General features: G+C 42.0%; 226 protein-coding genes, 22 tRNA genes, 3 rRNA genes, 1 pseudogene, 2 riboswitches and 4 other annotated features (2 of these 258 only partly in view). Of the genes and pseudogenes, 69 read left to right on the plus strand and 183 right to left on the minus strand.

All coding sequences use genetic code 11. The annotated features are described in order from the left end of the window. The 3 genes from pheT to NSQ76_RS13900 all read right to left on the minus strand — a co-directional run. Nucleotides 1-642: the beginning of a phenylalanine--tRNA ligase subunit beta gene (pheT, locus tag NSQ76_RS13890; RefSeq protein WP_326484193.1), read on the minus strand. It extends 1,773 nt beyond the left edge of the window; 642 of the gene's 2,415 nt are visible here — the first part of the coding sequence; it begins with the start codon at nt 640-642; its stop codon lies beyond the left edge, outside the window. A 15-nt stretch (nt 643-657) separates the two neighbouring features. After that, nucleotides 658-1,692, minus strand: coding sequence for a phenylalanine--tRNA ligase subunit alpha (pheS, locus tag NSQ76_RS13895; protein WP_034624184.1), 1,035 nt, complete (start codon nt 1,690-1,692; stop codon nt 658-660). A gap of 377 nt (nt 1,693-2,069) precedes the next feature. Beyond that, nucleotides 2,070-2,813, minus strand: a complete 744-nt coding sequence (locus NSQ76_RS13900) for a TrmH family RNA methyltransferase (RefSeq protein ID WP_034624186.1) — start codon at nt 2,811-2,813, stop codon at nt 2,070-2,072. Nucleotides 2,814-2,926: 113 nt separating this feature from the next. On the opposite strand from NSQ76_RS13900, the gene sspI reads away from it, so the two are divergent. Continuing rightward, nucleotides 2,927-3,148 carry a small acid-soluble spore protein SspI gene (gene sspI / locus NSQ76_RS13905; protein ID WP_024425725.1) on the plus strand — a complete coding sequence of 74 codons (222 nt, stop codon included), beginning with the start codon at nt 2,927-2,929 and terminating at the stop codon, nt 3,146-3,148. Nucleotides 3,149-3,191: 43 nt separating this feature from the next. On the opposite strand, the gene cstA is transcribed toward sspI, so the two are convergent. Together cstA and NSQ76_RS13915 are read right to left on the minus strand one after the other, a co-directional pair. After that, nucleotides 3,192-4,988 carry a carbon starvation protein CstA gene (gene cstA / locus NSQ76_RS13910; protein ID WP_277722934.1) on the minus strand — a complete coding sequence of 599 codons (1,797 nt, stop codon included), beginning with the start codon at nt 4,986-4,988 and terminating at the stop codon, nt 3,192-3,194. A 344-nt stretch (nt 4,989-5,332) separates the two neighbouring features. Continuing rightward, on the minus strand, nt 5,333-6,421 hold the full coding sequence (locus NSQ76_RS13915; protein ID WP_025092247.1) for a M42 family metallopeptidase: 1,089 nt from the start codon (nt 6,419-6,421) through the stop codon (nt 5,333-5,335). Nucleotides 6,422-6,600: 179 nt separating this feature from the next. Between NSQ76_RS13915 and NSQ76_RS13920 the strand changes: the two genes are divergently transcribed. Beyond that, nucleotides 6,601-7,005: a hypothetical protein gene (locus tag NSQ76_RS13920; protein ID WP_024426127.1), complete on the plus strand. Its 405-nt coding sequence runs from the start codon at nt 6,601-6,603 to the stop codon at nt 7,003-7,005. Nucleotides 7,006-7,022: 17 nt separating this feature from the next. Here NSQ76_RS13920 and NSQ76_RS13925 read toward each other — a convergent pair whose 3' ends face one another. From NSQ76_RS13925 to NSQ76_RS13960, 8 genes are all read right to left on the minus strand, one after another. Beyond that, entirely contained in the window at nt 7,023-7,289 is a 267-nt protein-coding gene (locus NSQ76_RS13925; protein WP_024426128.1) for a DUF1294 domain-containing protein, read from the minus strand. 63 nt (nt 7,290-7,352) lie between these two features. Next, on the minus strand, nt 7,353-7,712 hold the full coding sequence (gene rplT / locus NSQ76_RS13930) for a 50S ribosomal protein L20 (protein ID WP_007501659.1): 360 nt from the start codon (nt 7,710-7,712) through the stop codon (nt 7,353-7,355). A gap of 31 nt (nt 7,713-7,743) precedes the next feature. Beyond that, nucleotides 7,744-7,944 (minus strand): 50S ribosomal protein L35, encoded by a 201-nt coding sequence (gene rpmI, locus NSQ76_RS13935; RefSeq protein ID WP_003216324.1) that lies wholly within the window; start codon nt 7,942-7,944, stop codon nt 7,744-7,746. Between the two features lie 24 nt (nt 7,945-7,968). Beyond that, a complete protein-coding gene (infC, locus tag NSQ76_RS13940; protein WP_024425720.1) occupies nt 7,969-8,484 on the minus strand; it encodes a translation initiation factor IF-3 in 516 nt (171 codons plus the stop codon). A 71-nt stretch (nt 8,485-8,555) separates the two neighbouring features. After that, nucleotides 8,556-8,687 (minus strand) — a sequence feature (ribosomal protein L20 leader region). Between the two features lie 128 nt (nt 8,688-8,815). Then, nucleotides 8,816-9,511: an antiholin-like protein LrgB gene (lrgB, locus tag NSQ76_RS13945; RefSeq protein ID WP_024425719.1), complete on the minus strand. Its 696-nt coding sequence runs from the start codon at nt 9,509-9,511 to the stop codon at nt 8,816-8,818. Nucleotides 9,512-9,525: 14 nt separating this feature from the next. Then, entirely contained in the window at nt 9,526-9,969 is a 444-nt protein-coding gene (gene lrgA / locus NSQ76_RS13950) for an antiholin-like murein hydrolase modulator LrgA (protein WP_024425718.1), read from the minus strand. Nucleotides 9,970-10,106: 137 nt separating this feature from the next. Beyond that, a complete protein-coding gene (locus NSQ76_RS13955) occupies nt 10,107-10,844 on the minus strand; it encodes a LytR/AlgR family response regulator transcription factor (RefSeq protein ID WP_024426130.1) in 738 nt (245 codons plus the stop codon). Beyond that, nucleotides 10,841-12,598, minus strand: coding sequence for a sensor histidine kinase (locus tag NSQ76_RS13960; protein WP_341054384.1), 1,758 nt, complete (start codon nt 12,596-12,598; stop codon nt 10,841-10,843). Before NSQ76_RS13960 ends, NSQ76_RS13955 begins: the two co-directional genes overlap by 4 nt. 176 nt (nt 12,599-12,774) lie before the next feature. Between NSQ76_RS13960 and NSQ76_RS13965 the strand changes: the two genes are divergently transcribed. Further along, a complete protein-coding gene (locus tag NSQ76_RS13965; RefSeq protein ID WP_024426132.1) occupies nt 12,775-13,554 on the plus strand; it encodes an HAD family hydrolase in 780 nt (259 codons plus the stop codon). Between the two features lie 53 nt (nt 13,555-13,607). Here NSQ76_RS13965 and NSQ76_RS13970 read toward each other — a convergent pair whose 3' ends face one another. The 20 genes from NSQ76_RS13970 to NSQ76_RS14065 all read right to left on the minus strand — a co-directional run bounded on the left by NSQ76_RS13970 (nt 13,608) and on the right by NSQ76_RS14065 (nt 36,062). Continuing rightward, nucleotides 13,608-14,528 (minus strand): methyl-accepting chemotaxis protein, encoded by a 921-nt coding sequence (locus NSQ76_RS13970; protein WP_034624193.1) that lies wholly within the window; start codon nt 14,526-14,528, stop codon nt 13,608-13,610. 156 nt (nt 14,529-14,684) lie between these two features. Continuing rightward, nucleotides 14,685-16,625 carry a threonine--tRNA ligase gene (thrS, locus tag NSQ76_RS13975; RefSeq protein ID WP_024426134.1) on the minus strand — a complete coding sequence of 647 codons (1,941 nt, stop codon included), beginning with the start codon at nt 16,623-16,625 and terminating at the stop codon, nt 14,685-14,687. Between the two features lie 45 nt (nt 16,626-16,670). After that, nucleotides 16,671-16,919 (minus strand) — a binding site (T-box leader). 43 nt (nt 16,920-16,962) lie between these two features. Then, nucleotides 16,963-17,832: a putative sporulation protein YtxC gene (gene ytxC, locus NSQ76_RS13980; RefSeq protein WP_125587149.1), complete on the minus strand. Its 870-nt coding sequence runs from the start codon at nt 17,830-17,832 to the stop codon at nt 16,963-16,965. Nucleotides 17,833-17,892: 60 nt separating this feature from the next. Then, nucleotides 17,893-18,531 (minus strand): TVP38/TMEM64 family protein, encoded by a 639-nt coding sequence (locus NSQ76_RS13985; RefSeq protein ID WP_341054389.1) that lies wholly within the window; start codon nt 18,529-18,531, stop codon nt 17,893-17,895. A gap of 33 nt (nt 18,532-18,564) precedes the next feature. Next, on the minus strand, nt 18,565-19,494 hold the full coding sequence (gene dnaI, locus NSQ76_RS13990) for a primosomal protein DnaI (protein WP_341054390.1): 930 nt from the start codon (nt 19,492-19,494) through the stop codon (nt 18,565-18,567). Between the two features lie 16 nt (nt 19,495-19,510). Next, nucleotides 19,511-20,935 carry a replication initiation and membrane attachment family protein gene (locus NSQ76_RS13995; RefSeq protein WP_087978813.1) on the minus strand — a complete coding sequence of 475 codons (1,425 nt, stop codon included), beginning with the start codon at nt 20,933-20,935 and terminating at the stop codon, nt 19,511-19,513. A 101-nt stretch (nt 20,936-21,036) separates the two neighbouring features. Next, nucleotides 21,037-21,495: a transcriptional regulator NrdR gene (gene nrdR / locus NSQ76_RS14000; RefSeq protein WP_003216720.1), complete on the minus strand. Its 459-nt coding sequence runs from the start codon at nt 21,493-21,495 to the stop codon at nt 21,037-21,039. Between the two features lie 4 nt (nt 21,496-21,499). Continuing rightward, entirely contained in the window at nt 21,500-21,886 is a 387-nt protein-coding gene (locus NSQ76_RS14005; protein WP_024425708.1) for a hypothetical protein, read from the minus strand. 183 nt (nt 21,887-22,069) lie between these two features. Further along, nucleotides 22,070-22,450, minus strand: coding sequence for an adenosylmethionine decarboxylase (speD, locus tag NSQ76_RS14010; protein ID WP_003216492.1), 381 nt, complete (start codon nt 22,448-22,450; stop codon nt 22,070-22,072). Nucleotides 22,451-22,685: 235 nt separating this feature from the next. After that, complete coding sequence (locus tag NSQ76_RS14015) at nt 22,686-23,708, minus strand: glyceraldehyde-3-phosphate dehydrogenase (protein ID WP_024425707.1); 1,023 nt, start codon at nt 23,706-23,708, stop codon at nt 22,686-22,688. Between the two features lie 172 nt (nt 23,709-23,880). Next, nucleotides 23,881-24,486 carry a dephospho-CoA kinase gene (gene coaE, locus NSQ76_RS14020; RefSeq protein WP_025092254.1) on the minus strand — a complete coding sequence of 202 codons (606 nt, stop codon included), beginning with the start codon at nt 24,484-24,486 and terminating at the stop codon, nt 23,881-23,883. Nucleotides 24,487-24,499: 13 nt separating this feature from the next. Then, nucleotides 24,500-25,132 carry a sporulation membrane protein YtaF gene (gene ytaF / locus NSQ76_RS14025; RefSeq protein WP_025092255.1) on the minus strand — a complete coding sequence of 211 codons (633 nt, stop codon included), beginning with the start codon at nt 25,130-25,132 and terminating at the stop codon, nt 24,500-24,502. Nucleotides 25,133-25,306: 174 nt separating this feature from the next. After that, on the minus strand, nt 25,307-26,140 hold the full coding sequence (gene mutM / locus NSQ76_RS14030; RefSeq protein ID WP_101676775.1) for a DNA-formamidopyrimidine glycosylase: 834 nt from the start codon (nt 26,138-26,140) through the stop codon (nt 25,307-25,309). Between the two features lie 26 nt (nt 26,141-26,166). Then, nucleotides 26,167-28,806 carry a DNA polymerase I gene (gene polA / locus NSQ76_RS14035; RefSeq protein WP_024424786.1) on the minus strand — a complete coding sequence of 880 codons (2,640 nt, stop codon included), beginning with the start codon at nt 28,804-28,806 and terminating at the stop codon, nt 26,167-26,169. 255 nt (nt 28,807-29,061) lie between these two features. Next, a complete protein-coding gene (pnpS, locus tag NSQ76_RS14040; RefSeq protein ID WP_024424787.1) occupies nt 29,062-30,804 on the minus strand; it encodes a two-component system histidine kinase PnpS in 1,743 nt (580 codons plus the stop codon). Then, entirely contained in the window at nt 30,797-31,525 is a 729-nt protein-coding gene (locus NSQ76_RS14045) for a response regulator transcription factor (RefSeq protein WP_024424788.1), read from the minus strand. The genes pnpS and NSQ76_RS14045 overlap by 8 nt, the downstream gene beginning before the upstream one ends. Before the next feature lie 185 nt (nt 31,526-31,710). Next, the gene (gene mdh, locus NSQ76_RS14050; RefSeq protein WP_008356047.1) at nt 31,711-32,649 is read right to left on the minus strand and encodes a malate dehydrogenase; all 939 of its coding nucleotides are present in this window, start codon (nt 32,647-32,649) and stop codon (nt 31,711-31,713) included. 34 nt (nt 32,650-32,683) lie between these two features. Continuing rightward, complete coding sequence (gene icd / locus NSQ76_RS14055) at nt 32,684-33,955, minus strand: NADP-dependent isocitrate dehydrogenase (RefSeq protein ID WP_024424789.1); 1,272 nt, start codon at nt 33,953-33,955, stop codon at nt 32,684-32,686. A 147-nt stretch (nt 33,956-34,102) separates the two neighbouring features. Beyond that, complete coding sequence (citZ, locus tag NSQ76_RS14060) at nt 34,103-35,221, minus strand: citrate synthase (RefSeq protein WP_341054395.1); 1,119 nt, start codon at nt 35,219-35,221, stop codon at nt 34,103-34,105. A 376-nt stretch (nt 35,222-35,597) separates the two neighbouring features. Beyond that, entirely contained in the window at nt 35,598-36,062 is a 465-nt protein-coding gene (locus NSQ76_RS14065) for a DUF441 domain-containing protein (RefSeq protein WP_024424791.1), read from the minus strand. 100 nt (nt 36,063-36,162) lie between these two features. Between NSQ76_RS14065 and ytvI the strand changes: the two genes are divergently transcribed. Continuing rightward, nucleotides 36,163-37,281 (plus strand): sporulation integral membrane protein YtvI, encoded by a 1,119-nt coding sequence (gene ytvI / locus NSQ76_RS14070; protein WP_341054397.1) that lies wholly within the window; start codon nt 36,163-36,165, stop codon nt 37,279-37,281. A 26-nt stretch (nt 37,282-37,307) separates the two neighbouring features. Here ytvI and NSQ76_RS14075 read toward each other — a convergent pair whose 3' ends face one another. The 7 genes from NSQ76_RS14075 to dnaE form a co-directional block, all read right to left on the minus strand. Then, nucleotides 37,308-37,697 (minus strand): FxsA family protein, encoded by a 390-nt coding sequence (locus NSQ76_RS14075; protein ID WP_024424793.1) that lies wholly within the window; start codon nt 37,695-37,697, stop codon nt 37,308-37,310. 99 nt (nt 37,698-37,796) lie between these two features. Beyond that, a complete protein-coding gene (gene pyk / locus NSQ76_RS14080; RefSeq protein WP_024426143.1) occupies nt 37,797-39,557 on the minus strand; it encodes a pyruvate kinase in 1,761 nt (586 codons plus the stop codon). A gap of 27 nt (nt 39,558-39,584) precedes the next feature. Beyond that, nucleotides 39,585-40,544, minus strand: a complete 960-nt coding sequence (gene pfkA, locus NSQ76_RS14085; RefSeq protein WP_024424794.1) for a 6-phosphofructokinase — start codon at nt 40,542-40,544, stop codon at nt 39,585-39,587. A gap of 341 nt (nt 40,545-40,885) precedes the next feature. Continuing rightward, nucleotides 40,886-41,863, minus strand: a complete 978-nt coding sequence (gene accA, locus NSQ76_RS14090; protein ID WP_024424795.1) for an acetyl-CoA carboxylase carboxyl transferase subunit alpha — start codon at nt 41,861-41,863, stop codon at nt 40,886-40,888. Continuing rightward, nucleotides 41,848-42,723, minus strand: coding sequence for an acetyl-CoA carboxylase, carboxyltransferase subunit beta (gene accD, locus NSQ76_RS14095; protein ID WP_024424796.1), 876 nt, complete (start codon nt 42,721-42,723; stop codon nt 41,848-41,850). The genes accA and accD overlap by 16 nt, the downstream gene beginning before the upstream one ends. Before the next feature lie 303 nt (nt 42,724-43,026). Beyond that, nucleotides 43,027-44,259 carry an NAD(P)-dependent malic enzyme gene (locus NSQ76_RS14100; RefSeq protein WP_025092260.1) on the minus strand — a complete coding sequence of 411 codons (1,233 nt, stop codon included), beginning with the start codon at nt 44,257-44,259 and terminating at the stop codon, nt 43,027-43,029. 141 nt (nt 44,260-44,400) lie between these two features. Further along, complete coding sequence (dnaE, locus tag NSQ76_RS14105; protein WP_341054403.1) at nt 44,401-47,736, minus strand: DNA polymerase III subunit alpha; 3,336 nt, start codon at nt 47,734-47,736, stop codon at nt 44,401-44,403. Nucleotides 47,737-47,873: 137 nt separating this feature from the next. On the opposite strand from dnaE, the gene NSQ76_RS14110 reads away from it, so the two are divergent. The 3 genes from NSQ76_RS14110 (at nt 47,874) to NSQ76_RS14120 (ending at nt 49,009) form a co-directional block, all read left to right on the plus strand. After that, a complete protein-coding gene (locus tag NSQ76_RS14110) occupies nt 47,874-48,215 on the plus strand; it encodes a YtrH family sporulation protein (RefSeq protein ID WP_024424798.1) in 342 nt (113 codons plus the stop codon). Beyond that, nucleotides 48,212-48,715: a sporulation membrane protein YtrI gene (ytrI, locus tag NSQ76_RS14115; protein ID WP_003216226.1), complete on the plus strand. Its 504-nt coding sequence runs from the start codon at nt 48,212-48,214 to the stop codon at nt 48,713-48,715. The genes NSQ76_RS14110 and ytrI overlap by 4 nt, the downstream gene beginning before the upstream one ends. A 108-nt stretch (nt 48,716-48,823) precedes the next feature. Continuing rightward, entirely contained in the window at nt 48,824-49,009 is a 186-nt protein-coding gene (locus NSQ76_RS14120; RefSeq protein WP_003216400.1) for a hypothetical protein, read from the plus strand. Nucleotides 49,010-49,060: 51 nt separating this feature from the next. Here NSQ76_RS14120 and NSQ76_RS14125 read toward each other — a convergent pair whose 3' ends face one another. Beyond that, nucleotides 49,061-50,002, minus strand: coding sequence for a DHH family phosphoesterase (locus tag NSQ76_RS14125; RefSeq protein WP_338527402.1), 942 nt, complete (start codon nt 50,000-50,002; stop codon nt 49,061-49,063). Nucleotides 50,003-50,149: 147 nt separating this feature from the next. Between NSQ76_RS14125 and NSQ76_RS14130 the strand changes: the two genes are divergently transcribed. Next, nucleotides 50,150-50,452 (plus strand): YtpI family protein, encoded by a 303-nt coding sequence (locus NSQ76_RS14130; protein WP_003216665.1) that lies wholly within the window; start codon nt 50,150-50,152, stop codon nt 50,450-50,452. Nucleotides 50,453-50,489: 37 nt separating this feature from the next. On the opposite strand, the gene NSQ76_RS14135 is transcribed toward NSQ76_RS14130, so the two are convergent. The 14 genes from NSQ76_RS14135 to sppA all read right to left on the minus strand — a co-directional run bounded on the left by NSQ76_RS14135 (nt 50,490) and on the right by sppA (nt 64,047). Then, the gene (locus NSQ76_RS14135; protein WP_024424801.1) at nt 50,490-51,812 is read right to left on the minus strand and encodes a CBS domain-containing protein; all 1,323 of its coding nucleotides are present in this window, start codon (nt 51,810-51,812) and stop codon (nt 50,490-50,492) included. A gap of 148 nt (nt 51,813-51,960) precedes the next feature. Then, complete coding sequence (locus NSQ76_RS14140) at nt 51,961-52,644, minus strand: metal-dependent hydrolase (protein WP_024426146.1); 684 nt, start codon at nt 52,642-52,644, stop codon at nt 51,961-51,963. A 65-nt stretch (nt 52,645-52,709) separates the two neighbouring features. Then, nucleotides 52,710-53,465: an SDR family oxidoreductase gene (locus NSQ76_RS14145; protein WP_285709293.1), complete on the minus strand. Its 756-nt coding sequence runs from the start codon at nt 53,463-53,465 to the stop codon at nt 52,710-52,712. A gap of 95 nt (nt 53,466-53,560) precedes the next feature. Beyond that, entirely contained in the window at nt 53,561-54,466 is a 906-nt protein-coding gene (locus NSQ76_RS14150) for a phosphotransferase (protein WP_341054416.1), read from the minus strand. A gap of 118 nt (nt 54,467-54,584) precedes the next feature. Beyond that, a complete protein-coding gene (argH, locus tag NSQ76_RS14155) occupies nt 54,585-55,958 on the minus strand; it encodes an argininosuccinate lyase (RefSeq protein ID WP_341054420.1) in 1,374 nt (457 codons plus the stop codon). Continuing rightward, nucleotides 55,955-57,166, minus strand: a complete 1,212-nt coding sequence (locus NSQ76_RS14160; RefSeq protein WP_341054422.1) for an argininosuccinate synthase — start codon at nt 57,164-57,166, stop codon at nt 55,955-55,957. Before NSQ76_RS14160 ends, argH begins: the two co-directional genes overlap by 4 nt. Before the next feature lie 173 nt (nt 57,167-57,339). Beyond that, the gene (locus NSQ76_RS14165) at nt 57,340-57,855 is read right to left on the minus strand and encodes a MogA/MoaB family molybdenum cofactor biosynthesis protein (RefSeq protein WP_056768188.1); all 516 of its coding nucleotides are present in this window, start codon (nt 57,853-57,855) and stop codon (nt 57,340-57,342) included. Between the two features lie 105 nt (nt 57,856-57,960). Next, nucleotides 57,961-59,145 carry an acetate kinase gene (locus tag NSQ76_RS14170; protein WP_024424808.1) on the minus strand — a complete coding sequence of 395 codons (1,185 nt, stop codon included), beginning with the start codon at nt 59,143-59,145 and terminating at the stop codon, nt 57,961-57,963. Nucleotides 59,146-59,557: 412 nt separating this feature from the next. Further along, the gene (locus tag NSQ76_RS14175) at nt 59,558-60,532 is read right to left on the minus strand and encodes a class I SAM-dependent methyltransferase (RefSeq protein WP_025092266.1); all 975 of its coding nucleotides are present in this window, start codon (nt 60,530-60,532) and stop codon (nt 59,558-59,560) included. Between the two features lie 88 nt (nt 60,533-60,620). After that, on the minus strand, nt 60,621-61,121 hold the full coding sequence (gene tpx / locus NSQ76_RS14180) for a thiol peroxidase (RefSeq protein WP_024424810.1): 501 nt from the start codon (nt 61,119-61,121) through the stop codon (nt 60,621-60,623). 112 nt (nt 61,122-61,233) lie between these two features. Then, a complete protein-coding gene (gene ytfJ / locus NSQ76_RS14185) occupies nt 61,234-61,686 on the minus strand; it encodes a GerW family sporulation protein (protein WP_007501733.1) in 453 nt (150 codons plus the stop codon). A gap of 14 nt (nt 61,687-61,700) precedes the next feature. After that, a complete protein-coding gene (locus NSQ76_RS14190) occupies nt 61,701-62,408 on the minus strand; it encodes a DUF2953 domain-containing protein (protein WP_341054429.1) in 708 nt (235 codons plus the stop codon). 98 nt (nt 62,409-62,506) lie between these two features. Beyond that, nucleotides 62,507-63,031, minus strand: coding sequence for an RDD family protein (locus NSQ76_RS14195; protein WP_024424812.1), 525 nt, complete (start codon nt 63,029-63,031; stop codon nt 62,507-62,509). Between the two features lie 14 nt (nt 63,032-63,045). After that, nucleotides 63,046-64,047: a signal peptide peptidase SppA gene (gene sppA, locus NSQ76_RS14200; protein WP_024424813.1), complete on the minus strand. Its 1,002-nt coding sequence runs from the start codon at nt 64,045-64,047 to the stop codon at nt 63,046-63,048. Between the two features lie 445 nt (nt 64,048-64,492). Here sppA and NSQ76_RS14205 point away from each other — a divergent pair, with 445 nt between their 5' ends. The 8 genes from NSQ76_RS14205 (at nt 64,493) to NSQ76_RS14240 (ending at nt 72,870) form a co-directional block, all read left to right on the plus strand. Next, nucleotides 64,493-65,296: an NAD kinase gene (locus NSQ76_RS14205; protein ID WP_025092268.1), complete on the plus strand. Its 804-nt coding sequence runs from the start codon at nt 64,493-64,495 to the stop codon at nt 65,294-65,296. A gap of 114 nt (nt 65,297-65,410) precedes the next feature. Continuing rightward, on the plus strand, nt 65,411-66,853 hold the full coding sequence (locus NSQ76_RS14210; protein ID WP_224426968.1) for a DEAD/DEAH box helicase: 1,443 nt from the start codon (nt 65,411-65,413) through the stop codon (nt 66,851-66,853). 189 nt (nt 66,854-67,042) lie between these two features. Then, nucleotides 67,043-68,098 carry a fatty acid desaturase gene (locus NSQ76_RS14215; protein ID WP_024424816.1) on the plus strand — a complete coding sequence of 352 codons (1,056 nt, stop codon included), beginning with the start codon at nt 67,043-67,045 and terminating at the stop codon, nt 68,096-68,098. Nucleotides 68,099-68,216: 118 nt separating this feature from the next. Then, on the plus strand, nt 68,217-69,353 hold the full coding sequence (locus tag NSQ76_RS14220) for a sensor histidine kinase (RefSeq protein ID WP_341054435.1): 1,137 nt from the start codon (nt 68,217-68,219) through the stop codon (nt 69,351-69,353). Continuing rightward, entirely contained in the window at nt 69,350-69,949 is a 600-nt protein-coding gene (locus tag NSQ76_RS14225; RefSeq protein WP_024424818.1) for a response regulator transcription factor, read from the plus strand. The genes NSQ76_RS14220 and NSQ76_RS14225 overlap by 4 nt, the downstream gene beginning before the upstream one ends. Nucleotides 69,950-70,146: 197 nt before the next feature. Further along, on the plus strand, nt 70,147-71,067 hold the full coding sequence (locus NSQ76_RS14230; RefSeq protein ID WP_024424819.1) for an iron-hydroxamate ABC transporter substrate-binding protein: 921 nt from the start codon (nt 70,147-70,149) through the stop codon (nt 71,065-71,067). A 109-nt stretch (nt 71,068-71,176) separates the two neighbouring features. Beyond that, nucleotides 71,177-71,866: a response regulator transcription factor gene (locus tag NSQ76_RS14235; RefSeq protein ID WP_024426155.1), complete on the plus strand. Its 690-nt coding sequence runs from the start codon at nt 71,177-71,179 to the stop codon at nt 71,864-71,866. Beyond that, on the plus strand, nt 71,866-72,870 hold the full coding sequence (locus NSQ76_RS14240) for a sensor histidine kinase (RefSeq protein ID WP_133744300.1): 1,005 nt from the start codon (nt 71,866-71,868) through the stop codon (nt 72,868-72,870). Before NSQ76_RS14235 ends, NSQ76_RS14240 begins: the two co-directional genes overlap by 1 nt. Nucleotides 72,871-72,931: 61 nt before the next feature. Here NSQ76_RS14240 and NSQ76_RS14245 read toward each other — a convergent pair whose 3' ends face one another. Both NSQ76_RS14245 and NSQ76_RS14250 read right to left on the minus strand, forming a co-directional pair. Then, on the minus strand, nt 72,932-74,185 hold the full coding sequence (locus tag NSQ76_RS14245; RefSeq protein WP_024424822.1) for an FtsW/RodA/SpoVE family cell cycle protein: 1,254 nt from the start codon (nt 74,183-74,185) through the stop codon (nt 72,932-72,934). Further along, nucleotides 74,176-74,520 carry a PadR family transcriptional regulator gene (locus tag NSQ76_RS14250; protein WP_024424823.1) on the minus strand — a complete coding sequence of 115 codons (345 nt, stop codon included), beginning with the start codon at nt 74,518-74,520 and terminating at the stop codon, nt 74,176-74,178. The genes NSQ76_RS14245 and NSQ76_RS14250 overlap by 10 nt, the downstream gene beginning before the upstream one ends. 327 nt (nt 74,521-74,847) lie before the next feature. On the opposite strand from NSQ76_RS14250, the gene NSQ76_RS14255 reads away from it, so the two are divergent. Together NSQ76_RS14255 and NSQ76_RS14260 are read left to right on the plus strand one after the other, a co-directional pair. Further along, nucleotides 74,848-75,609, plus strand: coding sequence for an ABC transporter ATP-binding protein (locus tag NSQ76_RS14255; protein WP_341054442.1), 762 nt, complete (start codon nt 74,848-74,850; stop codon nt 75,607-75,609). Then, complete coding sequence (locus NSQ76_RS14260; RefSeq protein ID WP_025092272.1) at nt 75,599-77,536, plus strand: ABC transporter permease; 1,938 nt, start codon at nt 75,599-75,601, stop codon at nt 77,534-77,536. Before NSQ76_RS14255 ends, NSQ76_RS14260 begins: the two co-directional genes overlap by 11 nt. 38 nt (nt 77,537-77,574) lie before the next feature. Here the strand turns inward: NSQ76_RS14260 and NSQ76_RS14265 are convergent, their stop codons facing one another. From NSQ76_RS14265 to NSQ76_RS14290, 6 genes are all read right to left on the minus strand, one after another. Continuing rightward, nucleotides 77,575-78,927 carry an amidohydrolase family protein gene (locus NSQ76_RS14265; protein WP_341054445.1) on the minus strand — a complete coding sequence of 451 codons (1,353 nt, stop codon included), beginning with the start codon at nt 78,925-78,927 and terminating at the stop codon, nt 77,575-77,577. Between the two features lie 263 nt (nt 78,928-79,190). Next, entirely contained in the window at nt 79,191-79,805 is a 615-nt protein-coding gene (locus NSQ76_RS14270; RefSeq protein ID WP_285709320.1) for a LysE/ArgO family amino acid transporter, read from the minus strand. A gap of 132 nt (nt 79,806-79,937) precedes the next feature. Then, the gene (gene mbcS, locus NSQ76_RS14275; RefSeq protein ID WP_034624228.1) at nt 79,938-81,518 is read right to left on the minus strand and encodes an acyl-CoA synthetase MbcS; all 1,581 of its coding nucleotides are present in this window, start codon (nt 81,516-81,518) and stop codon (nt 79,938-79,940) included. 226 nt (nt 81,519-81,744) lie between these two features. Next, nucleotides 81,745-81,957, minus strand: coding sequence for an alpha/beta-type small acid-soluble spore protein (locus tag NSQ76_RS14280; protein WP_024424829.1), 213 nt, complete (start codon nt 81,955-81,957; stop codon nt 81,745-81,747). 89 nt (nt 81,958-82,046) lie between these two features. Then, nucleotides 82,047-83,252 (minus strand): tRNA uracil 4-sulfurtransferase ThiI, encoded by a 1,206-nt coding sequence (gene thiI, locus NSQ76_RS14285; RefSeq protein ID WP_024424830.1) that lies wholly within the window; start codon nt 83,250-83,252, stop codon nt 82,047-82,049. A gap of 4 nt (nt 83,253-83,256) precedes the next feature. Beyond that, complete coding sequence (locus NSQ76_RS14290) at nt 83,257-84,399, minus strand: cysteine desulfurase family protein (RefSeq protein ID WP_341054453.1); 1,143 nt, start codon at nt 84,397-84,399, stop codon at nt 83,257-83,259. Nucleotides 84,400-84,585: 186 nt separating this feature from the next. On the opposite strand from NSQ76_RS14290, the gene brnQ (NSQ76_RS14295) reads away from it, so the two are divergent. Continuing rightward, entirely contained in the window at nt 84,586-85,926 is a 1,341-nt protein-coding gene (gene brnQ, locus NSQ76_RS14295; protein ID WP_280149330.1) for a branched-chain amino acid transport system II carrier protein, read from the plus strand. Nucleotides 85,927-86,140: 214 nt separating this feature from the next. Next, on the plus strand, nt 86,141-87,484 hold the full coding sequence (brnQ, locus tag NSQ76_RS14300; protein ID WP_341054458.1) for a branched-chain amino acid transport system II carrier protein: 1,344 nt from the start codon (nt 86,141-86,143) through the stop codon (nt 87,482-87,484). Nucleotides 87,485-87,525: 41 nt separating this feature from the next. Here the strand turns inward: brnQ (NSQ76_RS14300) and ezrA are convergent, their stop codons facing one another. Continuing rightward, nucleotides 87,526-89,229: a septation ring formation regulator EzrA gene (gene ezrA, locus NSQ76_RS14305; RefSeq protein ID WP_341054461.1), complete on the minus strand. Its 1,704-nt coding sequence runs from the start codon at nt 89,227-89,229 to the stop codon at nt 87,526-87,528. Between the two features lie 340 nt (nt 89,230-89,569). Here ezrA and hisJ point away from each other — a divergent pair, with 340 nt between their 5' ends. Continuing rightward, nucleotides 89,570-90,385: a histidinol-phosphatase HisJ gene (gene hisJ, locus NSQ76_RS14310; RefSeq protein WP_197172606.1), complete on the plus strand. Its 816-nt coding sequence runs from the start codon at nt 89,570-89,572 to the stop codon at nt 90,383-90,385. Here hisJ and refZ read toward each other — a convergent pair. Further along, a complete protein-coding gene (refZ, locus tag NSQ76_RS14315) occupies nt 90,355-91,020 on the minus strand; it encodes a forespore capture DNA-binding protein RefZ (protein ID WP_024426169.1) in 666 nt (221 codons plus the stop codon). The genes hisJ and refZ overlap by 31 nt on opposite strands. A 126-nt stretch (nt 91,021-91,146) precedes the next feature. Here refZ and NSQ76_RS14320 point away from each other — a divergent pair, with 126 nt between their 5' ends. The 3 genes from NSQ76_RS14320 (at nt 91,147) to NSQ76_RS14330 (ending at nt 93,485) form a co-directional block, all read left to right on the plus strand. Beyond that, a complete protein-coding gene (locus tag NSQ76_RS14320) occupies nt 91,147-91,644 on the plus strand; it encodes a GAF domain-containing protein (RefSeq protein WP_101676760.1) in 498 nt (165 codons plus the stop codon). A gap of 303 nt (nt 91,645-91,947) precedes the next feature. After that, nucleotides 91,948-92,550, plus strand: a complete 603-nt coding sequence (gene rpsD / locus NSQ76_RS14325) for a 30S ribosomal protein S4 (RefSeq protein WP_024424838.1) — start codon at nt 91,948-91,950, stop codon at nt 92,548-92,550. Between the two features lie 374 nt (nt 92,551-92,924). Further along, complete coding sequence (locus NSQ76_RS14330; RefSeq protein WP_101676758.1) at nt 92,925-93,485, plus strand: hypothetical protein; 561 nt, start codon at nt 92,925-92,927, stop codon at nt 93,483-93,485. Nucleotides 93,486-93,511: 26 nt separating this feature from the next. Here NSQ76_RS14330 and NSQ76_RS14335 read toward each other — a convergent pair whose 3' ends face one another. Then, nucleotides 93,512-94,078 carry a cysteine hydrolase family protein gene (locus NSQ76_RS14335; protein WP_341054467.1) on the minus strand — a complete coding sequence of 189 codons (567 nt, stop codon included), beginning with the start codon at nt 94,076-94,078 and terminating at the stop codon, nt 93,512-93,514. Between the two features lie 196 nt (nt 94,079-94,274). Continuing rightward, nucleotides 94,275-94,916 carry an esterase/lipase family protein gene (locus NSQ76_RS14340; RefSeq protein ID WP_024424844.1) on the minus strand — a complete coding sequence of 214 codons (642 nt, stop codon included), beginning with the start codon at nt 94,914-94,916 and terminating at the stop codon, nt 94,275-94,277. 207 nt (nt 94,917-95,123) lie between these two features. Between NSQ76_RS14340 and NSQ76_RS14345 the strand changes: the two genes are divergently transcribed. Next, complete coding sequence (locus NSQ76_RS14345) at nt 95,124-95,480, plus strand: antibiotic biosynthesis monooxygenase family protein (protein WP_056768222.1); 357 nt, start codon at nt 95,124-95,126, stop codon at nt 95,478-95,480. A gap of 87 nt (nt 95,481-95,567) precedes the next feature. On the opposite strand, the gene tyrS is transcribed toward NSQ76_RS14345, so the two are convergent. Further along, entirely contained in the window at nt 95,568-96,836 is a 1,269-nt protein-coding gene (tyrS, locus tag NSQ76_RS14350) for a tyrosine--tRNA ligase (RefSeq protein WP_024424846.1), read from the minus strand. Between the two features lie 52 nt (nt 96,837-96,888). After that, nucleotides 96,889-97,120 (minus strand) — a binding site (T-box leader). A gap of 59 nt (nt 97,121-97,179) precedes the next feature. Beyond that, the gene (acsA, locus tag NSQ76_RS14355) at nt 97,180-98,904 is read right to left on the minus strand and encodes an acetate--CoA ligase (RefSeq protein ID WP_024426174.1); all 1,725 of its coding nucleotides are present in this window, start codon (nt 98,902-98,904) and stop codon (nt 97,180-97,182) included. A 155-nt stretch (nt 98,905-99,059) separates the two neighbouring features. Here acsA and NSQ76_RS14360 point away from each other — a divergent pair, with 155 nt between their 5' ends. Genes NSQ76_RS14360 through NSQ76_RS14370 form a run of 3 tightly spaced genes read left to right on the plus strand, consistent with a single transcriptional unit; the run spans nt 99,060 to nt 101,530 of the window. After that, on the plus strand, nt 99,060-99,692 hold the full coding sequence (locus NSQ76_RS14360) for a GNAT family N-acetyltransferase (protein ID WP_024424848.1): 633 nt from the start codon (nt 99,060-99,062) through the stop codon (nt 99,690-99,692). Nucleotides 99,693-99,731: 39 nt separating this feature from the next. Beyond that, nucleotides 99,732-100,373 (plus strand): CBS and ACT domain-containing protein, encoded by a 642-nt coding sequence (locus NSQ76_RS14365; RefSeq protein ID WP_024424849.1) that lies wholly within the window; start codon nt 99,732-99,734, stop codon nt 100,371-100,373. After that, nucleotides 100,370-101,530 carry an acetoin utilization protein AcuC gene (locus tag NSQ76_RS14370; protein WP_326134090.1) on the plus strand — a complete coding sequence of 387 codons (1,161 nt, stop codon included), beginning with the start codon at nt 100,370-100,372 and terminating at the stop codon, nt 101,528-101,530. The genes NSQ76_RS14365 and NSQ76_RS14370 overlap by 4 nt, the downstream gene beginning before the upstream one ends. Nucleotides 101,531-101,574: 44 nt before the next feature. Here the strand turns inward: NSQ76_RS14370 and ccpA are convergent, their stop codons facing one another. The 11 genes from ccpA to NSQ76_RS14425 all read right to left on the minus strand — a co-directional run bounded on the left by ccpA (nt 101,575) and on the right by NSQ76_RS14425 (nt 113,121). Beyond that, complete coding sequence (ccpA, locus tag NSQ76_RS14375) at nt 101,575-102,576, minus strand: catabolite control protein A (protein ID WP_024424851.1); 1,002 nt, start codon at nt 102,574-102,576, stop codon at nt 101,575-101,577. Between the two features lie 452 nt (nt 102,577-103,028). Continuing rightward, nucleotides 103,029-104,105 (minus strand): bifunctional 3-deoxy-7-phosphoheptulonate synthase/chorismate mutase, encoded by a 1,077-nt coding sequence (locus NSQ76_RS14380; protein WP_024426176.1) that lies wholly within the window; start codon nt 104,103-104,105, stop codon nt 103,029-103,031. 221 nt (nt 104,106-104,326) lie between these two features. Further along, nucleotides 104,327-104,650 carry a bacillithiol system redox-active protein YtxJ gene (gene ytxJ, locus NSQ76_RS14385; RefSeq protein WP_024426177.1) on the minus strand — a complete coding sequence of 108 codons (324 nt, stop codon included), beginning with the start codon at nt 104,648-104,650 and terminating at the stop codon, nt 104,327-104,329. Between the two features lie 34 nt (nt 104,651-104,684). Next, complete coding sequence (locus NSQ76_RS14390) at nt 104,685-105,155, minus strand: YtxH domain-containing protein (RefSeq protein WP_024426178.1); 471 nt, start codon at nt 105,153-105,155, stop codon at nt 104,685-104,687. 26 nt (nt 105,156-105,181) lie between these two features. Continuing rightward, nucleotides 105,182-105,601 carry a DUF948 domain-containing protein gene (locus NSQ76_RS14395; RefSeq protein ID WP_024424855.1) on the minus strand — a complete coding sequence of 140 codons (420 nt, stop codon included), beginning with the start codon at nt 105,599-105,601 and terminating at the stop codon, nt 105,182-105,184. A 222-nt stretch (nt 105,602-105,823) separates the two neighbouring features. Further along, nucleotides 105,824-107,122: a UDP-N-acetylmuramate--L-alanine ligase gene (gene murC / locus NSQ76_RS14400; protein WP_024424856.1), complete on the minus strand. Its 1,299-nt coding sequence runs from the start codon at nt 107,120-107,122 to the stop codon at nt 105,824-105,826. A 303-nt stretch (nt 107,123-107,425) separates the two neighbouring features. After that, the gene (locus NSQ76_RS14405; RefSeq protein WP_341054483.1) at nt 107,426-110,134 is read right to left on the minus strand and encodes a DNA translocase FtsK; all 2,709 of its coding nucleotides are present in this window, start codon (nt 110,132-110,134) and stop codon (nt 107,426-107,428) included. A 196-nt stretch (nt 110,135-110,330) separates the two neighbouring features. After that, nucleotides 110,331-110,936: a YtpR family tRNA-binding protein gene (ytpR, locus tag NSQ76_RS14410; RefSeq protein ID WP_163114910.1), complete on the minus strand. Its 606-nt coding sequence runs from the start codon at nt 110,934-110,936 to the stop codon at nt 110,331-110,333. Nucleotides 110,937-110,952: 16 nt separating this feature from the next. Further along, nucleotides 110,953-111,765 carry a DUF1444 domain-containing protein gene (locus NSQ76_RS14415; protein ID WP_024426180.1) on the minus strand — a complete coding sequence of 271 codons (813 nt, stop codon included), beginning with the start codon at nt 111,763-111,765 and terminating at the stop codon, nt 110,953-110,955. 20 nt (nt 111,766-111,785) lie between these two features. Then, a complete protein-coding gene (locus NSQ76_RS14420) occupies nt 111,786-112,106 on the minus strand; it encodes a thioredoxin family protein (RefSeq protein ID WP_024424860.1) in 321 nt (106 codons plus the stop codon). After that, a complete protein-coding gene (locus tag NSQ76_RS14425) occupies nt 112,093-113,121 on the minus strand; it encodes a PTS transporter subunit IIC (RefSeq protein WP_024426181.1) in 1,029 nt (342 codons plus the stop codon). Before NSQ76_RS14425 ends, NSQ76_RS14420 begins: the two co-directional genes overlap by 14 nt. 200 nt (nt 113,122-113,321) lie before the next feature. Between NSQ76_RS14425 and NSQ76_RS14430 the strand changes: the two are divergent. After that, nucleotides 113,322-113,758, plus strand: a pseudogene (locus NSQ76_RS14430) (YtoQ family protein). A 248-nt stretch (nt 113,759-114,006) separates the two neighbouring features. Here NSQ76_RS14430 and NSQ76_RS14435 read toward each other — a convergent pair. Continuing rightward, nucleotides 114,007-115,080 carry a M42 family metallopeptidase gene (locus tag NSQ76_RS14435; RefSeq protein ID WP_024424863.1) on the minus strand — a complete coding sequence of 358 codons (1,074 nt, stop codon included), beginning with the start codon at nt 115,078-115,080 and terminating at the stop codon, nt 114,007-114,009. 199 nt (nt 115,081-115,279) lie between these two features. Between NSQ76_RS14435 and NSQ76_RS14440 the strand changes: the two genes are divergently transcribed. Next, nucleotides 115,280-115,594 (plus strand): PepSY domain-containing protein, encoded by a 315-nt coding sequence (locus NSQ76_RS14440; RefSeq protein ID WP_003217759.1) that lies wholly within the window; start codon nt 115,280-115,282, stop codon nt 115,592-115,594. A 41-nt stretch (nt 115,595-115,635) separates the two neighbouring features. Here NSQ76_RS14440 and NSQ76_RS14445 read toward each other — a convergent pair whose 3' ends face one another. The 3 genes from NSQ76_RS14445 to trmB form a co-directional block, all read right to left on the minus strand. Further along, nucleotides 115,636-117,333, minus strand: a complete 1,698-nt coding sequence (locus tag NSQ76_RS14445) for an NAD-dependent malic enzyme (protein ID WP_341054490.1) — start codon at nt 117,331-117,333, stop codon at nt 115,636-115,638. Between the two features lie 74 nt (nt 117,334-117,407). Continuing rightward, nucleotides 117,408-118,256, minus strand: a complete 849-nt coding sequence (locus tag NSQ76_RS14450; RefSeq protein ID WP_268478600.1) for a YtnP family quorum-quenching lactonase — start codon at nt 118,254-118,256, stop codon at nt 117,408-117,410. A gap of 116 nt (nt 118,257-118,372) precedes the next feature. Next, nucleotides 118,373-119,014, minus strand: a complete 642-nt coding sequence (gene trmB / locus NSQ76_RS14455) for a tRNA (guanosine(46)-N7)-methyltransferase TrmB (protein WP_024424866.1) — start codon at nt 119,012-119,014, stop codon at nt 118,373-118,375. A gap of 188 nt (nt 119,015-119,202) precedes the next feature. Between trmB and NSQ76_RS14460 the strand changes: the two genes are divergently transcribed. Beyond that, entirely contained in the window at nt 119,203-119,478 is a 276-nt protein-coding gene (locus tag NSQ76_RS14460; protein ID WP_024424867.1) for a YtzH-like family protein, read from the plus strand. On the opposite strand, the gene NSQ76_RS14465 is transcribed toward NSQ76_RS14460, so the two are convergent. From NSQ76_RS14465 to thpR, 4 genes are all read right to left on the minus strand, one after another. After that, a complete protein-coding gene (locus NSQ76_RS14465) occupies nt 119,475-120,275 on the minus strand; it encodes a phosphotransferase family protein (protein ID WP_341054495.1) in 801 nt (266 codons plus the stop codon). The genes NSQ76_RS14460 and NSQ76_RS14465 overlap by 4 nt on opposite strands. A 284-nt stretch (nt 120,276-120,559) precedes the next feature. Continuing rightward, nucleotides 120,560-121,489, minus strand: coding sequence for a YegS/Rv2252/BmrU family lipid kinase (locus NSQ76_RS14470; protein ID WP_024426188.1), 930 nt, complete (start codon nt 121,487-121,489; stop codon nt 120,560-120,562). A gap of 48 nt (nt 121,490-121,537) precedes the next feature. Next, nucleotides 121,538-122,473 (minus strand): hypothetical protein, encoded by a 936-nt coding sequence (locus NSQ76_RS14475; RefSeq protein ID WP_341054498.1) that lies wholly within the window; start codon nt 122,471-122,473, stop codon nt 121,538-121,540. Between the two features lie 25 nt (nt 122,474-122,498). Next, entirely contained in the window at nt 122,499-123,050 is a 552-nt protein-coding gene (gene thpR / locus NSQ76_RS14480; protein WP_341054501.1) for an RNA 2',3'-cyclic phosphodiesterase, read from the minus strand. Nucleotides 123,051-123,144: 94 nt separating this feature from the next. On the opposite strand from thpR, the gene cysK reads away from it, so the two are divergent. After that, complete coding sequence (cysK, locus tag NSQ76_RS14485) at nt 123,145-124,074, plus strand: cysteine synthase A (protein WP_445661669.1); 930 nt, start codon at nt 123,145-123,147, stop codon at nt 124,072-124,074. A gap of 48 nt (nt 124,075-124,122) precedes the next feature. Here the strand turns inward: cysK and NSQ76_RS14490 are convergent, their stop codons facing one another. Next, the gene (locus tag NSQ76_RS14490) at nt 124,123-124,749 is read right to left on the minus strand and encodes a Type 1 glutamine amidotransferase-like domain-containing protein (RefSeq protein WP_341054504.1); all 627 of its coding nucleotides are present in this window, start codon (nt 124,747-124,749) and stop codon (nt 124,123-124,125) included. Between the two features lie 29 nt (nt 124,750-124,778). After that, a complete protein-coding gene (pepV, locus tag NSQ76_RS14495) occupies nt 124,779-126,179 on the minus strand; it encodes a dipeptidase PepV (protein WP_341054506.1) in 1,401 nt (466 codons plus the stop codon). Between the two features lie 94 nt (nt 126,180-126,273). On the opposite strand from pepV, the gene NSQ76_RS14500 reads away from it, so the two are divergent. After that, complete coding sequence (locus tag NSQ76_RS14500) at nt 126,274-127,572, plus strand: NCS2 family permease (RefSeq protein WP_341054509.1); 1,299 nt, start codon at nt 126,274-126,276, stop codon at nt 127,570-127,572. A 370-nt stretch (nt 127,573-127,942) separates the two neighbouring features. Further along, complete coding sequence (locus NSQ76_RS14505; protein ID WP_008356419.1) at nt 127,943-128,164, plus strand: DeoR family transcriptional regulator; 222 nt, start codon at nt 127,943-127,945, stop codon at nt 128,162-128,164. Between the two features lie 69 nt (nt 128,165-128,233). On the opposite strand, the gene NSQ76_RS14510 is transcribed toward NSQ76_RS14505, so the two are convergent. Together NSQ76_RS14510 and NSQ76_RS14515 are read right to left on the minus strand one after the other, a co-directional pair. Further along, on the minus strand, nt 128,234-128,950 hold the full coding sequence (locus NSQ76_RS14510; protein ID WP_280149321.1) for a pseudouridine synthase: 717 nt from the start codon (nt 128,948-128,950) through the stop codon (nt 128,234-128,236). A gap of 16 nt (nt 128,951-128,966) precedes the next feature. Further along, nucleotides 128,967-130,589 carry a putative polysaccharide biosynthesis protein gene (locus NSQ76_RS14515; protein WP_251231941.1) on the minus strand — a complete coding sequence of 541 codons (1,623 nt, stop codon included), beginning with the start codon at nt 130,587-130,589 and terminating at the stop codon, nt 128,967-128,969. 175 nt (nt 130,590-130,764) lie between these two features. On the opposite strand from NSQ76_RS14515, the gene NSQ76_RS14520 reads away from it, so the two are divergent. The 4 genes from NSQ76_RS14520 (at nt 130,765) to NSQ76_RS14535 (ending at nt 134,558) form a co-directional block, all read left to right on the plus strand. Next, the gene (locus tag NSQ76_RS14520; RefSeq protein ID WP_024426195.1) at nt 130,765-132,036 is read left to right on the plus strand and encodes a BaiN/RdsA family NAD(P)/FAD-dependent oxidoreductase; all 1,272 of its coding nucleotides are present in this window, start codon (nt 130,765-130,767) and stop codon (nt 132,034-132,036) included. Beyond that, entirely contained in the window at nt 132,033-132,230 is a 198-nt protein-coding gene (locus NSQ76_RS14525; protein ID WP_024424878.1) for a hypothetical protein, read from the plus strand. The genes NSQ76_RS14520 and NSQ76_RS14525 overlap by 4 nt, the downstream gene beginning before the upstream one ends. A 140-nt stretch (nt 132,231-132,370) precedes the next feature. Then, nucleotides 132,371-133,903, plus strand: coding sequence for a glycine betaine transporter OpuD (gene opuD / locus NSQ76_RS14530; RefSeq protein WP_024426196.1), 1,533 nt, complete (start codon nt 132,371-132,373; stop codon nt 133,901-133,903). Nucleotides 133,904-134,033: 130 nt separating this feature from the next. Continuing rightward, nucleotides 134,034-134,558, plus strand: a complete 525-nt coding sequence (locus NSQ76_RS14535; protein WP_024426197.1) for a CbrC family protein — start codon at nt 134,034-134,036, stop codon at nt 134,556-134,558. A 44-nt stretch (nt 134,559-134,602) separates the two neighbouring features. Here NSQ76_RS14535 and NSQ76_RS14540 read toward each other — a convergent pair whose 3' ends face one another. From NSQ76_RS14540 to NSQ76_RS14570, 7 genes are all read right to left on the minus strand, one after another. After that, on the minus strand, nt 134,603-134,785 hold the full coding sequence (locus NSQ76_RS14540) for a sporulation protein Cse60 (protein ID WP_024424881.1): 183 nt from the start codon (nt 134,783-134,785) through the stop codon (nt 134,603-134,605). A 100-nt stretch (nt 134,786-134,885) separates the two neighbouring features. Beyond that, a complete protein-coding gene (locus NSQ76_RS14545; protein WP_024424882.1) occupies nt 134,886-135,197 on the minus strand; it encodes a rhodanese-like domain-containing protein in 312 nt (103 codons plus the stop codon). Nucleotides 135,198-135,251: 54 nt separating this feature from the next. Continuing rightward, entirely contained in the window at nt 135,252-135,935 is a 684-nt protein-coding gene (locus NSQ76_RS14550; protein ID WP_034624278.1) for a YesL family protein, read from the minus strand. A gap of 24 nt (nt 135,936-135,959) precedes the next feature. After that, on the minus strand, nt 135,960-137,249 hold the full coding sequence (locus NSQ76_RS14555; protein WP_341054518.1) for a Gfo/Idh/MocA family protein: 1,290 nt from the start codon (nt 137,247-137,249) through the stop codon (nt 135,960-135,962). A gap of 17 nt (nt 137,250-137,266) precedes the next feature. Then, the gene (locus tag NSQ76_RS14560) at nt 137,267-137,791 is read right to left on the minus strand and encodes a lipoprotein YteS (protein ID WP_125587178.1); all 525 of its coding nucleotides are present in this window, start codon (nt 137,789-137,791) and stop codon (nt 137,267-137,269) included. Continuing rightward, nucleotides 137,788-138,900 (minus strand): glycoside hydrolase family 88/105 protein, encoded by a 1,113-nt coding sequence (locus NSQ76_RS14565; RefSeq protein WP_125587179.1) that lies wholly within the window; start codon nt 138,898-138,900, stop codon nt 137,788-137,790. The genes NSQ76_RS14560 and NSQ76_RS14565 overlap by 4 nt, the downstream gene beginning before the upstream one ends. 18 nt (nt 138,901-138,918) lie before the next feature. After that, entirely contained in the window at nt 138,919-139,884 is a 966-nt protein-coding gene (locus tag NSQ76_RS14570; protein WP_024424886.1) for an ABC transporter permease, read from the minus strand. 231 nt (nt 139,885-140,115) lie between these two features. Here NSQ76_RS14570 and NSQ76_RS14575 point away from each other — a divergent pair, with 231 nt between their 5' ends. Next, nucleotides 140,116-142,416, plus strand: a complete 2,301-nt coding sequence (locus NSQ76_RS14575; protein WP_034624283.1) for a helix-turn-helix domain-containing protein — start codon at nt 140,116-140,118, stop codon at nt 142,414-142,416. Between the two features lie 38 nt (nt 142,417-142,454). Here the strand turns inward: NSQ76_RS14575 and NSQ76_RS14580 are convergent, their stop codons facing one another. Further along, on the minus strand, nt 142,455-142,826 hold the full coding sequence (locus tag NSQ76_RS14580; RefSeq protein ID WP_003217763.1) for a winged helix-turn-helix transcriptional regulator: 372 nt from the start codon (nt 142,824-142,826) through the stop codon (nt 142,455-142,457). A gap of 155 nt (nt 142,827-142,981) precedes the next feature. Between NSQ76_RS14580 and NSQ76_RS14585 the strand changes: the two genes are divergently transcribed. Both NSQ76_RS14585 and NSQ76_RS14590 read left to right on the plus strand, forming a co-directional pair. Then, nucleotides 142,982-144,169: an MFS transporter gene (locus NSQ76_RS14585; protein ID WP_024426203.1), complete on the plus strand. Its 1,188-nt coding sequence runs from the start codon at nt 142,982-142,984 to the stop codon at nt 144,167-144,169. A 10-nt stretch (nt 144,170-144,179) separates the two neighbouring features. Beyond that, nucleotides 144,180-145,022: an aldo/keto reductase gene (locus NSQ76_RS14590; RefSeq protein ID WP_034279459.1), complete on the plus strand. Its 843-nt coding sequence runs from the start codon at nt 144,180-144,182 to the stop codon at nt 145,020-145,022. Between the two features lie 45 nt (nt 145,023-145,067). Here the strand turns inward: NSQ76_RS14590 and NSQ76_RS14595 are convergent, their stop codons facing one another. The 6 genes from NSQ76_RS14595 to NSQ76_RS14620 all read right to left on the minus strand — a co-directional run bounded on the left by NSQ76_RS14595 (nt 145,068) and on the right by NSQ76_RS14620 (nt 152,671). Next, nucleotides 145,068-146,567: an extracellular solute-binding protein gene (locus NSQ76_RS14595; protein ID WP_024426205.1), complete on the minus strand. Its 1,500-nt coding sequence runs from the start codon at nt 146,565-146,567 to the stop codon at nt 145,068-145,070. Nucleotides 146,568-146,592: 25 nt separating this feature from the next. After that, nucleotides 146,593-147,453 carry a carbohydrate ABC transporter permease gene (locus NSQ76_RS14600; protein ID WP_152550506.1) on the minus strand — a complete coding sequence of 287 codons (861 nt, stop codon included), beginning with the start codon at nt 147,451-147,453 and terminating at the stop codon, nt 146,593-146,595. Between the two features lie 219 nt (nt 147,454-147,672). Next, complete coding sequence (locus NSQ76_RS14605; RefSeq protein ID WP_034624286.1) at nt 147,673-148,425, minus strand: NAD-dependent epimerase/dehydratase family protein; 753 nt, start codon at nt 148,423-148,425, stop codon at nt 147,673-147,675. A gap of 46 nt (nt 148,426-148,471) precedes the next feature. Further along, nucleotides 148,472-149,374 carry an alpha/beta hydrolase family protein gene (locus NSQ76_RS14610; RefSeq protein ID WP_034624288.1) on the minus strand — a complete coding sequence of 301 codons (903 nt, stop codon included), beginning with the start codon at nt 149,372-149,374 and terminating at the stop codon, nt 148,472-148,474. Nucleotides 149,375-149,504: 130 nt separating this feature from the next. Beyond that, nucleotides 149,505-151,919, minus strand: a complete 2,415-nt coding sequence (gene leuS, locus NSQ76_RS14615; protein WP_024424893.1) for a leucine--tRNA ligase — start codon at nt 151,917-151,919, stop codon at nt 149,505-149,507. Between the two features lie 97 nt (nt 151,920-152,016). Then, nucleotides 152,017-152,238: a binding site (T-box leader), on the minus strand. Between the two features lie 103 nt (nt 152,239-152,341). Next, on the minus strand, nt 152,342-152,671 hold the full coding sequence (locus NSQ76_RS14620) for a DUF4257 domain-containing protein (RefSeq protein ID WP_008343006.1): 330 nt from the start codon (nt 152,669-152,671) through the stop codon (nt 152,342-152,344). Between the two features lie 422 nt (nt 152,672-153,093). Between NSQ76_RS14620 and NSQ76_RS14625 the strand changes: the two genes are divergently transcribed. Both NSQ76_RS14625 and NSQ76_RS14630 read left to right on the plus strand, forming a co-directional pair. After that, nucleotides 153,094-153,897, plus strand: coding sequence for a PAS domain-containing protein (locus NSQ76_RS14625; protein WP_125587182.1), 804 nt, complete (start codon nt 153,094-153,096; stop codon nt 153,895-153,897). A gap of 255 nt (nt 153,898-154,152) precedes the next feature. Next, the gene (locus tag NSQ76_RS14630; protein WP_024426209.1) at nt 154,153-154,851 is read left to right on the plus strand and encodes a sunset domain-containing protein; all 699 of its coding nucleotides are present in this window, start codon (nt 154,153-154,155) and stop codon (nt 154,849-154,851) included. Between the two features lie 65 nt (nt 154,852-154,916). On the opposite strand, the gene NSQ76_RS14635 is transcribed toward NSQ76_RS14630, so the two are convergent. The 7 genes from NSQ76_RS14635 to NSQ76_RS14665 all read right to left on the minus strand — a co-directional run bounded on the left by NSQ76_RS14635 (nt 154,917) and on the right by NSQ76_RS14665 (nt 159,797). Beyond that, complete coding sequence (locus tag NSQ76_RS14635) at nt 154,917-156,227, minus strand: ABC transporter permease (RefSeq protein ID WP_024424896.1); 1,311 nt, start codon at nt 156,225-156,227, stop codon at nt 154,917-154,919. Beyond that, nucleotides 156,217-156,915 carry an ABC transporter ATP-binding protein gene (locus NSQ76_RS14640; protein ID WP_044332340.1) on the minus strand — a complete coding sequence of 233 codons (699 nt, stop codon included), beginning with the start codon at nt 156,913-156,915 and terminating at the stop codon, nt 156,217-156,219. Before NSQ76_RS14640 ends, NSQ76_RS14635 begins: the two co-directional genes overlap by 11 nt. Nucleotides 156,916-156,936: 21 nt before the next feature. Further along, the gene (locus NSQ76_RS14645; protein ID WP_341054538.1) at nt 156,937-157,923 is read right to left on the minus strand and encodes an ABC transporter permease subunit; all 987 of its coding nucleotides are present in this window, start codon (nt 157,921-157,923) and stop codon (nt 156,937-156,939) included. Further along, entirely contained in the window at nt 157,917-158,795 is an 879-nt protein-coding gene (locus NSQ76_RS14650; RefSeq protein WP_024424899.1) for an ATP-binding cassette domain-containing protein, read from the minus strand. Before NSQ76_RS14650 ends, NSQ76_RS14645 begins: the two co-directional genes overlap by 7 nt. After that, entirely contained in the window at nt 158,788-159,180 is a 393-nt protein-coding gene (locus tag NSQ76_RS14655) for a GntR family transcriptional regulator (protein WP_019743690.1), read from the minus strand. The genes NSQ76_RS14650 and NSQ76_RS14655 overlap by 8 nt, the downstream gene beginning before the upstream one ends. Nucleotides 159,181-159,197: 17 nt before the next feature. After that, complete coding sequence (locus NSQ76_RS14660) at nt 159,198-159,377, minus strand: hypothetical protein (RefSeq protein ID WP_024424901.1); 180 nt, start codon at nt 159,375-159,377, stop codon at nt 159,198-159,200. Between the two features lie 144 nt (nt 159,378-159,521). Further along, nucleotides 159,522-159,797 carry a YtzC family protein gene (locus NSQ76_RS14665; protein ID WP_024424902.1) on the minus strand — a complete coding sequence of 92 codons (276 nt, stop codon included), beginning with the start codon at nt 159,795-159,797 and terminating at the stop codon, nt 159,522-159,524. Nucleotides 159,798-159,949: 152 nt separating this feature from the next. Here NSQ76_RS14665 and NSQ76_RS14670 point away from each other — a divergent pair, with 152 nt between their 5' ends. Together NSQ76_RS14670 and NSQ76_RS14675 are read left to right on the plus strand one after the other, a co-directional pair. Next, entirely contained in the window at nt 159,950-160,915 is a 966-nt protein-coding gene (locus NSQ76_RS14670; protein WP_017358356.1) for a TIGR01212 family radical SAM protein, read from the plus strand. Next, a complete protein-coding gene (locus NSQ76_RS14675) occupies nt 160,912-161,484 on the plus strand; it encodes a tRNA (mnm(5)s(2)U34)-methyltransferase (RefSeq protein ID WP_024424904.1) in 573 nt (190 codons plus the stop codon). Before NSQ76_RS14670 ends, NSQ76_RS14675 begins: the two co-directional genes overlap by 4 nt. A gap of 178 nt (nt 161,485-161,662) precedes the next feature. Here the strand turns inward: NSQ76_RS14675 and NSQ76_RS14680 are convergent, their stop codons facing one another. Both NSQ76_RS14680 and NSQ76_RS14685 read right to left on the minus strand, forming a co-directional pair. Then, nucleotides 161,663-162,742 carry a tetraprenyl-beta-curcumene synthase family protein gene (locus NSQ76_RS14680; RefSeq protein WP_341054543.1) on the minus strand — a complete coding sequence of 360 codons (1,080 nt, stop codon included), beginning with the start codon at nt 162,740-162,742 and terminating at the stop codon, nt 161,663-161,665. A 30-nt stretch (nt 162,743-162,772) separates the two neighbouring features. After that, entirely contained in the window at nt 162,773-163,552 is a 780-nt protein-coding gene (locus NSQ76_RS14685; RefSeq protein WP_024424906.1) for an alpha/beta hydrolase, read from the minus strand. A gap of 45 nt (nt 163,553-163,597) precedes the next feature. Between NSQ76_RS14685 and NSQ76_RS14690 the strand changes: the two genes are divergently transcribed. Further along, nucleotides 163,598-164,113, plus strand: coding sequence for a gamma carbonic anhydrase (locus NSQ76_RS14690; RefSeq protein ID WP_024426216.1), 516 nt, complete (start codon nt 163,598-163,600; stop codon nt 164,111-164,113). Nucleotides 164,114-164,255: 142 nt separating this feature from the next. Here the strand turns inward: NSQ76_RS14690 and asnB are convergent, their stop codons facing one another. Then, the gene (gene asnB / locus NSQ76_RS14695) at nt 164,256-166,154 is read right to left on the minus strand and encodes an asparagine synthase (glutamine-hydrolyzing) (RefSeq protein ID WP_024426217.1); all 1,899 of its coding nucleotides are present in this window, start codon (nt 166,152-166,154) and stop codon (nt 164,256-164,258) included. A gap of 148 nt (nt 166,155-166,302) precedes the next feature. Then, complete coding sequence (gene metK, locus NSQ76_RS14700; protein WP_024424909.1) at nt 166,303-167,505, minus strand: methionine adenosyltransferase; 1,203 nt, start codon at nt 167,503-167,505, stop codon at nt 166,303-166,305. Nucleotides 167,506-167,700: 195 nt separating this feature from the next. After that, nucleotides 167,701-167,835: riboswitch (SAM riboswitch) on the minus strand. Between the two features lie 226 nt (nt 167,836-168,061). Between metK and pckA the strand changes: the two genes are divergently transcribed. Further along, nucleotides 168,062-169,648: a phosphoenolpyruvate carboxykinase (ATP) gene (pckA, locus tag NSQ76_RS14705; RefSeq protein WP_024424910.1), complete on the plus strand. Its 1,587-nt coding sequence runs from the start codon at nt 168,062-168,064 to the stop codon at nt 169,646-169,648. A gap of 41 nt (nt 169,649-169,689) precedes the next feature. On the opposite strand, the gene NSQ76_RS14710 is transcribed toward pckA, so the two are convergent. The 6 genes from NSQ76_RS14710 to NSQ76_RS14735 are packed head-to-tail and all read right to left on the minus strand — an operon-like array spanning nt 169,690 to nt 174,826. Next, the gene (locus tag NSQ76_RS14710) at nt 169,690-169,932 is read right to left on the minus strand and encodes a DUF2584 domain-containing protein (protein ID WP_025092385.1); all 243 of its coding nucleotides are present in this window, start codon (nt 169,930-169,932) and stop codon (nt 169,690-169,692) included. A gap of 39 nt (nt 169,933-169,971) precedes the next feature. Further along, nucleotides 169,972-170,766, minus strand: coding sequence for an alpha/beta hydrolase family protein (locus tag NSQ76_RS14715; protein WP_041107366.1), 795 nt, complete (start codon nt 170,764-170,766; stop codon nt 169,972-169,974). A gap of 26 nt (nt 170,767-170,792) precedes the next feature. After that, complete coding sequence (locus NSQ76_RS14720) at nt 170,793-172,274, minus strand: phytoene desaturase family protein (protein WP_341054549.1); 1,482 nt, start codon at nt 172,272-172,274, stop codon at nt 170,793-170,795. Beyond that, nucleotides 172,271-173,398: a glycosyltransferase gene (locus tag NSQ76_RS14725; RefSeq protein ID WP_341054552.1), complete on the minus strand. Its 1,128-nt coding sequence runs from the start codon at nt 173,396-173,398 to the stop codon at nt 172,271-172,273. Before NSQ76_RS14725 ends, NSQ76_RS14720 begins: the two co-directional genes overlap by 4 nt. Then, on the minus strand, nt 173,383-174,129 hold the full coding sequence (locus tag NSQ76_RS14730) for a lysophospholipid acyltransferase family protein (RefSeq protein ID WP_341054555.1): 747 nt from the start codon (nt 174,127-174,129) through the stop codon (nt 173,383-173,385). Before NSQ76_RS14730 ends, NSQ76_RS14725 begins: the two co-directional genes overlap by 16 nt. Continuing rightward, nucleotides 174,098-174,826 carry a carotenoid biosynthesis protein gene (locus NSQ76_RS14735; RefSeq protein ID WP_024424916.1) on the minus strand — a complete coding sequence of 243 codons (729 nt, stop codon included), beginning with the start codon at nt 174,824-174,826 and terminating at the stop codon, nt 174,098-174,100. Before NSQ76_RS14735 ends, NSQ76_RS14730 begins: the two co-directional genes overlap by 32 nt. Before the next feature lie 174 nt (nt 174,827-175,000). On the opposite strand from NSQ76_RS14735, the gene NSQ76_RS14740 reads away from it, so the two are divergent. The 3 genes from NSQ76_RS14740 to NSQ76_RS14750 are packed head-to-tail and all read left to right on the plus strand — an operon-like array spanning nt 175,001 to nt 177,569. Further along, complete coding sequence (locus NSQ76_RS14740; RefSeq protein ID WP_024426224.1) at nt 175,001-176,002, plus strand: ABC transporter substrate-binding protein; 1,002 nt, start codon at nt 175,001-175,003, stop codon at nt 176,000-176,002. 15 nt (nt 176,003-176,017) lie between these two features. Beyond that, nucleotides 176,018-176,788 carry an ABC transporter ATP-binding protein gene (locus tag NSQ76_RS14745; protein ID WP_024426225.1) on the plus strand — a complete coding sequence of 257 codons (771 nt, stop codon included), beginning with the start codon at nt 176,018-176,020 and terminating at the stop codon, nt 176,786-176,788. A gap of 34 nt (nt 176,789-176,822) precedes the next feature. Beyond that, entirely contained in the window at nt 176,823-177,569 is a 747-nt protein-coding gene (locus NSQ76_RS14750) for an ABC transporter permease (protein ID WP_370880888.1), read from the plus strand. Nucleotides 177,570-177,602: 33 nt separating this feature from the next. Here the strand turns inward: NSQ76_RS14750 and ytkD are convergent, their stop codons facing one another. Then, nucleotides 177,603-178,079 carry an RNA deprotection pyrophosphohydrolase gene (gene ytkD / locus NSQ76_RS14755; protein ID WP_025093666.1) on the minus strand — a complete coding sequence of 159 codons (477 nt, stop codon included), beginning with the start codon at nt 178,077-178,079 and terminating at the stop codon, nt 177,603-177,605. A 248-nt stretch (nt 178,080-178,327) separates the two neighbouring features. On the opposite strand from ytkD, the gene NSQ76_RS14760 reads away from it, so the two are divergent. Both NSQ76_RS14760 and NSQ76_RS14765 read left to right on the plus strand, forming a co-directional pair. After that, on the plus strand, nt 178,328-178,939 hold the full coding sequence (locus NSQ76_RS14760) for a TerD family protein (protein ID WP_341054560.1): 612 nt from the start codon (nt 178,328-178,330) through the stop codon (nt 178,937-178,939). 22 nt (nt 178,940-178,961) lie between these two features. Beyond that, the gene (locus NSQ76_RS14765) at nt 178,962-179,747 is read left to right on the plus strand and encodes an AIM24 family protein (protein WP_024424922.1); all 786 of its coding nucleotides are present in this window, start codon (nt 178,962-178,964) and stop codon (nt 179,745-179,747) included. 28 nt (nt 179,748-179,775) lie between these two features. On the opposite strand, the gene NSQ76_RS14770 is transcribed toward NSQ76_RS14765, so the two are convergent. The 4 genes from NSQ76_RS14770 to NSQ76_RS14785 form a co-directional block, all read right to left on the minus strand. Beyond that, the gene (locus NSQ76_RS14770) at nt 179,776-180,084 is read right to left on the minus strand and encodes a hypothetical protein (RefSeq protein WP_024425787.1); all 309 of its coding nucleotides are present in this window, start codon (nt 180,082-180,084) and stop codon (nt 179,776-179,778) included. A 43-nt stretch (nt 180,085-180,127) separates the two neighbouring features. Continuing rightward, entirely contained in the window at nt 180,128-180,532 is a 405-nt protein-coding gene (locus NSQ76_RS14775; RefSeq protein ID WP_024424924.1) for a phage holin family protein, read from the minus strand. Nucleotides 180,533-180,687: 155 nt separating this feature from the next. Next, nucleotides 180,688-180,879 carry a hypothetical protein gene (locus tag NSQ76_RS14780; protein WP_024424925.1) on the minus strand — a complete coding sequence of 64 codons (192 nt, stop codon included), beginning with the start codon at nt 180,877-180,879 and terminating at the stop codon, nt 180,688-180,690. Between the two features lie 127 nt (nt 180,880-181,006). Beyond that, on the minus strand, nt 181,007-181,444 hold the full coding sequence (locus tag NSQ76_RS14785) for a Dps family protein (RefSeq protein WP_024424926.1): 438 nt from the start codon (nt 181,442-181,444) through the stop codon (nt 181,007-181,009). Between the two features lie 131 nt (nt 181,445-181,575). Here NSQ76_RS14785 and ytzI point away from each other — a divergent pair, with 131 nt between their 5' ends. Further along, nucleotides 181,576-181,722: a YtzI protein gene (ytzI, locus tag NSQ76_RS14790; RefSeq protein WP_003217544.1), complete on the plus strand. Its 147-nt coding sequence runs from the start codon at nt 181,576-181,578 to the stop codon at nt 181,720-181,722. Between the two features lie 8 nt (nt 181,723-181,730). On the opposite strand, the gene NSQ76_RS14795 is transcribed toward ytzI, so the two are convergent. After that, on the minus strand, nt 181,731-182,168 hold the full coding sequence (locus NSQ76_RS14795) for a FixH family protein (RefSeq protein ID WP_024425786.1): 438 nt from the start codon (nt 182,166-182,168) through the stop codon (nt 181,731-181,733). Nucleotides 182,169-182,286: 118 nt separating this feature from the next. Then, the gene (locus tag NSQ76_RS14800; RefSeq protein ID WP_003217624.1) at nt 182,287-182,760 is read right to left on the minus strand and encodes an S-ribosylhomocysteine lyase; all 474 of its coding nucleotides are present in this window, start codon (nt 182,758-182,760) and stop codon (nt 182,287-182,289) included. Between the two features lie 126 nt (nt 182,761-182,886). On the opposite strand from NSQ76_RS14800, the gene yidD reads away from it, so the two are divergent. Beyond that, complete coding sequence (yidD, locus tag NSQ76_RS14805; protein WP_039180891.1) at nt 182,887-183,111, plus strand: membrane protein insertion efficiency factor YidD; 225 nt, start codon at nt 182,887-182,889, stop codon at nt 183,109-183,111. 1 nt (nt 183,112) lies between these two features. Here the strand turns inward: yidD and NSQ76_RS14810 are convergent, their stop codons facing one another. Continuing rightward, a complete protein-coding gene (locus NSQ76_RS14810; protein ID WP_024424929.1) occupies nt 183,113-183,679 on the minus strand; it encodes a beta-class carbonic anhydrase in 567 nt (188 codons plus the stop codon). 215 nt (nt 183,680-183,894) lie between these two features. Here NSQ76_RS14810 and NSQ76_RS14815 point away from each other — a divergent pair, with 215 nt between their 5' ends. Next, nucleotides 183,895-184,878 carry a metal ABC transporter solute-binding protein, Zn/Mn family gene (locus NSQ76_RS14815; protein WP_341054567.1) on the plus strand — a complete coding sequence of 328 codons (984 nt, stop codon included), beginning with the start codon at nt 183,895-183,897 and terminating at the stop codon, nt 184,876-184,878. Between the two features lie 77 nt (nt 184,879-184,955). Here the strand turns inward: NSQ76_RS14815 and NSQ76_RS14820 are convergent, their stop codons facing one another. Next, nucleotides 184,956-185,198, minus strand: a complete 243-nt coding sequence (locus NSQ76_RS14820) for a type B 50S ribosomal protein L31 (RefSeq protein WP_341054570.1) — start codon at nt 185,196-185,198, stop codon at nt 184,956-184,958. 176 nt (nt 185,199-185,374) lie between these two features. Between NSQ76_RS14820 and NSQ76_RS14825 the strand changes: the two genes are divergently transcribed. From NSQ76_RS14825 to NSQ76_RS14840, 4 genes are all read left to right on the plus strand, one after another. Beyond that, entirely contained in the window at nt 185,375-186,706 is a 1,332-nt protein-coding gene (locus NSQ76_RS14825) for a cytochrome ubiquinol oxidase subunit I (RefSeq protein WP_024425783.1), read from the plus strand. Nucleotides 186,707-186,728: 22 nt separating this feature from the next. Continuing rightward, entirely contained in the window at nt 186,729-187,775 is a 1,047-nt protein-coding gene (locus tag NSQ76_RS14830; protein WP_169510868.1) for a cytochrome d ubiquinol oxidase subunit II, read from the plus strand. Between the two features lie 68 nt (nt 187,776-187,843). Continuing rightward, nucleotides 187,844-188,002 (plus strand): DUF1540 domain-containing protein, encoded by a 159-nt coding sequence (locus NSQ76_RS14835; RefSeq protein WP_008360682.1) that lies wholly within the window; start codon nt 187,844-187,846, stop codon nt 188,000-188,002. Between the two features lie 25 nt (nt 188,003-188,027). Next, nucleotides 188,028-188,219: a hypothetical protein gene (locus NSQ76_RS14840; protein WP_326484214.1), complete on the plus strand. Its 192-nt coding sequence runs from the start codon at nt 188,028-188,030 to the stop codon at nt 188,217-188,219. Between the two features lie 106 nt (nt 188,220-188,325). Here the strand turns inward: NSQ76_RS14840 and menC are convergent, their stop codons facing one another. From menC to NSQ76_RS14870, 6 genes are all read right to left on the minus strand, one after another. Beyond that, on the minus strand, nt 188,326-189,450 hold the full coding sequence (menC, locus tag NSQ76_RS14845; protein WP_341054576.1) for an o-succinylbenzoate synthase: 1,125 nt from the start codon (nt 189,448-189,450) through the stop codon (nt 188,326-188,328). After that, complete coding sequence (locus NSQ76_RS14850) at nt 189,437-190,897, minus strand: o-succinylbenzoate--CoA ligase (RefSeq protein WP_327823196.1); 1,461 nt, start codon at nt 190,895-190,897, stop codon at nt 189,437-189,439. Before NSQ76_RS14850 ends, menC begins: the two co-directional genes overlap by 14 nt. A gap of 71 nt (nt 190,898-190,968) precedes the next feature. Next, complete coding sequence (gene menB, locus NSQ76_RS14855; protein ID WP_024424937.1) at nt 190,969-191,787, minus strand: 1,4-dihydroxy-2-naphthoyl-CoA synthase; 819 nt, start codon at nt 191,785-191,787, stop codon at nt 190,969-190,971. A gap of 14 nt (nt 191,788-191,801) precedes the next feature. Next, on the minus strand, nt 191,802-192,629 hold the full coding sequence (menH, locus tag NSQ76_RS14860; protein WP_087976940.1) for a 2-succinyl-6-hydroxy-2,4-cyclohexadiene-1-carboxylate synthase: 828 nt from the start codon (nt 192,627-192,629) through the stop codon (nt 191,802-191,804). Beyond that, on the minus strand, nt 192,611-194,356 hold the full coding sequence (menD, locus tag NSQ76_RS14865) for a 2-succinyl-5-enolpyruvyl-6-hydroxy-3-cyclohexene-1-carboxylic-acid synthase (protein ID WP_326134705.1): 1,746 nt from the start codon (nt 194,354-194,356) through the stop codon (nt 192,611-192,613). Before menD ends, menH begins: the two co-directional genes overlap by 19 nt. Next, nucleotides 194,349-195,767, minus strand: a complete 1,419-nt coding sequence (locus NSQ76_RS14870) for an isochorismate synthase (RefSeq protein WP_341054584.1) — start codon at nt 195,765-195,767, stop codon at nt 194,349-194,351. The genes menD and NSQ76_RS14870 overlap by 8 nt, the downstream gene beginning before the upstream one ends. Nucleotides 195,768-196,148: 381 nt before the next feature. Here NSQ76_RS14870 and NSQ76_RS14875 point away from each other — a divergent pair, with 381 nt between their 5' ends. From NSQ76_RS14875 to NSQ76_RS14885, 3 genes are all read left to right on the plus strand, one after another. Next, nucleotides 196,149-197,087: a 1,4-dihydroxy-2-naphthoate polyprenyltransferase gene (locus NSQ76_RS14875; protein WP_025093657.1), complete on the plus strand. Its 939-nt coding sequence runs from the start codon at nt 196,149-196,151 to the stop codon at nt 197,085-197,087. 118 nt (nt 197,088-197,205) lie between these two features. Further along, on the plus strand, nt 197,206-197,940 hold the full coding sequence (locus NSQ76_RS14880; protein ID WP_024425775.1) for a TraR/DksA C4-type zinc finger protein: 735 nt from the start codon (nt 197,206-197,208) through the stop codon (nt 197,938-197,940). 86 nt (nt 197,941-198,026) lie between these two features. Then, nucleotides 198,027-198,503, plus strand: a complete 477-nt coding sequence (locus NSQ76_RS14885; protein WP_024424942.1) for a TspO/MBR family protein — start codon at nt 198,027-198,029, stop codon at nt 198,501-198,503. Nucleotides 198,504-198,579: 76 nt separating this feature from the next. Here NSQ76_RS14885 and NSQ76_RS14890 read toward each other — a convergent pair. The 24 genes from NSQ76_RS14890 to NSQ76_RS15005 all read right to left on the minus strand — a co-directional run bounded on the left by NSQ76_RS14890 (nt 198,580) and on the right by NSQ76_RS15005 (nt 205,855). Further along, nucleotides 198,580-198,651: transfer RNA gene (locus NSQ76_RS14890), tRNA-Glu, on the minus strand. Nucleotides 198,652-198,658: 7 nt separating this feature from the next. Beyond that, nucleotides 198,659-198,749, minus strand: a tRNA-Ser gene (locus tag NSQ76_RS14895). A gap of 3 nt (nt 198,750-198,752) precedes the next feature. After that, nucleotides 198,753-198,827 (minus strand) — tRNA-Asn (locus NSQ76_RS14900). 6 nt (nt 198,828-198,833) lie between these two features. Next, nucleotides 198,834-198,910, minus strand: a tRNA-Ile gene (locus tag NSQ76_RS14905). Nucleotides 198,911-198,927: 17 nt separating this feature from the next. Continuing rightward, nucleotides 198,928-199,001, minus strand: a tRNA-Gly gene (locus tag NSQ76_RS14910). 11 nt (nt 199,002-199,012) lie between these two features. Then, a tRNA-His gene (locus NSQ76_RS14915) sits at nt 199,013-199,088 on the minus strand. Between the two features lie 25 nt (nt 199,089-199,113). Further along, nucleotides 199,114-199,186: transfer RNA gene (locus tag NSQ76_RS14920), tRNA-Phe, on the minus strand. Nucleotides 199,187-199,204: 18 nt separating this feature from the next. After that, a tRNA-Asp gene (locus tag NSQ76_RS14925) sits at nt 199,205-199,281 on the minus strand. Between the two features lie 4 nt (nt 199,282-199,285). After that, nucleotides 199,286-199,362 (minus strand) — tRNA-Met (locus NSQ76_RS14930). A 22-nt stretch (nt 199,363-199,384) separates the two neighbouring features. Continuing rightward, a tRNA-Ser gene (locus tag NSQ76_RS14935) sits at nt 199,385-199,477 on the minus strand. A 7-nt stretch (nt 199,478-199,484) separates the two neighbouring features. After that, nucleotides 199,485-199,561: transfer RNA gene (locus tag NSQ76_RS14940), tRNA-Ile, on the minus strand. 4 nt (nt 199,562-199,565) lie between these two features. Continuing rightward, nucleotides 199,566-199,639, minus strand: a tRNA-Met gene (locus tag NSQ76_RS14945). Nucleotides 199,640-199,664: 25 nt separating this feature from the next. After that, nucleotides 199,665-199,737: transfer RNA gene (locus tag NSQ76_RS14950), tRNA-Ala, on the minus strand. Between the two features lie 8 nt (nt 199,738-199,745). Further along, nucleotides 199,746-199,822, minus strand: a tRNA-Pro gene (locus tag NSQ76_RS14955). A gap of 7 nt (nt 199,823-199,829) precedes the next feature. Next, nucleotides 199,830-199,906: transfer RNA gene (locus NSQ76_RS14960), tRNA-Arg, on the minus strand. A 10-nt stretch (nt 199,907-199,916) separates the two neighbouring features. Then, nucleotides 199,917-200,002, minus strand: a tRNA-Leu gene (locus tag NSQ76_RS14965). 12 nt (nt 200,003-200,014) lie between these two features. Continuing rightward, nucleotides 200,015-200,086, minus strand: a tRNA-Gly gene (locus tag NSQ76_RS14970). Nucleotides 200,087-200,116: 30 nt separating this feature from the next. Then, a tRNA-Leu gene (locus NSQ76_RS14975) sits at nt 200,117-200,199 on the minus strand. Nucleotides 200,200-200,207: 8 nt separating this feature from the next. Next, nucleotides 200,208-200,283: transfer RNA gene (locus NSQ76_RS14980), tRNA-Lys, on the minus strand. 37 nt (nt 200,284-200,320) lie between these two features. Then, nucleotides 200,321-200,396, minus strand: a tRNA-Thr gene (locus tag NSQ76_RS14985). A 33-nt stretch (nt 200,397-200,429) separates the two neighbouring features. Next, nucleotides 200,430-200,505, minus strand: a tRNA-Val gene (locus NSQ76_RS14990). A gap of 511 nt (nt 200,506-201,016) precedes the next feature. After that, a 5S ribosomal RNA gene (rrf, locus tag NSQ76_RS14995) occupies nt 201,017-201,132 on the minus strand. Between the two features lie 61 nt (nt 201,133-201,193). Further along, nucleotides 201,194-204,124 (minus strand): 23S ribosomal RNA (locus NSQ76_RS15000). Nucleotides 204,125-204,306: 182 nt separating this feature from the next. Further along, a 16S ribosomal RNA gene (locus NSQ76_RS15005) occupies nt 204,307-205,855 on the minus strand. The 16S, 23S and 5S rRNA genes sit together here, the layout of an rRNA operon. Before the next feature lie 435 nt (nt 205,856-206,290). Beyond that, nucleotides 206,291-206,392: riboswitch (TPP riboswitch) on the plus strand. Between the two features lie 98 nt (nt 206,393-206,490). Here NSQ76_RS15005 and thiT point away from each other — a divergent pair. Then, nucleotides 206,491-207,066 (plus strand): energy-coupled thiamine transporter ThiT, encoded by a 576-nt coding sequence (thiT, locus tag NSQ76_RS15010; protein WP_025094237.1) that lies wholly within the window; start codon nt 206,491-206,493, stop codon nt 207,064-207,066. 240 nt (nt 207,067-207,306) lie between these two features. On the opposite strand, the gene NSQ76_RS15015 is transcribed toward thiT, so the two are convergent. Beyond that, a complete protein-coding gene (locus NSQ76_RS15015; RefSeq protein ID WP_341054589.1) occupies nt 207,307-207,861 on the minus strand; it encodes a GNAT family N-acetyltransferase in 555 nt (184 codons plus the stop codon). 171 nt (nt 207,862-208,032) lie between these two features. On the opposite strand from NSQ76_RS15015, the gene NSQ76_RS15020 reads away from it, so the two are divergent. Genes NSQ76_RS15020 through ftsW form a run of 3 tightly spaced genes read left to right on the plus strand, consistent with a single transcriptional unit; the run spans nt 208,033 to nt 210,973 of the window. Next, complete coding sequence (locus NSQ76_RS15020; protein WP_135032789.1) at nt 208,033-208,671, plus strand: DUF1232 domain-containing protein; 639 nt, start codon at nt 208,033-208,035, stop codon at nt 208,669-208,671. A gap of 14 nt (nt 208,672-208,685) precedes the next feature. Beyond that, on the plus strand, nt 208,686-209,834 hold the full coding sequence (gene rodA / locus NSQ76_RS15025) for a rod shape-determining protein RodA (RefSeq protein ID WP_341054593.1): 1,149 nt from the start codon (nt 208,686-208,688) through the stop codon (nt 209,832-209,834). A 5-nt stretch (nt 209,835-209,839) separates the two neighbouring features. Beyond that, nucleotides 209,840-210,973, plus strand: coding sequence for a putative lipid II flippase FtsW (ftsW, locus tag NSQ76_RS15030; protein WP_122632104.1), 1,134 nt, complete (start codon nt 209,840-209,842; stop codon nt 210,971-210,973). 30 nt (nt 210,974-211,003) lie between these two features. Here the strand turns inward: ftsW and NSQ76_RS15035 are convergent, their stop codons facing one another. Further along, the gene (locus NSQ76_RS15035) at nt 211,004-212,551 is read right to left on the minus strand and encodes a flotillin family protein (RefSeq protein ID WP_034284308.1); all 1,548 of its coding nucleotides are present in this window, start codon (nt 212,549-212,551) and stop codon (nt 211,004-211,006) included. An 11-nt stretch (nt 212,552-212,562) separates the two neighbouring features. After that, nucleotides 212,563-213,093, minus strand: coding sequence for a hypothetical protein (locus NSQ76_RS15040; RefSeq protein WP_034284306.1), 531 nt, complete (start codon nt 213,091-213,093; stop codon nt 212,563-212,565). Between the two features lie 207 nt (nt 213,094-213,300). On the opposite strand from NSQ76_RS15040, the gene NSQ76_RS15045 reads away from it, so the two are divergent. Next, the gene (locus NSQ76_RS15045; protein ID WP_034624515.1) at nt 213,301-213,780 is read left to right on the plus strand and encodes a DinB family protein; all 480 of its coding nucleotides are present in this window, start codon (nt 213,301-213,303) and stop codon (nt 213,778-213,780) included. A gap of 40 nt (nt 213,781-213,820) precedes the next feature. On the opposite strand, the gene NSQ76_RS15050 is transcribed toward NSQ76_RS15045, so the two are convergent. Both NSQ76_RS15050 and betB read right to left on the minus strand, forming a co-directional pair. Continuing rightward, the gene (locus tag NSQ76_RS15050; RefSeq protein ID WP_025094230.1) at nt 213,821-215,029 is read right to left on the minus strand and encodes an iron-containing alcohol dehydrogenase; all 1,209 of its coding nucleotides are present in this window, start codon (nt 215,027-215,029) and stop codon (nt 213,821-213,823) included. Between the two features lie 27 nt (nt 215,030-215,056). Then, the gene (betB, locus tag NSQ76_RS15055) at nt 215,057-216,526 is read right to left on the minus strand and encodes a betaine-aldehyde dehydrogenase (RefSeq protein WP_025094229.1); all 1,470 of its coding nucleotides are present in this window, start codon (nt 216,524-216,526) and stop codon (nt 215,057-215,059) included. 206 nt (nt 216,527-216,732) lie between these two features. On the opposite strand from betB, the gene cudC reads away from it, so the two are divergent. Both cudC and NSQ76_RS15065 read left to right on the plus strand, forming a co-directional pair. Beyond that, the gene (gene cudC / locus NSQ76_RS15060) at nt 216,733-217,290 is read left to right on the plus strand and encodes a choline uptake/conversion transcriptional regulator CudC (protein WP_024425886.1); all 558 of its coding nucleotides are present in this window, start codon (nt 216,733-216,735) and stop codon (nt 217,288-217,290) included. Between the two features lie 72 nt (nt 217,291-217,362). Continuing rightward, nucleotides 217,363-217,435 (plus strand) — tRNA-Ala (locus NSQ76_RS15065). Between the two features lie 351 nt (nt 217,436-217,786). On the opposite strand, the gene NSQ76_RS15070 is transcribed toward NSQ76_RS15065, so the two are convergent. The 16 genes from NSQ76_RS15070 to NSQ76_RS15145 form a co-directional block, all read right to left on the minus strand. After that, nucleotides 217,787-218,590, minus strand: a complete 804-nt coding sequence (locus NSQ76_RS15070) for a peptidoglycan recognition protein family protein (RefSeq protein ID WP_280149306.1) — start codon at nt 218,588-218,590, stop codon at nt 217,787-217,789. 19 nt (nt 218,591-218,609) lie between these two features. Beyond that, nucleotides 218,610-218,873 carry a phage holin gene (locus NSQ76_RS15075; protein WP_172881426.1) on the minus strand — a complete coding sequence of 88 codons (264 nt, stop codon included), beginning with the start codon at nt 218,871-218,873 and terminating at the stop codon, nt 218,610-218,612. 11 nt (nt 218,874-218,884) lie between these two features. Continuing rightward, complete coding sequence (locus tag NSQ76_RS15080) at nt 218,885-219,097, minus strand: BhlA/UviB family holin-like peptide (protein ID WP_017367922.1); 213 nt, start codon at nt 219,095-219,097, stop codon at nt 218,885-218,887. Nucleotides 219,098-219,231: 134 nt separating this feature from the next. Continuing rightward, nucleotides 219,232-220,317 (minus strand): pyocin knob domain-containing protein, encoded by a 1,086-nt coding sequence (locus tag NSQ76_RS15085; protein WP_341054613.1) that lies wholly within the window; start codon nt 220,315-220,317, stop codon nt 219,232-219,234. A gap of 123 nt (nt 220,318-220,440) precedes the next feature. Next, a complete protein-coding gene (locus NSQ76_RS15090) occupies nt 220,441-220,584 on the minus strand; it encodes an XkdX family protein (RefSeq protein WP_034624530.1) in 144 nt (47 codons plus the stop codon). Then, nucleotides 220,581-220,901 carry a hypothetical protein gene (locus NSQ76_RS15095; protein ID WP_034624531.1) on the minus strand — a complete coding sequence of 107 codons (321 nt, stop codon included), beginning with the start codon at nt 220,899-220,901 and terminating at the stop codon, nt 220,581-220,583. Before NSQ76_RS15095 ends, NSQ76_RS15090 begins: the two co-directional genes overlap by 4 nt. Before the next feature lie 12 nt (nt 220,902-220,913). Continuing rightward, a complete protein-coding gene (locus tag NSQ76_RS15100; RefSeq protein WP_341054617.1) occupies nt 220,914-222,230 on the minus strand; it encodes a hypothetical protein in 1,317 nt (438 codons plus the stop codon). A 215-nt stretch (nt 222,231-222,445) separates the two neighbouring features. Next, nucleotides 222,446-223,651 carry a hypothetical protein gene (locus tag NSQ76_RS15105; protein WP_172881431.1) on the minus strand — a complete coding sequence of 402 codons (1,206 nt, stop codon included), beginning with the start codon at nt 223,649-223,651 and terminating at the stop codon, nt 222,446-222,448. A gap of 161 nt (nt 223,652-223,812) precedes the next feature. After that, nucleotides 223,813-224,196, minus strand: a complete 384-nt coding sequence (locus NSQ76_RS15110; protein ID WP_024423249.1) for a phage tail-collar fiber domain-containing protein — start codon at nt 224,194-224,196, stop codon at nt 223,813-223,815. An 11-nt stretch (nt 224,197-224,207) separates the two neighbouring features. After that, nucleotides 224,208-225,131 (minus strand): YmfQ family protein, encoded by a 924-nt coding sequence (locus NSQ76_RS15115; RefSeq protein WP_125586219.1) that lies wholly within the window; start codon nt 225,129-225,131, stop codon nt 224,208-224,210. Further along, nucleotides 225,115-226,164, minus strand: coding sequence for a baseplate J/gp47 family protein (locus tag NSQ76_RS15120; protein ID WP_024425895.1), 1,050 nt, complete (start codon nt 226,162-226,164; stop codon nt 225,115-225,117). Before NSQ76_RS15120 ends, NSQ76_RS15115 begins: the two co-directional genes overlap by 17 nt. Continuing rightward, the gene (locus NSQ76_RS15125; RefSeq protein ID WP_257802505.1) at nt 226,157-226,579 is read right to left on the minus strand and encodes a DUF2634 domain-containing protein; all 423 of its coding nucleotides are present in this window, start codon (nt 226,577-226,579) and stop codon (nt 226,157-226,159) included. Before NSQ76_RS15125 ends, NSQ76_RS15120 begins: the two co-directional genes overlap by 8 nt. Before the next feature lie 14 nt (nt 226,580-226,593). Beyond that, the gene (locus tag NSQ76_RS15130; protein ID WP_257802503.1) at nt 226,594-226,860 is read right to left on the minus strand and encodes a DUF2577 domain-containing protein; all 267 of its coding nucleotides are present in this window, start codon (nt 226,858-226,860) and stop codon (nt 226,594-226,596) included. Beyond that, a complete protein-coding gene (locus tag NSQ76_RS15135; protein ID WP_197202654.1) occupies nt 226,857-227,867 on the minus strand; it encodes an XkdQ/YqbQ family protein in 1,011 nt (336 codons plus the stop codon). Before NSQ76_RS15135 ends, NSQ76_RS15130 begins: the two co-directional genes overlap by 4 nt. A gap of 11 nt (nt 227,868-227,878) precedes the next feature. Beyond that, entirely contained in the window at nt 227,879-228,547 is a 669-nt protein-coding gene (locus NSQ76_RS15140; protein WP_149126340.1) for a LysM peptidoglycan-binding domain-containing protein, read from the minus strand. Beyond that, nucleotides 228,540-230,686, minus strand: the 3' portion of a protein-coding gene (locus tag NSQ76_RS15145) for a transglycosylase SLT domain-containing protein (RefSeq protein ID WP_341054631.1). 1,969 nt of this gene lie beyond the right edge of the window; only the last 2,147 of its 4,116 coding nucleotides appear in the window; its start codon lies off the right edge, out of view; the stop codon is at nt 228,540-228,542. The genes NSQ76_RS15140 and NSQ76_RS15145 overlap by 8 nt, the downstream gene beginning before the upstream one ends.

A 230,686-nucleotide genomic window follows, 5' to 3' on the forward strand; every position in this document is an offset into this window, starting at 1 on the left:
AACAGAAATATAGTCTGCTGCTTTTTCGGAAGAAGTGTCATGTGCTGTATCAGGAAGCTTGATGTCTCTCCCTAAAATGGCGGCAACCTCATAAGCGACACCCAGCATATTCAGGGCATCGGCACGGTTTGGTGTTAAGCCAAGCTCAAGCACCGCATCATCTAATTGAAGTGCTTGAAGGGCATCATCTCCTGGTTTCACGTCATTCGGGAAAACAAAAATCCCTTCTGCATATTCCTTTGGTACGAGCTTGCTCTCTACGCCTAATTCTTGCAGAGAACAAATCATGCCATGAGACTCTTCACCGCGCAGTTTTGCTTTTTTAATTTTAAAGTTGCCAGGAAGGACTGCGCCCACCGTTGCGACGGCCACATACTGTCCTTTCTCCACATTCGGCGCCCCGCAAATAATTTGCACCGGTGCGTCTTCGCCGATATCAACAAGACATTTGTTTAATTTATCCGCATTCGGATGCTGTTCACGCTCAATAACGTGTCCAACGACAACTCCTTTGATGCCTTCGCCTTTATATTCAACGGCTTCCACTTCAATTCCGCTTCTTGTGATTTTTTCTGCTAATTCAGCCGGCTTGATGCCTTCTAAATCGACATAGTCTTCTAACCATTTATATGAAACAAACATGTTGATTTCCTCCTCTTAGTCCTGCTTGAATTGCTTTGTGAATCTAATGTCATTTGTGTAGAAATGGCGAATATCATCAATGCCGTATTTCAGCATTGCAATCCGTTCCACACCCATTCCAAAAGCAAAGCCTTGATAAGTTTCTGGATCAAATCCGCTCATTTTCAGGACATTCGGATGAACCATTCCTGCACCTAAAATCTCAATCCAGCCTGTTCCTTTACATACAGAGCAGCCCTTCCCGCCGCATTTAAAGCAAGACACATCGACTTCGACAGATGGTTCTGTGAATGGGAAAAAGCTTGGACGCAGTCTAATTTCACGATCTTCCCCAAACATTTTTCTTGCGACTGTCTCCAGCGTTCCTTTTAGATCACTCATGCTAATATTGTGATCGACGACAAGCCCTTCAATTTGCATAAATTGATGTGAATGAGTCGCGTCATCACTGTCACGTCTATATACTTTCCCAGGACAGATGATCTTCACAGGACCTTGTCCTTTATATTTCTCAAGTGTACGTGCTTGTACTGGTGATGTTTGTGTTCTCATCAGTGTATCTTCGGTAATATAGAAACTGTCCTGCATATCACGTGCCGGATGCTCCTTTGGAAGATTCAATGCTTCAAAGTTATAATAATCTGTTTCCACTTCAGGACCTTCCTCAACGGTATAGCCCATTCCGATAAATAAATCTTCAATATCTTCGACAACTATCGTTAATGGATGTCTTGCTCCCATTTTGATTGGACTTGCCGGCAAAGTAACATCGATCGTTTGAGAGGCAAGTTTTTTCTTCACTTCTTCTGCTTCCAGCTGTTCATTTTTTTCAGCAATGGCACTAGCAATCTGCTCTCTTACTTCGTTTGCGAGTGCCCCCATTTTCGGTCTTTCTTCTGCGGAAAGCTTGCCCATTCCGCGAAGTACTTCTGTAATCGGCCCTTTTTTCCCTAAGTATTGAACACGAATGTCATTAACCTCTTTGAGCGAGCTGGCTGCTTCAACCTTTGCTATCGCCTCTGTTTCAAGCTGTTTTAACGTTTCTTGCATGAGTGTGATCCTCCTTTTGATATACAAAACCGCTCGGATAAACGGCTGTTTGATCGTTTGAAGACAATAAAAAAAACTCGTTCCTCCATAAAAGAAGGGACGAGTTGTGGTCGCGGTACCACCCTTGTTAAGCACAAATGCATGTGCGAATAAGCTTCATTGACATAACGGAATCAAACGAATCCGGTTCACCTTTACGCAAAACCTGCGGTCCCGGTGACAACTCCAGAGGTGAATTCCTGTTTCAGCATTCCTTAAATGCACTTTCAGTCTACGATGCATTCTCCCTAAAAGGCCGCTCCTTGAAACAATCTTCCTCTATCATGGTTTTTAAAATATTAGTTTTATTATAGTGAAAATAAACGCATGTTGCAACATTATCCACGCAAATGATAAACAAGAACAGCGGCTGCAACAGCTACATTTAATGATTCTGCCTGCCCATACATTGGTACATATAAATTTTGATCTGTCATTTGCAGAATCTCTGGATCAATACCAGCTCCTTCATTTCCAACAATTAATGCAAACGGACCTTCTGCCGTTACGCTTTTATACTCTTTCGCATCTTTTAAGGCACTTCCGTATACAGGTATGCCTCGTTCTTTCAGCTCCGTGATCGCCTGTTGAAGGGTTTGCTTTAAGATAGGCAGGTGAAAATGAGACCCTTGTGCCGAACGGAGCGTTTTTCCGTTAAACGCATCAACTGTTCCTTCTCCTAAGATCACGGCATCAAGACCAGCGGCATCTGCTGTTCGAATGAGTGTGCCTAAATTCCCCGGGTCCTGCACTGCGTCTAATAAAAGAAGCCGTTCAACCTTCTTTTCTTCAAAAACAGGAACTGTACAGACTGCGGCAATGTGCTGGGGCGTTTCTGTTTCTGTCATGGCAGAAAAGGCCTCTTCGCTCAGTTCATAAAGCTCAATGTCAGGCTGGATATGAGAAGGAAGCATATCGGGCGAGGTGGCCATTAATTCCTTCACGATCCCGCTCTTTAATGCTTCTTCGACTAAATGTATTCCCTCCACGAGAAACAGCCCCGTTTTCGTTCGTTCTTTTTTCGTATGGAGCTTCTTCCACTGTTTAATGTTTGTGTTTTTAGCTGATTCTATATATTTCAAGCGACGTTAACTCCTTTAATTATCATGAATTTATTATATCTCATGCACACTACATAATAAACCTGTCTTTGAGACAGAATAGGGCTATTACCATCAAAAAAGGAGTGTGGGCAATGGATTTTAATTTAAGAGGCGCAGTCATTCAAAACATTACTGGCCATAATCAAGAACAGCTTGAACATACGATTTTAGATGCTATTCAAAGCGGCGAGGAAAAAATGCTGCCAGGCCTTGGCGTGTTGTTCGAAGTGCTATGGCAAGAAGCATCAGAAAACGAGAAAAATGAGATCCTTGAAACATTAGAACAAGGCTTAAAGCCTCAGCAGCAGCAATAAAAAGAAGCCGGTTTGCTTATAAAAGCAAGCCGGCCTTTTTCATTTAACCAGTGATAGGCGTTTCCATTCGAAGTGCTGGATCACGCCAGATTTCGACCCATTTTTTAATCGCAAACACAATAATCACAAAACCTAAGATTAGCATGATGATCGACAGCACCGCATTCAGCACGCTGTAACCGGATGCTTCAGGATTGAGATAGACATTTGCTACCATCCAATAGCCTGCATAATTCACCGTCACATATAAGTAAGCAAGCGGAATTAAACAAGTCAGCATATATCGCCTTTTATCTGCAATTTTTAATACAACGGTTGCCCCGATGATTAACCCAACCGAGGCCATTAACTGATTTGAAACCCCAAACAGCGCCCAAATAGACCCGATGTCCCCTGAGTAAAGTAAGTATCCCCACATAAAACAAGCAAGCGCACTTGCAAACACCGAACCAGGTACCCAGTCAGTTCGTTTAAGCGGTTTATATGCTTCACCTAAGAAGTCTTGAATCAAATAGCGTGCCACACGTGTCCCCGCATCAATAGCAGTTAAAATAAAGACAGCCTCAAACATAATGACGAACTGAAAGAAGTAAGAAGCCAAATGACTAAAGAACGGAATCCCCGTAAAGATATACGCCATCCCTACCGCTAATGTTACGGCACCACCCGTTCTTCCTTCTAAGTCGAGGCCGATTTCCTTACTCAGCTGCGGAAGGTTTTCGACACTCATACCGAGTGTACGGAACACTTCTGGCGTACTGTTTATCGCAAAATAATCTCCTGGATGCAGGGCAGTAGCCGCAATTAAAGCCATAATCCCAACTAAGCATTCCACAAGCATTGCGCCAAACGCAACAGGCTTCATATCACTCCATCGGTCCAGCATCTTAGGTGTTGTCCCTGAACCAACAAATGCGTGGAAACCAGAAATGGCACCGCAAGCAATGGTAATCGAAATAAATGGCCAGACAGGACCAGCTAATACAGGTCCTCCTCCATTCACAAACTCTGTAAACTCCGGGAATTGAATGGACGGATTCACGACAAAGATTCCGGCAATCAGCGCAATGAATACACCAATTTTCATAAAACTACTTAAATAGTCCCTCGGTGCAAGCAGCAGCCAAACTGGCAGAGCCGCAGCAAAAAAGGCATAGATCGGCAGGGCAAGAGCAAGCGTTTTTGTATCAAGTGTTAAAAAATCACCTAGTGCCGTTCCTTGAATATTTGGTCCAAGGAATACACCAAACATCAGCAAAATAAATCCCGCAGATGTCGCCAGCTTTAAATTGCCTGTTTTTTTATAATACAGACCAACCCCCATTGCAATCGGAATCGTGATTCCAACTGCAAATGTCCCCCAAGGGTTACGTTCTAAAGCATGAAGCACAACCATAGACAAACCTGCCATTGTGATGGTAATAATAAACAGCATCGCAAGCCCTGTACAAAACCCGGCAACAGGTCCCAGCTCTTCCTTCGCTACCTCTGATAATGATTTCCCCTTTTTTCGCATCGACGCAAATAAGACGACTAGATCATGTACAGCTCCGCCTATGACTGCACCAATTAAAAGCCAAAGGAGACCAGGTAAATATCCAAATTGAGCGGCTAAAATCGGACCCACTAACGGGCCAGCAGCTGCAATCGCAGCAAAGTGATGCCCAAATGTGACCCATTTATTTGTCGGCACATAATCTTTCCCGTCCTCTAGCGTGTGAGCCGGTGTAGGATGATCATCTGTGACCTTTAATACCTTGACCATCATAAATGTGCCATAAAGACGATAGGCAATCGCTAAAATACACATAGATCCTATTACAATTGTAACCGCATTCATTTAACCATCCCCTTTGCATGAACAATTTGTTACAAATATAACATAAATTGATTGATTTTTCTTTCTTTTAAAACCAAGTTGACAAATAAGAATAATGTGTTTATTCTTAAGGTAGCTTCACCTACTTCCATAAACTCTCTTTTGACAGGGCATTCTAGCTCTGTCCTTTTTATTGCTTTCATCTTACAAAAATAAACGCTCGATCACATGTGCCTTATTCACTAGGAAACACTCTCTTCTTTTACCAAAAACAGTTCTTTTGGCTCAACTTGAACACACCGTTCATTTCCTGGGAAATTCAATAAAAAAAGCCTTTCCCCTGTACTGAGGAAAGGCATTCTTACTTAAGAACCGTACGTAATCTGTTCAACGGTTTTTTGATCAAGTCTTTTGATCACTTCTGTTAAAAGCTTCACTGCATTTTCATAATCATCTCGATGAATCATTGCAGCATGGGTATGAATATATCTGCTCGGAATCCCGATAGATAGTGATGGAACTCCATGACCTGTTAAATGAATACCGCCAGCATCTGTCCCACCGCCAGGCATTGAGTCATATTGATAAGGAATGTTCAGCTCATCAGCTGTTTGGACAACAAAATCACGAAGTCCTTTATGAGAGACCATTGAAGCATCAAATACAACAATCGTTGGGCCTTTGCCAAGTTTGCTAGTTGCTTCTTTCTCAGTGATGCCTGGTGTATCTCCTGCTACACCTACATCAATGGCAAATCCAATATCGGGCTGAATTGTAGCCGCTGCTGTTTTGGCTCCGCGCAGGCCTACTTCCTCTTGGACAGTTGCGACGCTGTAAGCAATATTCTCATGCTGAGCATTGTGTAAGTTTTTCATGACATCAATGGCCACTGCACAGCCAATGCGGTTGTCCCATGCTTTTGCAAGGAGCATTTTTTCATCATTCATGACTGTAAACTCAAAGTAAGGAACGATTTGATCTCCAGGCAGCACGCCCCACTCCATTGCCTGTTCTTTGCTTGACGCCCCAATATCAATAAACATATCCGTAATCTCAATTGACTTTTTACGAGCTTCAGGTGACAAGACGTGTGGTGGCTTTGAACCAATTACCCCTGTGATCTCTCCCTTTTTCGTCACAATGGTGACACGCTGGGCGAGCATGACTTGTGACCACCAGCCGCCGACTGTTTGAAAACGAATGTAGCCTTTGTCATCAATTTTTGTCACCATGAATCCTACTTCATCTAAGTGACCAGCGAGCATAATTTTAGGTCCGTTAGCGTTTCCTTCCTTTTTAGCGATCAAGCTGCCAAGGCGGTCTGTAGAGACTTCATCTGCATATGATTCTATGTATGTCTGCATGACTTTTTTGACATCACGTTCATTTCCTGGAACCCCTTTTGCATCCGTTAGGTCTTTCAGCATAGTTAATGTTTGATCGAGCTTTGTCATTCCATTTATCCTCCTTTATCTTCATGGTGCATTCTTATTATACAAAACCTCTTTCGTTCAATACGATCTTTTTATGAATATTTTTTCGTTTTACGAAATATTTTTTTAAAAAAAGTTGAAACCTTTTGGCGTTTTCATTCGTAGTACATCAGATAACGGTATTGGAGGTGCATCCTGTCATGTTTGTAATCCTCATGAGACTAGCTCTTGTTGCACTGCTTGTCTACATCTTCTACATGGCGGTAAAATTCTTCTCAAATCCGAGAAGAAAGCTGAAACAAGCACAATTAAAAGAAGGCTTTTATTTTATGGACGAACAGCAAAATGCGCGCAAAAATTTTAATTTCGTCTATAAAGGTGTCTTGTTTGAAGGGGAGAAGCATGTTCCTTCTAAGGATCATCCTCTGTTTGTCCACTCCATTTACGTTTGGACGGAGTCACCTGAGAAGCTGAGTGAATTTACATTAGAAGACTTTGAAAAACTGGAGGAAAACATAATCGAGCGTTATCCTCAAACAAAAATTGATTGGGATCAGCCTATTAAAAAAATCAAACAAAAAAAAGGAGCAGACACGCCGTCCTAATGGCGTCTGCTCCTTTTTCAAATAACTTGGATATATCCTAATAGGATCAACTGCAAAATAATTAATACAGGCATGCCGATTTGAAAGGCAGGATGCTTTGTTTTATGCCGGAAATACTGCATTCCTAGATACGATCCGGCAGCGCCAAAAAGAACCGCAGCACTCCATAAATGCGCCTCTGAAATTCTCCATTTATGTGCTTTGGCCCGGCGTTTGTCCTCACCCATGAGAAAAAAGCCGTAGCCATTCACTAAAATAAGCAGCAGGATCAAAGCCATATTCATTCATTTCACCTCACATGATGAGAAAAAAAGATCACCCCTCGAAGGAATGATCTTTTATAAAACTTACTTGTCTAGTTGTGCTTTTGCAGCATCAGCAAGCTGATTGAATGCATTTAGGTCATTCACAGCAAGGTCAGCAAGCATTTTGCGGTTTACTTCGATACCAGAAAGCTTTAAGCCATGCATTAAACGGCTGTAAGAAAGACCGTTCATACGAGCTGCAGCGTTGATACGAGTGATCCATAGTTTACGGAAGTCACGTTTTTTCTGACGACGGTCACGGAAAGCGTAGTTTCCAGATTTCATCACCTGTTGGTTTGCTACTTTGTATAATCTATGTTTTGAACCGAAATAACCTTTTGCTAATTTAAGAACCTTTTTACGACGCTGACGCGACACAGTTCCGCCTTTTACTCTTGGCATTGTAATTCCCTCCTATGATTCCTATTCCAAATTACTTGATGTTTGCAAGTTGTTGTTTGATACGTTTGAAATCTCCAGCACTTACGATTGCGCTCTTACGCAATTTACGTTTTTGCTTTGTAGATTTGTTAGCGAACAAGTGACTTGTGTACGCATGAGAACGTTTAAGTTTACCAGAACCTGTTTTTTTGAAACGTTTAGCAGATCCGCGGTGAGTTTTCATTTTTGGCATTGGATGTTTCCTCCCTCTGTTACTTTACTTTTCGACTTTTGGTGCAAGCATGAGGAACATGCTGCGTCCGTCCATCTTAGGTTTTGTTTCTACTGTTGCTACTTCAGCGCAAGCTTCAGAGAAACGGTCTAACACGCGCTGTCCGATTTCTTTATGCGTAATCGCACGGCCTTTAAAGCGGATAGAAGCTTTCACTTTATCTCCCTTTTCAAGGAATTTGATTGCATTACGGAGCTTCGTGTTAAAATCATGTTCATCGATTGTCGGGCTCAACCGAACTTCTTTTAAGCTAATGATTTTTTGATTCTTACGTGCCTCTTTTTCCTTCTTCTGCTGTTCGAATCGGAACTTACCATAGTCCATGATTCGGCAAACAGGTGGTTTTGCATTTGCAGCAACTAACACAAGGTCAAGATTAGCTTTAGCAGCAATTTCCAGAGCTTCCTGGCGGGTTTTAATCCCAAGCTGATCGCCATTTTGTCCGATCAAACGAACTTCACGCGCACGAATACCTTCATTAACTAATTGATCTTTGCTAATAGTGAGCCACCTCCATGAGATTTTGAATTGAGTTCACAATTCATTTTGACCATTTCGTTGTATGTTTTACAGGCAAACAAAAAGTGTGGGCATATAAAACACCCACACTGCGAACATTTGCATGAAAAAATAAATGTACGGTCAACCTGTCAACTACAAACATGTGTCAATCAGGTGAGAAGCGGGTGCTTCTGCTTGTGATATCTATTCAATTCGTTAACTATTCTACACAATTTTCATTTGTCCGTCAAGTAACCGAACTCTTGAAACAACTTTTTCAGTTTAACACGATGAGACGAATTGGGCAAGACTTTTTCACACCATGACGGCATCAAAGAATCAACTGCATAAAGATTGGGATGACGATAACGGTCACAACTCCTACGACTACAACGGCGATACTTGCCATCGCTGCTTCTACTTCTCCCATCTCAATTCCAACAGAAACCCCAAGCGCATGTCCTGATGTACCAAGTGCAAGACCTTTTGCCACTGGGTTTTTAATGCGAAACAATTTTAAGAAGAAAGCACCTAGTGCATAGACAATGACTGCGTTAAATATGACCGCAAAGGCTGTGATATCTGCGATTCCGCCAATATCCTTTGCAATTGGAAGAGCAATCGCTGTTGTCGCTGCTTGTGGAAGCATGCTTTTCATCACAGCCGCATCTAAATGAATTCCTTTTGCTACGAGATATACGATCGTAATAGAACAAAGTGAACCTACAAAAATAGCAGATAAAATTTGCCACCAATATTTTTTAAGCAAGGCTCGCTGCTTATAAAGCGGGATAGCGAAAGCAATCGTTGCAGGCTCTAAGAAAAATTTGATAATCTTGCCGCCCTCATTATAATCTGCGTAGGAAAAACCGCCAACTTTCAAAAATAAAATGCCTAGTACCATCGCCACAAACAGCGGGGTGAACAAGAAGAAGCCTTTTGATTTTTTAAATAAGAATGTCCCTATTCCAAAAGCGACCAATGAGACGACAATGCCAAAATAAGGGCTCATCGTACTTGTACCCATTTTGCATCTCTCCTTTAATGCGTACTTGAAGCTGGTTTATTTGAATGAGAAGGAGCAGATTTACTCTCCTTTGTCTCTTTACGTTTCTGCGGTCTTTCTGATAATTGCATGAGAAGCTGCGAAAACAGCCCTGTCGCTGCAAGTAGCATAATGGTTGCAATGATAATGACACCGACGACTTGCACACCTACTTCTTGCATGACACCTAATGATTGAATAACTGAGATCCCAGAGGGAACAAATAGAAAGCTAATGAGTCCTGTCAATGATGTACCTAATTGCTCCACCTGCTCTAGTTTGACGATTTTCGTTGTTAACAAAACAAATAATAGAACCAAACCAATGACGGATGCGGGCATCGGAATCGGTAAATACATTGAAATGAGATTAGAAACGAACATTACGGTTGCAAAAATAAATGCTTGAGATAGAAATCCATATACTTTCGTGGCACTCATGCCCCTTCACCTCTTTCTTCGACTGCCCTCAGTATAGGGCATGAAATAAATGAATGAAGCGTTTACAATAAAACTCGCTGGATTCAATGACTGAAATGCAAAAAACGAGTATTGAAATACAAACAAAAAAAGCCCTCCTACTCTAGCAGGAGCGACTTCTTTAATTCTTTCGCATATGTACGGCTGACAGGAATGATGGACCCGTCTGTCATATGCAGATTATACGTCGAATTAAACCACGGCTGTACTTCTTTCATATGAGAGGTATTCACGATATAGCTGCGATGAACCCTCATAAAGTAAGCCTCAGGAAGTTTCTTTTCAATGACCACAAGCGGTTCTGAGACCTCATACATGTGATTTTTTGTTTTCACGACCTTTTTCCCCTCGATAAGTCCTACATACATGATCTCTTCAACTTGCAGGATCACAATTGAGTCATCGACTGAGATCGCTAATTTTTGCTGGCGGGGCGCTTTCTCATCTGACACCTGGTGCTCTTGCGTCTCAACAGATTTCCATTTTTTAAACTTCTGGATGGTCTGGAGCAGCCGCTCTTCATCAAATGGTTTTGTTAAGTAATCAAGCGCACTTACCTCAAACGCCTTCAGCGCATATTGATCAAAGGCTGTCGCAAATACAACCGCCGGCGGATCAGACATCCGGTTAAGCCTTTTGGCAATATCAAATCCGTTCTCACCAGATAAATCAATGTCTAAAAAGAGCAGATCCGGCTTATGGTCGACCATCCGGTCAAAAGCAGATTCTATATTTTCTGCTTCCTCTATTTGAACATCCTCTTTCGTTCTTCGTAATAAGTATTTTAATTCATCTCTTGCTAACACTTCATCATCTACGATTAATACTTTCATCAACGAGAATCATCCTTTTTTACATAGTCCATCGGAATGCGAAATGAGATGTCAGTGCCTTGGTCACTATGAATGGATAAAGCGGCTTGTCTGCCAAAAATTCCTCTTAACCGCTGATCTAAATTAAAAAGGGCTGTCCCTGTTCCTTCTAGTGATTTGACAGGCGCTTTTAATAGCTGAGCCATCTTATCATCTTCAATCCCCTGTCCATTATCTGTCACTTTCATATAAACATGCCCATCTTTCATCAAAGCGGATACGATGACTTCACAATTCGTTTGATGTTTAGGAAAAGCATGTCTCACTGCGTTTTCAACAAGCACCTGAAGCACAAAGGGCGGAATCATCACCTGCTCCAGCTCCTTTTCAATTTGAAAGGTCACATGGTACTTATTTGGAAACCTTGCTTGTTCGAGTGATAAATATGCCTCCACATGCTGAATCTCTTTATGCATTGGAATCAGCAGCTGGCGGGCACCTTGCATATTTGAACGAAAATAAATACTTAGCTGCAGCAGCAGCTTCCTTGCCATCTCCATATTGGTTCTGCATAAAACAGAGATGGTATTAATGGCGTTAAATAAAAAGTGCGGGTTCACTTGTGCTTGAAGTGCTTTGATCTCTGCATCTTTTAGCAGGCGGCTTTGGGTTTCCGCCTCCCCAAGCTCAAGCTGTGTGGAAAACAGCATCGCCAAACCTTCTGCAAGCTCCTCTTCCACCCTGCTTAATCCGACCGGAGAATTGAAATACATTTTTAACGTTCCAATCGTTTGACCGTTAGAAGTGAGCGGCAGCACGATTGCGGCTTCAAGAGGGCAATGGGCGACTGAACAATTGATTTCGTCCTTCGAATGTGCCTTCATAATCTTGCCGCTCATCAATACTTGTTTCGACAGCCCCGTAATCAAGCTTTTAGATGGAATATGATGATCTGCTCCATCTCCGACATGCGCTAAAATCTTTTCTGTGTCTGTTAAGGAGACCGCATCTGTTTCAGTCAATCGATGAATGATCTCCGCCACACTTTTACATGACTGTTCATTTAACCCTTGGCGGAAAAAAGGCAGTGTTTGATCGGCGATCGAAAATACTCGATGTGTCTGCATCGCTTTTGCCTGCTCTTCTTGCCGAATGACTGACTGTAAAATAGATAAAAAGATAAAGCTGCCGATTCCATTTACGAAGATCATCGGCAAAGCGATGATACTGACAAGCCCCCATGCATCCGCAAATGGCCTTGCAAACAGAAGGATAATGATCATCTGTAATGATTCCATCGCTACACCAAAAAGAGCTGCTTGGCGAGGTGTGACCATTCGATTTCTCCGCTTAAATCTGCTGCCGACATAGCCTGCAATGACACCCGCTAAAATGGAAGAAATCGCACAGCTGAGCGCGGTGCTTCCTCCTAGGGTATAGCGATGGATTCCAGCTAAAAGCCCTGCACCAATCCCTACAAACGGCCCCCCGATCAAGCCACCCATTTCGATCCCCATAATTCTCGTATTGGCGATAGAGCTGGACGAGCCAAGATGATAAGAAAACTCATGATTCATGACAATTTGCTGCTGGATTTCAATTCCTGTGTAATTGCTGATAATACTAAAAGAAGCAAAAATGAAGACTAGGATTGCCTTTTTCCTAAATCCTTGATTATGTAGCAATAGATTGCGAAAGCCCTTCACATGGGCAAGCACAAATCCTAAAATAACGATGATCCCCACACGCTCGATCATCATGATAATTAAATGAAGCAAACCGGCCACCTCAAATGATGTATGTCATATCTATTGTCTTTCTATTCTATCATGTGCGGTCAATGATCAAATATCTCTCAAATCTTTTCTTTATTGCCCTCTTCTTCTATTGTAAAATGAACATGAGCCTGTCACTTGCAATTGAAGGTAACACATACATAACAAGGGAGAAGATCATGAAAGCCGTATTTTTCGATTTAGATGATACTTTGCTTTGGGATGAAAAAAGCATTCATACAACTTTTCAAGAAACTTGCCGGGAAGCGGAAAAGAAATATGGACTTGATCCAGAATCGTTTGAACAGATTGTACGTGAAGAAGCAAGAAAGCTGTACTCTTCCTATGAAACATATGATTATACTGTCATGATCGGCATTAATCCTTTCGAAGGACTGTGGTCCAATTTTAGTGAACCGATTAGCGAAGGCTTTCAAAAGCTGAACGCCATTGCACCAGAGTATCGTAAAAACGCTTGGACCAACGGCTTAAAGACAGCGGGAATTGACGATGAGGCATTTGGACAATATTTGGCTGATTTCTTTGCAGCAGAACGCAGAAAACGCCCATATGTCTATGAAGAAACATACCCTGTTTTAAACCGCCTGAAAGGCAGCTACGAATTGCTCCTTTTAACAAACGGAGATCCTAGCCTTCAAAAGGAGAAACTGGCAGGTGTTCCTGAGCTTGCACCTTATTTTAACGAAATCGTGATTTCAGGAGATTACGGGAAAGGCAAACCTGACCCGGGTATCTTTGAGCACTGCCTTCAGCTGTTAAACTTAACAAAAGACGAAGTGATCATGGTTGGAGATAATCCGAAAACAGATATTCTCGGCGCATCTCGCGTTGGCATCCAAACCGTTTGGATCAATCGCCATGGCAAGAAAAATGAAACAGATGTGACGCCTGATTATGAAATCAAAGACTTACATGAATTGTTTGATATATTAAAATAGAACAAAAAAACACCCTTCTCCTGACGAGATTGGGTGTTTTTGTATTTTTAGAGCTATATGATTGCCGCTAGACTTTGCGCTTGCCGGTCTAAGCCGCGTGCTGCTTCTCCTACAACGATGAATTCCTCACTTGCCTGCTTTACAAGATCCCGGTTTGTAAACACGGTTGTCTTTGCCCGGCTTGTGCCGCTGCTGACTTTCTCTACTTCTGCATGGATCGCCTTCACATATTGATCTACCTTGACGATCGCTTCTTTTGAATTTGTCGCAAGCTTTCGAATCTCTGCTGCCACTACACTAAAGCCATTTCCATAGGAACCCGCATGTGCCGCTTCTATTGCTGCATTTAAGGCGAGCAGCTGGGTTTGTGAAGAAATGCTGTTGATGGTTGCCGCAATGGAGCTGATGGACTCTACCTGCTCCGTTAATCCTTTTAGCAAGCTCATATTTTGATCAGTTTCGTTTGCTATATGATCAAAGGAAGCATTGACACTTTGACTATGCTGAATGCCAACTTCTGCTCGTTCCATTAATTTCGCAGACATCTCCTTTAGGTCTTCTACGACTTGCTTCATTGTATGTTCTCTCTCCGTAATATCTGTTGCCACTTTCACAACACCCACTACAGTTCCTTCTTCATCTTGAACAGGTGAATATGTCGCTTCAAGCCATAAGCTGCTGCCGTTTTTTGTGATCCGCTGCACTTTTTCCTGAAAGACTTGACCTTCTCTCAAACGCTTCCAAAACATGTGATAGCTCGTGTGTTCTATAATATGCGGAGGACAGAACTGTCTATGTTTAAGACCGATCATCTCTTCTTTAGAATATCCCATGGCTTTTGCAAAAATATCGTTCACCCATAGAACTTCACCTGTCACATTAAATTCAATCATTGCCAGCGAGTGCTCTAATGCACGAAGAACAGCTGATTGCTCCAATACATGTGACAATAAATTGTTTGTTGTTTGCATCATCGCTTTCATTCCCCCAATTTGTCTCGAACCAATAGTACATACTTACCCTTACTTTTGTACTATCTAAACGTCTCTTTTTAGGAATTGGATCACTAGTGGAGGTGTTCTCCAAAAAGAAAAAGCCAGTGATCTAAAGAGAATCACTGGCTGTGCTTATTATTTCTTTGCTTCTGCTACTGCATGTTTCACAAAGGCTTCAAGATCCATTGTTTCTGAATCTTGTTCCCCGTATTTTCTTACATTGACAGCGCCATTTTCTGCTTCCTGATCTCCGACGACAAGCATGTACGGAATCTTTTGCATTTGCGCTTCTCTAATTTTGTACCCAATTTTTTCATCGCGGCTGTCAAGCTCTACACGAAGACCTTCAAGCTGCAAACGTTCTTGTACTTTTTTCGCATAGTCTAAATGAACAGACGGTGAAACTGGGATGACTTGGAATTGTACAGGTGCCAGCCATGTTGGAAGGGCTCCTTTGTATTCTTCAATTAAGAAGGCAACGAAGCGTTCCATTGTAGAAACAACGCCTCTATGAATCACGACTGGACGATGGTGCTTTCCATCTTCTCCGATATATGTGAGATCAAAGCGTTCTGGAAGTAAGAAATCAAGCTGTACAGTGGATAATGTCTCTTCTTTTCCAAGAGCTGTCTTCACTTGTACATCAAGCTTCGGCCCATAAAATGCCGCTTCGCCTTCTGCTTCATAGTAGTCGTGACCAAGCTCGTCCATTGCATCCTTCAGCATCGATTGTGCTTTATTCCACATCGCATCGTCATCGAAATACTTCTCAGTATCTTCTGGATCACGATAAGACAAGCGGAATGTGTAGTCATTCAAGCCAAAGTCTTGATACACTTCTTCAATTAAACGAACTGTACGGATGAACTCGTCTTTGATTTGATCTGGACGAACAAAGATGTGTGCATCGTTTAATGTCATACCGCGAACACGCTGAAGGCCGGATAAGGCACCTGACATTTCATAGCGGTGCATTGTACCAAGCTCTGCAATACGAATTGGCAATTCGCGATAGCTGTGCGGCTCGTTTTTGTAAATCATCATATGGTGCGGACAGTTCATCGGACGAAGAACAAGATCTTCGTTGTCCATTTCCATTACTGGGAACATGTCTTCTTGATAATGCGCCCAGTGTCCTGATGTTTTATACAATTCAACACTTGCAAGAACTGGTGTGTACACATGTTCATAGCCAAGACGCACTTCTTTATCGACAATGTAACGCTCAATGACGCGGCGGATTGTAGCGCCTTTTGGCAGCCAAAGCGGAAGTCCTTGACCAACCTTTTGGGAATTCGCAAACAGTTTCAGCTCTTTTCCAAGCTTACGGTGATCGCGTTCTTTCGCTTCTTCCAGCAGACGTAAGTGTTCATTTAAATCTTCTTTGCTGAAGAAAGCTGTTCCGTAAATACGCTGAAGCATTTGGTTGTTACTGTCACCTCTCCAGTATGCACCGGCAAGGCTTAACAGTTTAAATTCTTTGATTTTCCCTGTAGACGGCAAGTGAATCCCGCGGCAGAGGTCAAAGAATTCACCCTGCTCATAAATCGTCACAGCTTCACCTTCTGGAATCGCCTCTAACAGCTCAAGCTTCAATTCATCACCAATCGCTTCAAAGCGCTTTTTCGCTTCTTCTCTTGATACTTCAATTCGCTCAATTGGCAAATTGCTGTTAATGATTTTCTTCATTTCTTTTTCAATCTTTGGTAAGTCTTCAGGTGTGATGGCAACATCGATGTCTACATCGTAGTAGAAGCCATTTTCGATGACAGGACCTACGCCAAACTGAACGTGATGCTCTTTTCCATACAGACGTTTGATCGCCTGCGCTAGCAAATGAGCTGTGCTGTGGCGCATAATGTCGAGTGCTTCTTCACTTTTATCTGTGATGATCTCGATTGTTCCACTTTCTAATAGCGGCGTACGCAGATCTATTTCTTTACCGTTCAATTTACCGGCAAGTGCTTTTTTCTTTAGGCCCGGGCTAATTGATGCCGCGATGTCTTCTGTTGTAGCTGTTTTGTCAAACTCCTTGACTGCTCCATCTGGAAATGTAAGTTGAATTTGTTCTGACATCTCTGGTCACTCCTTTTTTTGGCAATATAAAAACCCCGCCCCCTGGAAAGGGACGAGGTTGAATAAACGGAATCGTGGTTCCACCCTTTTTTCCCGTATTTGCATCTTGCTTTTTCATAAGCAAATACGGCTTGCGGTTCGATAACGGGAATTCCCGTCAGCCATTACTAAAAAGTTCACAGCTGATGTTCAAAGGTGGTAAAGCAAATGGTCCTCTGCTAGGAAGCTTTCAGCCGCGGCTTCCCTCTCTTTAAGCGGGCGTTCATTTGTTCATGTCCTTATCAATACGGTCTCTGTATGAAGTTACACCGTATTATAAAACGTTTTTTCGTGAAAATCAAGAAAGCTTTTCACTTTTCTTGTTGAAATGAGCATGTACAAATTGAACATTCTGCTCTTGGAATGAATGAGACGGGAACACCTCGACCCTTTCTTGAAAGATATTTTGAATGGTTTGCACCATCGAGTGACCTGTATCATTTGTAAATAGGTCAATTTTTTGCGGTGCAATGGAGACAAGCGGTGCAATCAGCTGCGAATCAATATACATTGGATGCTCTCTTACAAATTGTCTGTCTATGTATTGTTTTTGATCACGCTCAGAAGCGTAGCGAAATTCCCAAATCACCAGGCGTTCCTGATGCACAACATGTACTTTTTCGAGCCTAGGCTCTCTTGCCATCACATAGTCTCGAAGCGATTGAATGAAATTTTGATACTCTTGCTCCATTTTGTATTCTTCAATGGACACTTCAACATAGTTCTTCAGCCTTCGGTCATACTCTGACAATCTAAATGTCATAAATGAACCAATTGAAAAAACGCCTTGCTGTAAAGAAATCGCCTCAAGCTCCTTTTTTAAAAGGGCTTCTCTTGACGGGTCTTGCTGAATGCCGGGAATATCATCTAAATCCCCGTTCATGATACTGTGTGCGATGGAAAGAATTTGGTGCTGCTCTTCAGGATCTTTAAACAAATAGGTGTTTTCAAGGATGCTGCGCATGCGCTCATTTTCTTTGCATTCCAAAAAAAAGTGAACCAATAATGGCCGCACAATGTGCTCAAGTGCTTCTTCTGATTCCTTCGCCTCTATGAGAAGCCGGTCTTTCCCTTGTTGAATTGACATGTGATGCCGACTGTCTAAGTGTTCAGCAAGATGTAAAAAAGCGGCGGTATCATATTCATCTTCAAAGATTATTTCAAGCATGTTTGTCCCCCCTAACGACATCTGTTACATATATATGGGGGGAACATAAAAAATAGACGCCTAAAATAAATCAGGCATCTTTCTTTTTAAAATGAGTGGAACAGAGATAAAGATCAAATAAATCAAACAAACAACCACTAAGGCGGCATAATTGCCGCTGACAAAGCTTGAGCCGAGAACATTTAACGCAATTGTCCCCGGTATTAAGCCTAAAAAGGTGGCTGTCACAAATGCACGATAATTTGCACGTGAAGCAGCTGCCGCATAGCTGACAAAATCAAAGTGAATCGGTGCAATACGCAATAACAAAATATAAAGAAATCCATGCTCCTGAATGCGGGACGTCACCGCTTTCAGCTTTCGGCTGTTTGATTCTGTTTCCTTCTTTTTTGCACGAAAGGTTGAAGCAATCATGAAAGAGCCTGTTGCCCCGGCTGTCGCTCCAATGAGGGCATAAATCGTCCCAAGGACACTGCCGAATGCCAAACCTGCCGCCAACGAAAAGACGGTAATCGGGACGAGAACAAACGGGCGAAAAAGAGATAAGAAAAGAAAAACAAAGGGAGCCAGCATCCCAAATTGAAGCACCCAATTCTTCACATCTTTCGGCGCCAGCTGAAGATGCTGTTTATTCAGCCACCACAGCGCAGCAGCAAAAATGCCAATCCCAAGAATAAGCAGCCATTTTCTTTTGTTCATTTCATTTGCTCCTCCTTCAGGTGACATACGTTTTTATAAATGACGGCGGTTTTCTCCTTCGAGCAACACTGGCTCTGCTAAATAGAGAATCCGTTCCATTAAACGAGCGGCTTTGACCTCTTCTTTTTCTCCCCGCTGTGAGTACGTAAAGTGATGCTTCAGCTCATTTGGTGAGAAATTAGAAGAGAAAAATGTCGGCAGCTGCTCTGCCATACGGTATTGTAAAATCGTACCGAGCAGTTCATCCCGCACCCAGCTTGTCATCGATTCTGCCCCAATATCATCAAGCATTAAAATAGGGGTGGACTTGACCATATTCAGCTTTTCTTCTAGCGTATGATCAGCTAATGAATTTTTTAACTCTCTTACAAATTCAGGCACGTAAACAAGGAGAGATGGGTATTCTTTCTCCGCTAGCTGCTGCGCAATAGCTGCCAGTATATACGTTTTTCCTACTCCAAACTTTCCGTGTAAATACAAGCCTTTTCCTTTTCCAGTCTCATCATAGTTTTTGAGGAATTGACCTACTTTTTGGATGACCTCTTGTCTTCCCACAACGTTCAGATCAGCGAACGTCGCTTGAAGGACATTTTGCGGAATATACATGCTTTTCATCAGCTCTTGCTGTTTCTTCTGCCTATCGAGCCGCAGCTTGACCAGGCAAGGGGAATATTCAATATCAATACTCTGACCTTTGATCACAAGCTTCGGGTGATACCCATCTAAAATCGCATTAACGTTTTCGTCATCTAAGCAGTAAGAGCAGCCCTTCGACTGCTGCACATATTCAAAGAGCCGGTTCAAGCTGCGATTGATCATGTCTTCATGTATCTCTTCTTGATGCTTCTGTAAAAAAGCCTTCACATCTTCATCAGATAACACACTTTCTTTAATCTGATTGTATCTCACGCGAAAATCTACTCGTCCTTTTAGCTGTTCAAATGAACGACCGATCGGTTTCATCCCATCTCACCTCACCTTAATGTGCATTGTACTTTTTCATATTTTTAAACTGATCTAACAGTTTTTCTTTTTCTCGTTCGAGGTCTTCTGTAGACAGATTGTCCGTTTGCTCTTTTGCCGGCTGTTCTTTTGTTTCAGTTTCTTTCATCCAGTCAGGCAGTTTCTCTTCCCGGACAACTTTTCCTGTACCATATGGGCTGCGCTGCTTTTTCTGCTGCGCCCACTCTGTCATTTGTCTGTTCTCTTCTTTGGCAATTTTCATGGCAGCTGCTACGGTTTTGATTTTCTTTCTCACCCAATGAGCGGCGATTTTTTGCATATATGTTTTTGACAGCTTCATATCTGTTTTGAGTAATGTATAGTAGATGAGAACATTCATGACACCTGGCTCTAGCTGCTGCTCGAGCATGATATCTTCGACAATTCTTAAGTCGGCATACGTTGGCTCAATGCCATCTGCCATGTCTTTTAGCAGCTCTCTAGGCGAAATATGATCCAGTTTTTCAATCAATTTTGCATCTGGAGTATCCGCTGCCGGCGTCTTTGAAGCATCTTGTCGCAAGTGTCTTGGCTGTTTTTGATCAATCAGCTTTGGCTGTTCGCCTCTGTATTCAATTTGGTACCAGTCTCTTGCTGCTTTTCTCAGCTCTTCTGTTGAGATCATTTGATCAGAACCGCATGCACCTGCTACAATATTTTGCATTTGAAGCGGGGTGATGCCGTATACAACAGCTAACTTCTTAATTGTTTCTTTTACCTGCTTTGTCAAAGCCTTCCTTGGAATCATCATGTCAGACATACCGGCTAATAATAGATCGAAATCAAAGGATTCGTCTGAGAGCGGTGCCGGCTGACTCGATCCAACGGTCACATATTCATAGCCTTGCTCAAGCGATGACGCCTGATGAATTTCTTCTGTCATCTTGCGCTCGCCTGGCTGCAATACGTGAAAGACTTCTTCAAACGACCGTGAAATGTTCTTTGCTTCTGCAGGAACACCCGGATAGGAGAAATAATCGCGAATCTGCATATATTTTGCTTTCTCTACACGATGGTACAGCAAAACATTCAACATACCATCTTGGAAAAATTCATCTGGTCTTAGCGGCGGTACAAGCTCATATGTAAACAGTCTGCCTTCTTCCGTTTCCTGTTCATATGTGCGGAGTAAGCCGATCGCTTCAAGCTTTAAACGTTCCTCAAAAATATCATTTAAATTCGTCTGCAGCATGACCATGAGCTGCCGATGAGGTGCAGGTTTCCCCCACATACGATTTTGTTCCAGCTCACCCCACAGCGTCATGTATAAGCTGAAAGCGGACATACCAATAAGCGGCTGATATAAAAGAGTGATGAGCTGTCTATCGATGTCACCGAGCAATGAAGCGCTTTTGACGACATACGGATCGACGGCTAGCACTTCCTTCCAATGCTCTGTCATATGCTGATCCTCCCCATGAATTGCGATTGTTTCCATTGTACACTCTTTTTACGTTTTACGCTTTACGCAGGAAAAAGAGCATGAAGAATCTCCAGCTCTTTTTAGCGTTCTTTCTTTAATAGATCTTTTAATTCATCAATAAAGACATTGATGTCTTTAAACTGCCGGTAAACCGAGGCAAACCTGACGTAAGACACTTCATCAATTTTCGCCAGCTCGTCCATGACCATTTCACCTACAAGCTCGCTTTTCACCTCTGACATGCCTTGATTGCGCAGTTCTTTTTCGATATTAAAGCAGACATCCTCCAGCTGCTTTAAAGCGACAGGACGCTTTTCACACGCTTTGATGAGTCCTCTCAGCATTTTTTCCCGGCTGAATTCTTCTCGAATCCCTTCTTTTTTCACCACAATCAGCGGTAATTCTTCTAATTTTTCAAACGTCGTAAAGCGATATTGGCAGCTTTCGCACTCTCTTCTACGACGGATGGATTTCCCTTCATCTACTGGTCTTGAATCAAGCACCCTTGTGCCAAGGTGCTGACATGTGGGACATTTCATTTCATCAGCTCCGATCTATTCTTGGAAGTTGTTTGTCTAGTTCATCATAAAGGGACAGAACGGTCTTTTGACTATAGCCGAAATCTGTTGGCAGGGCCGTTTCTGTTGTCACATTAAAATCGACAGCTGTTTCAAAAGGACGAATTGAAATGACAGTCGCCACGAGAAAGGCTTTTTTCGGCAATCGTATGTTTGCGCTGATTTCACCTCGTTCTGCTGAAACAGATGTCACTTGATAAGAATCGCTTCGGGAAAGAATGGTTTCCACCGCTTGAAAAACTTGTGCATTCGTCGATTTGTAGTAATGGCTTTTCAGTTCTGACACTGGATGCTCGTCAGATGTTTCTGTATGGTTTGACATGAATCGCTTAAACTTTTGTCTTAAAGTCATACACGTATCCCCTTTGCCATAATGCCTCTTTCTTTATTTTATAAAAAAAACCTTTGTTTTCCTAGAACAAAAGTATAGACAAGCTGGGGAATGTTGGATTTTTTATCAAAAAAATATAAAAAGGAGCATAACACAAAGGCATTCAATGCTTTTGGCCAGCTCCCATTGCAATCTTTTTTATGTTTACAGTGCTTTGGCTTGTGCCTGTTTTACTTGAACAGGTCCCATGCCTCGAGGAATTTCGATGTTTTCTCTTGTTTCAGCACCTAATTCATCTCCGATATGATCTGCTGCAATATTCGGATCTAGGTCACCGCAAGTATAAACATCTATGCTCGCATAACCATGTTCAGGAAAGCTGTGAATTGTCAGATGAGATTCAGAAATAATGACAACTCCACTTACTCCTTGAGGTGCAAATTTGTGAAAAGCAACCTCTCTTACCTCAGCTCCTGATTTCAAAGCTGCATTTACAAACGTTTTTTCAATAAAATCCATGTCGTTCAGTTTATCACAGTCGCATCCCCATAGCTCGGAGATAACGTGACGTCCGATTGTTTCCATCATGGACCCCCCTTTAAACAAGAATGAAAGAGTGAAGTTCTAAGCAGCCGGACCGGACATATACCACGGGGGAAAGTTAGTCCTAAGAGGTCCTAACCCTTTAAGTATACCCGAATGAGTCTGCGAACAAGAAGTTCACGAAAAATAGTATACTTTGTTTAGACCCATTTTGCAAGCTGTGTTTTTAGTGGGATTTTCTCTCATTTCTTGAAAAGGGACGATCGTCTTCTTCATTTCAAACAGCAGACAGCTCTTTCATCTGTGCGCCGACAAACTTTACAAGGTCAACCACTCGGCATGAATAACCCCATTCATTGTCATACCATGCAAGAACTTTCACTTTTCTCCCTTCCATTACCATCGTTGTCAGTCCATCAACGACTGCTGAATAAGGGTTTGTGTTAAAGTCCGTAGAGACAAGCGGCTCATCTGTGTAATCTAAAATACCGGCAAGAGATGTTTTAGATGCATTCGAGAAGGCTGCATTGACTTCTTCTGCTGTCACATCTTTTTTCAAGTCAACGACAAGATCAACCATCGACACATTGGAAACTGGTACGCGAAGTGCAAGTCCATGTAATTTCCCTTTCATGTGCGGAAGCACTAAAGAAAGCGCTTTAGCGGCACCCGTCGTAGTTGGAATAATGGACTGAGCACATGCTCTCGCCCGGCGCAGATCCTTATGCGGGTTATCGATATTTTTTTGATCATTTGTATAAGCATGAACCGTTGTCATTAAACCATTGTCGATGCCAAATTCATCATCTAACAGTTTCACAACTGGTGCTAAACAGTTTGTTGTACAAGATGCGTTTGAAATAATGACGTGCTTTTCAGGATCAAGATCATCCTCATTGACACCCATCACAATCGTAATGTCTTCATTTTTACCTGGAGCTGTTAGAACGACTTTTTTCGCTCCGGCATCTATATGGCCCATCGCTTGATCTTTTGAATTAAATTTACCTGTTGCTTCAATGACGATATCAATCCCAAGCTCTCCCCATGGAAGCTGCTTTGGGTCTCTATTATTAAGCAAAAGAACTCTTTTGCCATTCACAATCAAGGCGTCATCTTCTGCTGTCACATCACATTCGTAACGTCCATGATTTGTATCATATTTAATTAAATGTGCTAGCGTTTCGGCAGGATAGCTTGCGTTCACCGCTACAATTTGAATTTGATCATCAAGCATTGCTTTTCTGAAGACCATGCGTCCAATTCTGCCAAACCCATTGATCGCTGCTTTTACCTTCATGAACAGGTCACTCCTCTATTATGTGTTATACTCAATAAATTTATTTATGAAATTAGTATATCACATTAGAATGTAATTGCCAGTATATAAACGTATATTTTCTAAAAAGGGCTGTTCTTTTCAAAGGAAATCAGAATAAAGCATAAAAAAAGAAGAGTACGTGTATGTACTCTTACTTATCTGTATGTTCCCATTCATTTAATATGTTCTGCAATTGCTTTCTAATAAACGCGAGATCTTGTGTGTTCTCTATCACGCGGTCTGCTTTTTTACATTTCTCCTCAAGAGGCTGCTGAGAGTGAATACGATTCAGCGCTTCTTCCTCGCTAAGGTCATTTCGATTCATGAGCCGCGACAGCTGCAATTCGGGCGTTGTATACACCACAATGATGCGGTCGACGAGGCTTTCCAGCTGACTTTCAAATAAAAGCGGGATATCGAGGACAACGAAGGTTTCCTTCTGACTAACCCCTTCATCTCGCTGTTTGAGCATTTCTTTTCTCACTTCAGGATGAACAATCGCATTCAGCTGCTTTCTTTTCTCTTCATCAGAAAAAATGATGGCTCCAAGCTGCTGCCGGTTCAGCTCCCCATTTGGCAGGAGAACATCCTCACCAAAGGCTTGAACGATTTGTTGAAGAGCTGGTGTACCTTTAGCAACCGCTTCTTTTGCAATGACATCTGCGTCCACGACCCTGATGCCCTGCTCTTTTATCATTTGCGAGACGGTGCTTTTTCCACTAGCAATCCCGCCTGTTAATCCAATGACAAGCGTCAATTGATTTCCTCCTTTACAGCTTCCACACCCCAATTAAAATGAGCAGAAGCCCTGGTAAGCATGCAAGTTTATCGATCCAGCGCCAATTGGCCAAGTAATGACCGGCACGGAGCCCGATACACACAAAGAGTGAGCTCATCACGGCCACAGTGATACTCATGACAATTGGAGAAAAGCCTAGAATCGCAGCGCCAATCCCTGCGCCAAATGCATCAATGGATAAAGCAATCCCAAGAAGCACCGCTTCCATTCCATTGATCGTCCCAGAACGGTCAATATCTGCACTTGTCGGCTTTCGCAAAATTTGAATGACAAGACCAAGCGATTGCACTTCCACATTGAGCAATGTCTTTTCATGAAGAAGCAAATCACGCTCTTTCGCTGGTTTGTAAAATTGATAAAGGACCCAAAGTCCAATGGCGATCAAAATGCCTCCACCAAGTTTATCTGTCACTGAGACAGGGAGGAATGTCGTCAGCAGGCTGCCAATCAGCATGGAAATGAGCAGCACAATCCCTGAACAGCATGCAATAATGACAATCGCTTTAAATGGAATCTTCATTTTACGAAGGCCATACGTAAAGCCTACAGAAAAGCTGTCAATACTGACTGCAATAGCTAAAAACAGGAGCGAAATCGAAATCATACCTGAACTCTTCCTTTCTGTTCATGCAACGATGATCAAGAGTCTCTAGGCGTCCTTAGACTCTTCTTCACTATATGAAGAGCAGGTGGGCTGTGTGTCAGTCTACACCTTGCTGAAAAATGAATGTTTTTTATCGTATGCACAGCAAAAAGGAAGCATGCTGATGGCTGATTTTTATTGAGGACGTTTTTGACAGGTCACACAAAAATGAGTGCCGCGCCCTCCGACTACTTTTTTCTCAATGATGCTTCCGCATGTTTGACAAGGCTCTCCCCGCCGGTCATACACAAGAAGCTGCAACTGAAATGTTCCAATATCACCTTGTGAATTGATATATGATCGAATCGTGCTGCCTCCTGCATCTACCGCCACTTGAAGTGTATCGATAATATGCCTGTGAAGCACTTTACACGATTCAAGGCTGAGCTGATTCGCTTTTGTTTCTGGATGAATGCCTGCTTTAAACAAAACCTCATCTACATAAATATTACCTAGTCCCACGACAATCTTTTGATCAAGCAGCGCTGTTTTGACCACACGGGATGTTTTTTTCAATTGCTCCCATAAATATTCCGGAGTGAATTGATCATCAAAAGGCTCATATCCCAGCTGTGAGAGCGGGAGTTCCTTTTCTTCTTCACCCGGCTGAAATAAATGCATCGTGCCAAATTTACGCACATCATGATACCGAAGCTCAGTACCGTCTGTAAACGTAAAGACGACGTGGACATGTTTATCGTATGGCTCATGCGCTTCATGTACACGGTATTTCCCTTCCATCCTTAAATGGGAGACCATCACGTAATGGTCTAAATGAAAGAGCAGGAACTTCCCTCTTCTTTCAATGGTTTGTATTGTTTCTCCTACCATCCTTCTTGCGAACTCTTCCGGCTCCCCAGGACGTTTGATGATATTTGGCCATTTAATATCGACCGTTTCAATCGTTTTTCCTTCGACTAACCGCTTGAGTGTGCGCCGGACGGTTTCAACTTCTGGTAATTCCGGCATGCTCCCCGCTCCTTTTTCTCTCTCTATTATTTTGCGTCGTACCAAGATGGGCCTGAAGCAAAATCAACTTTTAGCGGCACATCTAGCTGAAGTGCATTTTCCATGACTTCAGGGACAATTTTTTCAAGTATGGCAATTTCTTCTTTCGGTGCTTCAAAGATCAATTCATCGTGCACCTGTAATAAAAGATTTGCCTGCAAGTTTTCTTCTTTTAACTTTCGCGCCATATCAATCATGGCTTTTTTAATAATATCAGCTGCACTTCCTTGGATCGGTGTGTTCATGGCTGTTCGTTCGGCAAAGCTTTTGATATTAAAATTACGGCTTGTGATATCCGGGATATACCTTCTGCGTTTGAGAAGCGTCGTGACATATCCTTTTTGTTTCGCTTCCTGCACGATCTCTTCCATATAGGTTTTCACGCCTTTAAAGCTTGTTAAATAGCGTTCGATAAAGGCAGCTGCTTCTTTTCTTGTGATCCCAAGATTTTGAGATAATCCATAGTCACTGATTCCATATACAATTCCGAAGTTGACTGCCTTGGCTTGTCTTCTCATAGAGGAAGTCACTTCTTCTTCTGAGACATGGAACACGTCCATCGCTGTCTTTGTGTGAATATCCATATCTTGCGTAAACGCTTCGATCAAATTCTCGTCCTGAGAAATATGAGCGAGTACACGCAGCTCAATTTGAGAATAGTCAGCAGCAAACATGAGCCAGCCTTCTTTTGAAGGGACGAATGCTTGACGAATCTTTCGTCCTTCCTCTAAACGAATCGGGATATTTTGCAAGTTGGGATCTGTTGAGCTTAATCTTCCTGTTTGCGTGAGCGCTTGATTAAATCGTGTATGCACTTTATGGGTATCCTTGCGCGTTACTTTCATTAAGCCTTCCACATAGGTCGATTGGAGCTTTCCAATTTGGCGGTAATGCAGAATGGACCGAATGATCTCGTGCTTATCTTCAAGCTTTTCAAGAACATCCGCAGATGTCGAATAGCCCGTCTTTGTCTTTTTAATAATCGGCAGGCCTAATTTTTCAAAAAGAATCACGCCAAGCTGTTTAGGAGAATTGATATTAAACGTTTCACCTGCTAAGCGGTGAATGGTTTCTTCATATTCTTTCAGCTTTTTCGTTAACTCTTCACCCATCTTTTCTAGGCGCTCAATATCTACCTTTACGCCAAGGGATTCCATTTCACCTAAGATGAGGGCAAGCGGCAGCTCTAAGTCTTCATATAGTTCATGCTGATCATTTTTTTCTAGCGCTTCAAGTGTTAAATCATGCAGAGCAGAGATCGCCGCTGCTTTTCGCCCAAGATGTTCCTTCAGTTCATCTTCAGGTGGAATCGCCTGCTTTGCTCCTTTTCCGTACACTTTTTCATCAGAAAGAGCGATGTTAAGACCGTATTCCTTCGCCACACTTGCGACGTCCTCATACGATTTCTGAGGGTTGACGACATAGGAAGCGAGCAGAACATCGTTATCGACACCTTTTAGATCGACATCATGCCATCTGAGGGCGACAACTGCTCTTTTTGAATCAAAGACCCATTTCTTCTTCGTTTCATCCTGTACCCATTGTTTAAATGCATCTGATTGAAGTGCATCTTCTTTCGTGATAAAAAACGCACCATTTTCATTATGGATCGCAAAACCAATCAAATCTGCTTCATGATAATTATCTCCAAGCTGTTCTACCACAAGGGCGGCATGATCTGTCAGCATCTCATCCGTTACTTCGGTCATTTTTTTCACTTCTAATGCTTCTACTTCGACCTGTTCACCTGTTTCTGGTGCTTCTCCTAGACGTTCTAGCAGCGTTTGAAAGCCTAGTTCTTTATAAAGAGAGATCACTTGATCCATATGAGGACCTTCATATGCGAGATCCTTGCTTGATACATCAATTGGCGCTTCTACAAGAATCGTTGCGAGTTTTTTACTCATCACTGCCTGCTCTTTATATTCTTCAAGCTTTTCTTTGAGTTTTTTCCCGCTGACTTCGTCAATATGTTCAAGCAGGTTTTCAACCGTTTCAAACTGCTTTAACAATTTAATCGCTGTTTTTTCACCTACACCTGGCACCCCTGGGATATTATCTGAGGAATCTCCCATCAAACCTTTCATATCGATGATTTGATCTGGGCGCAGGCCATATTTCTCTTCAATATGAGCCGGTGTGTAATATTCTACTTCTGTAATGCCTTTTTTCGTAATTGCTACCGTCGTATGGTCTGTTGAGAGCTGCGTTAAGTCCTTATCTCCTGAGAAAATTTTGACTTCAAAGCCGTCTTTTTCTGCCTCCACAGCCAATGTCCCAATAATATCGTCTGCCTCGTATTGAGGAAGCTCGTACCTTTTCACCTGATAGGCATCTAATAGTTCACGGATAAACGGCATTTGTTCTGATAGCTCTGGCGGCGTTTTTTGTCTTCCGCCTTTATATTCTTTAAATGTCTCGTGGCGGAACGTTGTTTTTCCCGCATCAAATGCGACAAGCATATGGGTTGGCTTCTCGTCCTCGAGCATCTTCATTAAGATCATCGCAAAGCCATAAATGGCATTTGTATGGACGCCTTTATCATTTGATAATAGCGGCAATGCAAAAAAGGCTCGATATGCGAGACTGTTTCCATCCACTAGTACTAATTTCTTTTTGTCTGTCATGTTTTAATCCTCCATCGGCTGAGCCATTTCAGCCGTCTCTTTCACACATTGTATCATCATTTTATCAAAGTTTATTTTGAAAAGAAAATAGTCGAACCTGCATAAAAAAAGGGACGAAAACAACAAGTGTTTTCGTCCTTACAAAATTGGCTCCTTGGATGAAGGGGTTCCTATTCATCCTACCAATGATTGTTTAACTAAACATGAATCCATTGTAAAGATCATGTAAATTTTAACGTGACTTTCCTTTTTTCCCTATTTTGATTTTAGGCTCACTGTAAAAGTCGTTCCTTTACCTTGTTTGCTATGGACCGAAATCGTCCCTTCATGCGCCTCCACAAGGTGTTTGACAATGGCAAGACCAAGTCCTGTACCGCCTGAATTTCTACTTCTATCTTTATCAATTCGATAAAATCTCTCAAATATTCTTGGAATCTCGCTTTTCTTCATGCCGATTCCTGTATCTGCTACATCAAATTCATAGGCGCCTTTCCGCGGTCTTGCCGAAATGGTGACACTCCCTCCCTCTGGTGTATAGGTAAGGGCATTGTTCACGAGATTGAGGAAGATTTGCTTTAACCTCAGCGGATCTGCCATCACATAGACAGGCTCTTTCGGGATTCGCACTTGTAATTGAATGCCTTTTTCTGCGGCCTTTTGTTTTAAAAGGACTTCAATCTCTTGAATGATTTCTGTCGCATTGGCGTCTTGAATATTCAGTTTGAAATGCTGCTGCTCGATTTTGGAAAGATCGAGTAAATCTTGAATGAGAGTTTCGAGACGGACACTCTCTTTTAGAATGATGGAAAGGAATTGTGTCAGCGCTTCTTTGTCATCAATCGCTCCATCAAGAAGAGTTTCGGAGAATCCTTTAATCGACGTAATTGGTGTCTTTAATTCGTGAGACACATTGGCGACAAAATCTTTTCGCATCTGCTCAAGCTGCTTTGTTTCTGTCACGTCATGAAATACAAGGACAATTCCTTTCCATTCATCGTCTGTACTTAAAATGGGAACACCATCCACCTGGAAGTAGCGCCGTTCAATGTCAACGGCCAGGCGTAAAAACTTCCGCACCTTCGTTTCTGTCATGAAAATTTCGTCAATCAGCTCAATAATTTCTTCATGAGTAAATGCTTCATGATACAGCTTGTGCATGTAAATGTGCTTTTGCACTTTAAACTGCTTGCGGAAGGTTCGATTGACTAGGTTGATATATCCCATCTTATCAATCAAAATAATTCCTGCTCCGATGTTTTCAATGACTGTTTGCAGACGGTCCCGCTGCATTTCCCCAGTGCTTGTCATTTCTTGAAGGCTTTCTGCCAGGCGCTTCATTGATGTATTAAGCTCACTTGTTTCGATGATGAGCTCTTCATAATGATTGGTATCATAGTTCCCGCGTTCCAGCTGTTTGGCTACCTTTGTGGCATAATCTATCGGTTTTACATATTTCATCGACATGCGGTATCCAAAGAAAACGATAATAATAATCGCCGAGCCAAGACAAACGGCTAATGCGAGCCAAAGCTGGCCGTCAATTTCATTTAAAGGCTGGAATGACGCATGGAGAAATAAATAGCCCACCGGTTTGTTTTGTTTCAGGATAGGGACGGCGTAATGAAACAGCGCATCCTTCTCATCCTCAATGACGACGCCTTTTGTTTGAAGGCGTTCATTGTTCAGTGTGTTTTGAATGATGCCCCTTTGCTCCGCTTGACCTGTTGTATGTATGATATTCCCCTTCAGGTCCACAATTGATGCATTCATATCAAGATGCTGCTTTGCCTGATTGAGGATCTCCTTGTTTTGCTTCGCCTGCAGATCATCACCATCCATGGAAGAAAGAAGAAAGCTCGATTCATTTTCCATTCGTTCCGTTAATTTTGTTTCATAAAAGACATGGAACATGTGATCCAAAAAAAGGCCAAGTGCAACAAACACAATAAAAAGGAGAAAAATAAGGCCCGAAAACAGACGGGTTCTAATTTTACTCATTTGGCTTTGGCTCCTCCAATTTGTAGCCTAAGCCGCGAATGGTTTTAATGTATGTTGGTTTTTTCGTATTCTTTTCAATTTTGTCCCGCAAGTGGCTGATATGTACATCCACAATACGAGTGTCACCTGCAAAGTCATAATTCCAAACGGCACTTAGCAGCAGATCACGTGTGAGGACACGTCCTTTATGCTTGGCCAAATAAAGCAGCAGTTCAAATTCCTTCGGCGTAAGCTCTAGGCGTTCTTCTTGGAAGTAGACTTCGTAGTGTTCTGGTAAAATGCGCAGTTCACCAATTTTGATTTGGTCTGCAATGATCTCTTCCTTCTCCTCTTGCGCGGGGACAGGCTGAGATTGCTGCGCTCTTCTCAAGATGGCTTTTACCCGAGCACCCACTTCTCTAGGACTAAATGGCTTTGTCATGTAATCATCGGCTCCAAGCTCAAGGCCGAGCACCTTATCAAATTCATCGTCCTTTGCTGTCAGCATTAAAATAGGGAACATCATTTTTTGAATTCTCAGTTGTTTGCACACTTCAATGCCGTCCATCTTCGGAAGCATTAAATCTAATACAATGAGATCAGGCTGTTCACTTGCTGCTTTTTCAAGCGCTTCTTCGCCATCTCTTGCTGTGACGACATCATAGCCCGCCCTTTCAAGGTTATAGCTTAGAAGTGTTACAATCGATTCTTCATCATCCACAACTAATATTTTTTTATTCATGTTGTGCCTCCAATTAGTGATTTCCCCTGCATCCGTTTTTTTGTATCTTATGTGAAAAGCGAGAAGTCATGCTTTCTCTTTCATTTTAACGAAAGCTTAACAAGAGGACAATTTAAAATTTCGACAAGATTTGTTTTGTAAACAAAAAGAAGGCCCCTCATAAGAGAAGCCTTCTTTTTTTCATATTAAGACAATACTTTCATGACGTTCTTAACAGATTCAACAGAACGGTCAAGCTGACTTCTTTCTTCTTCTGTCAACTCAAGCTCAATGATCTGCTCAAGGCCGTTTCCACCTACGATTGTTGGTACTCCAAGGTAAATGCCTTCGTAGCCATATTCACCTTCAAGGTATGCAATCGTTGGGATGACGCGGCGCTGATCTTTTAGAATCGCCTCAACCATTTCTACTAGTGAAGCAGCAGGTGCATAATAGGCACTACCGTTACCTAATAGGTTTACGATTTCGCCGCCGCCTTTTCTTGTTCTTTCAACAATCGCATCAATACGATCTTTTGGAATCAATGTTTCAAGCGGGATACCGCCTGCATAAGAGTAACGAACAAGCGGAACCATGTCATCGCCATGTCCACCAAGGACAAAGCCCGTCACATCTTTGACAGATAGGTTTAATTCTTGAGCAACAAACGTACGGAAACGTGCTGTATCAAGAATGCCCGATTGTCCAATGACTTTTTCTTTTGGTAATCCTGATTCTTTATAAACTGCATATGTCATTGCATCAACAGGGTTTGTTAACACAACAATAATGGCTTCTGGAGAATATTTAACGATTTCGCGTGTCACGCTGCGCATGATTTTTTCATTTGTGGACACGAGATCGTCACGGCTCATTCCCGGCTTTCTTGCAATTCCTGCCGTAATGACCACGACATCAGAACCGGCTGTATCTTCGTAGTTAGAAGTGCCTGTAATGTTCGCATCGAAGCCTTGAACAGGGCTTGCTTCCAGCATATCAAGAGCTTTCCCTTTTGTTGGGTTTTCAAGCTGCGGGATATCAACTAATACGACATCCGCTAATTCTTTTTGAGCCGTTAGAAATGCTGTAGTTGCTCCAGTAAAACCTGCTCCGATGACAGATACTTTTTTACGCTTGTTTGCCATTTCCTTTTTCCCCTTTAACTTTAAAGTTTAAGAATCAAGACAAGTTTTTGATGAGCTCGTCAGCAAACTCAGAACATTTCACTTCTGTTGCGCCATCCATTAATCTAGCAAAATCGTATGTGACGACTTTAGATGCAATTGTTTTTTCAACAGATTGAATCACTAGATCAGCTGCTTCCTGCCAGCCAAGGTGCTCAAGTAAAAGCACGCCCGATAGAAGAACAGAAGATGGATTCACTTTATCAAGACCAGCATATTTTGGTGCTGTTCCGTGAGTTGCTTCAAAAATAGCGTGTCCTGTTTCGTAGTTGATGTTCGCACCTGGTGCGATACCAATTCCACCAACTTGTGCTGCAAGTGCATCAGAGATGTAATCTCCATTTAAGTTCATTGTAGCCACAACATCAAACTCAGCTGGACGAGTTAGGATTTGTTGAAGGAAAATATCTGCAATGCTGTCTTTGACAATGATTTTGCCAGCAGCTTCTGCTTCACTTTGCGCTTTGTTTGCCGCATCTTTTCCATCTTGTTCTACAATACGATCATATTGTGCCCATGTAAAGACCTTGTCGCCAAACTCTTTTTCAGCCACTTCGTAGCCCCAGTTTTTGAAGGCACCTTCTGTAAATTTCATGATGTTTCCTTTGTGAACAAGCGTCACAGATTTACGGCCTTGGTCAATTGCATATTGGATAGCCGCTCTGACAAGACGGGATGTACCCTCTTCAGAAACTGGCTTGATTCCGATACCTGACGTTTCTGGGAAACGGATTTTGTTCACACCTAATTCGTTTTTCAAGAAGTCAATTAACTTCTTCACTTCGTCTGAACCTTTTGCATACTCGATACCTGCATAGATATCTTCTGTGTTCTCACGGAAGATCACCATATCTGTGTCTTCTGGACGTTTCACAGGAGAAGGTACGCCTTTGAACCAGCGAACAGGACGTAAGCATGTGAATAAATCAAGCTCTTGTCTAAGTGCCACGTTTAATGAACGGATTCCTCCGCCAATTGGAGTTGTTAGTGGTCCTTTAATCGCAATTAAGTATTCACGAATGTCTTCAAGCGTTTGCTCAGGAAGCCACTCTCCAGTTTTATTGTAAGCTTTCTCACCTGCATATACTTCTTTCCAAGTGATTTGCTTTTCACCTTTATATGCTTTTTCTACAGCTGCTTCAAGTACTCTTGATGCTGCTTTCCAAATGTCAGGACCGATTCCGTCCCCTTCGATAAACGGGATAATTGGATTATTTGGTACATTCAATACGCCGCCAGTAACTGTAATTTTTTCGCCTTGTGACAATGATATTACCTCCCAGGTTATGTAGTGAATATTTGAAACTTCTTGGCTTGATGTCTGCAAGCAAAAAAGTTTTTCACGTGATTCGTTTTTTGTTGATATAGAGGCTGATTGGCCTTTTGAAATCAGCCCCCGCTTATTCTATAAACATTAGTCTCTTTCACTGATCGGAACAAAGGTTTGAAGATCAGGTCCAATGTAATCAGCTCTTGGACGGATGAGTCGGTTGTTATCATATTGCTCTAGAATGTGAGCAATCCATCCAGAGAATCGGCTGATCACGAAAATTGGTGTAAACAAGTCATGATCAATGCCAAGACTGTGATATACAGATGCAGAATAAAAATCAACATTTGGTGGAAGATTTTTCTCTGATGTCACGATTTCCTCTGCGCGAACAGACATTTCATACCATTTCGGCTCGCCAGTGAGGTTTGTTAAACGCTGGCTCATTTCTTTTAGATGCTTTGCACGCGGGTCACCTTGGCGGTATACACGGTGGCCAAAGCCCATAATTTTTTCTTTCTTCTCTAGCTTACCATGAATATAGGAATCTACGTTTTCAACTTCGCCAATTTCTGAAAGCATCTTCATCACGCCTTCATTAGCGCCGCCATGAAGCGGTCCTTTCAGCGCACCGATCGCCGCTGTCACACCAGAGTAGATATCTGATAGTGTAGCAACACATACACGTGCTGTAAATGTCGATGCGTTTAATTCATGATCCGCATGTAGAATAAGTGCCTTATCAATGGCTTCAATTTCTACTGGTGACGGCTCTTCGCCATTTAGCATATACAAGAAGTTTGCAGCATAGCTGTATTCTTCTTTTGGCTGTACAGGCTCAAGTCCTTTGCGAATGCGTGAAAACGCAGCGACTAGTCCAGAAATTTTCGCCTGTAAGCGAATCGCCTTTCTGTAATTCGCTTCTTTGTCCATAATCTCTGATTCGTCATCGAGTAAACCTAGTAAAGATACTGCTGTACGAATCGCAGACATTGGATGAACCCCATCGAGCGAATAAGATTTAAAATGCTCAATGATTTCTTGCGGAATCTGAGCATTTTCATTGAGCTGCTGTTTTAATCCACTCAGCTCCTGCTCATTCGGCAGCTTTAAGTGCCATAACAGGTAGACAATTTCTTCGAATGTAGCTTTTTCAGTTAAATCATCGATATTGTACCCTACATAAGTAAGAGTATCATCAATAATTGAGCTTACGGATGAAGTTGTTGCCACGATACCTTCAAGACCTCTTGTTGCTGTCATGTTCAATCTCCCCTTTTTAAAAAGATTCCCCTTCGTTGCAGAATTCTCACTTTTTGAAAGCGCTATCCAATCCGAATAAGATAACAGGCTCAGAAAAGAAAATGCTTACATTTACCTATACGGTTAGAGCGCTTTTAGCCTCATATCTCTTGTGTGATCAATGAGTTCAAAATTAAGCCTATTCCCATTATAAACAATAATCAGACATTTGTTAAATGTTTAACTATAATTTTTTTTGATATTTTTTTTTCCAGTCTCCCATATCAGGCATGGAATAAAGGGATTTTGCTTCTTTTAATATATTTAATTATGTTTTTTTGCAAAAGCTCACGCAAGAAAAAATTTAAAAAAGAAAGTGGCAGGAACCACTCTCTTTTCACCCGCTGAAAAATTTCACAGCCTGCATCGCCAAATAAGCAATTCCTGCCCCGATAAGCGGCCCAACAGCCACTCCTTTAAATAAGCTGACTGCCAAAATGGTACCGAACACAAGCGCTGCCGTAATATGCGGATCATTTTCGAGTAGCACAATCCCGTTTTTTGCAATTAATGCTACTAATATACCCGCTCCAAGAGCTATCCAAGCATAGGAAGATTTCATCGCTTCTCCAAGCTGCTTAAATCCAATGTCACCTGTTGCAATCGGGACCAGCACAGCAATGGTAATAACAGTGACTCCCCAATTAATGCCTTTAGATTGGAGAACCGGGAAAATTTTTTGATCCAGGCCAATCAGCTTAATCGCGATCAACACAGATACCGCTACAATTAACGAATTGTTTTTTGCAATAAGTGCAATAACGAGTAAAAGTACCAAAAATAAATTTGCTTGAGTAAACATACGCCGCTCCTTTCTTTCTTTTTATTGCGACCTTTTCATATTACTAATCTTTTTGAATAAAATGAAGTATCGGACATGCTTGTTTTTTGGAGGGGATTGTGTGAATCACGCCTATGTGGCCATTTTTTTGCGAAGTTTGATGATGATCAGCATTGCTGTTTTTGCTGTTGTCTTTTTATATCAGTCTTTTCCGTTTTTATATCCTTTTTGGATTGCCCTTATTGTGTCTTGTTTGATTCATCCTGCCGTATGCAAAATCGAAGAGATCACCGGAATGCCGAGAGGATTTGTTGTGGTCATTGTGCTCTTGCTCTTTTTAGTCGCAGCTGCCGGGTTAATGACGCTTTTAGTTGCGGAAATCATTTCAGGAAGTGCTTATTTGGCAAAAGTGCTGCCTGGCCATCTTGATCAAATGATTGGTATTTTAGAGCAATTTTTCACAGACAAGATTCTGCCTTTATATCATGATATGACGGCCCAATTTAATACGCTTCAAGCAGGTCAAAAGGAATCGATTTTGGGACAAATTCAAGCACTCGGTGATGAAGCGGCCGCAAAAATCGGGACTTTTCTTTCGAAAACACTCGAGCTTATTCCAGCGTTTTTAGGTCTTTTGCCTGATGCAGCAGCCACTCTGTTATTTTCTGCTCTGGCAACTTTTTTTATCACGAAAGATTGGTTTACGTTAAAAACATATGGCTCACGTATCTTTCCCGCAAAATGGATGCAGCATACACGCGCCATTTTATCTGAAATCAAAAAAGCCATTACCGGCTTTATGAAAGCCCAGCTCCTACTTGTGGCCATGACGATTGGTATTGTATTGATTGGACTCATCATTTTAAAAGTTGAGCACTCCCTTGTGATTGCTTTATGTATTGGGCTCGTCGATTTACTTCCATATATCGGGAGCGGCACTGTTTTTCTACCGTGGATCATTTATTCTGCTATGACAGGAAATCTTTCCCTTGCCATTGGGCTGGGCATTTTGTATATTGTCGTCCTCATTCAAAGACAAATATCAGAGCCAAAAGTCTTAAGCAAATCCATCGGACTTAATCCTTTAGCAACGCTTGTGGCGCTATTTGTCGGGTTAAAATGGTTTGGTTTTCTTGGACTTGTGATTGGCCCTGCCTCACTTGTCGTGTGGCAGGCATTCCGTAATGCAGGAGTTTTCAGAGATATTTATGAGTACATTCGGTATGGCATGCAAAAATAAAAGAGACCTTCAGCCTGAAGGTCTCTTTAACGAATGATCGTGTAGCGGTTACGATTAGACATGTTTCTAAGCCAGCGTTCAAAGAGCGGCTTGATTCCCTTTCTAGTCACCGGAATGAGCAGCAAAGCCCCAATGAGATCCGATAAGAAGCCTGGAATGAGCAGCAGCAGACCGCCGATTAGAATGCAAAAACCATCGACAATCGCTCCCCCTGGCATCTTGCCATATTGCAAATCTCGCTGCACTTTTTGGAAGGCTTCTATCCCTTGTTTTCTTGCAAAATAAGCACCTAAGGCACTTGTCAGCACGATGAGCAGCATCGTTGGCAAAATGCCAATGATTTTACTTGAGATTAAAAATAAACTAATTTCCACCGCAGGGAACAGAATTAATAATAGTAGAAAATATTTCTTCAACCATATCACCTCATGGGGTATCTTTCATCGAAAGCTGTTTACTTTTTTTAGTGTAACATAAAAAAAGAGAGGAGTCAGACAACTCCCCTCTTGGATGAATTAAAGGACGCTCGCACGGCCTTTGTAGATCGCTCCGCGTGCTGGATCTACTGTAATCTCTTCGCCTTCTTTTAAAAGTGTCGTGGCGCTGTCAAGACCAACAATCACTGGAATACCAAGGCTTAGTCCAACAACTGCTGCATGGCTTGTTAAACCGCCCTCTTCTGTGATAAGGGCAGATGCTTTTTCTAAAGCTCCCATCATATCACGATCTGTGCAGTTTGCAACTAGGATCGCACCATCGTACATTTTTTCTTCTGCTTCTTTTCCGCTTTGTGCAATGACAACCGGTCCAAATGCAGATTTACGGCCAATCCCTTGACCTTTCGCAATGATGTCACCGACAACATATACTTTCATTAAGTTCGTCGTACCTGTTTCACCAACTGGCACACCTGCTGTAATGACAATTAAATCGCCGTGTCTTACATAGCCTGTTTCAATTGACTTTTCTACTGCATTCTCAAGCATTTCATCAGTAGATGTCGTTTTTGATCCGCTCTTTGCAAATACACCGAATACGAGTGAAAGCTTTCTCGCCACTGATTCGTTTGCAGTAACTGCTACGATTGGTGCTTTTGGTCTATATTTTGAAATCATTCTTGCTGTATGTCCGCTTTCCGTCGGGGTCACAATCGCTGCTACATCAAGCTTCATTGCTGTATGTGCAACAGATTGACCGATCGCGTCTGTAATGCTGACTTCTACTTCTTCGCTTCTGCGAGAAAGAATGGCTTTATAGTTTAGTGCTTCTTCTGAACGTGATGCAATGTTATGCATTGTTTGTACGGCTTCTACTGGATATGTTCCTGCTGCTGTTTCACCAGAAAGCATAATCGCATCTGTGCCGTCAAAAATAGCATTTGCCACGTCACTTGCTTCCGCACGGGTAGGACGTGGGTTACGCTGCATGCTGTCGAGCATTTGAGTCGCTGTAATGACAGGCTTGCCTAAACGATTGCATTTTTTGATCAGCATTTTTTGAACAAGCGGTACTTCTTCTGCCGGGATCTCTACACCAAGATCTCCACGCGCAACCATTAAACCGTCAGATACCTCAAGGATCTCGTCGATGTTATCAACACCCTCTTGGTTTTCAATCTTAGGGATGATTTGAATATCAGTCGCATTGTTCTTTTCAAGAAGCTCACGAATTTCAAGAACATCAGAAGCTCGTCTCACAAAAGAAGCTGCGATGAAATCGACGCCTTGTTCAATTCCAAACAGAATATCATTGGCATCCTTTTCTGTAATACCTGGCAGGTTCACACTGACGCCAGGTATGTTGACGCCTTTTTTGTTTTTGAGCGTGCCTGTATTCATGACTTTAGTGACGATTTCTTTGCGGTCCTTGTTAATTTCTTTTACTTCTAAACCAATCAGACCATCATCTAATAGAATCGTTGAACCTACTTCTACATCATGAATTAAATCTTCGTATGTCACACTAATTTTTTCCGTATTTCCAACAATGTCTTCCATACTCACGATAAGATCAGCACCAGCGACTAGCTCAATTGAGCCGTTTTCAACTGTACGTGTACGGATCTCTGGACCTTTTGTATCTAGAAGGATCGCAATGTCCTTGCCTAATGTTTTACCTGCTTTACGTATGTTTTCAATGCGTGCACCATGCTCTTCAAAATCTCCATGGGAGAAGTTTAGTCTGGCTACATTCATTCCTGCTTCAATCAATTCAGTCAGCTTTTCAATGCTTTCACTTGCTGGACCGATTGTACAAACGATTTTTGTCTTTCTCATTACTGTTCCTCCTAAGGTCTTCTCGTTTTATATAGAGAGCTCTTGTGAAAGTCGGTACATATTTTTATCGACTGTATGTTTTTTATCTAAGATTTCTAAAATATCGTGATGAACGAGTTCATTGCTTTGAATGCCTACACAGCGTCCGCCTTGTCCTTCAAGAAGAAGCTCGACTGCATATGCTCCTAAACGGCTTGCCAGTACACGGTCAAACGCACTCGGAGAACCTCCGCGCTGAATATGCCCTAAGACAGATACACGTGTTTCAAGGCTTGTCTCCTCTTCAATCCGCTTACCAAATTCAACACCGCTGCCTACGCCTTCTGCAACGATGATGATACTATGCTTCTTGCCGCGTTCGTGACCTCTTCTTAACCTAGCAATAATTTCGTCCATGTCATAGTCTGCTTCAGGAATCAAAATAGATTCGGCTCCGCCCGCAAGACCTGACCAAAGGGCAATATCACCAGCATGTCTTCCCATTACTTCCACTACGTATGTACGTTCATGAGATGTGGCTGTATCACGAATTTTATCAATGGCATCAATGACAGTATTCAGTGCTGTATCAAAGCCAATAGTAAAATCAGTACCTGGAATATCGTTGTCAATCGTGCCTGGAACACCTACACATGGAAAACCGAGCTCTGTTAATTTCTTTGCTCCCATAAATGACCCGTCTCCACCAATGACTACAAGTCCTTCAATACCGAATTTTTTTAAGTTTTCAATTCCCTTTTCACGACCTTCAACTGTCTTGAATTCAGGACATCTTGCCGTGTAAAGTTTTGTTCCTCCACGATGAATGATATCGCCTACTGAACCTATTTCGAGTTTCTCAATTTTACCGTTAATTAGACCTGAGTATCCATTATAAATACCGTAAACTTCAACATTATGGTAAATTGCTTTCCTTACAACTGCGCGCACAGCTGCATTCATTCCTGGGGAATCCCCACCGCTTGTTAAAACTCCTATACGCTTCATCTTTTTCACCTCAGAGACCATATATGAATTAAACATACCATTTCCACTGCTTGAAAACAATCATGAGCAAATTTGGATGTTTTCAATACGAATTTCTAAAACCGTACTTATTATACAATTAAATAAACCGTTTTTAAACAAAAGTTAAGAACGTATTGAAAGCAAATCTCTCTGAAATCTGTAAAGGCAAGTGCTATAAACCTTGTCATGTCAAGGTTTTCAGACGTTTCAAATTTTATGAAAACAAAAGAAAATTATTTTCAAATAGCGCTTACATGAAGACGGTTTTCATGAAAAAAGATGAAAAAAATAAACGCCAGCCAAAAAGGCTGTACGTTTATTTAGTTTACCCCAATATATTGATTTTCAATCGAGACTTTCCCGATTGCTTTGTATTTTTCATATCTTTGTTCGACTAGTTCTTCAGGCGTTAGTTTGAGCAAAGATGTAAGTGACTGTTTTAATGTTTTTTCCATGTAAGCTGCTTGTTGTTTCACGTCTCGATGTGCTCCACCTTGCACTTCTTTAATAACATCATCTATAATATCTAATTCTTTTAGGTCTGGAGCGGTAATTTTCATTGATTCTGCAGCTTTTTTCGCAAGTGATGAGTCCTTCCAGAGCAGTGCTGCTGCACCTTCAGGTGAAATCACTGAATATGTTGAGTTTTCTAGCATGAATAGGTGGTTTCCTACGCCTAAGCCTAGTGCGCCGCCGCTTCCGCCTTCTCCAATGACAATACAGACAACTGGTACACGAAGTCCTGCCATTTCGAATAGGTTTTTCGCAATTGCTTCACTTTGTCCGCGCTCTTCAGCTGCTTTACCAGGATAAGCTCCTTTTGTATCAATAAAGCAAATGATCGGGCGATTAAATTTATCTGCTTGTTTCATCAAGCGCAGCGCTTTACGGTAGCCTTCTGGATGAGGCATTCCGAAATTACGGCGCAAGTTTTCTTTTGTATCTTTACCGCGCTGATGGCCAATAACCGTGACAGGAAGCCCTTTAAACGTGGCAATTCCTCCAACGATCGCTTCATCATCACCATAAAAACGGTCACCGTGACATTCGAAAAAGTTGTCAAACAGCTCTTGAATGTAATCGAGAGTTGTTGGGCGCATCGCATGCCGAGCAATCTGCACTCTGTCCCACGGCTTTAAATTTGTATAAATGTCTGCTTCAAGCTTACTCAGACGTGTTTCAAGGCGCTCAATTTCTGCACTTAAATCCATTTCTGAGTTTTGTGTGAACTTTTTCAGTTCATCAATTTTCGCTCGAAGTTCAATGACAGGTTTTTCAAATTCTAGTTCTCCAGCCACTCTCGTTCACCTCCTGTGCTGTGTAGTGCTAAGATTCGGCCTAGTGTTTCTTTCATTTCTGCACGATGAATCACAGCATCAAGCTGTCCATGCTTCATTAAAAATTCAGCCGTCTGGAAGTCCTCTGGCAGGTCTTCACGAATCGTTTGTTCAATGATTCTGCGGCCTGCAAAACCAATTAAAGCACCAGGTTCTGCAAAATTGTAATCACCGAGAGACGCAAAACTAGCTGATACACCGCCAGTTGTTGGGTTCGTCATCACTGAGATAATCAAACCTTGATCCTCGCTGAACAGTTTTAATGCTGAACTTGTTTTTGCCATCTGCATGAGACTGAGAATTCCCTCTTGCATTCTCGCTCCGCCAGAAGCAGTAAAGATAATAAATGGCACCTTGTCCGCTTTTGCTTTCTCGATCGCCAGCGTGATCTTTTCACCAACAACGGATCCCATGCTGCCCATACGGAACGTGGCATCCATGACAGCAATCACAGCACTTTGGCCTTCAATTTCACCTTTACCTGTGACAATGGCTTCATTCAAAGATGTTTTTTCTCTGTCTTTCTCAAGCTTTTCTTCGTAGCCTGGGAAACCGAGCGGGTTTGATGAAATAAGGTGCCCGTTAAATTCTTCAAATGTGCCTTCATCTACAAGGCTTTCAATACGCTGTTTTGCATTCATTTGCAAATGTCTGCCGCAATTCATACAAACACGTAAATTTTTATCTAGTTCTTTGGTGAGCATTATTTTTTTACATTGCGGACATTTGGTCATGATGCCTTCAGGCACATCTTGACTTGCCTGTTCAGAGGGTACAGATGCATATTTTTTCTTTTTACTGAAAATATTCTTGATTGACAAATGACTACCTCCCTTTTTGAAGGGTTTTTTCTTTACACGCACATCCACTATTATAGGACATGTCATAACTGTACCGAAACTATTGTACTTTTTTTGTCAAACGCTGTCATCCTTCATTCAATTTTTTCAGTGGGGAATTGATGAGAAATGAGTATGTGATTGGGGCGCTGAGCAGTTGATATGTTTGAATTGTGAACGTCTACAAAAAAATCTCATTCCGGATGAAAAAATTTTCGCGTAAGAGAGGAAATGGTGCACGTTTTTCTCCAGTTTCAGAAAGAACGTGCACACTTTTCCAGTTGATTATTCGCCGATAATCGTTAATTTTCTTGTTTTTTCAGCGACAGCTTCTGGGTCGACCTTGATTCTTGCAACGCCAGTTTCCATTGCTGCTTTTGCCACCGCTTTTGCTACCGCTGGTGCTACGCGTGCATCAAATGGTGCAGGGATGACATATTCAGCTGACAATTCTTCATCTGAAACAAGAGACGCAATTGCTTCAACAGCTGCGATTTTCATTTCTTCGTTAATGTGAGTTGCACGTACATCTAATGCTCCGCGGAAAATTCCTGGGAATGCCAGTACGTTGTTCACTTGGTTCGGGAAGTCAGAACGGCCAGTTCCTACAACACTTGCTCCTGCTGCATGTGCATCTTCTGGCATGATCTCTGGATTTGGATTAGCCATAGCAAAGATGACAGGATCTTTTGCCATTTTTCCAACCATTTCTTTTGTTAAAGCGCCTGCTACAGAAACCCCGATAAAGACGTCTGCGCCTTCAATGACCTCTTCTAATGAACCTTCTTTACGGTCTTGGTTCGTGAATTTAGCTACTTCGTTTTTCACTGCATTCATACCGTTCGGGCGGCCTTCGTAAATAGCACCTTTCGTATCACACATAATGATATCACGTACACCGAAATGATAAAGAAGTTTGATAATCGCAATTCCTGCTGCTCCGGCGCCGTTTGCCACTACTTTAATTGAAGACATGGATTTTCCAGATAGCTTCAGTGCATTCACAAGTCCTGCTACTGTCACAATCGCTGTTCCGTGCTGATCATCGTGGAAAACTGGAATGTTTGTCTCTTTTTTCAAGCGCTCTTCGATGATAAAGCAGTTAGGCGCTGCAATATCTTCAAGGTTCACACCGCCAAAAGTCGGCTCAAGAAGCTTCACTGTTTCAACGATTTTGTCTACATCGTTTGTTGCAAGCGCGATTGGGAAGGCATCTACGCCTGCAAAACTTTTGAATAATACAGCTTTCCCTTCCATTACTGGAAGAGATGCTTCTGCACCGATATTTCCAAGTCCTAAAACAGCGCTTCCGTCTGTGACAACAGCGACCATATTGCCTTTCATTGTATAATCATACACTTTGCTTGTGTCGTCATAAATATCTTTACATGGTTCTGCAACACCAGGTGAATAAGCCAAGCTCAAGTCTTTCGCATTTTTCACTTGTACTTTTGATTTTGATTCGAGTTTGCCTTGATTCTCTTTGTGCATATGTAATGCTTCTTCTCTTAATGACATGTGATGAACACTCCTTCAAGTGGAAAATGATTTAATGATTTGCTAAGTTGATAAGCACATACTGGCAGTTTTAAATAAACAGAATCTTTAAAATGATAACACAATAGGTGAATTTGTAAAACATATTCAGGCGATTTGTCATCATTTAATCACAACGTTTTGTTCACCGAGCAGCTCTTTTAACTGGAAAATGACAGCATGATCTGCATGAACTTTGTATGCATCTGGAAGTCTCATCGTCTTTTTTTGCTTCTCATAATACAAATAGACATCTGCTTCTCCGCTGTGCATCGAAAGGATTCGTTTTACTTGCTCTAGCAACTCCTGCGTATGATTCTCTTCTTTCACACGAATGTAGACAGACTCTTTTCTTTTTGCACCCATCTCTTCCAGCAAAGCAGCTTCTTGCACGATGATTTGACTGCTGTCATTTCTGACCTCTACTCTGCCTTCAACATAAAGCATGTTGCCCTCCTCAAGTAAGGGGGACAGCTTTCTAAATTGCTCTGGAAAGACGACGCCTTCCATTTCTCCCGTTTCATCCCCAAATGTAACAAATGCCATCGATTGTCCATTTTTTGTCCGAATCGATTTCACTTTTGTCAAAAGACCACCCATTGAGATTCTACGCTTAATATAGGAAGAAAGTCTGATGATTTCCACTGCACCATTCTCTCTTAAGCGGTCTCGGTACGCTTGTACTGGATGATTTGATAAATATAACCCGAGTGCCTCTTTTTCAAATTGCAGGAGATCAACAAGCGGCATTTCTTCTATCTCCGCATATTTTGGCTTAATGGAGAAGGTTGTATCCCCAAGAAAGTCCAGCTGATCCTCTGGATTTAAAAATGACACGTGATCTAACGCGATATCTATCGATGCTAATAACGAAGCACGATTGGGATAAAATTCATCCATCGCCCCTGAAAAAATGAGCGCTTCAATCGTTTTTCGGTTGACACTCTTTGGTGATACTCTTGCGCAAAAATCAAATAAATCTTCAAACGGCTTTTCCTGTCTTGCTCTGTATATATCCTTTACAGCTGACACTCCGACATTTTTGATCGCTCTTAAGCTGTAGCGGATCTCCCCTTTTTCAACCGTAAATGGAAATTCACTCTTATTAATAGAAGGCTTCAACACAGATATCCCTTTTTCCTTCGCCTCATAGAAATATTGAGCAATTTTGTCTTCATTTCCAATTACACTCGTTAAAAGACCGCACATAAAATATAACGGATAATGCGCTTTTAAATAAGCAAGCTGAAAGCCAATCATGCTATATGCAACAGCATGGCTTCTATTAAAACCATAGTTTGCAAATTTGACGATTAAGTCATAAACGTCATTTGCAATGTTAACAGGATACTCCTTTTTTAGGCATCCTTCAACAAAATGGCTTCGCTCTTCATCAAGGACCTTTTTATCCTTCTTTGAAACAGCTCTTCTTAATAGATCTGCCTCGCCCAGCTGAAAACCAGCCATCTTCGCTGCAATCAGCATGATTTGCTCCTGATAGACGATGACCCCATATGTATCCTTTAATATGTCATACAAATCAGGATGAGGATAGGAGACCTTGACTCTGCCATGCTTTCGATCGATAAAAAGCGGGATATTTTCCATTGGACCTGGACGATAGAGGGCATTGACTGCCACGATATCTTCTAAACTAGATGGCTTCAGGCGTCTCAGCACCTGACGCATCCCCTGTGATTCAAGCTGGAATATTCCAGTTGTATCGCCCGCAGATAACAATTCAAACGTTTTCTGATCCTCATATGATATGTCACTAAAGTTAATGTGGACGTTTTCCTGTCTTTCAATCTGGTTTTTAATGGATTCAATTAATGTTAAGTTTCTGAGCCCTAAGAAATCCATCTTTAAAAGTCCGAGATCTTCTAAATAATTCATGGCATACTGCGTTAAATACACACCTTCATGGCCGTCTTGAATTGGAACGACCTCTGTCAGCGGCTCCTCGCTCAGCACAACGCCAGCTGCATGTGTCGAGGTGTGTCTCGGTAAGCCTTCTACCTTTAAAGCAGTTTGGAAGACCTTTCGAAGCTCTTCAGATTGCTGAAGCATCGCTTTTAATTCAGAAGATGCAGTCACCGCTTCTTTCAGCGTCGTTCCTGGCTTTGATGGAATCAGCTTGGCAAGACGGTCCGCTGCCTTTGAATCAATTCCCATCACACGACCAACGTCCCTTAAAGCAGCTTTTGCTGCCAGTGTTCCAAACGTGACAATTTGCGCCACATGCATATCTCCGTATTTGTCTTTTACATAAGAAATGATTTCATCTCTTCTCGTGTCGGGGAAATCAATATCAATATCTGGCATGCTGATCCGCTCTGGATTTAAGAAGCGCTCAAATAAAAGACCGTGACGGAGCGGATCGACATCTGTAATAAACAGAACATATGCAACAAGTGAACCCGCTGCTGATCCCCGTCCAGGGCCTGTGACAATCCCTTTGTCATGCGCATACTTCATAAAATCCCACACAATGAGAAAATAATCACTGAAATTCATTTTTTGGATAATGCTTAGCTCATATTCAAGCCTTTTGACGTACATGTCATTTGAAGCAATCTTTCTTTGCTTCATCCCTTCTGCACACACTCTGCGTAAAAACTGATCTGCTGTTGATTGATCAGGAGTTGGATAGGATGGGAGTTTTGTCTGACCAAGATTTAAATCGACTTCACAGCGGTCTGCAATCTCCACCGTTCTTGTCAGCAGCTCTCGATCATCTTTATACCATTCCAACATTTCTTCAAAGGATCTGAAATGCTTTTCTCCTCGGTCTTCCTCTATCTCTGAAAGCTGCTTACCTGCTTTAATCGCTTTTAAGCACGTATAAGCCATTTTGTCTTCTCGATTGATATAGTGAACATCACCCGTCGCAACAAGAGGAATGTCTGCACTTTGTGAGACGTCCCGCAGTTTGCCGGCGAGCGATTCGTCCTGCTGAAATGGCTGAAGTGCGATATACACATGTCCCTCGCCGAATATATGCTTCAATTGTTTAGCGGCTTCACGCGCTTCTTCTAACTGATCATGCTGCAAAAGCGTTTCAATATACCCAGATGCGCCTGGTGTGATGGCAATGAGCCCGCGGTGATAGCTTTTGAGCCATTTTTCTTTCAGTCCGGCTTTTGATTTTGATTTCAGCACACTGCTGATTTTGATTAGGTTTTGATAGCCTTCATTGTTTTTTGCAAGGAGTACCAAGGGATAAGCCTCTGTCTCTTGTTCATCTATGAAGACAGAAGCTGTTAAACCGATAACCGGCTTGATGCCATGTTTTTTACATTCCTTATAAAATTCAACCGTGCCATACATCACATGGTCATCGGTAAGAGCGAGCGCCTTGCAGCCAAGTTCTTTTGCTTTCAGCACAAACTCCTTTACTTTAGCTGCACTGCTTAACAAGCTGTATCCACTGTGGACCTGAAGATGAACATAAGACATGCTTAATCCACTCCTTTCGTCTAAAGTCATTCTTTCATTATAAAACGCGATGCGGTGAGAAACAAATGTTCTTTCTTTTCTGTCCGTTCATACTTGTCCAGCACACGCCATATATTGAATAGAGTGAGGTGGACAAAATGGATGTGAAGGAAGCTTTTATACCGAATTTTATCAGCTGTTATTTTATCGCCCTAGGGGTCATCTTGGGTGGTGCTATCATAGGCGGTGTTGGTGCTTATTTATCTGGTCAGCCGCCTTTATCCATTATTACTAGTCTTGCCAACCGTTTAAAGATTTGGGCGCTTGTCGCCGCTATCGGCGGAACATTTGATGCTGTTTATAGCTTTGAACGAGGCATTTTCGAAGGAAACACACGTGATATTTTCAAGCAGATTTTATTAATTATCTCTGCCATGGGCGGTGCACAAACGGGGTATCTCATTATTACGTGGCTTACCCAGGAGCATGTGTCATCATGAGGGTGCCGGAGCTGTATAAACGCCCAGGCTGGCAGCGTTTTTTTGCAGGAATGATGTTTGGTGCGATTGTAAGCTGGCTTATTTTTCTCTTTACATACGGAACCTTTCAGGAAAAGCAAGTGACACTGCTGAGAAGCCAGCAGCATCATATGGACAGTCTGAAAGAACAAATCACACTCTATCGGGAAGATTTGCATAAGTTAAATGAGGATAATAAGAAGCGGCTGCTGATCCAAAGCGTAGATGTTCATCTCGTGAATCGTGAGCAATATAAAATCCCAGAGCCAGATACGCTAAAGTTTGAAGATCAGGTCAAGGAGGATATCTCAGAAGTCATTACAAAAGATATTGAAAGTGTCTATAAAACAAAGGAATTACTAAAACGGACAGTGGAAAATAAAGAATATACCATTCGGGAAAAGGCATATCGCGCGAAAGTGACAGAGCTGACAATTTATACGAAGCTTTCACTTGAAGTACGTATTTCATTTGCTGAATAAAGAGGTTGTGGAATTTTTATGAATTTCTGCCCTCAATGATTTCTTTTCACGCTTCATTTTTATACACTAAAAGTAGAACGAGATCTTAAATAGAAAGAGGTGAGGACAATGGAGGTTTACAGCTATCGTCAAATGGCACGAGACAAAGCAAGCCGGATCAAAGACGGCATGTGTGCTTATGCTGAGACAGAAATGATGGCTCATTTAATTAAAAAAGAATTAAAGCATCAAAATCTCCAAGCCTATGAAGATTCAACAGACATCGGCTGCTGGTTTATTCCTGTATGCAAATAACCCTTTTCTCCATGACAAAAAAGAGAGAAGGGACTTCATATCCCTCCTCTCTTATGATGATGATTTACATACTTCCTCTAAATCACGCAAAATCTCATCTGCTACTGCCCAATCATAAATGGACGCACCGGCTGCAAGCGGGTGGCCGCCTCCATGATATTTTTTCGCAATGGTGTTAATGACGACGCCTTTAGAGCGGAATCTCACACGAATCTGATCGTTTTCTTCCACAAAAAAGACCCATGCCTTAATGCCTGCAATATTTCCTAGTGTCCCAACAAGCTGTGAGGCCTGCTGCGCTGTTGTTTGGAACGATTCCAAAATTTCGCGCTTAATGAAAACAGATGCAACCCCGTTCTCTGACAAAGAAATATGTTGAAAAATATAGCCATTTAATTTCACGACATTCAAATCTGTCTCATACAATTGATTGAAAAGATCTGAAGATGAAAATGGATATTCGATAAGCTCCCCTGCATATTTGAGTGTCTTTTTCGTTGTGTTTGGGAAAAGGAAGCGGCCTGTGTCTCCTACAATGCCGGCATAGATCAATTCAGCTGCCTTTGTATTCAGCTGATATCCTTCTTCTTTCCCCTCTAAGTACAATTCATAAATCATCTCGCTCACAGAGCTTGCCTCTGTATCCACCCAAAGCAAATCACCATAAGGATCTTCATTCGGATGATGGTCGATTTTCATTAGCTTATCGCCCATTAAATAGCGGTGATCATCGATTCTTGCTTGATTGGCCGTATCACAGACAATGACAAGGGCCCCTTTATACACGTCATCTGGTACCTCATCGAGTTCATATAAAAATGAAAGGGATGGCTCAGGCGTTCCTGTCGCATAAATATTTTTTTCTGGATAGGTGGCACGCAAGATTTCCGTAAGGCCGCACTGCGATCCATACGCATCAGGATCTGGTCTTACATGTCTATGGATGATGATGGTGTCATATAATGATATGGTTCTAATCAGTTCTTTTTTCATAAAAACTCCTTCTCATGCGATACTCTTTTTATTATTAAATCATAATCTATCGTGACGGAAAAGTGAGGAATAGACAATTTATTCTAGTAAGCAAGCCTATTTACGTTTAAAATAGGGTTGTAACCACTTACAATGGAGGCTTGGCACATGCTTGTTTTGATTGTGTTTATTATTTGTTCTGCCATGTTTTATTTATACTACAAAGCAAAAAATGTCCGTACGAACCGGCCAGTCGAGAAAAAATTCTGGTCGGCGAAATCCAGTATGGCCCTTGGCTGCTTTGTCCTGCTCTTCGGTGTGAATCAATTATTTTTAAACCGCTCGTCACTCGCATTTGTCATCGGATTTATTTTTGTTGCTGTTGGTATCGGCAGTACATGGGCTGGGTATAAAGCCTACAAGCATTACCTTCCGCTCTTTTTAAAGGAAGGCGAAAAAGATCACGCGTAATAAGGAAAGGGGCGACATGAGTTCGCCCTTTTTATCATTATCCTCTTTCCATCAGCTGCACCATCAGCATCGCTTTGCCTACGATATTCGATTGGTGATAAACCTCCACTTCCAGCTTTCCAAACTTGCGTCCTACTTCTAAAATATTCGGCTTAATCTGGATTGTGGATTCCATTTGGACCGGTTTTAAGAAATAGACAGAGAGACTCTCGACGATCAGTTCGCCCTTTTTATGAGATTTTAAGAAGCGGTTGGCAGATTCGATTAAAATTTGTGTGAACACCCCATATGAAATGTTTCCAAGCTGGTTCGTCATTTGCGGGGTAACCTCGTATTGATAAACCGCATCCGCTTTTGGTTTCTCTGTATCGGCTTCTTTAAATCCTCTTGAGACAACATCATCCAGCTTTTCTCCGACCTGCGGCTGCTTTTGAATCATTTGGAGCGCCTTGAGCACATCCTGACGGCTGATCATACCGATCAGCTTCGCATGATCATCCACAACTGGCAGCACCTCAATGCCTTCCCACACCATCATTTGTGCAGCTGAGGCGACAGATGTCTTGCCAATGACCGTCAGCGGATTTTTCGTCATCACTTTTTCAATCGGTGTGGAGCGGTCATGCCCCGCAATATCCTTTGAGGTGAGGATTCCGTGAATCTTCATTTGATCATCTGCGACCGGGAAACGGCCGTGGCCAGTTTCATAATTCTTTTCATACCATTTTTCAAGCTTATCCTCTGGTGATAAATACACGGTGCGTTCAATCGGCGTTAAAATATCTTCTACAAGCACAATTTCTTTTTTAATTAATTGGTCATAAATGGCTCTGTTAATGAGAGCTGCTACGGTAAATGTATCGTAGCTTGTTGATAAAATCGGCAGCTCCAGCTCATCTGCGAGCTGAATGATTTCATCATCTGTTGAGAATCCGCCTGTGACCAGCACAGCCGCCCCTGCCTCTAATGCCTGCCTATGGGCATTGATCCGGTTTCCGACGATGAGCAGGTTGCCAGCAGCCGTATAGCGCATCATTGCGTCCAGCTCCATCGCTCCGATAACAAATTTATTTAACGTTTTATGTAAGCCGGCGCGTCCTCCAAGGACCTGACCATCAATAACATTGACCACTTCTGCATATGTGAGTTTTTCAATATTTTCTTTTTTCTTTTGTTCAATTCGAATGGTGCCGACTCGTTCAATGGTACTGACGAATCCTTTATTTTCAGCATCTTTGATGGCCCGGTAAGCGGTACCTTCACTCACTTTCATTTCTTTCGCTATGCGCCGGACAGAAATTTTCTCTCCGACATCTAATGAATCAATATACGATAAAATTTGCTCATGCTTTGTCGCCAATCCCGTTCACCCTTTTTGTTTTCAGCGTTTTCATCTATGTTTCATTATAAGGGCAGGATGCTTTTAATAGCAATTTGTCTTTTCTTTCGGCAGATGAAGGCAAATAAAAAAAGCCGGCATTTGTGTGCCAGCTTTTTTCATATGAGGATTAAATGTCGATTGATTCCCCGCTGTTTAACACATGACCGACGCCGCCATGCAGGCTGTCTGCAAACGCATGCGGGTCCTGTTCAATTGGCGGGAATGTGCTGTAGTGAATCGGAACGACCTGTTTTGCCCGCAGCCATTCTGCTGCGATTCTTGCATCTTCCGGTCCCATTGTGAAGTTATCACCAATTGGAAGGAATGCGAGCTCAATATGATTCAGTTCACCGATCAGTTTCATATCTGAAAAGAGTGCAGTGTCTCCTGCATGATAAATTGTTTTACCCTCTGCGGTAAATAAAATACCTGATGGCATCCCTGTATACGTAATTGTCTGTGCCTCTTCATCAATGACAGCTGAACCATGAAACGCTTGCGTGAGCTTCACTTTACCAAATTCAAACTCACGTCCGCCGCCGATATGAAGCGGGTGCGTTTTCACCCCTTGCCAGCTTAAATAAACGGCAAGCTCATTTGGCGCAACGACGAGAGCGTCATTATTTTTAGCAATTTCAATAGTGTCACCAAGGTGATCTCCATGTCCATGTGTCAGTAAAATGACATCCGCTTTCACATCTTGCGGTTTGATCTCTGTGTGCTTATTTCCATTTAAAAATGGGTCAATCCAAATATGATATCCGTTTGTTTCAATGTGTACAACTGAATGTCCATGATATGTAGCTTTCATGTAGTATATCCACCTTTCAATTTTGATCTCATATCATTTATTCCCTCTATAAAAAGCTGAAAAACTTAATGCCTGTGAATCACGTTAAGACCACCTGTTGCTTCAATGACGGTCCCTGTAATGAGATCTGAACGGTCATCACATAGAAATGAAATGATGCGTCCTATATCCTCACCAGTGCCAGACCTGCCTATTGGCGTTTCTTCATCTTTGATTTGGCGGGCTTCCTCTATTGTCGATTCTTTCATGTCTCCAACGATTTTGCCTGGACACACCATATTGGCGGTAATGCCGTTTTCGGCTTCTTCAATCGCAATGGTTTTCGTCAATGACGCAAGGCCCACTTTTGCCGCTCCAAAGGCTGATCTGTGCATCCAGCCTGGCGCATGGTCTGCACCTTGGAAGCCATAAGTGATAATGCGGCCAAAGCCTTGTTTTCTCATCGTTGGGATGACCATTCGGAACAAATGGAATACTGCTGATAGGTTGCCTTCTATCATTTGATACCATTCATCTTCAGAGTAATCCGCCAGTTTTTTTCGTTCAAAAATATAAGGACCGGCATTGTTAATCAAGGCATCAATCCGTCCAAATCGCTCTGCTGCCAGCTCTACCATGTTTTTTAAATCTTCTTTTTTTGTCACATCACCTTGGACAAATTGAAGCTTATCTTCGTACTGGTATAATTCTTCTTTCATCTGCCGGACAGCTTCATCATCACTTCGATAATTCACTGTCACAGAATACCCCATATTCAGTAAAGACTCGGTAACTTTCCGGCCAAGTCCTTTAGAACCCGCTGTTATTAATGCGTGTCGCACACAATCTCCTCCTAAAGCAAAGGTTGCAAGTTCACGTGTTTCTTTTGTTATCTTTACTTTACTATAAACCGGCATCTGGCGCACTTATGAACCCTTTATCGATATGAGTCAAACAATATAGGGTGATTCATCCACTTTTTCAAATCCCATGAGCCATGGATATCGAGCAGCAGAGAAACAAAACGATAGCACTCTCTCACCTCATAAAGATCATGAGGAAGCGGGCAAATCTCTTCATAGCCCAACTGAACATTGCGGGCAGCTTTTTTCGTCAAAAGGTATTCCAATGCAATAAAATCAAACGCAGCTGGTCCATATACGACATATTCTGTATCAACTAAACTCGTCACTTGATCATCTTTTTCAATATATTGAGACGGATCTAAATCAATTAAAATGAGACTTGCTGAATTAGGGGGCTTTAGCTTTTCAATCTTTTGCAGCACAATTTCTGCATAACAGTGAAATTCATGCTGATCAGCGTAATAGCGGCCTATGAGTTTGGATACAGCCTTTTTTAACACAGCATGGAATTCTCTCAAATGCTTCTTTTCAGCTCCGTAGACTGCACCAAAAAAGTCAGTACGATATGAATGAAGATGTGCTAGTTTCCTCCCATAATCCTTATAAAAGTCTGATGAACGTCCCTCAAAAGATGTACAAGGTGTTCCTTCTACTTTTTCTATTACATAAAAATGTCTCCCTGCCTTCTTCACTTTACGAACAACTTTTGGAATATGAAAGGAATTCGTATGAGACAGCTTTTGATTGATTTGATCGATATGCTCTTCTACAGTACGGTCATCTACTCCATAGATCATCTTGATCCCAGAAACAAATTCACTTTCTTCTCTTGCAGTTTTAGGAGATTTGACTACATATTCCGTTTTATCTTGTAAGGAGATCAGCCACACATCATTAGCCCGTCCGTCATATTGTTCTCCTAACGTTTTCACTGATACGAGTGGTTGATGAAACAAAGCCTCAAGCGTTTTCTTCATGATCTGCTGTCACTCCCTCTTCTGCTTGACGCAGGTATGCTTTCATTTCTCCAATGATCATCAATCTCCTTTTTCCATGACAAAAAAACCATCCGTATAAACGAATGGTTATGATAAGTTATGCCAGGCAGGCTTTTGCTTTTTCTAAAGCGAGCTGAATTTGTTTGAATCCAGTTCCGCCTGCACTTGTTCTTTTTTCAACCGCAACATATGGATCAAGAACAGTGTAAATGTCTTGTTCAAAAAGATCGCTTGCTTCTGTGAATGTTTCAAAAGAAAGATCACTTAGATAGATGCCTTTTTGAATACATGTATACACAAGCTTTCCAACGATTTCGTGTGCTTCACGGAATGGCATGCCTTTTTTCGCAAGGTAGTCAGCCACTTCTGTCGCATTTGAGAAATCTTCTTTTGTTGCCTTTTTCATGACATCTTCGTTCACTGTCATCGTTTGAATCATGCCTGTGAAGATTTGCAGGCTGCCAGCGATGGTTTTCACTGTATCAAACATGCCTTCTTTATCTTCTTGCAGATCTTTGTTATACGTAAGCGGCAAGCCTTTCATAATCGTGAGAAGCCCCATCAGGTTGCCATACACACGGCCTGTTTTCCCGCGGATTAATTCAGCCATATCCGGGTTTTTCTTCTGCGGCATCATGCTGCTGCCTGTTGCATACGTGTCATCAAGTTCAATGAATTTAAATTCTTGCGAGCACCATAAAATGATTTCCTCACAAAAACGTGACAGATGCATCATCACAAGGCTGCTATTAGACAAAAACTCTAAAATGAAGTCCCGGTCACTCACACCATCGAGGCTGTTTTCGTAAATGTGGGCAAAGCCAAGCTGCTCTGCTGTATATTCACGATCAATCGGGAATGTCGTTCCTGCTAACGCTCCGCATCCAAGCGGCGACACGTTAATTCGCTTTAATGAATCTTGGAAACGCGCTTTGTCACGCTCAAGCATCCAGAAATAGGCGAGCATATGATGGGCAAACGAAATAGGCTGTGCACGCTGCAGGTGTGTATATCCTGGAAAAATTGTTTTAACGTGCTGTTCTGCCTTTTCTACAAGCACCGTTTGAAAGGAAGAGATCAATTCAATGATATGCTCGACTTGGTTATTCAAATATAAGTGCATATCAGTTGCGACCTGATCATTCCGGCTTCTCGCTGTGTGCAATTTGCCGCCAAGCGGACCAATCTCATCAATGAGCATTTTCTCAAGGTTTAAATGAATGTCCTCATAATCGACTGAGAATTCCAGCTCATCCGCCTCTGCCTTTTTCATGAGCGTATTTAGTCCGTCTTTGATGGCAGCGGCCTCCTCATCGCCGAGGATACCGCATTTATTCAGCATACTTGCATGAGCAAGGGAGCCGGTCAGATCTTCTTTGACTAATTGTTTGTCGAAATGAATGGACGCGCCAAACTCATCGACCCATTTTTCTGGTGTTTTTTGAAATCGGCCTCCCCAAAGCTTTTTCATGCTTTAACCTGCTCCTTTTTATTCACGATGCTGTTTACTTTTGTCGGTAAGCCCCAAAGATTAATAAATCCTACAGCTGCATCATGATCGAATTCATCTGCTTTTGTATATGTTGCTAGATTTTCATCATAAAGTGAATATGGTGATTTACGTCCTTCTACAATGGCATGACCTTTAAATAGTTTCACACGTACAACACCTGTTACGTTCTGCTGTGTTTCTTGTAAGAATGCATCTAGTGCTTCTTTAAGCGGTGAGAACCATAAGCCGTTGTATATTAATTCAGCCATTTTTTGTTCAACGATTGGTTTAAAGTGAGCGACTTCTTTGACTAGCGTTAAGTCTTCAAGCTCTTTATGCGCTTTTAGAAGTGTGACAGCACCTGGGCATTCGTACACTTCACGAGATTTGATGCCGACAAGACGGTTTTCAACGTGATCGATTCTGCCAACACCATGCTGTCCAGCGACTTCATTTAAATGAAGGATGAGATCAGATAATGAATACTGGATACCGTCAATGGCTGTCGGTTTTCCTTTTTCAAACGTGATTTCAATGATTTCAGGTGTGTCAGGCGTTTTTTCAAGTGGATTTGTCAGATCGTATGCACCTTCTGGCGGCGCAGCCCAAGGATCTTCTAAAATGCCACATTCGTTGCTTCTGCCCCAAAGGTTTTGGTCGATTGAATATGGGCTGTCTAAGTTAATCGGAATTGGAATACCGTGTTTTTGTGCATAATCGATTTCTTCATCACGAGACCATTTCCATTCACGCACTGGTGCAAGAACTTCTAGGTCTGGATTCAATGCTTTAATGGATACTTCAAAACGAACTTGGTCGTTCCCTTTTCCAGTACATCCATGAGCAACTGCTACTGCATTTTCTTTTTCTGCTACTTCCACTAATTTTTTTGCAATAAGCGGACGCGATAGTGCAGATACTAGTGGATATTTTCCTTCATACATTGTGTGTGCTTGTAATGCAGTGAGTGCAAACTCTTCAGCAAATTCTTCTTTTGCGTCAATCATGTATGATTGAATCGCTCCGACTTGAAGTGCTTTTTGTTGAACGAATGCTAAATCTTTTCCTTCACCTACGTCCAGGCAGCAAGCAACGACTTCGTATCCTTGCTCTTGTAACCATTTAACTGCAACAGAGGTATCAAGACCTCCGGAATATGCTAATACGACTTTTTTATTTTGTGACATGATTGAAAAGCTCCTCTCGCTTGTTTTGATTCTGTGAATGTTTTTTGCATAAAAATAAGTTTTAATTTATAAACATGCATTTAGTATGTATACACTGTAACAAGGAAAAATTGTTTTTTCAACCCCTTTATGAAAAAAACTCTGCCAAATTTTCTTGGCAGAGTCATTTTGGGCTATTTTTGATCCTTTTCAAGCTCTCGTAAGACATGAGGAAGCTCTGGAATCACGAGTTTGGTCATGGCTAAACGAACGGCTCCGGTAGATCCCGGCGTGGCAAAGACAGCCTTTTGATTGACGACCCCTGCCGTTGCCCTGGATAAAATAGCAGCTGAACCTATGTCTTCTGTATAACTGAGCATGCGGAAGATTTCACCAAAGCCAGGCAGTTCCTTGGAAAAAAGAGGAGTGATCGCTTCAATGGTCACATCCCTTGCGGCAATCCCTGTTCCGCCATTTAACAAGACGGCATCTATTTTCGGTTCGCTTGTTCCTTCGAGCACAGCGTCTTGAATCGATCCTATATCATCTTTTACAATATCGTATGCAAGAACAAGATGTCCCTGTTCTTTGACCAAATCAATCATCAGACGGCCGCTTTTATCTGTATCTTTCGTTCTTGTATCACTGACCGTAATGACTTTCACATAAAGCCTTTCTTTCGCCTCACGTTTATGTTCTGTCACGCTCATCTTTCGCACCGCTCCCTTTTGCTTCATATTGGACAACATTATAGCATGCTGCTTTTAACAGAAAAAAGCTCTTTTCCTTATTGGAAAAGAGCCTTTCAAACTTGATTACGCTAAACGCATAACGTCTCTTGCAATCATTACTTCTTCGTTTGTAGGGATGACAATCACTTTTACAGGAGAGTGCGGGTAGCTGATGAATGCTTCTTCGCCTCTCATGTTGTTTAAAGAAGGATCCCAGTAAACGCCCATGAATTCTAGACCACGAAGTACACGTGCTCTTACTTCTGAACTGTTTTCACCGATTCCAGCTGTGAAGATGATCGCATCTACGCCATTCATTCTTGCTGCATAAGAACCGATATATTTATGAATACGGCTCGCAAAAATATCAAGAGCAACTTCTGCACGGTCGTTTCCTTCTTCTGTTGCTTCTTCGATATCACGAAGGTCACTTGACAGACCAGACACACCTAAAAGACCACTCTTCTTATTCAAAGTAGAAAGCACTTCTTCAGCAGTATGTCCTGTTTTTTCCATAATAAATGGAATAAGGGCAGGGTCAATGTTACCAGAACGTGTACCCATTGCAACACCTGCAAGTGGTGTAAAGCCCATAGATGTATCGATTGATTTTCCGCCTTCGACTGCTGCAATACTCGCACCATTTCCAAGGTGGCAAGAAATCAGACGAAGCTCTTCTAGCGGACGGCCTAATAGCTCTGCTGCACGCTCTGTAACGAACTTGTGGCTTGTCCCGTGGAATCCGTATTTACGAATACCAAAGTTTTTGTAGTAGTCGTACGGAAGGCTGTATAGGTAAGACTGCTCTGGCATAGTTTGGTGGAATGCTGTATCGAACACAGCAACCGCTGGTACGTCAGGCAGAATTTGTTTGAATGCTTTGATTCCTACAACGTTTGCAGGGTTGTGAAGTGGTGCAAGCTCTGAAAGCTGATCAATGTCATTGATCACTTCATCAGTTAAAAGAACAGAATCGCTGAATTTCTCTCCGCCGTGAACAACGCGGTGTCCTACGCCATCAATTTCATTAAAGTCTTTGATGATGTGAAATTCAGTTAGTTTTTCAAGCAGCATTTTGACCGCTACTGCGTGATCTGGAATATCTGTCACTTCTGTTTTCTTTTCTCCATCTACAGAAATCGTGAAGATACTGTTGTCCATTCCGATTCTTTCAACAAGCCCTTTTGTTAAAACGGTTTCTTCTGGCATGTCGAACAATTGGAATTTAAGAGATGAGCTTCCTGCGTTGATTGCAATAATTTTGGACATTACTGTCGCTCCTTTTACTCAGTTGTTATATAAGGTTTCACGTTTTTTCCGGTGCTATATTCAACCTGTTTGACGGGTCTTTTATAGTTTAACGATAAGTCCGAAAAATATCTGACTTTTTCATTTAAACATTGAAAACTTTGCATTTCAAGTGCACCTTCAAACTGTTATCGCTTACATCAATAAGTCGTTATTTTCTGAATAGTAAAATATCCAGATTATTGACAAAGAGCTAAAATGATTTTTATTTTAGCTCTTTGTTTTCTTTTCAGCATGATAGAAAACCTTTGCAGATCTAGGAAGGGCGAGCACCGGAGCAGAGCGAATTTGGGATTCGTGAGCACCGGAGCGCAGAACTGCGGGCGAATGCGAGGGTTTGTCTACACGCTGAAATAGCCAGAAATCACTCTGGCTATTCTTTCGTTTCTTTTTCTTCTATAAACCACTGGTCTAATTTTCTCATCACACCGACCATTGCTTCCTTCTGTGAGAAAGATGGAAGATTGGCAAACAGCATTCGTTTTGGTGCTTTCAGCCCTTCTTTTTTCTTTTGCATCACAAATAAGCTTTTGGCGTGTTTTTTATCCTTAAACATGGACACTGGCAGCTGAATTAACGCATTCATATACGCATGATCTTTGATGAAATCCTTTAATTGTACGCTCTCTTTTCCTTCAAACAAATCATTTGGAATGATGAAGAATAAGAAGCCGCCTTCTTTTGTGTAGCGAAGGCTTTGTTCAATGAATAAATAATGGGCAAAGGCATGTCCTTCTTTTGCCTTTAATTCAAAGTCTGCTGCACGCTCATCATTTGGATAATAGCCCACTGGGAGACTGCATACAGTGACATCTGCCGGTGAGATCAGAAGCGGCTCAAGACTGTCCTGGTGGAAAAGCTCAACTTCTTTCTCCTCTAAATTCGCCTGGGCCCAAGCAATTTTAATGAGCACATCATCAATTTCAGATGCAAAGCCGCGTTTTGTTTCTGCAGTGAGATTATTTAAAACAGCAAGAAGTAAGTTTCCTGTTCCCGCTGCTGGATCAAAGACTACAAGCTCTTTTTGACCGTCTAAAAATTTATTCACCAAATAGCTGACAAACAGTCCAATCGTATCTGGTGTCATCTGACGATTTGGGTGAGAAATATCCTTTTGACCTTTCAATACGGCGAGCTGAAACGCTTTACGAATCTGCTCATGATCATAAGAAGCAAAATCTGCTTTCTCTATTAAATCCTTTAATAAACCGTTTCGATCATTTGCTTGGAAAAAGGCTTCTCCTGCTTCTGCCAATGCTTCAATATAGGAAATGCCCTGTTCCTTTTTTAATCGAATAGAAGCTGTATCGAGCAGTTCAAAAATAGTACTTACTTGATCTTTCTGCAATGCTTTTCTCTCCTCGCTTTGTTAAAAGCTATATGTTCTCATTGAAAAGAGCCCCAGGTTGAAGCCGGAGCTCTTGTCGATGCTGCTTTTATAACAGTGATTTTGCAGCTTCAATGGCTTTTTCATAATTTGGATGATTCGTTGCTTCACTTACGTATTCAGTGTAAACCACTTTTCCGTTAGGGTCTAATACAAAGACTGCGCGCGCCAATAAACGCAATTCTTTCATATACACTCCGAATGCTTCACCAAATGACATATCTCTGTGATCAGATAATGTTTCGACATTTTCAATTCCGTTTGCTCCGCACCAGCGTGCTTGTGCAAATGGAAGGTCTGCACTAATCGTATAAATATTGACCGGACCTAAACCCGCTGCCTCTTCATTGAAACGTCTTGTTTGTGCGTCACACACACCTGTATCAATAGAAGGAATCACTGAGATGATCGTCACTTTTCCTGCTAAATCAGAAAGTGAAACTTCTCCAAGTGAGTTCGTTAATACCGTAAAATCAGGAGCCTGCTCGCCTACTTTTACTTCATTTCCTACAAGCGTGACAGGACTTCCTTTAAATGTGATCGATGCCAAAACAATTCCTCCCTTTTCAAATGTATGGTTCTATCATAGTAGAGAAAGCAAAAAACTGCAAAGCCTAATCGTCCCTTTTGCAAAAAAAGTTAACTGCAGCGCAGCTAACTTTTTAAAGGTCTATGTCATCTAGTTTTCGTTCTTTGTGACGGTGCTCCCGCTCATCCTTCTTAAACATGTGCTGAAGACGTTCAATTGCTTGAGGAGCAGAATCCAATATTTTATCGAGCAGATGTGTGTGTTCATCCAAATGAAGCATTCGAACTCCGTTTGTTCCTACAATTAAGAAGGCGATTGGTGTAATCGACACCCCGCCGCCGCTTCCGCCGCCAAATGGGAGTCTCGGCTCTTTTCGTTCCTGTTCATCAGAACGTTTCTCTTTCTTTTGGTTCCCGTTAAATTCACTGCCGCCGGCTGCAAATCCAAAACCAACCTTTGACACAGTGAGAATGACACTGCCGTCAGGGGTTTCGACTGGATCGCCGATGATTGTATTCACATCTATCATTTCTTTTAAGTTTTCCATCGCTGTCTTCATGAGACCTTGGATTGGATGATCTGCCATTTTCGGGTTCCTCCTTAAACAGATGATTCATTCTTCGTTGCTTGAAGAGAGGCACTTTTTCTCGCCTTTCTTCCTTTTAACCAATGGACAAGTAAACGAATGGCTGCAAGCATAGCATGTCCAATACGAAAATATGCTATACATGTAAACTGAGTCTGTGACACATTGTGCTGAAAGGCTGGAATGACTTCATACACCGGTTTATGCTTAAAGGTGAGATGCTCCTGCATAAAGGCAAGCAGTGCTCCTTTCACTGACCACACACCGCCAGCTGCTACACCTGTTAAAGCGGCGTCATGAAAGCCGATCCATGTCGACCAATGAAATGAGACAACCCTTATGTGAATGAAGATTTTGCGCATGATCCGGTTTAAATCGACAATCTCTTTTGTGATGCGCTCCATTTGATGAAGGATTTGCTTCATATCACGCTTTCCTACTTTTTTATGCATCGATTCTTTTTCGTGATCAGGGTTTTTAGCGCTTCCCATTTTCTTTTCACGAATATCAATCGTTTGGTCTTCTGGATTGACCCTCACCATCGGAATATCTTTTTTGAGTCTGACCAATCCATATAAGGTGATGACCTTCAGTGCAATGTGGTCATTGTCGTTTGTATGCGAATAGTCCAGCGAAATGGTTACTTTCATGAAAATCAACAAGATCACAAGAAACAAAAACGCTGCGATCCAAACGTAAAGCACTGTGCTCACTTCCTCCATAACAAATGATGCTTCCCCTACGATTATGGCTCTCATTCTGGATTTTATACCCAATCAACAAAAAAGAGTTTGACCGGTACCCGGCCAAACTCCTCTGATTATACGTTTGATTCTGTTTTTTCATATAAATGTTCATGGACGACCACCGTATCGGCAAAGTAATCATGAACCCCTTGCTTTTTCGGTGAGAACCCAACGATAGCATAGAGAATAAAGATCGTATTAATGTAGCGCCCCACAATCTCTCTAAAGAAAATAACATCCCATGCCAGCTTCTTCTCAGGCTGAAGTGAGACCACTTTAATTCCAAACACCATCTTGCCAAGTGTTTGTTGAAAGATTTTCGTCATGATGGCGAAATAAAGGAGGAATACAATCGTCGTTGTGACGGAAAATGGAGAAAACCATCCCCCTCCTTTGGACCAGCCAAACAGACTAAAGATTGGAGAAACCGTCAAATGGTTTACACCCCAGACGACGAGCCAATCAAGAATAAATGCCCAAAATCTAATCCAAAAACCTGCAAACGCCTGTGCTTCAATTGAAGCGCGCTTCACAAAGGCCGGCTTCGATTCTTCCTCTTGGCTGCGGCTTTCGCTTACTTCATCGAATGTAGAATCCATCTATGATCCCTCCTTTATTTTGAATAGAGATACATCGGTTTAGACCCATTTGAGCCAGCCAGTGTTTCTTTTAAATTCAGAAAATCAATTTCGCTTTTAAAGAGCTTGCTTGCACTCATGTTGAAGAGAGAGTTCCAGCCAAAGCTTTGAGAATAGCTGACCACTGTTGCTCCTTTTAAGCCTTTTTCATTTTTCTTCATCGCTTTTAATGCATCTTCATAATACCCAAGCTCATCGACTAATCCGTTCGATTTTGCCTGTGTCCCGTCATATACCCGGCCGTCGGCAATTTTCTTGACTTCCTGTTTTGACATGCCGCGTCCTTCCGAGATTACTTTGACAAATCCTTCATAAGAGTTATCGACCATGCTTTGCATGATGTTGCGCTCATCTTTTGTCATATCACGGTTTGGAGACATGATATCTTTGAATTTCCCGCTCTTAATCGTTTCATATTTAATACCTAGATTATCTGCGAGCTTAGAATAATTTAAGCTTTGCATGATGACCCCTAACGACCCTGTTAATGTTTCAGGTGAAGCAAAGATTTTCTTCGCTGGAGTTGACACGTAGTAGCCGCCAGAAGCTGCCATTGAACCCATAGATACGTAAATCGGCTTCTTCGCTTTTTTCACTTCTTCTAATTTTTTATGTATTTCAGCACTTTCATAGACACCGCCGCCAGGAGAGTTTACGCGCAGAAGTACACCTTTTACAGAAGCATCCTCTTTCGCTTTATCTAGTTCCTTGAGGAATGCACGATGATCATAACCTTCTCCGCCTAATAGGCTCGATGCGCCGCCATTATCTTGAATGGTTCCATTAATCTCAAGAACAGCAATCTTGCCTGCACCGCTGCCATTCTCTAGTACCTTCTCTTCTATTTCATCCCCGAATTGATAGCTCATTTTATTGTCATTGAAGCTATCGAACAAGGCCATCGTGACACTAATCACAATTGAAAATCCGAAAACACCAAGTGCAATAATTAGCGCTACCCATCTTTTCGCATTCATCTTTTTCTCCTCCTTTTTATCTCACTTCATTCATACGAATGCCCACATGAAATGTTTCACAGGAATTGTGGTTTTTTTACATTTCATGTAGGCATATGATAGCACCTCTCTTAAATAACGATCAACTTTACATCGTCTACTTAGACATGCGCATGACGAAAAATTGGCTTTTTTATCCTCTCCCTGCACCTAATAGGCTATATCTTCACCGCAACGAAACACCTAAACCATTCTTTCATGAGAAAACGACTATTCAATTATGCTCAGGATTCAGTCATTTCAAATCACTCACATCGACTCATTTCTCATAAAGCATTCCGGTCATCAGACGGTTCTTTCTAAAGTTTTTACTTTCATATGAAAAAAGTGTAAAATGTGAGCAAGGGTTTTCATGTAAGCCCTTTATCATTGAAAATTATTTTTGACAGCAAAGGGGAGAACGTCAATGACAGACAATCGTCGCAATGTATTTTTCTTTTACAAAAAAGATCATGAATTGGATGGACACATTTCTTCTCTCGAGAAGCTCGCTACCGATCAGGGCTTTCACGTCGTCAAGCGTGCAGAGGATGCCCATATTATTGCTTCAATTGGCGGGGATGGCACATTTCTTCAAGCAGTACGTAAAACAAACTTCCGGGATGACTGCTTGTATGTAGGGGTATCAAAATCTGAAAATACGCACTTATACTGCGATTTCTCGTTAGAGCATTTTGATAAAATGATTGATGCCATGAACACTGAACAGCTTGAAGTGAGAAAATATCCGATCATCGATGTAAGCGTTGACAGCACAAACCAGTTCCATTGCTTAAATGAACTGTCGATCCGCTCCAGCATTATTAAAACATTTGTGATCGATGTGTATATAGATGATTTCCACTTTGAAACTTTTAGAGGCGACGGCATGATTATTTCCACTCCGACTGGTTCAACGGCTTACAATAAATCCGTGAGCGGCGCCGTGGTTGATCCGATGCTTCCTTGTATGCAAGTCACAGAGCTTGCATCGCTGAATAACAACTCGTACCGTACATTAGGCGCTCCTTTCCTCTTGAGCAGTGACCGCAAGCTAACGCTCAAGGTAGTGCAAGATGGAAACGATCATCCAATTATCGGGCTTGATAACGAAGCGCTCGGCACAAAACACGTCAAACAAATTGACATAGGCCTTTCAGGAAAAGTCATTAAAACGGTGAAATTAAAAGACAACTCTTACTGGGAAAAAGTAAAACGCAGATTCCTTTGAGAATTTGTCCGCACGCTGAAAGCTCCTTTACGGGGCTTTTTTTTATGTCTTTTCATTCACGGCCATGGTTATGGTATGATGTCACAAGTATGAATGTACGAAAAGGAGAACACGATGACATTACAACATTTTGATCAATATCCATTAAGTGATGAATTGAAACAAGCGTTAGAAGCGCTTCACTTCCATACACCTACACCCGTTCAGCACGAGACATTATCCGTTGCTTTTTCAAAGCAGGATTTAATCGTCAAATCTCAGACTGGCAGCGGCAAGACTGCAGCTTATGGTCTGCCGATTTGTGAAATGGTTGATTGGGCTGAAAATAAACCTCAAGCCCTCATCCTCGTTCCGACACGAGAACTCGCCATGCAGGTCAAACAAGACCTCACAAGCCTTGGGCGATTCAAACGAATCAAAGCCGCAGCCATTTATGGAAAAGCCTCTTTTCAAGCGCAGAAAGTAGAGCTTTCACAGAAAAACCATATTGTGTGCGGGACACCAGGCCGCATTTTGGATCACCTTGAGAAAGGCACCCTTTCTTTAGAAAATCTCAAATTTTTCGTGTTAGATGAAGCGGATGAGATGCTGAACATGGGATTTATCGATCAAGTCTCTTCTATTATTCAGTATCTGCCGCCAAAGCGCATGTCGATGCTGTTTTCAGCGACAATGTCTGATGATATGAAGAAATTGAGCGAACAGTTTTTACAATCTCCAAAAGTCATTGAGATTGCACGTGAAGAAACGTCTGTACAGCAAATCACCCACACCGTCATTGAAACGGAAGAAGAATCGAAATTCTCCCTTCTTCAGCGTACGATCGTCATTGAAAATCCAGATAGCTGCATTATTTTCTGTAATACACAAGACAGGGTGAATGAACTCACGCTGAAGCTGGACGAATGGGATGTGCCCTGTGACAAAATTCATGGCGGTATGAGACAGGAAGACCGCTTTGATGTGATGGATGAATTTAAAAAAGGTGAATTCCGTTATCTGATCGCAACAGATATAGCAGCCCGGGGAATTGATGTCAGTGATATGACACATGTCATTCATTATGATCTTCCTTATGAAAAAGAGCGCTATATTCACCGGACTGGCAGAACAGGCAGAGCGGGAAAAAGCGGGAAAACGATTGCGTTTATGACAAAGAATGCAAAACCGCTCATTGATGAATTAAAGCAGGATGCCGGCATAGACTTTCAAACTCAGCCTTATCCGACAAAGGAAGAAGCAGAAAAGCATGTAGAAAGCTTTGAAGAAAAGATTGAAACGCCTATTCAAAAGGAAAATAAACAGGCAGGCGTTGAGAAGGATATTATGAAGCTTTATTTTAACGGCGGAAAGAAAAAGAAGCTGCGGGCTGTTGATTTTGTTGGGACCATTGCCAAAATAGAAGGCGTTGCATTCGATGACATTGGGATTATTACGATCCAAGACACAAAAACATATGTAGATATTTTAAACGGCAAAGGCCCTCTTGTGCTGAATGCCATGCGCCACACAACCATTAAAGGCAAGCAGTTAAAAGTACATGAAGCACGTTCATAAAAAGTGAGGGCCCAGCGCCTTTACTTTTTTTTATTTATATTGAAATAAGCTCAAAACCGTATCCCATCAGCCTTTTTGATGACAAACATGACAAATGTCATATTGAATACATGATGGGTGCTACTATGAGCATGACACCTTTCCTTCTATACTTTGAAGTAGAAAGAAACGGAAAGGACTTGAACGTTCATGACGACTTCAACAAACACACAGCAGCAAGCTACTTTAAGAAAACAAGTGGGGCAATTCTCTGGTGCTGATTCGAAAAAAAGTATCATTCAACTCTTTAATACATTCATCCCATTTTTAGGGCTTTGGTTTCTTGCCTATTATAGCCTGAATATCTCCTACCTTTTAACCCTCTTTTTTGCGGTTATTGCAGCTGGTTTTTTAGTGCGTGTCTTTATTATTTTTCACGACTGCTGCCATCAATCCTTTTTTAAACAGAAGCCGCTAAATCACCTGTTCGGTTTTTTAACGGGCGTACTCACCCTTTTCCCTTATCTTCAATGGCAACGAGATCATTCAATTCACCATGCCACAAGCAGTAATTTAGACAAACGAGGTACTGGCGACATTTGGCTCCTAACAGTCAAAGAATATCAAGAAGCATCAGCATGGACGAAATTTCGCTACAGATTTTATCGTAACCCTTTTGTGATGTTTATTTTAGGACCGATCTTTGTTTTTCTCTTAAAAAACCGTTTCAACGTCAAAAATGCTCGTAAAAAGGAGCGTTGGAACACGTATTTCACAAACGTGAGCATCATTGCGTTAGCAGCCGCAACATGTCTTCTTTTTGGCTGGCAGGAATTCCTGCTTGTTCAAGGTCCGATCTTCCTGATCTCAGGATCTATCGGTGTATGGTTGTTTTATGTACAGCATACGTTTGAGGACTCTTATTTTGAAGCAGATGAACATTGGAACTATGTGCAGGCAGCTGTTGAAGGAAGCTCCTTTTACAAATTGCCAAAGCTTCTTCAATGGTTAACAGGTAATATCGGCTACCATCATGTCCATCATTTAAGCCCAAGAGTACCGAACTATCTTTTAGAGCATGCCCATGACCAAAGTGAGCCGCTGCAAAATGTCCCGACCATCACGTTGAAAACAAGCCTTGAGTCGATGAAATTTAGACTGTGGGATGAAGAAACGAAAGCATTTGTGACGTTTAGAGAAGCACGGCAATCTAAGAAGATGAACGTTCCTGTTATCAAAGGAGACATTCTCAAGAAAAATGCATAATCGGCGCAGGCTCTTTCTTACACGAGAAGGGGCTTGTTGTCATTTACAGGATGCACCAATAGGCTGAATTTGATAAAGTAAGGAAAAACAATGAAAAACGAAAAAAGGTGGCACACGGATGAAAAAACAGTTTAAACTTCAAAAATTGCATGGGATTTCCCCCTATATATGGGCCATTTTTTTCATCCTGCCCTTCTATTTTATCCTTAAGACACCTTCGACTTTAGGTATTGTGATCGGCATTATTTTGAACGTCGTCTTTTTCGCTGTGTATCGTTTTGCCTTTGTTGCAAAAGGCTGGTCATTATATGTCTTTGGCCTATTATTGATCGGTATTTCAACTGGTTATGTGATGCTCTACAGCTATATTTATTTCGCTTTTTGCATCGCCTATTTTAACGGACATATTAAACGAAAAGTTCCCTTTTATATCTTGTACTATATCCATCTGGCGAGCGCCGCCGTGGCAGTGAACTTTAGTTTGATCTTAAAAAAGGGCTGGTTTCTCACACAAATTCCTTTTGTCGTCATCACTCTGATTAGTGCCATTCTTCTTCCTCTCAGCATTCGGAGCAGGAAGGAACGTGAACGGCTTGAGGAGAAATTAGAATATGCCAATGAACGGATTGCAGATCTTGTGAAGCTTGAAGAAAGGCAGCGCATTGCACGCGACCTGCATGACACCCTTGGACAAAAGCTTTCTTTGATCGGTTTAAAAAGTGATCTTGCCCGTAAACTCGTGTATAAAGACCCTGAACAGGCTCGTGCCGAACTCAAAAGCGTCCAGCAGACCGCCAGAACGTCTCTCAATGAAGTGCGGAAGATTGTTTCCTCCATGAAAGGCATCCGAATCAAAGAGGAAATGTCGAACATCGAGCAAATTCTCGAAGCAGCTGGAATTGAATTGATTTATGATGAAAAGGAAGCACCGAAACACATCTCACTTCTGAACGAAAACATTGTGAGCATGTGTATCAAAGAGGCGGTGACGAATGTCGTCAAACATAGTGATGCAACGGTTTGTAAAATCACCATTCACCAAAAGTCAAAGGAAGCCATCATCACCGTTGAGGACGACGGAACATTTAAAGGCGACTATCCATCCTCTCAAACGAAGGGTCACGGTCTTTTAGGAATAAGAGAAAGATTGGAATTTGCAAATGGCCGCCTGCGGATTGAAACAAAGGACGGGACAAAGCTCATTATGAGCATTCCAAATGATTCAGCAGCAAAAGAAAAGGAGGGTATGAAATGATCAATATCTTTATCGCAGAAGATCAGCAAATGCTGCTTGGTGCACTCGGTTCACTTCTCGATTTAGAAGACGATATGACGGTTGTTGGGAAAGGTACAAATGGCCAAGATGCCATCGATTTTGCCAAAACACACCCTGTTGATATTTGCTTAATGGATATTGAAATGCCGGGAAAATCCGGACTTGATGCAGCGGAAGAGCTCAAAGGATCAGATGTGAAAATCATTATTTTAACGACCTTTGCCCGCTCCGGTTATTTCCAAAGGGCGCTAAAAGCGGGCGTCAGCGGCTACATGCTGAAAGACAGTCCAAGCGAGGAGCTGGCAAGTGCGATTCGCAGTGTGATGAAAGGGAAAAAGGTGTATGCCCCTGAATTGATGGAAGACTTATATAGTGATGAAAATCCTTTAACGGAGCGAGAGAAATCGGTCCTTGAACTCGTCGCAGACGGTAAAAACACAAAAGAAATTGCAAAAGAACTCAGCATCAAAAGCGGCACTGTCCGGAACTACATTTCCATTATTTTAGATAAGCTGGAAGTGAAAAACCGCATCGAAGCCATTACACGCTCAAAAGAAAAAGGCTGGTTTAAATAAGAAAAAAGATCAGGACACATGCTGCCTTGATCTTTTTTTATTGAAAATCCCCCCTTTATTTTTTATTACCAGCTATCAAAATGTCATTGACAACAGCCTACATTCCTATGATATGATATCCAAGTGATAATAATTATCATTATCACTAATACAACCAATATCCGGCTTATGCGCCGATTTCAAAGGAGTCTACATTCATGAAGAAAATATTGTTCCCTCTGATGCTCATCTTTGTACTTGCATTGAGCGCATGTGGCAATAGCAGCAGCTCTTCCTCAAATAAAGGAAACCAATCAGCATCATCAGACAAAATTACATATCAATCTGAAAATGGACCTGTGAAGCTGCCAGCGCATCCAAAACGTGTTGTTGTGCTCGGTTCTTACACAGGGAATGTCATGTCACTTGGTGTGAACCTTGTCGGCGTTGACTCTTGGTCCAAAAAGAATCCGCGTTTCCAAAAGAAATTAAAAAATGTGGAAGAAGTATCTGATGCAAATGTAGAGAAAATCATGAAGCTAAAGCCTGATGTCATCATTGGCTTAAGCAATACTAAAAATGTAGAAAAACTCAAAAAAATCGCACCAACCGTTTTGTTTACGTATAACAAAGTGGATTACCTTCAGCAGCACATTGAAATCGGAAAAGTTTTAAACAAAGAAAAAGAAGCAAAAGCTTGGGTAAAAGATTTCAAAAAACGCGCAGCTGAAGCTGGAAAAGAAATCAAAGCAAAAATCGGTAAAGATGCAACAGTTTCTGTCTTTGAAAGCGGCACAAAAGATCTTTACGTTTTTGGAGATGCATGGGGCCGCGGAACAGAAATTCTCTATCAAGCAATGAAACTGAAAATGCCTGAGAAAGTGAAAGAAAAAGCATTAAAAGCCGGCTACTACGCAGTTTCACAGGAAGTCATTCCTGAATTTGCAGGAGACTATATGATCATTAGTAAAAACAGCGAAATGGACAATTCCTATCAAAATAGTGAAATTTACAAGTCCATCCCAGCTGTCAAAAAACATCGTGTGTATGAAGCCAATGCAGAGGAATTCTATTTTAATGACCCACTCACACTTGAATTCCAACTATCATTCTTTAAAAAGCACTTTTTAGGTAAATAAGCTGAAGCAAGGGATCTCTTCCCTTGCTTTTTTCATGTCTGCTTCTAGCGGCAGGACCTTTTTTCCGCTACAATGACAACAAGCGAATACAAAAAGTGTGGTGCTGATTTTGTTTAAGATTTTACTAATTGAAGATGATACAACCCTCTTCCAGGAAATCAAAGAACGTCTAGTCAACTGGTCCTATGATGTCTATGGGATTCAAGATTTCCATCAGGTGTTTCAGGAATTCACGTCTGTCCAGCCTGATCTCGTCATTATAGATATACAGCTGCCAAAGTACGATGGCTTTCACTGGTGCCGGATGATTCGGCATCATTCAAATGTTCCAATCATCTTCCTCTCCTCAAGAGACCATCCAGCTGATATGGTCATGTCAATGCAGCTCGGTGCCGATGATTTTGTGCAAAAGCCCTTCCATTTTGACGTGCTCATTGCCAAAATAAGTGCTGTTCTTCGCCGCGTGCATGATTATAATGCAGAACCGGCCAGCCTAAAGGTATGGTGCGGCGCTGCGATTGACCTAGAAAAAAATACCGTAACAAATGATCATGGTGAGGTTGAATTAACAAAAAATGAGTTATTTATTCTCAAGGAACTGATTCAGCATAAAAATCATATCGTCAGCCGTGAATCACTCATTCAAGCATTGTGGGAGGATGAACGTTTTGTCAGTGACAATACACTGACTGTAAACGTCAACCGCCTCAGAAAAAAACTAGACGAGATCTCCCTTGGCGCCTTCATTGAGACAAAAGTGGGTCAAGGCTATCTTGCAAAGGAAAAGGATGATCAATGATGCTGCAAGCATTTTTAAAAGAACGAAGAAGCTGGATTCTTTTTTTTCTTAGTTTGCAGCTCCTCATTCTGTTTGTTGCTTATTTGGATACGACCATTCCAATCGCTTCTCTTTTTTATATTGTGCTATTGTCTACGTTTCTCATGATTGTCTTTCTCTTTCTCCGATACCGAAAAGAAACGGCTTATTATGAGAGGTTGAAAGAATGGGATGATGACATTGAACATCAAATACGGCTAACCCCCTCTTCCCCATTTGAGCAGCTCATCCATGATGCAACGTCAGAGCAAATCGCACGCTACCGGCAGATGGCAGCAGAGCAGAAAATCGCTCTCGAAGAAGAAAAAGATGAATTGCTCTCTTGGATACATGAGGTCAAAACACCGCTTACAGCGATGCGCTTAATGATTGACCGCTTAACAGATCAGCAGCTGAAATCCAATATGACGTATGAGTGGCTCAGAATACATTTATTACTTGATGCCCAGCTGCACCAAAGCAGAGTACGTCATATCGAAAATGATTTATTCATTGAAAAGCTGGACCTGCAAAGCATCATAGCGAAAGAAATCAAAGCGCTCCAATCATGGTGTATGCAAAAAGGAATCGGCTTTGAGCTGGCGCTGGAGGAACGCACCGTATTAAGTGATATAAAATGGTTATCCTTTATGATCAGACAGGTACTCACAAATGCAGTCAAATACAGCCATTCTTCCGATATTGTCATTGAAAGCAAGCAAATAAATGACCAAGTCATGCTGACGATCACAGATCAAGGCAGAGGAATTGATCCAAGAGACATCTCTCGTATTTTTGAAAAAGGCTTTACCTCAACTAGACATCACAATGACACCGCCTCAACAGGAATGGGGCTCTATTTAACGAAAAAAGGAGCAGACGCTCTTCATATCACGATCGAGGTCAACTCCACGATAGATCAAGGGACAACCTTCACCTTCATCTTTCCGAAAAAGAATGATTTTGTTCATATTGCGAGCATGTGAAAAGCAATCACAATCTCTTCGCGGCCGTCAAAACTTGCGCGAAGAGATTGAGGTGGCTTACTTAGGAAATACTCCCTGCTTCTTGGCGAAAAACATCTCCCATCTGTCTCCGTCTATAAATACTTAGGATCAGCCCAACAGCCATCATTTCTAGAAGAATATGTGAACCTCCATAGCTCATAAAAGGCATAGACACTCCAGATAAAGGCAGCAAGCCAAAGTTTGTGAAAATGCTTAAGAGACATTTTGCTGCAAACACAGACGCTAAACCTGTCATGACCATTTTGCCATAAGCCATTTTCACTCGTTTTGCTGTATGAAATACTCTGTGAATAAAGATGACAAACAACAGGAGCGCAATGAGCCCTGCCAACCAGCCAAATGAATAAATGATATATGTAAACATCCAATCCGTGTGAACTTCAGACATGGCATAAGGTGTGATCTGAAGCCCGTTTGAGCTGAATTCATGAATTCTATAAAAGAAAAGGTGCCCATCTGCTTGAGAAAGAGAAAATAATTCAACCATCACATATAAAATGCTTGCTGCTGTCAGCATAATGATTTGCCATAAACTTGCGCTAGACACATACATCACGGTTATGCACATGACCAGACAAATAACGGTCGCAGGAAGAAAACCAATCGTACTGATTAAAATAATCGGTAAAGCCATCATCCCTACTCCAAGCCAAGCTCTGTACGCATTCTCCCAATTCCAATTGTGAAAGATACCTGCTAAAGAAATAGCTAGAAGAAAAGGCATAATCTCAGTCAAATTAATAGATACATCATTTATTCTTAAAAAAAGAACACCGTTCACTCTTGACCCGAACATCATTGAAAAAATAAGTGTTCCGAGTGTCCCAATGTATAAATGCCAAGAGTATTTCAATAAGCGCCGATAATCGAATGAAAACAAACCAAACATAAGCACTAGACCAACTAGATAAAAGGCAAGACTTTTATAAAAAATGTTCATGTTTTGAAAATTTATAAAATCTGAATGAAACTGCAAAAAGTACATCACAAGCAGCCCGCAAGAACAAGTGGCTAACACAAGAAGAATCATTTTAAAATCGATTTGGGTTTTATGTGTTTCATGGAGCTGCATTCCGAGAATTTCCGCATCACCAATTTGATTCAACGCTTGATCTACCGCCTCTTCTTCAGACTTCCCTGCATTCATCGCTTCCTCTTTTAGCGTGTATAGATGATCCATCAGTTCAAGCTTTACACTCGAATGAACATCTTTATTTTTAATTCGTTTACATACACTTTTGACATACTTCTCGAACTTTTTATCTAATCCCATGCGATTTTCTCTCCGTTCAAAACGCCATCAACTGCATGTTTGAATATGTTCCATTCTTCTTTCTTTTCCTGTATCAATGCTTTCCCTTGTTCATTGATTTTGTAATACTTTCTTTTCCGGTTGCCACTCCCTTCGCCCCAGTAAGAGATAATGAATTCTTTCGCCTCCAAATTGTGCAGAATAGGATAGATTGTCCCTTCTTTAAAACTGAAAATCCCTTCCGACTTCGTCTCTAATTCTTTAATCATTTCATATCCATACATCGGTCTTTCATTTAATAAGCTTAAAATAAGGGTAGCTGTACTTCCCTTTAGAAGCTCTTTACTCACTTTCATTCTTAGTTACCTCCAATACATAGATTTACTATGCATATATTTAATATGCATATCATACATGAATAAAATCGCCATGTAAAGCTTCAAAACACTATCATGACATAAAAAATCAGAGAAGATTGATCCATAAGAGTGAAAAACAGATAAAATAAATGGGGAAAGAAAACTCACCCTGAAAAGAAACTGGTTTACATACAATTTGTTTAAAAAACAAGCATGTGACAACAATGTCACATGCTCGTCTGTTTTGTTCGCCAAATCGAAGGACGTTTGGCAGGCTTCTTTTTATACTAGAGTTATCAATTAAAAGAAAAAGGGGTTCAGCAAATGAACATTTTAGAAGCTCGCAAAATTTATAAAAGCTATGGAAATAAATTCAACAAACAAGAGGTGCTCAGCGGCATTGATTTGACCATTGAAGCCGGGGAATTTGTTAGTATCATGGGGCCATCAGGCTCGGGGAAAACAACCCTTCTGAACGTATTGTCCTCTATCGATCATGTGTCCAGCGGATCCATTCGTATTGCAGATGCTGAGATGACACAAATGAAGGATCAGCAGCTTGCGGAATTTAGAAAAAAGCAGCTTGGCTTTGTTTTTCAAGATTATAATTTACTTGATACACTCACAGTCAAAGAAAATATTCTTTTGCCTTTATCCATATCCAAAACACCAAAAAAAGAAGCTTTTGAACGTTTTCAGCAGCTCGCAGAAGACATGAGGATTTATGAACTAAGAGACAAATACCCGAACGAACTCTCTGGCGGACAAAAGCAGCGGACATCGGCGGTTCGTGCCTTCATTCATGAGCCAAGTCTTATTTTCGCTGATGAACCTACAGGGGCACTTGATTCCAAATCGGCATCTGACCTGCTCAACAAGCTGCAAGATTTCAATCGCAAACGAAAAGCGACCATTGTGATGGTGACACATGATCCTGTCGCAGCCAGCTATTCAAGCCGCGTCATTTTTATCAAGGATGGACAGATTTATACACAGTTGAATAAAGGCGCTTTAGAAAGAAAAATGTTTTTCGAGGATATTATGAAAACGCAAGGTGTCTTAGGCGGTGTGAAGCATGAACATTAATCAGCTCATCTTCCGTAACTTGAAGAAAAATTTGAAGAATTACTATTTATATGTGTTTGCTCTCGTGTTTAGTGTCGCGCTCTATTTTTCCTTTGTCACCTTGCAGTACTCGCCAGCACTTGATGGTGTAAAAGGCTCCATTAAAGGCGGCGCTTCAATTAAAGCCGCTTCGGTGCTACTCATTGCGATCGTCGGTATTTTCCTGCTATATGCGAATAGCATTTTTATTAAACGCAGAGGAAAAGAAATAGGTCTCTTACAGCTCATTGGTATGACGAAACAAAAAATTGCCAGACTGCTCAATGCAGAAAACTTTATCCTGTACGTGACAGCCATGGTTATCGGCATCATTGCCGGCTTTATCGGTTCAAAGCTGATGCTGATGGTGCTATTTAAAGTAACCGGCGTGAACGCCATCGCCAATCTGCATTTTTCAGGCATGGCCCTTCTGCAAACACTTATTGTCTTTTTCATTATCTATGGATTGATTATGCTGAGAAATAGGCGTTTTATTAAAAAACAGACGATTTTATCTTTGTTTAGAACAACATCTTCGACAGAACAGCGTGTGAAAAAGATCTCTGTGTTTGAAATCATCATTGGGGTTTTCGGTATTGTCTTGATCAGCTCAGGCTATTATATTTCTTCTAAGCTTTTTACCGGCTCATATACGTCGATGCTTGAGTTACTTTTAGCCATGATTTATATTCTAGCCTCTGTCATCATCGGTACCTTTCTTTTTTACAAAGGCTCTGTTTCTTTCATTGCCAATATCGTACGTAAAAGAAAAAATGGCTATCTCGCCATTCATGAAGTGTTATCATTGTCATCCATTATGTTCCGGTTAAAATCAAATGCACTGCTTTTAACGATTATTACAACCGTATCTGCACTTGCCATCGGTTTGCTGGCTCTTAGCTACATTTCCTATTACTCAGCGGAAAAAACCGCTGAGCAGCAAATTCCAGCTCATTTCGTCATGGGCTCAGAAAAAGAAGCAGCAACCTTCACTCGTGCACTTTCTGACAAACATATTGCTTATGATCAAAAGCAGGTCAAAGTGATTCAAGCGAAATTTGATGCGAAAAAAATCATGGATTCAGAATTGAAAAATATGAAAAATGATCCAGGCGTATTGACACTGCCTGTGATCAGTGAGAAAAACGCACCAAATATTCATGTAGAGAACAACGAAGTTATTTTAAGCGGCTACAGTGATCTATTAAAGAAATTCATGCCGATTCAAAGCTCAGGCGATGTGAAGCTTCTCATCAAGGAGCCTGTTGATTTGAAAGTCATGGATATGAAGAAAGATTATCTCATTTCATACAACTTCACTTTTGGCGGTCTGCCTGTTGCCGTCGTGAGTCAACATGTTTTTGAGCAGCTCGACAAACAGAAAGATCCAAAGCTGCAGCTTGAGAATAGCCAATATAACGCAGTCGATATAAAAGATGATAAAAATCTTGAACAAGCAAATCGCGTGTTTACATCTTTAAAACTAAGTGACAAAAGCATGTCTCAATTAGCTTCAGCTCAGCAGCAAAAACAAACAATAGGACTAATGATGTTTGTGGTCGGATTTTTAGGTCTCAGCTTCCTTGTCACATCAGGCTGTATTTTATACTTTAAACAAATGAATGAAAGTGAAGAGGAACAAAGCTCCTACACGATCTTGCGTAAGCTTGGTTTTACTGAGAAGGATCTATTAAAAGGCATCCGGCTTAAACAGCTGTTTAACTTTGGGATTCCGCTCATCATCGGATTGCTGCACAGCTACTTTGCTGTACAATCAGGCTGGTTTTTGTTCGGCGGAGAATTGTGGACTCCAATGCTTATCGTCATGTCGATTTACACTGCCCTCTATTCTGTCTTCGGATTCCTGTCTGTCCAATATTATAAAAAGGTCATCAAAGAATCCTTGTAAACAATTCCCCATAGGCATCGCCTATGGGGTTATTTTATTTACGAAGGTGTCGATTCAAACTTGTGTGATAAAATATGGTCTCTTGCTGCATAAGCTTTTCGTTTGACCTCTTCTAGGTTCACATCAACAAGCTTTCCGTTTCGTTTCACTGCTTTTCCAGCCACATAAACAGAATCAACATTTGAAGGATGTGCCGTTTGGACAACCGCTCCAGCTGGATCTGACATTGGAAGAAGATTCATGCTTGTCCGGTCGATTAGGATGAAATCAGCTTCTTTCCCAGGTGTAAGCGACCCAATTTTATGATCGAGCTGTAATGCACGAGCCCCATTGATCGTCGCAGCCTCAAGCATTTGATGAGCAGACAGCCCAAGTTCAGGCCCCGGCATGATCCCATCCATTAACAACGATTGATTTTGGACCGCGCGCTCTGCTTGAAGTCCGAATTTCATTTGGGCAAACAAATCTCCCCCTGTCGCTGTCACTACGTCTACACCGAGCGTTGGAAGAACACCTTGTTCAATCGCAAGTCCTGTGACAGGATAACCGTGACCCATCATCATTTCAATTTCAGGGGTAATGGATATGGAGCTTCCGCTGTCTGCCAGCATCTTCATTTGATCCGCATCAATTGCATTAATATGCACCATGTTCAAATCTGGTCCGAGTAACCCTGCTTTATGAAGCCGCTCAATCGATCGATCTTCCGCTCCCCAATTCCCAAAGCCGATGTGCATACTGCATAGAGCATCTAGAGACCGGGCTGTTTCAATTTCAAATACCGACGTCTCCCATGATGAAAACTCTGGACCACGAATCGCAAGTCCCATTGTTAAAAGCTGATCTGATGATTGAAAATGTGCTTTTTTCACACGTGCTGCGTCCTCCATATTAGTGAGCGTACTCTCTCTATCCCAATATTCAGCATCTCCAGAGGACCCAAAAGCAAAAACAGCTCGTATGCCCGCATCTTTTAATCCTTCAATGAGCTCTTCTGTATGATCCATTGAATTGATCATCGTCCAGTCTAAAAATGTGGTCACACCTGCATCTAAAGCCTCTAATGCCCCTAAATAATTGGCGATTCGATCGTCGGATGGGCGTCTCATCGCTCCATAGTTGCCATAATAGATTTTGCTCAAATATGTCTGCAAAGACCAATCCGTCCCTATGCCCCGGATGACAGACTGCCACACATGCCGATGTGTATCTACAAGACCTAGCATGATGACCATATCAGATGCATCAACGATGTCTGCATCACTTACTTCAATTGAAGGCCTAACTTCTAAAATATGTTTCCCTTCAATTAACAAATCTCCCTTTTCAAGAAAACCTAAAGATGGATCCAGTGTTAAGAGAGCTGCATCTTTAAACAATGTTTTCTTCATCCATATCCCCCTTTTCAAATGACGAGGATAAATGCCCCCGCCTCAATGACATTTTAAAACAGAACAGGATCGAATTAGAAGAAAAGTGACTTATCTCAATATATGAAGAGCAGGCGTTTCTGAAATAGTTCTTTCGATCATCCCAAACTCAAAGAATTTCATAGGTTTGATTCCGATATATTGTAAGGCTGCTACACTTCCAACATAAAAAAAGCGCAGGATCATTACGTCCAAACGCTTCTTTGTTTGATTCTCTATGTACCTTACACAATCAATTGATACCCAATGTATAACGCAACCAGCCAGATCATGACCGCCGAAGCCTTATTGATACGGTTCATCCATTTGCCGTTTGTATCTAACTTTCCTAACATCTTCCCTAAAAGGGCGAGCCCCATAAACCATAACCAGGACACGATGATACAGGCAAGTGTGAACGCCAGCTTTTCTGCTCCGCTATATTGCAGCGAATTCGTACCAATGACACCTATCGTATCGAGAATCGCATGGGGATTTAAAAGAGAAACTGAACAGGCAAATACAATTTGTTTTCTTGCAGGCATTAATTTCTGCTTCTCTTCATCACCTGATGATGAGCTTGTGTTCCATACAGACCATCCCATATACACTAAAAAACAGAAACCAATGATATAAAGGCCGATTTGCAGCACAGGAATGGTAAACACCACAACAGAAACACCTATGACAGCTAAAGCAATTAAAAGTGTGTCACAAAGAGCAGCCGTGATGACGACAGGCATTGCTCGATATAATCGAGGCTGCAGCGCTCCTTGTTGAAATACAAATACATTTTGTGCGCCCAAAGGTAAAATGAGACCAAAGGCAAGCACAATTCCATGAATGATCGCAATGGACATCTACTAACATTCTCCTTTTTCAGAAATTCCTACATATTTTAACACAAAGCCCCCTGCCTGCTTTCAACGAATTTCATTTTCCGTACAAAAAAAGCGCCGGATGCTTCCATCCGAACGCTTCTCGCTTCTTTATTATTGACCTTTTCGTGCAAGCTCTCTTTCTCTCAGCTCTACACGGCGAATTTTCGCTGACGGAGTTTTTGGCAGCTCGTCAATGAATTCGATTTCTCTTGGGTATTTGTACGGTGCTGTTGTGTTTTTCACATGTGTTTGCAGCTCTTTGATCAGTTCATCACTTTGATCAGTTCCATCACGAAGGACGACATATGCTTTGACGATTGATCCTCTGATTTCATCTGGGCTCGCCACAACTGCACATTCCTTCACTGCTGGATGCTTGATCAGTGCATCTTCTACTTCAAACGGTCCAATTGTATAGCCTGAGCTGACAATGATGTCATCTCTGCGGCTTTCAAACCAGAAGTACCCATCTTCGTCTTTTTTCGCGCGGTCACCCGTAATAAAGTAATTGCCGCGGCGCTGCGCTTTTGTACGCTCTTCGTCTTTATAGTATTCCTTAAACAAAGCCGGCGTTTCAAGATGCACCGCAATGTCACCAATTTCTCCAGGTGCGCAGACGTTTCCATCCTCATCAATGATATCTACTTCGTTGCCAGGGGTTGGTTTTCCCATACTGCCTGGCTTGATGTCCATTCCTTTTAATACCCCTACGAGCAGTGTGCTTTCAGTTTGGCCATAGCCGTCTCGTACTTCTATATCGAAATGCTTTTTGAATGTATCAATGACTTCACGGTTCAGCGGCTCTCCCGCAGAAACAGCACTATGCAGCTTCGGCAGCTCGTACTGACTCAAATCATCTACTTTTGCCATAAAGCGGTATTCTGTCGGTGTACAGCATAGGACATTGATTTCATTATTTTGAAGCAGCTCTAAGTATGTATTGGGATTGAATTTCCCTCCATATACAAAGCCTTCTGCTCCACTTCCTAACACAGATAAGAGGGGGCTCCACACCCATTTTTGCCAGCCTGGACCTGCTGTTGCCCATACTTTATCTCCTTCATTAATGGAGAGCCATGCTTTGGCAGCTGTGCGTAAATGTGCATACGCCCATCCGTGTGTATGAACAACCCCTTTAGGGTTCCCTGTTGTACCTGATGTATAGGATAAAAACGCCATGTCTGTGCGCTTTGTATCTGCCAACTCAAGTTCGTTTGATTGCTCTTCCTTTTGCGCTAGAATGTTTGTCCAGCCATGATCATTTTCACCGATTGAAAATGTTTTAAAATCGTTTGGCTGTTTGGTTCCGTCGAACGATTGAATGAATGAAGAGTAGACGATCGCTCCTTTTGCTTCTGCGTGTTCAATTCGGTAATCTAAATCTTTCGCACGCAGCATTTCAGAACAAGGAATCACAACCATTCCTGTTTTCAAAATTGCTAAATAAATGCTGTATGCCTCGAGCATGCGCGGCACCATCACAATGATTTTATCGCCTTTTTTGAAGCCTGCTTTTAATAAAACATGTCCAATTTTATTTGCCTCTTCCACTAATGCTGCATACGTCACATGTGCTTCGTGGCCATTGCCGTCCTGCCAGTGCAGGGCCATTTTCTCCTTGTCATGACTGAACGCTTCAATCTCACTGACTAAGTTATATTGTTCTGGTGCAATTAAGTCTTCTCTTTTCATGGTACAGCTCCTTTTAGCCTCTTTCTTATGAAACGAAACATGTTTCAATTTACCTATTCTAACACTCATAACTGAAAAATGCTTGAATTAGGACCTACTCCTAGTATTATGCCATAATTTTTTAAATCCGTCTTCTTTTTTAAAAATATTCTAACTATTTATATGTACAAAAAGAAAAGAGCGGGAAGGATCCCGCTCATAAGCCATAGCTTTTAAATTGTGTGTCTTAGAAAGATCCGCCACCCATATGTTGTTGAGCGTAAGATACAAGACGCTTAGTGATTTCTCCACCAACTGATCCGTTAGCGCGAGATGTAGTTTCTGCACCAAGGTTTACACCAAATTCAGAAGCGATTTCGTACTTCATTTGGTCGATAGCTTGTGCAGCGCCTGGTACTAGTAATTGGTTAGAACTGCTTTGTCTGTTTTGTTGAGCCATGTGTTCTCACCTCCTTGTGAATATAGAATGTGTAGAAACACATGACTTCATGCGATTGATTTTATGGTAATTATTATGAAATTTTCGTTTTAGAATAGATCAGCGAATTCGTCTGCCGCTTTCTTTTCATTTGTCACAATAATTGTTTCAATTTGCTCTACTGCCTCGTCCAGCATCGGCTCGAAATCAGCAAAGCTTTCGTAGCGTTCTACCTTCTCAAGCTTTGGCTTTGTTTTAGGAGACGGCGGCGTAAAAATCGTACAGCAATCCTCGAAAGGCTGAATGCTTGTATCGTATGTGCCAATTCGTCTCGCTTCATCAATAATGTCATTTTTATCGACAGCAATAAGCGGGCGGATGATTGGTGTATTGGTCACATGGTTAATAGCATACATGCTTTCAAGTGTCTGGCTTGCCACTTGACCAAGGCTTTCTCCGGTAATAATCGCAAGGGCATCACGCTTTTCTCTTATTTTGTCAGCTATTTTCAGCATCATTCTTCTTGTTGATGTCATTGTATAGTTTTCAGGTACTTGTTTATGGATCAGCTCTTGAATTTTTGTAAAAGGTACGATGTGAAGCTTCACTTCGCCTCCATATGCTGCCAGGCATTCTGCAAGATCAATGACCTTTTGTTTGGCACGTTCACTTGTATACGGCGGGCTAAAGAAATGCACAGCTTCGATTTCAATTCCGCGTTTCATTGCTTGATAGCCGGCAACTGGGCTGTCAAAGCCGCCTGAAAGCATGAGCATCGCTCTTCCGCTAGAACCAACCGGCAGGCCGCCTGCACCTTTGACATCTTTAAATGTAATGTACGTTGCTTGCTCTCTGATTTCAATGCGTAAATGCACATCCGGCTGTTTCACATTGACCGTTAAGTTTTCCGTATTCTTTAGAACATGTCCGCCAATTTCACGGTTCATTTCATTTGAATCAAGTTCAAATTGTTTATAAGAGCGTTTCGTTGAGACTTTAAATGTATTTCCTTGTTCATACACTTCCTGTACTGCTGTTAGTGCCGCTTCTTTAATCGCATCTAGATTCGTCTCGCATTTAACCGCAAGACTAAAGCTCTGAATACCAAATACACTTTTGAGCTGTTCTGAAATCGGTTCAGGGTCTTCTCCGTTCAGCATAATCGTGATGCGGTCTCTATCAGATGCAACCTTTAATGCTTCAAAATCCTTTAAGACGAACCGAATGTGCTTTCTTAGTTTTTCAATAAATTTCTTTCTATTCTTCCCTTTTGTTGAGATCTCACCAAAACGGACTAAAATATGATCATATTTCATGCTGTTATCTCATTCCTTTTAATTTTTTCACACTTTGTGCGATCGATGTGATGATTTGCGGCGTTAGCTCTGGTCCTTGTCCATACGTCAAGCTGATTCTCATACTGCTTTTGGCTACTTCCTCTGGTTTTCCCATTGCCAGCAGTACACGGCTTGGCTCTTTTTTCTTGGCTGAACAGGCAGAGGTTGTAGAAACATATATGCCTTCTTTTTCAAGCGTATGGAGGAGGACCTCAATTTGAATACCCGGTACTGAAAAATTCACAATGTGCGGCGCACTTTGCTCCCTCGGTGTATTCATCACAATACCTTCTATCTCTCCAAGCTGTTTTTGCAGCTGCGTTTTTAAGTTCAGCATCTCATTATGATACTTGTCAAGCTGTTCAAATGATTGTTTCATGGCTTTTGCTAAGCTGACAGCTCCAGCAGGGTTTTCAGTACCCGAACGAAGTCCTAATTCCTGCTCTCCCCCAGTAATGAAAGGGGCGAGAGTGACATCTTTCTTTAAAAAGAGTGCTCCTGTGCCTTTTAATCCATGAATTTTATGGCCTGACATCGTCAAAAGGTCTACATCCAGCTGTTTATTGAGTGCGACCTTGCACATTCCCTGCACCCCGTCGACATGAAAAAGTGCGTTTTCGGCATGCTCACGAATGATGCCAGCAGCTTCTTCAATCGGCTGGATAGCACCGGTTTCGTTATTGACGTGCATCATGCTGACAAGCACTGTATCAGGGCGAAGCACTTCTTTTAAATGAGTCATATCTGCATGGCCATGCTCATTTACTTGAATATAGGAGATGTCAAAGCCAAATAACGCCTTCAGCTGTTCAAACGATTCAATAACAGAAGGATGCTCTATTTCTGTGGTCACAATATGCTTGCCCCGGTTCATTTTGGCAAGTGCTGCTCCTTTAATGGCGATGTTATTCGCTTCTGTTGCACCAGAAGTAAAAATAATCTCATATTGTTTCAAGCCCGTGTAGTGAAGCATTTGTTTTCTCGTTTCATTTAACAGCCGGCTTGCATCTATCCCGAGCTGATGAAGCGAAGATGGATTTCCAAAATAACGTTCACTCACTTGCTGATATACTTGTAAAACCTCAGGGTACGGTTTTGTGGTTGCACTATTATCAAGATACATCATTGCGAAACTCCTTATCCTCTTGCGTTTAACTAATATGATCCGAATTCCTTTTATTTCAATATAAAGCGGTATATTGACAACCTCATCAATTCACTATATCATGCATAGTGCCATTGTCATATTTTTTCCTAAATTAACAGAATATTTAAACATGGCGGAAAAATAAAATAATAGGGGGATAACCTTATGAAAAATAAGTTAAGTCAAACAGACACATTAGCCATCGGCTTAATGTTGTTTGCACTCTTTTTCGGCGCAGGCAATATGATATTCCCTCCTGTACTTGGACAGTACGCAGGTGAAAACGTATGGCTTGCGATCGGTGGATTTTTACTGACCGGAGTTGGGCTTCCACTCTTAGGTGTCATCGCCGTTGCCCTGACAGGAACTGGTGCAAAGGGGCTTGCTGACAAAGCTCATCCTACATTCGGTACCATTTTCACTGTCATTTTATATTTATCCATTGGGCCTTTCTTTGCGATCCCTCGTACTGGAACGGTTTCTTATGAAATTGGGCTGGCGCCGTTTCTGTCTGAAGCGCAGTCTGAATCATGGATTCCATTATTCTTGTTTTCGATTGCTTTTTTCGGCATTACCTATGCTCTTGCTTTAAATCCATCGAAGCTTGTTGACCGAATCGGTAAAATTTTAACACCAATTTTACTCGCTGTCATTGCTTTAATTGTGATCAAAGCGATCGCGACACCAATGGGTGGAATTGGGAGTCCGCATCCAACTTATGAAGGAAGCCCGCTGTTTACCGGCTTTTTAGAAGGCTACAAAACGATGGATGCTCTTGCTTCAATCGTTTTCGGAATTGTCGTTGTCACGGCTGTGAAAGAGCGCGGTATGACAGAACGTAAATCGATTGCCGCAGCCTGTATTAAAGCTGGGCTTGTCGCAGCTGCTGGACTAGCTCTTGTGTACATATCACTCGCTTATGTCGGAGCATCAAGTCCTGAGGCAACAGGTATGGTCGGGGCAAATGAAGGTGGAAAACTCCTTTCGCTTTCGGCGAAATTTTTATTTGGTTCTGCTGGTAATATTGTGCTAGGGGCTGCGATTTTATTTGCCTGTTTGACCACAAGTATTGGCCTGGTTTCATCCTGCGGGGAATATTTTTCTTCACTATTTCCACGCTTTTCTTATCGCACTGTTGTTTTAGTTGTATCTTTATTCAGTACATTTGTGGCAAACCTTGGACTGGCACAAATTATTTCGCTCTCTGTTCCGGTTCTTGTTGCGATTTATCCGTTAGCCATCGTGATCATTCTCTTATCTTTTCTTGATCGCTGGATCAACGGAAGACGGATTATTTATATCGCTTCACTCATTTTTACAGGTATCTTTGCCGTCATCGACGGGTTAGTGGCAGCAAAGATTCCTCTTGGCGGTTTAAATGAAATTTTAGAAGCTACTGTTCCTTTATACAAACTTGGGATCGGCTGGGCTATCCCTGCCGTACTTGGAGCCATTATTGGTCTTCTTATTTCTTTGTTTACGAGCCCACCTAAACAGCCTGCTTAATCAAGCATCAAATCAAAAAACATCCCCTTCATAGGAGAAGGGGATGTTTTTGATTGTTCTTCATATACTAAAATAGAAAAATTCATGACTTTTGTATGAAAACACATGTTGACATCAGGCGTACATCCTTTATAATTAGTGAATGTTAATGAAGAACCGTTTTAGCAGCTAATTAACAGAATATTTCAACATAATATTGGAGGCTTTATATTCAATGAAGGCAACATTGTCGACGAAAGATACGATTATTATAGGTTTTATGTTATTTGCTTTATTCTTCGGCGCCGGAAATATGATTTATCCGCCAGAGCTTGGGCAATATGCCGGAACAAATGTCTGGAAAGCAATGGGCGGATTTTTATTAACAGGTGTCGGTTTACCTCTACTCGGGATTATTGCGATTGCTTTAACAGGGCGTGATGCAAAAGGACTTGCAGATAAGGCTCACCCAGTGTTTGGAACAGCATTCACCGTCATTTTATATTTATCCATTGGGCCGCTTTTCGCTATTCCGCGTACAGGAACAGTTTCGTATGAGATTGGAGCATTACCATTTTTATCAAGTGTGCCAGCTTGGCTGTCCCTTCTTTTATTTACACTTGTCTTTTTCGGTATTACGTATTACCTTGCTTTAAATCCAACGAAAATCGTGGATCGTGTAGGGAAAATATTAACACCGATTAAATTTACGATCATTTTTATTATCATTGTCAAAGCCATTTTGACACCGATGGGCGTCATTGGTACACCAGATGTATCTTATAGCAACGGATCGTTTTTCAAAGGATTTTTAGAGGGCTATAAAACGATGGATGCTCTTGCTTCTATTGTATTTGGAATTGTTGTCATCAACGCGATTAAAGGACGCGGTGTGACAAGTAAAAAGGCACTGGCTTCTGCTTGTATCAAAGCGGGTTTGATTGCAGCTGCTGGATTAACCTTCGTTTACCTGTCACTTGCATATCTAGGTGCTTCTAGTACACATGCCATTGGATTCGTTGGAGATGGAAGCACAATCTTAGCTCAGTCTTCTCAGTTCCTTTTCGGCAGTCTAGGAAATATTGTGTTAGGAGCTGCCATCACAGTCGCTTGTTTAACAACAAGTATCGGTCTTGTCACATCATGCGGAGAGTATTTCTCAAAGTTACTTCCTAAGCTTTCTTATAAAATGGTCGTGACACTTGTTACATTGTTTAGTTTCATTATTTCTAACTTTGGACTTGCTCATATTGTTGCTTTCTCTGTTCCAGTCTTAACAGCGATTTATCCGCTGGCGATTGTGATCATCGTTCTATCACTTGCTGATAAATGGCTTGGACATAGAAGACCTGTATATGTCCTCTCGTTAATTTTAACAGGGTGCGTGAGCTTATTTGACGGCTTAGCAGCAGCAAAGCTTCCAATCGGTCCAGTAAAAGACATTTTCCAAACCGTGCTGCCTTTTTATGACCTTGGCATTGGCTGGCTTGTCCCTGCGATACTTGGAGTCGCTATTGGGTTCGTGATCTCCCTTTTCACTTCTTCTGCTTCAGAAAAACGTCAGAAGCAGGCATCATAATACAAAAAAAGCTGAAGTCCTATCAATGGACTTCAGCTTTTTTATTGATGCTGATATTCTTTTTCGTGCTGAGCTAATAGCTTCTGAACGGCTCCAGGTGATGCTTTTTCAACAGCTGATGCTGCTACATCAAATGAACCGTTATAATCATACGCATAAAATCTTCGCTCTGCCTCTTTTAATTGTTCTGAAAGAATATGATTTTGGCTTCTAAAACGATTGCCATATTGAATGATTCGTTCAATTTGATCCACCTTAGTGAGCATTTCTTCCGTCTCATTCACAACATGTCTCACTGTGTCAGAGGCTTCTTTTAATTGCTCATTCACGGCTGGCATGTTGAGCGGCAGGTTCTCCAGCTGCTCGTGCACTTGCTGAATCATCTCCTGCGCTTTTTCAGCCTGCTCTTTCATGTCAGCAGGTACACCTGGAATATTGCTTTTTTGCAGCTGACGCACTGTATCTGTCAGCATCGTTTTGAGCTCAGCCAGTGTTTCTCTCGCTTGCAGCTCTTCTTTTCTTAATGATTGAAGATGATCCTTAAATGTATCATGCAATGCTTTTGCATCATCGATAAAGGTCTCAAGCTGATTGATTTCATTCATTAATAGGGAATATGCGACATGATCACGATCAAGCTTCTCGCGAATTTGTTTCATGAGCTTTTCAATTTCTTCTAAGCGTTTTTCGAACGCCTTCTGTTGATCAAGCTCTCCGGCTGTCAGTTTGTAGCTTTCTTTTACAAGAGCTGTTTCTGCCTTTGTTTGGGTGTGATCCTGCTCTAGCTTTTCAAACGCTTCCGTCAGCTCAGGCATTTTGCTTTTGATTTCCTGACCTGCTTCTACTTCCGCTTCCAGCTGATCATACAGCGTCTGAATGGCATCATCAATCATTTGGAGAATGCTTGATGCCTCATCCAGATTGAGTTCATCAATAAGCAGTTTTTCCGCACGGGTCAGCTGTTTGTTTAAATTCTCAAGCTCTTTAGTGATCTGGATGTGCTCGAGCTTGTAGCCTTTGTCTGTCATTTCTTTATATCCGTCTTTCAGCTTCGTCAGCTGGCCTGGTACGGTTTGTTTGCAGTCTGCAATGAGCTTCGGTACATCATTGATATACAGCTGAAGCTGATCGAGTCTGCGGTCTTGCTCAAGCAAAATCTTTCTTGCTTTCATATAGTTGCCGTTTTCTGTCTCTTCCTCGTACTGCTTGATTCCTTCCCAGGCTTCATCTAAGTCCTGCTCCATTTTGTCATAAAGGGTGCCGTATAAATGGCTGTACGCAAGCAGATTTTTTCGAACTGTTTGATATTGTTCTTTGACCTTTTCAATGTCCTTGCGATTTTGCTCCTCGCTTGTGACAAGGTCTGCAATCTCTTTTAAAATGTCTTCAATGTTCGAATCAGCAGCACTCAGCAAGTCCTCAATGTGCGTAAGAACCTGCTTGGCTTTGGAGAATCGATATTTATCAGAATACTCTTCTGCATCATATAATAGCTCCTCTACCTTTGGAAGATGGGCTGTGACGATATCGTCCCACTCTGCACGCCATCTTTCAAAAAATTGCTCTGTTTCTCCGGTCATTTTTAAATGTTTGATCTTTGAAATTTCTTCTACAATTGATCTGTTTAAAATTTCAATTTTCCATGCTTCCAATCGGTCAATCTCTTTATATATATTTTTTCGCAGGAAATAACCGACTGAAAACAAAGCAAGCAAAATGACAATTAAACCGATGATTAACTCCATAATGAGCCCCCTTGTTGTGATCTAAGTGATGTCAGGGTAAAAGTGTCCCGAGTAGACCTGAGAACCCTTTCGTGTCCGCTTTGCATTTGTTTTTTATAAGCAGGATCGTATGTTTTCCAATACCATCCATTCACGGTTTTATGTATGTTTTTTCAAGAAAGTATTTGTGCGCTTTCTATCATTTGATCACACGTATCAATGTGACCTGCTTTTATGTATGCGGAAGCTGTCGTTTTCATTGTTATTATGATACCATGTAACCAGCATTTTTGGTCATGATTTTTCATTATTTTCGCTGATAAACATCACGTTTTTCAAAATATCGACAAGAGGTGACGACATGCTGAAACAAGATGCACATCTACATACACCGTTTTGCCCGCACGGTTCGCTTGATTCTTTTCATTCTTATATTGAAAAAGCCATCAAAAAGGGATTTGATTCCATAACCTTTACCGAGCATGCCCCGCTGCCTCCATCGTTTCAAGATCCAACACCTGAGCAAGATAGTGCCATGAGGCTCCAAGACCTTGAAGCGTATATAACGAAACTGGCTCAGCTGAAACAAGAATACAAAGGACAATTAATAGTAAAAACTGGGCTTGAGGTTGACTTTATCAAAGAGTATGAAGAGGAAACAAGAACCTTTTTAGACTGCTACGGTCCAGAACTAGACGACGCCATTTTATCTGTTCACTTTCTTCCTGCTGGCGATGATTATATTTGCCTTGATTTTGACGAGCATGCCTTCCAGCAGCTAATAAGCATCTATGGCAGCATCGAACAGGTCTATCAAAGCTACTATGACCAAATTCATTCTTCTATTCTATCATCTTTAGGCCAATATAAGCCAAAGAGAATCGGTCATATCACCCTTGTCCAGAAATTCAAACAGCTTTTTCCATATGAAATGTCACCTGAACTTTGTCAAAAGGTCACCCTTTGCCTTGAAGAAACGGCAAAAAAAGGCATGTCCTTAGATTTTAATACATCAGGTCTTCGTAAAACATATGCCAGAAGTATCTATTTAGATCAATGGATGATTGACCTTGCAAAAAAGAAAAAAATTCCGCTCATATTCGGCTCTGATGCCCATCAAGCGGAAGATCTCGGATATGCGTATGATCAATTCGAGGACATCATGAGGTTTAGATGAGAATCTAGTGCCGGCTCTTTTGGTTCTAACAGATAATGAAGCGAGCGGCTCAGCTCCTTAAAGTACATTTGATAGAAATACGGCTCACTTGGGTTCAAATAAAGCACCTCTGTTAAATATTGCGGCTGTAAATATGGCATCATGAGAAGTGATTTTAGCTGAATCATAAAGGATGCGAGTGAAAGCTGCTCACAAATAACATGGGTGCTTTTTCCTTTTTCAATGATAAGCTGAAACAAATACTTTTCTTTTGTTAAATATGTCGACATGATTTCTCTGATGAGTGTCGAATCAATCGTCACCTCCCGATAAACGAAACGGGTTAATTGACGGTGCTTGTGCTGATAAGATAAAATATCAAAAACCACATGTAGTAAGCATTCTTTTGCATGACGGGTTTCCATGTGATGGAGATGTGATTCAATCATGTGAATGTAGCCTTCATAAAAATCGGATACGAGCTGCTCAAGCAGCCCTCCTTTTCCTTGAAAGTAATAAGAAATGTGGGCAACGTTGACGTTTGCTTCCTTCGCAATCTCACGGACAGAGGTTCCAGAAAATCCTTTTTGGTTAAAAAGTCTGATGGCAGCATCCATAATACGATCTTTTGTTTGCACGGTTGTTGATGTTTTCATCCGCTCACCCCTCTTCATGTGTACATACTTCAAGATGAAGGCGGAAGTTCCTTTTACAATTGCTCGACAAATCCCACATGCGAAACGCAAGTTATGTATTTTTAAGATAGAAAGTAGGAGATTTTCATGTTTCATGTCGAAAAACAGTCTGGCGATCCTTCAAAAGACTATCAATTGCTTGTCAAACAGGTAGAAGCCATTACAGATGGTGAACCTGATCTGATTGCCAACTTGGCAAATGCAGCTGCGCTACTCTATCACTCACTTCCTGAAGTCAATTGGGCAGGGTTTTATTTAGCAAAGGGCGGCGAGCTTGTGCTTGGACCATTTAACGGACTGCCTGCATGTGTGCGCATCCCTTCTGGAAAAGGTGTTTGCGGTACAGCCTTTGCGACAGGTGAAGTGCAGCGTATCGCTGATGTCCATGCATTCCCTGGACATATTGCCTGTGATGCCGCATCGCAATCTGAAATAGTCATTCCGCTCAAGGTCAATGGACAAATCATTGGGGTACTCGATATTGACAGCCCTGTGAAAGACCGCTTCAGTGAAATAGATGAGACCTACCTTACTCAATTTACAGAAATTCTCCAACAGGCGTTATCCGTCTCTACGGATGCGTAATCATGCAGAAAAAGCAGGCACATTGTCTGCTTTTTTATGTTTCTTTGTATAATGGAGAACGTCACCTCTGCCTCTAAATAGGTTGACTTCTCCTACCCAGCGTCATATAATAGAGTTTGTGTGAAATATGGCAGCCTTTTTGTTCGGCTTTTTTGTATCATTTTGTTCCTTCTATATTATGAAGGTGTATCTTGTAACTCCCTGCTGCTGGAGCGAGGATGCATGAAAACATAATGACGAAAAAGAGGAAGAACAGACGGTTTTTATTTTTCACAAATAAAAACAATAAGGAGGAGTCACATTATGGCTCGCTATACAGGTCCAAGTTGGAAGATTTCCCGCCGTTTAGGCATTTCATTAAGCGGAACAGGTAAGGAACTTGAAAAACGCCCTTACGCTCCAGGCCCACATGGTCCAGGACAACGCAAAAAACTATCTGAATACGGTTTACAATTACAAGAGAAGCAAAAGCTTCGTCACATGTACGGTGTCAACGAACGTCAATTCCGTACACTATATGACAAAGCTGCTAAACTTCCTGGTAAACAAGGTGAAAACTTCATGATCCTTCTTGAAACTCGCCTTGACAACCTAGTATACCGTCTTGGCCTTGCTCGTACTCGCCGCCAAGCTCGTCAGCTAGTAAACCATGGTCACATCCTTGTTGATGGAAGCCGTGTAGACATCCCATCTTTCTCTGTGAAACCAGGTCAAACGATTGCTCTTCGTGAGAAATCTCAAAACCTTGCAGTAGTGAAAGAATCAGTTGAAGTAAACAACTTCGTTCCTGAATACCTTTCTTTTGATGCTGAAAAGCTTGAAGGAACTTTCACTCGTCTTCCAGAGCGTTCTGAATTAGCGCCTGAAATCAGCGAACAACTAATCGTTGAGTTCTACTCTCGTTAATTTCATTACTTCTCTAAGAGAGAGCAAACAAACCCTAGATCCCTTGATTGTTCAAGGATTTCTAGGGTTTTTTGTTTCAGGTTTTAATGCTTGAAAAGTTGACATAGGCGTCACCCCTTTTCAAGGGGATTTAGCCAAGACCACCTTTGAGTAAGCCGTACATTTGTACATAAGATCATTGGAAGAAACCTCCCATTTCCAATCACCTCTTTTCCTCGACCGTCCCCTGTATTCTTACTTCAACTAAACCTGTCTCATTTTTATATACAAATATAGGAAATATTTCATTGAAGTGCCTTTTTTCTATTGGTACAATCATGATAGATGACATATCAGTCGTATGGTCTTCTATAGTCCTTAGATGGGGGAGTTCCATGTATAGTATCACGATCATTCTATTCTTACTTTTAACCTTATCAGTGATTGCCTATTCTCTTCTAAGAAAAAAACAGATTATCGATGAGCCGCCCAATAGATTTGCTGCAAGTCTGTTTATCTTCCTGCTCTTTTTTTCTATCTGCTTTGTGATCGCGGTTCCATGTGTATTGCTATACATCACTGTTTTAGGCGTGAATTTTCTTTTTGGAGAAACCATCACGTATGATTCGTTTCTTTCTTTGATCTCTTTCTCTTTGTTCGTGAGTGTTATCGTCGTTTTTTGGTCACCTGTTCTTCTATTCATAGGAAAAGGACTGGCTTATCTCCTTAAACTTCCTGTATGGCTCACTTATGCTTTGGAATGGGTGAGTTCTTGGATCGTTTTACATCTCTCCATCAAGTATGTCCTTTACTTAAACTTTATGAATGTATCGATAGGGGATGACGGCGTATTGATTTTATCATTCTTTGTCAGTTTTTTATTTATTGAGATTGATCTCGTTTACTCACGTAAGAAACAACGAAAACAATCACTTAATACGCAAAAAAGCTCCTAGATATCTTTCTAGGAGCTTTCAAACTTTTATTCTGGACTTGTCCATTTTTTGATGAGCTGCTCTGTTGTCATGACAGTCGCAAATTCATCATGCAGGGTTGCAAGTGAGAGCCGGTGGATCGTATCTGGGTCAAAATATGTACCGTTTTGATCTGTTAGTCCAAAGGCGGCTGTTGCATCTGAGATCAGATACGTATCAAAGCCAAGATTTCCGCTCATTCTTGTGGTTGTTGATACGCAGTGAGGTGTTGTTAATCCTGCAATGACGACCGTGTCAATCTGATTTGACCTTAGTTGTTCCTCCAAGCTTGTCCCTATAAAGCTGCTGTTGACTTTCTTTTGTATCACTGTTTCTTCCTCTAGCGGTTTAGCCATATCTTTGAAAAGGTGCCCTTCATTTGCTGGATGAAATACAGAGTCCGGATTGTTGGATGTATGCTGAATATGAATCACTTTCCAGCCCTTCTCTCTCCAAAACGTCAATAGCCGGCTAATATTCTCCTCTGCCTCTAGATTATTGCGTTCTCCCCATTTTTCATGCTCGAACGCTTTTTGTACATCTACAATGATGAAAGCCTTTTGATTCGTTTTCACAAACGTCCACCTCCGAAGATTCTTATTCACTACATGTAGTGTAAGGAATGGTGGACGTTTTGTACATGTTTTTTATTCGGCTATGTACGATGGTCTGTTTCTGTATCATCGTTTTGCCACCCTTTTCAATATCTCTAGCTGCCATATGCCAGTTGACATCAAAAAAGACAGCATATGCCGCTGTCTTTTCGTTTTTTTAATTCGTATTCTGTCCTCCGCCGTTCAGTCCTTCTTTAATGTAGCCTTTCACTTGGCTTGAGGTTAATAGACCGATATGGCCAACGCCATGGATCAGAACGTTTCTTGCGCCAATTAAACGAGAGAGGCTGTTGACGACGATGAGATCAGCTGAGCTGTAGACAGATGTGTAAAGAATTTTTTGATTTGGATCTGTGCCTGGTAATGCTCTGCTTGAAACGAGTCCGTTTGCTCCACCAATTGTGACAACGTTTTCAATTTTATCGCCGCCATCTAGATTCTTAATATAGTATAATGTGTTCGCTCCGCCCATACTATGAGCCACAATATCTACTTTTTTGGCACCCGTTTTGTCTAACACATCTTTGACGAATCTGGATAGACGAGGACCATTGTTGCGGTTATTTCCTGTTTTGTCTATGAAATCGATAGCATATAATTGGTTTCGATCCCAGCCTTGTGTGGCCAAATAACTTTTAATAGAAAAAAAGTTATAAGAGGCACCGCCAATACCGTGTACCATCACAACCGGATTATGCTCAGCCGCCTTCACCTCTTTCGGCTGGATAAAAGCCATTGAACCAATCACCAATGCAAGCGCAATGAGAATTTGCAAACTCCTTTTCTTAACAAACATCACTTTCATTCCCCCTTATTCATCTTATACGACTCTATTTTATACAAGAAAAATATGTCAGAAAAGTGAACAAGGTAATGTTTATGAGATGATTTTACAAAAATATAAATAATCAAAAAGCACCTTGGACTTTTTTAAATTAAAACAAAAAGACTACGAGACCTTCTTTCTTTCATATATAATATCAATAGACTAAGGAGGTTCTACTAGATGCTATTTACTCAAACACCTGCACCACCCTACTATGCCGCGATTTTCACATCAAAACGAACAAATGTCGAGCAAAAAGAATACGCTGCAGCTGCTCAAAAAATGGAAGAATTAGCGAAAGATCTAGATGGGTTTCTTGGAATAGAAAGTGTACGAGATGAACATGGTGTTGGAATCACTGTCTCTTACTGGGATTCATTAGAAGCCATCAAAGAATGGAAAGCACATACAGCACATCAGCGTGTTCAAAAAAAGGGGAAAAAAGATTGGTATGAATCCTACACAACCCGAATTTGTAAGGTAGAACATGCTTATACAAACAAAGATTCACTCCTTGAACAAGAAGCAGACGAATGAGCTACTTCTATATAAAAAAGAAAAACACCTCAATGTATACGAACATTTTGAGGTGCTTTTCCATGATGTTTACTGTTTCATAAAGATTTATTTATACGTTACGAGGAAGTATTTCTTTTTCCCTCTTCTTAAAACGGTAAATTGGTTTTCAATTCGGTCGTCAGCGGAAAGAACATAATCTTTATCTGTTTGTCTTTCTCCGTTGATGGAGACAGCACCATTTGTGATATCTTCACGTGCTTGACGCTTTGATGGAGACAGCTTTGATTCCACAAGGATATCGACTAGTGTTAATTCTTCTGTGCTGCTTTTCTCCATTGATGGAACATCCTTAAAGCCTACTTTCACTTCTTCAGCTGTAAGAGATTTGATCTCACCTTTAAATAGCGCATTTGAGATGTTAACAGCCTGTTCTAGTGATTCACGGCCATGTACAAGTGTTGTCACTTCCTCTGCTAGACGGCGCTGCGCTTCACGCTTTTCAGGTGCTGTTTGCACTTTTTCTTCGTACGATGCGATCTCTTCTTTTGATAAGAACGTAAAGTATTTTAAGTATTTCACGACATCACGGTCATCTGTGTTAATCCAGAATTGGTAGAACTCGTATGGAGACGTTTTTTCTTTATCTAACCAGATAGCGCCGCCTTCTGTTTTACCAAACTTTGTGCCGTCTGCTTTTGTGACAAGCGGCATTGTCAGACCAAATGCTTTTGCCCCTTCTGCTTCAGACTTACGGATCAGCTCAAGTCCAGATGTGATATTTCCCCACTGGTCACTTCCGCCGATTTGCAGCTTACAATTTTCATTTCTGTAAAGATTTAAGAAGTCTAAAGACTGAAGGATAACGTAGCTGAATTCTGTGTAAGAAATCCCTGTTTCGATACGTGAGCTCACGATATCTTTTGCCAGCATGAAGTTTACACCGAAGTTCTTTCCAATATCACGAAGGAACGTGATGACATTCATTTGGCTGATCCAGTCGTAGTTATTCACGATAACGGCTGGATTCTCCCCTGCTTCAAAATCAAGAAATTGAGACAGCTGTCCTTTGATTTTTTCTGACCATTGTTCGACGATTTCTGCTGGATTGAGTGAACGTTCCGCTTTTTTGAAGCTAGGGTCGCCGATTAGTCCAGTTGCGCCGCCAACAAGAGCAATCGGATGATGACCTGCTTCTTGGAATCTGCGTAATGTTAAAATTGGCAATAGATGACCAATGTGTAAGCTGTCAGCTGTCGGATCAAAGCCGGAGTATAGTTTGATTTTTTCTTCTGCTAATAATTTTGTTAAACCTTCTTCATCTGTTTGCTGCTGAATTAATCCTCTGAACGATAGCTCTTCCATCAATTGACTCATTTCCAAATCTCCTTTTTTTACAATTCAACAAAAAAACGCCCCTTCGAATGAACGAAGGGACGATATATATCGCGGTACCACCCTGCTTAAAAGACAAAAAATCTCGTCTTTTCACTTACACTGATAACGGACAGATCCGTTCTTTCACTAATCAGGGCATGCTCCTTTTCGTAAAAGCGGTTCGTGAGGGTAATTCGAATATCTCTTTGTACTGACTCGCACCAGCCGTCAGCTCTCTTCAACAGGGAAAGATCATTCTACTGAATCTCAGTCAAAACCTTTTCATATTCAACTAATGTCATTTTTAACACACTTTTGATATCAAGTCAACTGATGAAAAAATTTAATCTTCCATTGTCGAAAGGTCGCCAGCAGGTAAATTCAGCTCCCACGCCTTTAGCACACGTCTCATAATTTTTCCGCTTCTCGTTTTCGGCAGTTTGTCTTTGAACTCAATTTCTCGCGGTGCCGCATGTGCTGCGAGTCCTTTTTTCACAAATGTACGAATCTCTTCTTTCAGCTCATCTGTCGGCTCATATCCGCTTCTAAGCGCTATAAATGCTTTAATAATTTCACCGCGGACCGGATCTGGCTTTCCAATGACACCAGCCTCCGCAATAGCTGGATGTTCGACCAGTTTACTTTCCACCTCAAATGGACCGACCCGCTCTCCTGACGTCATGATGACATCATCGACACGTCCCTGGAACCAAAAGTATCCGTCTTCGTCCATATAAGCTGAATCTCCTGAAACATACCAATCTCCCGGCATAAAGTAAGATTCATATTTTTCAGGATTGTTCCAGATCGTATGCATCATAGAAGGCCAGCCTTTTTTAATCGCAAGGTTGCCCATCCGGTATGGCGGAAGTTCATTTCCTGCATTATCAACAATAGCAGCTTCTACGCCTGGAATCGGTTTTCCCATCGAGCCTGGCTTGATGTCCATGCATGGATAATTACAAATCAGCTGTGCACCCGTTTCTGTCATCCACCAAGTGTCGTGAATTCTCTTGCCAAAAACAGCATCTCCCCAGCGGATGACTTCTGGATTAAGCGGCTCTCCCACACTTAAAACATGGCGGAGCGAGCTGAGGTCATATTTTTGAATGAGATCATCCCCTGCCCCCATGAGCATTCTAAAGGCGGTCGGGGCACTGTACCAAACAGTTACACCGAGTGATTCAATGGTTTCATACCACGTATCAGGATTAAACCGGCCGCCTAAAATCACATTCGTCGCCCCATTTAACCACGGTGAAAAAATACCGTACACTGTGCCTGTAACCCAGCCTGGATCAGCTGTACACCAGTAAACGTCATCCTCTTTCAAGTCAAGCACCCATTTACCAGTCTGGCCTTGCTGGACCATTGCACCATGGACATGAAGCACTCCTTTTGGCGTACCAGTAGATCCTGATGTGTAATGAAGCAGGAAGCCGTCTTTTTCATCCATCCATTCAATCTCAAGCTCCTTTGCTGCCTCCTCAAACGCCTTTTCATAGTGAATTGTCCGCACACCATCGACGTCTTCGTTTTCACCGCCGACAATGACGACAGATTCAAGCTTCGGAAGCTCTGCAAATGGAATTCGCTCAAGCAGATCAGGTGTTGTCACGATCACCTTTGCCTCGCTATTCTCTAAACGGTCTTTGACAGCACCTTCCATAAATGCCTCAAATAACGGGCCAACGATCGCTCCAATTTTAACTGCACCAAGCAGAAGAAAATAGAGCTCAGGTGATCTTGGCATAAAGATAAACACGCGATCCCCTTTTTCTACATGTGCCTTTTCTCTGAATAGATTTCCCGCTTTATTTGTGTTAATTTTCATATCCCTGAACGTATACTTTTCATCCCGCTGTGAATCTTTGTAGTGAAGCGCCACCTTGTTCTGACGAAACGAGTCCGCATGTCTGTCAATCGCTTCATAGGCTGCATTTATTTTTCCTGTTTCATACCAGGAGAAGTTTTTTCTAGCTTCCTCCCATGAAAAATCTTTGTATGCCTGCTCATAATCATTTAAATGATAATCCCCTTTTACTGATGGTAACGTTTCCAATTTCATCAAACAGTCCCCCTTTGCATACGTTTACAATGACCATTATAGTATAGATGACTTTTTTTCTCAATTTTTAAAAAACTTCTGATGAAACCGTTTTAATTATTGCAAGATTTAAGATAGAATAGAGACGACTCACTAGAATTAGGGGCGGTGGATACGTGGAGCATCCTAAAACTTATTATTCAAAAACCATTGAGCGAGAAACAGGTTCCATCCTGATTGAAGGACCGGTACCTGCATCAGAGCTTGCGAACTATACGTTTCATGAAGGACTAACGGCATTTCGCACGCCTGAGGAACAGAAACAAGCACTTGTTGAAATAGCAGATCTTCCAGAAGGACGTATTATCATTGCAAGAGCGAATGAGCTCGTCGTAGGCTATGTCACGTATTTGTATCCTGATCCACTTGAGCGCTGGTCAGAGGGCAAAATGGATAATTTAATTGAGCTTGGCGCGATTGAGGTCGCTCCTCCATTTAGAGGATGCTCACTTGGCAAGCATTTGCTTGATGTGAGCATGATGGATGAGCAAATGGAGAATTACATCATCATTACAACTGAATATTACTGGCATTGGGATTTAAAGGGGACAAAGAAAAACGTTTGGGAGTACCGCAAAATGATGGAGAAAATGATGAACGCAGGCGGTCTTGTCTGGTTTGCAACAGACGAGCCAGAGATTAGCTCACATCCAGCCAATTGTTTAATGGCCAGAATTGGGAAACATGTGAGTCCTGATTCGATCGAGCGTTTCGATCGTCTTCGCTTCCATCAGCGCTTTATGTATTAACGTTCAATTCGTTTTTTTGGCAAAGGGGATTGGTAAACAATGATGATTGAACAAATTATGGAGCGTGATGTGATCACGCTGCGAAAAACCGATACGATTGAAGAGGCCATTCAAAAAATGAGTGCACACCACATCCGGCATATTCCGATCGTATCTGATCAAGGATCTGTCATTGGGATGGTGACTGATCGGGATATTAAAAATGCCAGTCCAAGTATTTTTGAAACAGAGAAAAGGAAGCTCTTTATTCAGCGGCCGGTAGAAGAGATCATGGTATTAGAGACGATCACGGCTCACCCGCTTGATTTCGTTGAAGAGATATCAAGTGTCTTTTTTGAGCACGGAATTGGCTGTCTTCCAGTGGTGAGACGCGGCAAGCTTGTAGGCATTATCACAAAAACAGATCTGCTTCGTACGTTTGTAAGACTGACAGGTGCAGATCAGCCTGGGTCGCACTTAGAGGTTGAAGTCGAGCAGATGACAGAAGGCCTCGCAGACATTACGGCCATTTTAAAGGAGCAGCATATTCAATTGCTGAGTGTGCTTGTGTACCCGCATGCCAATGAGGCATCTAAAGTGCTCGTCTTCCGCCTTCAAACCATTCATGCAGATCATGTGACGAAGCTGATTCGCGCAAAAGGCTATAAAGTGCTCTGGCCTATGGAGCAGACGATCAAATGAAGGAAGCGACCTTTGTTTTTTCACCATCTTTTCAAACGTACCAATTTAACCAAGATCATCCCTTCAATCAGCTTCGGGTTTACTTAACTTATGATCTTCTTCAAAAAATGAAGGCGTTAACAGAGGATGAAATCGTCGCACCGCGTATGGCTACTCTGGAGGAATTAAAGCTCGTCCATACAGCAGATTATATCCAGGCTGTGCAGCGGGCAAGTGAAGGAAAACTGTCTACAGCAGAGGGTGAACGCTACGGTCTTGGCACTGAGGATACACCGATGTTCGCAGGCATGCATGAGGCGGCATCTCTCCTTGTTGGCGGAACATTAACAGCGGTTGACCAAGTGATGCTCGGTCATTCGCAGCATGCCCTCAATCTTGGCGGCGGGCTTCACCACGGATTCAAAGGGCGTGCATCTGGCTTTTGTATTTATAATGACAGCTCTGTGGCGATTCAATATATTCAAAAGACATATGGCGCTAGAATTTTATATATTGATACGGATGCTCATCACGGCGATGGTGTCCAGTTCAGCTTCTATGACGACCCAGAGGTATGTACAGTCTCCATTCATGAAACGGGACGCTACTTGTTCCCTGGAACCGGACAAGTACAGGAAAGAGGCCACGATAAAGGCTATGGCTACGCGTATAATATTCCGCTAGATGCATTTACGGAAGATGAATCGTTTCTCGAAGCATACCGAACAGCAGTGACTGAAATTGCTGCTTTTTTTAAACCAGATGTGATTTTGACGCAAAACGGGGCAGATGCACATTACTATGATCCGTTAACTCATTTATCTGCCACCATGAAAATATATGAAGAAATTCCTAGACTTGCTCATGAGCTTGCGCATCAATATTGTGACGGTAAATGGATCGCTGTTGGCGGAGGGGGATATGATATTTGGCGCGTCGTTCCAAGAGCGTGGAGCCGCATTTGGCTTGAAATGAAAGCCATTACACCGCCAGATGAGCTACCTCAGGACTGGATTCAGGCATGGAATAAGCAATCGCCTGTTACCCTTCCACCTACATGGAAAGATCCTGACGATTTATATCCACCGATCCCAAGAAAAGCAGAAATCACAGAAAAAAATGCTCAAACAGTAGAAAAAGCACTCATGCCTGTTAGAAGAGAAAAGAAAAAGGCATAAGAAAAGCAGGCTTTCCCTCATAAGGTAAGCCTGCTTTTTTTGTTTTATTTTGTTGATTGTCTTTCTTCAATTCTGTGCGGAAGCTCAACAATTTGATCGTCCACTTGTTCTTTGTTCATCAGTTTTGTGAGCAGTCTCATGGCAACAGCACCAATATCATATGTCGGCTGAACAACTGTTGTCAGCTGAGGACGCACCATGAGTGAAAGTCTTGTATTATCAAAGCCAATCACTTCTAAATCTTCAGGAATGGAGACCCCTCTGTCTTGTGCTCCGTGAATGACACCTAGCGCCATTTCATCTGTAGCTGCGATAACAGCTGTCGGTTTGTCAGACTGCTCAAGCAGATGAGCAAGTGCTTCAATTCCAGAGTCATAAGAGTAATCGCCTTCAGCAACAAGTGCATCGTCAAACGCGATACCCGCTTCTTCAAGCGCACGCTTATAACCTGCAAGCTTTCTCACGGAATTAATTGGCTCTGACATTGGACCAGAAACAAACGCAATTCGTTTATGTCCTTTTTCAACTAACAGCTGAACGGAATCATAAATTGCCTGCTCATAGTTGATGTTAACAGATGGTGTTTGAGCCTGTTCTTCAACAGATGCTGCAAGCACAATCGGTACAGGAGAGCGCTTAAATTCTTCCACATGCACATCTGTGATGTTTCCGCCCATAAAGACAATTCCGTCTACTTGTTTGCCCAGCATCGTATTTAACAAATGAAGCTCTTTATCCGTATTTTGATCTGAGTTACTTAAAATGATGTTGTATTTATACATCGTGGCGATATCTTCAATACCGCGTGCTAATTCTGAATAGAAGATACTAGAAATATCAGGGATGATGACCCCAACTGTCGTTGTTTTTTTACTTGCAAGGCCTCGTGCCACTGCATTTGGACGATAGCCAAGGCGATCAATCGCTTCAAGCACCTTTTTTCTTGTTGTTGGTTTTACGTTTGGATTACCATTTACTACGCGTGATACCGTTGCCATACTTACATTTGCTTCTCTTGCTACATCATATATTGTAACATTATTCACATAAATCACTCCTTCAAATACACTTCATATCTATAGCATTCACCAATTGGATAGAGACATGTCAGATACGAGGAAAATAATATCCTATTTGTCATTAAAACGATGAAAAGAGACACATAATTTTTCAATCTACATCAAAATGACATTCTTTTATGAAATTATACACGTTTTTTTGTCATATGAAAACGTTCCCTTTCTTTTTATAACTAAATTAAACAAACTTTAATCAGCTTGTTACCTGTAATTTGAATCATATTTCATAAAAAAGCATCGAGAACGCCAGCTATGACAATGATCTTAGCAGATTCTATCGAATTTTAAAAATGAAAACATTGTGAACAAGCACTTTTTGGGCTTGCAATGTGCTTTCTTCCTTTCATTCCCAAACCTCATGGTATTTTTTCCATAAAAAAACCGCCGGGCAGTCATCCGGCGGCTATTTCTATCTATGATTACGCGTGAATGTTGACAAGTGGTCTTAACGCATCTAACCATTTTTCGAATTGTGGAATGTCCATTTGCTGCGCTGAATCAGATAGAGCAACAGATGGATCTGGATGTACTTCTGCCATGACACCGTCTGCTCCAATCGCAAGAGCTGCTTTTGCTGTTGGAAGGAGAAGATCTCTACGTCCAGTTGAATGCGTCACATCAACGAAGACTGGTAAATGTGTCTCTTGTTTCAAGATTGGCACTGCCGAGATATCTAATGTATTTCTTGTCGCTGTTTCGTATGTGCGGATACCGCGCTCGCAAAGGATGATTTGATCATTTCCTTGGGCGATGATGTATTCAGCTGCATTGATGAATTCTGAGATGGTCGCTGCAAGACCGCGTTTTAAAAGAACTGGTTTATTCACGGAACCGGCTTCTTTTAATAGTTCGAAGTTTTGCATGTTACGTGCCCCAATTTGGATGACATCGATATGCTCAATCGCTTCTTCAATATGAGCAGGATTAACAATTTCACTAATAACAGCAAGACCGTATTCATCCGCTACACGCTTTAGAATCTTTAGACCGTCTACACCAAGTCCTTGGAAATCATATGGACTTGTGCGAGGTTTAAAGGCGCCACCGCGAAGTAGTTTTAATCCCTGCTGTTTCGCTGCTGCCGCTACTTCTGCGACTTGCTCGTAGCTTTCAACGGCACATGGTCCAACGATGAAACGCTGCTTTCCATCACCGATCGCTTCCCCATTGATATTCACGATTGTGTTTTCTGGTTTTTTCTTACGAGAAACAAGAAGTGCTTTGCTGTGGTCATCTTCTTGAAGCTCTAGACCTGCTTTGAAAATCTCTTTGAAAATATGTTGAATCGTTGAATTTTCAAATGGCCCATCATTTTCTTCAAGAATTTGGTTCAGCATTGTGCGCTCTCTGACAGGATCATAACGGTTGACACCTTGCGCTTCTTTCGCTTTTCCAATTTCTTTGACAATGTTTCCTCTGTCATTGATCAGTTTTAAGATTTGAAGATTTAGTTCATCTGCTTGCTGCCTCAATTTTTCTAATTCATTGTTGCTCATTTTTGTCATCCTTTCCTCTGCCTGCTCTCGCTTTTTATTTTTTCATTCTTGCATGATAGGGTTTATTATAAACAAAGATTTCGGAATTGTCACGAAAATTTTCTTTATTACCCAAACGCTTTTAAGCGGTAAAGTATCGTATGTAAGATTATAGCATACTTTTTGTTCAAGTAAACCTTTTTTATAAAAAAAACGTCAGCCGCTGCTGACGTTTCTTTCTTTTACAGATTATGTTCAAGCGCTTCTTTTGTAATGCTTGAGTGAGAAGCATGCCATTTTACTTTTCCACCGCTAAAGATGAGTGCCTGCGGACTTTCATGCTTTACTCCAGACTTTTCCGTCACATAGGATGAAAGCTCTCTCGTGTTTTGAATTTGTAAGAAATACGCAGGTACATCTTCATGTGCAGACGCAAATGCTTCAAACTCTTGAAAAGCCGCTTGGCTGATCGGACATGTCAAACTGTGCTTAAAAAAGACAAAGGTCCCATCTTGATTCGTTAGTTGATCAAACTGTTCTTCTGTTTCAATGAGTTGTTTTGACATGATGTTCTCCTTCTTCACTTCTTAGCAGTGAGCGTTAGCCTTTAGTCGATTGTTCTACTTTTTCTTTGACATCTTTGATGCCGTCTTCAATTTCTGACTTTGCTTCTTGTGCTCGTACTTTTGCTTCATCTGCTACATCAGATGCTTCGCTTGCCAAATCCGCTGCCGCATCTTCTGCTTCACTTTTCACTTTATTAGCTTTTCCAGCTGCTCGCTCTTTTATGTCTTTCACTTTGTCTAAAATCTGGTTTGACTGCTCTGCTACAAGCTGAGACAATTCAGACGTTTTATCTTTCGCAATCGTCACATATTCAGTGCCTCTTTCTTTTGCATCTGTTGTGAGCCGGTCTGTTTTTTCTTTTAACGCATTCGCTTGGGTGTTCAAATCATCGCGAAGCTCTTTCCCTGACTTCGGTGCTAAAAATAATGCTGTTGTTGCACCAACAATTCCACCAATAAGTGTTCCGATCAAAAAGTCTTTGCTATTGATTCCGTCTTTGCTCATGATTATTCCTCCTATGCGAATATGGTTTATTTTTGGTGTTTACGCTGTTTCCATTTTTTATAAATTTCAAGTGCTGCGTTACTCCAGCTAACCACATCCGTCACTTTTTCTTGATTTCTTTCAACGGATGAAGAAACCGCACCAGCTGCCTGCTTTATGCTTGTATTAAATTGGTTGATCGAGCCGCCAATTCCCTGCACCGCATCCACTACTGTATTGAGTTTTGCTGATTTGTCTTGAATATCTTCAGCAAGCTGATTCGTCTTATGTAGCAACTGTGCTGTCTCTGTGGTGATGCCTTGCATCTGACCTTCAAGACCTTCTAAAGTTGATGCAACATTCTTTAATGTCAGCTGTAAGGATTTTAATGTTTTGGACAAATAGATGACAAGAATGAGGAAAGCAATTGCGATCAGTGCAACGCTTAGATATAGAATAATAATCATCTGATACCTCCTTTGCTGCGGGCATATTCAATTCATTACCCTCTCGTTGTATCATTCAAACATCGCCTAGAATGACCGATTGAATAATAATTCTACACTTATTCGCTAATTCCTGTCCACAGCGAACGAAAAAAAGCGGCACATGTTGACACATTTAGCCCTTTTGTCACATTTTATTCAAAATAAAAAAAGTGCCGTGTGAAACGGCACTTTTTTAAGCATTTATACAGCGACTTTTTCATAAGCACGCAAATATTTCTGAATGTCTCCTGCTCCCATAAAGATCAGAATCGCATCTTCGTGCGTTTTCAGCACAGATGTATCTTCTTCCTCAATTAATTGGGCCTGCGGGATTTTTTCTTGTAAATCTTCAATGCTCAGCTTCCCAATGTTTTCACGGGCTGAACCGAAAATATCACAAAGGTAGACATAGTCGGCTTTCTTTAGACTGTCAGCAAATTCACTTAAGAATTGCTGTGTACGTGTGAACGTATGCGGCTGGAAGACAGCCACAATATCACGGTCCGGATATTTTTGGCGAGCTGCTTCAATCGTGACTTCAATTTCAGTTGGATGATGTGCATAATCGTCAATTAAGACCTGCTCACCGACCACTTTTTCATTAAAGCGTCGTTTCACACCGCCAAATGTCGTTAATGCGCCTTTGATAAGTTCTACATCAATGGACTCATAGTGACATAATGCAATGACAGCTAACGAGTTGAGGACATTATGATTTCCGTAGGCAGGAATGTAGAAGGTATCATAAAACGTATTGCGTACAAATACATCAAATGTGGTACCTTCCGTATTTTTCACAACATTGCGTGCTTGGAAATCATTTTCTTCGTTGAAACCGTAGTACACAACAGGTACCTTCGCTTGAATCTTTGGCAGATGCTCATCATCACCACAGGCAATAATGGCTTTTTTTACTTGAAGCGCCATGTTTTGAAATGCATCAAACACGTCATCAATATCCGAGAAATAATCAGGGTGATCAAAATCAATATTGGTCATGATCGCATAGTCTGGATGATAGCTGAGGAAGTGTCTGCGGTATTCGCATGCTTCAAAGACAAAATACTCGCTGTTTTCTTTCCCCATTCCAGATCCATCACCGATTAAGTACGAAGTAGGTTTGGCTGCCTGCATGACGTGAGCAAGCAGTCCTGTTGTCGATGTTTTTCCATGAGCACCAGTAATCGCAACGTTTGTGAATGAATCCATGTATTCTCCAAGGAATTTATGGTAGCGAATGACAGGAATCCCTTCAGAAAGGGCACGTTCAATCTCAGGGTGTGTATCAGGGAATGCATTTCCTGCGATGACCGTCATCCCTGGCTGAATATTGTCTGGGTCAAATGGTAGAATTTTAATATTTCGTTCTTCTAATGCTTTTTGTGTAAAGATATGTTTTTCGATATCCGATCCTTGGACAGTATACCCAGTATCATGAAGAATTTGGGCCAGTGGACTCATACCTGTCCCTTTTATTCCAACAAAATGATAAACAGTCATAATTGTACCTCCAACAAACGTCTATCTGACTTACAGTATATGACGCTCATTTCAATTTGCAACTTGTGATTTTTGCCTCTAGCTGATCACAGATCGCAGCTCCAAATAAAGATTTTTTTCCGATCTTCCTATTCTAATCAATATTAACTATGATTAGTATCCGACAACTTTCCCATTTCTAACACCTGTTTCCGCTTATTTTACATAAAAAAGCGTTCTGGCAGACATGCGAAAAGCGTCCAATTACAAAATTGCACCTATGTGCTATCATACCATGTTTACGAAAAAAATGAAGTGGTTTGTTTAGATCAACTGTTCTAAGTCACTCAGTGTCATGAGTACTTCTCTTGGCTTACTGCCTTTCGCACCAGAAATCATGCCCTCGCGCTCCATCATGTCAATCAATCTGGCTGCACGATTGTAGCCAATTCTAAATCTTCGCTGCAAACTTGATGTACTAGCGCTATTCTGCTCAATGGCAAAACGGCAGGCATCCATAAACAATTCATCTTCGTCTGTAATCGCAGAGCCTTGCAGCATTAGTTCCTCCTGTTCAAAAAGGAACACGGGCTTACGCTGCTTTCTCACATGTGCCACCACTTGATCAATCTCACGGTCTGATACAAAGTTCCCTTGCAGCCTTGTCGGCTTGCCGGAGCCATTTTCTAAGAAGAGCATGTCTCCTTTTCCGAGAAGCTTTTCTGCACCTGCCATGTCAATGATCGTTCTTGAATCCACCTGACTTGAAACAGAAAACGCAATTCTTGTTGGGATATTGGCTTTAATGAGACCTGTAATGACATCAACAGAAGGTCTTTGTGTCGCAATCAATAAGTGAATGCCGCATGCTCTTGCTTTCTGTGCAATTCGGCAGATGCTTTCTTCGACTTCATTTGGTGCGACCATCATTAAATCAGCCAGCTCATCGATCACCACGACGAGATAAGGCAGTTTTTCACCCATTTGTTTTTCTTTCACAAGCTCATTGAATCGTTTAATTTCTCTCACGCCAGAGTGTGCAAATAGTTCATAGCGTCTTTCCATTTCATCCACTACCCATTTCAGAGCCGCTGTTGCTGTCTTGGCATCGGTAATGACGGGACTCACAAGATGCGGAATGTGATTATACGGCGCTAATTCAACCATTTTAGGGTCAATTAAGAGCATTTTCACTTCATCTGGTGATGCTTTAAACATTAAGCTCACTAAAATCGTATTAATGCAGACGCTTTTTCCTGAACCAGTGGCTCCGGCAATTAAGCCATGGGGCATTTTTTGCAGATCAACCACGACAGGCTGGCCTGAAATATCTAATCCGAGTGCCGCTGTTAAAGGAGATGGATTGTCTCTAAACGCACTGCTTCTGATCATTTCTCTTAAGAACACCATTTTACTGTGCAGGTTTGGCACTTCGATCCCGATTGTGTTCTTTCCTGGAATCGGGGCTTCAATTCGAATATCCTTTGCGGACAAACTAAGTTTAATATCATCTGACAGGTTCGTGATTTTGTTCACTTTGACACCTGGTTCTGGATGTACTTCAAACCTTGTCACAGAAGGGCCCTGTGTGACATGAACCACACTTGCTCTTACGTTGAAATTTTTAAGTGTTGCATTGAGCAGCTCAGCCCGCTCTTTCACCCATGTCCCGTCCTCTTCTTTTTGAGCTGGCGGTACGTCTAAAAGGGCGAGACTTGGAAAAACATATCCTTGTGTATCGGCTGCTTTCTTTTGCCCTTGCACGCGCTGATCGCTTTTTAACATCATGACATTAAACGGAACCGTAGAGGTTTGCCCGCTTGTGCGTTGTGGCTGCGGAGATGTCTGTTTTGGTTCTTCTTTCTTGACTTCCTGCGTTTGTTCTTGCTGCTCTATAACCGTTTCTGCCGGTTCAGATGCAGTTTGTTCCTCTCTTACTTGTTCTACTGGCACCGCTTGATCTTCTTCAATTTCAGCTTCTTGAACCAGCTGATCTTCCTGCAGGTCATGTTTGACTGGCTCAGCTTCTTCAAATGCTGCCGCTGGCGCTTCTTCTTGTTTGTTTTCTATTGGATCAGCTTCTACTTCTTCCACCGGTTCTGCTGAAATGTTTTCTGTTAACGCCGCTTCTTCTGCTGGAATGTCTACTTCCATTTCAATCGCTGGCTGCGAAGGTTCCGGTGTTTCGAAGGTCAACATCTCTATTTCCTCAGTATGCTCTTCAAACTGATGGACAGGCTCGTCCTTTATTTCTTCTTCATCACTGGAAACAGTCTGTTCCGGCTCAGACTCTGCCGGCTGCTTCTGATAGACTTCGGCTTGCTGCTTATGTAAATCAGCTTCATGATGATCTTCTGGCTCGATGAAAGGCTCGTCAGTTAAACGTTCCATCGTCGATTGAACATGATCTTGATAAGCGAGTTCCTCTTGCAATGTATGCGGGGTTACTGCTGGCTCCTTATCTGCTCTCTCTTCTGCTGACGCTGAAACCATTTCCTCGATACGTTTTTCTTTCTGTATTGACGGGATGTTCATTTGCTGTCTGACATTCCGTTCACGCTCTGCCTCTTCTGATAACAGTGTGACACGCTGCGCCGTTTCTTCTGCTGCTTTCCTTTGAACTGAAGCTGTTTCTTCTTTTGCATCTGCCCGTTTTGGACGCATATCCTGATGATAGCCATAGATCGGTGATGGAATTTGTTCTGGCTTGAATGGCTTTTTATTCATATCAGGCTGAAGCGTTTGTTTAGGCTGATAGGTTGTCTGTCTGGTCTTTGACTGGCTTGGTTTGGCGCGTCTTCTCTCCGGCTTCACTCCATCGCGCTGAGGTTCATCTGGAACGAGCGGAAAGCGAAAGTTCCCTTTTGGATATTCATAATACACTTTCGTATCTTCGATTTTTTTATATTCTTTATGCGGTTCAAAAGCTGGCTGCTTTGGTGCAGCTAGATCTTCTTCAGGTCTTGCAGCTTTTTCTTCTTTCTTTTCTTCTCCTAAAAATACACTAAAAAATTTATCTAACCAACTCATCATTTATCACTCACTTTAACTCCCCTTACGTTTTCTTGGGCGATTTTTAGTATACCATTGCTTTTTCATGCAGAAAAGCGAGAAAAGTGCCGCTTTTTGCTGTTCATGCTGTCTGTAGATGAAAAAAAGTCACTAAGTACGTACTTAGTGACTTTTGGTATAACACATTCTTCGCTCCTATGTGCCCGTTTATGGGAGGTTACGCTTTAAAGGGTTCGCCAGCTTGATGGCTTCCATCTAAAACAAGAATCCCTTTTTCAGCAGGTGCGTCTGGAAGATCTAACTCTTTCGCTGAACAGATCATGCCGCTTGATGGAACGCCTCTAAGCTCAGCATCTTTGATGACCATACCGCTTGGCATCACTGCACCGACCTTCGCTACCACGACATATTGGCCTTGGTCAACGTTTGGTGCACCGCACACGATTTGTAAGGTTTCATCGCCCACATCCACTTGGCAAATGTTTAATTTATCTGCGTTCGGATGCTTTTCTTTTTCCTTCACATAGCCGACAACAAATTTTGGTGATAGATCCACAGTCAACGTTTCATTGACACCGTTACGGTTTAAAATTTCATTGATATCTTGAACAATGGTTTCAGAAAGCGGGACAGATCCGTTTTCTTCAATTTTCATGTAAGTGGATGCATTGAAGATATTAAAGCCTGTTGTTTCTTTTGTTTCTTGATTGAAGATTCGTACAACATCTCCAAACGTCTCATGACCTACTTCTTCTCTCGTCACATCTTTCAATGAAATAAGGAGTGTGTCGCCTACACCTTCTGCATTATAAAAAACGTTCATTCTTCAAAATTCCCTTCTACTGCTGTTTTGGTCTGCTTTTTGCAAGTATAAAGATCGGTTCAAGCTTCCCCTCATCATATAAAAATGATAATGCGGTAATCGGAACCGTGCCGCTGGCGAAGAAGCTCATCGACATCTGTCCTAAAATATCATAGCCTGAATCATTGCGAACATCAGCAATGATGAATACATCTTGATGGGGAACAGAAATCGCCATTTGTCCTTCTATTTTTTGCGCGTATTCTTGTAATAACGATTCATTTAAAAGTCTGCTGGCGTCATATCCGTCATTTGCACGGAAGAAATAAAACCGGTTGCCTGCCACTTCATCCATTTTCACTACAGTTTCTAGCGAACGGACGTTGAAGCTGGCGGTTTCTCTGATTCGCTCTTTTGTCCAGTTTTCCTTTTGAAGCATCTTTTCATCAATTAATCGATAGGTGCTTCCAAGATCAAGTGCATAGTAGATTCTCGTTTCTGCTGTATGCTCATCAAACACGAGGGGAATTCCATCACTTGATGCCTCAGGAAAGGAAGTGGAACGAATGACTGGATAGATCTGCTTTTCTTTTCCTGAAATGTGCTGCGCTTCGCCTTTCATCGCACTCAGCGCTTCTTTCACATAATAAACGATCTCATCGATGGTTTCATCAGGCTTTACTTCCCACTTTGCAATAATTGGCGGGAGCTCTAGTGTGATGCCTTTGCCTGTTTGTTTATCTTCAATACGAAGCGTATCTTTTTCCCGGTCAAACTGGTGTGACCAGCTGTCGTTCGTCAGACGGCTTTTGAGTTCATTCGCAAGCTGTCTTGATGTCATTTTTGCCATCGTTTTAGACTCTCCTTTCGTTATTTAGAAAGAGAATCTGTTAAAAATGCTTCAATCTCTTCCTTTGTCTTACGATCTTTGCTGACAAAGCGGTTAATCTCTTGTCCGTTTTTAAAGACTAAAAAGCTTGGAATGCCGTAAATTTCCCACTCTGCGCAAGTATCAATGAACTTGTCTCTATCAACATAGAAGTACTCAAATTCTGGGTAGTTTGCTTCAAGCTCTGGCAAGAATGGCTCAATAAATGTGCAGTCCGGGCACCAGTCAGCTGAAAATAGCAATACCGTTAAGTCTTCTTGAATCACTTTTTGTAATTCTTCGTTTGATTCAATTTTTTTCATGTTTCATTCCTCCAGTTTGTATGGTTAAATCTCCGAATTGTATATAGCCTTTCTTTCTCATCCATTCTGATACTACCAAACTAATCACTGCCGGGCCAACGATATGCAAGAGAGCTATCGCCAAAAATACAGATGGATGAAACCCCATGACGGTCAGGGTCATGAGCTGTCCAACAAGGCCGCTCGTTCCCATTCCCGCTCCTGCCGCATTATTGACCATCCCAAAGCCAATAATACCAATTGGCGCGAGAATCAGACCAGCAATCGTCGGCGGAATCAGAATGAGGGGATTTTTCACAATGTTCGAAAGCTGCAATTTTGACGTTCCAATGCCGACAGCCGCAAGACCGCCAAAGCGATTTTCTCTAAAGCCTGCAGCAGCAAAGCCAACCATTTGAGCACAGCAGCCAATCGTTGCAGCACCAGCAGCTGTTCCGCTTAAGTCAAGCATAAGCGCAAGTGCAGCACTTGAGATTGGAGAACTGAGGGCAAGTCCAACAATGGTCGCTACTAGCATGCCCATGATCAGCGGGCTTTGGTCTGTCCCCCACATGATGAGCCTGCCGAGCCCTGTCATCATGGCTTCAATCCCAGGTCCGATGAAAGCAGCGGTGAAAAAGCCAGTGATAATGGTGACAAGCGGCGTTAAAATAATATCAATTCTTGTCTCACCACTGACTAGCTTGCCGAGTTCCACACCAATTAATGCTGCGGCAAAGCTTCCAGCAGGCCCCCCAAGCTCTGCTCCAGCGGCACCTGAGACAACACTTGCAAAAATGATTAATGGAGAAGCATTTAATCGATAAGCAACTGCTACGCCAATTGCCGGTCCCATCAGACCCATAGCAAGCGTACCCATTTTCACAATGAGAGAAAGTGATAACAGACCGCCTGCTGTTTTTAAAATCAGACCTACCACTAATGTAGCAAATAGACCTAAAGCCATATAAGAAAGTGCATCAATGAAATACACCTTTGGCGAAAGGGAGATCCCCTTTCTTTTCAAATAAGTCATCAACGTCGTCTTCCTGCTTTCTCATAGGAAAGACGAAGAGGCCTGTCCTTCCCATTATATGTAGTATTCTTACGATGAAAAATAGTCTCTACCATGAATATCATAATCATATTTTTTTTGCTTTATCAAGCACTTCTTGTGTAACATGAAAAGAAACAGGACAAACCTTTACTAAGTTTGTACAAAAGGAGGAGATCGTTATGCAATTAACTGTCTATTTAGCTGGAGAAATTCATAGCCAGTGGCGTGATGAAATCAAGGAGAAAAGCCAATCTTTGAAGCTGCCAGTGACATTTGTCGGTCCAATGGAGAAGCATGACCGCTCAGATAATATCGGTGAGGATATTTTAGGTGAGCAGCCGAATGCCATTTTCAAAGATGATGCAGCTTCTGATTTGAACAATTTTCGTACTGAAATAAAGCAGATGTCGTCATTGCACGCTTTGGTGAGAAATATAAACAGTGGAACACAGCCATGGATGCATCTGCTGCGATTGCAAAAGGGAAACCTCTTATTTTAATCCGTCCAAAAGAGCTGCACCATCCGTTAAAGGAACTCTCAAACAAAGCAAATATCACTGTGGAAACCGTAAACCAAGCGATCAAGGCGTTATCTTATGTGTTTGAACAGCAATAAGAAAAAAGGCTGCTCTCATTGAAGAAGCAGCCTCAGATTGTTGACAAAGGGCTAAAATGATGTTTATTTTAGCCCTTTGTCTTCTTTTCAGCGTGATAGAAAACCTTTGCAGTCTAGGAAGGACGAGCACTGGCGCGGAGCGAATTGAACATTCGTGAGCACCAGCGCACAGGACTGACAAAGAATGCGAGGGTTTGTCTACGCGCTGAAGCTGCTCTCATTGAAGAAGCAGCCTTTTTCTATTCTATTTATACTTGTTGATAAATAGAATCCACTGTACTTTGATCACAATTTTTGACAAGGCGGACAATTAACTCTTTAGCCGCTGCGTAATCATCCACATGCAAAACAGAATGACTTGTATGAATGTAGCGTGCGCAAACCCCAATGACGGCAGAAGGCACACCTTGGTTTGAAATATGAACACGTCCAGCGTCCGTACCACCCGGTGATACGAAATATTGATATGGAATGTTGTTTGTCTCAGCAGTATCAAGCACAAAGTCTCTCATTCCGCGGTGCGTAATCATTGTCCGATCAAAAATACGCAGAAGTGCACCTTTTCCAAGCTGGCCGAACTGTGTTTTGTCACCTGTCACATCGTTTGCAGGACTCGCATCTAAAGCGAAGAAAAGATCTGGCTGAATCATATTCGCAGCTACCTCAGCCCCTCTAAGCCCAACTTCCTCTTGAACAGTTGCTCCTGAGTACAGCTGACATGAAAGTGTTTCGTCTTTTAATTCTTTTAATAATTCAATTGCAAGGCCGCAGCCATAGCGGTTATCCCAAGCCTTCGCTAAAATCTTTTTTGGATTCGCCATTGGCGTAAAAACCGTTGCAGGAACGATTTGCTGTCCTGGACGAACGCCAAGCTCTTTTGCCTCTTCTTCACTGTCTGCACCAATATCAATGAGCATATCTGACGGCTTCACAGGTTTGCTTTTTTGTTCTGGCGTCAGAAGGTGAGGAGGTGTACTAGAGACGACACCAGGAATTGGCCCGTGATCGGTATGGACGTCCACACGCTGCGCCAGCATGACTTGACTCCACCAGCCGCCAAGTGTTTGAAAACGAATCATCCCGTTTTTCGTAATCGATGAGACCATGAATCCGACTTCATCCATATGACCCGCTACCATAATTTTCGGTGCGTTTTCCTGCCCCTTGCGTACGCCAAACACTCCGCCAAGACGGTCTTGAATGAGTTCATCAGAATATTTCTCAAGTTCCTTTTTCATAAAAGCACGCACATGGTGCTCATTTCCTGGAGTTCCCTGTAATTCTGTTAAATTTCGGAAAAGCGACAATGTTTCTTCGTTCATTCTACAGTTTACCTCGTTTCTATGTAATGACCATATATATTCCTATAAAAATAACACTCACTTTATACTATAAGAATTCTTTCGGTTTTCCAAGTATCTCTCCAGAAATTTTGAATATGCTTTCAAGTATTCGGATTCCTTAACATCAATGGACAAGTTTTGTATAATGGAAAAAACAGCAATACGGAGGTGCAGCACGTTGAAGTTAAAACATGTTCTGATTGGTGCGAGTATTGGCGTAGCCGCTGCAATTGTTGCAAAGAAAGTATTTTTCCCTACGTATATCTCATCTGAAAAAGCATTAAAAATTGTGAAATCTGCTTTTAAACAGCGCGGCCCTATTGATGGCTCTTGGATTTATACTGTACCAGAACCGTATACCGTAAATGGTGAAACGATTGATGTGTACAAATCTGGCATCACCCGCTCTGCCTTTGGCGAGCTTGAACAGTATGAAGTGATGATTGATGCCAAAACTGGCATGATCGTGGATGTCATTGATTCTGTTGCTTGATCAAGAAAGCTTCGCAAAGACGTGTCCTTGCGAAGCTTTTTTTATATGGCTTTGATTTTTTTGTACACAGGATGCCACATCGCGTCCTGCACAGCCTGAATAAGATCATCAGGCGTTTCTTCTGCTATTCCTTCATCAATTGCTGCCTGCGCCACACGGACGGCCACTGTCGCTGAAACGGTTCGAAGCTGATCGACACTTGGCAGCATCGCTGCACCCGGCTTCCCAACATTGACCATGCTTGCAATGGCTTCAGCACTCGCAACAAACATACTGTCTGTCATCAACCTGGCTTTTGACACAATTGTGCCTAGACCAAGTCCTGGGAAGACAAGGGCATTATTCGCTTGTCCAATTTCATATGTGACACCGCCATACTCGACAGGATCAAATGGACTTCCCGTTGTCACAAGGGCACGTCCTTCAGTCCACTCGATCAGATCTTGCGGCTTTGCTTCTGAAAGAGGGGTCGGATTCGACATCGGTAAAATCGCAGGGCGCTCCACGTGTGACGCCATTTCTTTTACAATTTCCTCTGTAAAAGCGCCTCCGACAGTCGAGGTGCCAATTAAGATCGTTGGTTTCGCCTGCTTGACGACCTCTAATAGATCAATCGAATGCTTTGGACCATTACGGGCATAATCCTTTACTTCGTCAGAACGTCTTGCATACGGCTTTTGAAATGGCTGAATGTCAGGTGAATCATCTGTGAGCAGCCCCGTTTTATCAATACACCAGAAATGATCGTAGGACTCCTCTTCTTTGACTCCGTCTCTGACGATCGCATCACGGATTTGCTCGGCTATGCCAATACCTGCCGTACCCGCTCCAAAAATAACAATACGGTGATTTTTCAGCGGAACTTTCGAAGCTTTTGCACATGCTAGCACTGCAGCAAGTGAAACGGCGCCAGTCCCTTGAATGTCATCGTTAAATGTACAAATACGATCCTTATATTTTTCCAATATCGCACGGGCATTCTTTGTCCCAAAGTCTTCCCAGTGAAGGAGGGCGTTTGGGAAAGTAGCGCGGGCAAGCTCGACATATTGATCAATGAACTGATCATAGCGCTCTCCTCGAACGCGGGAGTGCTGATTTCCAACATAAAGCGGATCATTCAATAGACTTTCCTGGTTCGTTCCGGCATCAAGCACTACTGCCAGCACGCGGCTGGGATCAATGCCTGCTGCAGCTGTATAAACAGCAAGTTTCCCAACTGAAATGGCAATCCCGCCAACGCCCCAGTCTCCAATACCTAAAATGCCTTCTGCATCAGTTGCAACGATTAAGTCGATTGATTCATCGACACCATAAGAGGCAAAAATCTCCTCCATGCCTTCCAGATCATCAATCGATAAATAGAGCCCTCTTGGCTTTCGATACTCATGGCTATAACGCTGAATAGCCGTTCCTACAGTCGGCGTGTAGACAATCGGAAGCATTTCCGCCAAGTGCTCATTAAGTAATTTGTAAAAAAGCACTTCATTTCTATCATGAAGTGATGTTAAATACACATTTTTCCCTAGATCATCCGGCTGTGCCTTGAACTGCTCATATGCACGCTTTGCCTGATCCTCTAAGGTTAAGACCTTAGGCGGAAGAAATCCCTTTAACCCGAGCTCCTCCCGCTCTTCCTTTGTAAATGCAACCCCTTTATTTAAATAAGGGACTGACATGACTTCCATCCCTCTTAATGGTGTTTCGATCACATCACCATGTACACGATAAAATTGGTTCACCTGCACTCTTCCTTTCACAAGTTCATTTTGTCGTTATTTTGTGTGAAAGGCGAAAAAAACATACAGATGATCTTTTATCTTCCTGTTTCTCTTTTGATTTCGTGTGTGATCTGCCCGTCTTCGTCCCATTTTACAGCACGATAAATGGCATCATGATAAAACAAGTACCACGCATTTTTTTCTTCTGCAAATGCCTGCCACTTTTGCTTGGCTGGAATCGAGGTCATTGGGTAATCATCATATGCCAAAACCCAAAGTGGATTTTTATGAGCATGTGTTGGCATGATATCAGCTAAATGAATCGCTGTTTCACCTTCACTTGTGAGCGTTAAAATGCTATGACCATTGCTGTGTCCGCCTGTATGATGCAGCTCGATGCCTTCTGTCACTTCGATGCTTTCTTCAAATGTGACCACTTGGTCTGCTACAGGCTCCCAGTTTTCTTTCCAATATGTATTTCTTGAGCGAATGTTCGGCGCTCTCATTTCATCCCATTCGATTTTCGATGTGATGATTTTTGCCTGCTGAAAAACAGAGACGAGCTTATCGTCCTCACGTTTTGTTAATCCGCTGGCATGATCAAAGTGCAGATGTGTCATCAATACGTAATCAATATCTGATGGACGCAAGCCAAGCGCCGCTAGAGATTCTTCCAATTTGGTTTCCTCTGTGACGCCGTAATTGCGTTTTTGTTTATCTGTCAGCTTCCCTGATCCGATGCCGGAATCCACTAACAGATGAAGACCGTTCCACCGAATAAGAATTGGATCACATCGTAATTCAATTTGATTTCGGTCATTTACCGGGTATTTTTTTGACCATAATGGCTTTGGCACGACACCGAACATCGCTCCGCCGTCCATGTGCGTATCTCCCCCATTTAACCAAAACAGTTCCATTTCACCTATTTTCATTGTCTCCATTGCTGTCATCCCTCCTTTTTCTATCGTAGCAAATACAGCCAAAAATCGCATGCACCAATCTTTTCATAAAAAAAGCTGGCTGCCATTTTTCTTTGCAGCCAGCTTGATGTCACTTGTTATTCTGGGAATTTGACTTCTGATCGATAGATCGGTTGTCCCATAGACGAGAATTTCTCTTCATATTCAGTCATCACGTTTCCTTCTAAGCCGTCCTCATGTAAATCTAGGCTGACATACGTTAAAAGAAGACCATATGCAGAAAAACTTTTTAAGGAATATTCAAATAACCCGCGGTTATCTGTTTTGAAATGTAACTCACCGCCTGGACGGAGAATATGTTCATATCGCTCTAAAAAGGTTTTAAACGTCAATCTGCGCTTTTCGTGTCTTGCTTTTGGCCACGGATCAGAGAAATTCAAATATACCCGGTCAATCTCATTTTCCGCAAACACATCTGTCAGCGTCTCAGCATTGATGTTCAAAAGCTTTACATTTTCAACATCTGTCTCTTTGATTTTATCTACTGCTGTCACAATGACACTTTTAAATAATTCAATGCCAATATAGTTGATATCAGGATGAAGCTTGCCCATTCCGGCAATAAAGCTCCCTTTTCCTGTCCCAACTTCGATATGGATTGGATGATCATTTCCAAACAGCTCATGCCATTTCCCTTTATATTGCTCGGGACTTGCTAAAGCAATATGAGCATTCTCAGCTAAGTAATCATCAGCCCATGGTTTATGTCGCATTCTCAATTTGATACACCTCTATTTTCTTTACATTTTATCAAGATACCATGAAACATAAAGACCCGCAAGACAGCATCTTCTATGTCCATATAAAAAGACCAGCCCTTCGCTTGAGCTGGTCTGCCGCATGTATAAATTGGGCGCTGAATGCACAGTTTAACCTCATAAATGACACGCAGGAAAGGAGCATTTGTATGGGTTTAAACCGTCAACATCAGCTTCAATTAATTAAAGATATTTTAACCGATCACCAGCTGGATTGCTGCGGGACTGTTGCAGAATATGAACAGGTGGGACGCGTGATTCAATTAATGCTGGCAAAAGAAGATCTGGATGCTGACATTCGTCAGCTGTTAACAGATATTTATGATTACAGCCAAAAGGGCACCTCTGTCAGTTCAATTGATGCACATATTGAGGAGCATCAATCACATCTGTCTGAGTGGGTCGAGAACATTCCACTGTCTTAATGGATGTTTAACCGTTTTAAGAGTGCATTTAGCTCCGCTTGCACTTCTTTTTGCGCTTTTTCATTCCCTTTTCGTTTATGCCAAACGACAAACGATACGGTTTCAGCGAGCACGTACCACGCCATGCGCTTTCGCAAATTGTCCGTCAGCGGGGCGCCGTACATAGAGAGCCAGCTTTCCCAGTTCTCTTCCTCAACATAATGGTATAAAAGCGGTCCAAGATCAATCGCTGGGTCTGCAATCATCGCCCCATCCCAATCGATCAAATAGAGCTGGTTTTCATCTGTCAGCAGCCAATTATTATGATTGAGATCGCAATGACAGACGACCTTGTCCTCAAAATGGACAGCCTCCACATGCTTCTCTAAATACTGGATGGCACGCGAAATGTCTTGTGAATCAAGTTGCTCGTTTAATATGGACTGTTTCAGATGCATCAGAATGGATTCTGGGTCTAGAGAGTGCTTCTCTAATCGTTTCAGCATATCGAGCAATTCTTTTGATGTATGAATTTTTCTTAGCTGCTCTGCTACAGGACGATCATTCATGTCCTTTGGCTTCAGCTCTCTGCCGCTCAGCCAGTGCTGTGCAGTAATCACATCTCCATTTTCCATCCGTTTTGTCCAGACAAGCTTCGGCACAATGCCTTCAGCTGACAAAACCGCAAGAAACGGTGACGTATTGCGTTTTAAAAATAGCTTTTGGTCATTGTGTGTTGCGAAGTACGCATCTCCCGTAGCGCCTCCAGCCGGAGAGATGTGCCATTCGCTACCTAATATTTGTCCCAACCAGTTCATATCAATTTTCAACCCATCATTTCTTAAAATATTTTAAATCTTGCTTTTTTAGTCGACAAAATTCAGCCGATTGAGGATCAATTGGCTGTTTCTTTTTTTATTTATATGATCATAAAAACAAAAAGGACAGCTATTGAGAATGAGATGCTAAACAATAGCCGTCCTATAGATTTTATCGTTACCTTCTTATACTCGTCAAGCAAAACTAAAAAATCAGGACAAGAACCTTACGAAAAAGAAGGCTTTTTTCACGGTTCTTTGCCTGCGGATATACCGCAAGTTATTTAAGCACGTAATTTTAAGGATCGTTCACTGGCCTTTACAAAGACAGGCGTTGCGCCGATCACTTCTCCATCTGCGTGAAATAAGATTTTTTCATCTGCTTCTAAGTACGCTTCCTCATGCTGAAACAGGGTAACCCCCTTCATCCCAAGGTGCTTTCGAAACACCATTGCACTTAGAAACAAGAGGACTTTGAATGGATTCAAATCTGTGACAACCATCGTTTGAAAACCTGGCTGCCTTGCACTCACTTCCGGCGCTGCTTCCAGCCCTCCCCCATAATACGGGTGATTACATACGATCACAAACCACACTTGGCGAAAGACTTTCTTCTCATTTTCAATAAATAGCGCAAGATCAAAGGGCTTAAACGACCATAAAGAATGGAGAAATGACAGAGGATAGATGATAAAGCCAAGCCCCAGCCGTTTCAGCCACTTTTTCCCTCTAAAATGCACCGTTTTCCTCAGTACATGTGCGTCAAACCCCACACCGATATGATTGAGAAAGAGAACAGATTGCGGACTTTCGGCATGATCTTGAAAGGAGCCGAGAGAAAATGTTTTGGTGAGCATTCTCTTTTGCTTTCTCACTTCTTTTAGGACATCATGACGATGGATACCGAGACCCTTCGCAGCATCATTCCAATGACCAGCAGGGACAAAACTAAGCTGCACATGATCGACTTCCTTTAAGCCATTCAGTACTTCATGAATGGTGCCGTCACCGCCAATAACAATCAAGCGCTTCAGCCTGTCATCCTGCATGGCACTGATTTGTCTTGCCAAAACTTCGGCATGGCCTTCATGCTGGGTGAGAAATGATCGATAAGAGACCTCCACCTTTTGTAATTCTTTCTCTATGCTCCTCCATGTGCGGAGTCCTTTTCCATGTCCTGCTTCTGGATTAACGATAAAGTACCATTCATTCATATATTAGCTCCACTCAGGTCTCATTTTTCGTGACCTTCCATCATGCCTTTAATCGAGCCATTCCTGTCTTCTTTTGCTGTCTGATTCACCATAAGCAAGCAATGCCTTTGTCGCCTTAAATTGCTGATGCTTTGTCGGCGCCGTATTTTTCCGCTGCTTTTCAAACCACTCTTCTGCCTTCTTCTTATCGATAACCTCCATCCCATATGGAACTTCAGGTAAATCAATATAAGAGGTTCGGCTGATGAGGATTTTTTTCACAGGAAGGTCTACACCACTCTGCTGTAAGATCTTTGACACGACGGTGCCAGAGCGCAAAAGGCTTGCACAAGGATTCAAGACGGACTGAACAGCTTTCCCAGTCGCCCGTTTTTCCCAAAAACGTTCCTTCGTTCCAATATAGACGCTGTCTGGCTCGGCCTCTAAGAAGGATAAACAGATCACTTCGAGCGGCGTGATGAGTATCGGACATAATTCCATCTCAGCTTTTTGAATGAGCAGCACCGGCTTGTACATCACAAAATAAGAATCCGGAAGCTGCCTTGCAAGCATCCGCAGCTTTTCATCATACCGAATATGATGGGAAACGGTTGAAATATGTGAAATCGTCGAACTCGCCCATTTTAATTGCACTTCAAAGAGATGATCCTTAAAAAAGTGAATCAGCTTCGTTTCATCGGTAGGAACGTTTCTGAAAACCCCTTGCTCTATATCTGTCGGCTCGTTAAAAAGACTCAGGTCCCGTTCCTTTTTCATATCGGCTTCTTTTTGCTTTCTCTTTAAGGAGAATTTCTTTCTCTTTTCTTCCTCTTGTTCTGGCGCTTGTTGAGGAATTTGATCTAACGGTTGCTGCACCTCCTCTTTTGAAGCCTTTTTTAACTCGTCCCATCTTTGTTTTTTCAACCGATTGAATTGATTGATATAGTGATGCGGGTCTTGTTCATATCGTGATATATAATCTTGAATTTTGATAATTTGCGCCATCTGCTGCTCACTCCAACTTCTAGAATCATTTATGTAGTGTAAATTGTCTGATTGCGTGATAACGAAGGGTTTCCTTCGGACGTATTTCAAATAAAGTGATACGAGAAACCTCCATCACATATGGCTCTTTGCGTAAAGGTGCTTGCTTTTTATAAGGGTCATCCGCATTCCATTTGCGCGCAATCGTCATATGCGGATGAAATGGTCTCTTTTCAACAGGGTGTCCTGCTGACAAGACGGCTTCTTTCACCTTTTCTCTTAAATGCATGAGCGGCTCACTTTCCTGAGGCTTTGCAAAAAAGACTCTTGGGCGTTCCTTCGCACCAAACTGCCCTACCTCATTCAGCTCTAGTGGAAATGCAGACGCTTCATTTGAAAGGATGTCAAGCAGGTGGATGATCTTTTTTAAACGCTCTTCTGGAATGGCGCCTAAAAAGATAAGGGTCACATGATAATCATGTGGTACTGTCCATTTTTGAAAGAACAGTCCGCTCCTTTGATCAATGTCTTGTTTGATTTGATGCGCAAGTTGTTCAGGGATGTGAATCCCTATAAAATAATGACGGTTTTCTGACACAATATCACCTGTCCTTTTTTAACAAACTTTACGAATCCCCATTGATGATAGTATAACTAAAGAAATGCGGAATGAGAAGAAAGGGTGTCATCTGATGAAAGTTGCACAAAATATAGCTGAGCTGATTGGCGATACACCGCTTGTCAAATTACAGCGGCTCCAGCCAGAAAATGCGGCGGCTGTTTACTTAAAGCTGGAATCATTTAATCCTAGCGGAAGTGTAAAAGACCGCGCGGCTTACAATATGATCATTGAAGCAGAAAAACAAGGGAAACTCACAAAAGAAGCAACCATTATTGAGCCTACGAGCGGGAATACAGGGATTGGTTTAGCCATGAATGCCGCCGCAAGAGGCTACAAAGCCATCCTTGTCATGCCTGATACGATGACAAAGGAAAGAATCAATATTTTGAAGGCATACGGGGCGCAGGTCGTCTTAACCCCAGGAGAAGAAAAAATGCCAGGCTGCATCCGCAAGGCTGAGGAACTGGCTGCTCAAATTCCTCATAGCTTTATTCCCATGCAGTTTGACAATAGAGCGAACCCAGATGCACATAGAGGCACAACAGCAGTCGAAATTATGGAAGCTGTGAAACAACTTGGACAGCCCCTTGGAGCCTTTGTCGCAACAGCTGGAACTGGCGGTACTATTACAGGAACTGGAGAGGAATTAAAAAAGGCATTCCCTCATTTAACCATCCGTGTGGCAGAGCCTAAGGGTTCCCCTGTCTTATCTGGCGGGAAGCCTGGGAAGCATAAACTTGTTGGCACAAGCCCAGGATTTATCCCCCATATTTTAAACGAGCACATCTATGATGACATCGTGCAAGTAAGTGACGAAGATGCTTATCACATCACACGGCAGCTCGCTAAGCTTGAAGGAATTTTAGTAGGCCCATCCTCTGGGGCGGCTTGCTATGCAGCCATTGAAACAGCCAAGCAATTGCCGGCAGATCAAATTGTGATCTGTATGACAGCAGATACGGGCGAACGATACTTATCAAGTGATGTTTTTCAAGATTAAAAAAGGAACAGGGCGATGAATCCCTGTTCCTTTTTCTTCATTTCACAGTTAAGATATTTTGACTGATTTCACCTCAGCCTGTTCCCCTCTGATAAGTAAAGCCTGTTCATCAGTAAGCGGACATAAATCGAGCGTCTGCTGATACTTCTCTGTGATTTGCTGCGCAGCCTCGCCTAAATAGGCATTATGCAAATGCGGTACTGGATAGCAGCTTATTTCATTGACACCTTGAAATGATGAAAGCTCCGGCGCCTTCTTTTGTTCATCCATCAGGGAGATATATTCAATGCTTGGCGCCATGATGATACTCCCCGCAGATTCTCCGATGTACAGCTTGCCGTTGTTGATTTCTTCTTTCAACACGTCATCGAGACGATGCTTTCTTAACTCCTGCAATAAATAAAAAGTGTTGCCTCCTGAAACGTAGATCACATCATTTTGTTTGATCATCTGTGCGATCTCTCCAGCGGACTGTTCATCTATCTGCACAGTCTCAATCTGCATCCCTAATTGCTGAAAGGCTTCCTTCGCTGCCTCTACATAGTGCGTGACTTCTTCTACAGCACTTGCCGTTGGAAAGAAAGTCACGCGCTTTCCTTTTAAAGATTCACCCGCAAAGTCAGATAAGAGAGAATAGCTGTCTTTGAATGAAGAGCATAAGAACATTTTTTTCACTGTGAATCCCCTCTTCTCTTTTCCAATTTCTATTTTGCTAATTCATACATGGCTTGTGCATAAAGAGCTGTTGCTCTCAGTAAGTCATCAATTTCAATATATTCATCCTTTTGATGGGCGCAGTCTGGTCTGCCAGGAAATAGAGGTCCGAAGGCAACGCCTGCTTCTAAAGATCTCGCATACGTTCCTCCCCCAATGGCAATAAGGTTTGCAGGATCTCCCGTTTGTTCCTCATATACCCGCTGCAAGGTTTTCACAAGCGGATGATCTTTTGAGACGTGATGCGGAGGACTGTCTTCGAATTTTAGAAGAGCCGCCCCTTTGATGCTTTCAATTCCTTTTTTGACGTCCTTGCCGTCTGCTGTCACTGGATAGCGGACATTTAACCCTAGCTTTGCTTCCTCATTCTGTTTATAGCGGATTGTCCCAACATTCAACGTCAAATCTCCACTAATCTCATCTTTGCAAGCAATTCCCAGCTTTTGTCCTCTTGTATCCTGATCAAATAAAGCGTTGATTTGGGAAGTAAAGGAAAGTCCCTGCTCATCTAATTCGTGTCCGCATAAGAAATTCGCCATATGAATGCCCGCATTTATCCCATGCGCCGGCTCCATGGCATGAACAGATACCCCTTTTAATGTAAAATGCAGTCCATCCGCTGCACTTTTTACCTCACCAGATAATTGATGATCAGCAAGATAGGCTTCGAAAGCTGTTTTTATTAATTCAGCATCGTGTGCCTGTGCAGCAGTCACAATAGCAGCTGCCTCATCTGGCACCATATTGAGCCTCATACCCGATGTAAATTGCTTCAGCGTATAGAGCTGATGATTCGCTGTTTGTTGATATGTAAATGACAGGGTGGCATCAATAATCCCTTTTTCCGCATGAATAATCGGAAAATCGGCGTCTGGTGCAAATCCGATTTGCGGCATCGCCTCATGCTTGAAATAATGGTCCACACAGCGCCAATCGCTTTCTTCATCTGTTCCAATGATCATTCTAATTTTTTTCGACAGCTGCAAACCAGTATCTTTTAAGATCTTCAGCGCATAAAATGCCGCCATGGTTGGGCCTTTGTCATCAATAGCCCCGCGTGCAAAGATTTTATTTTCTCTGATGTCAGCTGAAAATGGCGGGGTTGTCCAGCCGTCGCCAGCAGGCACCACGTCCACATGACAGAGCACACCTACAATGTCTTCGCCTTCTCCATATTCAATATGACCTGCATAGCCGTCGACATTCTTGACTGTGAAGCCTTCGTCTTCCCCTTTTTTCAGCATATACTGCAGGGCATCATCGACTTTTTCACCAAATGGCTTTCCTTCTTTGCCGCCTTCTTCATCAAGGACACTTTCAATTTGTAAAAAAGATTGTGTGTCCTGAATTAAGTCGTCTTTTTTTCGTATTACTTCAGCTTCCCAATTCATTTTTCCATTCCTCCTTGAAAAAAGGTTGCAATCCACCCTTAAAACGAATATTATATTAATTGTTTTGTAATAATGTTCGTAAATGGAGGATTTTATGTTTCAGTTAAAAGAAAATCAAACCAACATAAAGAAAGAAATAATCGCTGGTATGACGACATTCTTTACTATGGTCTATATTGTTGCCGTCAACCCAGGAATTCTTTCAAAAGCAGGTATTCCTTTTGACCAAGTCTTTACTGCAACAATCATCGCTGCTGTTGTCGGTACGCTCTGGATGGCACTATTTGCAAATTATCCGATTGCCATTGCACCAGGCATGGGGCTGAATGTCTATTTCACCTTTACCGTTGTCGGCGGTGGCGACATCAGCTATCAAACAGCGTTTAGTGCGGTATTTGTTGCTGGTATACTCTTTATTATTTTATCGTTAACATCCCTTAGAAAACAACTGATTCAAGCCATTCCAGATAATTTAAAGTACGGTATTACAGCAGGAATCGGGCTTTTCATTGCATTTATCGGCCTTCGTCAGTCTGGGATCATCGCTGCTGATCCAGAAAACCTTGTGAAGCTTGGCAATTTAAGCTCGCCTGTTGTCATTTTAACGCTTGTCGGCTTAATGATTTCGGTTATTTTAATGGTGCTTCAAATAAATGGTGCACTGTTTATCGGCATGTTAGCGACCACATTGATTGCGCTCGCAACCGGCCAGCTTCATTTCCCTAAAACACTGATGGACATCCCTGCACTGCCTGAAGGCATGCTGATTACAAATCCAATCGCTGCCTTTGGTGACGTGTTCTCTCATCATTTGTATGCTGTCGTCTTCTCCTTCTTACTGGTGACGATTTTTGATACAACAGGCACGATGATCGGCGTTGCAGAACAAGCGGGACTAGTGAAAAATGGCCAGCTGCCAAAAGTGCGCAGAGCCCTGCTCGCTGACTCTGCTGCAACAACGGTTGGTTCTATGTTTGGTACAAGCCCAACCACTGCTTATATTGAATCATCATCAGGAGTAGCTGCTGGCGGAAGAACTGGGCTGACGTCTTTAACGGTCGCTGCACTGTTTATTGTGGCATTATTTTTCGGCCCGCTCGTTCAAGCTATTTCTTCTTTACCATCGATCACATCACCTGTTTTAATCATTGTTGGCTGCTTGATGATGAACTCGGTGTCACGCATTCGCTGGAACGAACTAGACGAGGCATTCCCTGCTTTCCTTGTTATTCTTTCGATGCCGCTGACTTCTAGTATCTCTACAGGAATTTCACTTGGATTTATTTCATATCCGCTTGTGAAATTGGCAAAAGGGAAATGGAGAGAAGTACATGTGCTTGTTCTCATCTTTGCGGTCTTATTTTTCATTCAGCTCTTTTTCTTAGAAGGATAACAGAAACAAAAAAGGCACATCCTCATATGGAATGTGCCTTTTTGCCTTCACTGAATTTTTTATTTTGTAAATTTTCTGTGATTATTTTGCGGAATTTAAAAATGTCAGCTTCAATCGCATCCCTTATCATTATTGGGTTGTAACCGGATTCAAATCATGATATATACCATATTTTATTTCATGAAGACAAGTTTAAAAACACGTAAAGTTGACTTTTTGGTGGAACTAGATGCATAATAACGTGTATAATAGAATAAAACATTAAGAAACACGAACATTTACCATTGTTGCTTGTCCTTATTTCGCAGTTTTAGTGTAGTAAGTTGTGGTTAGTCAAGTCCATCCGATCTTATTGATAGGGAGTGGTTTTTTGAAACCTTCAACAAACCGTATGATGACTCGAATCAAATCAGTCTATATGTTCATTCAAGAGAAAGGTCTTGTGACGACACAAGAGCTGGTTGATGAATTCGGGATCACACCTAGAACCATTCAAAGAGACTTAAACGTGCTTGCCTATAACGATCTTGTTCATAGTCCAAGCAGAGGCAAATGGGAAACAACGAGAAAAAAAGTAAAAATATCATCTTAAGCGTATAATGAATTGTCCATATAACAAAAAGAACCGGCGATATGCCGGTTCTTTTCTTTTGTTCTTACGTTATTCACGATTCATTAAGCTGTCTAATTCTTCATCCGTCAATTCACGGTACTCTCCGGGTGCTAGATCTTCATCTAAAGAGACTGCCCCCATCGAGAGCCTTTTTAAAAAGATCACTTCATTTCCCACCGCTTGCGCCATCAGCTTCACTTGATGGTACTTCCCTTCAGTAATCGTCAAACGGATGCGTGTATCTTCCTCTTCATTTGCATCTACTTCCACCTTCGCCGGCTTCGTGTGATAATCATCTAAAATGACAACGCCCTCTTCAAGACACTTAATGTCTTGATCTCCTAAAGGATTTTTCAAATGAACCTCATACGTTTTTGGCACATGCTTTTTTGGGGAAAGTAATTGATGAGCAAGCTGTCCATCATTTGTGAGGAGAAGGAGACCGACCGTATCCTTATCCAGTCTCCCCACAGGGAATGGCTCCCTTGCGATATCCTCCGGCTCAAGTAAATCAACAACCGTTTCATCCCGCAGATCTTCAGTTGCCGAGATCACCCCGTCTGGCTTGTTCATCATTAAGTAAATGAATTCTTTATATTCTACACGCTCTCCGTGTACGAGTACTTCATCATTTGATGGATCAACATGATCTTTCACCTGCTTTGCCACTTCTCCATTCACTGTGACCGCCCGGGCTTTGACAAGCTTTTTCACATCTTTTCTTGAACCAAAGCCGCTGTTAGCAAGTAATTTATCAAGCCTCATGAATATCTACCTCTTCTTAACTCTTTTTTCTTAAAAATTTCGGCATACGGCTGCCCAGTACACGCTCTAGTAATCCCACCTTATAAGACAAGTACATATACACACCGCCACCAGTGATCATGGAAATCAAAATGACGATACCCGCTTGTAAAATTCCGTCTTCATAAGAAATTACTTGGTTCACAAGCTGACTTGTCAAATATGCCACGACAGCCATGATCGCCGTTAAAATACCAATGAGAATAAAACGTTTGAAAATTCTGCGGAACGAATAGCCGGCATGGCGTTTAATCATGATAAACATATACAAGATGGACGCACTGTAGCCTAATGCTGTTGCCAATACAGAACCATTTCCTTGCAGCCAGCTGATTAGCGGGATGTTCAGAACCGTTTTAATAATGATCCCTAACAAAAGACTGACGATCGCAAATTTTTGTTTGTTGATCCCTTGCAGAATCGCTGCATTAATGGTGAATAAAGAAAACAATAATGCAACAGGTGCATACCAGAACAAAATGGAAATCCCAATCTCAGGATGAACAGACGGATAGAAAAACCAATAAGCCGGTCCAGCCAATGCCGAGATACCAAATGATGCAGGCAGCACGAAAAATAGAACGCCTTGCATCGTTTGATCAATTTGTCGATTTAATAATTTATAATTTCGTGATGTAAAAGATTCTGTGATAGTTGGAATTAATGTTAAACCAAATGCGGTCGCTAATGATACTGGAATCATTACAAGCTTAGGTAAATATAAAGTAACTATAGAAAGTACTGCAGTACTTATATCTTTAAAACCAGCATTAATCATTGCTTTATTAATAGTATTAGTATCAATGTAAGAGTATAGAGGAATAGCTAGTCCAACAAAAACATATGGAGCAGCATAACTAAATAACTCAACAAATATTTTTTTATATCCAAGACCTAAATTTGGTCCAGAATTAGGCTGCATCGCAAGTAATTTATCTTTCCGCTTGATCCAATATACATATAACGTGAATAAACCTCCAAAAGAACCAATCAGAGCAGCAAAAGTAGCATATCCTACTGCGATGACAAGCCCCCCGTTAAGCACCTTTAAAATGACATAAGTTGCCGTCAACAAGAAGATAATTCGGACTATCTGTTCAACAACTTGAGAAACTGCTGTTGGTCCCATCATTTGATGCCCTTGGAAAAACCCACGTATAAGACCCATAATCGGGACAACTAAGAGAGCCAAACTCACCATTCTAATTACATATGTCACTTGGTCAACCGTTAGTCCACCAGTTTCGGTTGATCCGCCGAGCTGTATCTCAGCAAAAATCGGGGCTGATAAATATAAAATACTAAAAGCAATGATACCTGAAACAAGCATGACAGACATGCCGGCTCTAAACATTTTTCTTGTTGTCTCAAAGTCACCAATCGCATTATATTTTGAAACAAATTTAGACACTGCTGCTGGAAAACCCAGAGTAGCAATGCTAATGAAAATCGTAAACTGATTGTATCCATATTGGAATAGCGCACCACCAGTAGCTCCAACCATTGCGCTAAATGGAATTAAATAAATCATACCAAGAATACGAGAGAGATACGTCCCTATCGTTAAAACCAACGTACCACGAAGCAGTTTATTAGACATGCGCTTAACCACCATTTTTCTAATGAATATTCAACTTAACTATTTTACCACATCAATTCAATACACAGGTAACAAATCCAATACGGAAGTCACAAAACCAATCAATTCATATTTCAGCCTTCCCTAATCTTCGTTATAATAGAAAAATGACTGAAAGTAGAAAGAGGAATGTAACATGAAACATTATGATGTCATTGTCATTGGCGGCGGACCTTCTGGGCTGATGGCCGCGATTGCATCAGCAGAGCACGGTGCGACTGTTCTGTTAATTGACAAAGGAAACAAACTTGGCAGAAAGCTGGCCATTTCTGGCGGCGGACGCTGTAACGTCACCAATCGCCTTCCAGTAGAAGAAATCATCAAACATATTCCCGGAAACGGCCGTTTTCTATATAGTGCATTTTCTGAGTTCAACAACGAGGATATTATTTCGTTTTTTGAAAACCTTGGCATTGAACTAAAAGAAGAAGACCATGGACGTATGTTCCCTGTCTCAAACAAAGCACAATCTGTTGTGGATGCCCTTCTAGACAGGCTCCGAGCCCTCAATGTCACCATTCGAACGAACGAAAAAATTAAAACAGTTCTGTATCAAGACGGACAAGCAGCTGGAATTGTTACAAATAATGATGAAAAAATTTCAAGTAAGTCTGTCGTCATTGCTGTCGGCGGAAAAAGTGTGCCGCATACCGGCTCTACTGGTGACGGCTATGCATGGGCAGAAGCAGCCGGTCATACCATTACAGAGCTCTTCCCAACAGAGGTACCGGTCACATCCGATGAACGATTTATTAAAGAAAAAGTGCTTCAAGGTCTTTCTTTAAGAAGTGTGGCTGTCAGTGTTTTAAATAAAAAAGGAAAACCCGTCGTCACACATGTCATGGATATGATTTTTACTCACTTTGGTTTATCAGGTCCAGCTGTTCTTAGATGCAGCGGATTTGTTGTGAAGGAATTGAAAAAACAGCCGACAGTCCGCCTGCAAATAGACTTATATCCGAAGCTGAATGACGAGGAGCTGTTCCAGAAGCTTCATCGTGACCTTAAAGATGAACCGAAGAAAGCCATTAAAAATGTCCTCAAGTCTTGGATGCAAGAACGCTATTTATTGTTTCTGTTAGAACGGAACGGGATTGATCCACAAGACACATTCTCTGGTCTAGCCAAGGATAAACTGCGTGCATTTGCCCATGATTGTAAACATTTTATTGTGCATGCAAATGGTACGCTATCCTTGGACAAAGCGTTTGTGACAGGAGGCGGCGTTTCTGTGAAGGAAATTGAACCGAAGAAAATGGCGTCTAAAAAAATGCCCGGTCTTTATTTCTGTGGAGAAATTTTAGACATCCATGGCTACACAGGCGGCTACAATATCACATCAGCACTTGTGACAGGCAGGCTTGCCGGCATGAATGCTGCACTAGAAGCAAAGGAGAGAGATCAATGATCAGACGTGCATTACCGATTGTTCTTGCGGTCGTTATCAGTTTGACAGCCGCTGTTTTCTTGAAGCTGTCCATTACCCCGTTAAAAGTCGCCATTGTTTTGGCGTTTACCATTTTCGCCGTATGTTTAAAAGAATATGTCTACCGTCTTCGCAAACGGATTGAGGAAAAATCGTCTTCCCATATCGATAGTTGATAAATGGAAGCAAAACATGTTACGGTAAAGTAGAGGTCGAGTGAGAAGCTCGCCTCTTTTTGTTTGAAATAAGTTGAGTTAGGGGATATTAAGCGAAGTCCTCTGCTTAAACGTGTAGAACAACAGGAGAGTGAGATGGTGTGAAAAACGTATCAAGTGTATTTTGGATTGTGATTGCGATCACATTTGTTGCCGTGATGTGGGGAGCGTTTTCTCCAGACACATTGCAAAATGTCACAGATCAAATTCAAACATACATTACAAATGACTTTGGCTGGTATTACTTGTTAGTGGTATCACTGCTTGTCGGCTTTTGTCTATTCTTTATCTTTAGCCCAATCGGTAAGATTACGCTAGGAAAACCGGGGGAAGAGCCTGAATTTGGTTTATTTTCTTGGTTTGCTATGCTATTTAGTGCCGGTATGGGAATTGGTCTTGTTTTTTACGGAGCAGCTGAACCGATCAGCCACTATGCTATTCAGTCACCAACAGGGGAGACTGAAACTGCGCAGGCCTTCCGCGATTCCCTTCGCTATACATTTTTCCACTGGGGGCTTCATGCATGGGCTATTTATGCCATTGTTGCACTTTGCATTGCTTACTTTAAATTTAGAAAAGATGCACCTGGTTTAATCAGTGCAACACTGCAGCCTGTTTTAGGAAATAAAATTCACGGATGGATCGGTAAAACCATCGATTGTATTGCGGTATTTGCAACTGTGGTTGGTGTTGCAACAAGCCTAGGATTAGGTGCGGCACAAATAAATGGTGGATTGAATTATCTTTTTCATATTCCAATTGCCTTTAGCACACAATTGATCATTATTATCATTGTGACGGTGCTTTTCCTTGCATCTGCTTTAAGCGGGATTGGAAAAGGCATTAAATACTTAAGTAATATCAATATGGTATTAGCAGCTGTTCTGATGTTTTTCTTACTTTTGGTAGGTCCAACTGTTTTTATCTTAAATTCATTTACTGACTCGATTGGACAATACTTATCCAATATCGTTCAAATGAGCTTCCGTCTATCTCCAAATGATCCTGAAAAGAGAGAATGGATTAATGGATGGACGATCTTTTATTGGGCATGGTGGATCTCTTGGGCTCCATTTGTCGGGATCTTTATCGCTAGAGTGTCACGCGGGCGAACAATTCGCGAATTTTTATTGGGTGTCTTAGTCGCTCCTTCCATCCTAGTCTTCCTATGGTTCTCGATTTTCGGTGTATCTGCAATGGACTTACAGCAAAAGAATATTGTCGATGTTGCAGGTCTTTCAACTGAAACGATGCTCTTCGGTGTACTGAATGAATATCCGCTGGCGATGATTACATCGATACTGGCACTCATTTTAATCGCCGTATTCTTTATTACATCGGCTGATTCAGCTACATTTGTGCTTGGAATGCAGACAACCTACGGATCATTGAACCCTTCTGGCAGTGTCAAAGTCAGCTGGGGCATTATCCAATCGGCTGTTGCTGCTGTGCTTTTATTTTCAGGGGGACTTGAAGCCCTGCAAAATACAGCCAAGCTCGCAGCCTTGCCTTTCTCCGTTGTCATTATATTGATGATTGTCTCGCTGTATAAATCACTAAATGATGAACGAAGAATCATCAAACAAACCAATCAAGTCAATAAACCAAGAAGTCCAAGAGTAAAAAAAGCATAATCGCAAGCGAGAAAAAGCCGTTCCTTATCCGAACGGCTTTTTTCTATATATACAATTTAAGATTGTCGCGAGCTTGAGGATTCCTTTAAAATAGTGATGAATCATCACTTTCTACATAATGGAGGTTTATATGACGTTACCTACGTTCAAGTACAACCCAGATCCAGTTTCGTTAAACGTGATCAAAAAAGAGCATACGACATGTCCTGTTTGTGAGAAAGAAAGAGATTATGTGTACCATGGCCCTTTTTATACTGTTGAAGATGTAGAGGGAATTTGTCCTTGGTGCATTAAAGATGGATCAGCGGCGAAAAAATACAATGGAACCTTTCAAGACGATGCAAGCTGTGATGACGTCGATCAAGAGGAATATATCGATGAGCTGATCTTCAGAACGCCAGGCTATCGCGGATGGCAGCAGGAATATTGGTTAAGTCATTGCGGAGATTTTTGCGCAATCGTCCAGTATGTCGGCTGGAAAGAGATTGAACATCTAGAGGAAGAACTCGCCGAGGATATCGAAGACATTTGCAGCGGCGAAGGATTAACGAAAGAGAACCTAAAGCAATGGCTCGTCAACGGAGGAGACTTACAAGGCTATCTTTTTCAATGTGTTCACTGCAACAAGCACCGGTTATATATTGACGCCAGCTAATCAAAGAAATAGGACCCTTCAAGCAGGTCCTTTTTTGATGCCGTCTATTTTTTATATAAAATGAGTGCAGAAAAACAGTAGAGCTGTTCCCCTCCCTGCTCACAGATCACCGCTACATTGTACTTGATGTCAATGATTTGGTCGTCATCCATTCCTTTTAAAAAATGATTAATTTCGCTCTGCAAATCTTTCTCATGCTCTTCATCAAATACAGCTACCTTTAGCACCTATGCCACTCTCCCTTCTCTCGCTACTCTATCTTTATGCACATAGAGAGAGGCATATGAACAAAAAAACCTTTCATCGTTAAGATGAAAGGCCTTCTAATTACAGCTTCGGTTTTGTTTCTCCTGTCCAAGCAAGCATCCCGCCAACGACATTTGTTGCTTGGTAGCCTTGATCTTCTAGGTAATAGCAGACATTTTCACTACGTTTACCAGAGCGGCAAATAATATAATATTCCTGCGTTTGATCGAATGCATCCAGCTTCTCAGGGATATCGCCCATTCGAATGTGGATCGCTTCCGGGATCATCCCTTCTGCTACCTCTTCATCCTCACGTACATCGACAAGCTGAATGGCATCTTCCTGCTCCAGCTTTTGTTTTAATTCTTCTATTGAAATTTCTTTCACTGACACGACTCTCATCTCTCCTTTTCATTACGGTGACACCATTATAGCAAATGATTCACTTCACTGCGTATTCACCCGCTTCGATTGAAGGAAAGACGGCAGCCGCTTTTTCACTTCTGCTGTCTCGTGCTTAATTTCAAACTCTACCTTTTTAAAGACTTGATAGGCCAGCCACATATGACCGTAGGCGAGTATGCTCACACTAAAAAACGGCACGATTCCCGGTAAATAAGCAAACAGAACAAACAGCACAGCCGAGAAAACAAGCATAGAGAGTGTATATTGCAAGTATGAGATACCAAGCAGAAGAGAGAATTTCAGATAGAGACGTTTTTTCCAATCGTAATGAGCAAGCAGCGGAAAAATATAAAATAAGCTCACAATAAACAGAAAACCGAAAATATATATAGCAAAGCGAAGCACATGTAAAAGCCAGCTCGTCGGATAAATATAAGCAAGGTCGACATAAATAATCGTTCCAATGATGAATAGCACCACTCCAATGATGTTAGAGCGTACAAACTCCTCCCTGAATACCTTCCAAAAAGTGCGGAATACATTGACTTGCTCATGACCTTGAATCCACTTTCTCATCACGGAAAATAACGCAGTGGTCGCGGGCATCAAGCCAAAAACGCCAAGCCCTAGAATGGTGAACAAAAGCCATAACAAATTCGTATAGGCGAGTCTCATCACCCACTCACACATCCTCAGCATTCTGCTCATTGAACCATCATGATCCATCTCTTTCCCCTCCTCTCTTTCTCTTTACACCGTCTCTTTATGAAACAATTCATCGATTTCAATTGGGCGATTTTCTGTAACAGAGCGCCACATGCCTTCCCCAAGAGCAATCGAATAAGCTCCAGCCTCTGCTCCTGCTAAGATGTCATAGTGAATCAAGGGATCTTTTCCTATAAATAAATCAGCCAATAGCAGAGGATCTCCGCCGCCATGTCCACCTGGCTGCTTCACGACTTCAATCGTCTCCTTTGATCCAAACATCGGGTAATAAGAAATTGTTTGTTCTGGGAATTGAAAAGGAATTCTTGATGGCACATGAAACTCATTTGTTTCAATACGCCCCTTCGTCCCATTAATGGCCAGACGGTAGCCTTCATATGGGGCTGAGAATTGAATCGAATAGCTGAGCAGAGCCCCTTGATCATAAGCGACTGACGCCACATATGTATCCTCAATATCAATTTCCTGATCAAAAATGCACGCATCCGGGCGATAGTTTGAGTACTGCTGCGTTTGCTCCTGACCGGATTCAATATGGTCGTCCTCCACCTTCGAGCGCTCAACCCGCGGATTCCACCTTGCTTCATAGTGACATATATCCTTCACATGACATGTTCCGCAAAATCTATTTTCCTCCCCTTGCAAGGGATTCCAAGGGCTTTCACTGCCGTAATAGTTCAGCGCCCCGTAGGCAAATACTTGCTTCGGCTTTTGATCAATCCACCAGTTGACCAGATCAAAATGATGTGTCGACTTATGAATGGACAGTCCGCCAGAAAATTGACGTGTACGGTTCCACCTTTTGAAATAACTAGCACCATGATACGTATCAATAAGCCAGCTCAGTTCAACAGAAGTGACCCTTCCAATTTTCCCGTCTAGAATCAGTTCTTTTACCTTTCGATGGAAAGGATTGTAGCGATAATTAAAGGTGACCGTGACCTTCCCTTTACTTTCCGCTTCTTTTTCCATCACTTTTTTGGCGTCTTTTGCTGTTGTCACCATCGGCTTTTCGGTGATGACATCTAGATCATGGTCAAGTGCCTGCATGATATATGTGACATGTGTGTCATCCCTGCCTGCCACAATGACGATATCTGGTTTTGTTTCTTTGACCATCTGATCAAATGCATCTTCATGAAAAAACGAAACGCCCCGGAGTGACGGAAAACGCTCCTGACAAAGTATATACCGCTGATGATCTATATCGAGGAGGCCTGTAATCCGATAATGCTCATTGAAATCCTCTGTGAGCGGTTGAATAAACATATTGAACGCACGATGGCTCAGCCCGCAAATCACGACCCGTTTCACATTCCCCACCCCATTTTCTATTGGTTTTCACGAAGCTGCTTCATAAGAGACAGTGCCTCTTCCGACTTATCAGCATACACGGGAATGAAGGCGACCATACCTCGGTGTAATTGAAAGGTATAGCCGTTGAGTTTTTTCTTTCCTTTATTAATTTGAACTGCATAATCGACCGTTTTCCCTGTCTTTTTGTCCTCGACCGTATATGGTCCTGCTGCTTGATCGCCTATTTTCATCTCTTCCAGCAGCTGAAAGCTTTCAGGATCATCATACGTTCTAAACATTTCTTCTGGAACAAGCATCACGTCCCCCTCTTTTGAGGTAATTTCAACAAGAAGCTTTTCAGGAATCGCCGGAAAGATGTGGACGCTATAAGTCTCTTGTTCCGGTTGAAAAGCCTTCTCCACTAATTGATCTTTCATTCCCTTTGACATATCAGAAAAAATCAGGACATCGATCCCGTTTGTTTTCCCCTGACAGGCAGATAAACAAATGGCAGCGATGAAACTGATGAGCCATACGACGGCTCTTTTTTGCCTCCTCATGCCTTTTGAAAAACAGACAGCTTTTCTAGCTCAGTTAACGCCATAATAAAAGCGCCTGCCCCGTGCAAGTCATTTGTGCTCCGCTCTCTTCCAACGTAGTAATCATAAAATCCCGCAGATGTTCCGATACAAATATCATTGATGGTAAAATCACCATTTTCTTTCTCAGCCGTCTTATGCTGAATCAAGCCTTGATATGCTCTGACCACATGATCAACATAACGGAGGCTCACATACCCTTCATTCATGGCCTTTGCCATGGCGTACATGAATAAACACGACCCTGAGCTTTCAAGCCAATTGTCACTGTGATTTCCTTTATCAATGATTTGATGCCAGAGACCTGTCTTTTGATCCTGGTACTTTGCCACACTTTCCAGCATGTCTGTCAGCGTTTCCTTCCACACCTTCCGCCTCTCATGATGCTCGGGCAGATCCTCGATCATATCTGCTAATGCAAGGACATACCAGCCAAACGATCTTGCCCAAAACTCTGGGGAACAGCCGGTCTTTTGATCAGCCCATGGCATCGTTTTTCGTTCATCCCACGCGTGATAATACAGACCTGTTTGTTCATCTTTCGTATGCTTTCTCATGAGATGCTCTTGATGGATGACCATCTCCACTAGTGACTCTTCACCTTTAAGCTGAGCATACTTTAAGGCAAAAGGACCGCCCATGTAGAGACCATCGAGCCACATTTGATAAGCATAATTGTCTTTATGCCAAAATCCGCCCTCAGACGTGCGGTTTAGCGTACGATAAAGTCCGCGCAGCTTCTCGGCCGCCAGCACATACCGCTTCTCTCTCGTTCGTTCGTAAAGAGGGAATAAAATGAGTCCTGCTTGAATGGCATCAAGCTCATCCCTGCGAAATAATAAATTTCCGAACTCATCAATGAGTGAGTCCGCATAGTTTTTCACATAATCGAAATACGCCTCGTTCCCTGTTGCCTCATATAGTTTCATGACGCCGCAAAGGAAAACCCCTTGATGATAATGCCATCTTCCAGCTGGCGGCAGCTCAATTGGTGTATACGCTTTCATAAGGGTTTGTGCTAATTTCTCTGCATGCTCAAGCGGTGATCCCTTTTCAATCGATAAAGTCATTCTTCCTCATCTCCTTTTTTAATAAATACCTTCTTCCCCGAATTTCTTCGCTAAACGGTTTGCCAGCATGACCAAAATAAGTCCAACGGCTGCTTTAAATAAACCAACAGCAGTACTATAGCTGAATTGTCCTTGCTTAAGACCTGCTGTATAAACGTACGTATCAAAAATCTCTGCTACTTCCCGGTTCGTTGCGTTCAGTAATAGATAGACATGCTCAAAGCCAAGCTCAAGCGTATCACCGATTTTTAAAATAAGCAGAACCACAATAACACTTTTAATGGCAGGAAGTGTGATGTGCCACATTTGTCTCAGTCTCCCGGCCCCATCCATTTTTGCTGCTTCATATAGCTGCGGATCTACCGCTGTAATCGCCGCAAGGTAAATGATTGTTGACCATCCTGCTTCCCGCCAGATTACCTGTAAAATGTACATCGGTCTAAACCATTCCTGACTAAGAAGGAAGTTAATCTTTTCTCCTCCAAAGAAAGCAATCAATTCATTCATTAACCCGCCATCTACTGTTAACAAAACAAAAGATAAGGACACGACAATCACCCATGACATGAAGTGAGGGATATAAATCATCGTCTGTACAAATTTCTTAAACAATGCCAATCTCACTTCATTTAAAAGAAGGGCTAATAAGATCGGAATTGGAAAGAAAATCACGACATTCATGGCAAATAAAATCAGTGTATTTTTTAATAAGATGAAAAATGTTGGTTCTGTAAACAATCGAATAAAGTGTTTGAATCCAACCCACTCACTGCCAAGAATGCCGAGAAACGGCTGGTAATCTTGAAAGGCAATGATGAGCCCCCACATTGGCACATATTTAAAAACAATAAAATAAATGAGCCCCGGCAAAATCATTAAATACAAAAACTTTTGACTAAGCAATTGATTAAGTAAGCGCTTTCTTTTTTCGCTTTTCAAAGCTGCCGCAGGCACACCCTTGGCAGTGACATCCTCTGTTTTCATTGATAAAGCCTCCCCTCATGCTCATGCATGTGTTAACTGTATCTTAAGGATGAAAAATCCGTCTACAATCATATCAACAGATCATATTTTCATAGGTGATGCTACTCAAAACGTTACATAAAACATAAGAAAATGATCCTAATCTCAGAAAATGATTATTGACAAACCTACCAGATTTTTGGATTAATAAATTAAGGGGAAAAGATTGTTTTGTTTGAAATGGGGGGTTTTATGAAAAGAAGGCAGTACAAATTTTATTACAAGCTAGTGACGTTTTTTTTCATACTTAGTACGATTCCTGTTATCATTGTCGGCATTTTTTCTTATCAGCATTCACAAAAAACAGCACTTGAAAATATCTCAAATGAAAAGCTCGACAGCGTTAAACAAACGCAATCCAATATTGAGCATATTTTAAAAACTGTTGATCATTCTCTCACTCACTATGTCAGTTCGCCGCCTCTCCTTCAAACACTGGCAGAACCTTTAAATCCAGACCAATTCCAGCTTTATAATCAAGTACAGCAGGAACTGAACTACCTGCAAACCTTTGACACCGATCTTTCCAATATTACACTCGTCAGTAAAATGGAAGACTGGTACATGAACAATTCGGGGCTTTATCATGTCACAAGCGAAGACCAAGAAAAAGCGCTGACCTCTTACCTCAATATACCAAGTCACTCCAGCTGGGCACTTGAAGAGAATAATCCACTTGTTGCGACAAAAGAAGGAAAAGCATCCTTTTGTAAGTACAATGTGAATTTAATCAAACAACTGCCTATGAACAGCGTTCAAAAAAAGGGAATTGCTGTCGCCAGCATTCCAAGCTGCGTCATTGCTGATAACATGCCTGACTTCTCTCAATCGGATAGTATGTTTGTGATCGATACAAACGGAAAAGTGCTGCTACATAATCGCAAAGAACAAATTGGTGAATCGCTGAAACATCAAGATATCGTCAAACATGTGCTCTCACTTGAAAAACGATCAGGCCAATTTGATATGAAGATCGACGAACTCAACTATCAAATCACATTTCAAAAATCAGATTATAATGAATGGACGTACCTATCCTTTGTTTCTATTCCAGAACTTAAGCAGCAAACGAAATCAATTGGGTGGATTACCTTTATTATCTGCACTATTTTGTTAGCGCTTTCATTGCTATTTTCATGGTTCGGTTCTAGACACTTTTATAAACCAATCCGCTTATTATACGAGTCATTTGCACGCAATGAATCATTTTTGCAAAAACAGCCTTTTCAAAATGAATTTGAGTTGATTGAATCGAGTATTAAACAAATGAAAGATCAAAACAATGATTTAGAGGAACGGATTGAGCAGCAAGTGACACACTTACAGCAATACTTTATGGTACGGCTGCTGCTTGGAAAGCTGACAGATGAAGAAGTTAACAACCGGTTCCAAAGCTTAGGCTTTCCTCAGGGCTGGTCTCATTTGTCCATGCTTGTGACCCAAATCGATACATTAAAAGGAACACCTTATGAAAAAAAAGATGCTGACTTGCTTTTATTTGCGATCAATGGACTGATCGAGCAGATTATTCCGCAAGAGGAGCACCTTCAGCCAACCGTTGTCAATCAGCATCAAACAACGATTATCCTCAACCACTCAAAGTCAGATGAAGAGTTTACTGAATATTTAAATCAATTAGCAGAAAGCATTCAGCAGCGTATCGAAGAAGAGCTTGGTTTATCGATCAGCATTGGAATCAGCCGCCAGTTTAAAGAACTCACGATGGCAAAACATGCTTACATTGAAGGAAAAGAAGCCTTAAAATACAGACTTAAAGCAGAGAAAAAGTCCATTATCTTATATGAGCATATTCAGCAAGGAAAGACGTTCAAAACCCATTTTCCAAAGCAGCTGCAGCATGATTTATTTGATGCGATGAAAGCTGGCGATCAAGGCAAAGCGGATCACTATTTACATGTACTCCTGCAATCCATTTTCTCTAAAAATGCAGGACCGCACGAATACCATATCGCCCTCGCTCGTTTTTTAAACAATTTAATCGAGCTGATGCATTTGCTGGGCATTGAATTATTTGAGGTCGAAGATAACAAAATGCTCTATGATACGATTTTTGAATTTAAAACCTTTGAAGATACGGAAGCATGGCTGAAACATGAAATCATTCGGCCAATTATTGACCAGCTTGCTGCACGTGAAGACTCACAATACAAAAACATCTCAGAAAAAATCATTCATATTATTCATCAAGAATTCGACTCAGATCTCACATTGGATGAAATCGCCACACGCCTGCATTACAATCCAAATTATTTAAGCAGTATTTTCAGAAAGGAAATGGATATCTCCTTTAGTGAATATCTCTCTTCCTACAGACACCATGTCGCTAAAAATTGGCTTGTAGAAACCGATATGTCCGTCAAAGAAATTTCGGAAAAACTGAAATATAAAAACCCGCAAAATTTCATCCGGTCCTTCAAAAAGCTGGAAGGTACAACTCCTGGGAAATACCGCGACCAGAAAAAAGGCTCGTAAGACAAAGAGTCCCGCTCTCACAAGAAAGCGGGACTCTTTTATTTAAACTGTTCATTTAAGATGCTGTCTTCCAGCACGGAAAGCGGCTCTCCATACACACGTTCAATATGAGCTGCTCCCCAATCGCATAGCGCATTGAGGATTCTTTCGAGCGACTGTCCGTATTCACTTAATTCATATTCCACTTTAGGCGGCACCTGTTCATAGACAATCCGATTAATGACCCCGTCACTTTCAAGCTCTCTCAGCTGCTGCGTCAGCATTTTTTGTGTGATGTTTGGCATGAGCCGCTTCAATTCGCTCGTCCGTTTTTTCCCGTGTGTCAAATGACATAAAATCACACACTTCCACTTCCCGCCTATGACCTCAAGCGTTGCTTCCACAGAGATATTATATTTTTTCTTTTCCATCGAATGTTCACTCCTCTTTGTACGAACAGGCACTTTTTAGTACCTATATTACAAAAAAGTACGTACTTTTTTTTTCGTCATCTATGTTAGATAATAACTCTTGCCGATCGGCTTCGTCTATCAAAATGTCATCACAGAAGGATGTGAACTTACTTATGAAGAAAAAGCAAAACCATTTTGCTCTTCTCGCACTAGCGATTAGTGCTTTTGCTATAGGAACAACTGAGTTCATTAGTGTCGGTCTTTTGCCAATGATCTCAGAGGACTTTGGAGTGAGCGTCAGTCAGGCGGGCTGGACTGTCTCTTTATATGCACTTGGTGTGACATTTGGCGCGCCTATATTGACTTCTCTTACTTCCACGATGAAAAGAAAGACATTGCTTTTGCTCATTATGCTCGTCTTTTTGATTGGTAATACACTTGCCACCATTGCCCCGACTTTTTCAGTGCTGTTAATCGGCCGGGTGATTTCAGCTTTATCCCATGGAATCTTCATGTCCATCGGTTCTACGATTGCTGCAAGCCTTGTCGTGAAAGAAAAACGGGCAAGCGCGATTGCCTTTATGTTCACTGGTTTAACAGTAGCGACTGTGACAGGTGTGCCATTCGGGACATTTCTTGGTCATGAGCTCGGCTGGCGGACATCATTTGGTGTGATTGTGATCATTGGTCTAATCGCACTGATATCCAACTATTTTCTTGTGCCGTCTCAATTAAAGCAGGGTGTGAAAACATCTTTTAAAGATCAAGCTGTCCTATTAAAAACAAAAAGAATTTTGCTTTTATTTGTCATTACAGCCACAGGGTATGGAGGAACCTTTGTCGTCTTCACGTATTTATCTCCTCTCTTGCAGCATGTGACAGGGCTTGCGCCTGGGGCTGTGGCCTTGATCCTGCTTTTATACGGAATCACGATCGCAGCCGGAAATGTCATTGGCGGAAAAGCTGCTAATGAACAGCCAATGAAAGCACTGATCTATATGTTTATTATCCAAAGCATCATCTTGTTTATCCTTAGCTTCACTGCAGGATTCACAGTGTTAGGCATTGGAACCGTCATGCTGATGGGGCTGTTTGCTTTCATGAATGTGCCTGGGTTGCAAGTAGCCGTCGTTGATTTTGCAGAAAGATACACACCTGGAGCGGTCGACGTCGCATCTGCTATGAATATCGCTGCCTTTAATGCCGGTATTGCCATTGGCTCATTTTTAGGAGGCATCGTGACAGATACACTTGGTCTTGTGCATACAGGATGGGTCGGCGGCATCATGGTCCTCATCGCAGCCATTCTTACGATGATCAGCTATCAAATGGAACAAAAAGAACAAACACAAACCATTTAAAGGAGTTTTTATGATGGAACATTTACAAAGTACAAAAACATTAAACAATGGGGTCCTCATGCCAGGCTTTGGCCTTGGTGTATTCAAGGTGGAAGATGGAGCTGAATTAGTTGATGCTGTCAAAACAGCCATTCAATTAGGCTATCGCAGTATTGATACAGCGGCTATTTACGGAAATGAAGAAGGTGTTGGACGAGGCATACAGCTTGGTTTAGCAGAAACAGGACTGCGTCGTGAGGACATCTTTGTCACCTCAAAAGTGTGGAATGCCGATTTAGGATATGAATCTACTCTAAATGCATACGAAGAAAGCTTAAAAAAGCTTCAGCTTGACTACCTTGATCTGTATTTAATCCATTGGCCGGTTGAAGGAAAATACAAAGAAGCTTGGCGTGCACTGGAAACCTTGTATCGTGAAGGAAAGGTCAGAGCCATCGGAGTGAGCAACTTCCAGCCGCATCACCTAGACGAGTTATTAAAAGATGCAGACATCAAACCAGCGATCAACCAAGTAGAATTTCATCCAAAACTAACGCAGGAAACACTCTCTACGTATTTGAACTCTCATGGCATTCAAATGGAAGCTTGGTCACCGCTGATGCAGGGTGAACTGCTGCATCACCCGCTGATCACAGAGCTCGCAGACACATACGGTAAAACACCTGCTCAAATTATTTTGCGCTGGGATGTACAAAAAGGTGTCATCACCATTCCAAAATCAACGAAAGCACATCGTTTAAAGGAAAACGCTGATATATTTGATTTTGTCTTATCTGATGAAGATATGAAACGTCTTTCTGACTTAAATGAAAACAAACGTATCGGTCCAGATCCAGATAACTTCGACTTTTAATCAAAACACCCCCGCCTTTTTGCTTTGCGGGGGTGTTCTTTTTGATCATTTTGATTTTTTAAAGGAAGCTTCATATTCTTCTATGATTTTATTCCCACCATTGGATTTCCACTTCTCTACATCTTTCTGAAATTGATCTTCACTGATGTCACCAAGAATGAACTTATACGTCGCATCATCGATGATTTTCTTCAATTCGTTTCCACGCTCTGATGCTGTTTCTGAATACAGGCTTTCAGCAGGATTGGCAACGATGATGTTTTGATTGTCTTCTTCTAGCTCTTCATATTTAGAACGAACTGCATCCCCTTTATTTTTTAAGTAACGTTTATCAATTCCTACAAGACTGACAAGCGGCTGTACATCTGTCTGCCAGCCTTTCACTTGGCTTTCTTCCCTGACAAATGTATTTCCTTCTTCTTTCTTATAATGCTTGCCATCTATACCGTACGTCATGAGACCATATACATCTTCTTCGGCAATACGGTCAAAGAAAGCCAAAATCCGCTTTAATTCCGCCTCTGATTTCACGCTTGTTTTAGGGAATGCGAAGATGCCATTATGCCCCCCTGATGCCCACACACGTTCTTTGCCATCTGGGCCTTTGATTCGGTTGATAATATCAACTTTCATGTTTTTATCTGTCGCATCATCTCTCAGGTTCACGGCATCTACCATATTTCCAACATAGATACCTGCTTTTCCTTGTGAAAATAATTCCTGCTGCTGTGTTTTGCTTGTCACTGGGAAGTCTTTGTTGATATAGCCATTGTCGCGCAGCTTTTTCATGTATTTCATTGTATTCATGTACTCATCTGTCATAAAGTCCGGCGTGAATTTCCCGTTTTCTTCTTTCCAGTCTGTCGGCATTCCTTCATATGAACCAAGCGTTTTAAATGCGCCATAAATTAAATCGTTCCGATCCGTAAAGCCAATTGTATCGGCTTTTCCGTTTTGATTCGGGTCTTTTTCAGTAAAGGCTTTGGCTACTTCATACAGATCATCCAATGTTTTTGGTGTATCCAAATTTAAATTTTCAAGCCAATCCTTTCGAATGACAATCCCTTGTCTTGAAAGTGGTCTTTCTCTATAGATGCCATAAAGCTTGCCGTCTATAGAAGCGTTTTTATTAATCAGTTCGTTCATCTTACTTAAATTTGGATAATCCTTTAAATAAGGACCGACTTCCCAGAACATGCCTGATCTGAACGCATTAATCGCAGACGAATTTTTAATGTCTTGAATCGTCACAATTTGTGGCAAATTCCCTGCTGCAAGAGCGGAATTTAAACGATCTTCCTTCACAGCATCAGGCACCCATGTAATATCAAGCTCTGTATTTGTGAGCTTCTCAATCTCTTTTAAAACAGAATCCTTCGGCGGCTGCTGATGATATAAAATCGCCATCCATGTCAGCTTTACCTTTTTGTCTAAATCAACCTTCTCATCTGATGAGTTTGCCCCTTTACTTGAACATGCTGACAGAAGACCGCTTGCTGCAAATAACAGAACAAACGCAATCAGCCATAATTTCTTTCTCCCCATATGATCCCTCCGTTGTTCCATCTTTTTAACCCTTTACAGAACCTAGTAATGCTCCTTTGTTGAAATGCTTTTGAATAAATGGATAGACAAGCAGAACCGGAATGGTTGCCACAACAATTACAGCCATTTTAATCGTCTGGTCTGGCGGTGGGGTGGATGAGCCCATATCCGACATATCTCCCTGCATTCCGCTTGAGACAATGACAATCTGTCTCAGCAGTACTTGAATCGGCCACTTCACTGAATCATTTAAATACAGAATGGCAGTCATATACGTATTCCAATACGTCACGGCATAAAAAAGTGAAATAGTAGCAATGGCTGGCAAAGAAAGTGGGAGCACAATTTTAAAGAAAATCCCTAAATCGTTACAGCCGTCCATCTTCGCTGATTCCTCAAGGCTCGCCGGTATGTTTTGAAAGAAGTTTTTCAAAATGATTAAGTTGAACGCATTGATTGCAACCGGGAGAATAAGTGACCAATAGGTATCAAGCAGACCAAGTGTTTTCACCACAATAAACGTCGGAATCATACCTCCGCTAAACAGCATCGTGAAAACAACGAGAAACATCAGTGTTCTCCGGCCTTTTAGCTCCTGACGAGACAGCCCGTATGCCATAAGTGAGGACAAAAACATGCTGACAGCTGTTCCAACGAACGTCACAAGAATGGACACAATGAGACTGCGATACACAATATCTGTAGAAAAAATATATCGATATGCCTCTAGAGAAAACGTCGTCGGGAACAAAATAAACTTCTTCGTGATGACCTCTTCTACTGTTGCAAAAGAGGCGGCAATGACATGGATGAACGGAAGCACACATATTAATGCGAACATGAGTAGAAAAGAGTAATTAAATAAATTGAACAATCGGCCTTTAATAGAACGATCTATGTTCATCACGCCCTTTCTTTGAAAGCGTTATCATTTCATCTGAAAGTAAGCTGCAGCCTGTGACGATATCGTGATTAAAATGTAACAAACGGGGGAAGAAAGCGTCTATAATCATTTTGACAGACCAACTGGATAGATCATGTCAGCCGTGCTTTTATGCTCATGAAACAAAAGAATAAGATCATTAGCTCATGACATGATTATGCCTTATGCTCGATCATTTTCTTCGAGGATTTCTGTCGTATTGACATCTGGTTCATAGCCTAACTCCAGCTTCGTTTTCTCAGTAGACCACGGCTTTTCTTCATTTTCTGATACAGCATAATAGGTCCCAAAGGGAATATCCGATTCAACCGCTGCCTTTATCATACCTGTAAGATCCTCATGTGACAGCAGAGTTCTTTTAGTTCTTTGCTTTTTGTGCAATGCCTTCATCTCATCTGTTACAACTGTTCCAATTCTTAAATTGATGACAGACATTCCCGATTGATCGTGGAACAAACGTCCCAGCTGTTCGGAAGCAAACTTTAATATGCCATAGACATTTTTAGTCGCAGGCACATCGTCAGTTGTAATCTGCCGTCCAAGTAAGGAGCGTCCATCCTCTTCATAACGATCCGTCACATGGTTGCTGCTTGCAAAAATGACTTTTCGTATGCCATGCCGCGCGGCTGAACGAAACATATAATAGGTACTCCTCCAAAAAATATCAGTCATTTTTGCAAATTCTTCATGATCCATCACATCATGCGTCATGTCCATGTTTAGAAGATGCAAGATGACATCTGTATCCCGCGGAATTGCCTCATATAGATTCTGTTCATTCGCTGCATCGGCTAAAATGACTCCTTCTACACAGCTTGTTAGATCAATAATCGTGACGCTGTACTCAGCAGAGAGCGCTTTTGTTAAAAGACGTCCAATCACACCGCATCCGCCAATGATGGTGATTTTTTTCATCTGTCTCCTCCTTTCTTTTGACGTAGTATGTCCAAGCGTTTCTTGATTACAGCCACTTTTTCAAAAATCGTGTCGCCTCGTGACGCATAGCGGCTGTTTCAAAATGACCTGCATGAAGACGGGTAAGCTGATATCGTTCTTTCAATGAAGCAGCTTCATAGGTTTGACTCAATACCTTTTGAATCCTTCCAACGCCTTCAGCAGGCGTGAGCTGATCAAGCTTTCCAACTAAGCTTAAATGTGGTCTTGGAAAAATCATTTCTTGAATGTCCGCTGCTGTAAAATGCTTCGCCAAGCTCGGTACATAGTAATAATAGCCATGTCTGTCCAAATTGTTCGTTTCAATTAATGTATGATGGTCCACCTGTGCACAAAGATCAATACACACACTGACCCTCTCATCAAGTGCAGCCGTCCACCAGGAAAGAAGACCGCCCATTGACATCCCAAAGACAGCTAACCTGTCCGCCAGCACATCAGATCGAGACAGCAAATAATCAATCGCACACATACTTTCATACAGCATCATGCCCCACATCACTTTTCCTGTTAAAAGCATTTCCTTAAAAATTTCACTTTCTGTTCTCCCTCTTCTCTCACCAAACCCTGCATGATCAATGGCCAGTACACTATATCCTTTAGACGTAAACTCTTTTGCATATGAAGGCGTTTGCAAATAATGAGCACCTTTTAACAACTCTTCCTTGCCATTCACGTAATTCCCGCCATGTGAATGCTGGAACAGCACAACGGGTCTTTTTTTCACCGTATCCTTCGGTTTCACAAAATAAGCAGGGACTTCCTCTACACCATTCATAGAGAGAATGAGAGTTTCCACTACATATGATTCACGTTCTTCCATTTTTAACGTATAAGCCTCCACGCGATGACGTTCTGGCATTTCTCCTAACAGACTGAGCAGTTGTTCACGTTTGCTTTCCTTTTCCATTGACGTCACTCCTCATTTTCTTGATCACCTGTTAAAATACGAGACCGATGCGGGAATCACCTTGTTTTCGACAAAATTATGTCCCGGGAAATAAAGAACACCCACCGGTTCATACCGATGGGTGTCATCATTAGTTCGCAACAATATTGACAAGCTTCCCAGGAACTGCAATCACTTTACGAATGGTTTTCCCTTCAAGCTGTTCTTTTACACGTGCATCATTTTTCGCAAGCTCTTCTAACTGCTCCCTTGTTGCATCAGCAGGAACGGTTAATTTTGCTTTTACTTTACCGTTAAGCTGTACAACAATTTCTACTTCATCGTCGACAAGCTTTGACTCATCATATTGAGGCCATGCTTCATAAGAAATAGATCCTTCATGACCAAGTTTATTCCAAAGCTCTTCTGCTAAATGCGGTGCAATTGGAGAAAGAAGCTTCACAAAGCCTTCTGCATATTCTTTCGGCAGTGTATCCGCCTTATAGGCATCGTTGATAAACACCATTAATTGTGAAATTCCTGTATTGAAACGCAAGCCTTCATAATGATCCGTTACCTTCATAACTGTTTCATGATAGCTGCGTTCTAATGCGCCGCCAGATTGCTCTGTCACTTTATCACTGAGTGAACCATCTTCATTTGTAAAGAGACGCCATACACGATCAAGGAAACGACGAGCGCCATCAAGTCCTGTTTCAGACCAAGCAATTGATGCATCTAAAGGTCCCATGAACATTTCATAAAGTCGTAATGTATCCGCACCATGAGATTCTACGATATCATCTGGGTTGACCACATTTCCTTTTGACTTACTCATTTTTTCATTGTTTTCCCCAAGAATCATACCTTGGTTGAACAATTTCATGAAAGGTTCTTTTGTTGGAACAACACCGATATCATACAAGAACTTATGCCAGAAGCGTGCATATAGAAGATGCAGTACAGCGTGTTCTGCTCCGCCGATATACACATCAACTGGAAGCCATTTCTTCAGCTTCTCAGGAGAGGCAAGCTCTTCTGTGTTATGAGGATCAATATAACGTAAGAAATACCAGCAGCTGCCTGCCCATTGCGGCATTGTATTCGTTTCGCGGCGGCCTTTTTTACCTGTAACAGGATCTACAACCTCAACCCAGTCTTTAATATTGGCTAATGGTGATTCACCTGTACCACTTGGCTTAATCTCTGTCGTCTTAGGCAAGATCAGTGGAAGCTCTTCTTCTGAAACAGCTGAAGATGTTCCGTCCTCCCAATGAATGATTGGAATCGGCTCACCCCAGTAGCGCTGACGGCTGAACAGCCAGTCTCTTAAACGATATGTGACTTTCTTTTCACCTTTTTGATGTTCTTCAAGCCATGCAATCGCTTTTTCAATCGCTTCTTCTTTTCCTAACCCATTTAGGAAATCAGAGTTAATGTGCTTTCCATCACCTGTGTAGGCTTCTTTTTCAATGTCTCCGCCTTCTACAACTTCTTTAATTGGAAGATCAAAGGTTTTGGCGAATTCATAGTCACGTTCATCATGGGCAGGAACCGCCATAATGGCTCCAGTTCCATAAGTCGCCAGCACGTAATCGGCAATCCAGATCGGCATCTTTTCACCATTTAAAGGATTGATGGCATACGCTCCTGTGAAAATACCCGTTTTCGTTTTAGCAAGATCTGTCCGCTCTAAGTCACTCTTTGATTGAATCTCTTTGATATACGCTTTAACAGCTTCTTTTTGAGCATCTGATGTAATTTTTTCAACAAGTGCATGCTCTGGTGCAAGCACTGCATATGTTGCGCCAAATAGTGTATCAGGACGCGTTGTGAAAACCGTAAACTGTTCGTCATGTCCTTCTACTTCAAAATGAACGTGCGCTCCTTCAGAGCGTCCGATCCAGTTACGCTGCATATCTTTGATGCTTTCAGGCCAATCAATGTCCTCTAAATCTTCTAACAGCCTGTCCGCATATGCTGTAATCTTTAGCATCCACTGCTTCATAGGACGTCTTTCAACAGGATGGCCTCCGCGTTCACTTTTTCCATCAATGACTTCTTCATTTGCAAGCACTGTGCCAAGCGCTGGGCACCAGTTCACTGGTACTTCATCGATATAGGCCAATCCTTTTTCGTACAATTTTAAGAAAATCCATTGTGTCCATTTGTAGTAATTCGGATCTGTCGTGTTGATTTCTCGATCCCAATCATACGAGAATCCTAGTGATTGAATTTGGCGGCGGAAGTTATTGATGTTCTCTTCTGTAAAGGCCGCCGGGTCATTTCCTGTATCAAGTGCATACTGTTCTGCCGGGAGACCAAATGCGTCCCATCCCATTGGATGAAGAACATCATATCCCTGCATACGTTTCATGCGTGATAGAATATCCGTTGCTGTATAGCCCTCAGGGTGCCCGACATGAAGCCCTGCTCCTGATGGATATGGAAACATATCAAGTGCATAAAACTTCGGTTTATCTTCCGAGTCAGATGTGGCGAATGTTTTATGTGTCAGCCAATAATCCTGCCACTTCTTTTCAATTTCCCGATGCTGAAAACTCAATGTGAAAACCTCCTTTAATATGTACGGCTTTATCTGCTTAGATGACCACTGCAAGAATTCAGATTTTTCTAAAATCAACAAAAAACCCTCATCCCTGGAAAGGGACGAGAGATTTTTTGGTTCCCGCGGTACCACCCTTGTTAGCGTAACATGCTGTTCGTACGCTCACTTAATATCTTTAACGCAGACATGCGACAGAAGCTTTAACGCAACTGCAACTCTGAGGCGAGTTCAGAAGCAGATTTGATTGACTTTCACCAGCCGTCAATTCTCTAAAGACAAATACTGCTTTCCTACTACTCCTCTTCACTGTTCTTATCGTAACCGTCATCTAAGTAGTATTTTATAGAATTATGATCATAAGTGCAAGCAGGTTTGTATACAATGGGAATGTACCCTAGACTAGGGTAAAGTAGAGGATATTATTCGTGTGGAGATCGGTTATGACGGTTGGAGCCTGCATCCTGTGAACGTTCTTCTCTCACAAAATCGAAGCTTCGCAGAACTGCTTCTCCTCCGTAACCTGAAATAATGGATAAGATGATCAAGTGCAGACTAGATTCGGGATTTGAGGATAAGACAAGCAGTGTAGCGGCAATCATCCCAACGAGCCAATCTTCAATAAACCCTAAGTAAATAAACTTTTTTGTCATTCTGGGCTTCTCTAGCCTGCCTTTTTTCTTTACGTGACCGAGAATGCCCATGACCCCTCCAATGGCGCAAGCAATAATGACTTGTTGCAGCATTTTCATCACCTTCCTAAAGCCCTTAGAATAGTAAAGCGACTTCAGGCTGTCCAGCCCCCTGTAATGCCATTCTGCTGTTCCGTCATAATCCATGTAAAAGGTCTATTCTCTCTAACGAAGAAAAAAAGCTTGTTTCTTCCATTATATGTGAATGACCTAAAAACAATCTTGATGCATTGGAATCATTTTCACCTAATCCATATTAACTATTTTTGTCATTTTATGAATGATGAGTAATTGATTCCTTCTTTTTCTAATGAAAAGTCTCCTTACTTACTCTATTCTAATGGAGGACAAACTATGATGACAAATTTAACAAAGCGTTTGCAATCGTTGAAACAGAACATATGTTATGTTACGTTTAAAAGGATTCATTTGGTTGAAAAGACAACCATTTGATATGTCTTATAGCAGCAAAGGAGGGTAATATGGTCAGCTCGAACATTTTCGGCTTGCAAAAACAGCTTGAACTCATCAAAAAAGCGCTGGATCATGCGCGGATCGGTGTTGTCATTACAGACCCTTCCTTAGAGGATAACCCTATCGTTTATGTGAATCACGGCTTTACACAAATGACTGGATACAAACCAGATGAGATTCTTGGTCGTAATTGTCGATTCCTTCAAGGAAAAGACACGGATCAAAAGCAGCTTGCTTTAATTCGCCATGGAATTCAAAACAAAATACCTATTACCACACAGCTAAAAAATTATAAAAAAGACGGCACTTTTTTTTGGAATGAACTCAATATAGATCCTCTATACATTGAACAAGATGACAAAACATTTTTCATTGGTTTTCAAAAGGATATTACGAAACAGAAAGAATATGAACAGCTCCTAGAAGATTCCTTACAGGAAGTCACCTCTCTTTCGACGCCAATCGTCCCAATCAAAAATGGTGTATCTGCTCTTCCGCTTATCGGAAAATTATCTGAAGAACGCTTTGATGCCATTGTCGCTAAGTTAACCTGTATATTAGATGATTCAAAGGATGATTATTTAATTGTCGACCTTTCTGGTTTAATCGAGGTCGATGATTCCGTCGCAGCACGTATTTTCAAACTGCATCATCTTCTCAATCTAACTGGAACCGAACTGATCATCACTGGGATTAAGCCGCAGCTTGCGCTGAAAATGAAAGACCTCGATACAGATTTCCAGAATACGATCACTTATTTGACAGTAAAAGAAGCCATAAAAGGATTACCATTAGCTGAAAACCCTGTGTAAACAGGGTTTTTCAGATTGTTGACAAAGGGCTAAAATGATCTTTATTTTAGCTCTTTGTCTTCTATTCAGCGTGATAGAAAACCTTTGCAGTCTAGGAAGGGCGAGCACCGGAGCGCAGACCTGACAACCAATGCGAGGGTTTGTCTACACGCTGGAAAACCCTGTGTAAACAGGTTTTTTTTAATTGAACCGCTCCCCAAAATGGAAAAATGAGGTATGATAGGTGTAAATAGCAATTTAGGGGGGCTGTTAGATATGTTTTTACTCATATTAGGTCTTTTATGTGTTTGTTTTGCCATCGGGTATGCTGTCAATTTCTTCTTACTCAAACGCAAGAACGAGCTGATTTTTTCAAAGAAACTTTTTTATCCTTTTTTGATCATTGGTCTCTTCTTTTCCATTATGTCATTACCGCTTACTGCTGGAAATGCGCCAAAGGCACAAGCCGATCCATCTTCCGAACAGCTGTTAAAGGATCAAAAGGAACTCTCATCTGACATTTCGCGCTTAAAAGCTGATAAAGAGTCGCTTACCTCCTCTTTAGAAGATGCGGAGAAGGAAAAAGAAAAGCTGGAAAAAAAGCTAGAAACCATCACCTCAGAAAAAGAAACGGTCAAACAGCAAGAGAAGACCATTCAATCGCTTGAAGAGAAAATAGACAAGCTCACCTCCAGCAATGAAACACTCAAACAAGAAATCAAGAATAGCAGCAGCGATACGAAGTCTTCCACCGTCCAGCGCTCCGCACCTAAAGATGAAGGAAAAAGCACAGGCGGTCATGAATCACAAAAGGAAACAAAAAAAGAATCGGCTGCCTGTAACATTAAAGGGAGTGTCAACGGTATTTACCACACACCAAGCAGCAGATACTACTCTAGAACAAAGAATGTAACCAAAATGTTCTGCTCAGTAGAAGAAGCAGAGCGTGCCGGATACAGGGCACCTAAGCAATAGCGATGTTTAATTAAGATAAAAAAGAACCTCCTGAGCGCCCAATCGGGTTTACAGGAGGTTCTTTTTTAGATTTCTCTTCTTAAAGCTGCTAATACATTCGTTTTTGTTGCCTTACGTGCCGGGTTAAGCCCTGAAATGATCGCTACCCCTGCGCTGATCACTGTCGCTGTAATGACAAGGCTGAGTGGAATATAGGAAAAAGTAATCGAGAATTGATCACTTGATCCTCCCTCAGACATGGACGACAAAATGGCTGGGATGATTAAATTAACGGCGAAACTAATCAAATATGAGATGATAATACCGATGATTGATCCGATGACTCCAATATAAGCACTTTCCATTAGGAACATCCGCTTGATAATGGATGGATTTGCGCCAATAGCTTTCATAATACCAATCTCTTGTGTTCGCTCTGTTACCGCCATGGTCATCGTATTGAAAATACCGATGGCAGAAATAATGACTGCAATACATCCGACAAAAATGAGTCCAATTTTGAAGACCGTAAAGAACATATCCATTCCTTCAAGCTGGTTCGTTACAGAGATGACTTGATAGCCCTCATCTGTCAGTTTATTCGTGAGCGTACCGACATTGTCGAATTTATCTGCATAAACAGAAGTCATTTTTTCGACATTTCCAGCTTCAGGAGACAGGTCGAGTATTTGACCAAATTCTTTTTCATAAGCATTCGGAATCAGAATTTTATGATCCTCCTGCCACTCCAAATTCGGCTTTTTCAAAACACCTACTACACGGAAATCAAATGTTTTTTCTTTAACGACTTCCCCTTCTTCATTTAGTTTTGGCACTTTGATTTGAATCACTTTATTTAAAATATCCTTCGTGTAGCCTTTTGGCTCCTTCGGTGTTTCTTCCCCATTTGACGTCTGGTTTAATTCTTTTTCATAGGCTTCGCGTTCTTTTTTTGTCCACAGTTGCTGCGCCATATGATATCCAACCACAATTTCGTTCGCTGATGTTGGGACTTTTCCTCGGTCTAGCTCAAGCCCTGCTTCTTTTTCTTCTTTCATATCAGTCAAAGCAGCCTGCGTTTCACTTGAACGGTTATCGAGCTCGACGTTAACCGATGGATTGATTGCCGTTCTTGAGACGACAGATTTCACATGATCATATTTCTTTAAATCATCAATCTTAACGTCTCCTTTTTCTTTTCCTAACACTTTAATTTCAGTGATGATTTGCTGTTTCATAATTTCATCTTGAGCTGATTTTTGCAAACCAAAACCGACAGACGCTAGAACGATTAAGAAAGAGCATGCCATTGTCGTCGCAAGAATGGTCATAAACACACGCAATCTATTTTTCTTCATATTTCTTCTAATGAATTTGACCTGATCTCTAAATTTCAATGGATTGTTCCCCTTTCTTTAATACACCGTCGTGAAGCTGGAACGTTGTGTCTGCGATTGAAGCGACTTCATCGTCATGTGTAATGATGACAAATGTAATTCCTTTTTCGCGATTGAGCTGCTGGATAAAGGCTAAAATTTCTCCTTCAGTTTCTGAATCCAGACTACCTGTTGGTTCATCCGCTAAAATAATAGATGGATTTAAAATCAAGGCTCTTGCAATACTCACACGCTGCTGCTGTCCGCCTGACAGCTCATTTGGGTAATGTCCTGCATGATGTTCGAGTCCTACTCGTTTCAGCATTTCTTTTACTTTCACTTTTCGTTCAGACGGCTTCACCCCTTTTAAAGTGAGCGGAAGTTCAACATTCTCATACGTTGTTAAGCTCCCGATCAACTGAAAGCTTTGAAAGATAAAGCCAAAGTGATCTAAGCGAAAGTCTGCCCATTCTTTTTCATTAAAGCCGGTCACATCGGTGCCATCAATGACAATTTTTCCGCTCGTTGGCGTAATATAGCCTGATATTAAGTTCAATAAAGTCGATTTCCCCGAACCACTTCGTCCAACAATACAAGCAATATCGCCTCTTTTGATGGACAGGTCAATCCCTTTCAGCACAGGAATTTCATTTTCCCTGCCCTTTTTACCAATTTTAAATACATGATCTAATGCTTGAATCTGAATCATCTCTACTCCCCTGCTCTCTGTTTATCTTTTTCTATAGATTAAGAAATAACTCGTTAAGGCGCCTACGACTCCACCGATGAGCATACCAACGATATAACCAAATATGGAATTATCTGAAGAAAAACCAAACCATCCAAACCCTAGAACACCGAAGACAATGACCATAATCTGAATAGGTCTATCCATACTTGAGTAAAGGAAGAAGCGGCCATTTCTTTCAATTGGATGTTTTATAAAGCTAATTAAGCCAATTAGATAAAACAGAACCACCATGACAATAGGTATAATGATTTTTTCGCCTGAGAACCAAAGAGGATAATCAGATCGGAAAGGTTCATCTATAATATAGTTGATTGGAGATATAGGCGATATCAAATAAGCGAAGCTCTTATCTAACCAACTCCCACTTGTCTTGATAATAAAATCTACATGAACAAGCGGTAATCCGATCACTAAAAAGGGTAAAATAGCTGTGCTGAACCCAACGATTGCTTGCGCAATGGAACTTCCGGTTAAAGTACCCGCTGCAAAAAATAAACTATAAAACATCAAGGAGGACACAAGCGAAATGATATAAACGCTATGAAAGCCAGGTGTTTCTAGTGGGTTAAGTCCTAAAATAAGTAAATAAGTAAGAACATAAGAAACGGCATGAGCGACTGCAATGATTCCAGCACCTAAGAAAAACTTTGTGTGATAGATTGTACTCCTGCTAAATGGTAAGGATAAGGTAAAATCCATCTGCCCTTTATTTCTCTCAAATCCAAGCTGCATGACAGCAAAGAAAATTCCCATTAGCCATGAAAGAGAGAGGAAAGGATCCGTCTTAAAGATATAAGAAAAACGTGGTGCATCCGTAATACACTCTGTATCGTTTAGACACGTTTGAAAAGACGAATATTCCATTAAGAATGCGAAGGGCGTCGCAAACACCGCAACAAGCATCACTAAAATGAATGTCAGCTCAGATTGCTTCCACTCCTTATATAATAATTGCCGCTTTACCATCTGCGTTTCCCTCCAAACTTCGCAATGAATACTTCTTCTAAATTCACAGGCAGTTCATGCCATACTTTTGGTTTCAGTGACTTCAAGTACTCTTTAGCTTCTTCGTCGGTTTTTAGAACAAGCGCTGTATAGAAAACGCCCGCTTGATCCAAAATCGCCACGCCATTTTTTCGAATACTTAAGTTCATATCTTCTTCAAAGGCCATTTGGATTTTGACATAGTCATTCTTTAATTCATCTAAATCCATGACACTTGTGAGTTCATTTCCTTCTAAAAATCCAATTCGATTACACATGCGCTCAATGTCCTCTAAGCGGTGAGATGTAATTAAAATCGTTGTTTGTCGTTCTGCCACCTCGTCAATCATCAGCTGAAGAACGTCATTTCTTGTGACGGCGTCAATTCCATCAGTCGGCTCATCTAATAAAATGACCGCTGGTTTGATGGCAAAGCTTAAAATTAATGACAGCTGTTTCTTTAACCCTGTCGACAACTCACGATACTTCACTTTTTCCGGAATTTCATAGCGGTTCACAAGCTCATTGGCATAGGTCACGTCAAACTTTGGATATATATGCTTTAACAGCTGGACAAGCTGTCCGTAATTGTATCTATCAAAGTAAGGATTCACGACTGGCATGAATACAATATTTTGCTTTACTAAAGGGTGGTCTTTCACCAGCACATCTTTAAAATAAATCTCTCCTTCATCCGGAAGAAGAATTTGCTGAATTAATCTGAGAAGTGTTGTTTTCCCAGAGCCATTCCGGCCAAGCAGACCGAAGATCTCACCTTCGCCTATTTTGAAGGAAACGTCGCTGAGTACTTCGCGTCCATTTAATTTCTTCGATACATTTCTGACCTCAATCAACTTGTTTTCCTCCTTTTAGACTTGAGCCGATCTCTTCCAGCCATTCCTTGAGCTGATGAATATCAATACCAGCATAATGAGCTTCTATGATGAGTTGTCTTAACTGTTCTTTCATCTCGAGCACCTTCCCTTCATTCAGCTTTAACTGAGCACCTTCTGTTACATACGTACCGCGGCCCCGCAGAGTTTCAATAATCCCTTCCCGCTCCAGCTCTTTATAGGCTTTACTGACGGTGTTTGGGTTGGCAATGATAATGGTGGCGAGCTCTCTGACAGAGGGCAGTTTGTCACCTGGCTTCATCACGCCTTTTAAACATAAAATTTTGAGCTGCTCAATGATTTGTTCATATATTGGCGCAGCGCTTCTTGGATCTATTTGAATCATGATGACTCCCTCTTTCCTCATTCATGCTTTTGCAGTCCTATCGCTTGATCATGTCCTTGCATTAAAGGAACTGAATTGGGTATCAAATCTTTTTGAACTTCAAAACCAATGAAAACAAGAACGAAAAAAAATGTACATGCTAACGCAACAGCCAGCACCATCCACTTCAAATTGATTGGTTTTTTTTCTTTTTTCATGGTTGAACACCTTTCTTCACTTTTTAAGTGTCTGTAGTGTATTAGTTGATGTAGTACACTTAATACAATATAGACACCCAGCATAAAAGTCAATCACTTATTAAAAAAAATAAAAAACAGACCCTTAAAAGAAGGATCTGTTCATCATTCATTATCGTAGGAAATCCCTAAAATCATTTGATTTTGCAAGCTCTGAATTTGAACTCGCGCCCTGTCTAAACGTTCTCTTTGCTGGTCATTGGCGACATCTTTTAATTTTTCTAATTCATTGACCGTATTCTCAAGCATGAGCTGTGCTTTTGAAAACTCTTCCTCATTATAATGTTCCTGACGTGAGCTCAAATCAAATTGTTCATTTGCAAACTCAAGGGTTTCCGTACTTTTTTGGATAAATTCATCGATCGACTGCCTTGTTGCCATCTTACATTCCCTCCATTTCATCATCGCTCCCGCCTATTTTGCCCATGTAACGCTTTTTCACTAAAGAAAATGTTGGACAGATTCAATTGTCCTCCTTCGTGATTTTTGTTAAACTTTAAGGATGCCTATTATTATGCAAGGAGGTTACTGACTTGGATCAGCATAACCCTTTTTTATATTCAAACAGCGAAAAACGTTATCACACGTGGAACTACCATTTGCGTGAACACTTTGGTCATAAAGTATTTAAAGTAGCCTTAGACGGCGGCTTTGACTGCCCAAACCGTGATGGTACTGTAGCCCACGGCGGCTGTACATTTTGCAGTGCCGCTGGATCTGGTGATTTTGCAGGAAACCGGGCTGATGATCTCATCACTCAATTTAACGAAATCAAAGACCGGATGCATACAAAATGGAAAGACGGAAAATACATGGCGTATTTCCAGGCGTATACAAACACACATGCACCGCTTCCTGTCCTAAAAGAAAAATATGAAACCGTCATGAATCTGGATGGTGTCGTAGGTCTATCCATTGCAACAAGACCTGACTGTCTGCCGGATGACGTAGTCGAGTATTTAGCCGAATTAAACGAACGCACTTACCTATGGGTAGAGCTTGGTCTTCAAACGGTACACGAACGGACAGCTATGCTCATCAACCGTGCTCATGATTATGAATGCTACGTTGAAGGTGTAGAAAAACTGAGAAAACACGGAATTCGTGTCTGCTCACATATCATCAATGGACTGCCTCTTGAAAACCGGGACATGATGATGGAAACAGCAAAAGCTGTTGCGGATTTAGATGTGCAAGGAATTAAAATTCATTTGCTTCACCTTTTAAAAGGGACTCCAATGGTCAAGCAATATGAAAAAGGAAAGCTTGAGTTTTTAAGCCAGGAGGAATATGTTCAGCTTGTTTGTGATCAACTGGAGATTCTGCCGCCAGAAATGATTATTCACCGTATTACAGGCGACGGCCCAATTGAATTAATGGTTGGTCCAATGTGGAGTGTAAATAAGTGGGAAGTACTCAATGCCATTAATGCTGAGCTCGAAAGACGTAACAGCTACCAAGGGAAACGTTTCGTCAGATTGGAAGAAGCAGCTAAATGATTTTGAAACGCATGCTTCCTTTTAGTAAAGAGCTGTTAGAACGCGCTTGTCAAAAAGGCGACATCGTTATAGATGCAACAATGGGCAACGGCCACGATACACTCTATTTAGCTGACCTTGTAGGAACTGATGGACAAGTGTTTGCATTCGACGTGCAAGAGGAAGCCTTGCAGCAGACAAGCAAAAGACTTGGCGATCAATATCCTTACGTTCACCTCATCCATGATGGACATGAAAAACTGGCGGATCATCTTCCGAAGGATGCTTATGGACAAATAGCCGGTGCAGTGTTTAACCTTGGGTATCTGCCCGGAGGCGATAAAGCCGTCACCACTCAGGCTCATACAACCATTGAAGCCATCAAGCAGCTCCTCGAATGGCTCAAACCCGGAGGTCTGATCGTCCTTGTGATCTACCACGGACATCCCGAAGGAAAAAGAGAAAAAGAAGTGCTTCTCGACTATTGCAGATCACTGCCTCATGAAGAGGTACAAGTTTTATCATATCAATACATGAATATTCAAAACGACCCGCCGTTTGTGGTCGCCATTGAAAAAAAGCTAAAATGATGTGCATTTTAGCTTTTTTTCTTCTTTTCAGCGTGATAGAAAACCTTTGCAGTCTAGGAACGGGCAAGCACCGGAACGGAGCGAATTTGACATTCGTGAGTACCGGCGCGCAGACCTGACACCGAATGCGAGGGTTTGTCTACACGCTGAAGCTCAAATCCTAATGGATTTGAGCTTTTTATGATGATTTCATCCAAGGCATTTTCTGATAGGTCCGATAGGCTCTTCCGTTAATATAGAAAAAGAACGATGTTTTCCCGCTTGATTTGATCAGCCGCTTTGCCAGCTTGTTCATCTCTTTTTGGGCTGTCACTTTTTCATCGGACAAATAGACCGCCAGTAATCCTCTGTTAATCAATTTGTGAAAGTTTTCATGCGGAATACCTTTCAGCTGCTCATCCGCTTTTTCGATAAAATGCTGAAGTCTATCCATCATCTCATGATGAGAATCATAGTATGAGCAAAAATTCAGATCTCCCCCAAGCCGGTCCTCTTCTTGGTCAATTAAATAATCGAGTAAAATGTGCAGACCTTGAATATAAGGGAAATAGCTTTCATAAATTTGCTTCGCCTGCTTTTCTGTAAAATCAGGCTGCAGCGCATACGCCACAAGACAGAATATTCCTAACGTTGATCCCGCACAAGCTGAAAACTCATACCATTCCATCTTCGGCAAATCTTTTTCATATTGGCGAAACCATGACTCTAGCCGTGGTACACGCTCATGAGGAACGACGTGCTTATGTACTTGAAGGTCACTATAGTAATCACACAGCGTGTGTAAATATGGCTGAATGATCGAATAATGCCGAACGCGCGTAAGCACGTCTTGACATGTGCGGACAAGCGCATGTAAATATCCATGATCCTCTTGATCATCACGGAATTGATAGTATGGCTTGAGCTCAGCATGAATATCAAGCGCATCTCTCATCGCTTGATGCAGCATATGAAAATCCTTAGGATCAAGCGACGTGCTGCGGTCACATAGGTTATCTAAGTAGTCACTGATGGTTTGATACGCCACAATGAATTCAATGCACGTTTCTTTCTCATCGCCTGCTAGAAGAGATAAAATGCCTCCGCCTTCACAGTGAAACGTTTTACTCGATATGCTCGCTAGTGCCTGCGTTCTCAGTTCTTCATTTTCAATCATTTCGGCATGAGCCCGCCACTTTTTCAGCTCCTGATGAACAAGCGGAAAAATATCTTTATACACCTTTGTCATCAGTGCAAAAGGACGCTCTGGTACTGACAAATCACTCCACCCCCAACTTAAAGCTCACAATCAAATATATTGATCTGTAAAGGCTCTTGCCGCCTTAAACACATCTTCTCTTTCTGGTTCATTAAAAATTTCGTGATACAGCTCTTCCCATTCACGGTATGATTTATTGGTTGATTCTATGCCATTGAACCATTTAATCACCCTCGTTTTATCGACGATCTTATCATCTCCCGCCTGCATTAAAAGGAGCGGGATCGATTTAAAGACATTTGTCGGCTGCATCGCCGCATCGATATTTTTGATCAGCTCTCGATACCAGCGAACCGACACCTTTGTCACGTAAAGAGAATCATTTGAGTCTGCCTCAATGACCGCCTGATTTCGTGTCGCTAGTTCAATCGACAGACCTGACTCCACTTTAAAAGACGGTGCCAGCACATTTAGACCTTTTGACGCAAAATCCATCAGCTTCTTCGGTTTAAATTGCAGACCTAAACAAGGTGATGATAAAATAAGGCCATTCAACTTCGTATGGGTATACTGCTTCATCCACTCAATTGAAATGAGTCCACCCATACTGTGTCCAAGTAAAAAAGTAGGAAGTCTGAATGATTTCGCATGTTCGATCCATTCATCGACTGTATCAATGTATTCTTGAAACGAACGAATGTGGCCTCGCGCACGTGTCGATGTGCCTTGTCCAGGCAAGTCACCCATGACGACGTGATAGCCTGCATTCCGCCACATTTCAATCAGCCATTTATATCGGCCGTGATATTCACTCGCACCATGTACAATGACAATTGTACCAACTGGTCTTTCAGCATGCCAAGTCCACAAAGTAAACACCTCACAAATGTTGTATTAAGAAAGGAAGTCGAAAAAGTGATTTATCCATATCATCAGTTTACACCTGAGATTCATGAATCGGTCTTTGTCGCAGATAACGCCACCATTACCGGTGATGTCACAATCGGAGAATATTCGAGCGTGTGGTTTCAAACCGTCATCAGAGGCGATGTTGCACCTGTGAGAATTGGAAAGAACGTCAACATTCAAGATTTATCGTGCCTGCATCAAAGTCCTGGAAAAACACTTCTTATTGAAGATGGTGCTACTATTGGACACCAAGTCACATTACATAGCTCAATCATTCGAAAAAATGCCCTCATTGGCATGGGGTCTATTATTCTCGATGGTGCGGAGATTGGCGAAGGCGCCTTTATCGGTGCAGGAAGTCTTGTCCCTCAAGGAAAGGTCATCCCAAAAGGATCACTCGCTTTTGGCCGTCCAGCCAAAGTCGTTCGGCTGTTAACAGATGAAGATATCCAAGACATGGACCGAATCCGCAGAGAATATGTAGAAAAAGGACAATACTATCGTTCCCTTTTATCTCGTTAACATCATACGTGTATCTTCACTTTATCATGTTTTTTTCAGGATATTAAGCAATAACTATGAACCGCTTGTTATTTTACCCTTTTCCACCCCTTTCTATCATGACAAAAAAGGTTTTCAGCACAAAGCTGAAAACCTTTTTTCATTAACTGAAGATGACTTCTTTCGGTTGATGATTCAATTGCTCTGGATCAATACTGCGCTCGACATAAATGCTGTGCCAAATCATAAAGATCAGGACAGTCCAAATCTTACGGCTATGATCTGCTTTACCAGCACAATGTTCATTTAATAAATCAAGCACATACGCTTTGTTAATATATTCGTCAGTTTGACTGTTTTTAATGATGTCTTTCGCCCAAGCGTTCATCTCATTTTTCAGCCAATGACGAATTGGAACAGGGAAGCCCAGCTTCTTGCGGTTTAACACATGGTCAGGCACAATGCCTTCTGCTGCTTTACGCAATAAATATTTCGTTGTGCCATCTTTTGTTTTCAGCTCTTCTGGAATTTTAGAAGCTGCTTCAAATACGACCTTATCAAGGAAAGGAACACGAAGCTCAAGAGAATTCGCCATTGTCATCTTATCTGCTTTCAGTAAGATGTCCCCGCGCATCCACGTATGAATATCAACATATTGCATTTTGTTAATATCACTGTAGCCTGCACTTTCCTCGAAGTATGTCTTCGTCACATCACGATACGTAATGTTCGGATCATACTGCTTTAAGAGGTTTTTCTTTACTGGCTCTTCAAAGATTTTCGCATTACCGATATAACGTTCCTCTAATGGTGTACAGCCGCGGACGATAAAGCTTTTTCCTTTCATTCCTTCTGGCATTAAGCGCGCCAGACGAAGAAGAAGCTTTTTCAGCATAGATGGTACAGATTCAAATGGTTTAAGAGAAAGCGGCTCACGGTAAATATTATATCCACCGAACAGCTCGTCTGCTCCCTCACCAGAAAGAACAACCGTCACTTGTTTCTTTGCTTCCTTTGCCACGAAGTACAATGGAATCGCCGCCGGATCAGCTAAAGGATCATCTAAATGCCAAACAATTTTCGGAAGCTCATTCATATATTCCTCAGGAGAAATCACCGCGCTGAAGTTTTGTAAGCCAAGCTTATCAGCCGTTTCCTTCGCTACATCAACTTCACTAAAGCCATCCTGCTGGAAGCCAACAGAAAACGTCTTCAGCTCAGGATGAAATTCCTTTGCGACAGATACGATGAAAGAAGAATCGATACCACCTGATAGGAATGAACCAACAGGTACATCACTTCTCATATGAATTTTCACAGAATCATAGATTGCATCGCGGACTTCTTCAATCAGCTTTTGTTCTTGTGTTTGCTCAGGCTTGAATTGAACCTTCCAGTAAGTCTTAAATTCAATCTCCTGTCCTGGGCGTAAAGTAAACTGATGACCTGGCTCTACTTTGTGCACCTTTTGATCAAGTGTATTTGGCTCAGGTACGAACTGGAATGACATATATTGCTGTAAGGATGTCTCATCAAATAAAATGTTCTCGTTCACTGCCATCAAGCTTTTGCGTTCAGACGCAAAGTACACTTGCTCATCCATTTGTGTAAAATAAAGCGGTTTGATGCCAAAAGGATCTCTTGCGCCATATAATAATTGCGCTTCTTTATCCCAAATTAAAAATGCAAACATGCCGCGAAGCTTTGAAGCCGCTTCTTCTTTATAATGACGGTATGTGGCAAGAAGTACTTCCGTATCAGAATCTGTGCTGAACGTATAGCCTTTTTTCACAAGCTCTTCCTTCAGCTCCACATAGTTATAAATTTCTCCGTTGAAAATAATCCAATACTTTTCATCTTCATAAGAAAGCGGCTGCTTTCCGTGCTCAACATCTATAATACTTAAACGTCTAAATCCAAATCCTACATGCTCATCATGAAAGTAACCCTCATCATCCGGACCACGATGAACGATGAGACGGTTCATTTGTTTAATTAGCTCTTCCTGTTCAGTAGTTTCGGACAATGGACGGTGATTAAATACACCAACAAACCCACACATATTATTGCCTCCACGTTATGTTATTTCTTAAAAGTAGACCTATAATTAGACAGTATTTTGTCCGATTTTGTTTCACATTTTTTCGCTTTTTGCAGATTTTTTTTTAATCAAAAGGAAAACCGCTTAAAATAAGCGGTTTTTTATGTTGTTATTGTCCCAATGCTTCTTTGCGAAGTGTATCGGCTTTATCCGTTTTTTCCCACGGAAGATCTAAGTCGTGACGGCCGAAATGCCCGTATGCAGCTGTTTGTTTGTAGATCGGACGGCGCAGGTCAAGCATTTTAATAATGCCAGCTGGACGAAGATCAAAGTTTGCACGAACCACTTCAATTAATTTTTCTTCTGAAGCTTTTCCTGTTCCGAATGTATCAATTGAAATCGATACAGGCTGTGCAACCCCAATTGCATAAGCAAGCTGTACTTCACAAGAATCTGCAAGGCCGGCAGCTACGATGTTTTTCGCTACGTAACGTGCAGCGTATGCCGCAGAACGGTCAACCTTCGTTGCATCCTTACCTGAGAAAGCACCGCCGCCATGACGAGCGTATCCGCCATACGTATCAACGATGATTTTACGTCCAGTTAAACCAGCATCCCCTTGAGGTCCACCGATCACGAAACGGCCAGTTGGGTTAATAAAGTATTTTGTCTGTTCATCAATCAGTTCACTTGGAACGACAGGACTGATGACATGCTCTTTTAAGTCACTTTGAATTTGTTCAAGAGTCACTTCTGGTGCATGCTGCGTAGAAATAACCACTGTGTCAATACGAACTGGTTTGTTTTGCTCATCATATTCAACTGTAACTTGTGTTTTTCCGTCTGGACGAAGGTATGCAAGTGTTTCATTCTTGCGTACTTCTGTTAAACGGCGAGATAATTTATGCGCTAGTGAAATTGGCAGCGGCATGAGCTCTTCGGTTTCGTTGTTGGCAAAACCAAACATCAATCCTTGGTCACCTGCACCAATCGCATCAATTTCTTCTTCAGTCATTGTTCCTTCACGTGCTTCAAGCGCTTTGTCTACACCTTGCGCAATATCAGCAGACTGTTCATCAATTGATGTAAGTACCGCACATGTTTCCGCATCAAAACCATATTTCGCACGTGTGTAGCCAATTTCCTTAATTGTGTCACGCACCGTCTTTGGAATATCGACATAAGTAGACGTTGTAATTTCACCGCTTACTAATACGAGACCGGTTGTAACAGAAGTTTCACAGGCAACACGTGCATTTGGATCTTTCTTTAAAATTTCATCCAAAATGCTGTCTGAAATTTGATCACAGATTTTATCCGGATGTCCTTCTGTCACTGATTCTGAAGTAAATAAACGACGATTTTGACTCATAATGGCTATTTCCTCCTGTACAAGACCACATCATCCCAAGATGAGGCCTCCAATATGATACGGAACTCGTTCCCTCTTATATTTGAAAACGTTTATATTAGAGATGTTATTGGCAATTTGTTCATATGATATCCCAAAAATAAAAAAACCATTTCCTTCATTGCGAGGAAAGGGTCTGAGATCGCATGCCTTTCACTCTTATCGCTCAAGGTGTTCTTGTACCTTGCATCAGGTTAGCACCTTGGTTTCTCAGCATTTTCATGCCTTTTTCATAAGAAACCGGTTGCTGGGCTTCATCGGGCCTGTCCCTCCACCAACTCGGGATAAGAGTATCCGTTCAATAAGATATCTTATCTTAAACCCTTGCGTCATGTCAATGCTTCATAAGAATTATCTCCCTCTTTTTTCTCCTCACCATTAGCATCACCAAAAAGCATATTTTCATAGCAGAAATGAAAAAACACACACAAAAATTTTTAAATAGTATAGACTATTATTATTAATGTGTTATACTAATCGAAACAAACAAATTCAACGGTAAAGGAAGGGTTTTTTTATGAACTCAGTGGATTTAAAAGAAGATTTGCAGTCATTGCTCTCATTAGAAAATACGCACCAAAATTTATCTGTTCCGAAACTTGTTGAAAAGATTTTGGCACGTAATGAAGGCGTTTTAACATCAACTGGAGCCGTCCGCGCTACAACTGGAGCCTATACAGGACGTTCGCCTAAAGATAAATTTATCGTCAAAGAAGAAAGCTCTGAACATAAAATCGATTGGGGTCAAGTAAACCAGCCGATCTCCAAAGAAGCATTTGACCGTTTATATACAAAGGTTGTGTCATACTTAAAAGAACGTGATGAACTATTCGTCTTTGAAGGGTTTGCAGGCGCTGATGAAAGATATCGTATGCCGATTACAGTTGTAAACGAATTCGCATGGCACAATCTTTTTGCCAAGCAGCTATTTATCAGACCTGACGGATCAACACCTTCTTCAAACGAAAAACCTTTCACCATCTTATCTGCACCGCACTTTAAAGCAGATCCTGCAACAGATGGCACAAACTCTGAAACGTTTATCATCGTTTCTTTTGAAAAACGCACGATTCTTATCGGTGGAACAGAATATGCAGGAGAAATGAAAAAGTCCATTTTCTCTGTGATGAACTACCTGCTTCCTGAGCAAGACATTTTATCCATGCACTGCTCAGCAAACGTAGGTCAAGAAGGCGATGTGGCCCTATTCTTCGGACTTTCAGGTACGGGGAAAACGACGCTTTCTGCAAGCGCAAGCCGCAAGCTGATCGGAGACGATGAACACGGCTGGTCTGGCACAGGGGTCTTCAATATCGAGGGCGGATGCTATGCGAAATGTGTGAACTTAAGTGAAGAAAAAGAACCGCAGATCTACAAAGCGATCAGCTTCGGATCAGTTCTTGAGAACGTTGTGCTTGATGAAGAAACACGTGAAGCGGATTACGATGATACCTTCTTTACTGAAAATACACGCGCTGCTTACCCAATCGAAATGATTGATAACATCGTGAAACCTAGTATCGCAGGACACCCATCTGCCATTGTCTTCTTAACAGCTGATGCGTTTGGCGTCTTACCTCCAATCAGCCGTTTAACAAAAGAGCAGGCAATGTACCATTTCTTGAGCGGGTACACAAGTAAATTAGCTGGAACTGAGCGCGGTGTCACATCACCAGAAACGACATTCTCTACTTGCTTCGGTTCACCATTCCTTCCGCTTCCAGCTCACGTCTATGCTGAAATGCTTGGCAAAAAGATTGATGAGCACGGTGCAAAAGTATTCCTTGTGAATACAGGCTGGACTGGCGGAGGCTACGGTACAGGCAAACGAATGAATCTCGCTCATACAAGAGCAATGGTGCAGGCAGCAATCGAAGGTGACCTTGACAATGCCGAGATGATTACTGATGACATCTTTGGCTTACACATCCCGCTTCATATTCCTGGTGTACCAGATGAAGTGCTTCAACCTGCTAAAACATGGGATGACCAAGAGGCTTATCAAGAAAAAGCACACTTCCTTGCCAATGAATTTAAAAAGAACTTCCAAAAATTCAGCCACGCGGCAAGTGACATTGAAGCCAAAGGCGGACCACTCGTATAACCAAATGAAAAAAGCTGAGGAAATTCAATCCCTCAGCTTTTTTAGTTGGTTGAATGCAATGACACAAGACGGTACGTCACCTTCGTGACATTGTCTGTCAGCTCCAGCTTTTCAACATGTGCTGTCCCAGTTTTTTCTCCGTCTTTCGTTTTGCGCACCTCAAGTGGAATATTTAATGGATAAATGCGGTATCCATCCTTCATGAGTTCAAATACATTTTCTTCAATTCTTGTCTCTTTTCCCTTTGTGACAATCATTGTATTAAATTCAACAGGCATTCCCATAATGAAAATCCCCCTACTTTCTATATTTCGTTATACTGCTTATTTTACCACATTTCCGCTTTTTCGGCTGTGCATCCATGTGGTCAGTCTTCTCACAATTTCTCGATTATGCTGCGGCGGGAAGTAGTGATTGTATCCGTGGAAATACCATGTCTCCACGGACTTTCCGTGCTGGCGCAGCGCATCTTCTAACAAATACGCATGCTCAATCGATACATTTTGATCTTCTTCTCCGTGGATGATGAGGACAGGTGCTTCAATTTTATCCACATCATTTAAAGGGGTTCTGTTCTCATATGCCTCTGGCACCTTATGCGGCGGTCCGCCAATCACACGCTTCATCATCCGTCTCATATCCACCCGCTCTTCATAAGTCAGTTTCATGTCACTGACGCCTCCCCATGTGACAAAGGAAGCCGCCTCTTGTTTCATTTCAACAGCGGTCCAAATGCCCATAATACCGCCTCGCGAAAAACCAAAGATATGAATGCGATCCTTCTTCACTTTTTTGTGCTGTTTTAACAGCTGAAAGGCAGCGAACGCATCTTTTCGATCTTCTCCGGCAAAATCTTCGTTCCCTTCGCCTCCTTGGTTTCCTCGGTAAAAGGGAGCAAAGACGACAAAACCCTGCGCGGCAAATTGCACAATCCGGCCTGGTCTGACCATCCCCACATTTTTAATGCCGCCTCGTAAATACAAAAAGCCGTCGTAGAAACCTTCTCCGGCCGGTTCAGCGAGCAGCCCTTTCATCCGAAGTCCATCTGCCTCATAGGTCACTGTATATAAGTGAATATGCGGATGGGGCGACGGAAACCTTCTTTTTTCCACAATCACTCGATTTCTCTCCTTTTCATCTTTGATTACGTCCATTGCTTCAGCATCGCTTCTGCGACAAGCTGGCCTGATTTTGTCACCATCGGCGTGCCGCCGCCTGGATGACTTGTTCCTCCAACAAACCAAAGTCCTTCAATATCTTTTGACTGATTATTGATGCGAAAAAACGCCTGTTTGAACGAGTTTGAAGACATGCCATAAATGGCTCCACGATATGCCCCCGTTTTCTGCTGCAGATCGAGCGGGGTTTGAACCGCTTCATATTCAATAAGCTCATCCAAATCAAAAAGACCTTTTTCCATTAATTTGTTTTTTACATGCTGACGATATGTCTCCTTTAGCATGTCCCAATCTTGCTCTTTTGTCACATAAGGTGCATTGGCCAGTACAAACAGGTTGCTTCTTCCCGGTCCTCCGCTTAAAGCTGGTTCTGAATGGCCTGAATAGCATATGTAAAGTGTCGGGTCTTGAGGCATTTGTTTTTTCTGGAAAATATCCTTGAATTCTTGCTCATAATCCTCAGGGAAAAACACATTGTGATGGACCAGCTGTTCATAGACTTTAGGTACCCCTAATAAGAGAACAAAGCCCGACAACGACGGTTCAATGCCAGACAGTTTTTGATTTAAAAAACGAGGACGGTCTTTTTCATCTATGAGATGACGGTATACAGTCAGCGCATCTGCTCCTGCAATGACTTGATCTGCCTCATACATCTGCTGATCCGTCTCCACTCCTTTGATGCGCCGATCCTTCACATGAATCTTGTTCACTTGTTCATTGAGGTAAATCTGAACGCCTAATTCTTTTGCCAGCGTCTCAAATGCCTCAACTAAACGATATGTACCGCCCTGTATTCCATAAATCCCTTTCTCTCCTTCTAAATACGCCATCATATTAAAAATAGCCGGCGCCTCGTAGGGAGAAGAGCCAATATAAGTGGCATACCGTCCAAACATCGCCAATGTATGGGGATGACGGAAATATTGACGCAGCAGGCGCTGAACCGATGTGAATGGTTTGACAGCAAGAAGTGCTTTCATCAGCTTTACATCCGCCTTATCCTTCCAGCTCAATAACAAACGATTTAAAAACTGCTCCTCTGCCTTTTGAAAAAGCGTCTTTGATTCCTGTAAAAATGCGCGGTATTGCTTCGCATCTTCAGGACTGAATGCAGCAATTTGTGATTCCATTTGCTCAATATTCGGCGTAAACTCGACCGTATGTCCATCTGGAAAAATATTTTTGGTCAGCGGAGAAATCGGATAAAAGGTCACATAATCCTCCATCCGTCTATGACAGGATGTAAACACTTCTTCAAAATAGGCCTTCATTGTAATGGTGCTCGGTCCTAAATCAAAAGAGTAGCCTGCCTCGTGATGGCGCTGCAATTTCCCCCCTAAAGCCGCTTCTTTTTCTAAAATGGTGACCTGAACCCCGTGTGACTGTAGACGGATCGCGGCTGATAATCCGCCAAGTCCACCGCCGATGATGATCACTTTTTTCATTCGTACCTTCTCCCTTTCCATTCATACCCTTCTTTTTTCAGACCGATTTTCATAGAAGCAAAGCCAATGGCGATCAGGCTTAAAATACTGACCGGCAATAAAAAAGCCATCGCAGATGTCCGCCCATTTTCAGTATCTATTGCCGCTTTAATCGATACACCCAGCCCATAGCAAAGAATGGCTAAGCATATGCTCAAAACATTCAGCTGAAACAATGCGATCATGAAACAAATGACAGGAACCAAATAAAGGAGGGTGTATAAACAAAAGACACTGCTTAATAAAGCAATGCTTCGATTCACACCTGGGAATAAATTTTTCCGGTAACCTTCCCAAACCTCTTGTCCACTTTCATACATTCTCATATACACAAATGGATGAATGCTTGCAAGTGTGAACGGAAAGCCTTTTTCCTTCACCCGTCTAGCCAAGGCCATATCATCAACGAGTGAATCCTTGATCGCTTCATGCCCGCCAATGTCGTGATAACAATTCTTTTCAATGGCAATAAAACCGCCATGTGCTGCGGCAAAAGCGGGGTTCTTAGATTTTCTTACCCATTTCACTGGCAGATGACAGCCAATGGTAAACATCATCATAGGAACGACAAGATGCTCAAAAAATGTACCTGTTTTTTGTTCTGGAAAACCTGACAGCATGCCCGTTTTTTGCATACATAACTGCTTGTATACTGATTCAACTGCCCCTCTTTTTAACCGGACATCCGCATCTAAAAATAGCAGCCAGTCAGAAACTGCTGCCTCAGCGAGCTGAGAGCAGGCATATGATTTACCAAGCCAGCCCCGCTTTAATGGCTGACCTGACTGGACACGGATCCACGGGTATTTTTCTGCGAACCGCTCCACCATCGCTCTTGTCTGATCTGTCGAATGGTCATCAAGGATGATGAGCTCTTTCGGGTAAAGACGTTGATCAACGATCGACTGAAGACAGGCTTCTATTCGTTTTTCCTCATTTCTCGCTGGAATCAGAATTGATAATGAAATAAGTTCATCAGGCGAAATGGATGCTGGCTTTAAAACAGGAAGCTGCTTCATATTCCATATGGTGAAAATAAACTGACAGAGCAAGAGTACACTGATTACGGTTAAGAAGACCGCCATGTTTTCACCCACTTTTTAAAGGAATCAAACGCATCACTTGTTGACTGACTTGTCCTCGTCATCTGTCTAAATTCTTGATTAGTTGTAAAATCAGGATCTGCGATGACCTGTGCTTGATGAGCGTTTAACTGCGTTTCAAGCAGATCTCTAAGCAGATGCGTCACGTCCTTGCTTCGAAGTTCTCCGCCAGATACTAAGGTATCTTCACCAAACAAAGCAGATACTGTCGGCTTTTGAAATTGATTAAATGTATAAAGCAAGGTCACAGGCTTCACGACAACTTGCTCAAATTGTCTCACTAAAAATGAAGCCCCGCCCTCCAATTCAAGCGGCCGCATATCCTGATGCATGATTTTCCCCTGTGGAAAAAGCCATACAGCCCCGCCAGCCTGCATGTTCTCTTTTGCCGTCATTAATGCTTGCTTCACACTTTTCAGAGGCTTTTTCTGAACCGGAAAGGCACCAAGCTTTCGGAAAAAGGCATATTGCTTCAGCTGTTTCTCTTCCATCATCATATAGTGATCGAGTTCGGACGCTTTTTCTGTTAAAAGAAAGATGATCAGTCCATCCCACCATGAGCTATGATTGGCGATATAAAGAACAGGCAGCTTCTCGTTTGGGTCCACAGTGCCTTTCATCATCACAGAGCGGAAATGTTTATGAAGTAAATACCGCTCAAGATAAAAAGAAAATATACGTCTAAACGATCGGCTTTTGTCGCTTTCTTTCAAATTGAACCCTTCCTTCACACAAAATAACAATGATCAGTGCTAAATAAAAAATGACATCGAGCCCGCCCTTTAATGCCAGCACACCAAAAAAGAACACCATTGCCTGATAAATACGGCTCGTCCAGCTCAGAGCCTTTTGATCAATCTGAACAAGCGGGAAGAGAAAGGAAAGTCCTGCTCCAATCATACCCCAGCTCACAAAATTCTCAAAAGGAATACCATAAAAACCACCGCCGTCATACCACACCCAAAATTTCCGTTCAGCCGCTACTGGGTCTAATATGAGGTCAAGCAAGACAATCCATATCCCCGTTTCGACAGCTCGTTTCCATTTCGACTGCTGATTGGCTAAAAAAAGGCTGTTTAAAAACACACCAACCCATGCAAAAGCAATGGTTAAAGGCACCCCTGCCACTAGAAAACCTAACGTCGGATAATAGTCATAGGCCCCGAAAGGAAAACCGGTTGTGATCCCTATCCATTCAACCGTAAATGTCAGCACCCCGACAATAGCTGCCCTTTTGATCACAAACCCCCATGAACCATAAATATTTCGCCCAATTTCTATCACACAGCAGGCATACAGCACAAGGAAAATGCCATTTGCAAACTGAAGCCATGCTGGCACTTCAAAAGAGACCATTAATATGAGTCCTACTAAATACCATCCAAGAAATACCCAACTCACTCTATACACGAAACCGCCCCTTTGTTTCTGCCAAATTCAAGAAAGTATTCATGCTTCTAGTATAGAAAAAAAGACATGTTCTATAAATAAACAATGCGCTTCTTATTTTCATCTAGGCACTCACCAAAAATCCCTTTTGACATACTTTAATTAGTGATCTAGAACAAAGGAGGCGAATTACTCTTGAATCGTTCCATCAAAGTCAGACTGGCATTCATCGTCGTTGTCCTGCTCTTTATTCCATTTGTCGCCTGTAAAAAAGAACAAGAGCAGACCGTACAAGTAGCCGAGGTGACCCATTCGGTTTTTTATGCTCCGCTATATGTTGCCTTATCTGAGGATTTCTTCAAAGAAGAAGGGCTAGAGGTTGAATTAAAAACGACTTGGGGCGGTGATAAAACGATGACAGCTCTCTTATCCGGCGGTGCAGATATCGCCCTGACCGGATCTGAATCCTCTATCTATGTAGAGGCTCAAGACACAAAAGACTCTGTCATCAACTTTGCACAGCTGACACAAACAGACGGTACATTTCTTGTTTCAAGGGAGAAAGTGAGCGAATTCTCTTGGGATCAATTAAAAGGAAAAGACTTTCTTGGACAGCGGAAAGGCGGCATGCCGCAAATGGTCGGTGAATATGTCCTGAAAAAGGAAGGCATTGATGTAAAAAAGGATCTCCGCATGATTCAAAATATTGATTTTGCCAACATTTCAGGTGCTTTCTCCTCTGGAACTGGCGATTTTGTGCAGTTATTCGAACCGACAGCATCCTTAATTGAAAAAGAAGGCAAAGGGTACATTACCGCCTCCTTTGGAGAGGCTTCCGGAAAGGTGCCGTATACCACCTTCATGGCAAAGAAGAGTTACTTAGAGGAAAACAAAGAAACAGCTGAAGCCTTCACTCGCGCCATTTATAAAGCGCAGAAATGGGTAGAAGCCAAGCAGCCGGAGGAGATTGCCAAAACCATTCAATCTCATTTTCCTGACACAGAACTTGATGTTTTATCAACTGCCATTAAACGCTACAAACAGCAGGACTCCTACGCAACAGATCCCCTTCTGAATGAAGAGGAATGGAACAAATTGCAGGAAATCATGAAGGAGAGCGATGAATTGCCGAAATTTATCCCGTACAAACAACTTGTCAATTCATCCATTGCAAAGAAGGTCACAGAACACAAATAGAATAGGAGGTAGCACATGTCTTTCCTTCAAATTGACCATGTGACCCACACGTACTTCTCTTTAAAAGAAAAAACAACGGCCATACAGCACATCAATATGGAGATAGACCAAGGAGAATTTATCTCATTTATTGGTCCCAGCGGCTGCGGAAAAACCACCCTGCTGTCTATCATTGCAGGAATAACGCCGCCCTCTGAAGGCCGAATTTTAATCGAAGGAAAAGAACCGAATCAAAAAGAGCATCAAATCGGCTACATGCTCCAGCAAGATTATTTGTTTCCTTGGAAAACCATCAAGGAAAATATCATTCTCGGGTTAAAAATTACCAAACAAGATTCACATGAAGCCACCTCCGCCGCTCTTGGCTTACTGCCTAAGCTTGGCCTTCATGATGTAGAGGAAAAATACCCGAAGGAGCTGTCAGGCGGTATGAGGCAGCGTGCGGCTCTCGCCCGAACGCTTGCAGTGAATCCCGGTCTGCTTTTACTAGATGAACCCTTTTCAGCTCTAGACTATCAAACCAAACTCACTTTAGAGGATCTCGTCTTTCATACACTCAAAAACTATCAAAAAACAGCGGTCCTTGTGACACATGACATTGGCGAAGCCATTGCGATGAGTGACCGCATTTTCTTATTCTCTAAGCATCCTGGCTCAATCAAGAGGATTTTTACCGTTCCAGATGAACTGAGGACTCTTTCTCCTTTCGATGCAAGACAGACCCAGAGTTTCCAAGAGCTCTTTCAAACGATTTGGAAGGAGCTGAAAACAGTTGAAACACAGTGATCTTTTACATGAAGCCTATCGCAAAAAATACCGAATGGAAAAACGCATGACCCGAATCTATCAGTTCATTATTTTCGCCAGCTTCTTTTCGCTTTGGGAGCTTGCCAGTCATTTTCGTCTTATCGATCCACTGATATTTAGTTCACCATCAGCAGTCTGCCAATTGTTTGTACAAAAAATATCCGATGGATCTTTAATGAATCATATGAGTATTACATTATTTGAAACAGTGCTCGGATTTCTACTTGGTACCTTTTGCGGCATTTTGCTCGCTGCCGCCTTATGGTGGTCCACCCGCCTGGCAAACGTTCTTGATCCTTATTTAGTCATTTTAAATGCCATGCCAAAAGTTGCCCTCGCCCCGATTTTAATTGTTGCCCTTGGGCCTGGCATGATCAGCATCGTTGCCATGGGCGCAATCATTAGTGTAATCATTACGACGATCGTCATATATACAGCCTTTCAAGAGGTCGATGAGAATTATTTAAAGGTGATGAAAACCTTTGGTGCGAAAAAAAGCGTCGTCTTTCGCGAGGTCATTTTGCCAGCTAGTATTCCAACGATGATTTCTGCCATCAAGGTCAATGTCGGCCTTTCTTGGGTTGGGGTTATTGTAGGGGAATTTCTTGTTTCCTCAAAAGGGCTCGGCTACATGATCATTTACGGCTTTCAAGTCTTCAACTTTACACTCGTGTTCTTAAGTCTTTTCATTATTGCCGTGTTTGCGACCATCATGTACCAGCTTGTGGAATGGCTCGAACGCCGTTTTCTTCAAAAATAAAAAAGCACAGGGATTGTCGCCCCTGCGCTTTTTTTAACGAATCAAACCGTTCTTTTCTAAATAAGCAAGACTTTGTCTTAACACATCATCTTTCATAATAAAACTGAAATTCTTATTTTTGGCGATGGATCTTGGCAAGTCTGCGAAAAGAACGGGTCCTTTCGTTTCAAAATACGTGTCTTGCTTCACTAGCTTTTCAATATCAGCGAAATAAATATTTTTGACAATGACCTTTTCTCTGCCCAGCACCTGATATTGACCAATATACGTTAATTCACGAACAACAGCACCCGTCTCTTCTTGAATCTCCCGTATAGCGGCTTGGTCTGCTTCTTCATCCGGCTCAACTTTCCCTCCTGGAAACTCATAGCCCCGATCCTCATGTTCAGTGAGCAGCCATTTCCCTTGGTAGCGGCAGATGGCCCAAACATGCTTAGGATGACTTGAAAAAGGCTTCTCCTCAAAAGAGAGCTTGACCGTATTATGATAATAGTCTTTAAATACATGCATGTGAAATCCCTCATATCCTGTCCTTGCTTCTTGTAAAACATCATACCACAGATCACATTTATCTGAAGAATTTTTATCAAAAGTGAAACAAACGAGTGGTTCCAACTCGTCTGTATCTAAAATAAGGTATTGTTGCTAAAACCTTTTTATCATCTCCAACTTCACCCAATTTTAATCATGAAACCTTTTATCCCTATATAACGTAAATGAATCAGTGTTTGTCCTATGACAACGAGGAGGAAATCAGCATGAGTATAAAAAATGGGTCAAAACAAGACGCACCCCATGAGGTGATCAAGAAACACCTCGTGAAAGGGCAAAAGTTAGATTTAACAAAAGACAATCCAGCGGTCGACCAAATTCATATCGGGCTTGGCTGGGACCTCGCTGGTCAGCCAATTGATTTAGATACGCAAGTCTTTCTTTTAAATGAAGAGGACAAGCTGTTGTCTCCTAAGCATCTGATCTATTATCACCAGCAGCAAAGCTTAGATGGAGCTGTTCGTCATCTTGGTGATCATCAATTTGGCGGAGGGTATCGAGACAATGAAATGATTATTATGCAATTAAGCAGAGTCTCACCTGATATTCATAAAATTGTCGTCACAGCCACAATACATGATGCACACGAACGCCAGCATCATTTTGGACTAGTCACCAATGCCTACGTGCGACTTACGGATCAAATCTCGCAGCAAGAGATTTGTACCTTTCAGTTAACAGAGGATTATTCGTATTGTACATCCATTATATGCGCTGAACTCACGAGAGATCAGGAGGAATGGAAAATCACGGCGACCGGGCAAGGGACTACTCTAGATTTAAATGATTTATGCCGCATCTACGGATTTACATCTTGACGCAGGAAAGGAGCCGGCACCTATGGGATTTCATTTCAACACGATAGAAGAGCTTACCTTACAAGCAGAAGGCAGCGGAATCTTTTTTGCCAAAAAAGGCGCCATGATTGCTGATCAAGGAAGTTTCCAATACCGCAAGCGATTACTTGGAACGAATAAAGGAAATATGGTCAGCCAAGTATTTAACCATATCAGCAGGAAATTCACAGGTGAAAACCTTGAGATGATGGAAGTGAGTGGACAAGGTACTTGCTACTTGGCGGATGCAAGCGAACATGTAACAGTGATTAACCTTGAGCCAAGCGGTCCTTGGCAGCATGTAAGTGTAGAAAGTGAAGATTTACTTGCCTTTACTGAGGAATGCCATTACGGCGTCACACCAGTAGGCGTTGGTATTTTATCACAGAAAGGACTGTTTACATCAAAACTCTCTTATCAAGGGCACGGAGCGCAAGTCGCCATTAAAACGAATGGAAATCCGCTTATTTTAAAAGCCCCCTGCCGTGTAGACCCTGACGCAATTGTTGCTTGGACAGGCAAAGCACCGAAGGTCAAACTAGATGTGAACTGGAAAACTTTCATTGGACAAACATCTGGCGAATCCTACTTATTTGAGTTCCAGGAACAAGATCAAATCGTCATTATCCAGCCATCTGAGCGCACATCTGGCTTACGGGTGGGGTTAGATGATAATCGCTACAAACCTCAAAGCCAGAGCTCCTCTCATGAATTCACCAATTCACAGCAAGAAAATAGAGGCGGCGGGATCAGTGATTTGATCGGAGGCATTTTACAACCGCGAAAATAAAGCATGTAGAGATTCTCTACATGCTTTTTCAATTCATCAAACCATTTGTCTCAATAAAGCTCCTTGTTTCTTCATTGCCGAGCTCATAAATCATTGTGTAAATCTCTTTTCTTTTTCTATCCATTTCATCATTTGGACTATCATAATGATATTCAAGAAACGGAACATGCGCCCGAAAGAAGCCTTTCCAATCTGTCATATACTGTTCATCGAAGTAGTCTCTCAGCTGCAAAATTTGATCATCATCTGCTTCTATTTGAAATTGCCAAGCCGCTGCATCTCTATGCTGCGATATCGATCCATCTTGTACGGATACATAGTATGTGTGTCTCGCCATCCGAATCATCCTTTTTCCTTTAGTATGACCAGATATGAGGAAATTACGGCTTTTTGCGCAATTTATTTTTTAACATGTCCAATACATCAATAAACAACTGTGGAATGGGAACTCCAAGGGCTCTGGCTGTCGAGACGATTTGGTAAGATTCATAAATAATATAAAAGATGATCGCTAAATCCTTAATCGTCCCATTTGTCTTCAGCATGACATCGAAGAAATGTGCCATAGATATTAAGGAGACTGTCACGACCTTTCGAACAAGCCGCGTTAAAAACCGCTTCATTGTGAGCTGCCCAGTCAAAGATTCTCTTAGGCTTGAACAAATTAATTCAATAGCCATCAACGTCACTAAAATCATCAGTAAATATCCTGCTCCACCAAACAGAAAGCCCATCGCCGACAAACTCACTGTAACCAACGAAAAGATGCCTAAATCCTTGCTCACTTGGCATCAACATCCTTTCAAAGTGGAACTCCTTACCTCAATAGTATATGCCGAATTCTCGCAATAGCTTGGACGACAAAAAATAAAGGCGCTGTTATGTATTCAGGGAAACGAACGAGACCAAAAAAAGCCGCCCCATAAGGCGGCTTCTCTTTTTAGACTCTGACATCAATAAATGAAGCATCTGAATCCTTTGGCTGAACAGCTTGAGGCTGCTGCTGCACTTGATCCAGCATCACCATAGCTTGTGCTGTATTCGTAGCAAGCTGTGAATTCAACAAACTAATATTGAGTGTCTTTTGAATGCTCGCTACTTGCTGACTCATCATTCCTGCAATAGAAGACATCTTCTTCCCTCCCTTCTCTTTTCTCTTCGGCTGAAAGCCCTATGATTTCAATGGGCTGTCTGTCCCTATTCCAATAAAAAAAGAATGTCGGTCTATTGATGACCGACATTCTTTTCACATACGTGTATTATCCTAAATATGCTTTAAGCATCCAGTTGTGTTTTTCAATGGATTGATGAATCGCAAGCAGCATATCACCTGTAGTTTCATCGCCAACCTCTGCAGCCAGCTCCATTCCTTGCTTTAATTCCTCAGCGATATTGGAGAAATCATCATATAGATTTTTCACCATTTGCTCCGCTGATTCTTTGCCTTCTGCTTCTTGAATGCTGGAAATTTCTAAGCACTCTTTCATTGTCGCAACAGGCTGTCCATTTAAAGCAAGCATACGCTCAGCCAAATCATCAATATATGTAGCTGTTTCTGTATATAGTTCCTCAAATTTCTCATGGAGTGTAAAGAAATCTTTTCCCTTTACATACCAATGATAGTTATGTAATTTCACGTAAAGCACAGTCCAATCAGCTACTTGTTTATTAACGACGTTTAATAATTGTTCAGACATATTTATTCCTCCTTATGTAATTGCGTTTAGTATGAGAATACCCTTTTCTTATTATACTGAAACCTGCCGTCAATTTCTTCTATTTTGACTGCATGAAATATATGTTAATATGGAAATAAGGAGGGAGTTAGATGCTGTTACTTGGGATTATCAGCTTTATTATTATCTCAATCGTTGTCTTTTTATCATTGTGGACGACATCGAAGGCTTATGAATATAAGCATAAAGTCGATTCACCACAGGATGCAGAACCAAATCAACGTCCTAATCCAAAATAAATCCGCTTTTAATGATGTGAGGTTTCTTCTTCTGCAGTAGTTGAACTCTCTTTTTTCACCTCACCTACGTGGATGTTCGTTTTCGGCATATTATGCTGCTGTTTAGCTGTCACATGGACTTGTATGATATAAAGGCCATCTTTTTTGAAGGCTGTGTGCAATTCGTATACACCTTTGTTTTCTTTCTTTGGCTGAATCATCTTGCTGTTATCCTTGTCGCCATCTTTCCACACTTCAAATTGAACATCATCTGCATCATCAACAGGCGTATCACCGTATGTGACAGCTGCTTTTACTATAACGCTTTCATTTTTCTCCACTTGCTCAGGTCCTGTGAGCTTTACTTCTAACAGCTCAGGCACTTCCCCTTTGCCGCTATTTGCTGCAGAGTTTCCACATGCACTCAATAACGTGAGTATCAGAATCATTCCCAACATTTTTCGCATCCTGCGTTTCCCCCTTCTTTTACTGACATGTCCATTTTAACAAATATCCCCTATTTTGACATCTCTGTTTGAATTCAAATAAAAAACCGGACATCTAAATGTCCGGTTCATCATTCTATTAACCAAATACTTTTAAAAGCTCTTCTTGATCCTGAGAAAGCCAGAAACGCATTAAACGTTTTGCCCCTTCAAGATCATGAAGCTTCGCTTGGCCGCATTGCTCTTCGTTTGCAGCAGGAATTTCTGTTACTTCAACCGCATCCTTGAATGTTGCATCAAGAAGTTCAACGATCTCTTTTGGAGTTGGTGCACCACTGACAACTAAATAGTAGCCTGTCTGGCAGCCCATTGGAGAAATATCAATGATATCAAAATGATCATATTTCTCTGAGTGTGTTCTAATATTAAACGCAAGCAAATGCTCTAATGTATGAATCGTATCAGGTTTCATCGCCTGCTTGTTGGGCTGACAAAAACGAATATCGAATTTATTTACTTCCCCATCTGATCCCACTTTATGAACGCCGCAATGACGAACATATGGCGCTTTTACAGCATTATGATCAAGTTCAAAGCTTTCGACTGAAGGCATAATCACCACTCCTATAATTGCAATTTCCTATATTATAACATATTTCTCCGACCAGTTTAGTTTATAAAACTTTCCTTCCTTGTTCTTTTTTCTTATACTGTGGAAGACAGACAAGGAGGAACCTCTATGAAACAAATTTTTATCGGCATAATACGCTTTTATCAAAAATGTATTTCCCCTCTGACACCGCCAAGCTGCCGGTTTTATCCAACATGCTCAAACTATGGACTAGAGGCAATCAAAACGCATGGCGCGATCAAGGGCGGCTGGCTCACCATAAAACGGATTTTGAAATGTCATCCGCTTCACCCTGGCGGCATCGATCCTGTCCCGCCTAAAAAGGAAAAGTAACTTACTTTTCTTCATATCCGTTGACAACTAAGTCAAGCTTCCCTGTTCCAGGGTCAATGACAAGCCCGTGTACAGGTACATCTGATGGAAGAAGCGGGTGATTTTTTACTACAGACACACTGTCCTTCACGCTCTCTTCAACTGAACTAAAGCTTTTGAGCCACTGTTTAAAATCAATTCCTGAGTATTCCAGTACTTCAATACGTTTTTCTGGAATACCGCGCTCAACGGCTTTATTTAAAAGTGTTTGGCTGTCTATTTTACTCATCCCGCAATCATGGTGCCCAATGACATATACCTCGTCAGCATTTAATTCGTAAACAGCAACTAAAATGCTTCGCATAATACTTCCAAATGGATGAGAAACAAGCGCCCCAGCACTTTTGACAATCTTAATATCACCATTTTTCATGTTCATGGCACGCGGAAGCAGTTCAACAAGTCTTGTATCCATACACGATAGAATGACAGCTTTTTTCTGTGGAAACTTTGTTGTTGTAAATTCTTCGTATTTCTTTTCTTCAATAAATTGTTGATTATATTCGATGATTTCATCTAAAAGTTTCATACGTTTGTCCATTCCTTTATCTTTTTTTAAAAATAAATATAGCACAATGCAAGAAATTTCGTCACGCTTTGCAGCTTATTTTTTTTAGAGGAAACATCTGCTGATGAAAATTTTTTATTTTCCTCTTTTCAAATCGTAATTATTACGATACAATAACTCAGGACATTAAATCGTAATCATTTCTATCTATTAGATTGAGAGGAGACATTTTCTACATGAAAAAAATCTTTTTTATTTTAACAGCTGCTTTATTCGCGATCGGTCTTGCCGCTTGCTCAAGCAGTGCGGGCACTAATGCTTCAAAAGGAAAAGCAGACGGGAAACTAATCATTTACACCACGATCTTCCCAATCCAAGATTTCACTGAAAAAATTGGCGGCTCTCACGTTCATGCTCAAAGCGTGTATCCTGCAAATGCAGATGCACACACCTTTGAACCAAGTTCAAAAACAATGGTTGAAATGGCTGAAGGTGATGCCTTTATCTACAGCGGCACAGGGGCTGAAGCATTCGCAGCCAAAACAGCTGCCACTTTAAAAGACCAAGGTGTGAAAACAGTCAAAGCAGCCGAAGGCATCAAATTGTTATCGACAAATGAAGAACATGCACATGAAGAAGGCGAAGAACATGACCATGAAGGTGAAGACCATGATCATGACGGGCACGATCACGGAGATAAAGACCCTCATGCATGGTTAGACCCGGTTTATGCACAGCAAATGGCGAAAAACATTAAAGACACACTCGTCTCTTTAGATCCAGATCATAAAGACGAATACACAAAAAACTATGAACATCTAAAAAAAGATTTGCAATCGTTAGATCAAGAATTTAAAACAACGTTATCTAAAGCGAAACATAAAGAAATTCTTGTTTCTCACGCAGCTTATGGTTATTGGGAAAAGCGCTATGGCATTGAGCAAATCAGTGTTTTAGGGTTATCCGCTTCTGAGGAGCCATCACAAAAACAGCTCGAAAACATTGTACAAAAAGCAGAAAAGCATCACATTCAATACGTTATTTTTGAAAACAACGTCAGCAGCAAAGTATCAGATACAATCCGCAGTGAAATTGGGGCAAAAAGCTTGACCCTTAAAAATCTAGAATCCATTACTGAGGATGATGTCAAAAATGGCGAAAGCTACGTCAGCTTAATGAAACAAAACTTAAAGACCTTAAAAACTGCATTAAATGATTAATGCTTTGAACCCCGGGTGATCAACCGGGGTTTTTTGCTGTAAAAAAAAGCACACCGTTATCAGGCGTGCTTTTTTGATTACATTTGATATTTTTTCTTAAACTGCTCAGCTCTTCCGCCTTTTTCTCCGAATTTTTGACGTCCTGTATAAAAAGGATGCGTATCAGAGCTTGTTTCTACTTTAATGACAGGATACGTTTTCCCATCTTCCCACTCTACTGTCTCATTTGATGTCTTTGTTGATCTACTCAAGAAGCGGTAACCGCTGTTTACGTCCATAAATATAACTTCATGTGAGGTTGGATGAATATCTCTTTTCAATGTCAAAACTCCTTTCGTTAATAAAACGTAATGGTTACGTTTTATATTTATATTCTACTCCCTCTTTTACAACTTGTCAAAAAACAAGCTTTCTTAGTCAGGAAGAATAATCTAAAAATGGTGGAGAATAATAAGCATCATGAAAAAGAGAAGCGATAAGAAAGGCGGAGAAAAAATTGACTGATCTCGTTTTAGCTAGAAGCCTGTTCGGCACAACCATGGGCTTTCATATTATTTATGCCTCGCTTGGCGTTGGCATCCCGCTAATGATTTTGTTAGCTGAACTCATCTTTCAAAAAACGAAGGACCCGCATTATGCCATCATGGCCAAGCGGTGGACAAAAGCACAGGCTGTTCTGTTAGGGGTCGCCATTCCAACAGGTACTATTGCTGGTACGCAGCTTGCCCTTTTATGGCCAGGTTTTATGGAGGTCATCGGAAAGGTCATGTCACTGCCATTCCAGATTGAAATCTATGCGTTCTTTATAGAAGCATTATTTATGTCTATTTATGTATACGCAGCGGATCGCCTATCAAATGCAATGCGCATCATTACGGTTATTTTTATCGTCATTGGTGCAGCTGCATCAGCGATTCTAATTACAAACGTACATGCTTTTGAAGGGACACCTGCTGGCTTTCAGATGGTGAATGGAGAAATCACAAATATCGAGCCTTGGAAGGCCTTTTTCAATCCAAGCTTTGCTGTAACTGCTACACATGTTGTGCTGTCTGCTTTTACAACAGGTGCTTTTGTGATTGCTTCAGTTGCAGCTTTTAAAATGCTCAAAACGAGAAAAAATGAGAAGCTCTATACATTTCATCGAAAAGCCCTTTTTCTTGGACTCATTGTAGGAGGACTTTTCTCTTTTCTAACAGCCTTAAATGGCCACGAATCCGCTCAGCTTCTGTATGAATATCAGCCTGAAAAGCTGGCTGGAGCTGAAGGTTTATTTGAAACGCAATCACATGCGCCTCTTGCAATAGGTGGTTTTACGGATGCTGATTCGCAGGAAATTAAAGGTGCGATCGAAATTCCTTGGGCGCTCAGTTTTCTGGCAGGAAATAGCTTCGATACAGTGGTCAAAGGCTTAAATGATTTTCCTCGTGACGAGTGGCCGCCTTTATTTATACACACATTATTTAACGGCATGGTCATTATTGGATCGGTGCTCATTCTTTTTGCGGTATTAGCGCTGCTTTACCGTAAAATTTTAAAACGGGACAAATTTCCGAAGTGGCTCCTTTTTCTTTACTTATTCGGCGGGCCTCTTAGTCTTTTAGCTATTGAATTTGGCTGGATTTTTGCTTGTACAGGCCGCCAGCCATGGGTTATTTATCGAATGCTCAAAACCTCAGAGGTTGTCACATCATCAGGCTCGATCGGGACACTTTTTATCCTTTTTGCCATTGTCTATCTCATCTTAGGCATAGCAACCGTTATTGTGCTGACGTACTACTTTAGAAAACATTCGATTGAAGAAGACCTACGGTTAACAGAATCTTAAAAAGGGAGCGATCTTGATGCAAATGGATGTTACAACTGATGCGCTCATTGCAATCACCATCTTATGGGGATTCGTTTTTATCTATGCAGTGATGGCATCAATGGATTTCGGCGCAGGATTTTGGTCGATGATTTATATGAATAGAGAGCAAACAAAGGCCGCTAATATCGCAAATAAGTACCTTTCTCCGACATGGGAAGTGACAAACGTCTTTATTGTCGCCATCGTTGTCGCATTGTTCAGCCTGTTTCCAGGTGCGACCTTTGTACTTGGTACCGTTTTATTAATACCCGGCAGCATCATATTATTGCTTCTTGCACTGCGAAGCGGGTTTCTCGTGTTTTCTCATTCACTGCCTAAGAAATATCGAAAAGCGGTGACGTATATTTCAGGGATCAGCGGCTTTATCATTCCGTCCATCCTGATCATGGTTCTCCCAATCACCCATGGTGGATTTATCTTTCAGGAGAACAACGTCTACTCATTAGATCTAGGACTGGTCTTTACAAGTGCAAATGTTTATTCTTTTGTCGGCTTTGCCATCTTCAGCACCCTTTTTCTTTCGTCCTTGCTTTTAGCTGATTTCTCTAATGTAGCTAATGAAGATGAAGCTTACAGCATTTATAGAAGAGGGGCGCTCATTACAGGTCCACTTTCACTCATGATGGCCTTTTTTATCATGCTGACATTACGAAGCGAGGCCAATTGGCTGTTCACAAAAATGATGCAGAACATTCCTATTCTTCTTGTATCTCTCCTAATGTTTCTGCTCGCAGGACTGGCTCTATTTTTACCAAACAGCCGGTTTAAGCATCGGAAAGGGAGACCACGCCTTGCCGTCATTGCGATTACCATTCAATATTTCTTAGCAAGCTATGTGTATGGGCGTGCCCATTTGCCTTACATGGCTTATCCAGATATTACAATCATGTCTGGATTTACAGACCCTGTCACATTTAGGGCATTATTTATCACCTATATTGTAGGGTTTATCATCTTGTTTCCCGGATTTTATTTCTTCTGGAAATTATTTATGAAGGATAAGCGCTATATTCGTCAGGAAGATTAACATGAATGGACAAGCATCATTTCGGTTACATTATAGATGAAAGACATACTCAAAAGGAGGTCATCTGTATGAGTCAAAAAATCCTTTGTGAAGTCAATAACTGTTCCTATTGGAATGCTGGAAACCGCTGTGGTGCAGATGCAATCTATGTCGTCAGCCACACAGGAAATACGGCTGAGAAAAGTGAAGAAACGGATTGTAAAACGTTTAAACCACAAGACCTTTAAGTCTCATTAAAGGAGGCGCTTCAATTTGAAACACGATCGGCTGCTTCAAACGTTTTTTGACGAAATTCATGACGCGGATGAAGCCGCATTCCACCAAGCCGCTCACTCCTTTTTAAATCTTTGGGATTATGAATATGGACATGCATCAAACATGCCAAGTGAAATTCATCAGTATATCGGACAGCTTGCTTATGACAGCGAGTGGGTTGAAGAGTAAGAAAGAGCGGATCACCGCTCTTTCTTTTTTGTTAAGACAGGAAGGAAAAACTTTCTCTCACTATATCTAGATTCTATTTGGGATGCAAAAGGTGATTCCTTCGTTTTTATCTCACAAAATCATGTTTTGTAAACACGTCGATTTTATCTGAAAACGAACGGAGCGCTTGGTAATCAATCTCCACGCCCATTCCTGGGGAGCGAGGCACCTCAATAAACCCATTTTCAACCTTAATTTCAGGAAAAATGATATCCTGATCCCAAAATTTTGACGAAGCTGAAATATCACCGGGAATCGTAAATTGAGGAAGCGAAGCAAGTGCTACGTTCTGCGCTCGGGAAATACCTGTTTCAATCATCCCTCCGCACCATAACGGAATTTGATGCTCCTTACTGAACGTATGAATTTTAAGAGCCTCTGTCAATCCGCCAACTCGTGAAGGCTTCACATTAATAATTTGACAGCTGCCCAGCTCTACAGCTTTTCTAGCATCATCTAAAGAACAAATACTTTCATCTAAACAAATCGGCGTTTTTAAATGCTTTTGCAAATGGCGGTGGTCCACAATATCATCTGCTGCTAAAGGCTGTTCAATCATTAATAAACGAATATCGTCCAGCTGCTTAAGCTTGCTAATATCTTTTAATTCATATGCAGAGTTTGCATCTGCCATTAATGGCAGATCAGGAAAAGACTCTCTGATCTTTTGAAGAAGTCCAATATCTTGTCCTGGTTTAATTTTCACCTTCACCCGCTGATATCCTTGGTCAACAAATTGCTGAATTTGCTCAAGCATATCGTCAATAGGGCCTAACCCCGCCACAACGCCAGATGGTATTTTATCTTTTGTACCGCCTAATACATCGCGTAAAGACTTATTCTCACGCTTCGCATAAATATCCCAAACAGCCGCTTCAATGCCTGCTTTCGCCATCCTATTGCCTTTAAAATGATACAGACTGTCAGGGATTTCTGAAGGATGTGTAAAGGTGCGCGTCAGCACGTTCGGGATAAAGAAAGCCCTCAGCATATGATAGCAAGTCTCAATTGTTTCTTCTGTATACCACGGAGAAGAAAAAGCAGAGACTTCTCCCCATCCAGTCAATCCTGTCTGATCTTTGACTTCAACAATAATAAACTCACGCTCTGAAATGGTTCCAAGACTTGTTGTAAATGGCTGTTTAAGCTTCATCGTGACATGATATAAAATTACTCGTTCAATTTGAATCATTTGAAAACCCCTTTGATCTGAGTCTGTGCCTTTGCAATTTATTCGACGCATTTCTTGGCAGCTCGTCCACAAAGTGAAAAGCGGCGGGCCATTTATATTTGGCTAAATGCGACTCACATAAAGCATAGAGCTCATTCTCCGGTATCTTATCATCTGTTACAAGGAAAGCAGCAGGTACCTCTCCCCATCTATCATCATACATACCCGTTACTCCGGCTTCCTTGACATGCGGATGTGTTAGCAGAACCGCTTCAATTTCCGCAGGATAAATATTTTCTCCGCCAGAAATAATTAAATCTGAACGGCGGTCAAGCACAAATAAGAACCCTTCCTCATCCACATAGCCAATATCACCCGTTTTCAGCCAGCCCTCATCAAAGGCAGCCGCGGTCGCTTCTTCACGGTAAAGGTAACCTTTCATCACATTTGCACCTTTCACCATAATTTCGCCATGCTCAAAAGGACGGCAAATGCGATCACCATCTTGAATTTTCAGCTCACACCCAAAAAGAGGTTTTCCCGCTGATCCAAGCTTCTCTACACTAAATTCGGGCGCAAGGGTCACAATTTGTGAACAGGTTTCCGTCATCCCGTACGATTGAAAGACAGGAAAGCCCTTCTCTTTGCTTTCTTGAAGCATCGCATAAGGCGCAGGTCCTCCGCCTAATAAAAGACAGCGCAAAGAAGACGGACATTCTGCCAATCTGCTTAACAAACGAGATAACATCGTCTGCACAACAGAAATCATCGTTACACGATGCCGTTCAATAGAATCCTTTACTTCATCGACGTCAAACTTCTGATGAAGCACGACTGTCATTCCATATATCACAGACTTAAATAAAGCAGATAAGCCGCTAATATGAAAAAGAGGCAGGGCAATGAGCCAGCGGTCATCCTCTCTGAGACCCAGATTCAGTGCAGAGGAAACAGCACTATGGAAATGATTACCAAACGTTTGCTCTACCCCTTTTGGACGTCCTGTTGTCCCAGATGTATACATGATGGTCGCTGTTTCATTCAAATCAAATTCACTCTCGATCTTGTTGACATGGCCTTGCCCTGGTTCAGGTAAAGTTTCCATTGTATAAACGGGTAAATCACCCTCATGATCGCTTGCATAACTAGATTCTGTTAATAACGCCGCGGCTTTTGCATCTTCTAGCTGATAGCGCCTTTCAGCTTTTGTCAGCTTATTATTCAATAGCACAATTTTTAACCCTAATAAAAAACAGGCATGTACAAGCATCACCATTTGAGGATGATTGTTCATCAAAAGCGCAACCGTTTCCCCTTTTTTCAATGATGCCTGAGTAAGTCTATTTGACAGCTCTTCCGCTTCTTGAGCTAATTCGTGAAATGTCCACTCTTTCTCTTGATAAATGAGTGCGACTCGATCTGGCGTTAAATAGGCACGGTGCAGCAGCCAATTAGGTTGCTTCATCATGACACCTCCTTTTCGTAAAAGAAAACAGCTTAGTCTGATGCACTAAGCTGTTGTTCATTGATATCATTGAATCAAGGGAAACGCGGGAACTGGCCGAAGTCCGGCTTGCGTTTTTCCTTAAAGGAATCGCGTCCTTCTTTTGCTTCATCTGTTGTGTAATAAAGAAGTGTCGCATCTCCTGCAAATTGCTGAATTCCAGCTAATCCATCCGTATCTGCGTTAAAAGCAGCCTTCAAGAATCGTAAAGCAGTCGGGCTCTTTTCTAGCATCTCCTCACACCACTTCACCGTTTCTTCTTCAAGCTGATCTAATGGAACAACTGTGTTAACAAGTCCCATATCAAGCGCTTCTTGTGCATTGTATTGACGGCATAAGTACCAGATTTCTCTTGCTTTCTTATGACCAACAATACGTGCAAGGTAGCCTGAACCATAACCAGCATCAAAGCTGCCTACTTTTGGACCTGTTTGTCCAAAAATCGCATTATCTGCTGCAATCGTCAGGTCACACACAACGTGAAGAACGTGGCCTCCGCCAATCGCGTAACCTGCTACCATTGCGATAACTGGTTTTGGAATGACACGGATCAAACGCTGCAAGTCTAATACATTTAGACGTGGAATTTGATCGTCTCCTACATAACCGCCATGGCCGCGAACTTTTTGGTCTCCACCAGAACAGAATGCTTTTCCGCCAGCACCTGCAAGTACGATCACACCAACTTCTGAATTATCACGAGCCCGTGAAAATGCATCAATTAATTCACTAACAGTCTTCGGGGTAAACGCGTTATGTACGTGCGGACGATTAATCGTAATCTTTGCGATCCCATTGTACGTTTCATATAAAATTTCGTCATACTGACGCTCAGTTTGCCATTCAATAGCCATCAATATTTCCTCCTCTAATCTTGCGCTAAAATAAACTCACTTACTATTTTACCAAAAAAATGTGGTTGTTCCACATGAACTGTATGCCCAGCATGCTCAGCCAAAATGAATTGACTTCCTTTCAGCTCCTGCTGCATACGTTTGCCGATATGGCAGAACTTTTCATCAAGCGTTCCGCAAATGAACAAAGCAGGCAAATGAATATGCTTTAACGCCTTCCAAACAGACGGCTGTGAACCTGTTCCAATTCCTTCTAAGCTGCGAGCCAGTCCAAGAGGATTGGCTTTTAGTCTTCCCTCTCTCAGCTCAGTCTGCCTTTCCGCTGATAAAGTTTTCTGCGACGCAAACAAAGGAATGCTTTCCCAAAAATCCACAAACTTCACTAAGCCTTCATGTCTAATCTTTTGAGCAAGCTGATGATCATGCTTTAGTCTTGCCATCCGCTCTTTAAAAGTGCGAAGCCCAGGAGATGTACTCTCAAGAATCAATTTATTGACACGATCTGGATAACGAGCGGCAAATGATAAAGCAATACGTCCTCCCATAGAATATCCGAGAATATTCACTTTGTGAAGCTTTAATTGGTTTAAAATCTCTACAAGATCTGCCAGCTGCTGAGACATGGCATATCTTCTCACACTTTCTGGCGAGTCCGTATGCCCATGTCCAAGCAAGCTGACCTGAATCAGTCTTGTATTCTTCAAATAAGCATTCAAGAACGTCCAAGACGCTGCACTTCCAGTGAAGCCGTGTAAGCATAATGTGGCATTTGCTGCCGAAGGGTTCTGGTCCACCACTTCGTACGCTACCCCATCACGCATTCTTATGATGAGCGAAGGCATTCTTTTTTCACTTCTTCCAATATGTCATCCATCATTTGACGGTGCTTGTCTACACGGGAATGACGATCTGTTTCAATTTCAATTAAATGAAGCCCAGGTTCATCGATATGCGCCATGTACACATCATGTAACTCTTGTTTCGTTGCCGGTTTCGAATAGGTTCCCCCATATAACTTCGATGCATACTCAAAATTCAGTCCTGTCGGCGTACCGAAGAGCTTTTCATAATAAGGTTTATCAGACGCCTGCGGAAGGAAAGAAAAGATACCTCCCCCATCATTGTTTATCAAAACAACTGTCAGCGGAATGTCCATCAGCTTAGCTGCAAGCAGACCGTTCATATCATGGTAAAATGATAAATCTCCAATGACTAAAGTGACTGGCTGCTTCAATGCTGCATACGTGCCAAGTGCTGTGGACACAACGCCGTCAATGCCATTTGCTCCGCGATTCGCCATCATTCGAAAAGGCTTGGACTGAGTTTCAAAAAATGTATCTACATCACGAATCGGCATACTATTTCCGATAAAAAGGACACTCTCCTTTGGCAAGAGGTGCTGAAGCTGACGGTACACATTCCCTTCAAAGGACAAATCCTCATCTGAATAGCGGGCTGCATGCGTTCTGAATGAAGAATTAGCATTCTGCCAGCAGTTTAAGAAACTTGTCTCTTTACGCTGTACTGCTTGATTTAATGCTGCTTCTACAAAAGCAGAGACAGTACTTTCAATGACGTATGAAGCACTTAACCCTGGATCACGAAAACCTCCGGCAGCATCTACAACAATCTGCTGCACTTCCGCATGTTTTTCCAGCCACTTGAATAAGGGCTTAGACACAGGCATCGGGCCAAAACGAATGATCATATCCGGTAATAGATGCTGCTGCAATGCTTCATCTTTCAATAAAGAATCATAAGCGTCGATAATTAGCTCTTTATTCTCATGCCCGTTGCGCAAAAGAGAAAGCGGGTCAGCTAAAATAGGTAAATGCAGAGCTTTCGAAAGGCGTAAAACTGCCTCTTTTTCTTCCTGTGTATGAAGTTCACCAGCCACAATCAGTCCCTTTTTGGATTGATTCATGACGGTTACGATTTCAGACATCACTCGATCATTTGGGAAAGCATGACCTGATGCTAATACCTTTTTCGTGTCTGATTCTTCTCGCGCGAAAGGGTCAATAGACAGATCAGGAAGCAATGGTTCTCTCAGAGGTACATTGATCTGAACAGGCCCTTTTGGTTCCTGCATCGACATGTGATTTGCTCTCGCAGCTGCTGTCTGAACATAACGCAGCATCGTTTGACTTTCCTCTGGCAATGCTAAGTCTGTGAACCATTTAACAAACTTACCGAATAAGAATTGCTGATCAATCGCTTGAGGTGCCCCAACTTCCCTCAATTCGTGCGGCCGATCAGCAGTTAAAACAATAAGAGGTACACGAGAATAATGCGCCTCTACAATGGCTGGATAAAAGTTAGCAGCTGCTGTACCTGATGTACAAATGAGCAGCACTGGTGATTGACTTGCTTTTGCAAGACCAAGCGCATAAAAAGCAGCAGACCGTTCGTCCACTAAAACATGGACATGGATGTCTTGATGAGCAAGGGCCAGCATCGCAAGCGGAGTTGAACGAGAACCAGGACAGACAACTGCCTCTTTCACACCACCTTGGACGAATTCATCCATCAATCTGCCTATATATGTTGTCATGATGTGATTATTCAATAGGATGACCTCCAAGAGCAGACAGCATTGGTCTTAACTTCACTTGTGTTTCCTCATACTCCTGCTTTGCAAGGGAATCCTCTACAATTCCGCAGCCAGCGAACAAACGAACACGATCTTCCTCAATAAGACCTGACCGAATGGCTACAGCAAATTCTCCATTATCCTGAGAATCAATCCAGCCTACCGGCGCTGCATACCAGCCGCGCTTAAGCGGTTCGATTTCACGAATCACTTCAACCGCCTTTTCCTTAGGATATCCGCCTAATGCTGGCGTCGGATGAAGCTGCTCAATTAATGAAAAGAGGGAACAGCTGCTTTTGATTTCTCCCACAATCGGTGTAAACAAATGCTGAATGTTTTTTGTTTTATAAAGACTTGGTTGATTTGGTTTATGCACATGAAGGCAATTCGCTTTAAATGCTTGCTCAATCATATTGACGACAATTTGATGTTCAATCAAATTCTTCTCATCATGCAGCAGTTCCTCGCCTAATGCGTGATCCTCCGCTTCATCTTTTCCGCGAACAATGGAACCTGCTAAACAGGATGAAAAGACCTCTCCACCGCTTTTTTTCACTAAGCGTTCCGGCGTGGCTCCGACAAATGCTTGTCTTCCCTGTTCAACCGCAAATACATAACTCGTTGTTTGGTGCTTTAATAATTCTGCTAATAGTGGAGCTAGTTCAATTTGATTTTTATAGTGAAGCAAGACTTCTCTTGCTAAAACAACCTTTTCATATTCGTTTACACGAATGTGGTCTGTCGCTTCTTGGATCGCCTTCATCCATTCGTTCACATCCAGCTCTTCCATATGAACAAGTTCAGCTTGTCCACCAGTCCGTACTGGCAATGCCTCGAAACGGGAGGCTTTTTGTTCTAATTCTTGAATAAGCTGATGAACATTCCCGTCCACCTGCTTCCACTCATTGATCGTAAGAAAACTGCCTTCTTTTGAGACAGTCAGCATGATCGATGGCACAAAAAAATGAGCCTCGCCAAATGCTTCCCAATGACGCGCCTTCTCTTCGTGCGGATCAAACGAGAATCCTCCAAATAAAAGCGGACCAACAGCCGCTTGCTTTAACTCCTTCTCATCATGAAAATGGAACATGTGCTGCTTTAGCTGTTCCCATTCTTGATGGACTATATCGAATCGTTCCTTGCCTTGCTCAGATGATTTAATGACGGCCGCTCTGCCAAGTCCAGAAAATATCATTTGGCTTTCTGGATCAGACCAAAAAAACCGCTCGCCTAAAAAATCCGCTTCGCCGCTTTGGAAAAAGGCAAGAGGATCCAGATCGTCAACTCTTCTGGAGTAGCTTATCAAAACAGCATGGTTGACGTTATTCGCTTCTTCTAATGTCGCGAGCGCTTCCTGCCGGAAAGTACTTTGCACTGTTGTCACCATGATACATTCCTCCAAAATCCATGAAATAACATAAAAAATAAAACCATAACAAAAAAATACATGAACATTCGAATATGTCGAATGACCTGCTTTTCTATTATAAACCTTAACAGATGAACTTAGTAAAGAAAACAGCTTTTAAAACCTCGAATCCTTATTATATCACGCTTTCAAGATTTTTTCGCTCCTGCTTATTGAAACGAGAGCATCAAAGGTAAAATGGCAGGACATGTACTAAAAATCAAGCTTTCCTTCGATATGGCAACGATTAGCAAACATCTTTTTCCCGATTCATCGCATCAATATATTGACACCTTTTTGAACTTTGCTAAACTGGAATTTGGACGTGTACGTATTTTTTTATTTAAAGGAGTATATTTTATGCAGCATCAATCGATATCAGATCAGCTTTCACCAATAAAGCCTGATAAAAACTGGCGAATTTGGTGGAATTTACTACGACCGCATACACTAACAGCGGCATTTATTCCCGTTACTTTAGGAACTGTTTTAGCACTTCCAAGTGGTCAAATACATGTTGGGTTGTTTTTAGCCATGCTGTTTGCATCTATGTTTATCCAAATCGCAACAAACATGTTTAATGAGTACTTTGATTATGTTCGCGGGCTTGACAACGAGAAATCTGTCGGCATCGGCGGAGCCATTGTAAGAAACGGTGTGAAGCCAAAGACAGTCCTCAGCCTCGCTTATGCACTATTTGCGCTTTCTTTATTACTTGGGGTATATATTTGCATGATGTCTAGCTGGTGGATTGCACTAATAGGACTTATTTGTATGGCAGCAGGCTATTTCTATACTGGCGGCCCTGTACCAATTGCATATACACCGTTTGGAGAACTTGTTTCAGGTGCTTTTATGGGATTAGGAATCATCCTGATTAGTTTCTATATCCAAACAGGCACACTGACGTCTAAAGCGGTTCTCATCTCACTACCAATTTCTATTTTAGTTGGTGCCATCTTACTATCGAACAATATCCGTGATTTAGACGGGGATAAGGAAAATGGACGAAGAACACTTGCCATTCTTGCTGGACGCAAAGCTGCAGTGAACATTTTACTTTCCATGTTTTTGGTATCATATGTACTCATTTTTGTTTATATCTTCACAGATATCGTCGGTCTTTGGAGTCTTCTTGTTTTACTGAGTGTGCCAAAAGCCTATACAGCCATTAAAGAGTTTAAGCAAAAAGAAAAACCGATTGAATTAATGAATGCCATGAAATCTACAGCTCAAACGAATACATTTTTTGGTTTTCTGCTGACGATCGCTTTAATCATACAATACTATATCGCGTAACAAAGAACGCCTGCAGCCGCAGGCGTTTTTTTAATAAGGAATTGCTTCAAATTGGAACTAGTCTTACATACAAAATTGCTCATACTAACAATATGTTTGATATGAAAGGATGATCGCTTTGTTGTCTAAAGACGAATTACATCATTTGAAGCAGCGCCTTCTTGATGAAAAGAAAGAACTTGAAGCCAAAAGCCATGACGATGAACAGAAAGTATCCTTTCCTTACGATTCGATCGGTGAATTGTCTGCCTATGATAACCACCCGGGTGATCAAGGGACAGAGCTGTTCGAGCGGGGGAAAGATATTGCTTTAAACAGCTTGGAACATGAACATATGTTAGACATCAATGAAGCACTCCAAGCCATTGCAGACGGCTCTTATGGTCTGTGCAAGGTCTGTAAAGCCCCTATTCCAAAGGAACGCTTAGAAGCCTTGCCTACTGCCGTCACATGCACAGAGCATTCAAAAGAACAGACCGTTTCACAAAACCGTCCGATTGAAGAGGATTTATTAAGTCCTCCCGCGGGACAATTTGAAAATGAAGAAAGTGCTGCGTACGATGGAGAAGATGCCTACCAAGACGTAGAACGCTACGGAAACTCTGAGACCCCGTCTGATATGGAATTCCCTCCTCTAACATACGATGATGTATATACACAATCAGAAGATGAAGATTATGTGGAGGACTACGAAGGATTCGCAGCTGCTGATATTGAAGGAAAAGCAAGCAAGGTGTATCCGACCAAAGCACACGAGGCCTATGAAGAAGCACTAGACGAAGAAGGTGTCATGACGGTATTTGGTGACTTGAAACCGTACGAGGAAGAACCTTATACAGAAGAAAATCATTAGTCCCCTCATATTGGGGGCTTTATGTTTATATCATGTAATTATTGGGAAATCATTTTAAGAGTGAATTTGATTGGAGGAGATTCTTGATGGCTAGAAAAAGTATCATTTGGGCGATTGTTGTCTTCTTTATTACATACGCACTATTCTCTATTGCCGGATTCTTGTTCCCCATCGACAGAGAATGGTATGACGCATTGAATAAACCAGAATGGACGCCTGGTGGCGGTGTGATTGGTGCTGTGTGGGCTGTCTTATTTGCACTCATCTCATTGTCCGCAGCGATCATTTATGGAAAATATGGATTCCAAAAAATCACTTTACCATTTTGGATTCTTTTCCTTTTAAATTATGTTTTCAATCAAGCCTTTAGCTTTTTTCAATTTACACAAAAGGATTTGTTTGTAGCTACAATCGACTGCCTTCTCGTCGCACTGACAGCACTTGCACTTGTCATCGTCTCACGTAAACTAAGCAAAGTCGTTCCAATTTTACTGATTCCTTATGTCTTATGGGGCTTCTTTGCCACATACTTGTCTTATACGATCTATTCCATGAATATGTAAAAAAAGACCGCCATGATGCGGTCTTTCGTTTTGGAGAAAATAAAAAAGAGATCTTTGACAAGATCTCTTTTAAAAATGACCCGTACGGGATTCGAACCCGTGTTACCGCCGTGAAAGGGCGGTGTCTTAACCGCTTGACCAACGGGCCAGATCAATGGCGGAGAAGGAGGGATTTGAACCCTCGCGCCGCTTACGCGACCTACACCCTTAGCAGGGGCGCCTCTTCAGCCACTTGAGTACTTCTCCATTTGGCTCCGCAGGTAGGATTCGAACCTACGACCGATCGGTTAACAGCCGATAGCTCTACCACTGAGCTACTGCGGAAGATCATGGTGGGCCTGAGTGGACTCGAACCACCGACCTCACGCTTATCAGGCGTGCGCTCTAACCAGCTGAGCTACAGGCCCATGAACAGATATACAAATGGAGCGGGTGATGGGAATCGAACCCACGACATCAGCTTGGAAGGCTGAGGTTTTACCACTAAACTACACCCGCAAAAATATGTATGGGGCGATTGATGGGAATCGAACCCACGAGTGCCAGAGCCACAATCTGGTGCGTTAACCACTTCGCCACAACCGCCATACTATGAATATTTTTATAAAAGTGGCTCGGGACGGAATCGAACCGCCGACACACGGATTTTCAGTCCGTTGCTCTACCAACTGAGCTACCGAGCCAAGTATTCTTTTGAAAAATGGCGGTCCGGACGGGACTCGAACCCGCGACCTCCTGCGTGACAGGCAGGCATTCTAACCAACTGAACTACCGGACCATTTTGGTTGCGGGGGCAGGATTTGAACCTGCGACCTTCGGGTTATGAGCCCGACGAGCTACCGAACTGCTCCACCCCGCGATGATATGGGTTTTAAAAAATATGGCGGAGGAAGAGGGATTCGAACCCCCGCGGGCTTTGACACCCCTGTCGGTTTTCAAGACCGATCCCTTCAGCCGGACTTGGGTATTCCTCCGTATAGATGGTGGACCTTGTAGGACTCGAACCTACGACCGGACGGTTATGAGCCGTCTGCTCTAACCAACTGAGCTAAAGGTCCTTTATAGCGGCGGAGGGGATCGAACCCCCGACCTCACGGGTATGAACCGTACGCTCTAGCCAGCTGAGCTACACCGCCATGATCAAAATAATCTTTTAAAAAGTGGAGCCTAGCGGGATCGAACCGCTGACCTCCTGCGTGCAAGGCAGGCGCTCTCCCAGCTGAGCTAAGGCCCCATAAAAGATGGTCGGGAAGACAGGATTCGAACCTGCGACCCCTTGGTCCCAAACCAAGTGCTCTACCAAGCTGAGCTACTTCCCGATCTTAATGGCGCGCCCGAGAGGAGTCGAACCCCTAACCTTTTGATCCGTAGTCAAACGCTCTATCCAATTGAGCTACGGGCGCTTATTTATAATGCCGAGGGCCGGACTTGAACCGGCACGGTAGTCACCTACCGCAGGATTTTAAGTCCTGTGTGTCTGCCAATTCCACCACCCCGGCGTGGATGGTATAAGCGGAAGACGGGATTCGAACCCGCGACCCCCACCTTGGCAAGGTGGTGTTCTACCACTGAACTACTTCCGCATTACAGGATTTCTTTATTTTATTTGGCAATGCGGGTGAAGGGACTTGAACCCCCACGTCATAAAGACACTAGATCCTAAGTCTAGCGCGTCTGCCAATTCCGCCACACCCGCATGAAACATGGTGAGCCATGAAGGACTCGAACCTTCGACCCTCTGATTAAAAGTCAGATGCTCTACCAACTGAGCTAATGGCTCGCTTTAAAAGCGACTTGTCTATCTTACCATATGAAAGTGGTGCCGGCAAGAGGACTTGAACCCCCAACCTACTGATTACAAGTCAGTTGCTCTACCAGTTGAGCTACACCGGCTTTATCTATCCTAACATTATGTAAGAATAAATATGGTGGAGGATGACGGGCTCGAACCGCCGACCCTCTGCTTGTAAGGCAGATGCTCTCCCAGCTGAGCTAATCCTCCACTATGTAGGAATCTCTCGATCCGACAAAGATTATTATATACAGGTTTTAATCATTTGTAAAGGCTATATTAAAAAAATTTTATTTCAATTTTCATTGCGTATTTCTTTTAACAAATGATCGTCATTTCACCTATTCAAACAGCTGCTGTTCCACGTTCAGCAGCTGAACTTCTCTCTTCTATATTCTCTTTTAAAACGTTCGATTCCTTCAGAAATATTAGCAGTCCCTCATTTTTATACTTTAATGATATATGTAATCTCTTTAGCCGTAAGCATTTATAAAAATCATATAGGCTTACACATCTTTAATTTCCCTATATAAGCTGATACTCTATCTCTCTATTGTTTTATGTTTTATGCGATAGGCTTATTTTCTCTTTATATCCAAGTATTTTACACGCTGCTTGTGGACATAAAATGAAGCCACGTTCTTTTATCAAACAAGTGAATGTATGTACCCTCAACTTGCACAAAAAAGACCAGTTCCGACTGGAACTGATCCTTATAGAAGCTTGGCGGCGTCCTACTCTCACAGGGGGAAACCCCCAACTACCATCGGCGCTGAAGAGCTTAACTTCCGTGTTCGGTATGGGAACGGGTGTGACCTCTTCGCTATCGCCACCAAACCTGATGGAGAGAATGTTCTCTCAAAACTAGATAACAATGTTCATGCTTCACATTAGAATATAGGTTAAGTCCTCGATCTATTAGTATCTGTCAGCTCCACGTGTCACCACGCTTCCACCTCAGACCTATCAACCTGATCATCTTTCAGGGATCTTACTTCCTTGCGGAATGGGAAATCTCATCTTGAGGGGGGCTTCATGCTTAGATGCTTTCAGCACTTATCCCGTCCGCACATAGCTACCCAGCGATGCCCTTGGCAGAACAACTGGTACACCAGCGGTGCGTCCATCCCGGTCCTCTCGTACTAAGGACAGCTCCTCTCAAATTTCCTGCGCCCGCGACGGATAGGGACCGAACTGTCTCACGACGTTCTGAACCCAGCTCGCGTACCGCTTTAATGGGCGAACAGCCCAACCCTTGGGACCGACTACAGCCCCAGGATGCGATGAGCCGACATCGAGGTGCCAAACCTCCCCGTCGATGTGGACTCTTGGGGGAGATAAGCCTGTTATCCCCGGGGTAGCTTTTATCCGTTGAGCGATGGCCCTTCCATGCGGAACCACCGGATCACTAAGCCCGACTTTCGTCCCTGCTCGACTTGTAGGTCTCGCAGTCAAGCTCCCTTGTGCCTTTACACTCTGCGAATGATTTCCAACCATTCTGAGGGAACCTTTGGGCGCCTCCGTTACATTTTAGGAGGCGACCGCCCCAGTCAAACTGCCCACCTGACACTGTCTCCCTGCCCGATAAGGGCAGCGGGTTAGAAGGTCAATACAGCCAGGGTAGTATCCCACCGATGCCTCCACCGAAGCTAGCGCTCCGGTTTCCAAGGCTCCTACCTATCCTGTACAAGCTGTACCAACATTCAATATCAGGCTGCAGTAAAGCTCCACGGGGTCTTTCCGTCCTGTCGCGGGTAACCTGCATCTTCACAGGTACTATAATTTCACCGAGTCTCTCGTTGAGACAGTGCCCAGATCGTTGCGCCTTTCGTGCGGGTCGGAACTTACCCGACAAGGAATTTCGCTACCTTAGGACCGTTATAGTTACGGCCGCCGTTTACTGGGGCTTCAATTCGCACCTTCGCTTACGCTAAGCGCTCCTCTTAACCTTCCAGCACCGGGCAGGCGTCAGCCCCTATACTTCGCCTTACGGCTTCGCAGAGACCTGTGTTTTTGCTAAACAGTCGCCTGGGCCTATTCACTGCGGCTTCTCGGGGCTTTAACACCCTAAGAAGCACCCCTTCTCCCGAAGTTACGGGGTCATTTTGCCGAGTTCCTTAACGAGAGTTCTCTCGATCACCTTAGGATTCTCTCCTCGCCTACCTGTGTCGGTTTGCGGTACGGGCACCTCTCACCTCGCTAGAGGCTTTTCTTGGCAGTGTGGAATCAGGAACTTCGCTACTAAATTTCGCTCGCCATCACAGCTCAGCCTTCACGGGAAACGGATTTGCCTATTTCCCAGCCTAACTGCTTGGACGCGGATATCCAATACCGCGCTTACCCTATCCTCCTGCGTCCCCCCATTGCTCAAATGGTGAGGAGGTGGTACAGGAATATCAACCTGTTGTCCATCGCCTACGCCTTTCGGCCTCGGCTTAGGTCCCGACTAACCCTGAGCGGACGAGCCTTCCTCAGGAAACCTTAGGCATTCGGTGGACGGGATTCTCACCCGTCTTTCGCTACTCATACCGGCATTCTCACTTCTAAGCGCTCCACCAGTCCTTCCGGTCTGGCTTCACAGCCCTTAGAACGCTCTCCTACCACTGTTCGTAAGAACAGTCCGCAGCTTCGGTGATACGTTTAGCCCCGGTACATTTTCGGCGCAGAGTCACTCGACCAGTGAGCTATTACGCACTCTTTAAATGGTGGCTGCTTCTAAGCCAACATCCTGGTTGTCTAAGCAACTCCACATCCTTTTCCACTTAACGTATACTTTGGGACCTTAGCTGGCGGTCTGGGCTGTTTCCCTTTCGACTACGGATCTTATCACTCGCAGTCTGACTCCCAAGGATAAGTCATCGGCATTCGGAGTTTGACTGAATTCGGTAACCCGGTAGGGGCCCCTAGTCCAATCAGTGCTCTACCTCCGAGACTCTTACCTTGAGGCTAGCCCTAAAGCTATTTCGGAGAGAACCAGCTATCTCCAGGTTCGATTGGCATTTCACCCCTACCCACACCTCATCCCCGCACTTTTCAACGTGCGTGGGTTCGGGCCTCCATTCAGTGTTACCTGAACTTCACCCTGGACATGGGTAGATCACCTGGTTTCGGGTCTACGACCACGTACTCATGCGCCCTATTCAGACTCGCTTTCGCTGCGGCTCCGCATCTTCTGCTTAACCTTGCACGGGATCGTAACTCGCCGGTTCATTCTACAAAAGGCACGCCATCACCCGTTAACGGGCTCTGACTACTTGTAGGCACACGGTTTCAGGATCTATTTCACTCCCCTTCCGGGGTGCTTTTCACCTTTCCCTCACGGTACTGGTTCACTATCGGTCACTAGGGAGTATTTAGCCTTGGGAGATGGTCCTCCCGGATTCCGACGGAATTTCACGTGTTCCGCCGTACTCAGGATCCACTCTGGAGAGAATAACATTTCAGTTACAGGGCTGTTACCTTCTTTGGCGGGCCTTTCCAGACCTCTTCGCTTATATCATTCCTTTGTAACTCCGTATAGAGTGTCCTACAACCCCAAGAGGCAAGCCTCTTGGTTTGGGCTGTTCCCGTTTCGCTCGCCGCTACTCAGGGAATCGCATTTGCTTTCTCTTCCTCCGGGTACTTAGATGTTTCAGTTCCCCGGGTATGCCTTCTCATACTCTATGTATTCAAGTATGGATACTACTCCATTACGAGCAGTGGGTTTCCCCATTCGGAAATCTCCGGATCAAAGCTTGCTTACAGCTCCCCGAAGCATATCGGTGTTCGTCCCGTCCTTCATCGGCTCCTAGTGCCAAGGCATCCACCGTGCGCCCTTTCTAACTTAACCATTTCTTACTTTAGAAAGAATCACTATGTGTGATGAACTTTGCATTGCATTCAATGTGAATGTATTACTTATTGTTATCTAGTTTTCAAAGAACAATCCTGTCTCGCTAGAGACATGTTTTGAAGGAATGATCCTTCAAAACTAAACAAGACGAAAACGTACGCTGCTCCATATATCCTTAGAAAGGAGGTGATCCAGCCGCACCTTCCGATACGGCTACCTTGTTACGACTTCACCCCAATCATCTGCCCCACCTTCGGCGGCTGGCTCCATAAAGGTTACCTCACCGACTTCGGGTGTTGCAAACTCTCGTGGTGTGACGGGCGGTGTGTACAAGGCCCGGGAACGTATTCACCGCGGCATGCTGATCCGCGATTACTAGCGATTCCAGCTTCACGCAGTCGAGTTGCAGACTGCGATCCGAACTGAGAACAGATTTATGGGATTGGCTAAACCTTGCGGTCTTGCAGCCCTTTGTTCTGTCCATTGTAGCACGTGTGTAGCCCAGGTCATAAGGGGCATGATGATTTGACGTCATCCCCACCTTCCTCCGGTTTGTCACCGGCAGTCACCTTAGAGTGCCCAACTGAATGCTGGCAACTAAGATCAAGGGTTGCGCTCGTTGCGGGACTTAACCCAACATCTCACGACACGAGCTGACGACAACCATGCACCACCTGTCACTCTGTCCCCGAAGGGAAAGCCCTATCTCTAGGGTTGTCAGAGGATGTCAAGACCTGGTAAGGTTCTTCGCGTTGCTTCGAATTAAACCACATGCTCCACCGCTTGTGCGGGCCCCCGTCAATTCCTTTGAGTTTCAGTCTTGCGACCGTACTCCCCAGGCGGAGTGCTTAATGCGTTAGCTGCAGCACTAAGGGGCGGAAACCCCCTAACACTTAGCACTCATCGTTTACGGCGTGGACTACCAGGGTATCTAATCCTGTTCGCTCCCCACGCTTTCGCTCCTCAGCGTCAGTTACAGACCAGAGAGTCGCCTTCGCCACTGGTGTTCCTCCACATCTCTACGCATTTCACCGCTACACGTGGAATTCCACTCTCCTCTTCTGCACTCAAGTTTCCCAGTTTCCAATGACCCTCCCCGGTTGAGCCGGGGGCTTTCACATCAGACTTAAGAAACCGCCTGCGAGCCCTTTACGCCCAATAATTCCGGACAACGCTTGCCACCTACGTATTACCGCGGCTGCTGGCACGTAGTTAGCCGTGGCTTTCTGGTTAGGTACCGTCAAGGTGCGAGCAGTTACTCTCGCACTTGTTCTTCCCTAACAACAGAGCTTTACGATCCGAAAACCTTCATCACTCACGCGGCGTTGCTCCGTCAGACTTTCGTCCATTGCGGAAGATTCCCTACTGCTGCCTCCCGTAGGAGTCTGGGCCGTGTCTCAGTCCCAGTGTGGCCGATCACCCTCTCAGGTCGGCTACGCATCGTCGCCTTGGTGAGCCATTACCCCACCAACTAGCTAATGCGCCGCGGGTCCATCTGTAAGTGACAGCCGAAACCGTCTTTCATCCTTGAACCATGCGGTTCAAGGAACTATCCGGTATTAGCTCCGGTTTCCCGGAGTTATCCCAGTCTTACAGGCAGGTTACCCACGTGTTACTCACCCGTCCGCCGCTAACATCTGGGAGCAAGCTCCCTTCTGTCCGCTCGACTTGCATGTATTAGGCACGCCGCCAGCGTTCGTCCTGAGCCAGGATCAAACTCTCCGAGGTATGCAGGATGCATATCACACATGCGTTGCTACACGATGTAGCGAACTTAGCATGTGATCATTTCCTGCCTCGCCAGTTTGACTGACTACCTATGAAGTATCATAGGATTTTTTTATAAAAACTCGAATTAACAGGTACGTTTTGTCTTGTTTAGTTTTCAAAGATCATCTTCGCCGTCTCTCAGAGGCGACTTTATTAATATAACATTCTATCAAGATAAAGTCAACAACTTTTTTCTTAATGTTATTTATCAACCGCGCTGTTTCAGCGGCGAATACAAATATAACACCTTTTGAAAGAAGAAACAAGTATTTTTTCTAAATAATTTATTTTTCCTTATCTCTTCCTATATATTGATACAAATGCTGCTTATCTCGGGAATTGTCTATTGTTGATCCTGCAGGTCTTTAGTATATTTATAATAGATTGAAACTAAATAACCGCAGGGGGAGCTTTGTGCTGAGAGTGAACATTCGTTGTTCTGACCCTTTGAACCTGTCAGTTAATACTGAAGTAGGAATGTGGAATCACTTGAATACATACGGTGTATTCAAATCGATATGTTTTTCTATGAATAACATACTCATCCTTACACGGTCTCTCCTTGCTCAATTCATGAAAAAGGAGATTTTTTTATGCAGCAATCAAATCAATTGGTACGACTGATGGAAATCGCAATTATGACTTCACTTGCACTTGTATTAGATTACTTATCAGGTCTCTTTTTAAGAATGCCCAATGGCGGTTCTCTTGCGCTGATTATGATTCCCGTCATTCTCATGTCTATTAGATGGGGAATATCTACCGGATTTATCATCGGTGTGTTAATCGCAGGTCTTCAGCTGATGAATAGCCCGATCATCGCTACACCTGTTCAAGGATTCCTCGATTACTTCGTTGCATCTGTTGTCATTTCTTTAAGCGGCCTGTTTTCTGGACTGATCAAAAAAGCCATTCAGGATCAAAAGCGAAAACAGCAATTCTTCTATATTACCCTAGCTGTTTTTATTGCTAGTTTCTTCAGGCTGCTGACGTTCTTTATTTCTGGCGTCGTTTTCTTTTCTCAATATGCACCGAAAGGAACACCAGGATGGGTCTACTCTTTAATTTATAACAGCACATATATGGTTCCTTCATTTATTATTTGCAGTATTGTTCTTTGTATACTTATCCCAAGTGCATCCCGTTTGGTTTTTCCTCGTCAAAAATAACCGGCTGATTTCAGCTGGTTATTTTTTTATGCATAATTTGCTGCTCTATGGAATCTATTAATAGTAGAAGATTTCATGCTGGAGGTACGACAATGAGCCCTTACTCCATTATGCTGTGCTGTTATATTCTCAGTCTTGCTTATTTTTTGGCAGGCTTCTATGAAGCTTTAAAAATAGCAGGCGTGAAAGGAAAAGTAGAAGCTTCACCGTTTATTTCTTACATGTTGCTTGCTGTGCTCTTCACTTTTTTCTCTCATTATTACTGGAAGCTGACGATTTAATTCGCTGTACATGGTTATTCAATATAGACAGCTCCCATCCATACCCTATTTCATTATGGTTCTCGCCAGCCAGCTCGAACTGGCTGGTAACGACAAAACTAGGTTGAAGTTTTTGATAAAATTGTTTTGCCGAATTTTGTTCAAACACCCATAGCATCAACTTCTGATACCCTTTTTCTATTAAATAATCGACACCTTTAGCAATTAAGGCAATACCCGCACCTGATTTCTGTTTCTGTTGTAATAAATAGATGGCATATAGCTCTCCATCATATGTAGAATAACGTTCGTCACGTTGTTTTCCGAAAGAAGCAAAACCAAATACGCCATCCGCATCTTCTGCGACAAACGTCCCTTCAAGTGACCTTCTTCTCCAGCTCTCTTTCCGATCTTCAATGTTTAAATCATCTAAATACTCCTGCGAAATAATCCCCTGATAAGTCGTCTGCCAGCTTTTCACATGAATCTCAGCGATTTTTGGAATATCTTGATGTACCGCATGTCTCACCTTCATCCGCGCCACTCCTACTCACTGTTTTTATCCTATTTATATTATGATAAATTCTTATTTTTTAAAATTCAATCAATAAAGGATATCCGTTGACATTTTGTCAACACACCTTTATATTGGGTACGACTTCTTCTATAGAAGAGTTGATACATAATGAAAAGGATGGCGTAGAAAATGGATATTAAGACAACAGAGCTTGGGCAAATTTTAAAGGGAAAATTGCAGCAACGCTCTTTATCTTTAAGAGAGCTCAGCACATACACAGGAATCGATAAAGCGACACTGTCCAGAATCATGAATGGAAAAAGAAAACCCACTTTGAATCATCTGCAGCGGCTTTCAGAATCTCTGAACATATCATTAGATCAACTATTGACTGCTTCAGGGTATCCAATTAAAAACGAAAAGGCGCACGGTGATACGTTCATTCAAGCGGTAGAAGAGATTGAAAAAACCCTAAAAGATCAAGAGGTCTACGACGGTACGTTTAGTCAGACCAAATTGGAACAAAAGTTAAACGAATACGAAGCCTACAGCCAAACAGCTGAAGGAAAAGAAACGATTACGGCAAAGTTTGAAAAAAAGATGAAGACGCTAAGCGGCGTCGGACCATTTCTTGAGCAGTTGAAAAACATGTACAGTTTATTCATAAATGGACGAGGAACTCCTCGAGAATTGATGCTGATGGGAGGCGCACTGCTTTATTTCATTATGCCTGTTGATTTAATACCAGATTATATTTTTCCGATCGGTTATATTGATGACGCTGCCGCCGTGCAAGTCATATTAAACCAACTGACAAATAGGGCATAGCAGGAAAAGAAGCCATGAAAAAACAGTACAGCATTGACTTCGCACTTTTACTCACTGTTATTTGTTTATTTGTCATCAGCCTACTAGCTGTTTATAGCGGATCGGGACAGTATGAAACGCAAGATATGCTTTATTTCGTCAAAAGGCAAATTTTCTGGTATATCGTCGGTTTCGCTCTCATGGCAGCAGTTGCCTACTTTGATTATGAGCTGCTTGAGCGTTTATCTTTTCGGTTCTTTGCAGGTGGTATTTTTCTCATTATTCTTGTGCATTTTTTCGGAACGAGTCAAAATGGTTCCCAAAGGTGGATCAGCTTCGGTTCAATCAAAATTCAGCCATCAGAGTTCATGAAAATTTTTGTGATCCTGCTGCTTGCGGCTGTCTTGAACCAATACAAGCATCAGCGATTTTCTTTTCAAGAAAGCATCATTCCTACAACTAAAGTCATTTGCTGGACTATCGTCCCTTTTTTCCTCATCTTAATTCAGCCAGATTTAGGAACAGCGCTCGTGATCTTATCCATCGCCTTTACACTGATGCTTGTATCAGGGATTTCGAGCAAGATGACGGCTGCATTAATGGCTGCTTTTCTTGCACTTCTTGCCTTTTTGATCTATCTGCACAATCATCATTTTGAGCATTTTACGAAAATCATTAAGCCTCATCAGCTTGATCGCATTTATGGGTGGCTCTCTCCTGATGAATTTGATTCAACATACGGGTATCAGCTGAAACAATCGATACTCGGCATTGGATCAGGTCAATTATCAGGAAGCGGTTTTACAAAGGGGCAACAAGTACAAGGTGGCAATATCCCTGAAGCCCATACGGATTTTATATTTGCCGTCATTGGTGAGGAGTTTGGTTTTATTGGCGCCTCTCTTTTGATGTGTCTGTACTTAATGATGATTTACCGAATCATTCACGTGGCTATGCACGCTAATACACTCTATGGATTATACATATGTGCAGGTGTCGTTGGGCTGATCATGTTTCAAGTTTTCCAAAACGTAGGGATGACAATCGGTTTAATGCCTGTGACGGGACTTGCACTTCCTTTTATCAGCTATGGAGGCAGTGCGCTATTGACCAACATGATCGCCATTGGTCTCGGTGTCAATCTTAGATCATCATCCTATATGTTTGGTCGCAATTGGGGTTGAAGATGATGACATTCCTTTTATCCCATCTCAAAAGAATCGACCGCATTCTTGTTGGTACGATTGTGTTTCTCTGCTTATTTGGTTTACTGATGGTCTACAGTGCAAGTTATCCTTTAGGAGAAGTGAAGTATGAACAGGGCAGCTATTTCTTTATCAAACAATGGCAATGGCTCGTGATGGGGGGATTCTTTTTCTTCATTGCCGCTCTTCTCCCTTATCAGATTTATCGCAAATGGATGAAGTGGCTTGTTTTACTGTCATTGCTATGTCTCATCCTTGTCCTGCTTCCTGGAATTGGTGTTGTCAAAAATAATTCACAGCGGTGGATTCATCTAGGTTCTCTCATGCTCCAGCCTTCAGAAGCTGTGAAACTAGTGATGGTGATCTATTTTGCCTATGTGTATGCGAAAAAACAAGCGTACATTACATCTTTTAAAAAAGGTGTAATGCCGCCACTCATTCTTTTAGGGATTGCTTTTTTATTGATCTTAAAGCAGCCAGATTTAGGCACAGCTGTGTCTATTTTATTAAGTTGCGGCATTATTTTATTATGCGCTGGACTGAAAACGCGCCATCTTATTTTGCTGGGATGGACTGCCGCAGCGGGAATCACTTTTTTTGCTGTGACAGCTCCTTACCGTTTAAAACGGCTGACTTCTTTTCGTAATCCTTTTCAGTATGAAAATGGGGATGGATATCAGCTGATTCATTCGTATTTCGCGATGAATTCAGGCGGGCTGACGGGAAATGGCTTAGGCGGAAGCATTCAAAAACTGGGCTTTCTTCCTGAAGCCCATACGGATTTTATCATGGCCATCATCAGTGAAGAACTGGGAATCATGGGGATTTTGCTTGTGATTGGTGCATATCTCCTCATCATGTATCGAGCCATGCGAATTGTGCAAGCTTTACACGACCCATTTGGAAAACTGTTAACGATCGGGCTCACGTTTCAAATCATGCTCCAAGCAGCCTTTAATCTAGGAGCTGTCTTCGGGCTTCTCCCCATTACAGGCATACCTCTTCCCTTTATTAGCTATGGCGGCTCCTCCTTAATGTTTATGATGATATCGGCTGGTATTCTCGTGAATCTTTCTTCATATGTAAAAAAGAATCCATATCGGGCGCATGCCAAATAGACACCTTCTGCTGGAAGGTGTCTTTTGATTTTATTCTTCTATTTGAGTATCAGCGATCTCTTTTTTTCTTGGTTGTTTGATCTCGTTTGTCAGCTCTTGAATGCTTTGCTTCACATTGCCTTTGCCAGAAAAATTCTCAATAATTTCTTTCACATCTATTCCAGAGGATGCTTTCAGACTTTCTTGCAGACTGGACATGAGGTTTGTGGCATAGCCAGTGACTTTATTAGCACCGCTGCCTTCCCCGTTACCGCCCGTATCCACAACAGTAATTTTATCAATGTTAGAAAGTGGTGCAGATACTTGCTTCGCATATTCAGGTAGCATTTTCACAATCATATCAAGAATGGCTGCCTGACCATACTGTTCGAACGCTTCCGCAATTTTCTCTTTCGCTTCCGCTTCCGCAAGTCCTTTTAGTCTAATGACTTCTGCTTCTGTTTCCCCTTTTGCACGATCCGCTTCCGCTTTGGCAAGCCCGTCAATACGGACTTTCTCAGCTTCTGCTTTGGCCATTGCTTCAATGCTGTATTTCTTCGCATCTGCTTCAGCGAGGCGTTTCGCTTTTTCCGCAGCAGCCGACTGCTCAACAGCATAACGGTCCGCATCTGCTTTCTTTTTCACTTCAGAATCGTATTGACGTTCACGACGCTGAATCTCTTTTTCTTCTAATTCAATTTGTTTCTGACGCTCAATGATTTTGACTTGCATTTCTTGTTCAGTTACGTGCTGACGGTTACGAGCTGTTTCTAGATCGTACGCTTGGTCAGCACTTGCTTTCGCCGTATCCTGTTCGCGTCTAAATTCTGCTCTTTTCAGCTCATTAATCTTTTCTGCTTCAGCGATTTCAGTAGCACGCTCAAGCTCAGATTTCTTCGCATCTTTATCTGCTTCGGCACGTTTGATACGTGTTTCTTTATCTGCTTCAGCTGTTGCAATATCTGCATCGCGTTTTACTTGGGCAATTCTTGGTTTACCTAGAGATTCTAAATAGCCATTTTTATCACGAACATCTTTGATCGTAAACGATACAATGACAAGACCCATTTTCGCTAAATCTTGAGAAGCGACACGTTGTACTTCTTGTGAGAATTTCTCTCTGTTTTTATAAATCTCTTCAACTGTCATTGATCCTAAGATGGAACGAAGGTGGCCTTCTAATACTTCTCTTGCTTCGTTTTCGCGGTCTTCTTTTGTTTTCCCTAAAAACTGCTCTGCAGCAGTCGCGATTTCTTCAATCGATCCGCCAATTTTAATGATGGCTGTTCCATCCGCCATGACTGGTACACCTTGTTCGGTATAGACTTCAGGTGTTGAAACGTCTAGCTTGCTAGATAGTAAGCTGAGCGGCTCTGCTTGTTGAAAGACTGGAAGTACAAAGGTACCGCCGCCTCTCACAATCTTAATCTTGTTTCCACCTTCATCCACGTGGACATTTTTACTTCCTAGGTAACTTCCTGTGACGATTAATGCTTCATCTGGACCTGCTGTCCGGTATTTAGAAACAAATACACCAATAAGTGCAATAAGAATCACAAGCACAATTCCAATGATCACTAAAATCGTTGTTCCTGGCATAGCATTCCCTCCTAGATTTCTTCATTTGGTATAACAGATAAGACGCCTTTGTTCACTTCGACAACTAGCACACGGGTTCCATATGGAATCTCCTCTTGGTCGAAACTGACAGCTGGCTTTGAGATTTTCCCGCTATTACTGATTAACAGCACTTCTCCAAATCCGTCTTTTGGAACAGATACAATGATCTCCCCAGTTCTTCCTTTTAAATCGGCCTCCGTATAAGAGAGAGATTCTTCAGCAGAGGAAAGCGGGACTAATACAAATACATTCAAACAGGTCACAAGGATCACTGCGAGGATGGCAGATAATACTGCGCCAAGTCCACTTCCTACAATTGCTGTTTTTTCAGAGATAAACCCTCCAGCCGAGAAAAAGGTAAGAAATGCGAGGATCAATGTTGGTTGAAGGAATGGAACAGGGATCGCTTCAAACAATCCATCAAATACATCGCCGAAAAAGACGAAAACAAGTGTCAGGATTCCTGATATCATTAATATGTATAAATACAGCGTCTGAAGAGGCAGCCCGAACACATCCATCTTCCTCACCCTTTCTTCATGAAATGAACATCTTTTGTTTCATTTAGACCACACTCACCTCCAATGTATTCCTTCTAACAGGTAATACGAACCACTTTTGTAAAGGTTTCATATTTCATCACAATTCTTCAAAGGGATTTTCGGATAGCTCAAGAATGATTGTCATGTACCATTATGTTAAAATTTGATCTTGAGGTGATGAAGAAAATGAGTTTATTACATGAAGCAAGACAAGAATTGTGGCACGAGCTGCAAGGTTTGAACGAAGAACAATTGAACCAAAAATTATCTGATGATACTTGGAGTATTCAAGAGGTAGCAGATCATTTAAAGAAAATGGACCTAGTTGCAGCAAAACATCTAGCTGCTGAGGGGAAAAAAGCACCGATCAAAGAATATGAACCAAAGCCGGTGGAAATGGCAGAGGACCGTTCAAAAAAAGCCACTGCGCCTAGTATTGTTGCGCCTGACCGCAAGCATGTGACACCTACACATTTAAAGGATGAGCTGGATACAGCTCGTGAGCAGCTCAATCAAATTTTATCAACATTTACTGAGGAAGATTTCAAACGCGTCATTGCACACCCTGTGTTTAAAGAGCTATCCCTTAAGCAATATCTTGATTTTATCGGCGCACACGAAAAACGCCATATTCATCAAATCAAAGAAATTAAAGAACAACTATAAAACATAAAAAGGACTCCCTTTAGGGAGCCTTTTTTCATTGTTACACTGTTTTAGGTGTTAACTCAAAGCAGCGAGCATAAATCCATTTGTACGCTTTTTCGTTTAAATCTCTTGGGTTTCCAACTGTTTGCGGATCTTTCATCGCTTCTTTAGATAAACGATCAATCATATCTTTTGATACACCTTGTTCTTCTAATGAAGGAACTTCTAAATCCTCCACTAAATCATACATCCAGTTCACAGCTGCTTTGGCTGCTTCCTCTGTTGTCATTCTGCTTGTATCAATCCCAAACGCTTGCGCAATTCGAGCGAATTTTTCCGGATACCCTTTCCAGTTATACTCCATCACTGGTCCCATCATCGCTGCAACACACTGACCGTGAGCGACAGGAATAATACCTCCAAGTGTTTGACTCATCGCATGTGCAGCTCCAGCTGATTCACTTCCATAAGAAAGCCCGGCAAGCATCGCAGCTTGTGCCATTCCATATCTGGCTTCTAAGTCCTCGCCATCAGCAAAGGCACGGCGAATATAATGAGCAGCATATTCAATTGCCATGAGCGCTACCGCATCTGTAATCGGCTGAGCAAATTTCATCGTATAGCATTCAATCGCGTGAGCAAGCGCATCAATTCCAGTCATTGCTGTCACATGAGGCGGCATGGACACATGAAGCTCTGGATCAATTACTGTTAGATGAGCTGCAATGAGAGGTCCACCAGTATTGAATTTGAATTCTCTTTCTTCATCAGTAATGACCGCCCACTGCGTTACCTCTGAACCTGTACCAGCTGTTGTCGGAATAGTGGTTAAAGGAGGGATTCTGTTTTCTAGCGGTTTTTTTCCCTCTGCCGCTTCGTAATCAAGGACTGAGCCTTCATGAGTCGCCTCTACTCCGATTGCCTTTGCTGTATCCATTGAACTGCCGCCGCCTACTGCGACTAATCCATTACAGCCTTCTTTTTCATATAAAGCAGATCCTTCGTTCACTAGACGGACTGGCGGATTTGGCTCTACTTTATCAAATAGAACGACATCGATTTGTGCTTCTTTTAATGAAGCAATTACTGGGTCCACCACGCCGGCTTGATAAATACCAGGGTCTGTTACAAGCAATACTTTTGAAACGCCGTATGCTTTTACTTCTTCCCCAACATGTTTCACTGCACCAATGCCGTGTTTGATAACAGTCGGAATTTCAAATGTATGGAATTTCTGCATGCTTTCAATTTTCATATTTAGTGTCATATAGAATCTCCTCCAAATGCGTAATTTTTATTTAAACCAATGAACTGCTTCAGGTTTTGTATTTCGATATAAATGCTTCAGCTCGGTATATTCTTCAAGTCCCGTGCGTCCTAATTCGCGCCCAATGCCTGATTGCTTGTAGCCACCCCAAGGTGCTTGAGCAAAATAAGGATGGAAGTCATTGATCCAAACCGTGCCCAATCTTAATTGTCGAGCCACTCTTTCGGCCTTGCTGATATCAGAAGACCACACAGCTCCTGCTAATCCATAAATCGTATCATTTGCCAGCTTGATGACTTCTTCCTCTGTACGGAAGGTTTCGACTGTCAGGACAGGTCCAAAGACTTCTTCCTGCACAATCCGCATATCTGACGTGCAGCCTGAGAATATGGTCGGCAAGTAGAAGAACCCATTTTGCAGCTCCTCTGCGTCAGGTCTTTTTCCGCCTGTCTCTAACTTAGCGCCTTCTTCTAAACCGATGCTGACGTATTTTTCTACTTTTTCTCGATGCTCAGCTGAGATGAGCGGCCCGCTCTGGGTGTCTTCATCAAAGCCGTTGCCTAGCTTGATTTTTTTCGTACGCTTCACCAGTTCTTCTAAAAATTCATCATGAATAGATTCTTCCACCAGCAAACGTGAACCTGCTGAACACACTTGCCCTGCATGGAAAAATACAGCATTCATTGCCTGGTCAACCGCTACGTCTAAATCAGCATCTTGAAACACAATATTCGGATTCTTTCCGCCAAGCTCAAGGGCTATTTTTTTCACATTCCCGCTGGCTCCCTGCATAATTTTCTTCCCTGTTTCAATACCGCCTGTAAATGAAATCAAATCTACTTGATCATTTACAGCAAGCTCATCACCAACGGTTGCCCCAGGTCCAAGCACTAGGTTTGCAACGCCTGCTGGAACGCCCGCTTCTTCCATGAGTTTAAATATTTTTATTGTGGTGAGTGGTGTGATTTCACTTGGCTTTAGAACGATTGTATTTCCCGCCGCAAGTGCAGGAGCGATTTTCCAGCTTGCTTGAAGCAATGGATAGTTCCAAGGAGTGATTTGTCCGCATACACCGACAGGCTCTCTGACTAATTCACTTTTCGAGTTTGGAATTGGTGATGCAATGATTTCCCCGCCATCTTTATCAGCCAGACCTGCGTAATATTGGAACACGTTCGCAATATCGTCCATATCTGCCTTGCTTTCCTCTAATGTTTTGCCTGTATCAAGCGATTCCAATTTGGCTAGTTCATCAAGATCACGTCTAATCAATTCAGCTATCTTAAACACAATATTTCCTCTTTCAAGTCCAGGCAGGTTTGCCCAGTCCCCTTGATCGAAGGCTTTTCTCGCTGCTTTAATGGCTAGCTGCGCGTCATTTCTAGATCCTTCGCTGACTGTCGCGATCACTTCTTGATTGAACGGATTGATGATATCCCGTGTGTCGCTACTTTTAGCGCCAACCCATTGTCCGTCTATAAATAGCGTTTGACTCATAGAAGGAACCTCCTCTGATTCTCTTTGGTAAGTTTGTTAAATAAAAATTTAACGTTTTGAACATAATTAACTTATCATGTTCAAATTTTTCTGTCAAAGGGAGATATGCTTCATTTATTTTGACATTTTGTATTCTTTCGTTAACATATAGTCCATAAAGATTTTTTTGAACGGATTGAATTTTCTTAATAGAAAGCAGGGACAAAATGAAAAAGCAGGAAAAACCGCAAGCAGAAGATCGTATTTTAGCTGCTAAAGATCTAGTCATTGATTCCATAGCTGAAACGATGGATCTCTACGGCATTACAAGAAGTGCAGGTATTCTATATGGAACGATGTATTTAAATGAGGAAATGACACTGGATGAAATGCGTGAAGAGCTGCAAATGAGTAAGCCGAGTATGAGCACGGGTGTGAAAAAGCTGCAAGACATGAATATTGTCAAAAAGACGTTTCACCGGGGCCGAAGAAAACACAGCTTTGTTGCGGAAAAAGACTTTTTTAAGTTTTTCACGAACTTCTTTCCGCAAAAATGGGAACGTGAGGTCGAGGTCAATTTAGCGGCAATTGAAGAAGCGCAAGAGCGGCTTCAAGAGGTGTCGCGTGATGATCAGCTGGAGGAACATGTAAAAGAAGAAGCGCAGCAGCTCATTGAGCAGCTTGAAAGCTCAAAAGCCTATTATGACTGGCTGAGACGATTAGCCCACTCTGTTCATTCTGGTGAAATTTTTGACTATATTCCGATTGAACAGAAAGAAAAATAGACGATGTGTTTACGTTTTACAGCTTGAATTTCATAGGAGGATTGATTATAATAAATTATGTCGTCATACCTCGGGGCATTAGCTCAGCTGGGAGAGCGCTACGCTGGCAGCGTAGAGGTCAGCGGTTCGATCCCGCTATGCTCCATACGAAAAACCATTCTTGTAAAATCAAGGATGGTTTTTTTTTTATGTACATATCTGTTACAGTTCTGTTTGTTTTTTGTTTTTTCTTCATAACTTTATGATGCGGTATGTGATCACAGAAAGATAAGTTAGGATGAGAATGATTGTGTAGGACACAGGGAAATCGCTCGTCATTCCTTCCGTGATAAATGAAATAGATGAGCAGCACTGACAGCATGATGATCTGGAACAGTTCTTTTTTCTCTCCTCTCATAATAGTGATTTGGCCGATTATATCACAAATGAAGTCAATTTTAGTTAGCTATCAGCAAGGAAGTTTCCTCACTTGCTGATAGCTCTTTTTATCAAATCATTACTTCTTCAGCAGTTGTTCGATTTTGTTCTTCGTCTTCGGTCCGTAAATTCCGTCTGCAGCTAAGCCGTTCATGAGCTGGAACCGCTTGACCGCATTCGCCGTTTTCGGTCCATAATAGCCGTCAATCCCGTTGTTTTTTGCCCCTTTGTCTGGGTAAAAATAGAGAGAAGATAAGGCTTTTTGCACAGCTGTGACTTGAGGGCCTTTTGTTAAGGGCTTGGAGACTTTTAAAATGCCAGATGGCAGATTTGACGATTTCTGTTTTGAAACGGGTGCTTTGTGGTTCAAGTTTTCTGCCTGAACTGTTTTTCTTGTACTTTTGCTGCCGGTATGCGCTGTGGCTATTCCAGCTTTAAACTGATCCCACCGTCCGAGAAGTTTCCTTGGACATTCTTTCCCGCTCCAATGTTTATGAGGCACTACATTTGATAAAGGAATTCCGAAATCTCCTATCAGCTTGCGAATGAGCCATTGGGCATTTTCGACTGCTTGTTCAAAATTACCGTCTGCATTTTCACAAATTTCAATTCCAATTGACTTCATATTGCCGGTGCCTCTGCCATCCCCTGCGTGCCAGCCGTTTTCGTTTAACGGTAAATGCTGATAAATCACCTGATCATCAACAGTGTAATGCCAGCTGACACCGGTACTTGAACGTGCAACAAACGCTGCATGACTGGCCGCATTAGCACCTTTTGCACTGTTAGATGTATTATGCACTGTAATATAGAGCGGCTTCATCGTGTTTCCTGGTCTGTTGCGATGTTGTTTTGGAATCAATGCTTGAATGATTTTTACCATGTCGTTTCTCCTTCAAGTATTATTTTGTTAGCCCTCTTTGTTTCAGAGCATCTTTTTGTAATTTGCCTTTGTAGGTCACATAATTGTTTTTAAACCAAGCTATTACCGCTGTGACCATAGTGAAAATTGTAGAACCTGCCACATATAGTGCCTCACCTGCGGTTTGTACTTGCTCCTCACTAATCGGCAGCACCGTCTGTCCAAACATGATAAGAGTTTGATTGATCAGAGCAATAAAAAGAAGCACTGTGCGAATCACAGTGCCTTTGTCGAATGTTTTCATGAGTTTTCCTCCTATTTTAAATTTCGTTCTATTTTGTCGAGTTTGTCGATCACGACGTCATACTTTTCACTAAACTTGGCTAGCACATCATTTTGCGCCTCGATTTGCTCATTGAGTTTGTTTTCTCGTTCTTTTGTTGTGTTGAGAACATAGAACAGAATCCAGCAAAAGAGAACGGCAAATGGGCCTTGGGTCATTAAGTTTTGAACAACATCTACTTCCATTGGAATCACCTTCTTTCCGGCAAAAAAATAAAGCCATTAGGCTTCGTATTTGTCTCCTGTTATGTCTTGGTAGTGATCTGTGAGTATCCATATTAACTACACAAAAAAGCTTTAGTAGTTTCATTATATGATGACTACCATAGTGGAATTTCCTCATTAATTTCAATACGCGTTACCTTTGACGGATCGTTTGCAATTAATCCATCAAATTTTAGACTACCATCTTTAGATAAAGACATCCTTGCAGACCCGTATGAACCAACCGTCGCACAAGTGAAAACAGTTAAAGAGGAAGGTTCATGCGTTAAACGTGCAATTTCTGTTTCATTAGCCGAAACTATTTCAAATGATCCTCTCAAATATAAAATATTTTGTCTGACAGAATATTTCAATGGATTGGCTGAATATTGTTTTATATTACTATTGAGATTTACATTATACCAGGCAGCATTTAAATCAGAAGACGTGAGATGTTTTTCCCATTCAGTCCATGTATAATCAGTCTTCCTAATTCTATAAAAAGAGTTCAGACCATTCACTGCATCATATATAGTTTGTAACAGGGTATTCCCATAACTGATAACAATCATAAATGCCCTTTTGATCTCTTTTGGACCATTAAGGCCCGCATTATAAATGAGATACATTCCTGTTTCTATAATTTCGTTATAGTCGGTGGTCTCACCTATACTTTTATAAAAGGGTTGACCGTTATCCCTTGTTATTTTATGAATCTGACTGTTATTCCACTTATCTTTTTCAGCTGCTGTCGGAAGCTGCGTCCAAGTGATAGATATGTGACTAGAATAATAGTAGAAGTAATATGCATTTCCGAATGTATCTATTGCAAAACCTGTTCCAATATTATTTTGTCCCACTGTCTGTATCCCTCTAATGGCATATTGTGAAGGGCTATCCTCTATTCCACTGGGAGCATAGAATGTACATGTCCCTTTGTCTTTAATTGAGTCATAAATTTTTGAATCGACCGGAATATTTATAAGATGTACTCCGTCATCACCTGTAATTTTATACAGCTGCGACTCATTCCATTTCTTTTTTTCTACTTCTGAAGAGTGCTGTCTCGAATCATCGATATGATTAGTTAATTGTTCTGATATACCAGTGTCGTTATGAATCAGTATTTTCAACATATCGTTGAATAGATCAGCATGAGCTTTATCACTCGTTTCAAAAGAACGAGGAGTTTTTATATCCAATGTGTTCTCTCCTTTCTACAACTCCATAAATTGTTTCAATGAGATTGAGGATAATTTATGACTTAATGGTTGATTAACCTAAGCCGCCGTAATCACCTTTTTACGGTAAAAAAAATAAAGCCATTAGGCTTCGTATTTGTCTCCTGTTATGTCTTGATAGTCATCTGCCGAGATCCAGCCGATGCTTACATAAAATGCAATGTCCTCTGGGCCGTAACATTGCCAGTCCCAAAATTGTTTGATATCTGCTACAGTTGGAAACATCATTCTAAAGTCCCCCCTGTCTGCATAGCCAATAGCTGCGTTAATTGTTTAGATAATAAAGCATTTTGTTTCTTTAAAAGTTCTATATCACTTGGCGGGAGAGGGGCTGGTTTTAGGCTATCTATATACTCCTGTGTCGCTGATTCATACCATTGTTGTTTTTCCACATCAAAAGCTGCTTTATAAAAAGAGGGATTATTGGGTGGGGCAATTGTTGTGCATTGATCTGGAATGACATAATTACCTTCCTCATCCCTTTCGAACACTTCTATAGGTCTGACCAATTCATTTTGATGGTTGTACTCATAAACTTGTATCATATTATCACTTCCTTAATTTAATGGGACGACTGTGTCTAAATAGTAGCCAGTTACCCCACTGTTATTCACTGCATGTAAACCAGTTAGTTTTAGCTCTCCTGTCTTATATATATATAGTTTACTATGACCCGTTGTGCCTGATACTGGGACTGATACTACTATGCCTTTATCGGGTAGGCCTGTATTTGGAATACTTCCACAGATCACTTCTCTATTTGCTATCAGATGGCCCCTCAACAATAATAAGTTTCCCCATTTAACATATTGAACCGGTCTGTCTCCAATAGAGGAACCATTGGCTAATGTGACATCTAGCCACTTGACACTTTCAAAATCGGCATCAGTTACTATTTTTTTCCACCCTTTGAAAACACCGTCAGTATGAACAGTACCAAACCAATGAGTGTTGTCATAACTTCTAATAATATGAATGGTCTTTCTACCATTTACAGTTTCTAAAATATCGATATTAAACCAAGAAGAATCATTATCGACAGGCATATTTAAAACATTAGATCCAACAGCAAAGTAAAATCCGGATGGCAGCGTTAAAATATCAGTACCTATTGGCATTGAAAGTCTTAATCCCTTTGAGTTTAATAGGTTATGGTCATTGAGACGTTTCCAACCGCTCCACTCTTGTTGGGTACCAGTTACATCAGTTGTTGAACGGTTAATATAGACATCTCCTGTATTGTTTGCACCGATGACCCAGCCGTAGGTATTTTCACTAAAAACAGACAAAGCCCTCATGGAACTTCTTGTCGGAAGATCTGGATGTGCTTCATGGATGTACCATGAGTGAACTCCCGGCAATTTTATCAGCTTATCTAAAATGCTAGGATCATCTGCATTAATTCTTTCAAAAGCCTTTCCATCATCAGCAGTGATTTTAGACAATTGTCCTGCATCCCATTTGTTTTTTTCATTTTGAGTCGGCATCTGCACCCAGTTGATTCCAATGTCTTTTACATAATAGGAAAAATAAAATGCATTGCCTAATGTGTCAATTGCGATTCCTACACCAATATTGTTTTGGCCTACAAGCTGGAAGCCTCTTAATGCAGCGTTCCCAACAGCAGGAGAATCAACTACTCCAGATCCTCCTGGGGCATAGAATGAGCAGGAACCTAGCGCTTTAATTCCTTCATAAATACTGCCGCCGGCAGGGATATTGATCAAATGGGACCCGTTATCATTTGTCAGTTTATATAGCTGTGATTCATTCCATTTCTTCTTTTCTGAATCAGAGACGTGAGGGTTTGTATCTCCCGTATGAAGATTGAATTGTTCTAATAGTTCCTGGTCATTTTCAATCAAAATCTTCACTAGATTGTTAAAGAGATCTGCATGAGCCTTATCGCTCGTACTAAAAGGTTGAGGTGTTTTTATGATCTTTTTCTCCTTTCAAAAAACCATTATTATTAGGCGATGTTAGCATTGAACTTATGTTCTCGTTCCTTTGTTATATTAAGCACATAAAACGGAAAAAGTGAAAGACAGCTACCTCCGATTTGCTCACACACTTTCTTTTTCAAATAATCCTATCTTAGCTGTGACAAGGTAACATAAGCTCTATTTACCGTAATGGTTCTCCCAGTGTTTTTGGGTGTAATATAAAATGTTAATTTATCTCCTGCTTTAAACTTTTGTTGAAGGTATAATACACATACACTTGATGAGACCACAGGATTCCAGTTACCTAATCGTTGAAATTCTGTACCATTCACATAACATGACAAAATGCTATCTGATCCAACAGGAATGTTATTGCTATTAAGATAAAGCCTAATTAAATACAGACCATTGTTTTTCAGTGTAATTTCAGCGCGCGAACGATTATACTCTCCTAAATCGTCTGATCTTGTATCACCAAAATTCAGTTTTGTTGGAACGTTTTCAACGGCTGATACAGAAGAATTATCGAGATCATACGTATCAACAAAAGAAGTATTATCCATATCCTCCTTTGTTAAAACACGTTTCCAGCCTTGCCACCCCAAATTTAAATCAAGATAGTTTGTATACATGTAATTGTTATAATCTATTGCTATGACCCATCCAAATGTCCCTTTTCCATTACTATCTTGAGAAGTAAAATGATACATACCACGACACGATCTTGTTGTTGGGCTGTTTAATACTTTACCTGTGGCATAAAATGTACCATGCTTCGGGCCTAAAGAAACAACCTTTTCAAGTAAATCTTCACCATCAGAAACAGATAGAATCACCCCTCCATTATCTGAAGTAATCTTAGACAATTGTCCATCATTCCATTTATTTCTTTCAGCATTTGACGGGAGCTTTGTCCAGTTAATAGCAGTATGTGCAGCATTATAGTAAAAACTATAAGCATTACCAGCAATATCTACAGCAAAGCCAGTACCAATGTTATCTTCACCTACTGTCTGTAATCCTCTCAATGATATATTTACTGGAGAATCTTCGACTCCAGAAGCTGCATAAAAAGTACACGTTCCTTTCCCTTTTATCGCATCAAAAATTCTAGCATCTGCTGCCACATTAATTAACTGACTTCCATTATCCGCTGTAATTTTATAGCTCTGAGAATCGTTCCATTTTTTCTTTTCTGTTTCAGATGCGTGTACTCCGCCATCATTTGTATGTTTTAAGAGATGCTCTAATAATCCAGTATCATTTTCAAGTAATACTCTGACCATGTCATTAAACAGATCTGCATGCGCTTTATCATTCACGTTAAATGGTTTTGGTTCTTTTATTTCCATTCGGCTTTCACTCCCTTGCCTTGAAATTTGGTTCAATCTCTTGCAGCTGCTCTAAAGTGAGTATCCTTTGCTCGGACCCTAAATTTAGATCTTCCATTGAACAAACACCTAGTTCTTTGTTTGATGGATCAAAGTACTATGTCCACTTCTTCCCCCCTCCATCAATAAATATCATCAATCTCAAAAACAAATTCGATGTCGCCGTCTTTTTGTTTGTCTGTCATGGTGCGGATGGCGGTGAATTTACCGTCTTCGTCGACAAGTGCTAGTTCGTTGATCACTTCTCCTGCCAGTTCTCCTTCCGCGATCGTGCAGGTGTAGCGGATTTTTGCTGGTTCCATGAAAGTAAACGAATCAATATTTTTTTGAACTAGTTCTTTTTTGAGTTTTTGTTCAGTGCCGTCTAGAGAGATCGGTTTTCCATCCTTCGTTCCCCCATTTCCAAAGGCCATTTTGACGACTTTTGTGAGTTTTGTTCCTTCGGCTCTTGCCTTTGCCATTTGTTGACGTGCATACAGTGTTGTTACGGTTAATTGATCAGCCATTGTGATCCTCCTTATAAATCTATTTTTTTAGAAGTTGCTGCTAGCATTTTTGATCCGTCCAGTGGAACAGATCCATCGAGAATCCAGTAATGATCCTTGATCAGTAAGCTTCCATCCTGCTCAGTTTGGACATGTACTGGCAGACGGAACGTCATCTTCTTCTTGGTTTGATGCTGGAGATGATTTTTTGTGCGTAAAGTCAATGCCGCTCCTTGCTTCGTTTCATGTACCGCTCCATTCATGACATAGTTCATGCGATATGCTGTGTCTGACTGATGTTGAAGCGGCATTCTCATGTTTAATGAGTGCTGAAAACGAGCAGGCACATCCGTTGTCCCCCTTGTTCCGCTGAGATAAAACGTACCATTTAAGACAAATTCACCATTGAGTAAAATGGGGATATGATCGAAAAAACCCACTCTGCTGCGCAGTGTGAGCCTCCCGTGATGATCATTTTTTTCATGTATGTCGGTATGATGCAAAGCCGTGAACGTATAAGCCAAGTGTGCAGGTTTTAACGTTTCAAGTATTTCTACAATATATCTCGTGTTTTGCAGATCATCTAGGTTCACACGTAAGGCGAAATGATAACGATTGGTTGTGAGACGGATGACAGCACTTGGATTCTTGAGAAAGCGATTGACTGATTTCTCTAATGAAAGGTACGTGATTGGGGGAATATTTGACATCATATTGAGTAAGCGTGCCCTGCGCAGTTCAATTGAATCATCTGATTCCCGCTGCACCTTCAGCATTCTTTCCCATCTATTCAATCCCCATGTCGCTGTTAAAGGAAAGAACTGATCCGTTAAGTCAAAAATAGATTCGTCCAATCCCTCAAATTCCGGTGCCTCTGTCTTGAGCAGGTGATCAACTTCATAAATCTCTGTAAAATATGGCGGCAGGTAGTTTTTCATTTCATCCTGTTTGCTCAATAACCTTCACCTGCCTAAGACGCGGAATCTCAATGTCCTGTAATACTAAGTTTTTCGACTCCCCATTCAATAACACATCTGCATAATCTGACACACTTTCTGAATGGTACAGAATATCATTTAAGGCGGACATTCGAATGGTACTCTTTTCAAATGCGATTGATTTCAACAGTGTCTTGACCTTTTCTTCTATTTCTTTCTGAGCGCCTTCAAGGGTCCAGTCCATTTGAAGTTCGACAGCCACTTCTATGTCGATATCCAGCCATTTGGCGCTTTCAACGGTTGCTTTCGAGCCTATAGGCGCTTGTCCTTCTCCTTCACCTGGCACTGGGTCGATATATTCCTGTACCCTTTTGACAAGAAGGTCTGATGCAACATCTAGATTGCCATCTGTGATGACAATTTTGACTGTCCCTTCTCCGTTCCAAAGCGGGAACACTTTCGCTCTGCCAACACCGGGCACTTCCTCAGCCCATTTTTTATAATGCGCCCTGTTGGCACTGACAGCCTCCCGCCTCGCACGTATTAAATATCGATCATATAAAGAAGCGTCATCTTCCTCCTCTTGACCTGGTATCACCAGTTCTTTCATCTTAATCGATTCAAGTCCTGGAATTGTATCAAGTGACAGCAGCGGCTGATCTGTTAATTGAACATTGCCAGCTTTACCAGGTGTCTCGCATTCTAGCGTGCCATCCTTCGAATATTGGAAATAAACGTCTTCAATAAAAAAACGTGAGCCAGCTGGAATGTTGATATTTTCTGGCTGAATGGCCGCAGACCAAACCGCTTTAGTGGCTGGTTTTCTTTCGATCCCTACTTCAGCAGCCCGCCGATCTAGAAACTCTCCTTGTGCTGTGTCTGCAAAGACCAGCTCAAACACTTGGTCAAGCCAAATATAAGACTGGGCCAGTTCAGCGGCAGCAGGTGCCAAGGCATTCCAAATGACGCTGTTTTCTCTTTTATCTATATCATCTGGCAGTCTGTCCAGCATTCTTTCCATTAATGCTTCGTACGTCTGTTCCTCAAACATCGCCCTCCATCACCTCCTCAATTTCTAATGTGCCCTCATCTGTGACAATCGCTAGTTTGACATGAAACGAGTCATTTTGTTTTGTGACCTCTAACTCTTCAATATGATCAATCCGTTCGTCAACGAGCAGTGCTTCCTCTAGCAGCCTTGGAATCTCCATTTCTTTGTATTCATCCGTAGCTTCTGTATCCGTCAACAGCTCCTGAATTTCAGTGCCAATGTCGTGACTGTAGATAGGATGTGCATACCGCTCTGTCCTAAATGTCATATAAATGAATTGCCGGATTGCCTCAATACCTGAAATGGTTTCGCCTGTCAGTCTGCCAGTTTCAAAATCTATTCGATACGTCGTTGAGGTTTCGACTTCTTCATCTTCTTCTATTTCCTCGATTTCTTCCTCTGGTGAAAGTGCCACGTTCATCACCTCCCTTACAATTTGTCGATGATGTAAAAGGACTGGCCTCCTGCCATTGCAAGCACCATAATACTGTCTCCCCTTATCAGCTCATCATCCTCACCCTTATTTAAGCGCTTTGGCCAAATCAGTAATTCTTCTGGAATGATCAGCTTATGATTTTCATTTAATCGGATGCTCAGAGGGGAAACTGCCGTGACTTCTCCGATAACAAGGTCAATTGGCGCTTCTGCGTCTACTGCATTCACTGCTAATCGTTTAATCGCTTCACTTAATCTCACGCTTGATCACCCTTTGGCATGGAATTTTTCTCAACAACATCAATGGTCATGGTGTGTTTCACCCCACTGAATTCATGTTTGTCTTGATCGATCCAGTAAGTTTTTTTTACGTTGATTTCAGGAATTTTCAAATAGATCGGGAGACCGCTTTGCAGCTCAGGAATTCCTAGGGCTTGGATGCTTTTGACTTCTTGTTTGACGCCTTTTTTCTCTGCCAGCCGTACTTTGGCTCTTTTTTGCAGCTGCGGCTGGTTGATTTGCCCAGTGACTGTCTCAACATGCTGTAAAATACCGTATTTATTCTGACCTGCTTTATCCTGTTCGATCACCACAATCTCGGATTTACTGCCTTTTTTCTTATTCTTCCCTTGTTCATCAGCAGACTTACGCATCTTGACACGAGTGGCTGTCTCTTCAATCGAGGTGCTGTATTGATAGCTGATGAGATTAACGCCTGATTCAATGACCCATACGTCCTCTGGATCAGGCCAGGCTCTCAGCCCCATCTTGCCTTTAGCAGAATAGATTTGATAGTTTCTTCCTGTTTGCCGCTTCGTTTCTTTCAATGCTTTCAATATCATGTCATACAAGCTTGTATCATTTTTAAACACTAGTGATTTTATGACATGTCCTGTATTGGCGATGGAGGTCATTGGAATTTGAAAGTCAGCTCCAATCCGCCTTAAGATTTGATCTGCTCTTTGATTTGAAAAAACATAGACATCTTGGTTTTTCACCAAATATTGGAGCATATCGTATGCAGTAAACGTCAGCTTTCCTTCAACAGGCGTCCGGGAAAAAACAATGCCTCTAAACAGCTCTTTTCCTTTCCATTTAAAAAGAACCGTGTCCCCTTCCGAGACACGGTAATATGTTTGACTGCCTTGCTTTGTGATAATATTTGCCTGAATTGAGCGAGGGGCTTGATACCTTTGCCCCTGAAGTGTCACACTCTCTGTGACAAGCTCATACATGGTGCCGCTTCTGATGGCAAAAAGCTCAATCAATGCCAGCCCCCCTATTGTGGTATTTTTAACCTTTGTCCAGGGAAAATCCAATGCCCCGGCTGCTTAATATTGCGTCTGCTACGTTTAATCATCGCTGCTTTATTGGCATTCCAAATACGCCGCCATTTTGTACTGTCACCATAAAATCGGCCTGAAATGGCCCATAGCGTGTCCCCTTTTTTGACGGTGTACATTTTTGGTGGTGTTTTTGAAGGCCGCTTCTTTTTCGTTTGTTTTGCTTTTTTCTTTCGTTTGATTTTCCTAGGCGATGCGGTTTTATATTCCTTTAACTCGATCGTAAATTCACGATCTCCAATATCATATGACCCTTCCTTGTGGGTAAAGCTTTCAATGCTGCACGTCATATTGATTTTTGTCCCAGTTACAATCAACCGAACAGATTTCTTTGAACGCATCATTCGTTCAATTTTCGCGATCGCATTCTCTGGTGATGGAATGCTTTTATATTCAGCAATCGGCGAATATTTCTTAGGAAATAATGAGGTGAATGATACTTGTTTCGCCGATGGTACGTCAATAAAGGTCAGTTCTCCAAAAGAGGCGACCTTTACCGTTTCATTTTGTACGTTATTTGTGATTTCGAGTTCGGATGGAAGGACAGGGAATCGCAACTTGTCCTTTCCTTGGGAAATCCACAATTGATACACTGATTTACCCATCAATTACGACCCCCTTCGTTCCTGTATGAATCTCTACTTCTAGTTCATCTACAAGCATTTGTTTAATTTTTTCGACTAGCGATTGCTGATCTTGTCCATTATGGAAATGCTGATCTCCATTGAACTGAATCGTAATCTGTTTATTACCTGACGAAGTTGTACTGCCAGTAGTCTGAGCTGAGGTGACTTGCTGCATCTGTGCTTCTGGTAAAGGAGCAGATGCATTTGATGGATCATATACTTGCATCCCAAGTGCCTTGGCTGCCTGCGTCAATAAATACCTTCCGCGAATGCCTCTTTCTTCAGGAATAATCCATTCGCGTTTATTTCCTTCACCGACTCTAGCAACCTGCTCTTGAGTAATCAATCCGCCATTTGCGTAGCCTTTATAAGGTCCGCCTCTTCTCATACTTCGTAATCCCGGCGTGTTGAAGACTGTTCCATATCTGCCCTTAATGTAGTTAATGGCTGCTACGGCATTATGAATTGGATTCCAAATGTCATTCATGCCCTTGCCTTTATTAGCATTAAACGTCGTTCCTATGGTTTGCATTAAGCCTTTAGAAGGTGTTCCCTTTTTGGCGTTGGAATCCCATAAGTTGATCGCTCTCGGATTTCCACGTGACTCATGCTGCGCGATGGTCATCAGACCTGGAAGCCAGCTCATTGATGTGCCAGTTGCCATGAGAGCTGCCATCAGCCATTGCTGAACACTAAGACCTGAAGCTCCCATACCGCTGAAGGCACCGATTAATGAACCGGCCTGATTTTCAGCAAATTTTTTCACATCAACTGAGTCGAGCCCTTTGACAACACCGATTGATGCAAATTTCCCAAGACTCATCATGACGCGTGAAGGGGAATGAATGTCTAATTCCTCTCTAAACGCCTGTTCTACTTTCTTCGCCATTTCTTTGGCCGCTTGCGTGACTTCGCTTCCTTTGGAACGCATGCCGCTGTTAAAGGCGTCAATCATTCCAGAACCCCAGCCTGGTGATTCTTGTTTTGCTTGCAGGAATGGTTGTTTGATGTTTTGATCTACGTATTGGCTCGTGCCAATTGATGTGGCATTTTGGCCTGCTGCAAAACCACTAACCGTTCCAGAACCCCAAGTGGGTGATGCTGTCATCACTTGTTGGTAGGGTGCTTTTACACGACTTTGTAAAAAGCTATCTGTTCCAGTTGGTGTCATCTGCTGACCGTTTGCAAAGGCAGAAACCGTTTGCTGACCATACTTTCCTGAGTCTGATGTCAATTGACCAAAAGGCTGCTGAATATTCTTTTGTTTCCATTGATCAAGAGAGATGACTTTACGATTTAATCCTTGTTCAAAATCGTTATTAAATTGCTCGCCAATGCTAGAGGCTTGAATGTTCGCATTCAATGAGACTGATCCGCTTCCGCTCATTGAACCTACAGAAGATGATGGAGTTGTAGGTGCTGGGGAGCTTGACACTGGATTTCCTGCCGCTCCGCTTGGTACAACAGACATTCCAAGTTGAGAAGCTGCCTGTGCCAGCAGCATTTTTCCGCGTCCTCGGTTATTTTGAGTTGGAATAACAAATTCGTTACCAGCTTCACCGACCCATGATAAGGTTGGCTGGGTGATATAACCGCCTGTGGCGTTATTATCAGCACCTCCAAAGACATGTTTCAATACAAAATCAACCCCACCGCCAGCCTTATCAAAAATCTTTTTGACCCAGCCAAACGCTTTAGAAAACCCATCACCAATAGCTTCTGCTACTTTTACAATTGGCTTTTGAATGTTTTCCTCAAACCATTTGGATAATCCATCCCATATATCTGTCACAACTTTATACGCTTCTTCAAACTTTTTACCGAAACTGTCTTTAATGGTTCCTACCGTATCTACAAGTGGATTCCACACATTTTCCATAAACCATGTCGATACAACTCCAAAGATTGATTGTATCTTTTTCCATGCATTTGATAATGCTGTCCAAATTCCTGTAGCGACTGTAACAACTGTGCTGCTTAGCGGCGTCCAGACGTTCTCGATAAACCAGCCTGCGACTGCGCTGAACGTTTCTTGAATCCATGTCCATGCATTGACTAGACTTGACCAAATGGTCGTGGCTACTGTAACGACTGTACCGCTTAACGGCGTCCAGACGT

The sequence above is a fragment of the Bacillus sp. FSL M8-0256 genome (assembly GCF_038005765.1).
Classification (GTDB): domain Bacteria; phylum Bacillota; class Bacilli; order Bacillales; family Bacillaceae; genus Bacillus; species Bacillus safensis.

Coding starts and splice junctions, on each gene's coding strand:
- pheS (WP_034624184.1), bottom strand. CDS start 1,692: ATGCAAGAAACGTTAAAACAGCTTGAAACAGAGGCGATAGCAAAGGTT.
- sspI (WP_024425725.1), top strand. CDS start 2,927: ATGGATTTTAATTTAAGAGGCGCAGTCATTCAAAACATTACTGGCCAT.
- cstA (WP_277722934.1), bottom strand. CDS start 4,988: ATGAATGCGGTTACAATTGTAATAGGATCTATGTGTATTTTAGCGATT.
- NSQ76_RS13915 (WP_025092247.1), bottom strand. CDS start 6,421: ATGACAAAGCTCGATCAAACATTAACTATGCTGAAAGACCTAACGGAT.
- NSQ76_RS13920 (WP_024426127.1), top strand. CDS start 6,601: ATGTTTGTAATCCTCATGAGACTAGCTCTTGTTGCACTGCTTGTCTAC.
- NSQ76_RS13925 (WP_024426128.1), bottom strand. CDS start 7,289: ATGAATATGGCTTTGATCCTGCTGCTTATTTTAGTGAATGGCTACGGC.
- rplT (WP_007501659.1), bottom strand. CDS start 7,712: ATGCCAAGAGTAAAAGGCGGAACTGTGTCGCGTCAGCGTCGTAAAAAG.
- rpmI (WP_003216324.1), bottom strand. CDS start 7,944: ATGCCAAAAATGAAAACTCACCGCGGATCTGCTAAACGTTTCAAAAAA.
- lrgB (WP_024425719.1), bottom strand. CDS start 9,511: ATGGGTACAAGTACGATGAGCCCTTATTTTGGCATTGTCGTCTCATTG.
- lrgA (WP_024425718.1), bottom strand. CDS start 9,969: ATGAGTGCCACGAAAGTATATGGATTTCTATCTCAAGCATTTATTTTT.
- NSQ76_RS13965 (WP_024426132.1), top strand. CDS start 12,775: ATGAAAGCCGTATTTTTCGATTTAGATGATACTTTGCTTTGGGATGAA.
- NSQ76_RS13970 (WP_034624193.1), bottom strand. CDS start 14,528: ATGATGCAAACAACAAACAATTTATTGTCACATGTATTGGAGCAATCA.
- thrS (WP_024426134.1), bottom strand. CDS start 16,625: ATGTCAGAACAAATTCAACTTACATTTCCAGATGGAGCAGTCAAGGAG.
- ytxC (WP_125587149.1), bottom strand. CDS start 17,832: ATGCTTGAAATAATCTTTGAAGATGAATATGATACCGCCGCTTTTTTA.
- NSQ76_RS13985 (WP_341054389.1), bottom strand. CDS start 18,531: ATGAACAAAAGAAAATGGCTGCTTATTCTTGGGATTGGCATTTTTGCT.
- dnaI (WP_341054390.1), bottom strand. CDS start 19,494: ATGAAACCGATCGGTCGTTCATTTGAACAGCTAAAAGGACGAGTAGAT.
- NSQ76_RS13995 (WP_087978813.1), bottom strand. CDS start 20,935: ATGACAGAGCATTGGAAGGAAGTGCTAGCCGTCGATCCGTATGTCGTC.
- nrdR (WP_003216720.1), bottom strand. CDS start 21,495: ATGAAATGTCCCACATGTCAGCACCTTGGCACAAGGGTGCTTGATTCA.
- NSQ76_RS14005 (WP_024425708.1), bottom strand. CDS start 21,886: ATGACTTTAAGACAAAAGTTTAAGCGATTCATGTCAAACCATACAGAA.
- speD (WP_003216492.1), bottom strand. CDS start 22,450: ATGGAAACAATCGGACGTCACGTTATCTCCGAGCTATGGGGATGCGAC.
- NSQ76_RS14015 (WP_024425707.1), bottom strand. CDS start 23,708: ATGAAGGTAAAAGCAGCGATCAATGGGTTTGGCAGAATTGGACGCATG.
- ytaF (WP_025092255.1), bottom strand. CDS start 25,132: ATGATTTCGATTTCGCTCCTGTTTTTAGCTATTGCAGTCAGTATTGAC.
- mutM (WP_101676775.1), bottom strand. CDS start 26,140: ATGCCGGAATTACCAGAAGTTGAAACCGTCCGGCGCACACTCAAGCGG.
- polA (WP_024424786.1), bottom strand. CDS start 28,806: ATGACAGACAAAAAGAAATTAGTACTAGTGGATGGAAACAGTCTCGCA.
- pnpS (WP_024424787.1), bottom strand. CDS start 30,804: ATGAGTAAAATTAGAACCCGTCTGTTTTCGGGCCTTATTTTTCTCCTT.
- NSQ76_RS14045 (WP_024424788.1), bottom strand. CDS start 31,525: ATGAATAAAAAAATATTAGTTGTGGATGATGAAGAATCGATTGTAACA.
- mdh (WP_008356047.1), bottom strand. CDS start 32,649: ATGGCAAACAAGCGTAAAAAAGTATCTGTCATCGGAGCAGGTTTTACT.
- citZ (WP_341054395.1), bottom strand. CDS start 35,221: ATGACAGCAACAAGAGGTCTTGAAGGTATCGTGGCAACAACTTCATCC.
- NSQ76_RS14065 (WP_024424791.1), bottom strand. CDS start 36,062: ATGTTTACTCAAGCAAATTTATTTTTGGTACTTTTACTCGTTATTGCA.
- pyk (WP_024426143.1), bottom strand. CDS start 39,557: ATGAGAAAGACAAAAATCGTTTGTACAATCGGTCCAGCAAGTGAAAGC.
- pfkA (WP_024424794.1), bottom strand. CDS start 40,544: ATGAAGCGTATAGGAGTTTTAACAAGCGGTGGGGATTCCCCAGGAATG.
- NSQ76_RS14100 (WP_025092260.1), bottom strand. CDS start 44,259: ATGTCATTAAGAGAAGAAGCATTACATATGCACAAAGAGAATCAAGGC.
- dnaE (WP_341054403.1), bottom strand. CDS start 47,736: ATGTCTTATGTTCATCTTCAGGTCCACAGTGGATACAGCTTGTTAAGC.
- NSQ76_RS14110 (WP_024424798.1), top strand. CDS start 47,874: ATGGATGTGAAGGAAGCTTTTATACCGAATTTTATCAGCTGTTATTTT.
- ytrI (WP_003216226.1), top strand. CDS start 48,212: ATGAGGGTGCCGGAGCTGTATAAACGCCCAGGCTGGCAGCGTTTTTTT.
- NSQ76_RS14120 (WP_003216400.1), top strand. CDS start 48,824: ATGGAGGTTTACAGCTATCGTCAAATGGCACGAGACAAAGCAAGCCGG.
- NSQ76_RS14125 (WP_338527402.1), bottom strand. CDS start 50,002: ATGAAAAAAGAACTGATTAGAACCATATCATTATATGACACCATCATC.
- NSQ76_RS14130 (WP_003216665.1), top strand. CDS start 50,150: ATGCTTGTTTTGATTGTGTTTATTATTTGTTCTGCCATGTTTTATTTA.
- NSQ76_RS14140 (WP_024426146.1), bottom strand. CDS start 52,644: ATGAAAGCTACATATCATGGACATTCAGTTGTACACATTGAAACAAAC.
- NSQ76_RS14150 (WP_341054416.1), bottom strand. CDS start 54,466: ATGAAGAAAACGCTTGAGGCTTTGTTTCATCAACCACTCGTATCAGTG.
- argH (WP_341054420.1), bottom strand. CDS start 55,958: ATGAAAAAGCTTTGGGGAGGCCGATTTCAAAAAACACCAGAAAAATGG.
- NSQ76_RS14160 (WP_341054422.1), bottom strand. CDS start 57,166: ATGTCACAAAATAAAAAAGTCGTATTAGCATATTCCGGAGGTCTTGAT.
- NSQ76_RS14165 (WP_056768188.1), bottom strand. CDS start 57,855: ATGAGCGTGACAGAACATAAACGTGAGGCGAAAGAAAGGCTTTATGTG.
- NSQ76_RS14170 (WP_024424808.1), bottom strand. CDS start 59,145: ATGTCCAAAATTATTGCAATCAACGCAGGAAGCTCATCTCTTAAATTC.
- ytfJ (WP_007501733.1), bottom strand. CDS start 61,686: ATGGCAGATCATCCAATCCAAGGTCTCATGAAGACAGCGATGGAAAAC.
- NSQ76_RS14190 (WP_341054429.1), bottom strand. CDS start 62,408: ATGGAGGAAGTGAGCACAGTGCTTTACGTTTGGATCGCAGCGTTTTTG.
- NSQ76_RS14195 (WP_024424812.1), bottom strand. CDS start 63,031: ATGGATTCTACATTCGATGAAGTAAGCGAAAGCCGCAGCCAAGAGGAA.
- sppA (WP_024424813.1), bottom strand. CDS start 64,047: ATGAATGCGAAAAGATGGGTAGCGCTAATTATTGCACTTGGTGTTTTC.
- NSQ76_RS14205 (WP_025092268.1), top strand. CDS start 64,493: ATGACAGACAATCGTCGCAATGTATTTTTCTTTTACAAAAAAGATCAT.
- NSQ76_RS14210 (WP_224426968.1), top strand. CDS start 65,411: ATGACATTACAACATTTTGATCAATATCCATTAAGTGATGAATTGAAA.
- NSQ76_RS14215 (WP_024424816.1), top strand. CDS start 67,043: ATGACGACTTCAACAAACACACAGCAGCAAGCTACTTTAAGAAAACAA.
- NSQ76_RS14220 (WP_341054435.1), top strand. CDS start 68,217: ATGAAAAAACAGTTTAAACTTCAAAAATTGCATGGGATTTCCCCCTAT.
- NSQ76_RS14225 (WP_024424818.1), top strand. CDS start 69,350: ATGATCAATATCTTTATCGCAGAAGATCAGCAAATGCTGCTTGGTGCA.
- NSQ76_RS14230 (WP_024424819.1), top strand. CDS start 70,147: ATGAAGAAAATATTGTTCCCTCTGATGCTCATCTTTGTACTTGCATTG.
- NSQ76_RS14240 (WP_133744300.1), top strand. CDS start 71,866: ATGCTGCAAGCATTTTTAAAAGAACGAAGAAGCTGGATTCTTTTTTTT.
- NSQ76_RS14245 (WP_024424822.1), bottom strand. CDS start 74,185: ATGGGATTAGATAAAAAGTTCGAGAAGTATGTCAAAAGTGTATGTAAA.
- NSQ76_RS14250 (WP_024424823.1), bottom strand. CDS start 74,520: ATGAAAGTGAGTAAAGAGCTTCTAAAGGGAAGTACAGCTACCCTTATT.
- NSQ76_RS14255 (WP_341054442.1), top strand. CDS start 74,848: ATGAACATTTTAGAAGCTCGCAAAATTTATAAAAGCTATGGAAATAAA.
- NSQ76_RS14260 (WP_025092272.1), top strand. CDS start 75,599: ATGAACATTAATCAGCTCATCTTCCGTAACTTGAAGAAAAATTTGAAG.
- NSQ76_RS14265 (WP_341054445.1), bottom strand. CDS start 78,927: ATGAAGAAAACATTGTTTAAAGATGCAGCTCTCTTAACACTGGATCCA.
- NSQ76_RS14270 (WP_285709320.1), bottom strand. CDS start 79,805: ATGTCCATTGCGATCATTCATGGAATTGTGCTTGCCTTTGGTCTCATT.
- mbcS (WP_034624228.1), bottom strand. CDS start 81,518: ATGAAAAGAGAAGACTTAATTGCACCAGAACAATATAACTTAGTCAGT.
- NSQ76_RS14280 (WP_024424829.1), bottom strand. CDS start 81,957: ATGGCTCAACAAAACAGACAAAGCAGTTCTAACCAATTACTAGTACCA.
- thiI (WP_024424830.1), bottom strand. CDS start 83,252: ATGAAATATGATCATATTTTAGTCCGTTTTGGTGAGATCTCAACAAAA.
- NSQ76_RS14290 (WP_341054453.1), bottom strand. CDS start 84,399: ATGATGTATCTTGATAATAGTGCAACCACAAAACCGTACCCTGAGGTT.
- brnQ (WP_280149330.1), top strand. CDS start 84,586: ATGAAAAATAAGTTAAGTCAAACAGACACATTAGCCATCGGCTTAATG.
- brnQ (WP_341054458.1), top strand. CDS start 86,141: ATGAAGGCAACATTGTCGACGAAAGATACGATTATTATAGGTTTTATG.
- ezrA (WP_341054461.1), bottom strand. CDS start 89,229: ATGGAGTTAATCATCGGTTTAATTGTCATTTTGCTTGCTTTGTTTTCA.
- hisJ (WP_197172606.1), top strand. CDS start 89,570: ATGCTGAAACAAGATGCACATCTACATACACCGTTTTGCCCGCACGGT.
- refZ (WP_024426169.1), bottom strand. CDS start 91,020: ATGAAAACATCAACAACCGTGCAAACAAAAGATCGTATTATGGATGCT.
- NSQ76_RS14320 (WP_101676760.1), top strand. CDS start 91,147: ATGTTTCATGTCGAAAAACAGTCTGGCGATCCTTCAAAAGACTATCAA.
- rpsD (WP_024424838.1), top strand. CDS start 91,948: ATGGCTCGCTATACAGGTCCAAGTTGGAAGATTTCCCGCCGTTTAGGC.
- NSQ76_RS14330 (WP_101676758.1), top strand. CDS start 92,925: ATGTATAGTATCACGATCATTCTATTCTTACTTTTAACCTTATCAGTG.
- NSQ76_RS14345 (WP_056768222.1), top strand. CDS start 95,124: ATGCTATTTACTCAAACACCTGCACCACCCTACTATGCCGCGATTTTC.
- tyrS (WP_024424846.1), bottom strand. CDS start 96,836: ATGAGTCAATTGATGGAAGAGCTATCGTTCAGAGGATTAATTCAGCAG.
- acsA (WP_024426174.1), bottom strand. CDS start 98,904: ATGAAATTGGAAACGTTACCATCAGTAAAAGGGGATTATCATTTAAAT.
- NSQ76_RS14365 (WP_024424849.1), top strand. CDS start 99,732: ATGATGATTGAACAAATTATGGAGCGTGATGTGATCACGCTGCGAAAA.
- NSQ76_RS14370 (WP_326134090.1), top strand. CDS start 100,370: ATGAAGGAAGCGACCTTTGTTTTTTCACCATCTTTTCAAACGTACCAA.
- NSQ76_RS14380 (WP_024426176.1), bottom strand. CDS start 104,105: ATGAGCAACAATGAATTAGAAAAATTGAGGCAGCAAGCAGATGAACTA.
- ytxJ (WP_024426177.1), bottom strand. CDS start 104,650: ATGTCAAAACAACTCATTGAAACAGAAGAACAGTTTGATCAACTAACG.
- NSQ76_RS14390 (WP_024426178.1), bottom strand. CDS start 105,155: ATGAGCAAAGACGGAATCAATAGCAAAGACTTTTTGATCGGAACACTT.
- NSQ76_RS14395 (WP_024424855.1), bottom strand. CDS start 105,601: ATGATTATTATTCTATATCTAAGCGTTGCACTGATCGCAATTGCTTTC.
- murC (WP_024424856.1), bottom strand. CDS start 107,122: ATGACTGTTTATCATTTTGTTGGAATAAAAGGGACAGGTATGAGTCCA.
- NSQ76_RS14405 (WP_341054483.1), bottom strand. CDS start 110,134: ATGATGAGTTGGTTAGATAAATTTTTTAGTGTATTTTTAGGAGAAGAA.
- ytpR (WP_163114910.1), bottom strand. CDS start 110,936: ATGAACGTTTTTTATAATGCAGAAGGTGTAGGCGACACACTCCTTATT.
- NSQ76_RS14415 (WP_024426180.1), bottom strand. CDS start 111,765: ATGGCAAAAATGACATCAAGACAGCTTGCGAATGAACTCAAAAGCCGT.
- NSQ76_RS14420 (WP_024424860.1), bottom strand. CDS start 112,106: ATGAAAAAAATTGAATCAAACGAAGAATTACAAAAAGTGATTCAAGAA.
- NSQ76_RS14425 (WP_024426181.1), bottom strand. CDS start 113,121: ATGACTTATTTGAAAAGAAAGGGGATCTCCCTTTCGCCAAAGGTGTAT.
- NSQ76_RS14435 (WP_024424863.1), bottom strand. CDS start 115,080: ATGAACGAAGAAACATTGTCGCTTTTCCGAAATTTAACAGAATTACAG.
- NSQ76_RS14450 (WP_268478600.1), bottom strand. CDS start 118,256: ATGGAGACAATGAAAATAGGTGAAATGGAACTGTTTTGGTTAAATGGG.
- NSQ76_RS14460 (WP_024424867.1), top strand. CDS start 119,203: ATGGGTTTAAACCGTCAACATCAGCTTCAATTAATTAAAGATATTTTA.
- NSQ76_RS14465 (WP_341054495.1), bottom strand. CDS start 120,275: ATGAACTGGTTGGGACAAATATTAGGTAGCGAATGGCACATCTCTCCG.
- NSQ76_RS14470 (WP_024426188.1), bottom strand. CDS start 121,489: ATGAATGAATGGTACTTTATCGTTAATCCAGAAGCAGGACATGGAAAA.
- NSQ76_RS14475 (WP_341054498.1), bottom strand. CDS start 122,473: ATGGCGCAAATTATCAAAATTCAAGATTATATATCACGATATGAACAA.
- cysK (WP_445661669.1), top strand. CDS start 123,145: ATGAAAGTTGCACAAAATATAGCTGAGCTGATTGGCGATACACCGCTT.
- pepV (WP_341054506.1), bottom strand. CDS start 126,179: ATGAATTGGGAAGCTGAAGTAATACGAAAAAAAGACGACTTAATTCAG.
- NSQ76_RS14500 (WP_341054509.1), top strand. CDS start 126,274: ATGTTTCAGTTAAAAGAAAATCAAACCAACATAAAGAAAGAAATAATC.
- NSQ76_RS14510 (WP_280149321.1), bottom strand. CDS start 128,950: ATGAGGCTTGATAAATTACTTGCTAACAGCGGCTTTGGTTCAAGAAAA.
- NSQ76_RS14515 (WP_251231941.1), bottom strand. CDS start 130,589: ATGTCTAATAAACTGCTTCGTGGTACGTTGGTTTTAACGATAGGGACG.
- NSQ76_RS14520 (WP_024426195.1), top strand. CDS start 130,765: ATGAAACATTATGATGTCATTGTCATTGGCGGCGGACCTTCTGGGCTG.
- NSQ76_RS14525 (WP_024424878.1), top strand. CDS start 132,033: ATGATCAGACGTGCATTACCGATTGTTCTTGCGGTCGTTATCAGTTTG.
- NSQ76_RS14535 (WP_024426197.1), top strand. CDS start 134,034: ATGACGTTACCTACGTTCAAGTACAACCCAGATCCAGTTTCGTTAAAC.
- NSQ76_RS14550 (WP_034624278.1), bottom strand. CDS start 135,935: ATGGATCATGATGGTTCAATGAGCAGAATGCTGAGGATGTGTGAGTGG.
- NSQ76_RS14560 (WP_125587178.1), bottom strand. CDS start 137,791: ATGAGGAGGCAAAAAAGAGCCGTCGTATGGCTCATCAGTTTCATCGCT.
- NSQ76_RS14565 (WP_125587179.1), bottom strand. CDS start 138,900: ATGACTTTATCGATTGAAAAGGGATCACCGCTTGAGCATGCAGAGAAA.
- NSQ76_RS14570 (WP_024424886.1), bottom strand. CDS start 139,884: ATGAAAACAGAGGATGTCACTGCCAAGGGTGTGCCTGCGGCAGCTTTG.
- NSQ76_RS14575 (WP_034624283.1), top strand. CDS start 140,116: ATGAAAAGAAGGCAGTACAAATTTTATTACAAGCTAGTGACGTTTTTT.
- NSQ76_RS14580 (WP_003217763.1), bottom strand. CDS start 142,826: ATGGAAAAGAAAAAATATAATATCTCTGTGGAAGCAACGCTTGAGGTC.
- NSQ76_RS14585 (WP_024426203.1), top strand. CDS start 142,982: ATGAAGAAAAAGCAAAACCATTTTGCTCTTCTCGCACTAGCGATTAGT.
- NSQ76_RS14590 (WP_034279459.1), top strand. CDS start 144,180: ATGATGGAACATTTACAAAGTACAAAAACATTAAACAATGGGGTCCTC.
- NSQ76_RS14595 (WP_024426205.1), bottom strand. CDS start 146,567: ATGGGGAGAAAGAAATTATGGCTGATTGCGTTTGTTCTGTTATTTGCA.
- NSQ76_RS14605 (WP_034624286.1), bottom strand. CDS start 148,425: ATGAAAAAAATCACCATCATTGGCGGATGCGGTGTGATTGGACGTCTT.
- NSQ76_RS14610 (WP_034624288.1), bottom strand. CDS start 149,374: ATGGAAAAGGAAAGCAAACGTGAACAACTGCTCAGTCTGTTAGGAGAA.
- NSQ76_RS14620 (WP_008343006.1), bottom strand. CDS start 152,671: ATGAAAATGCTGCAACAAGTCATTATTGCTTGCGCCATTGGAGGGGTC.
- NSQ76_RS14625 (WP_125587182.1), top strand. CDS start 153,094: ATGGTCAGCTCGAACATTTTCGGCTTGCAAAAACAGCTTGAACTCATC.
- NSQ76_RS14630 (WP_024426209.1), top strand. CDS start 154,153: ATGTTTTTACTCATATTAGGTCTTTTATGTGTTTGTTTTGCCATCGGG.
- NSQ76_RS14640 (WP_044332340.1), bottom strand. CDS start 156,915: ATGATTCAGATTCAAGCATTAGATCATGTATTTAAAATTGGTAAAAAG.
- NSQ76_RS14645 (WP_341054538.1), bottom strand. CDS start 157,923: ATGGTAAAGCGGCAATTATTATATAAGGAGTGGAAGCAATCTGAGCTG.
- NSQ76_RS14655 (WP_019743690.1), bottom strand. CDS start 159,180: ATGATTCAAATAGATCCAAGAAGCGCTGCGCCAATATATGAACAAATC.
- NSQ76_RS14660 (WP_024424901.1), bottom strand. CDS start 159,377: ATGAAAAAAGAAAAAAAACCAATCAATTTGAAGTGGATGGTGCTGGCT.
- NSQ76_RS14665 (WP_024424902.1), bottom strand. CDS start 159,797: ATGGCAACAAGGCAGTCGATCGATGAATTTATCCAAAAAAGTACGGAA.
- NSQ76_RS14675 (WP_024424904.1), top strand. CDS start 160,912: ATGATTTTGAAACGCATGCTTCCTTTTAGTAAAGAGCTGTTAGAACGC.
- asnB (WP_024426217.1), bottom strand. CDS start 166,154: ATGTGTGGGTTTGTTGGTGTATTTAATCACCGTCCATTGTCCGAAACT.
- metK (WP_024424909.1), bottom strand. CDS start 167,505: ATGAGTCAAAATCGTCGTTTATTTACTTCAGAATCAGTGACAGAAGGA.
- pckA (WP_024424910.1), top strand. CDS start 168,062: ATGAACTCAGTGGATTTAAAAGAAGATTTGCAGTCATTGCTCTCATTA.
- NSQ76_RS14710 (WP_025092385.1), bottom strand. CDS start 169,932: ATGGGAATGCCTGTTGAATTTAATACAATGATTGTCACAAAGGGAAAA.
- NSQ76_RS14720 (WP_341054549.1), bottom strand. CDS start 172,274: ATGAAAAAAGTGATCATCATCGGCGGTGGACTTGGCGGATTATCAGCC.
- NSQ76_RS14725 (WP_341054552.1), bottom strand. CDS start 173,398: ATGGCGGTCTTCTTAACCGTAATCAGTGTACTCTTGCTCTGTCAGTTT.
- NSQ76_RS14745 (WP_024426225.1), top strand. CDS start 176,018: ATGTCTTTCCTTCAAATTGACCATGTGACCCACACGTACTTCTCTTTA.
- NSQ76_RS14750 (WP_370880888.1), top strand. CDS start 176,823: ATGGAAAAACGCATGACCCGAATCTATCAGTTCATTATTTTCGCCAGC.
- ytkD (WP_025093666.1), bottom strand. CDS start 178,079: ATGCATGTATTTAAAGACTATTATCATAATACGGTCAAGCTCTCTTTT.
- NSQ76_RS14760 (WP_341054560.1), top strand. CDS start 178,328: ATGAGTATAAAAAATGGGTCAAAACAAGACGCACCCCATGAGGTGATC.
- NSQ76_RS14765 (WP_024424922.1), top strand. CDS start 178,962: ATGGGATTTCATTTCAACACGATAGAAGAGCTTACCTTACAAGCAGAA.
- NSQ76_RS14770 (WP_024425787.1), bottom strand. CDS start 180,084: ATGGCGAGACACACATACTATGTATCCGTACAAGATGGATCGATATCG.
- NSQ76_RS14780 (WP_024424925.1), bottom strand. CDS start 180,879: ATGTCTTCTATTGCAGGAATGATGAGTCAGCAAGTAGCGAGCATTCAA.
- NSQ76_RS14785 (WP_024424926.1), bottom strand. CDS start 181,444: ATGTCTGAACAATTATTAAACGTCGTTAATAAACAAGTAGCTGATTGG.
- ytzI (WP_003217544.1), top strand. CDS start 181,576: ATGCTGTTACTTGGGATTATCAGCTTTATTATTATCTCAATCGTTGTC.
- NSQ76_RS14795 (WP_024425786.1), bottom strand. CDS start 182,168: ATGCGAAAAATGTTGGGAATGATTCTGATACTCACGTTATTGAGTGCA.
- NSQ76_RS14800 (WP_003217624.1), bottom strand. CDS start 182,760: ATGCCTTCAGTCGAAAGCTTTGAACTTGATCATAATGCTGTAAAAGCG.
- yidD (WP_039180891.1), top strand. CDS start 182,887: ATGAAACAAATTTTTATCGGCATAATACGCTTTTATCAAAAATGTATT.
- NSQ76_RS14810 (WP_024424929.1), bottom strand. CDS start 183,679: ATGAAACTTTTAGATGAAATCATCGAATATAATCAACAATTTATTGAA.
- NSQ76_RS14815 (WP_341054567.1), top strand. CDS start 183,895: ATGAAAAAAATCTTTTTTATTTTAACAGCTGCTTTATTCGCGATCGGT.
- NSQ76_RS14830 (WP_169510868.1), top strand. CDS start 186,729: ATGGATGTTACAACTGATGCGCTCATTGCAATCACCATCTTATGGGGA.
- NSQ76_RS14835 (WP_008360682.1), top strand. CDS start 187,844: ATGAGTCAAAAAATCCTTTGTGAAGTCAATAACTGTTCCTATTGGAAT.
- menC (WP_341054576.1), bottom strand. CDS start 189,450: ATGATTCAAATTGAACGAGTAATTTTATATCATGTCACGATGAAGCTT.
- NSQ76_RS14850 (WP_327823196.1), bottom strand. CDS start 190,897: ATGATGAAGCAACCTAATTGGCTGCTGCACCGTGCCTATTTAACGCCA.
- menB (WP_024424937.1), bottom strand. CDS start 191,787: ATGGCTATTGAATGGCAAACTGAGCGTCAGTATGACGAAATTTTATAT.
- menH (WP_087976940.1), bottom strand. CDS start 192,629: ATGCCTTCGCTCATCATAAGAATGCGTGATGGGGTAGCGTACGAAGTG.
- NSQ76_RS14870 (WP_341054584.1), bottom strand. CDS start 195,767: ATGGTGACAACAGTGCAAAGTACTTTCCGGCAGGAAGCGCTCGCGACA.
- NSQ76_RS14875 (WP_025093657.1), top strand. CDS start 196,149: ATGCAGCATCAATCGATATCAGATCAGCTTTCACCAATAAAGCCTGAT.
- NSQ76_RS14885 (WP_024424942.1), top strand. CDS start 198,027: ATGGCTAGAAAAAGTATCATTTGGGCGATTGTTGTCTTCTTTATTACA.
- thiT (WP_025094237.1), top strand. CDS start 206,491: ATGCAGCAATCAAATCAATTGGTACGACTGATGGAAATCGCAATTATG.
- NSQ76_RS15015 (WP_341054589.1), bottom strand. CDS start 207,861: ATGAAGGTGAGACATGCGGTACATCAAGATATTCCAAAAATCGCTGAG.
- NSQ76_RS15020 (WP_135032789.1), top strand. CDS start 208,033: ATGGATATTAAGACAACAGAGCTTGGGCAAATTTTAAAGGGAAAATTG.
- rodA (WP_341054593.1), top strand. CDS start 208,686: ATGAAAAAACAGTACAGCATTGACTTCGCACTTTTACTCACTGTTATT.
- ftsW (WP_122632104.1), top strand. CDS start 209,840: ATGACATTCCTTTTATCCCATCTCAAAAGAATCGACCGCATTCTTGTT.
- NSQ76_RS15035 (WP_034284308.1), bottom strand. CDS start 212,551: ATGCCAGGAACAACGATTTTAGTGATCATTGGAATTGTGCTTGTGATT.
- NSQ76_RS15040 (WP_034284306.1), bottom strand. CDS start 213,093: ATGGATGTGTTCGGGCTGCCTCTTCAGACGCTGTATTTATACATATTA.
- NSQ76_RS15045 (WP_034624515.1), top strand. CDS start 213,301: ATGAGTTTATTACATGAAGCAAGACAAGAATTGTGGCACGAGCTGCAA.
- NSQ76_RS15050 (WP_025094230.1), bottom strand. CDS start 215,029: ATGACACTAAATATGAAAATTGAAAGCATGCAGAAATTCCATACATTT.
- betB (WP_025094229.1), bottom strand. CDS start 216,526: ATGAGTCAAACGCTATTTATAGACGGACAATGGGTTGGCGCTAAAAGT.
- cudC (WP_024425886.1), top strand. CDS start 216,733: ATGAAAAAGCAGGAAAAACCGCAAGCAGAAGATCGTATTTTAGCTGCT.
- NSQ76_RS15070 (WP_280149306.1), bottom strand. CDS start 218,590: ATGGTAAAAATCATTCAAGCATTGATTCCAAAACAACATCGCAACAGA.
- NSQ76_RS15075 (WP_172881426.1), bottom strand. CDS start 218,873: ATGAAAACATTCGACAAAGGCACTGTGATTCGCACAGTGCTTCTTTTT.
- NSQ76_RS15080 (WP_017367922.1), bottom strand. CDS start 219,097: ATGGAAGTAGATGTTGTTCAAAACTTAATGACCCAAGGCCCATTTGCC.
- NSQ76_RS15090 (WP_034624530.1), bottom strand. CDS start 220,584: ATGATGTTTCCAACTGTAGCAGATATCAAACAATTTTGGGACTGGCAA.
- NSQ76_RS15095 (WP_034624531.1), bottom strand. CDS start 220,901: ATGATACAAGTTTATGAGTACAACCATCAAAATGAATTGGTCAGACCT.
- NSQ76_RS15105 (WP_172881431.1), bottom strand. CDS start 223,651: ATGGAAATAAAAGAACCAAAACCATTTAACGTGAATGATAAAGCGCAT.
- NSQ76_RS15110 (WP_024423249.1), bottom strand. CDS start 224,196: ATGGCTGATCAATTAACCGTAACAACACTGTATGCACGTCAACAAATG.
- NSQ76_RS15120 (WP_024425895.1), bottom strand. CDS start 226,164: ATGTTTGAGGAACAGACGTACGAAGCATTAATGGAAAGAATGCTGGAC.
- NSQ76_RS15140 (WP_149126340.1), bottom strand. CDS start 228,547: ATGGGTAAATCAGTGTATCAATTGTGGATTTCCCAAGGAAAGGACAAG.